The organism is Azospirillum lipoferum (genome assembly GCF_024170005.1).
GTDB classification, from domain to species: Bacteria; Pseudomonadota; Alphaproteobacteria; order Azospirillales; family Azospirillaceae; genus Azospirillum; species Azospirillum lipoferum.
The window spans coordinates 1-230,686 of record NZ_JALJXJ010000007.1 but is presented as its reverse complement, the minus strand read 5'-3'; the positions used below and the strand labels follow the sequence as shown (position 1 = coordinate 230,686).

194 protein-coding genes, 1 pseudogene and 1 riboswitch (1 of these 196 cut by a window edge) are annotated in these 230,686 nt (G+C 68.6%); of the genes and pseudogenes, 105 read left to right on the top strand and 90 right to left on the bottom strand.

The window, feature by feature from the left end:
* The 3 genes in view from J2848_RS17320 to J2848_RS17310 are tightly spaced (at most 19 nt apart) and all read left to right on the top strand, a layout consistent with a single transcriptional unit that may run on beyond the window.
* Positions 1 to 1,824, top strand: the 3' portion of a protein-coding gene (locus tag J2848_RS17320) for a TOL_0244 family TonB-dependent receptor (RefSeq protein ID WP_149232239.1). It extends 132 nt beyond the left edge of the window; the window shows 1,824 of its 1,956 coding nt (coding positions 133-1,956); its start codon lies off the left edge, out of view; its stop codon occupies positions 1,822 to 1,824.
* Between the two features lie 2 nt (positions 1,825 to 1,826).
* Complete coding sequence (locus J2848_RS17315; RefSeq protein ID WP_170307081.1) at positions 1,827 to 2,357, top strand: YfiR family protein; 531 nt, start codon at positions 1,827 to 1,829, stop codon at positions 2,355 to 2,357.
* A gap of 19 nt (positions 2,358 to 2,376) precedes the next feature.
* On the top strand, positions 2,377 to 4,203 hold the full coding sequence (locus J2848_RS17310) for an ATP-binding protein (protein WP_149232241.1): 1,827 nt from the start codon (positions 2,377 to 2,379) through the stop codon (positions 4,201 to 4,203).
* Here the strand turns inward: J2848_RS17310 and J2848_RS17305 are convergent.
* The 6 genes from J2848_RS17305 to J2848_RS17280 form a co-directional block, all read right to left on the bottom strand.
* Positions 4,151 to 4,966, bottom strand: a complete 816-nt coding sequence (locus tag J2848_RS17305) for an alpha/beta fold hydrolase (protein WP_149232242.1) — start codon at positions 4,964 to 4,966, stop codon at positions 4,151 to 4,153. The two genes, J2848_RS17310 and J2848_RS17305, sit on opposite strands and share 53 nt — an antisense overlap.
* Before the next feature lie 58 nt (positions 4,967 to 5,024).
* The gene (locus tag J2848_RS17300; RefSeq protein ID WP_149232243.1) at positions 5,025 to 5,714 is read right to left on the bottom strand and encodes an ABC transporter permease; all 690 of its coding nucleotides are present in this window, start codon (positions 5,712 to 5,714) and stop codon (positions 5,025 to 5,027) included.
* A gap of 2 nt (positions 5,715 to 5,716) precedes the next feature.
* The gene (locus J2848_RS17295) at positions 5,717 to 6,421 is read right to left on the bottom strand and encodes an ABC transporter permease (protein WP_149232244.1); all 705 of its coding nucleotides are present in this window, start codon (positions 6,419 to 6,421) and stop codon (positions 5,717 to 5,719) included.
* Between the two features lie 5 nt (positions 6,422 to 6,426).
* Entirely contained in the window at positions 6,427 to 7,266 is an 840-nt protein-coding gene (locus J2848_RS17290) for a transporter substrate-binding domain-containing protein (protein ID WP_149232245.1), read from the bottom strand.
* Positions 7,267 to 7,426: 160 nt separating this feature from the next.
* Positions 7,427 to 8,269 (bottom strand): ABC transporter ATP-binding protein, encoded by an 843-nt coding sequence (locus J2848_RS17285; protein ID WP_149232246.1) that lies wholly within the window; start codon positions 8,267 to 8,269, stop codon positions 7,427 to 7,429.
* A 138-nt stretch (positions 8,270 to 8,407) separates the two neighbouring features.
* On the bottom strand, positions 8,408 to 8,851 hold the full coding sequence (locus J2848_RS17280; protein ID WP_098736358.1) for an Lrp/AsnC family transcriptional regulator: 444 nt from the start codon (positions 8,849 to 8,851) through the stop codon (positions 8,408 to 8,410).
* A gap of 138 nt (positions 8,852 to 8,989) precedes the next feature.
* On the opposite strand from J2848_RS17280, the gene rocF reads away from it, so the two are divergent.
* Entirely contained in the window at positions 8,990 to 9,940 is a 951-nt protein-coding gene (gene rocF / locus J2848_RS17275; protein ID WP_149232247.1) for an arginase, read from the top strand.
* A gap of 19 nt (positions 9,941 to 9,959) precedes the next feature.
* On the top strand, positions 9,960 to 11,024 hold the full coding sequence (gene ocd / locus J2848_RS17270) for an ornithine cyclodeaminase (RefSeq protein ID WP_149232248.1): 1,065 nt from the start codon (positions 9,960 to 9,962) through the stop codon (positions 11,022 to 11,024).
* A 76-nt stretch (positions 11,025 to 11,100) separates the two neighbouring features.
* Here the strand turns inward: ocd and J2848_RS17265 are convergent, their stop codons facing one another.
* The 11 genes from J2848_RS17265 to J2848_RS17215 form a co-directional block, all read right to left on the bottom strand.
* A complete protein-coding gene (locus J2848_RS17265) occupies positions 11,101 to 12,705 on the bottom strand; it encodes a Na+/H+ antiporter (protein WP_149232249.1) in 1,605 nt (534 codons plus the stop codon).
* A gap of 84 nt (positions 12,706 to 12,789) precedes the next feature.
* Positions 12,790 to 13,236, bottom strand: a complete 447-nt coding sequence (locus J2848_RS17260) for a DoxX family protein (protein WP_149232250.1) — start codon at positions 13,234 to 13,236, stop codon at positions 12,790 to 12,792.
* A gap of 95 nt (positions 13,237 to 13,331) precedes the next feature.
* Positions 13,332 to 15,329 carry an amidohydrolase gene (locus J2848_RS17255; RefSeq protein WP_246193943.1) on the bottom strand — a complete coding sequence of 666 codons (1,998 nt, stop codon included), beginning with the start codon at positions 15,327 to 15,329 and terminating at the stop codon, positions 13,332 to 13,334.
* Positions 15,326 to 15,625 carry a XapX domain-containing protein gene (locus J2848_RS17250; protein WP_149232251.1) on the bottom strand — a complete coding sequence of 100 codons (300 nt, stop codon included), beginning with the start codon at positions 15,623 to 15,625 and terminating at the stop codon, positions 15,326 to 15,328. Before J2848_RS17250 ends, J2848_RS17255 begins: the two co-directional genes overlap by 4 nt.
* A gap of 70 nt (positions 15,626 to 15,695) precedes the next feature.
* Positions 15,696 to 16,376 carry a hydrolase gene (locus J2848_RS17245; protein WP_149232252.1) on the bottom strand — a complete coding sequence of 227 codons (681 nt, stop codon included), beginning with the start codon at positions 16,374 to 16,376 and terminating at the stop codon, positions 15,696 to 15,698.
* A gap of 156 nt (positions 16,377 to 16,532) precedes the next feature.
* Positions 16,533 to 17,528, bottom strand: a complete 996-nt coding sequence (locus J2848_RS17240) for an alpha/beta fold hydrolase (RefSeq protein ID WP_149232253.1) — start codon at positions 17,526 to 17,528, stop codon at positions 16,533 to 16,535.
* Positions 17,529 to 17,727: 199 nt separating this feature from the next.
* On the bottom strand, positions 17,728 to 18,900 hold the full coding sequence (locus tag J2848_RS17235) for a Gfo/Idh/MocA family protein (RefSeq protein WP_149232254.1): 1,173 nt from the start codon (positions 18,898 to 18,900) through the stop codon (positions 17,728 to 17,730).
* Positions 18,897 to 19,964, bottom strand: a complete 1,068-nt coding sequence (locus tag J2848_RS17230) for a sugar phosphate isomerase/epimerase family protein (protein ID WP_149232255.1) — start codon at positions 19,962 to 19,964, stop codon at positions 18,897 to 18,899. Before J2848_RS17230 ends, J2848_RS17235 begins: the two co-directional genes overlap by 4 nt.
* Before the next feature lie 124 nt (positions 19,965 to 20,088).
* Positions 20,089 to 21,069, bottom strand: a complete 981-nt coding sequence (locus tag J2848_RS17225) for a substrate-binding domain-containing protein (protein WP_149232256.1) — start codon at positions 21,067 to 21,069, stop codon at positions 20,089 to 20,091.
* A 24-nt stretch (positions 21,070 to 21,093) separates the two neighbouring features.
* Positions 21,094 to 22,113, bottom strand: coding sequence for an ABC transporter permease (locus J2848_RS17220; RefSeq protein WP_149232257.1), 1,020 nt, complete (start codon positions 22,111 to 22,113; stop codon positions 21,094 to 21,096).
* Positions 22,085 to 23,575, bottom strand: a complete 1,491-nt coding sequence (locus tag J2848_RS17215; RefSeq protein ID WP_149232258.1) for a sugar ABC transporter ATP-binding protein — start codon at positions 23,573 to 23,575, stop codon at positions 22,085 to 22,087. The genes J2848_RS17220 and J2848_RS17215 overlap by 29 nt, the downstream gene beginning before the upstream one ends.
* 248 nt (positions 23,576 to 23,823) lie before the next feature.
* On the opposite strand from J2848_RS17215, the gene J2848_RS17210 reads away from it, so the two are divergent.
* Complete coding sequence (locus J2848_RS17210) at positions 23,824 to 25,065, top strand: ROK family protein (protein WP_149232259.1); 1,242 nt, start codon at positions 23,824 to 23,826, stop codon at positions 25,063 to 25,065.
* A gap of 18 nt (positions 25,066 to 25,083) precedes the next feature.
* Here the strand turns inward: J2848_RS17210 and J2848_RS17205 are convergent, their stop codons facing one another.
* The 3 genes from J2848_RS17205 to J2848_RS17195 all read right to left on the bottom strand — a co-directional run bounded on the left by J2848_RS17205 (position 25,084) and on the right by J2848_RS17195 (position 29,851).
* Entirely contained in the window at positions 25,084 to 27,186 is a 2,103-nt protein-coding gene (locus tag J2848_RS17205) for a methyl-accepting chemotaxis protein (protein ID WP_149232260.1), read from the bottom strand.
* Between the two features lie 380 nt (positions 27,187 to 27,566).
* Positions 27,567 to 28,961, bottom strand: a complete 1,395-nt coding sequence (locus J2848_RS17200; RefSeq protein ID WP_149232261.1) for a DUF5666 domain-containing protein — start codon at positions 28,959 to 28,961, stop codon at positions 27,567 to 27,569.
* A complete protein-coding gene (locus J2848_RS17195; protein WP_246193944.1) occupies positions 28,958 to 29,851 on the bottom strand; it encodes a DUF6502 family protein in 894 nt (297 codons plus the stop codon). Before J2848_RS17195 ends, J2848_RS17200 begins: the two co-directional genes overlap by 4 nt.
* A 389-nt stretch (positions 29,852 to 30,240) precedes the next feature.
* Between J2848_RS17195 and J2848_RS17190 the strand changes: the two genes are divergently transcribed.
* Positions 30,241 to 30,942 carry a hypothetical protein gene (locus J2848_RS17190; protein WP_149232262.1) on the top strand — a complete coding sequence of 234 codons (702 nt, stop codon included), beginning with the start codon at positions 30,241 to 30,243 and terminating at the stop codon, positions 30,940 to 30,942.
* Between the two features lie 59 nt (positions 30,943 to 31,001).
* Here J2848_RS17190 and ptsP read toward each other — a convergent pair whose 3' ends face one another.
* On the bottom strand, positions 31,002 to 33,581 hold the full coding sequence (ptsP, locus tag J2848_RS17185; protein ID WP_149232263.1) for a phosphoenolpyruvate--protein phosphotransferase: 2,580 nt from the start codon (positions 33,579 to 33,581) through the stop codon (positions 31,002 to 31,004).
* Between the two features lie 345 nt (positions 33,582 to 33,926).
* On the opposite strand from ptsP, the gene ptsG reads away from it, so the two are divergent.
* From ptsG to nagA, 3 genes are all read left to right on the top strand, one after another.
* A complete protein-coding gene (ptsG, locus tag J2848_RS17180; RefSeq protein WP_149232264.1) occupies positions 33,927 to 35,711 on the top strand; it encodes a PTS glucose transporter subunit IIBC in 1,785 nt (594 codons plus the stop codon).
* A 191-nt stretch (positions 35,712 to 35,902) separates the two neighbouring features.
* Positions 35,903 to 36,976: an SIS domain-containing protein gene (locus J2848_RS17175; RefSeq protein ID WP_149232265.1), complete on the top strand. Its 1,074-nt coding sequence runs from the start codon at positions 35,903 to 35,905 to the stop codon at positions 36,974 to 36,976.
* Complete coding sequence (gene nagA, locus J2848_RS17170; RefSeq protein ID WP_149232266.1) at positions 36,976 to 38,136, top strand: N-acetylglucosamine-6-phosphate deacetylase; 1,161 nt, start codon at positions 36,976 to 36,978, stop codon at positions 38,134 to 38,136. The genes J2848_RS17175 and nagA overlap by 1 nt, the downstream gene beginning before the upstream one ends.
* 73 nt (positions 38,137 to 38,209) lie before the next feature.
* On the opposite strand, the gene J2848_RS17165 is transcribed toward nagA, so the two are convergent.
* A complete protein-coding gene (locus J2848_RS17165; protein ID WP_149232267.1) occupies positions 38,210 to 38,878 on the bottom strand; it encodes an HAD-IA family hydrolase in 669 nt (222 codons plus the stop codon).
* A gap of 52 nt (positions 38,879 to 38,930) precedes the next feature.
* Complete coding sequence (locus J2848_RS17160; RefSeq protein ID WP_149232268.1) at positions 38,931 to 39,689, bottom strand: GntR family transcriptional regulator; 759 nt, start codon at positions 39,687 to 39,689, stop codon at positions 38,931 to 38,933.
* A gap of 219 nt (positions 39,690 to 39,908) precedes the next feature.
* Here J2848_RS17160 and J2848_RS17155 point away from each other — a divergent pair, with 219 nt between their 5' ends.
* Entirely contained in the window at positions 39,909 to 40,817 is a 909-nt protein-coding gene (locus J2848_RS17155) for an N-acetylmuramic acid 6-phosphate etherase (protein ID WP_149232269.1), read from the top strand.
* A gap of 157 nt (positions 40,818 to 40,974) precedes the next feature.
* Positions 40,975 to 42,441: an N-acetylglucosamine-specific PTS transporter subunit IIBC gene (nagE, locus tag J2848_RS17150; RefSeq protein WP_149232270.1), complete on the top strand. Its 1,467-nt coding sequence runs from the start codon at positions 40,975 to 40,977 to the stop codon at positions 42,439 to 42,441.
* An 83-nt stretch (positions 42,442 to 42,524) separates the two neighbouring features.
* Here nagE and J2848_RS17145 read toward each other — a convergent pair whose 3' ends face one another.
* The gene (locus J2848_RS17145; protein WP_149232271.1) at positions 42,525 to 43,277 is read right to left on the bottom strand and encodes a GntR family transcriptional regulator; all 753 of its coding nucleotides are present in this window, start codon (positions 43,275 to 43,277) and stop codon (positions 42,525 to 42,527) included.
* A gap of 291 nt (positions 43,278 to 43,568) precedes the next feature.
* Between J2848_RS17145 and J2848_RS17140 the strand changes: the two genes are divergently transcribed.
* From J2848_RS17140 to J2848_RS17120, 5 genes are all read left to right on the top strand, one after another.
* Positions 43,569 to 44,579, top strand: a complete 1,011-nt coding sequence (locus J2848_RS17140) for an ABC transporter ATP-binding protein (RefSeq protein WP_149232272.1) — start codon at positions 43,569 to 43,571, stop codon at positions 44,577 to 44,579.
* Between the two features lie 58 nt (positions 44,580 to 44,637).
* Positions 44,638 to 45,951, top strand: a complete 1,314-nt coding sequence (locus J2848_RS17135; protein WP_149232273.1) for an ABC transporter substrate-binding protein — start codon at positions 44,638 to 44,640, stop codon at positions 45,949 to 45,951.
* Between the two features lie 199 nt (positions 45,952 to 46,150).
* Positions 46,151 to 47,068, top strand: a complete 918-nt coding sequence (locus tag J2848_RS17130) for an ABC transporter permease (RefSeq protein WP_170307082.1) — start codon at positions 46,151 to 46,153, stop codon at positions 47,066 to 47,068.
* A 3-nt stretch (positions 47,069 to 47,071) separates the two neighbouring features.
* Entirely contained in the window at positions 47,072 to 47,899 is an 828-nt protein-coding gene (locus J2848_RS17125; RefSeq protein WP_149232274.1) for an ABC transporter permease, read from the top strand.
* A gap of 15 nt (positions 47,900 to 47,914) precedes the next feature.
* Entirely contained in the window at positions 47,915 to 48,619 is a 705-nt protein-coding gene (locus J2848_RS17120) for an aspartate/glutamate racemase family protein (RefSeq protein ID WP_149232275.1), read from the top strand.
* A gap of 13 nt (positions 48,620 to 48,632) precedes the next feature.
* On the opposite strand, the gene J2848_RS17115 is transcribed toward J2848_RS17120, so the two are convergent.
* Positions 48,633 to 50,177, bottom strand: coding sequence for an FAD/NAD(P)-binding protein (locus J2848_RS17115; protein WP_149232276.1), 1,545 nt, complete (start codon positions 50,175 to 50,177; stop codon positions 48,633 to 48,635).
* A gap of 324 nt (positions 50,178 to 50,501) precedes the next feature.
* Between J2848_RS17115 and J2848_RS17110 the strand changes: the two genes are divergently transcribed.
* Both J2848_RS17110 and J2848_RS17105 read left to right on the top strand, forming a co-directional pair.
* Positions 50,502 to 51,824, top strand: coding sequence for an amidase (locus J2848_RS17110; RefSeq protein WP_246193945.1), 1,323 nt, complete (start codon positions 50,502 to 50,504; stop codon positions 51,822 to 51,824).
* Positions 51,825 to 52,190: 366 nt separating this feature from the next.
* Complete coding sequence (locus tag J2848_RS17105) at positions 52,191 to 53,057, top strand: hypothetical protein (protein WP_170307083.1); 867 nt, start codon at positions 52,191 to 52,193, stop codon at positions 53,055 to 53,057.
* Positions 53,058 to 53,099: 42 nt separating this feature from the next.
* On the opposite strand, the gene J2848_RS17100 is transcribed toward J2848_RS17105, so the two are convergent.
* The 5 genes from J2848_RS17100 to J2848_RS17080 form a co-directional block, all read right to left on the bottom strand.
* Positions 53,100 to 54,455, bottom strand: a complete 1,356-nt coding sequence (locus J2848_RS17100; RefSeq protein WP_149232278.1) for a sigma-54-dependent transcriptional regulator — start codon at positions 54,453 to 54,455, stop codon at positions 53,100 to 53,102.
* Positions 54,428 to 56,266 carry a sensor histidine kinase gene (locus J2848_RS17095; RefSeq protein WP_149232279.1) on the bottom strand — a complete coding sequence of 613 codons (1,839 nt, stop codon included), beginning with the start codon at positions 56,264 to 56,266 and terminating at the stop codon, positions 54,428 to 54,430. Before J2848_RS17095 ends, J2848_RS17100 begins: the two co-directional genes overlap by 28 nt.
* Positions 56,267 to 56,365: 99 nt before the next feature.
* Complete coding sequence (locus J2848_RS17090; RefSeq protein WP_149232280.1) at positions 56,366 to 57,643, bottom strand: dicarboxylate/amino acid:cation symporter; 1,278 nt, start codon at positions 57,641 to 57,643, stop codon at positions 56,366 to 56,368.
* 103 nt (positions 57,644 to 57,746) lie between these two features.
* A complete protein-coding gene (gene aspA, locus J2848_RS17085) occupies positions 57,747 to 59,162 on the bottom strand; it encodes an aspartate ammonia-lyase (RefSeq protein ID WP_149232281.1) in 1,416 nt (471 codons plus the stop codon).
* A 219-nt stretch (positions 59,163 to 59,381) separates the two neighbouring features.
* The gene (locus J2848_RS17080) at positions 59,382 to 60,071 is read right to left on the bottom strand and encodes an MOSC domain-containing protein (protein WP_149232282.1); all 690 of its coding nucleotides are present in this window, start codon (positions 60,069 to 60,071) and stop codon (positions 59,382 to 59,384) included.
* A 665-nt stretch (positions 60,072 to 60,736) separates the two neighbouring features.
* Here J2848_RS17080 and J2848_RS17075 point away from each other — a divergent pair.
* Positions 60,737 to 62,680: a methyl-accepting chemotaxis protein gene (locus J2848_RS17075; RefSeq protein ID WP_246193946.1), complete on the top strand. Its 1,944-nt coding sequence runs from the start codon at positions 60,737 to 60,739 to the stop codon at positions 62,678 to 62,680.
* Between the two features lie 64 nt (positions 62,681 to 62,744).
* Here the strand turns inward: J2848_RS17075 and J2848_RS17070 are convergent, their stop codons facing one another.
* Complete coding sequence (locus J2848_RS17070) at positions 62,745 to 63,185, bottom strand: GNAT family N-acetyltransferase (RefSeq protein ID WP_149232284.1); 441 nt, start codon at positions 63,183 to 63,185, stop codon at positions 62,745 to 62,747.
* Between the two features lie 120 nt (positions 63,186 to 63,305).
* Positions 63,306 to 64,322 carry an NADP-dependent oxidoreductase gene (locus tag J2848_RS17065; protein ID WP_211103176.1) on the bottom strand — a complete coding sequence of 339 codons (1,017 nt, stop codon included), beginning with the start codon at positions 64,320 to 64,322 and terminating at the stop codon, positions 63,306 to 63,308.
* Positions 64,323 to 64,414: 92 nt separating this feature from the next.
* Here J2848_RS17065 and J2848_RS17060 point away from each other — a divergent pair, with 92 nt between their 5' ends.
* The gene (locus tag J2848_RS17060) at positions 64,415 to 65,341 is read left to right on the top strand and encodes a LysR family transcriptional regulator (protein WP_149232286.1); all 927 of its coding nucleotides are present in this window, start codon (positions 64,415 to 64,417) and stop codon (positions 65,339 to 65,341) included.
* A 29-nt stretch (positions 65,342 to 65,370) separates the two neighbouring features.
* Here the strand turns inward: J2848_RS17060 and J2848_RS17055 are convergent, their stop codons facing one another.
* Positions 65,371 to 66,741, bottom strand: coding sequence for an FAD-containing oxidoreductase (locus J2848_RS17055; RefSeq protein ID WP_149232287.1), 1,371 nt, complete (start codon positions 66,739 to 66,741; stop codon positions 65,371 to 65,373).
* Between the two features lie 215 nt (positions 66,742 to 66,956).
* On the opposite strand from J2848_RS17055, the gene J2848_RS17050 reads away from it, so the two are divergent.
* From J2848_RS17050 to J2848_RS17025, 6 genes are all read left to right on the top strand, one after another.
* Entirely contained in the window at positions 66,957 to 68,654 is a 1,698-nt protein-coding gene (locus J2848_RS17050) for a sensor histidine kinase (RefSeq protein ID WP_149232288.1), read from the top strand.
* A gap of 5 nt (positions 68,655 to 68,659) precedes the next feature.
* Positions 68,660 to 69,307 carry a response regulator transcription factor gene (locus tag J2848_RS17045; protein WP_149232289.1) on the top strand — a complete coding sequence of 216 codons (648 nt, stop codon included), beginning with the start codon at positions 68,660 to 68,662 and terminating at the stop codon, positions 69,305 to 69,307.
* Between the two features lie 162 nt (positions 69,308 to 69,469).
* Complete coding sequence (locus J2848_RS17040; protein ID WP_149232290.1) at positions 69,470 to 69,844, top strand: response regulator transcription factor; 375 nt, start codon at positions 69,470 to 69,472, stop codon at positions 69,842 to 69,844.
* Positions 69,845 to 69,994: 150 nt separating this feature from the next.
* The gene (locus J2848_RS17035; RefSeq protein WP_149232291.1) at positions 69,995 to 72,601 is read left to right on the top strand and encodes a hybrid sensor histidine kinase/response regulator; all 2,607 of its coding nucleotides are present in this window, start codon (positions 69,995 to 69,997) and stop codon (positions 72,599 to 72,601) included.
* A gap of 92 nt (positions 72,602 to 72,693) precedes the next feature.
* Positions 72,694 to 74,187 (top strand): ATPase domain-containing protein, encoded by a 1,494-nt coding sequence (locus J2848_RS17030; protein WP_246193947.1) that lies wholly within the window; start codon positions 72,694 to 72,696, stop codon positions 74,185 to 74,187.
* 9 nt (positions 74,188 to 74,196) lie between these two features.
* Positions 74,197 to 75,864, top strand: coding sequence for an ATP-binding protein (locus J2848_RS17025; protein ID WP_170307084.1), 1,668 nt, complete (start codon positions 74,197 to 74,199; stop codon positions 75,862 to 75,864).
* Positions 75,865 to 75,868: 4 nt separating this feature from the next.
* Here the strand turns inward: J2848_RS17025 and J2848_RS17020 are convergent, their stop codons facing one another.
* Entirely contained in the window at positions 75,869 to 76,777 is a 909-nt protein-coding gene (locus J2848_RS17020; RefSeq protein WP_149232294.1) for a LysR family transcriptional regulator, read from the bottom strand.
* 92 nt (positions 76,778 to 76,869) lie between these two features.
* On the opposite strand from J2848_RS17020, the gene J2848_RS17015 reads away from it, so the two are divergent.
* Positions 76,870 to 77,745: an aldo/keto reductase family oxidoreductase gene (locus J2848_RS17015; protein WP_149232295.1), complete on the top strand. Its 876-nt coding sequence runs from the start codon at positions 76,870 to 76,872 to the stop codon at positions 77,743 to 77,745.
* Between the two features lie 49 nt (positions 77,746 to 77,794).
* Here J2848_RS17015 and J2848_RS17010 read toward each other — a convergent pair whose 3' ends face one another.
* Entirely contained in the window at positions 77,795 to 79,003 is a 1,209-nt protein-coding gene (locus J2848_RS17010; protein WP_149232296.1) for an MFS transporter, read from the bottom strand.
* A gap of 154 nt (positions 79,004 to 79,157) precedes the next feature.
* Here J2848_RS17010 and J2848_RS17005 point away from each other — a divergent pair, with 154 nt between their 5' ends.
* Positions 79,158 to 79,934: an AraC family transcriptional regulator gene (locus J2848_RS17005; protein ID WP_149232297.1), complete on the top strand. Its 777-nt coding sequence runs from the start codon at positions 79,158 to 79,160 to the stop codon at positions 79,932 to 79,934.
* A gap of 9 nt (positions 79,935 to 79,943) precedes the next feature.
* Here J2848_RS17005 and J2848_RS17000 read toward each other — a convergent pair whose 3' ends face one another.
* A complete protein-coding gene (locus tag J2848_RS17000) occupies positions 79,944 to 80,831 on the bottom strand; it encodes an SDR family oxidoreductase (RefSeq protein WP_149232298.1) in 888 nt (295 codons plus the stop codon).
* Positions 80,832 to 80,934: 103 nt separating this feature from the next.
* Between J2848_RS17000 and J2848_RS16995 the strand changes: the two genes are divergently transcribed.
* Entirely contained in the window at positions 80,935 to 81,810 is an 876-nt protein-coding gene (locus tag J2848_RS16995) for a helix-turn-helix transcriptional regulator (protein ID WP_149232299.1), read from the top strand.
* Here the strand turns inward: J2848_RS16995 and J2848_RS16990 are convergent.
* Both J2848_RS16990 and J2848_RS16985 read right to left on the bottom strand, forming a co-directional pair.
* Positions 81,792 to 82,217, bottom strand: a complete 426-nt coding sequence (locus J2848_RS16990; RefSeq protein ID WP_149232300.1) for a PAS domain-containing protein — start codon at positions 82,215 to 82,217, stop codon at positions 81,792 to 81,794. The genes J2848_RS16995 and J2848_RS16990 overlap by 19 nt on opposite strands.
* Before the next feature lie 34 nt (positions 82,218 to 82,251).
* Positions 82,252 to 83,172: a PDR/VanB family oxidoreductase gene (locus J2848_RS16985; protein ID WP_246193948.1), complete on the bottom strand. Its 921-nt coding sequence runs from the start codon at positions 83,170 to 83,172 to the stop codon at positions 82,252 to 82,254.
* Between the two features lie 326 nt (positions 83,173 to 83,498).
* Between J2848_RS16985 and J2848_RS16980 the strand changes: the two genes are divergently transcribed.
* Together J2848_RS16980 and J2848_RS16975 are read left to right on the top strand one after the other, a co-directional pair.
* Positions 83,499 to 83,708, top strand: a complete 210-nt coding sequence (locus J2848_RS16980; RefSeq protein ID WP_149232301.1) for a DUF4160 domain-containing protein — start codon at positions 83,499 to 83,501, stop codon at positions 83,706 to 83,708.
* Positions 83,709 to 83,721: 13 nt separating this feature from the next.
* Positions 83,722 to 84,243 carry a DUF2442 domain-containing protein gene (locus tag J2848_RS16975; protein ID WP_149232302.1) on the top strand — a complete coding sequence of 174 codons (522 nt, stop codon included), beginning with the start codon at positions 83,722 to 83,724 and terminating at the stop codon, positions 84,241 to 84,243.
* Between the two features lie 59 nt (positions 84,244 to 84,302).
* On the opposite strand, the gene J2848_RS16970 is transcribed toward J2848_RS16975, so the two are convergent.
* The 8 genes from J2848_RS16970 to hpxZ form a co-directional block, all read right to left on the bottom strand.
* Positions 84,303 to 84,971, bottom strand: coding sequence for a cysteine hydrolase family protein (locus J2848_RS16970; protein ID WP_149232303.1), 669 nt, complete (start codon positions 84,969 to 84,971; stop codon positions 84,303 to 84,305).
* Positions 84,972 to 85,000: 29 nt separating this feature from the next.
* Positions 85,001 to 86,569 (bottom strand): ABC transporter ATP-binding protein, encoded by a 1,569-nt coding sequence (locus J2848_RS16965; RefSeq protein WP_149232304.1) that lies wholly within the window; start codon positions 86,567 to 86,569, stop codon positions 85,001 to 85,003.
* Complete coding sequence (gene biuH, locus J2848_RS16960; RefSeq protein WP_149232305.1) at positions 86,566 to 87,249, bottom strand: biuret amidohydrolase; 684 nt, start codon at positions 87,247 to 87,249, stop codon at positions 86,566 to 86,568. The genes J2848_RS16965 and biuH overlap by 4 nt, the downstream gene beginning before the upstream one ends.
* A 10-nt stretch (positions 87,250 to 87,259) precedes the next feature.
* Complete coding sequence (locus J2848_RS16955) at positions 87,260 to 88,186, bottom strand: ABC transporter permease (RefSeq protein ID WP_149232306.1); 927 nt, start codon at positions 88,184 to 88,186, stop codon at positions 87,260 to 87,262.
* A 2-nt stretch (positions 88,187 to 88,188) separates the two neighbouring features.
* Positions 88,189 to 89,298, bottom strand: a complete 1,110-nt coding sequence (locus J2848_RS16950; protein WP_246193949.1) for an ABC transporter permease — start codon at positions 89,296 to 89,298, stop codon at positions 88,189 to 88,191.
* 29 nt (positions 89,299 to 89,327) lie between these two features.
* Positions 89,328 to 90,455 (bottom strand): BMP family ABC transporter substrate-binding protein, encoded by a 1,128-nt coding sequence (locus J2848_RS16945; protein ID WP_149232308.1) that lies wholly within the window; start codon positions 90,453 to 90,455, stop codon positions 89,328 to 89,330.
* A 345-nt stretch (positions 90,456 to 90,800) separates the two neighbouring features.
* Entirely contained in the window at positions 90,801 to 91,517 is a 717-nt protein-coding gene (locus tag J2848_RS16940; protein ID WP_149232309.1) for a GntR family transcriptional regulator, read from the bottom strand.
* Between the two features lie 148 nt (positions 91,518 to 91,665).
* Positions 91,666 to 92,076 carry an oxalurate catabolism protein HpxZ gene (gene hpxZ / locus J2848_RS16935; protein ID WP_149232310.1) on the bottom strand — a complete coding sequence of 137 codons (411 nt, stop codon included), beginning with the start codon at positions 92,074 to 92,076 and terminating at the stop codon, positions 91,666 to 91,668.
* A 143-nt stretch (positions 92,077 to 92,219) separates the two neighbouring features.
* Here hpxZ and J2848_RS36290 point away from each other — a divergent pair.
* The 3 genes and pseudogenes from J2848_RS36290 to atzF (J2848_RS16920) form a co-directional block, all read left to right on the top strand.
* Positions 92,220 to 92,342 (top strand): annotated as a pseudogene (locus J2848_RS36290) (AtzG-like protein); the annotation flags it as partial.
* Between the two features lie 104 nt (positions 92,343 to 92,446).
* Positions 92,447 to 93,853, top strand: a complete 1,407-nt coding sequence (locus tag J2848_RS16925; RefSeq protein ID WP_211103178.1) for an AtzE family amidohydrolase — start codon at positions 92,447 to 92,449, stop codon at positions 93,851 to 93,853.
* Between the two features lie 144 nt (positions 93,854 to 93,997).
* Positions 93,998 to 95,824, top strand: a complete 1,827-nt coding sequence (gene atzF, locus J2848_RS16920) for an allophanate hydrolase (protein ID WP_149232312.1) — start codon at positions 93,998 to 94,000, stop codon at positions 95,822 to 95,824.
* Here the strand turns inward: atzF (J2848_RS16920) and J2848_RS16915 are convergent.
* Positions 95,786 to 96,583: a ParB/RepB/Spo0J family partition protein gene (locus tag J2848_RS16915; RefSeq protein ID WP_149232313.1), complete on the bottom strand. Its 798-nt coding sequence runs from the start codon at positions 96,581 to 96,583 to the stop codon at positions 95,786 to 95,788. The two genes, atzF (J2848_RS16920) and J2848_RS16915, sit on opposite strands and share 39 nt — an antisense overlap.
* Before the next feature lie 296 nt (positions 96,584 to 96,879).
* Between J2848_RS16915 and J2848_RS16910 the strand changes: the two genes are divergently transcribed.
* On the top strand, positions 96,880 to 97,092 hold the full coding sequence (locus J2848_RS16910; protein ID WP_246193950.1) for a type 2 periplasmic-binding domain-containing protein: 213 nt from the start codon (positions 96,880 to 96,882) through the stop codon (positions 97,090 to 97,092).
* A gap of 65 nt (positions 97,093 to 97,157) precedes the next feature.
* On the opposite strand, the gene J2848_RS16905 is transcribed toward J2848_RS16910, so the two are convergent.
* The 3 genes from J2848_RS16905 to J2848_RS16895 form a co-directional block, all read right to left on the bottom strand.
* Positions 97,158 to 97,919 (bottom strand): ABC transporter permease, encoded by a 762-nt coding sequence (locus tag J2848_RS16905; RefSeq protein WP_149232314.1) that lies wholly within the window; start codon positions 97,917 to 97,919, stop codon positions 97,158 to 97,160.
* Positions 97,916 to 98,842: an ABC transporter ATP-binding protein gene (locus J2848_RS16900; RefSeq protein WP_149232315.1), complete on the bottom strand. Its 927-nt coding sequence runs from the start codon at positions 98,840 to 98,842 to the stop codon at positions 97,916 to 97,918. Before J2848_RS16900 ends, J2848_RS16905 begins: the two co-directional genes overlap by 4 nt.
* Before the next feature lie 131 nt (positions 98,843 to 98,973).
* Positions 98,974 to 99,372 carry a nuclear transport factor 2-like protein gene (locus J2848_RS16895; protein WP_149232316.1) on the bottom strand — a complete coding sequence of 133 codons (399 nt, stop codon included), beginning with the start codon at positions 99,370 to 99,372 and terminating at the stop codon, positions 98,974 to 98,976.
* 233 nt (positions 99,373 to 99,605) lie between these two features.
* Here J2848_RS16895 and J2848_RS16890 point away from each other — a divergent pair, with 233 nt between their 5' ends.
* The 7 genes from J2848_RS16890 to J2848_RS16860 all read left to right on the top strand — a co-directional run bounded on the left by J2848_RS16890 (position 99,606) and on the right by J2848_RS16860 (position 105,542).
* Entirely contained in the window at positions 99,606 to 100,481 is an 876-nt protein-coding gene (locus J2848_RS16890; protein ID WP_149232317.1) for an AraC family transcriptional regulator, read from the top strand.
* Positions 100,482 to 100,657: 176 nt separating this feature from the next.
* Complete coding sequence (locus J2848_RS16885; RefSeq protein WP_170307086.1) at positions 100,658 to 100,801, top strand: hypothetical protein; 144 nt, start codon at positions 100,658 to 100,660, stop codon at positions 100,799 to 100,801.
* A 76-nt stretch (positions 100,802 to 100,877) separates the two neighbouring features.
* Positions 100,878 to 102,089: an ABC transporter substrate-binding protein gene (locus J2848_RS16880; protein ID WP_149232318.1), complete on the top strand. Its 1,212-nt coding sequence runs from the start codon at positions 100,878 to 100,880 to the stop codon at positions 102,087 to 102,089.
* Between the two features lie 25 nt (positions 102,090 to 102,114).
* A complete protein-coding gene (locus J2848_RS16875; protein WP_149232319.1) occupies positions 102,115 to 103,008 on the top strand; it encodes a branched-chain amino acid ABC transporter permease in 894 nt (297 codons plus the stop codon).
* The gene (locus J2848_RS16870; protein WP_149232320.1) at positions 103,001 to 104,044 is read left to right on the top strand and encodes a branched-chain amino acid ABC transporter permease; all 1,044 of its coding nucleotides are present in this window, start codon (positions 103,001 to 103,003) and stop codon (positions 104,042 to 104,044) included. Before J2848_RS16875 ends, J2848_RS16870 begins: the two co-directional genes overlap by 8 nt.
* A complete protein-coding gene (locus J2848_RS16865; RefSeq protein ID WP_149232321.1) occupies positions 104,041 to 104,829 on the top strand; it encodes an ABC transporter ATP-binding protein in 789 nt (262 codons plus the stop codon). Before J2848_RS16870 ends, J2848_RS16865 begins: the two co-directional genes overlap by 4 nt.
* 5 nt (positions 104,830 to 104,834) lie before the next feature.
* Complete coding sequence (locus J2848_RS16860; RefSeq protein ID WP_149232322.1) at positions 104,835 to 105,542, top strand: ABC transporter ATP-binding protein; 708 nt, start codon at positions 104,835 to 104,837, stop codon at positions 105,540 to 105,542.
* Between the two features lie 25 nt (positions 105,543 to 105,567).
* Here the strand turns inward: J2848_RS16860 and J2848_RS16855 are convergent, their stop codons facing one another.
* Positions 105,568 to 106,545, bottom strand: coding sequence for a choline sulfate utilization transcriptional regulator (locus tag J2848_RS16855; RefSeq protein ID WP_149232323.1), 978 nt, complete (start codon positions 106,543 to 106,545; stop codon positions 105,568 to 105,570).
* Positions 106,546 to 106,656: 111 nt separating this feature from the next.
* On the opposite strand from J2848_RS16855, the gene betC reads away from it, so the two are divergent.
* Together betC and choX are read left to right on the top strand one after the other, a co-directional pair.
* The gene (betC, locus tag J2848_RS16850; protein ID WP_149232324.1) at positions 106,657 to 108,198 is read left to right on the top strand and encodes a choline-sulfatase; all 1,542 of its coding nucleotides are present in this window, start codon (positions 106,657 to 106,659) and stop codon (positions 108,196 to 108,198) included.
* Positions 108,199 to 108,253: 55 nt separating this feature from the next.
* Entirely contained in the window at positions 108,254 to 109,264 is a 1,011-nt protein-coding gene (choX, locus tag J2848_RS16845) for a choline ABC transporter substrate-binding protein (RefSeq protein WP_246193951.1), read from the top strand.
* A gap of 190 nt (positions 109,265 to 109,454) precedes the next feature.
* Here choX and J2848_RS16840 read toward each other — a convergent pair whose 3' ends face one another.
* The 7 genes from J2848_RS16840 to speB all read right to left on the bottom strand — a co-directional run bounded on the left by J2848_RS16840 (position 109,455) and on the right by speB (position 116,951).
* Positions 109,455 to 111,050, bottom strand: coding sequence for a gamma-glutamyltransferase family protein (locus J2848_RS16840; RefSeq protein WP_149232325.1), 1,596 nt, complete (start codon positions 111,048 to 111,050; stop codon positions 109,455 to 109,457).
* Between the two features lie 4 nt (positions 111,051 to 111,054).
* On the bottom strand, positions 111,055 to 112,449 hold the full coding sequence (locus J2848_RS16835; RefSeq protein ID WP_246193952.1) for an aspartate aminotransferase family protein: 1,395 nt from the start codon (positions 112,447 to 112,449) through the stop codon (positions 111,055 to 111,057).
* 139 nt (positions 112,450 to 112,588) lie between these two features.
* Positions 112,589 to 113,419, bottom strand: coding sequence for an ABC transporter ATP-binding protein (locus J2848_RS16830; RefSeq protein WP_149232326.1), 831 nt, complete (start codon positions 113,417 to 113,419; stop codon positions 112,589 to 112,591).
* Positions 113,416 to 114,150, bottom strand: coding sequence for an ABC transporter permease (locus J2848_RS16825; protein ID WP_318604587.1), 735 nt, complete (start codon positions 114,148 to 114,150; stop codon positions 113,416 to 113,418). Before J2848_RS16825 ends, J2848_RS16830 begins: the two co-directional genes overlap by 4 nt.
* Positions 114,147 to 114,854, bottom strand: a complete 708-nt coding sequence (locus tag J2848_RS16820) for an ABC transporter permease (RefSeq protein ID WP_149232328.1) — start codon at positions 114,852 to 114,854, stop codon at positions 114,147 to 114,149. Before J2848_RS16820 ends, J2848_RS16825 begins: the two co-directional genes overlap by 4 nt.
* 101 nt (positions 114,855 to 114,955) lie before the next feature.
* Entirely contained in the window at positions 114,956 to 115,813 is an 858-nt protein-coding gene (locus J2848_RS16815; protein ID WP_149232329.1) for a transporter substrate-binding domain-containing protein, read from the bottom strand.
* Between the two features lie 91 nt (positions 115,814 to 115,904).
* A complete protein-coding gene (speB, locus tag J2848_RS16810; protein ID WP_149232330.1) occupies positions 115,905 to 116,951 on the bottom strand; it encodes an agmatinase in 1,047 nt (348 codons plus the stop codon).
* A 286-nt stretch (positions 116,952 to 117,237) separates the two neighbouring features.
* Here speB and J2848_RS16805 point away from each other — a divergent pair, with 286 nt between their 5' ends.
* Positions 117,238 to 117,942 carry a GntR family transcriptional regulator gene (locus J2848_RS16805; protein ID WP_170307087.1) on the top strand — a complete coding sequence of 235 codons (705 nt, stop codon included), beginning with the start codon at positions 117,238 to 117,240 and terminating at the stop codon, positions 117,940 to 117,942.
* Between the two features lie 16 nt (positions 117,943 to 117,958).
* On the opposite strand, the gene J2848_RS16800 is transcribed toward J2848_RS16805, so the two are convergent.
* The 6 genes from J2848_RS16800 to J2848_RS16775 form a co-directional block, all read right to left on the bottom strand.
* A complete protein-coding gene (locus J2848_RS16800; RefSeq protein ID WP_149232332.1) occupies positions 117,959 to 119,044 on the bottom strand; it encodes an ATP-binding protein in 1,086 nt (361 codons plus the stop codon).
* A complete protein-coding gene (locus J2848_RS16795; RefSeq protein ID WP_149232333.1) occupies positions 119,041 to 119,730 on the bottom strand; it encodes a response regulator in 690 nt (229 codons plus the stop codon). Before J2848_RS16795 ends, J2848_RS16800 begins: the two co-directional genes overlap by 4 nt.
* Positions 119,731 to 119,839: 109 nt before the next feature.
* Entirely contained in the window at positions 119,840 to 121,288 is a 1,449-nt protein-coding gene (locus J2848_RS16790; RefSeq protein ID WP_149232334.1) for an efflux transporter outer membrane subunit, read from the bottom strand.
* On the bottom strand, positions 121,285 to 122,253 hold the full coding sequence (locus tag J2848_RS16785) for an HlyD family secretion protein (RefSeq protein ID WP_149232335.1): 969 nt from the start codon (positions 122,251 to 122,253) through the stop codon (positions 121,285 to 121,287). Before J2848_RS16785 ends, J2848_RS16790 begins: the two co-directional genes overlap by 4 nt.
* Entirely contained in the window at positions 122,240 to 122,986 is a 747-nt protein-coding gene (locus tag J2848_RS16780) for an ABC transporter ATP-binding protein (RefSeq protein ID WP_149232336.1), read from the bottom strand. Before J2848_RS16780 ends, J2848_RS16785 begins: the two co-directional genes overlap by 14 nt.
* Before the next feature lie 12 nt (positions 122,987 to 122,998).
* Entirely contained in the window at positions 122,999 to 124,126 is a 1,128-nt protein-coding gene (locus tag J2848_RS16775; RefSeq protein ID WP_149232337.1) for an ABC transporter permease, read from the bottom strand.
* 270 nt (positions 124,127 to 124,396) lie between these two features.
* Between J2848_RS16775 and J2848_RS16770 the strand changes: the two genes are divergently transcribed.
* The 10 genes from J2848_RS16770 (at position 124,397) to J2848_RS16725 (ending at position 133,732) form a co-directional block, all read left to right on the top strand.
* Positions 124,397 to 125,563, top strand: coding sequence for an SDR family oxidoreductase (locus tag J2848_RS16770; protein ID WP_149232338.1), 1,167 nt, complete (start codon positions 124,397 to 124,399; stop codon positions 125,561 to 125,563).
* Complete coding sequence (locus J2848_RS16765) at positions 125,560 to 125,901, top strand: DMT family transporter (protein WP_149232339.1); 342 nt, start codon at positions 125,560 to 125,562, stop codon at positions 125,899 to 125,901. Before J2848_RS16770 ends, J2848_RS16765 begins: the two co-directional genes overlap by 4 nt.
* 246 nt (positions 125,902 to 126,147) lie before the next feature.
* On the top strand, positions 126,148 to 127,263 hold the full coding sequence (locus tag J2848_RS16760; RefSeq protein WP_149232340.1) for an aromatic ring-hydroxylating dioxygenase subunit alpha: 1,116 nt from the start codon (positions 126,148 to 126,150) through the stop codon (positions 127,261 to 127,263).
* Entirely contained in the window at positions 127,260 to 128,021 is a 762-nt protein-coding gene (locus tag J2848_RS16755; protein ID WP_149232341.1) for a GntR family transcriptional regulator, read from the top strand. The genes J2848_RS16760 and J2848_RS16755 overlap by 4 nt, the downstream gene beginning before the upstream one ends.
* A 40-nt stretch (positions 128,022 to 128,061) precedes the next feature.
* Positions 128,062 to 129,036, top strand: coding sequence for a PDR/VanB family oxidoreductase (locus J2848_RS16750; protein WP_149232342.1), 975 nt, complete (start codon positions 128,062 to 128,064; stop codon positions 129,034 to 129,036).
* Between the two features lie 85 nt (positions 129,037 to 129,121).
* The gene (locus J2848_RS16745) at positions 129,122 to 129,985 is read left to right on the top strand and encodes a branched-chain amino acid ABC transporter permease (RefSeq protein ID WP_246193953.1); all 864 of its coding nucleotides are present in this window, start codon (positions 129,122 to 129,124) and stop codon (positions 129,983 to 129,985) included.
* A gap of 3 nt (positions 129,986 to 129,988) precedes the next feature.
* The gene (locus J2848_RS16740; RefSeq protein ID WP_149232343.1) at positions 129,989 to 131,017 is read left to right on the top strand and encodes a branched-chain amino acid ABC transporter permease; all 1,029 of its coding nucleotides are present in this window, start codon (positions 129,989 to 129,991) and stop codon (positions 131,015 to 131,017) included.
* On the top strand, positions 131,014 to 131,781 hold the full coding sequence (locus J2848_RS16735) for an ABC transporter ATP-binding protein (protein ID WP_149232344.1): 768 nt from the start codon (positions 131,014 to 131,016) through the stop codon (positions 131,779 to 131,781). The genes J2848_RS16740 and J2848_RS16735 overlap by 4 nt, the downstream gene beginning before the upstream one ends.
* Complete coding sequence (locus tag J2848_RS16730; RefSeq protein WP_149232345.1) at positions 131,774 to 132,496, top strand: ABC transporter ATP-binding protein; 723 nt, start codon at positions 131,774 to 131,776, stop codon at positions 132,494 to 132,496. Before J2848_RS16735 ends, J2848_RS16730 begins: the two co-directional genes overlap by 8 nt.
* Before the next feature lie 63 nt (positions 132,497 to 132,559).
* Positions 132,560 to 133,732 carry an ABC transporter substrate-binding protein gene (locus tag J2848_RS16725; RefSeq protein ID WP_246193954.1) on the top strand — a complete coding sequence of 391 codons (1,173 nt, stop codon included), beginning with the start codon at positions 132,560 to 132,562 and terminating at the stop codon, positions 133,730 to 133,732.
* Positions 133,733 to 133,763: 31 nt separating this feature from the next.
* Here J2848_RS16725 and J2848_RS16720 read toward each other — a convergent pair whose 3' ends face one another.
* On the bottom strand, positions 133,764 to 134,930 hold the full coding sequence (locus J2848_RS16720) for a serine hydrolase domain-containing protein (RefSeq protein ID WP_149232346.1): 1,167 nt from the start codon (positions 134,928 to 134,930) through the stop codon (positions 133,764 to 133,766).
* A 310-nt stretch (positions 134,931 to 135,240) separates the two neighbouring features.
* Here J2848_RS16720 and J2848_RS16715 point away from each other — a divergent pair, with 310 nt between their 5' ends.
* Positions 135,241 to 137,010 (top strand): sigma-54-dependent Fis family transcriptional regulator, encoded by a 1,770-nt coding sequence (locus J2848_RS16715; protein WP_246193955.1) that lies wholly within the window; start codon positions 135,241 to 135,243, stop codon positions 137,008 to 137,010.
* A gap of 4 nt (positions 137,011 to 137,014) precedes the next feature.
* Here J2848_RS16715 and J2848_RS16710 read toward each other — a convergent pair whose 3' ends face one another.
* The 8 genes from J2848_RS16710 to J2848_RS16675 form a co-directional block, all read right to left on the bottom strand.
* On the bottom strand, positions 137,015 to 138,019 hold the full coding sequence (locus J2848_RS16710) for a zinc-dependent alcohol dehydrogenase family protein (RefSeq protein ID WP_149232348.1): 1,005 nt from the start codon (positions 138,017 to 138,019) through the stop codon (positions 137,015 to 137,017).
* Positions 138,016 to 140,454, bottom strand: a complete 2,439-nt coding sequence (locus J2848_RS16705) for an efflux RND transporter permease subunit (protein WP_149232349.1) — start codon at positions 140,452 to 140,454, stop codon at positions 138,016 to 138,018. Before J2848_RS16705 ends, J2848_RS16710 begins: the two co-directional genes overlap by 4 nt.
* 19 nt (positions 140,455 to 140,473) lie before the next feature.
* Complete coding sequence (locus J2848_RS16700) at positions 140,474 to 141,577, bottom strand: YCF48-related protein (protein ID WP_149232350.1); 1,104 nt, start codon at positions 141,575 to 141,577, stop codon at positions 140,474 to 140,476.
* Positions 141,578 to 141,670: 93 nt separating this feature from the next.
* On the bottom strand, positions 141,671 to 143,029 hold the full coding sequence (locus J2848_RS16695) for a DUF1329 domain-containing protein (RefSeq protein ID WP_149232351.1): 1,359 nt from the start codon (positions 143,027 to 143,029) through the stop codon (positions 141,671 to 141,673).
* 44 nt (positions 143,030 to 143,073) lie between these two features.
* Positions 143,074 to 144,717, bottom strand: coding sequence for a DUF1302 domain-containing protein (locus tag J2848_RS16690; RefSeq protein WP_246193956.1), 1,644 nt, complete (start codon positions 144,715 to 144,717; stop codon positions 143,074 to 143,076).
* A 104-nt stretch (positions 144,718 to 144,821) separates the two neighbouring features.
* Positions 144,822 to 145,919 carry an NAD(P)-dependent alcohol dehydrogenase gene (locus tag J2848_RS16685; protein WP_149232353.1) on the bottom strand — a complete coding sequence of 366 codons (1,098 nt, stop codon included), beginning with the start codon at positions 145,917 to 145,919 and terminating at the stop codon, positions 144,822 to 144,824.
* A gap of 55 nt (positions 145,920 to 145,974) precedes the next feature.
* Positions 145,975 to 147,438 carry a benzaldehyde dehydrogenase gene (locus J2848_RS16680; RefSeq protein WP_246193957.1) on the bottom strand — a complete coding sequence of 488 codons (1,464 nt, stop codon included), beginning with the start codon at positions 147,436 to 147,438 and terminating at the stop codon, positions 145,975 to 145,977.
* 363 nt (positions 147,439 to 147,801) lie between these two features.
* Positions 147,802 to 148,830 carry an SDR family oxidoreductase gene (locus tag J2848_RS16675; RefSeq protein WP_149232354.1) on the bottom strand — a complete coding sequence of 343 codons (1,029 nt, stop codon included), beginning with the start codon at positions 148,828 to 148,830 and terminating at the stop codon, positions 147,802 to 147,804.
* 107 nt (positions 148,831 to 148,937) lie between these two features.
* Between J2848_RS16675 and J2848_RS16670 the strand changes: the two genes are divergently transcribed.
* The 16 genes from J2848_RS16670 (at position 148,938) to J2848_RS16595 (ending at position 175,780) form a co-directional block, all read left to right on the top strand.
* Positions 148,938 to 149,531, top strand: a complete 594-nt coding sequence (locus J2848_RS16670) for a TetR/AcrR family transcriptional regulator (protein ID WP_211103180.1) — start codon at positions 148,938 to 148,940, stop codon at positions 149,529 to 149,531.
* A gap of 609 nt (positions 149,532 to 150,140) precedes the next feature.
* A complete protein-coding gene (locus tag J2848_RS16665; RefSeq protein WP_149232356.1) occupies positions 150,141 to 153,539 on the top strand; it encodes a hypothetical protein in 3,399 nt (1,132 codons plus the stop codon).
* A 22-nt stretch (positions 153,540 to 153,561) separates the two neighbouring features.
* Positions 153,562 to 154,839 (top strand): hypothetical protein, encoded by a 1,278-nt coding sequence (locus tag J2848_RS16660; protein ID WP_149232357.1) that lies wholly within the window; start codon positions 153,562 to 153,564, stop codon positions 154,837 to 154,839.
* A 16-nt stretch (positions 154,840 to 154,855) separates the two neighbouring features.
* Positions 154,856 to 162,718, top strand: coding sequence for a hypothetical protein (locus tag J2848_RS16655; protein ID WP_149232358.1), 7,863 nt, complete (start codon positions 154,856 to 154,858; stop codon positions 162,716 to 162,718).
* A 70-nt stretch (positions 162,719 to 162,788) separates the two neighbouring features.
* The gene (locus J2848_RS16650; protein ID WP_246193958.1) at positions 162,789 to 163,982 is read left to right on the top strand and encodes a phage tail protein; all 1,194 of its coding nucleotides are present in this window, start codon (positions 162,789 to 162,791) and stop codon (positions 163,980 to 163,982) included.
* Between the two features lie 108 nt (positions 163,983 to 164,090).
* Positions 164,091 to 165,524, top strand: a complete 1,434-nt coding sequence (locus J2848_RS16645) for a PI-PLC domain-containing protein (protein WP_149232359.1) — start codon at positions 164,091 to 164,093, stop codon at positions 165,522 to 165,524.
* Between the two features lie 205 nt (positions 165,525 to 165,729).
* Positions 165,730 to 167,646, top strand: coding sequence for a bifunctional sugar phosphate isomerase/epimerase/4-hydroxyphenylpyruvate dioxygenase family protein (locus tag J2848_RS16640; protein WP_149232360.1), 1,917 nt, complete (start codon positions 165,730 to 165,732; stop codon positions 167,644 to 167,646).
* Positions 167,647 to 167,686: 40 nt separating this feature from the next.
* Positions 167,687 to 168,136, top strand: a complete 450-nt coding sequence (gene aroQ / locus J2848_RS16635) for a type II 3-dehydroquinate dehydratase (RefSeq protein WP_149232361.1) — start codon at positions 167,687 to 167,689, stop codon at positions 168,134 to 168,136.
* On the top strand, positions 168,133 to 169,035 hold the full coding sequence (locus tag J2848_RS16630) for a shikimate dehydrogenase (RefSeq protein WP_149232362.1): 903 nt from the start codon (positions 168,133 to 168,135) through the stop codon (positions 169,033 to 169,035). The genes aroQ and J2848_RS16630 overlap by 4 nt, the downstream gene beginning before the upstream one ends.
* A 72-nt stretch (positions 169,036 to 169,107) precedes the next feature.
* The gene (locus tag J2848_RS16625; protein ID WP_149232363.1) at positions 169,108 to 169,722 is read left to right on the top strand and encodes a TRAP transporter small permease; all 615 of its coding nucleotides are present in this window, start codon (positions 169,108 to 169,110) and stop codon (positions 169,720 to 169,722) included.
* 12 nt (positions 169,723 to 169,734) lie between these two features.
* On the top strand, positions 169,735 to 171,015 hold the full coding sequence (locus tag J2848_RS16620; protein WP_149232364.1) for a TRAP transporter large permease subunit: 1,281 nt from the start codon (positions 169,735 to 169,737) through the stop codon (positions 171,013 to 171,015).
* Positions 171,016 to 171,051: 36 nt separating this feature from the next.
* Complete coding sequence (locus tag J2848_RS16615; RefSeq protein WP_149232365.1) at positions 171,052 to 172,071, top strand: TRAP transporter substrate-binding protein; 1,020 nt, start codon at positions 171,052 to 171,054, stop codon at positions 172,069 to 172,071.
* A 123-nt stretch (positions 172,072 to 172,194) separates the two neighbouring features.
* A complete protein-coding gene (locus tag J2848_RS16610) occupies positions 172,195 to 172,872 on the top strand; it encodes a TetR/AcrR family transcriptional regulator (RefSeq protein ID WP_149232366.1) in 678 nt (225 codons plus the stop codon).
* A gap of 130 nt (positions 172,873 to 173,002) precedes the next feature.
* Entirely contained in the window at positions 173,003 to 173,827 is an 825-nt protein-coding gene (locus tag J2848_RS16605) for an ABC transporter ATP-binding protein (RefSeq protein WP_149232367.1), read from the top strand.
* An 8-nt stretch (positions 173,828 to 173,835) separates the two neighbouring features.
* Positions 173,836 to 174,711: an ABC transporter permease gene (locus J2848_RS16600; protein ID WP_246193959.1), complete on the top strand. Its 876-nt coding sequence runs from the start codon at positions 173,836 to 173,838 to the stop codon at positions 174,709 to 174,711.
* Between the two features lie 34 nt (positions 174,712 to 174,745).
* Entirely contained in the window at positions 174,746 to 175,780 is a 1,035-nt protein-coding gene (locus J2848_RS16595) for an ABC transporter substrate-binding protein (RefSeq protein WP_149232368.1), read from the top strand.
* A 65-nt stretch (positions 175,781 to 175,845) separates the two neighbouring features.
* Here J2848_RS16595 and J2848_RS16590 read toward each other — a convergent pair whose 3' ends face one another.
* Both J2848_RS16590 and J2848_RS16585 read right to left on the bottom strand, forming a co-directional pair.
* A complete protein-coding gene (locus J2848_RS16590) occupies positions 175,846 to 178,353 on the bottom strand; it encodes a sensor histidine kinase (protein WP_149232369.1) in 2,508 nt (835 codons plus the stop codon).
* Entirely contained in the window at positions 178,343 to 179,017 is a 675-nt protein-coding gene (locus J2848_RS16585) for a response regulator transcription factor (RefSeq protein ID WP_149232370.1), read from the bottom strand. Before J2848_RS16585 ends, J2848_RS16590 begins: the two co-directional genes overlap by 11 nt.
* Positions 179,018 to 179,238: 221 nt before the next feature.
* Positions 179,239 to 179,360, top strand: a riboswitch (guanidine-I (ykkC/yxkD leader).
* 155 nt (positions 179,361 to 179,515) lie between these two features.
* On the opposite strand from J2848_RS16585, the gene J2848_RS16580 reads away from it, so the two are divergent.
* Genes J2848_RS16580 through J2848_RS35940 form a run of 8 tightly spaced genes read left to right on the top strand, consistent with a single transcriptional unit; the run spans position 179,516 to position 189,343 of the window.
* Complete coding sequence (locus tag J2848_RS16580) at positions 179,516 to 180,238, top strand: urea amidolyase associated protein UAAP1 (RefSeq protein ID WP_149232371.1); 723 nt, start codon at positions 179,516 to 179,518, stop codon at positions 180,236 to 180,238.
* Between the two features lie 11 nt (positions 180,239 to 180,249).
* The gene (locus J2848_RS16575; protein WP_412505340.1) at positions 180,250 to 180,909 is read left to right on the top strand and encodes an urea amidolyase associated protein UAAP2; all 660 of its coding nucleotides are present in this window, start codon (positions 180,250 to 180,252) and stop codon (positions 180,907 to 180,909) included.
* 11 nt (positions 180,910 to 180,920) lie between these two features.
* Positions 180,921 to 184,628: a 5-oxoprolinase/urea amidolyase family protein gene (locus J2848_RS16570; protein WP_149232372.1), complete on the top strand. Its 3,708-nt coding sequence runs from the start codon at positions 180,921 to 180,923 to the stop codon at positions 184,626 to 184,628.
* 10 nt (positions 184,629 to 184,638) lie between these two features.
* Positions 184,639 to 186,453, top strand: a complete 1,815-nt coding sequence (gene atzF, locus J2848_RS16565; protein ID WP_149232373.1) for an allophanate hydrolase — start codon at positions 184,639 to 184,641, stop codon at positions 186,451 to 186,453.
* Positions 186,454 to 186,493: 40 nt separating this feature from the next.
* Positions 186,494 to 187,576, top strand: coding sequence for a putative urea ABC transporter substrate-binding protein (locus J2848_RS16560; RefSeq protein ID WP_246193960.1), 1,083 nt, complete (start codon positions 186,494 to 186,496; stop codon positions 187,574 to 187,576).
* A 3-nt stretch (positions 187,577 to 187,579) separates the two neighbouring features.
* The gene (locus J2848_RS16555; protein WP_149232375.1) at positions 187,580 to 188,404 is read left to right on the top strand and encodes an ABC transporter permease; all 825 of its coding nucleotides are present in this window, start codon (positions 187,580 to 187,582) and stop codon (positions 188,402 to 188,404) included.
* Complete coding sequence (locus J2848_RS16550; protein ID WP_149232376.1) at positions 188,401 to 189,207, top strand: ATP-binding cassette domain-containing protein; 807 nt, start codon at positions 188,401 to 188,403, stop codon at positions 189,205 to 189,207. Before J2848_RS16555 ends, J2848_RS16550 begins: the two co-directional genes overlap by 4 nt.
* A 1-nt stretch (position 189,208) precedes the next feature.
* On the top strand, positions 189,209 to 189,343 hold the full coding sequence (locus J2848_RS35940) for a hypothetical protein (RefSeq protein ID WP_281288589.1): 135 nt from the start codon (positions 189,209 to 189,211) through the stop codon (positions 189,341 to 189,343).
* Here the strand turns inward: J2848_RS35940 and J2848_RS16545 are convergent.
* The 3 genes from J2848_RS16545 to J2848_RS16535 form a co-directional block, all read right to left on the bottom strand.
* Positions 189,318 to 190,061 (bottom strand): SDR family oxidoreductase, encoded by a 744-nt coding sequence (locus tag J2848_RS16545; RefSeq protein WP_149232377.1) that lies wholly within the window; start codon positions 190,059 to 190,061, stop codon positions 189,318 to 189,320. The genes J2848_RS35940 and J2848_RS16545 overlap by 26 nt on opposite strands.
* 67 nt (positions 190,062 to 190,128) lie before the next feature.
* A complete protein-coding gene (locus J2848_RS16540) occupies positions 190,129 to 191,142 on the bottom strand; it encodes a 2-keto-3-deoxygluconate permease (protein ID WP_149232378.1) in 1,014 nt (337 codons plus the stop codon).
* Between the two features lie 284 nt (positions 191,143 to 191,426).
* Positions 191,427 to 192,272, bottom strand: coding sequence for a fumarylacetoacetate hydrolase family protein (locus J2848_RS16535; RefSeq protein ID WP_149232379.1), 846 nt, complete (start codon positions 192,270 to 192,272; stop codon positions 191,427 to 191,429).
* A 168-nt stretch (positions 192,273 to 192,440) separates the two neighbouring features.
* On the opposite strand from J2848_RS16535, the gene J2848_RS16530 reads away from it, so the two are divergent.
* From J2848_RS16530 to J2848_RS16510, 5 genes are all read left to right on the top strand, one after another.
* Positions 192,441 to 193,127: a GntR family transcriptional regulator gene (locus tag J2848_RS16530; RefSeq protein ID WP_170307088.1), complete on the top strand. Its 687-nt coding sequence runs from the start codon at positions 192,441 to 192,443 to the stop codon at positions 193,125 to 193,127.
* A gap of 133 nt (positions 193,128 to 193,260) precedes the next feature.
* The gene (locus tag J2848_RS16525; RefSeq protein ID WP_149232381.1) at positions 193,261 to 194,409 is read left to right on the top strand and encodes a bifunctional nicotinamide-nucleotide adenylyltransferase/Nudix hydroxylase; all 1,149 of its coding nucleotides are present in this window, start codon (positions 193,261 to 193,263) and stop codon (positions 194,407 to 194,409) included.
* Positions 194,410 to 194,494: 85 nt separating this feature from the next.
* Positions 194,495 to 196,222 carry an NAD+ synthase gene (locus J2848_RS16520; protein WP_149232382.1) on the top strand — a complete coding sequence of 576 codons (1,728 nt, stop codon included), beginning with the start codon at positions 194,495 to 194,497 and terminating at the stop codon, positions 196,220 to 196,222.
* Positions 196,223 to 196,252: 30 nt separating this feature from the next.
* Positions 196,253 to 197,569 carry a nicotinate phosphoribosyltransferase gene (locus tag J2848_RS16515; protein WP_149232383.1) on the top strand — a complete coding sequence of 439 codons (1,317 nt, stop codon included), beginning with the start codon at positions 196,253 to 196,255 and terminating at the stop codon, positions 197,567 to 197,569.
* 17 nt (positions 197,570 to 197,586) lie between these two features.
* Positions 197,587 to 198,339 (top strand): isochorismatase family protein, encoded by a 753-nt coding sequence (locus J2848_RS16510; protein WP_149232384.1) that lies wholly within the window; start codon positions 197,587 to 197,589, stop codon positions 198,337 to 198,339.
* A gap of 12 nt (positions 198,340 to 198,351) precedes the next feature.
* On the opposite strand, the gene J2848_RS16505 is transcribed toward J2848_RS16510, so the two are convergent.
* Genes J2848_RS16505 through J2848_RS16495 form a run of 3 tightly spaced genes read right to left on the bottom strand, consistent with a single transcriptional unit; the run spans position 198,352 to position 200,582 of the window.
* A complete protein-coding gene (locus J2848_RS16505; protein ID WP_149232385.1) occupies positions 198,352 to 199,560 on the bottom strand; it encodes a glutathionylspermidine synthase family protein in 1,209 nt (402 codons plus the stop codon).
* Positions 199,561 to 199,564: 4 nt separating this feature from the next.
* A complete protein-coding gene (locus J2848_RS16500; protein WP_149232386.1) occupies positions 199,565 to 200,149 on the bottom strand; it encodes a DUF1190 domain-containing protein in 585 nt (194 codons plus the stop codon).
* 19 nt (positions 200,150 to 200,168) lie between these two features.
* Positions 200,169 to 200,582 carry a DUF350 domain-containing protein gene (locus tag J2848_RS16495; protein ID WP_149232387.1) on the bottom strand — a complete coding sequence of 138 codons (414 nt, stop codon included), beginning with the start codon at positions 200,580 to 200,582 and terminating at the stop codon, positions 200,169 to 200,171.
* A gap of 217 nt (positions 200,583 to 200,799) precedes the next feature.
* Here J2848_RS16495 and J2848_RS16490 point away from each other — a divergent pair, with 217 nt between their 5' ends.
* Genes J2848_RS16490 through J2848_RS16470 form a run of 5 tightly spaced genes read left to right on the top strand, consistent with a single transcriptional unit; the run spans position 200,800 to position 207,104 of the window.
* Entirely contained in the window at positions 200,800 to 201,384 is a 585-nt protein-coding gene (locus tag J2848_RS16490; protein WP_246193961.1) for a TetR/AcrR family transcriptional regulator, read from the top strand.
* Positions 201,381 to 204,806: an acyl-[ACP]--phospholipid O-acyltransferase gene (locus tag J2848_RS16485; RefSeq protein WP_149232389.1), complete on the top strand. Its 3,426-nt coding sequence runs from the start codon at positions 201,381 to 201,383 to the stop codon at positions 204,804 to 204,806. Before J2848_RS16490 ends, J2848_RS16485 begins: the two co-directional genes overlap by 4 nt.
* Entirely contained in the window at positions 204,803 to 205,465 is a 663-nt protein-coding gene (locus J2848_RS16480) for a CDP-alcohol phosphatidyltransferase family protein (RefSeq protein WP_149232390.1), read from the top strand. The genes J2848_RS16485 and J2848_RS16480 overlap by 4 nt, the downstream gene beginning before the upstream one ends.
* A complete protein-coding gene (locus J2848_RS16475) occupies positions 205,462 to 206,130 on the top strand; it encodes a lysophospholipid acyltransferase family protein (protein ID WP_149232391.1) in 669 nt (222 codons plus the stop codon). Before J2848_RS16480 ends, J2848_RS16475 begins: the two co-directional genes overlap by 4 nt.
* A gap of 8 nt (positions 206,131 to 206,138) precedes the next feature.
* Positions 206,139 to 207,104: a phosphatidate cytidylyltransferase gene (locus tag J2848_RS16470; protein WP_149232392.1), complete on the top strand. Its 966-nt coding sequence runs from the start codon at positions 206,139 to 206,141 to the stop codon at positions 207,102 to 207,104.
* On the opposite strand, the gene J2848_RS16465 is transcribed toward J2848_RS16470, so the two are convergent.
* Both J2848_RS16465 and J2848_RS16460 read right to left on the bottom strand, forming a co-directional pair.
* The gene (locus tag J2848_RS16465) at positions 207,089 to 207,529 is read right to left on the bottom strand and encodes a nuclear transport factor 2 family protein (protein WP_170307089.1); all 441 of its coding nucleotides are present in this window, start codon (positions 207,527 to 207,529) and stop codon (positions 207,089 to 207,091) included. The genes J2848_RS16470 and J2848_RS16465 overlap by 16 nt on opposite strands.
* A 186-nt stretch (positions 207,530 to 207,715) precedes the next feature.
* Positions 207,716 to 209,191 carry an aminotransferase-like domain-containing protein gene (locus J2848_RS16460; RefSeq protein WP_149232394.1) on the bottom strand — a complete coding sequence of 492 codons (1,476 nt, stop codon included), beginning with the start codon at positions 209,189 to 209,191 and terminating at the stop codon, positions 207,716 to 207,718.
* Positions 209,192 to 209,712: 521 nt separating this feature from the next.
* On the opposite strand from J2848_RS16460, the gene J2848_RS16455 reads away from it, so the two are divergent.
* The 9 genes from J2848_RS16455 to J2848_RS16415 are packed head-to-tail and all read left to right on the top strand — an operon-like array spanning position 209,713 to position 217,600.
* Entirely contained in the window at positions 209,713 to 210,195 is a 483-nt protein-coding gene (locus J2848_RS16455) for an MSMEG_0572/Sll0783 family nitrogen starvation response protein (RefSeq protein ID WP_042693693.1), read from the top strand.
* Positions 210,196 to 210,228: 33 nt separating this feature from the next.
* Complete coding sequence (locus J2848_RS16450) at positions 210,229 to 211,242, top strand: Nit6803 family nitrilase (protein WP_149232395.1); 1,014 nt, start codon at positions 210,229 to 210,231, stop codon at positions 211,240 to 211,242.
* Complete coding sequence (locus tag J2848_RS16445; protein ID WP_211103181.1) at positions 211,208 to 212,320, top strand: MSMEG_0568 family radical SAM protein; 1,113 nt, start codon at positions 211,208 to 211,210, stop codon at positions 212,318 to 212,320. Before J2848_RS16450 ends, J2848_RS16445 begins: the two co-directional genes overlap by 35 nt.
* Positions 212,321 to 212,343: 23 nt before the next feature.
* Positions 212,344 to 213,612 carry an MSMEG_0569 family flavin-dependent oxidoreductase gene (locus J2848_RS16440; protein ID WP_149232396.1) on the top strand — a complete coding sequence of 423 codons (1,269 nt, stop codon included), beginning with the start codon at positions 212,344 to 212,346 and terminating at the stop codon, positions 213,610 to 213,612.
* Positions 213,613 to 213,643: 31 nt separating this feature from the next.
* Positions 213,644 to 214,258 carry an MSMEG_0567/Sll0786 family nitrogen starvation N-acetyltransferase gene (locus J2848_RS16435; RefSeq protein WP_149232397.1) on the top strand — a complete coding sequence of 205 codons (615 nt, stop codon included), beginning with the start codon at positions 213,644 to 213,646 and terminating at the stop codon, positions 214,256 to 214,258.
* The gene (locus tag J2848_RS16430) at positions 214,255 to 215,250 is read left to right on the top strand and encodes a sll0787 family AIR synthase-like protein (protein ID WP_149232398.1); all 996 of its coding nucleotides are present in this window, start codon (positions 214,255 to 214,257) and stop codon (positions 215,248 to 215,250) included. The genes J2848_RS16435 and J2848_RS16430 overlap by 4 nt, the downstream gene beginning before the upstream one ends.
* Positions 215,247 to 216,431, top strand: coding sequence for an MSMEG_0565 family glycosyltransferase (locus tag J2848_RS16425; RefSeq protein ID WP_170307090.1), 1,185 nt, complete (start codon positions 215,247 to 215,249; stop codon positions 216,429 to 216,431). The genes J2848_RS16430 and J2848_RS16425 overlap by 4 nt, the downstream gene beginning before the upstream one ends.
* On the top strand, positions 216,419 to 216,703 hold the full coding sequence (locus tag J2848_RS16420) for an MSMEG_0570 family nitrogen starvation response protein (RefSeq protein WP_149232399.1): 285 nt from the start codon (positions 216,419 to 216,421) through the stop codon (positions 216,701 to 216,703). Before J2848_RS16425 ends, J2848_RS16420 begins: the two co-directional genes overlap by 13 nt.
* An 18-nt stretch (positions 216,704 to 216,721) precedes the next feature.
* Positions 216,722 to 217,600, top strand: a complete 879-nt coding sequence (locus J2848_RS16415) for a Pnap_2097 family protein (RefSeq protein WP_149232400.1) — start codon at positions 216,722 to 216,724, stop codon at positions 217,598 to 217,600.
* Positions 217,601 to 217,623: 23 nt separating this feature from the next.
* Here J2848_RS16415 and J2848_RS36145 read toward each other — a convergent pair whose 3' ends face one another.
* Together J2848_RS36145 and J2848_RS16405 are read right to left on the bottom strand one after the other, a co-directional pair.
* Complete coding sequence (locus tag J2848_RS36145; RefSeq protein ID WP_211103182.1) at positions 217,624 to 219,783, bottom strand: M48 family metallopeptidase; 2,160 nt, start codon at positions 219,781 to 219,783, stop codon at positions 217,624 to 217,626.
* A gap of 132 nt (positions 219,784 to 219,915) precedes the next feature.
* Positions 219,916 to 220,848 carry a LysR family transcriptional regulator gene (locus J2848_RS16405; protein WP_149232401.1) on the bottom strand — a complete coding sequence of 311 codons (933 nt, stop codon included), beginning with the start codon at positions 220,846 to 220,848 and terminating at the stop codon, positions 219,916 to 219,918.
* A 93-nt stretch (positions 220,849 to 220,941) separates the two neighbouring features.
* Between J2848_RS16405 and J2848_RS16400 the strand changes: the two genes are divergently transcribed.
* The gene (locus tag J2848_RS16400; RefSeq protein ID WP_149232402.1) at positions 220,942 to 221,424 is read left to right on the top strand and encodes an ester cyclase; all 483 of its coding nucleotides are present in this window, start codon (positions 220,942 to 220,944) and stop codon (positions 221,422 to 221,424) included.
* Between the two features lie 119 nt (positions 221,425 to 221,543).
* On the opposite strand, the gene J2848_RS16395 is transcribed toward J2848_RS16400, so the two are convergent.
* On the bottom strand, positions 221,544 to 222,269 hold the full coding sequence (locus tag J2848_RS16395) for an SDR family oxidoreductase (protein ID WP_149232403.1): 726 nt from the start codon (positions 222,267 to 222,269) through the stop codon (positions 221,544 to 221,546).
* 147 nt (positions 222,270 to 222,416) lie between these two features.
* On the opposite strand from J2848_RS16395, the gene J2848_RS16390 reads away from it, so the two are divergent.
* The 3 genes from J2848_RS16390 (at position 222,417) to J2848_RS16380 (ending at position 225,466) form a co-directional block, all read left to right on the top strand.
* Positions 222,417 to 223,349: a LysR family transcriptional regulator gene (locus J2848_RS16390; protein ID WP_149232404.1), complete on the top strand. Its 933-nt coding sequence runs from the start codon at positions 222,417 to 222,419 to the stop codon at positions 223,347 to 223,349.
* Positions 223,350 to 223,493: 144 nt separating this feature from the next.
* Positions 223,494 to 224,690 carry an MFS transporter gene (locus J2848_RS16385; RefSeq protein WP_149232405.1) on the top strand — a complete coding sequence of 399 codons (1,197 nt, stop codon included), beginning with the start codon at positions 223,494 to 223,496 and terminating at the stop codon, positions 224,688 to 224,690.
* A gap of 122 nt (positions 224,691 to 224,812) precedes the next feature.
* On the top strand, positions 224,813 to 225,466 hold the full coding sequence (locus J2848_RS16380; protein ID WP_246193962.1) for an HAD family hydrolase: 654 nt from the start codon (positions 224,813 to 224,815) through the stop codon (positions 225,464 to 225,466).
* Positions 225,467 to 225,499: 33 nt separating this feature from the next.
* On the opposite strand, the gene dctA is transcribed toward J2848_RS16380, so the two are convergent.
* A complete protein-coding gene (dctA, locus tag J2848_RS16375) occupies positions 225,500 to 226,879 on the bottom strand; it encodes a C4-dicarboxylate transporter DctA (RefSeq protein WP_149232407.1) in 1,380 nt (459 codons plus the stop codon).
* A gap of 28 nt (positions 226,880 to 226,907) precedes the next feature.
* Positions 226,908 to 228,041 (bottom strand): 4-oxalomesaconate tautomerase, encoded by a 1,134-nt coding sequence (locus J2848_RS16370; protein ID WP_149232408.1) that lies wholly within the window; start codon positions 228,039 to 228,041, stop codon positions 226,908 to 226,910.
* 142 nt (positions 228,042 to 228,183) lie between these two features.
* Between J2848_RS16370 and J2848_RS16365 the strand changes: the two genes are divergently transcribed.
* Complete coding sequence (locus tag J2848_RS16365) at positions 228,184 to 229,074, top strand: LysR family transcriptional regulator (protein ID WP_149232409.1); 891 nt, start codon at positions 228,184 to 228,186, stop codon at positions 229,072 to 229,074.
* An 8-nt stretch (positions 229,075 to 229,082) separates the two neighbouring features.
* Here the strand turns inward: J2848_RS16365 and J2848_RS16360 are convergent, their stop codons facing one another.
* Entirely contained in the window at positions 229,083 to 229,547 is a 465-nt protein-coding gene (locus tag J2848_RS16360; protein WP_012977229.1) for a nuclear transport factor 2 family protein, read from the bottom strand.
* Positions 229,548 to 229,597: 50 nt separating this feature from the next.
* Positions 229,598 to 230,686: 2Fe-2S iron-sulfur cluster-binding protein (locus tag J2848_RS16355; protein WP_253568675.1), on the bottom strand; the 1,089-nt coding region annotated here is incomplete at its 5' end.

The following is a 230,686-nucleotide window of genomic DNA, read 5'->3' as shown; positions in this document are numbered from 1 at the left end:
ATCGAGGATCTGTCGACCCTGTCGATCGAGGAGCTGGGGGCGATCAAGGTCACCTCGATCTCAAAGCGGCCGGAACCGCTGAGCGATGCGGCGGCGGCGGTCTATGTCATCACGGCGGAGGACATCCGGCGGTCCGGCGCCACCAGCCTGCCCGAAGCGCTGCGGCTGGCGCCCAACCTGGAGGTCGCGCGGCTGAACACCGCCGGCTATACCGTCACCGCCCGCGGCTTCAACTCGCCGGAATCCTCCAACAAGCTCCAGGTTATGGTCGACGGCCGCAGCGTCTATTCGCCGGTCGCCTCCACCGTCTTCTGGGAAGGGGTGAACGTCCCCCTGTCGGAGATCGAGCGGATCGAGGTGGTCAGCGGCCCCGGCGGCACGCTGTGGGGTGCCAACGCGGTCAACGGCGTCGTCAACGTCATCACCCGCTCCGCCGGCGACAGCACCGGCGGATTCGCCGAGGTCGGCGCCGGCTCCGGCGAGCGCAACGGCACGCTGCGCTATGGCGTGAAGGCGGCGGATGGCGCGATGGCGCTGCGCGGCTATCTGACCGGCTTCGACCGGCGCAGCAGCTTCGCGGTGACGCGGGGCGATGCCTCGACCGACGCCTTCGACGGGTCGCAGGCCGGATTCCGGCTGGATGGCAAGACGGGGGACGGGGCGGCGGGCGGGGCGGCGTCGTACACCCTTCAGGGCGATCTGTACCGCAACCATACGGAATGGCTCGACACCACGCTGCATGGCGGGAACCTGCTCGGGCGCTGGACGCACAAGCTGGGCGACGGGTCGTCGGTGCAGCTCCAGGCCTATTACGACCAGCAGAACCGCGACTATCTGGTCGCGACCGACCGGGTGCAGACCTTCGACGTCCAGGCCCAGCACAATGTGGCGCTGGGCAGCCGGCACCAGCTGGTCTGGGGGGCGCAGTACCGGGTGTGGCAGTCGGCCTTCCGCTCCCTGGTGGCCTTCGGTTTTCCGGACGAGGACAAGACGATCTCGCTGGGCAGCCTGTTCGCCCAGGACGAGGTGACGCTGGCCCCGAAGCTGAAGCTGACGGTCGGCCTGAAGGCCGAATACAACAGCTATTCCGGCTTCGACCTGCTGCCCAACCTGCGGCTCGCCTGGCGGCTGTCGGATGCGCACATGTTGTGGACGGCGGTCAGCCGGTCGGTGCGCACGCCGTCACGCATCGATCGCGAGCTGTCGGGCGGCGGCATCCTGGCGCCCTCGCCGGATTTCCAGTCGGAGCGGCTGACCGCCTACGAAGTGGGCTATCGCGGCCAGCCCACGGCGAACAGCCGGGTGGCGCTGTCGGCCTTCTACAATGTCTATGACGACTTGCGCACCACCAGCATGACCGGTGGCGGCCTGCCGATCATGCTGCGCAACGACATGGAGGGCAGCACCTATGGTGTGGAAGGCTGGGGCAGCTATGGGCTGACCAGCTGGTGGACCCTGCATGCCGGGGCCAACTGGCTGCACAAGAGCCTGCGGCTGAAGCCGGGGGCGAATGACCTGTCGCGCTTTCAGGCCGCGGGGCAGGATCCGGCCTATCAGCTCCAGCTGCGCTCGCGGATGAACCTGACGCCGGAGGTGGAGTTCGACGCCACCCTGCGCCGGGTCGGCCGGGTCGCGGTGTCGAACGTCCCGGCCTATACCGAGGCCGACCTGCATCTGGGCTGGCACGTCACCCCGGCGCTGGAGCTGTCGCTGTTCGGCCAGAATCTGCTGCATGCCCGCCATCTGGAGGCCTACGACCCGTCCAACAATGCGCCGCGCGCCATCGGGCGGAGCATCTACGCCCGCCTGCGGGTGGGGTTCTGAGCGTGGAGGAGCGACCCATCCGCTGGGGCGGTCCGCTGGCGCTGGGCCTGCTGCTGGTGCTGGCCGGTGCGCCGGGGCCGGTCGCGGCGGCAGAACCGCTGGAGGCGGCGGTGAAGGCGACCTTCCTCTACAAGTTCATCGCTTTCGTCACCTGGCCGCAGAGCGCCTTTGCCACGACCGACAGCCCGTTCCGTCTCTGCGTGGAAGGGGTGGACCCGTTCGGCGAGCTGCTGGACCGTGTCGTCGCCGGGCAGAGCGCCGGCGGCCGGCCGATCGAGCTGGTGCGGCGGCCACGCTTCGAAAGAGGGTCCGGCTGCCATCTGCTCTATGGGACGGTGCCGATGGACCGGCAGCGCGGCGAGCCGGTTCTGACGGTCAGCGATGCCGATGCGCCGGGCGGATCGGGAGCCGGAGCCGTTATCACCTTCGTGCTGCGCGAGGATCGGGTCCGCTTCGTCATCGATGCGGCGGCGGCCCAGGACAACCGGCTGGCGATCAGTTCCAAGCTGATGAGTCTGGCGGTTCGGCAATGAGAAAGCGGGAGGGGGCGACGTGACCGATCTGGCCGGATTCTGGCGGCACACGCCGCGCCTGACCGCACTGGCGGTGGCGATCCTGCTGATCGCCGGCGGGCTGATGGCGATGGTCAGCGAAAAGGCCTATCGCGACGAGCGGGCAGGCGACGTGGAGGTGCAGGCGCGGATCCTGGCAGCCACCGTTACCGCGGCGCTGAGCTTCAACGATCGGAACGCCGCCGGCGAATATGTGGCGGCGCTGTCCGCCAGCCCGGAATTCGAGGCGGCCGGCGTCTATGACGGCAATGGTCGCCTGTTCGCCGCCCATACCGCGGGCGGTATGCTGCCGGTGCCGCAGGCTGCCGAGCCGTTGGGCCACCATTTCGATGGCGACCATCTGACGGTGACCGTACCGGTGATGCAGGATGGGGGAGCCATCGGCAGCGTGTCGCTGCGCACGCAGGTGGAGCCCTTCGCCCGCCGGGCCGAGCGCTATGTCGGCATGGCGCTGCTGCTGGCGATGACTTTGCTGATCGTGCTGGTGCTTGGCGCGGCGCAGGCGGCGCTGACGCGGGCCAACCGCGATCTGGCGGAGCAGGCGCGCGACCTGTCCGCCGCCAACGGGGCGCTGAACGCCGAGATCGCCGAGCGCGAGAAGGTCGAGGCCGCCCTGCGCCAGAGCCAGAAGATGGAGGCGATGGGCCAGCTGACCGGCGGCATCGCCCATGACTTCAACAACCTGCTCCAGGCGCTGGCGAGCTGCCTTCAGCTGGTCGGGCGGCGGGCGAAGGAGCCGTCGATCCAGCCGCTGCTGGAAACCGGGCATCAGGCGATCGACCGCGGCGCCAAGCTGGTGCAGCAGCTGATGGCCTTCGCCCGCCGGCAGACCCTGCGGCCGGAGCCGATGGACGTCCGCGACCGGCTGCTGGGCATGGCCGACCTGCTGACCCGCGCCATCCGCGCCGACATCACGCTGGAGACGCAGGTCGAACCGGGGCTGTGGCCGGTGGAGGTCGATCCGACCCAGTTCGAACTGGCGATCCTGAACCTTGCCGTCAATGCCCGCGACGCCATGCCGGAGGGCGGGCGGCTGCGCGTCACCGCGCGCAACCGGCCGGCGATTGGGGCCAGCGGCGATCTGGTGCAGGTGACGGTCGCCGACACCGGCACCGGCATGGAGCCGGAGGTGAAGGCCCGCGTCTTCGAGCCGTTTTTCACCACAAAGGAGGTCGGCAAGGGCTCCGGCCTCGGGCTGGCGCAGGTGTACGGCTTCACCCGGCAATCGTCGGGGCGGGTGGAGATCGACAGCGCTCCCGGCCGGGGCACCGCCGTCTCGCTGTTCCTGCCGCGGACGGCCAAGCCGGTGGCGGCCCCGGCGGCCGAACGGGCGCTGGACACCGCTCGCGGGGCGGGTCGGCGCCTGCTGCTGGTGGAGGACGATCCCGTCGTCGGCAGCATGGTGGCGGCGGCGCTCGACGAGATCGGCTATGCCGTGCTGCGCGCCGCCAATGCGGAGGAGGCACTGGGGCTGCTGACCGACGGGGATCTGCGGATCGACCTGCTGTTCAGCGACGTGGTGATGCCGGGGGCGATGAACGGCGTCGACCTCGCCCATACCGCCCGGCGCCTGCGGCCTGGCCTGCCGGTCGTGTTGACCACCGGCTACAGCGAGGACATCGCCCGCATCGAAGGGGTGCGGGTGCTGCCGAAGCCCTATCGCGTGGGTGCGTTGGCGGAACTGCTGGATGCCGCGCTGGGTGAGGGGGATGCACAGGATGGATCTTCGGGAAAAATGCCGCCGCGCGACCCCCTCACCCTAACCCTCTCCCCGGGGGGGAGAGGGGATTCTTCAGGAAATCCCTGATCGCCTCGACCACCGCGTCCTCGCATTCGCGGTGGGGGACATGGCCGGTGTCGGGCAGCAGGCGGACGGTGCCGCGCCCGGCGGCGATGCGGGCGGGGTGTTCGGCCGAACCGTATTCGTCGCGGTCGCCATGCAGGGCCAGCACCGGACAGCGGACCTCCGCCAGGGCGGCGTCCAGGGTCCAGCCGGCAAAGGCGGGGGACAGCCAGCTTTCGGTCCAGGCATCGGCCACCCAGCGCGCCTTGCCGCCATGGTATCGCGCCAGCCGGGCGAGCTGTGCCGGGTCCTGGAAGCCCTGCTTCGCCTCGCGGATTCCGGCCAGCGTGCGGTCCTCGACGAAGGCTTGCGCGGCGATGGTCACCAGCGCGCGGCAGCGGGAGGGGAAGCGCGCCGCCGTCTCCACCGCCATGCCGCCGCCGACGCTGTGGCCGCAGGCGATGAAATCACCGATGCCGAGATGGTCGAGCAGGAGGGGAACAATATCCCGCGCCTCCGCCGCGACGAAGCCGAGGGTCAGCGTGCCGGGATGAGGATCGGAGCGGCCGAAGCCCAGCCGGTCATAGGCGACGACCCGCCGCGCCGTCGCCGCAGCGAGGTGGGCCGGGAAGCTGCGCCACAGGTCGACGCAGCCGAGCGAATCGTGGAACAGCAGGATCGGCGGCAGTGATGCGGACGCATCGGGCGTCCAGTCCTTGACAGAGAGGCGGCCGGAGCCATCGGGGAGGGGGATGAGGCGGTCCTGGTCGCTGACGGCGGTGGTCATGTCGTCCGGTTGCTGGTGCAGTCGAAGCCGGACGGCAGGATAGCATGAATGCGGCGCTTCAGGCCCGCGCCCGCAGATGGGGGGTCATGCGCCATTCGGCGTGCTTGATCAGGCGGGTGGCGATGAAGTTGATCAGCAGGTAGAGGATGCCGGCGACGATGAAGATCTCGAACACCGCGAAGGTCTGGGCGATCATCCGACGGGCGACGCCGGTGATCTCCATCATCGTGATGGTGCTGGCGAGCGAGCTGGCCTTCACCATCAGGATCACCTCGTTGCCGTAGGCCGGCAGCATCTGGCGGATCGCCACCGGCAGGACGATGCGGCGGAAAACCCGCAGCCGCGACATGCCGCAGGCCCGCGCCGCCTCCACCTGTCCCTGCGGCACGGTTTCGATGGCGCCGCGCAGGATCTCGGCGGTGTAGGCGCCGGTGTTGAGCGCCAGCGCCAGGATGGCGCACCACATCGGCTGGCTGAGGACGGGCCAGAGGAAACTGTCGCGGATGAACTCGATCTGGCTGAGGCCATAATAGATCAGGAAGATCTGCACCAGCAGCGGCGTGCCGCGGAAGACGAAGCTGTAGGCCGAGGTGAGCGCCACCGCCACCCGGTTGCCGGACAGCCGCAGCAGGGCGGTGGCGAAGGCCAGAACCGCACCGAAGGCCAGCGCCAGCGTCACCAGTTGCAGGGTCAGGGGCAGGGCCGCCAGCAGGCGCGGCAGGCTGTCCCACATCAGGGTCCAGTTCATCGTCAGGCCCTCCGCACGCCGCGGCTCGCATAGCGCTCGGCCCGCTGGAACGCCGTCGTCGAGACGGTGGTGAGCGCGAGGTAGAGCAAGGCGGCGACGCTGTAGAACAGGAAGGATTGCCGGGTGGAGCCGGCGGCGGTGTGGGCGACGCGCATGATCTCGGCCAATGCGGTGACGGAGATGAGTGCCGTGTCCTTCAGCGTCAGCTGCCAGACATTGCCCAGGCCGGGCAGGGCGAAGCGCAGGGTCTGCGGCACCAGGACCCGGCGCAGGATGCGCCAGCGCCCCATGCCGCAGGCCCGCGCCGCCTCGATCTGGCCGTAGGGAACCGACTTAACGGCGCCGCGGATGACCTCGGTCGAATAGGCGCCGGAAATCAGGCCGACGGCGGCGACGCCGATGGAGAAGGCGTTCAGCTCGATGAGGCCGCCGTAGCCGAAGACGCCGGCCACCGCCATGATCATGCCCGAACCGCCGAAGAACAGCAGGTAGATCACCAGAAGTTCGGGCACGCCGCGCACGGCGGTGGTGTAAAGTTCCGCCAGACCCCTCAGCAGCAGGCTGTCGCTGAGCTTGGCGGCGGCGCCGGCGGCCCCGAAGGCGAGACCCAGCAGGAAGGACGAGAGCGCGACCGCGATGGTCATCGCCGTCCCGGACAGGAGCTGTGGGCCCCAGCCGTGCAGCCCGGAGGTGAGGAGATCCAGCATCGCGGTCACCGCACCGAAACGTCGTAGCCGAAATGCTTCTGGCTCAAGGTCGCGATGGTGCCGTCCTTGCCGGCATCGGCGATGGCCTTGTCCAGCCGTCCCTTCAGCTCGGCATCGGCCTTGCGCAGGCCGACACCCATGCCTTCGCCCAGCACGCCGCGGGTCATTGCCGGGCCGAACAGGGTCATGCCCTCGTTGCCGCTGGCGCGCATGAGCGCCTCGATCGGCGACCGGTCGCCGAAGATGGCGTCGACGCGGCCGGCGGCCAGATCGATGGCGGCGTTGTCGATCTTGTCGTAATTGCGCACCGTCACGTCCGGCAGGTGCTTTTCCAGGAAATCGACCTGGATGGTCGAGGTCTGGACGCCCACCGTCCTGCCCTTCAGCAGGGCGGCCAGCTTGGCGATCGCCGGCTTGGCCGCCGCCTCGTCGGCGAGGTCGACGCGGTCGACACCGACGCCGCTACCGGCCAGCTTGGAGGTTTTCAGGGTGGCGAAGGTCGATTGTTCGGTGCCGTAGGGACCGGCGAAGGCGATGACCTTCTTGCGCTCGTCGGTGATGGTCATGCCGGCCATGATGGCGTCGATCTTGCCCTGCTGGAGCGACGGGATCATGCCGTCCCAATCCATCGCCACCAGCTCGCAGTCGGCTTCGATCCGCTTGCACAGGTCCCAGGCGAGGTCGATTTCGAAGCCGACCAGCTTGCCCGAGGAATCCATGCCGTTCCACGGCGCGAAGGCGCCTTCCGAGGCGATGCGGATTTTCTTCGCGTCCTTCGCCATCGCCGGAACGGCGCTGCCGGTCGCCAGGGCGCCCAGCACCAGAGCCAAAAGGATCTTCTTCATTGGTTGGTATCCTGTGTTCGTTTGTCCGCTCAGGCCCGTTTTTTTGAGATCCGGCCCGGCCGCGGAGCGGCGGACTTTGGCACGGGCCTCCGTCGGCCGTCATCGTCGCGAAGGCCGTGAACCCTGCGCCTCTGTGGCGCACCCCCCTTTTGGGGGCCGTTCAGGCGGCGGAAAGGTGGCGGGAGAGGAACTGGCGCACGCGGTCGGAATCCGGGTTGGTCAGCACCCTGTCGGGCGCCCCTTCCTCCTCGATGCGGCCCTGGTGGAGGAAGACGACCTTGGAGGAGACCTCGCGGGCGAAGTCCATCTCGTGCGTCACCAGGATCATGGTGCGCCCCTCGTCCGCCAACTGGCGGATGACGCGCAGAACCTCGCCGACCAGCTCGGGGTCGAGTGCCGAGGTCGGCTCGTCGAACAGCATCACCTTCGGCTGCATGGCGAGCGCGCGGGCGATGGCGGCGCGCTGCTGCTGGCCGCCGGAGAGCTGGACCGGGTAGCAATCGGCCTTGCCCAGGATGCCGACCTTGTCCAGCAGGCTTCTCGCGAGGTCGATGGCCTCGCCCTTCGGCACGCCCAGCACATGCACCGGCGCCTCGATCACGTTCTCCAGGATGGTCATGTGAGTCCAGAGATTGAAGTTCTGGAACACCATGCCGAGGCGGGTGCGGATGCGGTCGACCTGACGGGAGTTGGCCGGCATGGTCCGTCCGCGCGCCGTCTTCATCGCGATGGTCTCGCCGCAGATGGTGATGCGGCCCTCGTCCGGGACCTCCAGCATGTTGATGCAGCGCAGAAGCGTGCTCTTGCCCGAGCCGGACGAGCCGATCAGCGTGATGACGTCGCCTTCGCGGGCGGTCAGCGACACGCCCTTCAGCACCTCCAGCGATCCGAACCGCTTGTGGATGCCGTCCGCCTGGACGGCGACCGCGGCGGTGGGGTTGGAGGGCGGGTGGCGGTGGGCCGGCCCGTCCCGGCCGACGCTGGCGATAAGATGCTGGTCCATGCGGCGTCCCGATTTCGTTGGCGGCACGGAGCATCAGCGAAGCAGACGGCGGCGGGAAGATGAAAAAGTGACAGAAGAATCGGCCGGACTTGCCAGAATGGAAGCTTGGACTGCGCGGATTGGAAAGTCGGCAGCAGCCTACAGCCGGGCACGGGTGCTGCGCGGGGTGTTCAGCAGCAGGTTGGTCTCGCTGGTGGTGATGCCGGGAATGAGCCGGATGCGGCGCAGCACGCCGTCGAATTCCGGCAGGCTGCCGGCCGACAGCTCGACGATCAGGTCCCAGCGGCCGTTGGTGCTGTGGATCTCCATGATCTCGGGAAAGCCGCTGAGCGTCCGCACCACCCGGTCGGTGGCCTGCCCCTCCACCTCGATCAGCATGATGCCGCGCACCGGTGCCTCCACCGTGTCGGCGCGCAGGATCACCGTATAGCCGGTGATGATGCCGGAGCTTTCCAGCCGTTCCATCCGCGACCGCACCGTCGCCCGCGACACGCCCAGTTCGATGGCGAGGTCGGAAATGCTGCGGCGGCCGTCATGGCGCAGCAGGGTGATGAGCTTCTCGTCGAGCTGGTCGAGCGTCATGGTTCAGGCACTCCGACAATCTGGCAAGCTTGGCTGTTCAGTTTGGTAGGCTGGATCGCGACATTTGTCAAATTGCCCTGTCCGTTCCGCCGGGAGCCTGTGGTTTGCTGGTGAGAGGAACAGGCAAGAGACCAAACAATGTCCTACCAGAAGACAAAGACGAAGCAGTGCCGGCTGGTCGGCGTGCCGGTGCAGGATGGGGCGGGCCGGCTTGGCTGCGAAATGGGCCCCAGCGCCTACCGCACGGCGGGGATCGCGAAGGCGCTGTCGGACCTCGGCCACAGCGTCACCGACCTGGGCAACGTGGCACCCCTGCCGCAGCGGCCGATGTCGCATGGCAACGCCGCGCTGAAATTCCTGCCGGAAGTGGCGGGCTGGACCGCGGCGCTGTCGCAGGTGGCCTTCGAGGCGAGCGCCGGGCAGGACGCCATGCCGATCTTCCTGGGCGGCGACCACAGCCTGGCCGCCGGCACCCTGACCGGGCTGGCGCAGCGCGCCGCCGAGATGCGGCGTCCGCTGTTCGTGCTGTGGCTGGACGCGCATCCCGATTTCCACACGCTGGAGACGACGGAGAGCGGCAACCTGCATGGCGTGCCGATGGCCTACGCCACCGGCCTGGCCGGCTTCGACGGCTATTTCCCGCCGCCGCCGGCCCGGCTCGACCCGCACAATGTCTGCATGATGGGCATCCGCAGCGTCGATCCGGCCGAACGGCGGGCGCTGGAGACCTCCGGCATCACCGTCCACGACATGCGCAAGATCGACGAGCACGGCATCGTCGCCCTGCTGCGCCCGTTCCTGGAGCGGGTGGTGGAGGCGGACGGGCTGCTGCATGTCAGCCTGGACGTGGATTTCCTCGATCCCGGCATCGCCCCCGGCGTCGGCACCACGGTTCCCGGCGGCGCCACCTTCCGCGAGGCGCATCTGATCATGGAGATGCTGCACGACACCGGCATGGTCAGCAGCGTCGATCTGGTCGAGCTGAATCCCTTCCTGGACGAGCGTGGGCGGACCGCGACCCTGATGGTGGAACTGCTGGCGAGCCTGATGGGACGCCGTGTTCTCGATTATCCCACCCGCAGCTTCTGAACGAACGGAGCGTCCGACAATGATCCCGAACCTGAACCTCGTTCCCTTCGTCAGCGTCGACCATATGATGAAGCTGGTGCTGCACATCGGCGTGGAGCGCTTCCTGACCGAGCTGTCGGCCTATGTCGAGGAGGATTTCCGCCGCTGGGAGAGCTTCGACAAGACGCCGCGGGTGGCCTCGCACAGTGCGGAGGGGGTGATCGAGCTGATGCCGACCAGCGACGGCCGCACCTATGGCTTCAAGTATGTCAACGGCCATCCGAAGAACATGCGGGAGGGCCGGCAGACCGTCACCGCCTTCGGCGTGCTGGCCGATGTCGGCAACGGCTATCCGGTGCTGATGACGGAGATGACGATCCTGACGGCGCTGCGGACCGCTGCCACCTCCGCCGTCGCGGCGAAGCATCTGGCGCCGAAGGATGCGACCTGCATGGCGATCATCGGCAACGGCGCCCAGGCCGAGTTCCAGGCGCTGGCCTTCAAGGCGTTGCTGGGGATCCGCAAGCTGCGGCTCTACGACATCGACCCGGTGGCGACGCAGAAATGCGTGCGCAACCTGCGCGACCAGGGCTTCGAGATCACCGCCTGCAAGTCGACCGAGGAGGCGGTGGAGGGCGCGCAGATCATCACCACCGTCACCGCCGACAAGCAGTATGCCACCATCCTGACCGACAACATGGTCGGGGCGGGCGTGCACATCAACGCGGTCGGCGGCGACTGTCCCGGCAAGACGGAACTGCACCGCGACATCCTGCTGCGCTCGGACATCTTCGTCGAATATCCGCCGCAGACCCGGATCGAGGGCGAGATCCAGCAGCTCGCCCCCGACCATCCGGTGACGGAGCTGTGGACGGTGATGACCGGGCAGGCGGTGGGGCGGCGCGATGCCCGGCAGATCACGCTGTTCGATTCGGTCGGCTTCGCGACGGAGGACTTTTCCGCCCTGCGCTATGTCCGCGACAAGGTGGCGGGGACGGGGTTCTACGAGAACCTGGACATGCTGGCCGACCCGGACGAGCCGCGCGACCTGTTCGGCATGATCCTGCGCGCGGCGAAGCCCGCCCCGGTGGGCGAGGCGGCGTAGGGAGAATTCCAAAACCCGCCAAAATCCCTCTCTCCCCCCCGGGGAGAGGGGATCTTTCCGCGAGGGGGAGTGCGGGTTATCCCACGCCCTCCCCCTCCGCCAGTGCCTGCTCGGCGCTCAGTTCCTCAAGGTCCAGTTCCGCCTCCAGCCGGTGCAGCACCGTGTCGTGGATGCGGCCGCCGCGGTGCAGCCCCAGGATCTCGGCGCGGGCGGCGCGGTTGGCGGCCAGGACGGCGGCGAAATGCTCGCGCCGGTCCTCCGTCAGCATGCCTTCGCTCTCGTGGAAGCGCTCGGCCATCGTCGCGCGGTGGCCGTATTGTTCGAGCAGGCGGGGATGGCGCTGGCCGCCGTCCGGCGTGCCGGACCGCTTGCGCACCGCCTCCAGCGCGGCGCGGGCCATGCGGATGCGGGTTTCCGATTCCGACAGGGTCGGCTGCCGCTCCAGCGTGAAGCCGCCCAGCCGCATCCTGCGGATCAGCGGTGCCAGCGTCGTCGCCTGTCCCAGGATCGACACCAGGATCACCGCCCAGGTGGTCGCCAGGATGATGTCGCGGCCGGGGAATTCGACGGGAACCGACAGGGCGACGGCCAGGCTGACCACGCCGCGGATCGCCGCCCAGCCCATGATCACCGGCACCGCCACCGACGGGTAGGGATCACGCCGCCGCAAGCCCGGGAACAGGAAGCGGGGCAGGTAGGTCGAGGGGAAGAGCCAGGCGAAGCGCGACAGGACCATCGCCAGGGTGACGGCGACGATCATGGGCAAGAGGTCGGTCAGGCCGGTGCCGGCGGTCTCCAGCCGGCCCAGCACGCCGCGCAGCGACAGGCCGATGATGATGAAGACCATCGATTCCATGAGGAACACCGCCACCGCCCACACCGCGTTGGCGTGGGTGCGCAGCTGTGCGGTGAACAGGTCGTGCTGGCGCCGGCCCATCACCAGCCCGCAGCCGACGGTGGCGAGCACGCCCGACACCTCCAGCGCCTCGCCGCCCAGATAGCTGCCCCAGGCGGCGAGGAAGCCGCCGACGATGCTGAGCGGCACGTCGCGCAGGCGGCCGAGCAGCAAAGCCGCGACATGGCCGAACACCACCCCGGCCACCACCCCGCCGATGGCGAGCCACAGGAACTCCAGCGAGGCGTGGCCGGCGTTGAAGGTGCCGGTCATCCCGGCGGCGATGGCGATGCGGAACAGCACCAGCCCGGTGGCATCGTTCACCAGGCTTTCGCCTTCCAGCAGGGTGACGATGCGCGGCGGCAGCGGCAAACCCTTCAGCGCCGCCTTGGCCGCCACCGCGTCGGGCGGCGACAGGATGGCGCCCAGCGTGAAGCAGGCGGCCCAGGGCAGCGACGGCATCACCAGATGGGCGGCCACCCCGACCGCCAGCGTGGTGAAGGCGACCGCTCCCACCGCAAGCTGAAGGATGATGCGCAGGTTGGCGCGGAAGTCGCTCCACACCGTGAAATAGGCGCTGGCGAACAGCAGCGGCGGCAGGAACAGCAGCAGCGTCAGGTCGGGATCGGGCGTGATCTCCGGCAGGCCGGGGATCAGGGCGAGCGCAATGCCGCCCAGCACCAGCACGGCGGACGGCGGCATGCGCAGGCGCTTGGCCGCCAATTCCAACACGATGATCGCCGCCATCAGGCCAAGAACGAGTTCGAACTGACCGGAAGGCGACATGCTGCTGGTCCGCTGTTCTGTTGTCGTGAAGAGGAAACGGGTGTCAGGCGGCCGTCGGCGTCGCCACGCCCGGAGTTGCCTTCTTCAAGCGTTCATACCAAGACGGCGGCGCATCCGCGAGATGATCGCGGCGAGCGCGAAGCCGCCGACCAGCCCGATATGCTCGAAGAAGGCGTTGGTGGCCATGAAGCGCTCCGGCCCGGCCATCGTCCAGAAGTCATTGGCGATCAGGGCGGCCAGAACCGTGAAGACGCCGAGCGCGCCGGCGCCGAGCCACAGCGCGCGGTCCAGCAGGATCAGCAGCGGGCCGACCAGTTCGACCAGGATGGTCAGGGCCGCCCACAGGGCCGGCGGGGTGAGGCCGAAATGCGCCTGCTCGGCGACGGCGCCCGGCCAGTCGGTGAGCTTCACCATGCCGCCGAGAAGGTAGGCACCCACCAGTGCCAGCCGGGCGAGCAGCCAGGTGCCGTCCCAGTCGAGGATGCGGTCGACGATGCGTTCCGCCGGGCGTTCGAGGTCGCGGAAGGTCATGGGGGAGCCGTTTCGGTTTTCGGAGAGTGAGGGGACGCGATGATCGCCCTCTCCCCAGGGGGGAGAGAGGGGATCCGCTGTAGGGGAAACGCGCCTTACACCGCCCAGCAGCCGCAGCCCAAGGCACCCCAGAAGGACTGCACGTCGGCGGCCGGCACGTCGGCGGCATAGGCGGCGGCGTGGTCGTGGCCGTGGACGCCGCAGCCGGTGGCGCAGCCGCAGGCAGAGGCCAGAGCCTTGCGCTGGTCACCCGCACTCCTGTCGGCCGACTTGTAGTAGCCGCCGAAGCTGCGCACCGGCGACCAGTCCGGCATCGGCTTCGGCAGTTGCGGTGCCAGCGGGCCGTAATCGCCCTCGCCATGCACCACGGCACCGCCGAGCATGGTCAGGACGGAGGTCAGGTGGACGATGCGGTCCTCCGGCACCGAGAAGAAGTCGTCGGACAGCACGGCGAGGTCGGCGAGCTGGCCGGCCTTGATCTGGCCCTTCTTGCCCTGTTCGTTGGAGAACCAGGTGTTGGCCTCCGTCCACAGCCGCAGCGCCGTCTCGCGGTCCAGCAGATTGGCCCGCGGATAGAGGCTGAGGCCGCCCACCGTCCGGCCGGTCACCAGCCAGGACAGCGAGACCCACGGGTTGTAGCTGGCGACGCGGGTGGCGTCGGTGCCGCCGCCGACAGGCAGGCCGGCCGCCATCATCTTGGCGATCGGCGGCGTCTGTTCCGCCGCCTTGGCGCCGTAGCGCTCGACGAAATACTCGCCCTGGTAGGCCATGCGGTGCTGGACGGCGATGCCGCCGCCGAGTGCGGCGATGCGGTCGATGTTGCGGTCGCTGATCGTCTCGGCATGGTCGAAGAACCAGTGCAGCCCGTCGAAGGGGACGTCGCGGTTGACCTTCTCGAAGACGTCGAGAGCGCGGCTGATGGTCTGGTCGTAGGTGGCGTGCAGGCGCCAGGGCCAGCGGTTCTCGGCCAAGAGGCGGATCACCGGCTCCAGGTCGCCTTCCATGCTGGGCGGCATGTCCGGGCGGGCGACGCGGAAATCCTCGAAGTCGGCGGCGGAATAGACCAGCATCTCGCCGGCGCCGTTGTGGCGGTAGCTGTCGTCGCCGTCGCCGGGCTTGACCTTCGACGCCCAGCCGGCGAAGTCGGCCAGTTCCTCTTTCGGCTTCTGGGTGAACAGGTTGTAGCTGATGCGCAGGGTGAGCTCGCCGTCGGCATGCAGCTTCTCGACGATGGCGTAATCGTCGGGATAGTTCTGGTAGCCGCCGCCGGCGTCGATCACCCCGGTCACGCCCAGCCGGTTCATCTCGCGCATGAAATGGCGGGTCGAGTTCAGCTGGTAGTCCGGCGGCAGCTTCGGTCCCTTGGCCAGCGTCGAATAGAGGATCGTCGCGTTGGGCTGGGCCAGCAGCAGGCCGGTCGGGTTGCCGGCGGCGTCGCGGACGATCTCGCCGCCCGGCGGGTTCGGCGTGTCCTTGGTGTAGCCGACGGCACGCAGGGCCGCGGCGTTCAGCAGGGCGCGGTCGTAGAGGTGCAGGATGAAGACCGGCGTGTCGGGGGCGGCGGCGTTCAGCTCCTCGATGGTCGGCAGGCGCTTTTCGGCGAACTGGTGCTCGGTGAAGCCGCCGACGACGCGGACCCATTGCGGCGCCGGGGTGATCGCCGCCTGCTGCTTCAGCATCGCCATGGCGTCGGCGAGGCTCGGCACGCCGTCCCAGCGCAGCTCCATGTTGTAGTTCAGGCCGCCGCGGATGATGTGCATGTGGCTGTCGATCAGCCCGGGGATCACCCGCCGGCCCTTGGCGTCGATCACCGTCGCCTGCGGCGCCGCGGCGCGCACCTCGGCTTCCGTGCCGACGGCGAGGAAGCGGCCGTCGCGGATGGCGATGGCGCTGGCCTGCGGGTTGGCGCGGTCGAGCGTGGTGACCTTGGCGTTGACGAGGATCAGGTCGCCTGAGGCGGCAGTGTTCGGCATGGCGGCATTCCCGGGTCTGGACGCGAGGGTGGACAGCAGCGGCGATGCCAGCAGCGATGCGGCGGCGGTTCCCGCCATCGCCTTGCGGCGGTCGATGGTAGCAGGGGTTGAGGGCTTCACGCCTTATCCCCTTCGGCAGTCTGGGCGGCAGTCTGGGCGGTGGCCTTGACGGCCGGCGGCGTTTCCGCTCCGGCATGCGGCCCCAGCACATGGCGGGCGCAATCGGTCTGGATGAAGGCGACGACCGGTTCGCCGGCGATCAGCCGCTTGACGACCGGCACCACCTGCTCGCCGACCAGCATGCCGAGCAGTCCGATCAGGGCGATGGTCGGCGGCGCGGGGGAGCGGACGCCGATCAGCGCATAGATGACGCCGACCAGGATGCCGGCGCCGGCCGAAAGGAGATAGGGCATCATGGGTCCGGACTCCCGGTCTGGAAAATAGGGGCCGGTGCCCGGCCGGAACCGGGCACCGGGACATGTCGGATCAGGCGTGCTTGAGGCCGCCGACCACCTTGTGCGGGAACTCGCCGCGCTGCGGGGCCTTGTGGACCATGGTGTAGGCGTAGTCGACGCCCATGCCGTAGGCGCCGAAATGCTCGCGGACGATGTTCATCACGCCGTCATAGCTCTCGCGCTTGGCCCAGTCGCGCTGGATTTCCAGCAGGACGTTGATCGCGGTGATGGAATGGGCGCCGGCCTGCTCCATGCGGCGGACCGCGGCGTCATGGGCCTCCTTGGAGGTGCCGCCCGAGCAGTCGGTGACGATGTAGACCTCGAAGCCTTCCTCGATGGCGCACAGCGTCGGGTACAGCAGGCAGGCCTCCGTCCACAGCGCGGCGATGACCAGCTTCTTCTTGCCGGTCGCCTTGACGGCGGCCACCAGCTCTTCGGAGTCCCAGCTGTTCATCGAGGTGCGCTCGATCGGGTCCTGCTTCAGGACGTCCATCAGCTCCGGCCAGATGTAGCCGGAGAAGCTCTCGGTCTCCACCGCGGTCACGATGGTCGAGGCGCCGAACAGCTTGGCGGTCTTGGCGAGCGCGATGGTGTTGTTCTTCAACTGCTGACGGTCGATGTTGACGACGCCGAAGGACATCTGCGGCTGGTGATCGATGAAGATGAAGACGGTGTCGTCGGCGTTGATGAGCGACTTGGCGTTGAAGGTCATGATTTTCCCTGTTTCACGTGGGTTTTGAAGGGGTTGGCTGCCGTTTTCGTCGGCGCCGCCGTCTGAAAGGACAATGGCACGAGGCTATGATGTGGGACAATCTTGCCAGTCAGCACATGATTGTTGCTGAAATGAAGACAGTTATCCGCCATCCGGTCAGGCCCGGATGAAGGCCAGCAGTTCCTCGTTCACGATGTCCTTGTGGGTGGTGCAGATGCCGTGCGGCGCACCGGGAACGACCTTGAGCGTGCCCTTCGGCAGGAGGGCGACGGCGGCCTTGGCGGAGGTGGCGATCGGGACGATCTGGTCGTCGTCGCCGTGCATCACCAGCGTCGGGACGATCATCTTCTTCAGGTCTTCGCGCTGGTCGGTCTCGGAGAAGGCCTTGACGCACTCGTACTCGGCCAGCAGGCTGCCCATCATGCCCTGCATCCAGAAGCTGTCGATGACGCCCTGCGAAACCTTGGCGCCCGGGCGGTTGTAGCCGTAGAAGGGGATGGTCAGATCCTTGAAGAACTGCGAACGGTCGGCCTTCACGCCGGCGCGGATGCCGTCGAACACCTCCATCGGCACGCCATCCGGGTTCCAGTCGGTCTTCACCATGATCGGCGGGATGGCGCCGATCAGCACCGCCTTGGCGACGCGCGACACGCCGTGGCGGCCGATGTAGCGGGCGACCTCGCCGCCGCCGGTGGAATGGCCGACATGGACGGCGTTCTTCAGTTCCAGCGCCTCGGTCACCGCGGCCAGATCGTCGGCGTAATGGTCGAGATCGTTGCCGAAGCCCGGCTGCGACGAGCGGCCATGGCCGCGGCGGTCATGGGCGATGGTGCGGTAGCCGTGCTGGGCCAGGAACATCATCTGGTCTTCGAAGGCGTCGCCGGTCAGCGGCCAGCCATGGCTGAAGACCACCGGCTGGCCGGTCTGCGGACCCCACTGCTTGACGTAGATCTGGACGCCGTCCTTGGTGGTGACGTAGCTGCCCTGGAGCATCGGTTTGGTTCCTTTGGTCGAATCGGAGCGGGTGGCCGTCTTCTCGGACGCGGCGGCCGGGCCGGCGAGCGCAGGCAGCAGACCGCTGCCCGCAACGGCGAGGGCGGCACTGCCGGACAGGACCGTTCGGCGGGACGGATGGAAATCCTGGGTGGTCATGCGAAATCCGTTCGGGGCGGGGCCGGTGGGAACCGCGCCGGCTGTCGTGATGAACGGATGTTAGGGAATGGGCGAAGAGGGTGATTGCCTCTTCGGAACGGCTTTTGCCGGTTCTGCGCATCGCGCCGCCCCGAACGCAAAAAGCCTCAAGATCCCCTCTCCCCGGGGGGAGAGGGGGATTTCGGTGGAGCACAGGGAACTATCCCGCCAACGACACCCACGCCGCATTGCGGCGGCTGGACTCCACGGCGCCGTGGATGAAGCGCACGCCGCGCACGCCGTCCTCCACTGTCGGGAGCGGCACGTCGGCCGGGGCCGGCCGGCCGTCCAAGCGGGCGGCGATACGGTCGGCGGCGTCGCGGTAGATTTGCGCGAAACCTTCCAGATAGCCCTCCGGATGACCGGCGGGGGTGCGGGAGATGGACGTGGCCGCCGGCAGGCTGCCGGCCCCGGCGCGCAACAATGTACGGGTCGGTTCGCCCAGCGGGGTGAAACGCAGCTCGTTGGGCTGTTCCTGCTGCCATTCCAGGCCGCCGGCCTCGCCGAAGACGCGCAGGCGCAGGCCGTTGGTGGTGCCGGGGGAGACCTGACTGGCCCACAGCATGCCGCGGGCGCCGCCGTCGAAGCGCATCATGATGTGGGCATTGTCGTCCAGCCGCCGGCCGGGCACGAAGGCGCTCAGGTCGGCGGCGAGGTCGGTGCAGGTGAGGCCGGTGACGAACTCCGCCAGATGGAAGGCGTGGGTGCCGATGTCGCCAATGCAGCCGGCGATGCCGCTCTGCGCCGGATCGGTGCGCCAGGAGGCCTGCTTCTGCCCGCTGGCCTCGAGGTTGGTCGCCAGCCAGTCCTGGGCATATTCGGCCTGCACCACCCGGATCCTGCCCAGCATGCCCGACGCCACCATGGCGCGGGCCTGCCGGATCATCGGATAACCGCTGTAATTGTGGGTCAGCACGAAGACGAGGTCGCGCTGTCGCACCAAGGCGGCCAGTTCCTCCGCCTCCGCCACCGTGTGGACCAGCGGCTTGTCGCAGATGACGTGGATGCCGGCCTCCAGAAAGGCTTTTGCGGCCGGGTAATGCAGGTGGTTCGGCGTGACGATGGCGACCGCGTCGATGCCGTCGGGGCGCGCTGCCTCCGCCACCGCCATCTTGTGGAAGTCGTCGTAACAGCGGTCAGGCGCCAGGAACAGCTCCGCCCCGCTGGCCAGCGCCCGCTCCGGATTGGAGGACAGGGCACCGGCGACCAGTTCGTAGCGGTCGTCGATGCGGGCGGCGATGCGGTGGACGGCGCCGATGAAGGCGCCCTGGCCGCCACCGACCATGCCCAGCCTTAAACGCCTGCGGGATGCCGGCGATTGATCCGCGCTCATGATGCCCCTTTCCCCAGACCGAGAATCCGGCGGTTGGCCGCTTCGTCGGTCCCGGCATCGGCGAAATCGTCGAAGGCGCGGTCGGTGACGCGGATGATGTGGTCCTGGATGAAGCGGGCGCCCTCGGCGGCCCCCTGTTCCGGATGCTTGATGCAGCATTCCCACTCCAGCACCGCCCAGCCGTCGAAGCCGTATTGGGTCAGCTTGGAGAAGATGCCGCGGAAATCGACCTGCCCGTCGCCCAGCGAGCGGAAGCGCCCGGCCCGGTCCTTCCACGGCGCATAGCCGGAATAGACGCCCTGCCACGGGGTCGGGTTGAACTCCGCATCCTTGACGTGGAACATGCGGATGCGGTCGTGGAAGACGTCGATATAGCCGAGATAGTCCAGCTGTTGCAGGACGAAATGGCTGGGATCGAACAGGATGTTGCAGCGCTCGTGCCCGCCGACCCGGTCGAGGAACATCTGGAAACTGGTGCCGTCGAACAGGTCCTCGCCGGGGTGGATTTCGTAGCAGAGGTCGCAGCCGGCCTCGTCGAAGGCATCGAGGATCGGGCGCCAGCGCTTCGCCAGCTCGTCGAAGGCGGTCTCGATCAGGCCGGGCGGACGCTGCGGCCACGGGTAGAGATAGGGCCAGGCCAGCGCGCCGGAGAAGGTGGCATGGGCGGTCAGGCCGAGGTTTGCGGATGCCTTGGCGGCGAGGTGCAGCTGTTCCACCGCCCAGGCCTGCCGGGCCTCGGGTCGGCCATGGACCTCCGCCGGGGCGAAGCCATCGTAAAGCGCGTCATAGGCGGGGTGGACGGCGACCAGCTGGCCTTGCAGGTGGGTCGACAGCTCGGTCAGTTCGACGCCGGCATCGGCCAGCGTGCCCTTGACCTCGTCGCAATAGGTTTGACTTGTCGCGGCCTTGTGCAGGTCGAACAGGCGGCGGTCCCAGCTCGGGATCTGCACGCCCTTGAAGCCGAGGCCGGCAGCCCAGCGGGCGATGGCGTCCAGCGAGTTGAACGGGGCGGCGTCGCCCGCGAACTGGGCGAGGAAGATCGCGGGGCCCTTGATGGTCTTCATGGGTCTGGCTCCCTGATGGGGGGAGGTGTCGGCCACCCGCCCCCTCAACCTCCCCCACAACCGGACCGACCCTTGGCCGGCCGCGAGCGGGAGAGGTTAGGTGCGTGTCTGGCTTCGCCGGAACTCAGTACGGCGAATCCGGGAAGTAGAACTCCTTGGCGTTCTCCTTGGTGATCAGCGCCGACGGGATGATGTAGGTCGCCGGCAGCTTGTCGCCCTTCAGGCGGGCTTCGGCGGTCATCTTGATGGCGTCGTAGATGAATTTCGGCGAATAGGACACGTCGGCACGGATCAGCGGGTTGGAACCGTCGAGGATGGTCTTCACCATCGTCTTGGACCCGGCGCCGCCGAACACCTCCTTGATGTCGGTGCGCTTGGCCTGCTCGATCGCCTTCAGCACGCCGAAGGCCATGTCGTCGTCGGCGGCCCAGACGACGTCGATGTCCTTGAAGCGGGTCAGGAAGTCCTGCGTCACCTTGAAGGCGTCGTCACGGTTCCAGTTGGCGTATTTGCCGTCGAGGATCTTGATGTCCGGATACTGCTTCAGCACGCCGGTGAAGGCCTCCCACCGCTCGTTGTCGAGCGTGGTCGGGATGCCGCGCAGCGCCACGATGTTGGCCTTGCCGTTGTACTTCTTGGCGATGTATTCGGCCGGGATGCGGCCGAAGGCGGTATTGTCGCCGGCGATGTAGGCGTCCTGGGCGCTGGTGTCGGTCAGGCCGCGGTCGACGACGGTGACATAGACGTTTTTCTTCTTCGCCTGCATCACCGGCTGGGTCAGGGCGGCGGATTCGAAGGGGAAGATGACCAGCGAGTCGATCTTGGTCACCGTCACCAGATCCTGAAGCTGGTTCGCCTGTTCCGGCGCGCCGCTGGCGGTCTTGACGGTGATCTTCAGGTTGGGATGGGCCTTCTCAAGCTCCGCCTTCGCCTGATTGGCCCACCAGACGATGCCGCCGGTGAAGCCGTGGGTGGCGGCCGGGATGCTGACGCCCAGCTTCACCGTGTCCGCCGCGAAGGCGATGCCGCCGAGGGCGACCGTCGCCGCCATCGCCAAGCCCGTGCCGAGCACCATACGACGAGTGTAACGCGCAACTTCCGACATGACGTTTCTCCTCCTCTTCGTTTTTTAAGGACGCCGGCGCTGCAGAAAGGCGACGGCGATGATGACGCAGCCCTGCACCGCCGCGTTCAGGTAGACGCTGATGATGCTGGTCAGGTTCAGGATGTTGCTGATCACCGACAGCAGCACCGCACCGATCACCGTGCCGGCGATCCGTCCCTCGCCCCCCTTGAAGGAGGTGCCGCCGACGATCACCGCGGCGATGGCCTCCAGCTCCCACAACAGGCCGGTGGTGGGGGAGGCGGAACCCAGGCGCGGCACATACAGAACGGTGGCGACGCCGACGCAGACGCCGAGCAGCCCGTAGGTCAGCAGCTTCACCCGGTCGACATCCACCGCGGCGAAGCGCGCCACCTGCTCGTTGGAGCCGATGGCCTGGACATAGCGGCCGAAGGCGGTGCGGTTCAGCAGGACGGCACCGGCGACCGACACGGCCAGGAAGACCCAGACCGGCACCGGGATGCCCAGCAGGCTGCCGTAATAGACCGGGCCGTAGGCGTCCGACAGGTCGTTGTCCAGCGTGATGGCGCCGCCGTCGGCCAGCCAGGTCAGCACGGCGCGGAAGATGCCGAGCGTGCCCAGGGTGACGATGAAGGGCTCGATCCGGCCGCGCGTGATCAGATAGCCGTGCGCCAGCCCGAAACCGCCGCCCAGCAGCAGGGCGAACAGCATGCCCAGCATCACCACCGCGACCGGCGAACCGACCGAACCGGCCAGCGCGTTCATCAGCAGGATCATGCCGCCGGCGATCAGCGCCGCCATCGACCCGACCGACAGGTCGATCCCGCCGGAGATGATGACGAAGCACATGCCGATGGAGATGATCCCGATGAAGGCCGTGCGGGTCAGCACGTTCATCAGGTTGTCCCAGGTGGCGAAATCCGGGTTCAACGCCGTGCCGACGATCAGCAGCAGCAGCAGCCCGACGACCGGGCCGAAGCGGTGCGGATCGAAGCGGCGACCGTTCTTGCGCGGTTCCGCGCGGTCGTTCCGGACCTCAGTGGCGGGTGTGGGTGCCGATGGCATGGGCAATCAACTCCTCTTCGCTGAGCCGGTCGGCGGGCACGGTCGCGGTCACCCGGCGCCCGCGCATCACGATCACCCGGTGGCAGAGCCCGATCAGTTCGATCAGTTCCGATGAAATCACGATCACGCCGCGCCCTTCGGCGGCCAGCCGCGCGATCAGGAAATAGATGTCCCGCTTGGCGCCGACATCGACGCCGCGCGTCGGCTCGTCCAGCACGAAGACGCGCGGGTCCGGTTCCAGGAACTTGGCGATGGCCAGCTTCTGCTGGTTGCCGCCGGACAGCGACGATGCCGTGCCCTGCGGGTTGCCGCGGATGCCGAAGCTGGTCACGGCATGCTCCAGCGCCCGCTCCTCCGAGGCCGGCGACAGCAGCGGCTGGGCGTGGTGACGCAGCGTCATCAGGGTCAGGTTGTCGCGCAGCCCCATGTTGACATGCAGGCCCTTGCCCTTGCGATCCTCGCTGAGATAGGTCAGGCCGTTGCGCATCGCCTCGCGCGGGCTGCGCAAGGCGACCGGACGGCCTTCGATCTCGACGGTGCCGCCGCTGCGCGGACGCAGGCCGAGGATGCCCTCGAACAGTTCGGTGCGGCCGGCGCCGACCAGACCGGCGAAGCCCAGGATCTCGCCGGGATGGAGGTCGAAGCTGACATCCTCCGCCCAGCCCGGCACGGTCAGGCCGCGCACCGTCATCAGCGGCTTGCCGAGGGCCGGGATGTGCTTGTCCGGGAACATGTCGGTCAGTTCGCGCCCGACCATCAGCTCCGCCATGCGCTGGCGCGGCGTCTCCGCCGTGGGGGCGCGGGCGACGAAACGGCCGTCGCGCATCACGATCACCTCGTCGGTGATGCGCTCCACCTCGTCCAGCTTGTGCGAGATGTAGACGATGGTGACGCCGTCCCGGCGCAGCCGGTCGATCAGTCCGAACAGCCGGTCGCATTCGGACGGGGTCAGGCTGGCCGTCGGCTCGTCCATGATCAGCAGGCGGGCGTTGCGCAGCTGCGCCTTGGCGATCTCCACCAGCTGCTTTTCGGCGACGATCAGGTCGCGCACCTTGGTGTCGGGATCGCGCTCGAAGCCGACCTGACGCAGGGCCGCCGTCGCCTGTTCGCGCATCGCGCGGTCGTCGAGCAGCCAGCCGCGTTTGATCTCGTGGCCGAGGAACATGTTCTGGGCGACGGTGAGGTCGTCGGCGAGGCTGAGTTCCTGGTGGATCAGCACGATCCCGCGCTTCTCGGCGTCACGGGAGTTCCGGAAGGTCACCGGCTCGCCGTCGATGCCGAGCGTGCCGGAGGTCGGCGCGTGATAGCCGGCGAGGATCTTCATCAGCGTCGATTTGCCGGCGCCATTCTCGCCCAGCAGCCCATGCACCCGGCCCGGATGCAGGTCGAAGCCGACGCCGTGCAGAACGCGCACGGGACCGAATTCCTTGGTGATGCCGTCGAAGGCGACATGCAGGCTCATGGCTCCGCACCCCCTGACGGCCGTCCCACCGGCCGCGAGCCTGCGGCGGAGCGGATACCGTCCATGACGTTTCCCCCACTGCGAAGCGTGTCGTTCCGGAAGTTTGAGAACGCCGCTTCGTTCGTTGGACGGATGGTAAGCCCGCCGCTTTGGACAGACAATGGCCGACTTCGAACATAATTTGGCAAAAGTGGGGAGGGTGTGATAGGAAGGAAGGGCGCAGAAGCACTCGGGAAAGGCATTCGTTGATGGTTGACTGGCAACGTCTGTCCGACGGCGAGCGCGCCCTGCTGGAGCGGCTGTTCTGGGCGGGCGGGCTGTCGCGCGGCGAGCTGGCGGCGTCGGTCGACTTCTCCAAGAGCAAGGCCAACCTCGCGATCTCCAGCCTGATCGGCCGCGAGCTGATCGAAGAGGGCGGGGTGCAGCCCTCCTCAGGCGGCCGGCGGCCGGAGGTGCTGCGGCTGAGCCACCGTATGGGGGTGCTGGCGGGAATCGACATCGGCGCCACCAGCATCGACGTGGCGCTGCTCGCCCCCGACATGACGGTGCTGGATCACCGGTCGGAACCGGCGGACGTGCGCGACGGTCCGGCTGCGGTGTTCGGGCGGGTGCGCGACCTGCTGCGCGAGGCGCGGGAACGCATGGGGGTCGGGCCGTCGCGGGTGCTGGGGATCGGGGTCGGCGTGCCGGGGCCGGTCGCCTTCGACAGCGGCATGCTGGTCAACCCGCCGCTGCTGCCGGGTTGGGAAAGCTTCTCGATCCGCGAATTCCTGGCGGAGGAATATGCCGCCCCGGTCTTCGTCGACAATGACGTGAACATCCTGGCGCTGGGCACCCATTGGCGCCTGCGCGGGCAGCTTCAGAACTTCCTGGTCATCAAGATCGGCACCGGCATCGGCTGCGGCATCATCTGCCACGGCATGGTCTATCGCGGGCGCGACGGTTCGGCCGGCGACGTCGGCCATATCTGCGTCGATCCGCAGGGCCCGATCTGCCATTGCGGCAATGCCGGCTGCGTCGAGGCGATGGCGGCCGGCCCGGCCATCGCCCGCATGGCGGAAGAGGCGGCACGCGCCGGGGAAAGCCCGCGGCTGATGGAGTTGCTGGAGCGCAACGGGCGGTTGACCACGGTCGACCTCGGCAATGCCAGCCGGGCCGGCGACGCGGCGGCCAACGCCATCGTCCAGCGGGCCGGTGCCCATATCGGCTGGATGCTGGCGGCGGTCGTCAATTTCTTCAACCCGTCGCACATCTTCATCGGCGGCGGAGTGGCGCGGATCGGGCCGCTGCTGCTGGCCTCGATCCGGCAGAGCGTCTATCAGCGTTCGCTCGCCCTCTCCACCCGGCATCTCGACATCCGGGATGTGCCGGAGGTGGAGAGCGCCGGGGTGATCGGGGCGGCGGTGATGGCGGTGCAGGAAACCATGCTGGCCGGTGTGGGGCTTGCCGGCGCGGGGCTGGCCGGAGCGGGCAGGTCGCTTCGATCCTGACCCGCCCCGGCCAGAGCGTTACGCCGCCCGCACGGCGGTGATGAAGGAGGTCACCTCGCCGCGCAGGGTTTCCGCTTCGCGCGCGAGGCTGCTGGCGGCGTCCAGCACCTCGGTGGCGGCGGAGCCGGTCTCCAGCACCGCCTGGTTGACGCCGACGATGGTGGAGGAGACCTCCGTCGTGCCGCGCGCCGCCTCCGACACGTTGCCGGCGATGTCGCGGGTGGCGGCACCCTGCTCCTCGATGGCGGCGGCGATGGTGGTGGTGATCTCGCTGATGCGGCCGATGGTCTGGCCGATGCCGTTGATGGCGTCCTGGGCGCCGCCGGTGGCCTGCTGGATCTCCTTCACCTTGGCCTGGATCTCGTCGGTGGCGCGGGCGGTCTGGCTGGCCAGCGCCTTCACCTCGCCGGCGACGACGGCGAAGCCCTTGCCGGCCTCCCCGGCACGGGCCGCCTCGATGGTGGCGTTGAGGGCCAGCAGGTTGGTTTGCGCTGCGATGGTGTTGATCATCTCCACCACATGGCCGATCTGGTCGGCGGCCTCCACCAGCGTGCGCATGGTGCTGTTGGTCAGTTCGGCCTGGGTCACCGCCTCGCCCGAGATGCGGGTGGAGGCGGCGATCTGGCGGCCGATCTCCAGGATGGAGACCGACAGCTCCTCCGTCGCCGACGCCACCGTCTGGACGTTGACGGAGGCCTGTTCGGAGGCCGCGGCGACGGCGGTCGCCTGGGCGCTGGCCTGGGAGGCGGTGGTGGACATGGCGCCGGCGGTGCCCTGCATCTCGGTGGCGGCCGAGGCGACCGTCTCGACGATGTGCATCGCCTTGGCGTCGAAATCGCGCATCAGCGCTTCCAGCCGGGCGGCGCGCGCCTCCTTGGCGGCCTGGTCGCGGGCCTGTTCCGCCGCCAGACGGTCGGCGGTCATCATGCTGTCGCGGAAGATGGTGACGGTCGCCGCCATGCCGCCGATCTCGTCGGCGCGGCCCAGGCCGGGGATCGTCACGTCCATGTCGCGGTCGGCCAGACGGCGCATCGCCTCGGTCATCGAGCGGATCGGGTCGCTGACCCGGCGCTTGGCGACGATCAGGCCGATGACGGCCAGCAGCACGGCGGCGGCCACCAGCAGGCCGGCGATGACGGCATCGCGCGTCGCCCGCACGGCCTGGGCGTCGGCACGGACGACCATCTGGTCCACCGCGGCGAGTGCCGCATCGACGATATAGCCCTGGCTGGCGGTGTCCTGCCGGCGTAGCGTGCCGATCTCCACCGGCGAAGGACGGCCTTCGGCCAGTGCCGCGAGCACCGCCTTGCGCTGATCGACCAGCGGGCCTTCGAAATTGACCTTGGCCTTCTCGGCCGCCTCGCGGATCGGGGCGGGGGTGTCGGGGCGGGCGGCCGACTCCTTGACCAGGGTCCAGGCCTGCACGGTGCGGCCGATGGCCTCCGCCACCGCCTGCGCGTCGGCCGGCGTCCAGGCCTGGCCGGTGGCGACCGCGGTCTGGATGCGCAGCGCCATGCCGCCGGCGTTCAGGCGGGTGTTCCAGGCGGCACGCTTGATGCCCAGCAGATGGTCGACCATCGGATCGGCCAGCTTCAGCGAGCCGTCCAGCAGATCGGTCGCGGCGGTCAGCGCATCGAGATAGGCGACCGGCGCCGTCGCCCAGGCCTCCGCCACCGCCGGATCGCGCGAGGCCTTGCGCTGGCGCAGCGCGGAGTCCGCCTTCTGGCGCAGGGCGGCCAGCGTGTCGTGGGTGGTGCGCAGGGTCGAGGCGGCGGCCGGCAGGCCGGGCAGGTCGAGCGCATGGAGCTTGGCGGCGATGGCGGCGTAGCCGGCCTCCGCCACTGCACGGTTGGCGGCGATGTCCTTCAGTTCGGCATCGCCGGCCGGCTCCTCCGACCCCAGGGCCGGACCGACCAGACCGCGTTCCAGCCGGATCGCCAGCAGCGTGCGCAGCAGGTCACGGCTGGTCTCGCTGAGCGTGGCGACGCGCTGGGCGTTGCGCGTGCGGTCGACGACGTCGATCAGCGTGACGCTGCTGGTGGCGATCAGCAGCAGCCCCAGCGCGGCGACGACAAGTCCAAGGGTGGCGCGGATCGACAGCCGCGAAAGGAGCGAGATCATGGTCTGGTCCTGTCAGTGCGAAGAGTTCGAGCCGTTGCGGACGGCACGACGCCGCTCCACCTGCCGGGACAGGCTGGCGGAACGGGCGGGTCTTGGAAGCCGATGAGGGTCTAAACCGAAGACGATAATGGAAACCAACCGCGTGCTTTCGGTTCAGCCCCTATTGACAATGATTGCCCGGCGCCCGCAACGGCGTTCCTCCGGCTTTGATATATTAATATGATAATATAAACAACTTCGAGAATGCAGACAAAGTTAAAGACTGGTTCAAAATGCCGCAGAGCCGCACCTAAGGTGATAGAAAACGTTTTGCGGAATTTTAAAGTAAAAGCCGAAGGGCGGGTGCGGTGATACTTGCACGCTGCGGTCACTGGGCGTCGTCAGAAATGCACGCCGCGGCCACCCTCAGGTCCGCCGCCTGTGCCTCTACCGAATCCCCCTCTGGGGCCACTGAACGGAGAACCGCCGTCACCCGGTATGGAACCCCGCAGATGGCCGGGACTGCCGGACGGGGAGTCCGGCGAGGCGCCGGACGAAGAGGGCGGATTGGCTGCACGGGCGGCACCGGAGGTAGCGCTGCCGCCGGGGCTGGAGTTGGGGTCGGATGTAGGATTGGGGCCGGGGGCAGGGCGCTGTCCGGTGGCCGGGCCGTCATGGGGACCAAGCTGCATCCCCCATCCCGGACGGCTGCGCATGCCGTCGACCGGGCCTTCCGGTCCCTCCATGCCCGGTGCGTCCGGCCCCTGCGGACCATCGGGGCGCATGCCGGCGCGGGCCAGACCGGCGGCGCGGGCGGCGGCATCGGCGCCATCCAGCGACCGGCCGCCCACACGCGGTGCGCCGAAGGACCGGCTGCGATCGATTCCCCCGCCGGAGGTCACCACGCTGTCGATCACCACGCGGGCGGGCGTCGCGGCGCCGTCGGGCCTGTCAATATGCGGGCCGCCGGGAATCGCCGTCTGTCCGGACGCGTCGACATAGGTCTCGATCGACAGGGCATTGACCGTGGTGCCGAAGGGATTGAAGGGGTCGGGCTCCAGCGCCAGGGCAATGGTGGGAGCGGTGCCTGGATCGGGCTTGCCGGCGACGCGCACCATGCTGCCGACCGCCGGCAGGGTGCCGGTCAGGCCACGGCCGCGGGCGAGCGTCAGCCCGGCGACGGTCAGCGCCTTCGGCGTCACGGCGTCGAGCCGCCCGCGCAGCAGCCAGCCGCGCGCCGGCTCCCAGGGATCGACCCGGCTGGCATCGACCACGCCGTCCGGCCGGCGCAGGCCGGAAACCGCGACCCAGCGCCCAGGGGTGAGCGCGGTGGTGCCCTCCGCCTCGGCAAGATCGATGCGCTGGCCCAAGATCAGGGCGCCGCCGGGCGTCGTCCGCTCCACCGGACCGGCGACGGCGTATCGCACGTCCAGCCTGCGGGCGGTCAGGCCGGTCGGCCCGCCGGGAACTGCGGTCATGGCGACCGTCTGGCCGATCCGCACATCGCCGGTCTGCGCCGGCTGGCCTTCGATGCGCACCCCGGTGCTCTGCGGCAGATCGACCCGCAGGCCGTTGACCCAGACGCTGCCGAAGGCGGTGACGGTGCCGATAATACCCGTATTTGCGATCCCCGTTCCGCCGATGCCGCGGTCGGTGACGGCAATGCCGGTGCCGCCGATGCCGCGATCGGCCAGCCCATCATCGCGTGCAGGGGAGAAGGTAGGGCCGCAGCCGGCGGCGGCCAGCATCAGCGTCAGCAGCAGGGTGCGGGCAAGGGGACGGGGCTTGCGGGTCACGATGCGCCTGCTCCCCCGCCGGGTTCGGCATTCTGCGGCGCAGGAGCGGGGGCCTCGTCCTCGTCATAGAGGTAGAGGCCGGCGGTGAAGCGGTGGCTGGCGTCGTCACGGCCGGCGTCGCCATCGGCTAGGTCGGCGGCCATGCGGTTCAACTCGACCAGCATCGCCATGCCCAGACGGTCGGCCTCCTGCCGCAGGGTGGCGATGGAGCCGGGGCTGAGCCGGTCATAGGCGAGCGCGCGCTCCAGGAACGGCGGCGTGCCGCCGGCCAGATTGTGGCCGGACGCCGCCAGATGGTCGGCAAGGTTGCGGCCGTAATAATAGGCGAGCTTGTCCAGGTCGCCGCGCGGCACATGCGCCGCCTCGGCGAGGTCGAGCAACCCGTCGGCGCGTTCGGTCACCAGCCCGGCATGCAGCAGTTCGTCCAGCAGGGCGCGCGGACGGATGTCCTTGCTGATGCCGGTGACCAGCGTCTCAAAGCTGGGCTCATTCCCGGAACTGCGGGGCAGGGGGCGGGGGTGGCCGTCGGCATCGCGGAAGGCGGCGTCGGTCAGCCAGCGGCTCAACACCTGTGCGCCCAGCGAGGGAGCTGCGGCGGCGGCGGCCTCCGCAGCCGGAGGGGCGCTGCGGATCTGGCTGACGTCCTTGCGGTGGACACCGGTCAGCAGGGTGATGCGGCTGTCGGTCATCGGCTTTCCGGGCAGCGCGAAGCCGCGCTCCGCCACTTCGACATACACCGACTTCAACAGGTTCGCCAGCATCGGCCAGGAAATGCCGAAGCCGATCAGCGTCCGCACCAGCGGGACCAGCAGCCGGCGCACCGCCGTCAGCAGCGCCGGTGGCGGTGCCGCCCCGGTGATGCCGGCCCCGGCCATCTGGGCCCCGGTCATTTCGGCCCTTGGGGGGCGGTCTGGTTCGGGGCGGCGGATCGGCACGCGCCTGACACTCCGGCGGTTGGGGGCTGGTTCCATGACCGAGGTGACAATAGCGCGGCGGGAGGGAAAGGGAATCACCTTTTCGCTTGATGTGGGAAATTTTCCCACGCATGATGCCGGCATGCGACGGTCGCCGTGGCTGCGCATTTCCACGAGGGCCGCCAAGGTCCGCAGAGGTCAGGAGCGGCCGCCCGGCCGTAGCCCGCATGAGCCTGTCATCGATCGACCAGACCGCCGGACAGCCCGCCCGCCGGCCCAACCGCGGGGACGCTCCGATCCCTGCCGAGGCACGCGGGGAGCGGAGCCTGCCGTCCGTCCTTTCCTTTCGAACGCGAGCGTCCGACATGGCGTCGTCCATCGCCCGTCACGCGGTCACCAACCGGTCCGCCCTGATCCGCAGCTGCCTGTTCGGGGCGGCGGCGAACCTTCTGGTGGCCGGCAGCGCGCTGTATGCCCGGCCGTTGCAGGACGCCCTTTGGGTCGGCGGCGACGGCGGCAGCCTGCTTCTGCTGGTCGCCGTCGCGCTGAGCCTGTTCGCGCTGCATGCGGTGCTGGATTTCGCCCAGTCGCGGGAACTGGCGCAGCTGGTGCCGCCGGGTGGCGCCGCCGGGTGGCTGGAGCGGCTGTGGGTGCTGGAGGCGGCCTGGGCGCCGGTCCATCTGGCGGTGCTGGCGCTGCTGAACCCGCTGATGGGCGGCATGGCGCTGGCCGGGGTCGCGGCGCTGGCGGCGATGATCGCGCTGGGAGCGACCGGGCCGGCGAACGCCGTCGGCGGGCAATCGCAGCTCGCCCGGCTGGCCGGGGCCGACAGCTTCGGTTGTACCGACGGTTTTCTCGCCGGGCTGGGCTTCTGCGAAACGGTCTATCGGGTGCTGATCGTCGGGCTGGGCGCGGCACTGCTGATGCGCGGCGCCCTGACGCCGGGGCTGTTCGTCGCCGCATCGCTGATCGGCATCGCCGCGATGCGCACCGCCGCCCGCGGCGCCGCCCGCTGGCACGGCGGCCGGCAGGCGGCGGCCGTGCTGATGATGGCCGGGCGGGTGTGACGGTGGGGTTTTAACGTTAGAGAATCCCCTCCCCCCGGGGGGAGAGGGGATTTAAGCTCTCAAATCGCCGGCCAGGCCTCCGCGACCAGGCGGCGGACCTCGTCGGCACTGTCGGTGCCGAGGGCGGCTTCGGCGACGCGTTGGCAATCCTCCAGGCGCAGGGTGCGGATGAAGGCCTTCAGGTCGGCGATCACCGCCGGGGTGGCCGACAGTTCGGTGACGCCCAGCCCGATCAGCAGCGGCGCCGCCATCGGGTCGGAGGCCGAGCCGCCGCACACCGCCACCACCCGGTCGTGGGTCTTCGCCCCCATCACCGCCAGCCGGATCAGCCGCAGCACGCCCGGATGCAGCGCGTCGAGCTGGGCCGCCACATGCGGGTTGCCGCGGTCCATCGCCAGCACATACTGGGTCAGGTCGTTGGTGCCGATCGACAGGAAGTCAGCCACCGCACTGATGCGGTCGGCGATCAGCGCCGCGGCCGGCACCTCGATCATCGCGCCCAGCTCGATCGGTTCGGCACGGCCGAGCCTGGCCCGCTCCTCGTCCACCATCGCCCGCACCGCCTGGAGTTCCGACGGCGAGGCGATCATCGGCACCATGATCCGGCAGACGCCGGCCGGCTTCACCCGCAGGATGGCACGGATCTGGGCGCGCAGAAGCTCCGGCTCGCGCAGGCCGACGCGGACGCCGCGCAGGCCGAGCACCGGGTTCTCCTCCTTCGGCAGCGGCAGGTAGGACAGCGGCTTGTCGCCGCCGACATCCAGCGTGCGGATCACCAGCGGCCGGCCTTCCAGCGCGTCGGCGATCTGCTGGTACTGCTGGTACTGCTCGTCCTCGGTCGGGGCGGACTGGCGTTCCAGGAACAGGAATTCGGTGCGCAGCAGGCCGCAGCCCTCCGCCCCTTCCACCACCGCGCCGGGGGCGTCGCTGACCCGGCCGAGATTGGCGAACACCTCGATCCGGGTGCCGTCGGCCATGCGGCAGTCCTCGCCGGCGATACGGCGGTTCTCCTCGCGCCGGGCGGCACGGGCGGCGACGGCGTTGCGGGTGGTCGCCAGCATGTCCTCCGGCGGGAAGACCAGCAGTTCGCCGCGGTTGCCGTCGATCACCACGGAAGCGCCGTCCGGCACCCGCTCCGCCTGCCGGCCGAGCGCCACCACGGTCGGCACGCCGAGTGCCGCGGCCAGGATGACGGCGTGCGAAGTGGGGCCGCCATGCACCATGCCGATGCCGGCCAGCCGCCCGGCCGGAACACCGGCGAGGTCGGAGGGAAGGATCTCGTCGGCCAGCACGATGCTGCCGGCCGGCAGGTCCGCCAGCCCGACCGCCGGCTCCTTGCCGGACAGGGCGGTCAGCACCTGCTGTTCCAGGTCGCGCAGGTCGGCGGCGCGTTCGGCCATGCGGGGATCGGCGAGGCCGGCCAGCGCATCGGCCTGGAGCCGCGCGGTGCGCTGCCAGGACCATTCGGCGCTCTTGCCGGCGCGGATGTCGGCGAGCGCGCCATCGAGCAGTTCGGGATCTTCCAGGATCTCACGGTGAGCCTGGAAGATGGCGGCATGGTCTGGCATGCGCTGGGCCGACCGGGTCAGGCCGGCGATGACGCGGTCGAGCGCCTGACGCAGCCGAGGCTCCTCGACTTGGCCGCCGGCGCCCTGTTCGACCACGCGAAGGCCGCTGCGGAAGCGGCGGACGACGCTGCCGACCGCCTGTCCGGGCACGGCGATGGTGCCCTTCAGCAGCACTTCCTCGCCGGGGGCGAAGGGCGGGCCGACCTCTTCCTCCGCGGCCGGTTGGGCCGGCGCCGGGGCGGGAGCGGGGGTGGCAACCGGTGCCGCCTGTGCGGCGGCGCCGGCGACGACCGGATCGCCCAGTCCGCCCTCGATCAGCACGGCGATGCTCTCCGCCATGTCCTGGGCGCCGGGGCCGGCGGCGCGCACCGTCAGCCGGTCGCCGAGCAGTGTGCCGAGTCCCATCAGGGCGACGACGCTCTTGGCGTTGGCGCGGCGGTCGCGGCAGTGGATGGTGACGGTTCCGGGATAGGCCTTGGTCGCGGCGACCAGGGCCGCGGCCGGCCGGGCATGCAATCCGCTGGCGATGGGCAGCACGACGATCCGCTCGCCCGTTTCTTCCGCGCCTGCGTCTTCCGAGTCGGGCGCGGCGGGGAGCGCGGCGTCGGCGCCGCTGCCGCCATGGACGGTCATCGCCGGATCGCCGGCGGCGATCTCGCGGTTCACCGACTGGCCCTCGACGGTGAAGCCGTCATTCACGACGACCATCATGCTGACGAGGCTCTGCGCCCGGCTTCCCACCAGATCCATGTCGAAGCTGATCAGGCGGTCGCCGGTCTTTACGGATTGCCCGTCCCGGACATGGGCGGTGAAGCCCTCGCCGTTCAGGCCGACGGTATCGACGCCCAGATGCAGCAGGACCTCCGCCCCGCTGGCGGCGCGGACGGTGCAGGCGTGGCGCGCGCGGTGGACCGACAGCACGGTGCCGTCGCAGGGACTGCGCAACTCGTTCACCGTCGGGTCGATGGCCATGCCGGTTCCGACCAGCCCCTGGGCGAAGGCGGGGTCAGGCACCTCGGCCAGCGGCATGGCCCATCCGGCCAGCGGAGCTGCAAGCGTGATCGCGGTCATGATGATTTGGTCCTCATTCTTAACGCTTCGGCCCTGGCGGGCGATCTCGCGTCGGACGGCCCTGATCCTTGCATGGACGCAGGGGGCATAGCCGCCGGATCGTTTGTATGCGCGCAGACGCCGCATAGCCCAAGCGCAATTCCCGCTATAGATTATCGAAAGTTCCTGTCCGGAAAAGGCGGAAGCCTGCGGCCAATCCGCGCCCCCAAGGGCGCATCCGGGATACGCCGCAAGCCTGTAAACCAACCCATGTTGCCTATGTCGTGAAACCAGCCCGCCGTCCGGGTTGTATTTCCGGTCAGGGCTGACGACGTTGCCGCCGCCGGACAAATTCGGAGAGCCGCCATGGCATTGAACCCCTTTGCGTTTTTACAGAAAATCGGCAAGTCGCTGATGCTTCCGGTGGCGGTGCTTCCCGTCGCCGGCCTGCTGCTGGGCATCGGTGCGGCGAATTTCGAATGGATGCCGCCGCTGCTGTCGATGCTGATGAAGAATTCCGGCGACGTGATCTTCGGCAACCTGCCGCTGATCTTCGCCATCGGCGTGGCGCTGGGCTACACCGAGAATGACGGGGTGTCGGCCATCGCCGCCACCATCGGCTACATCGTGATGCTGGCCACGCTGGGCGTGATGACCGGGGTCTGGGGCATGGAGCCCAAGACCATCATGGGCATCAAGTCGATGGAAACCGGCGTGTTCGGCGGCATCCTGGCCGGCGGTCTGGCGGCGGCGATGTTCAACCGCTTCTACAAGATCACGCTGCCGGCCTATCTGGGATTCTTCGCCGGCAAGCGCTTCGTGCCGATCATCACCGCACTGGCCGCCATCGTCCTGGGCGTCGTCCTGTCGGTGATCTGGCCGCCGATCCAGGGTGGCATCAACAGCTTCTCGCACTGGGCGGCGGTGAACGACCCGCGGATGGCCGCGACCATCTACGGCTTCGTCGAACGGCTGCTGATCCCGTTTGGCCTGCACCATATCTGGAACGTGCCCTTCTTCTTCGAGATCGGGTCCTTCCAGAACGCCGCCGGCCAGATCGTCCATGGCGACATCAACCGCTATTTCGCCGGCGACCCGACCGCCGGCATCCTGTCCGGCGCCTTCCTGTTCAAGATGTTCGGCCTGCCGGCCGCGGCCATCGCCATGTGGCACACCGCCAAGCCGGAGAACCGGGTGCGCGTCGGCGGCATCATGATCTCCGCCGCGCTGACCTCCTTCCTGACCGGCATCACCGAGCCGATCGAGTTCAGCTTCCTGTTCCTGGCGCCGGTCTTGTACCTGATCCATGCGGTGCTGGCGGCGACCTCGCAGTTCATCATGAACTCGCTGGGCGCCCATATGGGCTTCACCTTCTCCCAGGGCGGCATCGACTTCGTGCTGTTCAACGCGCTGAGCCCGCTGTCGCAGAAATGGTGGCTGGTGCTGATCCTCGGGCCGGTCTACGCCGCGATCTATTACGTCGTGTTCCGCTACACCATCCTGGCGCTGAACCTGAAGACGCCGGGCCGCGAGGACGCGACGGAAGAGGGCGCCAGCGCCGCCACCGGCAGCGAACGGGCGCGCGACCTCGTGCTGGCCTTCGGCGGGCGGGGCAACATCGGCAGCCTGGACGCCTGCATCACCCGCCTGCGCGTGGTGGTGAAGGATCCGGCCCGTGTCGACGAGGGCAAGCTGCGCAGCATGGGCGCGTCGGGCGTCCTGCGGGTACGCGACAGCGTGCAGGCGGTGTTCGGAACCCTGTCGGAGAATCTGAAGACCGAGATGCAGGAGTATCTGCACAGCGCCGGCGCGGAAGCCGATGGTCCGGCCGCCGTCGCGGCCCCGGTGGCGGCGAAGCCGGTTTCCGCTCCGGCCGCGGCCCCCGTACCGGCCGATCGCGCCGCCCGCATCGCCGAGGCGCTGGGCGGAGCCGGCAACATCAGGGAACTGGCCGCCTTCGCCACCACCCGCCTGCGGGTCGAGCTGGGTGACGCCGGCAAGGCGAATGCCGAGGCGCTGAAGGGGGCTGGCGTGCGCGCGGTGATGGGGTATGGCGCCAACGGCCTCGACCTGATCGTCGGCAACGACGCCGATGCGCTGGCCGGTGCGATGACCGGCCTGCTGCCGGGCGGACGGCGCGCCGCGGAATAGCGGATCCCCTATCTGGTATCTGAGTGGTTTTATCAGGCGGCGCGACCTTTCCCGGGTCGCGCCGCTTTTCTTTTCCGCATTGCAGCGGCTCCCGTGAGTGCGGTTGTGATGCGATTCCACCAATGGACGCTGGCCTCCGGCGCAAGAAGGTCTTACATTGGTATCTATACCAGCCAATCACGAGCGCCGCCATGACCGATCAGGGCAATCCAGATTTCAAAGCGTCCCGCCCCACTCCCCTGACGACGCCCCTTATGGCATTGGAGGCGGCGGAGGCTCCCGCCGTGGTGGCCCGGCAGATCGAGCGCTGCGGCGCCGGCTTCGCCGAATTGGGCGAGCGCCTGCGCCGCGAGCCGCCGCGCTTCGTCGTCACCTGTGCCCGCGGCAGTTCCGACCATGCCTCGGCCTACGGCAAATATCTGATCGAGACGCGGATCGGCCGGGCGGTGGCCTCCATCGGGCCGTCGATCGCCTCGGTCTATGGCGGGCGTCTGGAGTTGGAAGGCGCGCTGTTCGTCGCCGTGTCGCAGTCGGGACGCAGCCCGGACCTGCTGCGGCTGGTGGAGGCGGCGAAGGCCGGCGGCGCGCTGGTGGTCGGCTTCGTCAATGCGGAGGATTCGCCATTGGCGGAGATGTGCGACCATTTCCTGCCGCTGGCCGCCGGGCCGGAGCGGAGCGTCGCCGCGACCAAGTCCTGCATCGCCTCGCTCGCCGCCTATCTGCAACTGGTGGCGCACTGGCAGGACGATCCGGCCTTGAAGGCGACCCTGGCGGCCCTGCCCGGCACGCTGGAGGCAGCCAAGGGGCTGGACTGGAAGCCGGCGCTGATGCCGCTCGCCACCGCACGGAACCTTTATGTGCTGGGGCGCGGGGTCGGTTTCGGCGCGGCGCTGGAGATGGCGCTGAAATTCAAGGAGACCTGCCGCCTGCATGCCGAGGCCTTCAGCGCGGCGGAGGTGGTCCACGGCCCGCTGGCGCTGGTCGGCCCCGGCTTTCCGGTGCTGGCCCTGACCCAGGCCGACGCGGCGGAACCGCACACCCGCGCGGTGGTGGAGCGCATCGTCGGGCTGGGTGCCAGCGTCGCCACCACCGAAGCCGGGCTTGCAGGAACCGCCCTGCTGCCCAGCCTGCCGGGCATCGCGCCGGAGGCGGCACCGCTGGCGGCATTGCAGAGCTTCTATGGCGCGGTCTATGAACTGGCGCTGGCCCGCGGCATCGACCCCGACAGCCCGCCCAACCTTGCCAAAGTGACGAAGACCGTCTGATGCGACAGCTCCTGACCGGTGCCCGGATTTTCACGGGCGAGACCATCCTCGACGGCCGCAGCCTGCTGGTCGAGGATGGCCGCATCCTTGACATCGTCGCCCTCGGACGTACTCCGCCGGATGTCGGCCGGACGGTGGCGCTGGAGGCGGGCGACCTGCTGGCGCCCGGCTTTATCGACATCCAGGTCAATGGCGGCGGCGGCGTGCTGTTCAACGAGCAGCCGACGCCGGAGGCGACGCTCGCCATCGCCGCGGCGCACCGGCGCTTCGGCACCACCGGGCTGCTGCCGACCATCATCACCGACACCCCCGACTGCCACCGGTCCGCCGCCGAGGCGGCGGTGAAGGCGGTGGCGCAGCCGGGCAGCGGCGTGCTGGGCATCCATTTCGAAGGTCCCTTCATCAGCCCGCAGCGGGTGGGTGCGCATGATCCGCGCTTCGTCCGTGCGCCGGACGAGGGCGATCTGGACTTCATCGGCGGGCTGCCGGCGCGGATGCCGGGCGGGCGGGTGCTGCTGACGCTGGCGCCGGAATGCGTCGAGGATGCGGCGCTGTCGCGGCTGATGGCCGCCGGGGTGATCCTGTCGGTCGGCCACACCATGGCGAGCGCCGAGCGGGTGGTCGAGGCCTTCGATCTCGGCGTGCGCGGGGTGACCCACCTCTACAACGCCATGCCCGGCATCGCCAACCGCCAGCCCGGTCCGGCCGGCGCGGCGCTGGGCGACGGGCGGCCCTGGTGCGGGCTGATCGCGGACGGTTATCACGTTCATCCGCTGATGATGCGGGCGGCGCTGGCCGCCCGGCCGCGCGGGCGGATGATGCTGGTGACCGACGCGATGCCGCCGACCGGCACCGATGCCGACAGCTTCGAGCTGAACGGACGGACGATCTACCGGCGCGACGGCCGGCTGGTGCTGGCCGACGGGACGCTGGCGGGGGCCGATCTCGACATGGCGACGGCGGTGCGCAATGCGGGGGCGCTGATCGGCCTGCCGCTGGAGGAGTCGCTGCGGATGGCGTCGCTCTATCCGGCGGAGTTCCTGGGCATGGCGGGTGAGCGCGGCCGCATCGCGCCGGGCTGGCGGGCGGATCTGGTGCTGCTGCGGCCGGATTTGACGGTGAAAGGAACCTGGGTGGAGGGGGAGTGGCGGGGGGCCTGAAGCTGGCGATGCCTCCCACCTGACCTCTCCTGTCGGACGGAGGAGGTCAGGTGAGGGACTAACGCCGCAAGGATCACCCACCCACCGCCACGATCTCCAGCCCATCCTCGTCCACCCGCACCCGCAGGGCGGTCAGGTCGGGCAGGGACAGGTTGCCGTCCAACTCCTCGGCCGGCAGCGTCGTGGTCAGCCCGATCACCCAGGCGCCGGCCGCGTTGCCGGCCGCCAACCCCGCCGGGGCGTCCTCGAACACCACGGTCTCGCGCGGGTCGAAGCCCAGCCTTTCGGCGGCGGTGCGGTAGCCCTCGGGGTGGGGCTTGCCGTGGGTGACCATGTCGGCGCCGATCAGCAGGTCGGGCAGGGGCAGGCCGGCCTGGGCGATGCGCTTCCTGGCCATGTCCCGCGGGGCGGAGGTCACCACCGCCCAGCGGTGGCGCGGCAGCGCTTGCAGAAGCTCCAGCGCGCCGGGGACAGCGCGCACGCCTTCGGTATCGTTGGTGTAGCATTCCTCCACCAGCCGCACCTCCTCGTCGATGTCGGCACCGGCGGGGGCGAAGCGGCGGACGGTCTCGATGCTGCGGACGCCGTGGCAGACGGCCAGGATGGCGTCGGGATCCAGGTCGTGCCGGGCGGCCCAGCTGCGCCAGGAGCGCTCCACGGGACCCTTGGTGTCGATCAGGGTGCCGTCCATGTCGAACAGGATGGCGCGGACACGGAACGGGGTATCAAGGGCAGGCTTCATCGCGCGCTCTCGTCAGGATTTTTCTGCGTGGGAAGGATCGGTCCGGAAGGGATCAGACCAGCGACAGCTCCACGACGAAGTCATAGGCGTCGCCGCGATAGTGGGAACGGACGAACTCCAGTGGACTTCCGTTCTCCAGGAAGGTGCGGCGCTCAATGTAGAGGGCCGGGGCGCCGTCCGGAACCCCTAGAAGCACCGCCTGATCCGCCGGCAGGCGAATGGCAGACAAGCGTTGCAGTGCACGGAAAGGCGGGTGGCCGCGCCCGCGCAGGGTCTCGTACAGGGAACCCTGCACCAGATCGGGGTCGGGCAGGACGCTGGCCGGCAGGGCGCTGAGTTCGATGGCGAGCGGGGTGCCGTCGGCCAGCCGCAGCCGGTGCAGCCGCACCACCTCCGCCCCCGGCCGCAGACCAAGCGCCATCGCCTCCTCCGGCGTCGCGGTGGCGACGGAGCGGCCGAGCCAGCGCGACTCCGGCTTCAGTCCGCGCCCGCCGATATCCTCGGTGAAGCTGGTCAGGGCGGACAGCCGCTGTTCCACATGGGGGCTGCGGTTGATGAAGGTGCCGGCGCCCTGGCGCTGGTGCAGCAGCCCCTCCGCGATCAGTTCGCGCAGAGCCTTGCGCACGGTGACGCGAGACACCCCGAAGGTTTCCGCCAGCTCCCGCTCGCCGGGAAGGGCGTCCTGGTCGGTCAGCCGGCCTTCGACGATCAGCGACCGCAGATGCCGGGCCAGCTGGAGATACAGCGGCAGGGGCAGGGCATCCGACAGGGCGGTCGGGTCGAACGGGGCCGCGGCGGCGGCAGTGGACATCGGCAACCACTCCAGTGCTCCGGGACCGGCATGATACCACTGAAAGTCCTTTGGGCAACAGTCGCCGGACGGCATGTGGCGGAACACGCACGATTACACGCACGATTGTGACCGTTTTCAGATTGCGGAATGTCCGGATTTTGGTATTCTGCGCATACAGTCCAATCTAATACCACCCACCTCCGGGTTAGATGCCGGAGCGACAGCGGAGCCGGAACGATGGCGGGCGGCACGGAAGATGCGGCGAACCGGTACAGCCGGCTGGACGTGTGGCCGGCCGCCGAGCTGATGACGGCGCTGTGGGAGGGGCAGACGCGCGCGCTCGCCGCCTGCGCTCCGGCACTGCCGCCGGTCGCCGCCGCCGTGGAGGCCGCGGCGGAGCGTCTGGCCGACGGGCGCGGGCGGCTGGTCTATGCCGGCGCCGGGTCGTCGGCGATGGTCGCTGCACTCGACGGGCTGGACCTGGGTCCGACCTTCGACTGGCCGGCGGAGCGGCTGGTGCTGCTGATCGCCGGCGGGCTCGACCTGTCGCGCGGGCTGGCCGGGGCGGCGGAGGATGACGAGGGAGCCGGCCGCGCCGACGCCGGGCGGGCGGGGGTTTCCGCCGCCGACGTGGTGGTCGGGCTGTCGGCCAGCGGCGCCAGCGCCTACACCGTCGGCGTCCTGCGCGCCGCGCGGGAGGCGGGGGCACTGACCATGGGCATCGCCAGCAGCGCAGGCTCGCCCCTGCTCGACGCGGTCGAGCATCCGGTGCTGACCGCGACGGGGGCGGAGGTGATCGCCGGCTCCACCCGGCTCGGCGCCGGCACCGCGCAGAAGGTGGTGCTGAACCTGTTTTCGACCGGCGTCATGACGGCGCTCGGCAATGTCTATGACAACCTGATGATCAATGTCCGGCCGGAGAACGCCAAGCTCCGCCGCCGCTGCACCGCCATGGTCGCGCGCATCGCGCATGTGGACGAGGAGGCGGCCGGTGCGGCGCTGGAGCGGCATGGCGACGTGCGCCGCGCCGTTCTGGGGCTGGCCGGGCTGGACAGTCCGGAGATCGACCGGCTGCTGGCCGAAACCGGCGGCAATCTGCGCAAGGCGATGGATCGGGCAAAAGCCATCGCCGTCAAAGAGACCTGAGGGAAAAGCGGAAGAGGGGCGGTGGCGCTTGGAGTGTGATCGCTTGAAGCGATCACACGGAAAAACAAAAGCTTAGAGGCGCCAACCGCCCGACCATCAACCATCCTGCCGGCCCGGCCGTCTGATGCCGAGGCCCGTTACACTGGGAGACGTCCGAATGTCTGCTGATCGTTTGTCGGGCGACCGTTTTTCGGGCGTCCAGAGGCTTGGGCGAGCGCTGATGCTGCCGATCGCCGTGCTGCCCATCGCCGGGCTGCTGCTGCGCATCGGCCAGCCCGACCTGCTGAACATCGCCTTCATCGCCGCGGCCGGTGACGCCGTCTTCTCCAACCTGGGCGTCCTGTTCGCCGTCGGCATCGCCATCGGCTTCGCCCGCGAGAACCATGGGGCCGCCGGTCTGGCCGGCGCCGTCGGCTATTTCGTCGCGGTGAAGGGGGCCGTGGTACTGAGCGGCGTCGCACCGGAGCTGGTGGCGAAGATGTCCAGCCGCATCAGCATCCCGGTCGGCATCCTGATCGGCATCATCGCCGGCCAGCTCTACAACAAATACAAGGACATCAAGCTGCCGGACTATCTCGCCTTCTTCGGCGGGCGGCGCTTCGTGCCCATCGTCACCGGTCTGGCCGCACTCGGCATCGCGCTGGTCTTCGGCTATGGCTGGCCCATCGTCGATTCAGGCCTGACCGCGCTGACCACCGGCGTGCTGGGGCTGGGCAAATTCGGCCTGTTCCTCTACGGCGTGCTGAACCGCATCCTGATCATCACCGGCCTGCACCACATCATCAACAACATCGCCTGGTTCCTGCTGGGCGATTACCAGGGCGTCACCGGCGACCTGAACCGCTTCTTCAAGGGTGACCCGACGGCCGGCGCCTTCATGGCCGGCTTCTTCCCGGTGATGATGTTCGGCCTGCCGGCCGCCTGCCTTGCCATGTACCACACCGCCAAGCCGCAGAACCGGGCGGCGGTCGGCGGCGTGCTGCTGTCGATGGCGCTGACCGCCTTCCTGACCGGCGTGACCGAGCCGGTGGAATTCGCCTTCATGTTCCTGGCCCCGGCGCTGTTCGCCGTCCATGCCGTGCTGACCGGCCTGTCGATGGTGCTGATGGACGTGCTGAACGTGAAGCTGGGCTTCGGCTTCTCGGCCGGTCTGTTCGATTATGTGCTGAATTACGGCAAGGCGACCAACCCGATCCTGCTGCTGCCGGTCGGTGCCGCCTACTTCGCCATCTATTACGGGCTGTTCCGCTTCGTCATCCAGCGCTTCGACCTGAAGACGCTGGGCCGCGACGACATCGCCATCCCCGCCGGTCAGGCGCCGGCCGCCACCGGTGTCCGTGTCGCCAGTGCCGGCATCGCGCCGGTCAGCGACCGGGCCGGCGCCTATGTCGCCGCACTCGGCGGGGCGGGCAACCTGCGTTCGGTGGAGGCCTGCACCACCCGCCTGCGCCTGAGCGTCGCCGACGCCAGCCGGGTGAACGAGGTGGAGCTGAAGCGGATCGGCGCCCGCGGCGTGGTGAAGCCGTCGGCCAACTCGGTCCAGGTGATCGTCGGCCCGATCGCCGACCAGCTGGCCGGTGAGATCCAGGACTCGCTGAACGCGTCGGCGGGCGAGCGGGTCTGAACGAAGGCACGTCGTTCGGTTCATAAAAAAAGCCCCGGCTTCGTTGCGAAGCCGGGGCTTTTGCGTTTTCGGCACCTGCCCCGTCAGGCCGGCTCCGGTTCGTCGGCGAAGATCGCCTTCAGGTCGATGCGGGTGTCGGTCTTCGTCTCCAGATCCAGCTGCCGTTCGACCTCGTCGAGATGCTCGATCATCAGCGTCGTCGCCTCGCCGGGACGGTTGCCGATCAGGGCGGCGATCAGGCGGCGGTGATCGTCGGCGGAGCAGGTGTGCGACGACCGCCGCTCGAAGGCCGCGATGGCGAGGCTGGAGCGGTCGATCAGGTCGGTCAGAATGCCGGCCAGCGTCGCGTTGCCGGCGAATTCGGCCAGCAGCAGATGGAACTGGCCGGACAGGCGGATCATCGCCTTGCGGTCGGCGGCGCGCTCCGCCGCATCCTCCAGCGCGCCATGGTCGCGCAGCTTCTCCAGCATGTCGTCGGGCAGCGGGCGCGGCAGCCGTTCCAGCCGGTCCATGATCGCGCGTTCGATCACCCGTCGCGCCTCGAACACCTCGCGTGCCTCTTTCGGCGTCGGCTTGGCGACGAAGGCGCCGCGGTTGGGGATCAGCGTCACCACCCGCCGCTGCGCCAGCAGAAGCAGCACCTTGCGCACCCGTTCGCGGCTGACGCCGAAGGCCTCCGCCAGGCTCTCCTCCGTCAGCTTGGTGCCGGGCGGCAGGCGGCGATCGGCGATCGCCTCCCCGATGCTGCGGACGATGCGGGCTTCGGCACTGTTGCGCGCGGCATTGCGGGGGAGGGGCGTGCGGCGGGCTGGCTTGGCGGGGGCGGCGGTTGTCATGGGTGGGGGAAGTGCTTTTGTCGGTGTGCGGGAAGCGCACCGCAGATTGTGCACAAAGCGGGCCAGAGGTGGAACCTCAATCGGCTGGGCGAGACCACGATGAGGGACGCAGCTCGGTTTGCCCAAAACGACGGCAATGCGCCAAACCCCTGCACAAATGCCGCGCTTTTGCGCAATAAGGCACCGGGGAACCGGTTGTTTTCCGCCATCCAGCCGCTGGCACGCGGCATGCAGAAGGCGAACCGGTCACAAACGACCGAGCCGATTGTGCACAATTCTGGAGGCCATCCGATGACAGCGGGTTCGACGGTCGAGCTGGTGAAGCTGCGCAAGGCCTATGGCGGGACCGTGGCGGTGGATGGCATCGATCTGCGGATCGCCGCCGGCTCCTATTGCTGCCTGCTGGGGCCGAGCGGCTGCGGCAAGACCTCCACCCTGCGGATGATCGCCGGGCACGAGGACATCACCGACGGCGACCTGCTGATCGGCGATGCGGTGGTGAACGACGACCCGCCGGCCAAGCGCGGCACGGCGATGATGTTCCAGAGCTACGCCCTGTTCCCGCATCTGGACTGCACCGACAACGTCGCCTTCAGCCTGAAGATGAAGGGCGTGGCGAAGGAGGAGCGGCGGCGGCGCGCGGCCGGGATGCTCGACCTCGTCGACATGGGCAAATATGCCGGCCGCCTGCCGTCGCAGCTGTCGGGCGGGCAGCAGCAGCGCGTGGCGCTGGCCCGCGCGCTGATCACCCGGCCGGGCGTGCTTCTGCTGGACGAACCGCTGTCGGCGCTCGACCCCTTCCTGCGCGTGCGCATGCGGGAGGAATTGAAGCGCCTGCACCGCGACATCGGCATCACCTTCATCCACGTCACCCACAGCCAGACCGAGGCGATGGCACTGGCCGACCTCGCCGTGGTGATGAACCAGGGCCGGATCGAACAGGCCGGCCCGCCGCGCGAGCTGTTCACCCAGCCGCGCACCGCCTTCGTCGCCCGCTTCATCGGCGGCCACAATGTGATCGAGGCCGGTGCGATCGGGATCGGCGACGCCGCTCGCTGCGCCGTGCGCGCCGACCGTATCCAACTGGGCGGTGCCGACCTGCCGACCGAGATCCAGGTGGAGGGCACGGTGCGCTCGCTGGAGTATCACGGCGCCTCCGTCCATCTCAGCCTCGACGTCGCCGGTGCCGACGAGTTCGCCGTCGTGCTGGACGAGGCCCGCTATTTCGACGCGCCTGTCGGCGTGGGCGACCATGTCCACGCCGGATGGAGCCGCCGCGACGTCCACCCGCTGGTGGCGTGACGCTCTTTAAACACCGCTCATCAAAAAACAACACGACGAACAGACTGGAGGCTCAGCGATGACCGACACCCGTACTCCTTCCAAGTCCGCAACGCCGTCGACCGGCGTCAGCCGCCGCACCCTGCTGAAGGGCAGCGCCGCCGTGGCGGGCGCCGCCGTCGGCTCGGGCGCCATCACCGGCTTCCCGACCATCTGGGCGCAGAACATCAAGAATGTCACGCTGCGCCAGTTCGGCACCGGCGTGTCGAACCTGAACGCCGTCGCCGACAAGGTGAAGGAGGACCTGGGCTTCACGCTGCAGATGACGGCGCTCGATTCCGACGCGGTGACGCAGCGCGCGGTCACCCAGCCGAAGTCCTACGACATCGCCGACATCGAATACTGGATCGGCAAGAAGGTGTTCCCGGCCGGCGTCATGCAGCCGATGGACGTGAAGAAGATCAAGAACTTCGACAAGATCGTCCCGATCTTCATCACCGGCAAGCTGACGCCGGACAGCGCCATCGCCCAGGGCACCGCCCCCCACACCGTCGGCTTCGTCGAGGGCAAGGACAGCACCAAGTTCGCCAAGGCGCCGACCGAGTGGATGACGCTGATCCCGACCATCTACAATGCCGATACGCTGGGCATCCGCCCCGATCTGGTCGGCCGGCCGATCTCCAGCTGGAAGGATCTGCTCGACCCCGCCTTCAAGGGCAAGGCGTCGCTGCTGAACATCCCGTCGATCGGCATCATGGACGCCGCCATGGTCTGCGAGGCGATGGGCGAGATCAAGTATGGCGACAAGGGCAACATGACCAAGGAGGAGATCGACAAGACCCTCAAGATCATGACCGACGCCAAGAAGGCCGGCCAGTTCCGCGCCTTCTGGAAGACTTTCGACGAGAGCGTCAACCTGATGTCGTCGGGCGAGGTCATCATCCAGTCGATGTGGTCGCCCGCCGTCGCCGCCGTGCGCGCCAAGGGCATCCAGTGCGTCTACCAGCCGCTGAAGGAGGGCTATCGCGCCTGGGGCGGCGGTCTCGGCATCGCCAAGCATCTGAGCGGGCTGGAGCTGGACGCGGCCTATGAATACATCAACTGGTATCTGTCGGGCTGGGTCGGCGCCTATCTGAACCGCCAGGGCTATTATTCGGCCGTGCTCGACACCGCCAAGCAGCACATGTCGCCGGAGGAATGGGCCTTCTGGATGGAGGGTCAGCCGGCCAAGGCCGACATCCTCAGCCCCGAGGGCAAGGTGATGGAAAAGGCCGGCGCCGTGCGCGACGGCGGCTCGTTCCAGGAGCGCATGGGCCGCGTCGCCTGCTGGAACGCGGTGATGGACGAGGACCGCTACATGGTCCGCAAGTGGAACGAGTTCATCGCGGCCTGATGTTTGCGGTCGCCAACCATCCCCTCTCCCCCCCTGGGGAGAGGGTTAGGGTGAGGGGGACGCGCGGCGAGGATCTTCAAGAGTCGCGCACTCTCCGTTCCCTGTTATGTGCACGCAATGCATCCCCCTCACCCCGACCCTCTCCCCGGGGGGGGAGAGGGGGCTGATCGCCGACATCACCCACTGCAGGAACCCGCCCATGACCCTGACCGCCGAAACGTCCCGACCGTCCGCCACGGCCGCCGCCGGCAGGGTGCGGCGTGTCCGTCTGCTGCCGCGCGTCGCCCCCTACCTCCAGGCGGCACCGCTGACCGTCACGCTGCTGCTGTTCCTGCTGGTGCCGATCCTGACCATCGTCGCGGTCAGCTTCTGGGACTACGACAGCGTGCGCATCTACCCGGACTTCGTGCTGACCAACTACACCGAGCTGCTGACCTCGCCGGTCACCTGGAAGACCTATCTGAACACGCTGAAATACGCCGTGCTGACCTGGGCGATCACGCTCGGTATCGGCTTCACGGTGGCTTATTTCCTGGCCTTCCATGTGCGCTCCACCACCTGGCAGATGGTGCTGTTCCTGGTCTGCACCATCCCGTTCTGGACCTCCAACATCATCCGTATGATCTCGTGGATCCCGTTCCTGGGGCGCAACGGGCTGCTGAATTCCAGCCTGATCTCCGCCGGGATCATCGACCAGCCCTTGGAGTTCCTGCTGTTCTCCGACTTCTCGGTCGTGCTGGCCTTCGTCCACCTCTATGCGCTGTTCATGGTGGTGCCGATCTTCAATTCGATGATGCGCATCGACCGCGCCCTGATCGAGGCGGCGCGCGACGGCGGCGCCAGTGCGGCGCAGACGCTGTGGAACGTCATCCTGCCGCTGACCAAGCCCGGCATCGCCATCGGTTCCATCTTCGTCGTCACGCTGGTGATGGGCGACTTCATCACCGTGCGGCTGATGAGCGGCGGCCAGAGCGCCTCCATCGGCCTGATGATCGCCAACGAGATCTCGCTGCTGCAATACCCGGCCGCCGCCGCCAATGCGGTGGTTCTGCTGGCCGTCGTCCTGATCATGGTGGTGGCGATGCTGCGCGTCGTCGACATCCGCAAGGAGCTGTGAGCGATGAACACCTCCCGCCGCGGCCTGTCCTTCTATCTGCTTGGCGCCTTCTTCGCGCTGTTCGTGCTGTTCCTCTACGGCCCGACCGCCACCATCCTGATCCTGTCCTTCCAGGGGCCGGAGGGCGGGCTGACCTTCCCGATGAACGGGGTCTCGCTGCACTGGTTCCGCAACCTGTTCGAACAGCAGGCGGTCGGCGATTTCGGCGGGTCCTTCCGCCGGTCGATCGCGCTGGGGCTGATGGTGATGGTTCTGACCGTGCTGTTCTCGGTGCTGGCCGGCTTCGCCTTCCGCCGCCGCTTCCGCGGCAGCGGGGCGCTGTTCTACCTTGCCGTCGCCAGCCTGATCGTGCCGTCGATCCTGGTCAGCCTGGGCATCGGCCTGTTCTTCAACATCCTGGGGCTGGAGCCGTCCTGGTACAGCTCGGCGCTGGGCGCGCACCTGACCTGGACGCTGCCCTTCGGCCTGCTCATCGTCTTCGCCATCTTCAACCGCTTCAACCCGGCCTATGAGGAGGCGGCGCGCGACCTGGGTGCCTCGCCCTGGCAGACGGTGCGCCATGTGGTGCTGCCGATCCTGCTGCCCAGCCTGATCGGCGTCGGGCTGTTCGGCTTCACCCTGTCCTATGACGAGTTCGCCCGCACGCTGATGACCGCCGGCAGCTTCAACACGCTGCCGCTGGAGATCTACGGCATGACCACCAACGTGACGACACCGGTGCTCTATGCGCTGGGATCGCTGACGACGGTCTTCTCCTTCACCGTGATCGGCCTGTTCTTCCTGGGCCTGATCCTGTTGCGCCGCCATCGCCTGCGCCGAACCGGCGCTTAAGGAATCCGGACAATTATGCGTATCCTGGTCGTCAACCCGAACAGCACCGCCTCGATGACCGTGCGGATCGGTGCCGCCGCCCGCACCGTCGCGGCCCCCGGTACCGAGATCGTCGCCACCAACCCGCCGACCGGTCCCGCCAGCATCGAGGGCTATTACGACGAGGCGCTGGCCGTCCCCGGCATGCTGGCGGTGATCGACCGGCACCAGCGCGAGAGCGAACTCGCCGGCACGGTGATCGCCTGTTTCGACGATGTCGGGCTCGATGCCGCGCGCAGCCTCGCCACCGCACCGGTGGTCGGTATCTGCGAGGCGGCGATGCAGACCGCCGGGCTGCTGGGCGGCCGGTTCAGCGTGGTGACGACGCTGGCCCGCTCGGTTCCGGCGCTGGAACGGCTGGCCCAGCGCTATGGCATGGCCGGGCGCTGCACCATCCGTGCGGCCGGCGTGCCGGTGCTGGCGCTGGAGGACCCGGCGTCGGGGGCGGTCGGGCGGGTGCGGGCGGAGATCCGCCGGGCGGTGGAGCAGGACGGGGCGGAGACCATCGTGCTGGGTTGTGCCGGCATGGCCGACCTCGCCCGCTCCTTGAGCGAGGAGATGGGTCTGCCGGTGGTGGACGGCGTCACCGCCGCCGTGAAGCTGGTGGAGGGGTTGGCCGCGCTCGGACTGCGAACCAGCAAGGTCGGCGGCTATGCGCCGCCGCTGCCCAAGGCGCGCTGACCCCTCCGCCGTCCTACAGCCGTTGCGATTCCGGAAAATCCGGTGTCGCGATGCCTGACAAGGCAGCCTGTCCCGACAGTGTTCCGCTCGTCGGCCCGCCCAGGATGCGCCGGGCGGCGTCGGCGCATTGGCTGCGCAGTTCCGGCACGGCGGTCATTTCCCAGAAGGGAGCCTTGGCGACCGGGCCGAAGGCGAGCAGGCGCGGGGACGGGGTGCCGTCGGCGGCGATCACCGCGCCGCTTTCCGTCACGTCCAGCCCCAGCCGCAGGGAGTCCGGCCGGGCGAGGCCGCGGTCGAGCAGCGAGCGCACCAGCGGGTGGCGGATGCGGGTGTAGTCGCAGTTGGTTCCGGTGGCGTTGATCAGCGCGCCGGCCGTCAGCACCCGCTCCGCCCCGCCGCCGCGCTCGGTGACGGTCAGGTCCAGGCCGCCTGCGGTGAGGGCGGCGTTCTTCAGGCGGCCGGGCAGGATGCTGAGCTGGCCGCTGGCGCGGGCGGCGTCGATGCGGTCCGCCACCTGCGGCGCCATGCGGTGGCGGTGCACCTCCCAGAAGGGGCGGGCGTGGCGCAGGAAGCGCTGGCGCTCCTCCATCGGCAGATGCGCCCAGATGCGGTGATGGTGCGGCCGCAGCGCATCAAAGGCAGACCGCCAGTCATAGCCCGCCGCGGCCGCCCGCCGGGCATCGGCCTTCAGCGCGATCAGCACGTCCAGCACCGTGCTGGGCAGCACGTCCGGATGCAGGAACGAGGTGTAGGGCCGCGTCTCCTCATGGCGCAGCGGCAGCAGGCCACGGCGGGATACCGCCGTGACCGGTCCGCGATGGCCCTGGTCGAGCAGCGACAGAACCGTGTCGACCATGGTCAGCCCGGTGCCGAGGATGGCGACGTGAGCATCCCGGTCGATGTCGCCGATGGCGGCGGCATCCCATGGGTCGCCGATGAAGCGGTTGGATGCGAAAGCCTCGTCCGCCGTCGAAGAGGCCAGACAGGGCGGCGAGGGCGGGAAATTGCCGATGCACAGCGCTGCGGTGTCGGCGCTGACCACCCTGCCGTCGCCGAGCCGCACATGGACCGCCGGCCGGCTGCCCGACGGGGTTTCGGTGCGGACATCCACCGCTTCGCCACGGATCACGTTCAGGCGGGCATGGGCGGGCGCCTCGGCCTGCGCCTCCGCCAGGACGTCCTGGATATAGGCGCCGTACAGCGCGCGGGAGGCGAAGGCATGGCCGCTGGGCGGCATCGGCTGATCCGGCGTCGGCCCCTCCGCCCGGCTCCACAGCCAGCGCAGGAAATGGCGCGGATCGTCGGGATAGGCGCTCATGTTGTAGGCGCGGACGTTCAGCACATGCGCGCCGTTGGGGGTGGAATAGGCGACGCCGGTGCCCGGCCGGTGGCCGTATTCGATCAGATGGACCATCAGCGGCGCCTGGGCGCCGCGCAGCAGATGGGCGGCCAGCAGGCTTCCGGTGAAGCCGGCACCGACGATGGCGATCTGGCGGGGCTGGTGAAGACCGCCGGGCGGGGTGGCGCCGGGGGGATGGAAGTGAGGCGTTGCAGGCATCGAAGTCCGTCCTTCCGTGAGTCATTCCGGAAAAGGCCGGCCGTTGGCGTCTGTTCCCCGAACCTGCCGAACAACGGGTGAAGGCGGGGATTCGCGTCGGCCGTGTGTCTGCTCGGTCCGCTTCGTTCCGCCCTGAATATCACAGGGCCGGGGACACGCGCCATCGGCCGAACGGCAAACACTATTCCAAAAGTAGGGATTTGCCGGTTTTTTACGCAAACCGACCCGCATCATCGCTGTCGCCAAGACGGCGCCGATGTGGCACATGCGGTTGCGCGTGCCGGCCGAAGCGCGCCGCTGCATGACCGATCAGGAGCCGCCCCCATGTCTGTGCCGTCCATGCCGTCCGCCCCCCACGCTTCCGCTTCCGACCGGCTGGAGGCGGCGCTCTCCCGGATCGCCGATCCGGCGCGGCAGGGTGATCTGGTGTTCACCGACGTCCATGCGGAGGAGGCCCGTGCCGCCGCCCTGGCCAGCGACCGCCGCGCGGCGGCCGGTTGGTCGCTGGGGCCGCTCGACGGGCGGGTCGTCTCGGTGAAGGCGCTGTTCGACGTGGCGGGCGATGTCACCGCGGCCGGTTCCGCCATCCTGCGCGGGCGTCCCGCCGCAACGCGCGATGCCCGGGCGGTGGCGCGGCTGCGCGCCGCGGGGGCGGTGATCGTCGGCCGGACCCATATGACGGAATTCGCCTTTTCCGCCGTCGGCATCAATCCGCACTATGGCAATCCCGGAAATCCGCATGACCGCTCGCGGGTGCCGGGCGGATCCTCGTCGGGGGCGGTGATTTCGGTGGTCGACGGCATGGCGGAGATCGCGCTGGGCAGCGACACCGGCGGGTCGTTGCGCATCCCGGCGGCTCTGTCCGGTGCGGTGGGCTTCAAGCCATCCGCCGGGCGACTGCCGGCCGAGGGAGCCTTCCCGCTGTCGCCGACGCTGGACGTGATCGGACCGATTGCCGCCAGCGTCGGCGATGCGGCGCTGCTGGACAGCCTTCTTTCCGATGGCGATCCGGCGCCGCTGGTGCCGCTGCCAGTTGCCGGGCAGTCCTTCCTGGTGCCGCGCGGGCGGCTGTTCGACGGGGTGGAACCGGCGGTTGCCGCTGCCTTCGAGGCGGCGTTGGAGCGGCTGCGTGCGGCCGGGGCGCACATCGTCGACGGATCCATCGAGGCGGAACTGGACGCGCTGGCGGAACTGGACCGTATCGGCGTCTTCACGGCGATCGAGCTGGCCGCCACCCTGGCCGACCTCGGCATCACCGAGTTTGACGGAATCGACCCCAAGACCCGCGCGCGGATCGAGGCCGGCGGCAAGGCGCCCGCTGCCGATTATGTCCGCATGCAGCGCCGACGGGCCGAGTTGATCCGGCTGATGGACGAGCGGCTGACCCGTCATCCGGTCCTGCTGTTGCCGACCGTGCCGATGACGGCGCCTGCCATTGCCGACGTGCTGGACGATGCCACCTTCCACCGCGTCAACCTGGCCCTGCTGCGCAACACCCGAGTCGCCAACCTGTTCGACCTGCCGGCCATTTCCCTGCCGGTTCCGGCTGATGGGCTGCCGGTCGGCCTGATGGCGATGGGGCGGCGCGGCGGCGACCGCAGCCTGCTGGGCATCGCTGCCGGGCTGGAGGCCGCGCTGCGGGGATGAGTCTGCGTCGGGACCGCTGTGACCATGATGGGGCCGCGGATTTTTCGCGCAGGAATCCCGGCCCCGCACGTATCACCCATGTGGACGTGTATCATGATCGAAGAGTAGAGGCTGATCGTTATAAATAACTGATTCCTGACTCCAAAATGACTGTTGATCGTCACAAGCGATGTCAAAGAGTGGGACGGGAAAGAATCCGGTTCAATTCGCGGAAATTTCGCGCCTATTGTCTCCAGGCAGTCGGGCGACGACTGCCGACGAGAGCCGATGATCATCAAATGTGATGATTGGATGCCTCCGGCGGCGCCAATAATATTGGTGAAAAATTGCCGGATGGCGATCGGCTGAAATGCTTGGAGACTTCTTATGGCTACCAACTTCGCCACTGAATCGCTTAAGTCCGTGACGGCCAAGGCCACCGAACCGACCTCTTCCGTCACGACCTCCGACAGCGCAGTTGCCGAGGTCCAGGCCCACCAGCCTCTGCATCAGGACACCTCGAACCAGGATACCCAGCACAAGGACACCCAGCACACCGCGCCGACGCTGTCCGACAGCGCCGTTGCCGAACTGAAGGCCGCCTATGTCGCGGTCGAACAGGCCATTGCCGACGCCAAGAGCAGCAGCACGGCAAGCAGCGGCACGGCGACGGATACGAAGACCACGGATACGGCCACGACCGACAGTACGACTGCCGAGACCAAGACCGGCAGCACATCCGACACCCACCAGCCGCCGACCGACCCGCTGGTGAAGGTCTTGGCTGATGCCACCGGAGAGACCACGGCCACCGTCCAGGGCGTGTTGCAGCAGGTCCGCGCCGTGCAGCACCAGGAGCATCTGACCGACGCCTCCGGCCACACAGACACGACGAAGGACACCGGCACGTCTTCGGAGACCACCTCCACCGGCACGGCGACCGGCGACGCCAAGCCCGGCACCGGTGACGCGCCGCACTGGCACGACCGACTGATCGCTCAGCAGGACGGCTCGGGCACCGCCAGTTCGACCGATGCCGGGACCGGTCAGGCTGCCGCCGACGCCGGCAGCGCCATCTGGCAGCATTTCCTGAACCACTACGCCTCCGGTGACAGTGCGGTCACCGGCAATACCAACGTGGTCGCGGCGGTCGATGCGTTCGTCGACACCGTCCAGTCGCTGCACCTCGACCCCGGCCATGGTCAGATGCATGGCCATGGTACCGACGGCACGCATCTCGACACCGCCGCCTGACCGATCCTGCGCCCTCCCAGCCGATGGGAGGGCGCAGCCCTTTCACGACAGCCCGTATTTCCTGATCTTGTCGTGCAAAGTGGTCTTGGCGATCTGCAAGTCCTCCGCGGCGCGGGCGAGGCTGTGGTTGGTGCGGCGCAGGGTGTCGGCGATCAGGGCGCGTTCGAAGGTCTCGACCGCCTCGGCCAACGGGCGGCTGGCGGCAGGGTGAGCGGTGGCGAAGGGGGGAAAGCCCTGTTCGATGCCGAGAACGCAGCGGTCGGCGACATTGTGCAGCTCGCGTACGTTGCCCGGCCAGTCGTAGGCCATCAGGCGGCGCATGCGCCCGGCATCCGGCGGCGGGACCGGGCGGCCATGGCGGGCGGCGGCCTGGAGCGCGAACTGCTCGAACAGCAGCGGGATGTCCTCGCGCCGGTCGCGCAAAGGGGGCAGCGGGAGATTGGCGACGTTCAGCCGGTAATAGAGGTCGGCGCGGAACTGGCCACGGTCGGCCAGTTCGCGCAGATCGACCTTGGTCGCGGCGATCACCCGGCAATCGACATGGATCGGCGTGTTGGAACCCAGCCGTTCCAGCGTGCGTTCCTGAAGCACGCGCAGGAACTTGATCTGCACGGGCATCGGCATGCTCTCGATTTCGTCGAGGAACAGGGTGCCGCCGTTGGCGTGCTCCACCTTGCCGATGCGGCGCTTGCCGGCTCCGGTGAAGGAACCGGCCTCATGGCCGAAGATCTCGCTGTCGATCAGGCTTTCCGGCAGGCCGCCGCAGTTGATGGCGACGAAATTGCCGCCCCGGCGCGGGCTGGCCTCGTGCAGGCAGCGGGCGGCCAGTTCCTTGCCGGAGCCGGTCTCGCCATGGATCAGCACGTCGGCGGCGGAGCTGGCAAGCTCGCCGATCAGCCGGCGCACCCGTGCCATCTGCGGCGATCCGCCGACCAGCCGCGCCTCGATGCTGTCGCGGTTCTGCAAGCGGGCGCGCAGCTCGCGCACCTCCAGGGTCAGGCGGCGCTTTTCCAGGGCGCGGCGCACCACCTCGACCAGATAGTCGGGGGAGAAGGGCTTCTCGATGAAGTCGTGGGCGCCCAGCTTCATCGCCTGCACCGCCATCGCCACGTCGCCGTGGCCGGTCATCAGCACCACGGGCAGGTCGGGGTCGGCGGCCAGCAGTTCGGCCAACAGCGCCATCCCGTCCATGCCCGGCAGGCGGATGTCGGTGACGACGATGCCGGGAAAGCCGTCGGCCACCAGCCGGCGGGCCTTCTCCGCGCTGTCCACCGCCTCGGTCGGGATGTCCTCCAGTTCCAGCGCCTGCTGGCAGCCGAGGCTGACGTTGGGGTCGTCCTCGACGACGAGGACCTTCAGGGGCAGGGCCTTCAGGGCGGGGACGGCAGAGTCGGACATGGGAAATCTCCGGCCTGGACGGCGGTCGGGTCGGTGGGCAGGGTGGCGGCGGGAAGGTCGATGGTGAAGACCGCCCCGCCATCCGGACCATTCGCCCCGGTCAGGGCGCCGCCGAAGTCACGCACGATCCCGGCGGAGATGGCAAGCCCCAAGCCGAGCCCGCCGCCGCCCTCCTTGCTTGCGTCCTTCGCCGCCTCCTTGGTGGTGAAGAAGGGCTCGAACAGGCGGGGCAGCACCTCGGCGGGCAGGCCGGGACCATTGTCGGCCACCTGGATGCGGATCCGGCCGTCCACCGTCCGCGCCGTCAGCGTCAGCCTGCCGCTTTCGTGGCCGGCAAGGGCGTCGAGGCTGTTGGCGACCAGATTGACCAGCACCTGTTCCAGCCGGTTGGGGTCGCAGAGTGCCGCGACCTCCTCCGCCACATCGACCTGGACGGCGACGCCGGACCGCCGCAGCCGCTGGTCGAGCAGGAACAGCGCGTTGTCGATCGGCCGGCGCACCGCCACCGGGCGGGAGGCGCCGGAGGATTTGCGGGCGAAGGATTTCAGCTGGCTGGTCAGGGCGCCCATGCTGTCGACCAGATGGGCGATGCGCTCCAGATTGCCCTGCGCCGCGTCGAGATTGCCGCGCTGGAGGAACTTGACCGTATTGCCGGACAGGGTGCGGAGGGCCGCCAGCGGCTGGTTCAGCTCGTGCGCCAGCCCGGCGGACAGCTGGCCGATCACCGCCAGCTTGCCGGCATGGACCAGCTCGTCCTGGGCGGCGCGCAGGTTGCGGGTGCGCTCCTCCACCTTGCGTTCAAGCTCGCGCAGATGGCGGCGGCGCTGCATCCACATCAGCAGCAGGATGCCGAGGAAGGCGCTGCCGACCGCGGCCAGGGCGGCCTGGGCCCAGGCCATGCCGGTCACCTGATCCGCCGGCGACAGCACGGTCATCGTCCAGCCGGTGCCGTGCAGCGGTGCGGTCTGGGCCAGGAAGCCGCCGGACACCGGGAAGACCGTCTCCTCCAGCTGCCCCTCGGCCGGGCGGGAGAGGCGCACCAGTTCGGCATCGGCGGCGATGCGGTCCTGCGGCATCAGGCCGAGCGGCGCCAGCGGGCGGGCGTTGTATTGCAGGGTCTGGTCGAAATGGCGCCGCGTCGGCTCGTCCATCGGCCGCAGGGTGGTGAATTTCCAGGAGGGGACCGAGGCGAGGATGACCACGCCGTTCTCGTCGGCGACCAGGACCGGCGCCTCCACCGTCGACCAGGACTGCTCCAGCTGTTCCAGGCTGACCTTCACCACGGCGACGCCGACGATGGCGCCATCCTCCGTCAGCGGCGAGGACAGGTAGTAGCCGGCTTCCCCCCGCGTGGTGCCGACACCGAAGAAGCGGCCCTGGTGGCCGGCGGCGGCCTCGACGAAATAGGGGCGGTAGGACAGATCCTCGCCGATGAAGCTGTCGGGGCGGTTCCAGTTGCTGGTGGCCAGCACCCGGCCCCGGCGGTTCAGCACATAGATCGACAGGGTGCCGGCCCGCTCGTTCAGCCGCTCCAGATAGCGGTTCAGCCCCCAGGCCAGCGGCGCCCGCCCGGTGACGAGGTCGAGGACGTCGCGCTCCAGCCCCAGCGTGGCGGGGAAATAGGCGTATTTGTCGATCTCGCGTTCCAGGCTCTCGGCATAGAGGTCGAGCCGGTGCCGCCCGGTCTCCTGGAGGGCGGCGAGCCCCATCCCCTCGCTGACCAGGAAGCCCGCGACACCGGCGAGCAGGGCCAGACCGGCGAGCGCCGGCAGCAGAAGGCCGATGGTGCGGATGCGTCTTGCTGCGGGCATGAAAAAGGCGGGCAGGGAAAGGGGCCGCCGCATCATAGCAGAAGCCCCCGTCCCATGGCCCGCCCGTCTTCCAGGCTGCTTTTTCAGAGCGCCCGTCCGTTACTCGGCAGCGGCCGGGGAGGGCAGGGCGGCGCCGGCCTCCTCCTCGTCCTCTTGCGTGCCGATGGCGTTCTCCCACTTGGCGACCACCGTGGTGGCGATGCCGTTGCCCAGCACGTTGGTGGCGGTGCGGCCCATGTCGAGGAAATGGTCGATGCCCATGATCAGCAGCACGCCGGCCTCCGGCAGGTGGAACATCGGCAGCACCGCGGCCACCACCACCAGCGAGGAGCGCGGAACGCCGGCGATGCCCTTGCTCGACACCATCAGCACCAGCAGCATGACGATCTGCTGTTCCAGCGACAGCGGGATGCCATAGGCCTGGGCGATGAACAGCGACGCGAAGGCCGTGTAGATCATCGAGCCGTCGAGGTTGAAGGAATAGCCGAGCGGCAGCACGAAGCCGATCACCCGCTCGCGCACGCCGAGCGTCTTCAGCTCCTCCATCACCCGCGGATAGGCCGATTCACTGGAGGCGGTGGAGAAGCCCAGCAGCATCGGCTGGCGCATCGCCTTGACCACGCGGAAGACGTCGCCCTTCAGCACGACGAAGCCGGCGAAGACCAGCACCGCCCACAGCACCGCCAGCGCCACGTAGAAGCTGCCCATGAACTTGCCGTAGACCAGCAGCACGCCCAGCCCCTGGATGGTCACCACGTTGGCGACGGCGGCGAAGACGCCGATCGGGGCGAAGCGCATGACATAGTCGGTGACCTTCAGCATCACCGGCACGACCTCTTCGATCGAGCGGGCGAGCAGGCCGGCCTTGGTGTCGCGCAGCTGACCGATGGCGAGGCCGACGAAGACCGAGAAGATCAGGATCTGCAGGATCTCGTTGTTCGCCATCGCCTCGAAGAAGTTGCGCGGGAAGACGTGGGTCAGGAAATCCTTCAGGTTCAGGGCGGAGGTCTTCAGCCCGGCGCTGGCCGCCACGTCGGGCAGCGGCACGCCGACATTGGCGCCCGGATGCAGCAGGTTGGCGAAGATCAGCCCGATGAACAGCGACACGAAGGACGCCATCAGGAACCAGCCGACCGCCTTGCCGCCGATGCGGCCGACGGTGCGGGCGTCGCCCATGCCGGCCATGCCGGCGACCAGGGTGGCGAAGATCAGGGGCGCGATGATCATCTTGATCAGGCGCAGGAAGATGTCCGTCACCATCGCGAAATAGCCGGCGATCTCCTTGGCGGCCGCCGCGTCGAACAGGCTGTTGCAGACATAGCCGGTGACGATGCCCAGCAGCATGGCGACGATGATCAGCGTCGTCTGTTTGTTCATGGTCCTGTTACCTCACCTTGGTCCCGCCCGCCTCTACGCGCCGGCCGGGTTGCGGTCGATGGGAGCCGGCCCCGAATGGGTCGGGGCCGGGTGGCGGTGCGGATCAGCCGGCGGTCGCCAGCAGCCGCGGCTGGGTCAGCACCTCCGGCCGCAGCACTTCTGCCAGGGCGGCGGCGGTCATCAGGCCGCGCGCCTCCACCAGTTCGGCGACGCCCTTGCCGGTGCGGTGGGCCTCGGCGGCCACCTCGGTGGCGTTGGCGTAGCCGATGTAGGGGTTGAGCGCGGTGACGATGCCGATGGAGTTGCGCACGCTCGCTTCCAGATGGTCGCGGTTGGCGGTGATGCCGTCGATGCAGCGGTCGGCCAGCACCAGGCAGCCCTGGCGCAGGTGGGTGATGCTCTTGAACAGGCTGTGGGCGATGATCGGCTCGAAGGCGTTCAGCTGGAGCTGGCCAGCCTCGGCGGCGAAGGTGACGGTCATGTCGTTGCCGATCACCTCGAAGGCGATCTGGTTGACCACCTCGGGGATCACCGGGTTGACCTTGCCCGGCATGATCGACGAGCCGGCCTGCCGCGCCGGCAGGTTGATCTCGCCGAAGCCGGCGCGCGGGCCGCTGGACAGCAGGCGCAGGTCGTTGCAGGTCTTGGACAGCTTCACCGCCACCCGCTTCAGCACGCCCGACAGCTGGACGAAGCTGCCGCAATCCTGCGTCGCCTCGATCAGATTGGGGGCGGTGAGCACCGGCACGCCGCTGATCTCGGCCAGACGGCGGCAGACCAATGCTGCGTATTGCGGATGGGCGTTGATGCCGGTGCCGATGGCGGTGGCGCCCAGGTTGATCTCGCGGATCAGCAGGGCGGCCTCCTTCAGCCGCTCCTCGTCCTCGGCCAGCATGACGGCGTAGGTGGAGAATTCCTGGCCCAGCGTCATCGGCACGGCGTCCTGCAGCTGGGTGCGGCCCATCTTCAGGATGTCGCGGAACTCGTCGGCCTTGCGCTGGAAGGCGGCGCGCAGGTACCCCATCGCCTCCACCAGCCGGAAGATGCCGGTGTAGGTCGCCAGCTTCAGCGCCGTCGGATAGACGTCGTTGGTCGACTGGCTCATGTTGACGTGTTCGTTGGGATGCAGGTGGGCGTAGTCGCCGCGGCCATGCCCCAGGATCTCCAGCGCCCGGTTGGCGATCACCTCGTTGGCGTTCATGTTGGTCGAGGTGCCGGCCCCGCCCTGGATCACGTCGACGACGAACTGGTCGTGCAGCTTGCCGGCGCGGATCTCGCGGCAGGCGGCGGCGATGGCGTCGGCCCGCTCGGCGGTCAGCAGACCCAGTTCATGGTTGGCGCGGGCGGCGGCCATCTTGATCTCGGCGAGCGCCCGGACCAGATCGGGATAGTGGGAAATCGGCGTGCCGGTGATCGGGAAATTCTCGACAGCGCGCAGGGTGTGGACCCCGTAATAGGCGTCGGCCGGGACCTCGCGGTCGCCCAGCAGGTCGTGTTCGGTGCGCGTTGTGGCAGGCATCGGACGTTTCGCTCCCTTGGTTGAAACCGCCCCGTCTTCGCGGAGCGCAACCTGTAAAGAGCAACCGGCATGCCAGCGCGCGCGGGCATGACGTCGCGGCCTAAGCCACTGATCTTCCAGCGTATGATTGTTGGCGAGAGCCGCGGACATTCGGATTTCCGAATGCGCCCGCTCATGGGCGTTCGGATTTCCGAACGGGTCGCGCGATTTTCCCGCGGGTTATTCGCCGAGGCGGCCGCTCCAGTCCTCCACCCTGCCGCTCTCCACCCGGCGCCGGGCGAGCGTGCGCCAGCCGGTGGCGAGCGGCTCCAGTCCGGCGATGCCGGCCAGGGTCGGGAGGTCGCCGGTGTTGTGATAGAAGGCGCGCAGGATGCGGGCCAGCGGCCAGTCGGGCAGCGGGCGGTCGATCAGGGCGATCCCGTCGCCGGCGGCGGCGGTGCCCGGTTCCAGCACGCGATAATACCAGCCGGTCCGGCCGGTGGATTGCACCCGCCGCGCCATGTCGGCCACGCCGAAGCGATGGTTCAGCTTCCAGCAGGGCTGGCGCCCCTGGCTGACCTGGACCGTCGCCGTGCCGAGGCGGAAGACGTCGCCGACACAGACCGTCTCCTCCGTCAGGCCGAGGGTGGAGATGTTCTCGCCGAAGGCGCCGACCGCGTCCAGCAGCGATGCCGGCGCGGGCAGGTCGGTGCGCCAAGCCGGGTAATGGTCGAAGGGGTAATGGTGGATCGCCTTGTCCGGCCCGCCATGGTTGCGGCGGTCGGCCTGCTCGTCGCCTTCCAGCCCGGCCGGCCCGATGGCGACGGCGGCATCGACCGGACGCTTGCCGATGGCGCTGAGCGTGTCCGGCCGGCCGAACGGGACCGCCCTGCCGGTCAGGATTGCGTTCAGCGTCGTGGGATTTGTCATCGGCCAGTCTCCGGTTTCATCGCCGCTCCCTTGCCGGGGCGGCCTGTCGCACCGGATCGGTTATCGCTTTCCGGCCGGCGACCGCCAAGGTGCCGCCGCGGCAGGTCAGCAATGCGGACCACGGCGGCGATTTTCATCTTGCGAATTCGGCCGGCCGGAGAGCGGGTTTCTTGCAATCTGCAACGAAGCAGTGTCAAAACGGAAATATATCCGGTCACTAAACAAATAACCCTAATATATCAAAGGCTGAAATACTGAAAACAAACCCTTTGGTAGTGAAGATCAGGGATGGTGCATGCCTGAAGCCCATTCAGACATGCAGATTTGCCGGACAGTATTTGGTCATCCATTGCGGAGACTTTGCCGGGTCCCAGGCGCGGTAAAACCCGAATATTTCGGCGCCTCTCTTGCCGGAGATATCCCTCAAATGTCATCGAATCCTCCCAATATATCATCCACCCGCCCGTGCCATTGCAAACCCTCCGGCAGTCATACGTCGGTATTCCAGTGGCATATTTGGTGCACACGTCTCCGCTCGTTGGTCACTTGGGCGGATGGAGGACGGCATGGTCGGGTCGACAGTTGCAGCTTCTGCGGGTGGGATATTCGCGAACGTCGGGATCGGACGGAAGATTGCGATCGGCTTCGGTGCCGTGCTGCTGATCATGGTGGGACTTGCAGGGCGGAGCTATCTGTCTTTCGGCAACATCTCGCATCAGTTCGAAGTCTATGAACATGGCGTTTCGGTCATGGATGTCGCTTCCAACATCGAGATGGAGGTGCTGGCCATGCGCGGGGCGGTTCGCGAATTCGCCTTGAGCGGCAATCCCGCCCGCGAAGCGGTGGCCCGCGAGGCGATGGAGAAGCTGCGCGGCAGCTTCGAGACGGCCTATGGTCTTGCCCGCGACCCCGCTCTGAAATCCAGGCTCGATCGGGCAAAGACCCAGTTCGGCATTTATGTCGACGGATTTCAGCGTGTCGTGCCGATGCAGCAGGAACTGATGGGGCTGGTGTCCGACACGCTGGATCCGCTGGGACTGCACGCCCGCGTCGAGCTGGAGCGTATCCGTGGCGAGGCCGTGGCCGTCGGCGATGCCGTTTCGGTCACCCATGCCTGGGAAAGCATGGAGGCTCTGATGGTCGGCCGGCTGTCCGCCAACAAGATGCTGGCCCGTCATGACGACGAGTCCGCCAGGAAGGCGGAGGAGGCCTTCACCGCGCTCGCACGGAGCCTCCAGCAGTTGGCCGCGACCTCCGGCGACCGTCCCTATGCGGCGACGGTCACCAACCTCCAGGCTACGGTATCGCGCTATCAGGCCGGCTTCCTGCGGGCGAAGGAACTCAGCCACACCATCAACGGGCTGATCAACGGCGGGATGGCCCAGGCCGGCGCCGCCGTCACCGAGGAGGCCAACGCGATCAGCCGGAGCGCCCTGGCGGAAACGGGCCGGATCCGGCAATCCACCCTGGCGGACATCTCCGGCACGGAAGTTCTGGTCCTGCTGCTGTCGGCCGGCGGGCTTCTGGCCGGGCTGTTCTGCGCCATCCTGATCAGCCGCGCCATCACCCGGCCGGTGACCGCCATGACCGGCACCATGCGGGAACTCGCCGCCGGCAAGCTGGACATCGCCATTCCCGGCGCCGGTCAGAAGGACGAGATCGGCGCCATGGCCGCCGCCGTGACGGTCTTCAAGGAGAACGCCCTGACGGCCCGGCGGCTGGAGGCGGAGCAGCGGGCCGAGCAGGAGCGCAAGGAGGCCCGGTCGGCGACGGTCGACCGGCTGGTGGTCGAGTTCGAGGACACCGTTGCCGGTATCCTGCGCACGGTATCCTCGGCCTCCACCGAACTGGACAGCACCGCGCACCTGATGAACGCCACCGCGGAGCAGACCAGCCGCCAGTCGACCGCCTCGGCCGGTGCGGCGGAACAGACCTCCGCCAATGTGCAGACCGTCGCCACCGCGGCCGAGGAAATGGTGGCGTCGTTGCAGGAGATCGCCCGGCAGGTCACCCGGTCCTCCACCATCGCCAACGACGCGGTCGCCCAGGCCGCGCATACCGACGACACCGTGCAGGGGCTGGCCCTGACCGCCAGGAAGATCAGCGATGTCGTTGCCCTGATCTCGACCATCGCCGGGCAGACCAACCTGCTGGCCCTGAACGCCACCATCGAGGCCGCCCGCGCCGGCGAGCATGGCAAGGGCTTCGCCGTCGTCGCCGCCGAGGTGAAGAGCCTGGCCGAACAGACCGCCCGGGCCACCGACGAGATCACCGGTCAGATCGCGGCCATTCAGACCGCCACCGGCGGGGTGGTCGAGGCGATCCGGATGAATTCCGACATGATCCGCCAGATGAACGAGATCACCGCGGCCATCGCCTCGGCGGTCGAGGAGCAGAACGCGGCGACCGCCGAGATCACGCGCAGCGTGACCGAAGCGGCAACCGGGACGCAGGAGGTCGCCCGCAACATCCAGCAGGTGATGGAGGCGACGGGGCAGACCGGCGCCGCGGCGGCCCAGGTTCTGAGTGCTGCGGGCGAACTGTCGCACCAGTCGGAAACGCTGCGGACGAATCTGGAGAGCTTCCTCACCAGCATCCGGGCGGCGTGACCGGGCTCCAGGCTGGATGCAGGGGGGTCCGGAGGCGGCCGGGTCTTGCGGTCTCCGGATGCCGCTATTCCAGCTTGTGCACGAAGTGGTGGCAGCCGATCTGGTAACGCTTGCCCATATAGACGCGATGGGCGCTGCTGCGCTCCGGGCCGACGGCGGAATCGAGATGCAGCGCCTTGCAGTCCAGCCTTTCGGCCTCCGCCTTCGCCCAGTCGAGAATGACGGAGGCATAGCCGCGGCCACGGTATTCCGGCAGCGTCGCCATGTCGACGATGTAGAAGGACTTCCCCAGCCAAAGTGAATATTGCAGGCGGAAACCCAGGACGCAGGCCGCCGGGCCGCCCGGTTCTGGAACGATGCCGGCGAGGCGGTAGCCGTTCGGCCGCAGCACCGTGTCGATGATGCGGGTCATCTCCGCAGCCTCGTATTTCGGCCACAACACTTGCAGGGCCGGCACGGCCAACTCCGTTTCCCCTTCCGAAATCCCGATGATGTCCGGCTGCACGCTTCTTCCTTCCGGTCCCGGCTTCTCCATGGTTTTCATGGTACCAGAAGGCGTTATGGCCGTGTTGCGGTCGCCGCATCCGATCACCGCCGGCCTGCAATGCGTGGCGGGAGCACCGGCTCAGCCGGCGGTGAGCACGATCTTGCCCTGAAGATGGCCCGTGGCGGCGCGCTCGTGCGCCTGCCGGGCGTCGGCGAGCGGGAAGACGCTGTCGATGGCGATGCGGATGGTGCCGTCGTCCAGGAGGCTTGCGATCTCCGTCAGCTGCGCGCCGTTGGAGCGGACCTGCGTCGCAGAGATCGTGACGCCCAGCTGTTCCGCCTCGGCGGCGGCGTCGAGACCGAGCGGGAAGATGGGGAACAGGGCGCCGCCACGCTTCAGCGTGGCCAGGAAACGGGCGGAGGATGGGCCGCCGACCGCGTCGACGACGAGATCGACCCCGCGCACGACATCCTCGGCCCTGGTCCTGGCGTAATCGATGACCTCGTCGGCGCCGAAGCCGCGCAGAAGCGCCTCGTGCCGGCCGGAGGCCACGGCGATGACGCGCGCGCCCCGCCATTTCGCGAGTTGCAGGGCGAGATGTCCGACCCCGCCGGCGGCGCCGTTGACCAGCACCGTCTTGCCGTCGAGCGGCACCGGCCGGTGCTGGTGCGGCTGAAGCGGATTCGGTTCGCCGTGACCCAGATCGATCAGGAACTGCCAGGCGGTCAGCAGCGACATCGGGGCCGCGGCGGCATGCAGATGGTCGATCCCGGCCGGTTTGCGCCCGACATCCGTCACCGGTGCGGTGACATACTGCGCATAGGCCCGGCTGTCCCCGGCGAGGCCGGTGGGAAAGCGGATCATTGCATAGACCTCGTCGCCGGCCGCGAAGGTCCGCACATCATCGGCGACGGCCTCGACCACGCCGGACACGTCGGTTCCGACGATCACGGGGAAGGAGACCTGCGGCTGCCATTCGGGCGGAAGCATGCGGTAGCCGTCGCGCAGGTACCAGTCGGGTGGGTTGACGCCGACCGCGTGGACGCGGATCAGCACCTCGCCCGGCTTCGGTTCGGGCTTCGGCGCGTCCTCGTAAACCAGAACCTCCGGACCGCCGAAGGCATGCAGCCGGACCGCTTTCATCGTCTTGGTCATCATGGTCTCCATTGCAAGGCATCGGGATCGGACGAGCATATGGCCGGCGGTTGCCCATTGATAATTGGCGCCGATATCACTTTACTGATGCCATGAAGGAACAAATCGCCCTGGAGCGGCTGACCGGACTGCTCGCCTTTGCACGGGCCGGATCGCTGGGCAGCTTCACCGCCGCCGCCCATTCGCTGTCGGTTTCGCCCTCGGCCGTCAGCAAGAGCGTGCAGCGGCTGGAGCAGCGGCTGGGGGTATCGCTGTTCACCCGCACGACGCGTTCCCTGACGCTGACGGCGGAGGGGCACGAGTTGCATGAGCGGGCGTTGAGGCTGCTGCGCGATGCCGAGGAGATCGAGCAGACGGCGATGGCGGCCCGGTCGGAGCCGTCCGGCATGCTGCGGGTCGCGGCATCGCTGCCGATCGGCGTCCATGTCATCGCCCCGGCACTGCCGGCGTTCCGGCGGCTCCACCCCAAGGTGACGGTCGATCTGCGCCTGAGCGACCGGATGGTCGACCTGATCGAGGAAGGAATCGACGTCGCGGTGCGGATCGGCGAGCTTGCTGATTCAAGACTGCTGTCGCGCCGGCTGGCGCCGCATCGCTTCTGCTGCTTCGCCGCACCGGCCTATCTGGCGGCCCGCGGGGCGCCAGCCCACCCGAACGACTTGGAAGGGCACGACACCGTCAGCCTGCGCTATCAAAGCACGGGGCAGACGTTGCGCTGGCCCTTCCGGATCGGCGACCGGCTGGTGGAGGTCGTGCCGCCTTCGGGCATCGTCGTCGATGTCAGCGACGCGCTGGTGGCGACGCTGGCGGCCGGCGGCGGCATCGGCATCGCCGCCACCTTCATCACCGCCCCCTATGTGGCGCGCGGCGAACTGGTTCCGGTGCTGTCGGACTTCGCCGTCGAGCGGCACAACATCACGGCGCTCTGGCCGGCAAGCCGCCGCACCAACCCGGCGGTGCGCGCTTTCCTGGCCTTCTTGCAGGAGGTGTTTCAGGAGCGGATGGCGGCAACGGGCTGACGCGTCAGGGCGACCCCCCGGCCCCCGCTTCACTCCAGCGGCTTCAGTTCACCCAGCAGGGTCGGAAGCAGTTCGGCGACGGTCGGGTGGATGTGGACGGCGCGTTGCAGGGTGGGGTAGGGCGCCTTGGCATACATCATGTCGAGCACGCCGTGGATCGCCTCGTCGCCGCCGGGGCCGAGGATGGCGGCCCCGAGGATCTCCCGGCTGTCGGCATCGACGACGATCCGCATGAAGCCCTGTGCCTCCCCCTTTTCCACCGCACGGCCGACGCGGGTCATCGGCCGCTGGCCGACCAGCGCCCGCCGGCCGGAGCGGCGGACCGCCTCGTCGGTCATGCCGACGCGCGCCAGCGGTGGATCGGTGTAGAGCGCATAGGCCTGGATGCGGTCGTCGACGCTGCGCGGGTCGCCGTCCAGCAGGTTGGCGGCGACGATCTCGAAGTCATTGTAGGCGGTGTGGGTGAAGGCGCCGCGCCCGTTGCAGTCGCCCATCGCCCAGATGCCAGGCACATTGGTGCGCAGCTTGTCGTCCACCGTGATGAAGCCACGGGAATCCCTCACCACGCCGGCGCGGTCGAGGCTGAGGTCGTCGGTGTTCGGCGTGCGGCCGACCGCCAGCAGCACATGGCTCCCCACCACGGACGGGCTGCCGGACGCGCAGTTCACCCCGACCTCGACGCCGTCGGCATGGGGGGCGAAGCGGATGCAGTCGGCCGACAGGCGGACGGTCACCCCCTCCTTCTCCAGCAGTTCCCGGATCGCGTCGGACACGTCGGGGTCCTCGCGGCCGATCAGCCGCTCGCCCTTCTCCACCACCGTCACCTCGGCACCGAAGCGGCGGTACATCTGGGCGAATTCCAGGCCGATGTAGCTGCCGCCGACCACCACCAGATGCCGCGGCACATGGTCGAGGTCGAGGATGGTGCCGCTGGTCAGGACGTCGACGTCGCGCACGCCGGGCATGTCCGGAATCGTGGCGCGGGCGCCGACGTTGAGGAAGATGCGCTCCGCCGTCAGCAGCTCGTCGCCGACGCGCACGCTATTCGGCGATTCGAGGCGGGCATGGCCCTGCAACACCCGGCAGTTGGGCATGCCGCGCAGCCAGCGTTCGACATTCCGGCGCGAGCGGCCGGAAACCTCGTCCTTGCGCGCCTTGACCCGGGCCATGTCGATGCGCACCGGGCCGTCCAGCATGACACCGTATTCGGCGGCGCGCCGGGCCATCCGGGCGACGCGGGCGCTGGCGATCAGCGTCTTGGTCGGGGTGCAGCCGGTGTTGACGCAGGTGCCGCCGAACAGCTTGCGCTCGATCACCGCCACGCTCATCCCCGCGGCGGCAAGGCGCTCGGCGAGCGGCGGCCCGGCCTGGCCGGCTCCGATGATGATGGCGTCGAGCATGGCAGGCTCCTGCGGCCGGTTGCGTTCGTCAGGGGAAATCGGTGGGGCGGATATGGTAGCGCCGGTCCCGCAGCTCCCTCAAGCAAACCAAGGTATGACTTGCTGCAACCAAACGGGATCGTTCAAGTCGTGACCAGATCGTTCAAGACTTGGACGGCGCCCGCATGCAAGCTGCCGGAACCGGAACGGCACACCGCAGGGTTGGAGACTGGCGTATGGGCGGTGCAATGGGCGACGCAGTGTGGGGCGGTTCGCAGGCAACCGGTCGGCCGGTCGAGCACCGTCTCGGCCTGCTGTCGATCCCGCTGGCCTTCGCGGTGTTCATCGTCGACACCTTCACCGACATCGAAAGCGCCATCGCCGTCCTCTATGTCCTGGTCCTGCTGCTGGCCGCCACAATGCTGTCGCGGCGGGGGATCCTGCGGGTGGCCGCCGGCTGCGCGCTGCTGGCGGTGCTGTCCTTCTTCCTGTCGCACTGGCAGGACATGGACCTGTCGGCGGTCCTGCGCTGCGGCGTGTCGCTGGCGGCCATCCTGATCACCGGCGCGCTGCTGGTGCGGGACCATGATTCGCGGGCGCTGCTGCTGCGGGCCAATGCCGCGCTGGCGCGCAGCGAAAAGCGCTACCGCTGCATGTTCGAACAGGCGCGCATTTCCCTGTGGGAGCAGGACTTCACCGCGGTGAAGGCGGCGCTCGACGCGCTGCGGGCAAGCGGGGTGACGGACCTCGCCGCCCACGCGCAGTCCGATCCCGGCTGGGCGCGGGACATCGGCGCGCTGATCGTCACCACCAACGTCAACGACGCCACCGTCGAGATGCTGGGGGCCGTTGGCCGGCCGGCGGTGCTGGGGTCGCTCGACCGCTTCCTGCCCGCCGGCGATCCGGCGATGCTGCAGGTCCTGCTGGCGCTTTGGGAAGGGCGCGACCGCTTCGAAGGGCGGGCGCAGCTGATCACGGCGGACGGGCGCACCCTGACGGTGCTGCTGGGCATCAGTTTTCCCGACGACGGCGTTGGCTTCGATCAGGTGGTGGTCGGCGTCGTCGACATCACCCAGCGCGAACGCACGCAGGAGGCGCTGCTGGCCGCGCAGGCCGAACTCGCCCGCGCCGCGCGCGCCGCCACGCTGGGCGCGCTATCCGCCTCCATCGCGCATGAGCTGAACCAGCCGCTGGGGGCCATCGTGCTCAACGCGCAGGCCTGCCTGCGTTGGCTGCGCCGCGACCAGCCGGACATCGGCACCGCCGCCAAGGCGGCCGACCGCATCGTCCGCGACGGGCAGCGGGCGGCCGAAATCATACAGCGGACGCGCGGCATGCTGGTCAAGGACACCCGCTGCGACGAGACCATCGACCTGCGCCAGCTGGTGGACGAGGTGGCGCTGCTGCTGGAGCGTGAACTGTCGGCTGCCGGGGCCGTTCTGGTCACCGGTTTCGCTCCCGATGCTCCGCCGGTGCGGGGCAGCCGGGTCGGCTTGCAGCAGGTGCTGATCAACCTCGTCACCAACGGCCTGCACGCCATGGTGGAAATGGGGGTGGAGGCGGGGGTGGAGGCGGGCAGCCGCCGGCGTGAATTGAGCGTCACCGTGGACAGGCTGGGGGACAGCCTGGAAAGCGGCCAGGAAAGCGGGTCGCAGGTGACGGTCGCCGTGCGCGACCGCGGCCCGGGCATCGACGAGACCAGCAGCGCCCGCCTGTTCGATCCCTTCTTCACCACCCGGCCGGACGGCATGGGCATGGGGCTCGCCATCTGCCGGTCCACCATCGAATCCTGCGGCGGAACGCTGACCGCCCGCAACCATCCGGACGGCGGGGCGGTGTTCGAGTTCACCATCCCGGCGGCGCTCCCGCCATCCCCCCAACCGCCATTCATCGAACCACCGGCCTTCCCGCTGGCCGCGGCACGAGAGGACTGACCGCCATGCCCCACAAAGCCGCTCCGTCGCCGGAACCTGTCAAAAACGACCCGCTGGTCCTGATCGTCGACGACGATGCCGGCATGCGGGAGGCGGTGGTCGACCTTCTGCACTCGGTCGGCATCGAAGCCCGCGCCTTTGGCAGCACGGCGGAGCTGCTGGCGGCGGCCCTTCCCGACCGGCTGGGCTGCCTGATCCTCGACGTGCGGCTTCCCGGCCTGGGCGGGCTGGAGTTCCAGACCAGGCTGGACAGCCTGGGCATCGCGCTGCCCATCGTCTTCATGACCGGCTTCGCCGACGTGCCGATGTCCGTCCGCGCGATGAAGGCGGGGGCGACCGACTTCCTGATCAAGCCCTTCCGCGACCAGGACATGCTGGACGCGGTCGGGGCCGCCATCGCTCGCGACCGCTCCCGGCGGAACCAGCGGGCCGCCACGATGACGGTGGAGACCTTGGCGGCGACGCTGACCCCGCGGGAGCGCGAGGTGATGGCCGAGGTGGTCAAGGGCCGGCTGAACAAGCAGATCGCCGGCGATCTCGGCATCAGCGAGGTGACGGTGAAGCTCCACCGCGGCAAGGTGATGCGGAAGATGCAGGTGCGCTCCGTCGCCGACCTCGTCCGCAAGGTTGAGGTGCTCGGCCAGCAGGAGTGACGGCCGGGAGAGGTGTAGGGGTGCGGGATCAGTTCTGTCTTATATAAGTCCCTCCTCTAGACCTAGGTGTGGTATCTCCCGCCTGCCCCGTCCGGATAGGATGCGCGTGGCGTCCGCGAATGGCGCTCCATTCGGTCCCCTGTTCGGTCAAGGCAGTACGACGTGTCCAACGCACCCCTGATAGCGGTAGTCGATGACGACGAGGCGATCCGCGAGGCGCTGGACGATTTGCTGCGATCCGTCGGTTTCCGCTGCCGCTCCTTCGTCTCCGCCGAGGATTTCCTGGCGCTGACCGACCGGACGGGGATCGCCTGCATCATCCTGGACGTGCGCATGCCCGGCCTGTCCGGGCTGGAGTTGCAGGAACGGCTGAATGCCGAGGGGGGCGGGCACCCGCCGATCCTGTTCATGACCTCCTATGCCGATGACGGCACGCGGCGGCGCGCGCTGGGCGGCGGTGCCCGCGACGTGTTGGGCAAGCCCGTCGACGCCCATGTCCTGATTACCTCCCTGAACAGCGCCATCGCGGCGGGGTAACCCGGATAGCGGCAGCAATCAGCCCTTCCAAACGGTTATGTATAAGACAGGACCGGATGGGAGATGGGGCATGACGGTCACATCCCGCGGAGCCATTGACCGGATCGGGGCCGAAAGCAGGATCCGGGCCGGACTCGGAATGGAGGCGCCATGAGCTTCCTGACCCGCCTGCTGCTGCTCGTTTCGCTGGCTCTGGTGCCGGTCTGCGCGCTGGAGGTCTGGAACCAGATCGACCTGCGCCGCCAGCGATCGGAGGAAATCCACGACCATGCGCGGCAACTGCTCAGCCTGCTGGGCGGCGAGCAGCAGCGGCTGGTCGAAGGCGTGCGGCAGATGCTGGAACTGCTGGCGGAAACGACCTCGGCGCAGACCCTGGATGCGACGGGCTGCCAGGTGCTGCTGACGCGCACGGCCACGCGAATCCCGGATTATCTCGCGGTCAACCTCGCGGATGCGGACGGAGTCGTCCTTTGCTCCACCAATCCGGCCCTGCGCGGACGGACCATCGCCGACCGGGTGCATGTGCGCGCCGCCCTGGAAAGCGGCGGCTTCACCGTCGGCGAGTTCATCCGGCAGCGGCACGACGGCAAGCCCGCGATGCCCTTCGGCCTGCCGATCCGCCGCGACGGTGCCGACGGCCGGATGATCGGCGTGGTCACGGCGCTGATCGATCTCGGCTGGCTCGAACGCTATCTCTCCGAACACCCGCTGCCCGACAATGCCGCGCTGATGGTGGCCGACAGCAACGGCGTCGTGCTGGCCCATGCCCCCGCAATCCCGGGGGCGGTCGGCACCGCACTGCCGCCGCGTTTCCGCCCTCTGCTCGACGCCGGCGCGGTGGGTACCGCCCAGCTGACGGGAATCGACGGGGTTGAGCGGGTGTTCGCCTATGTTCCCCTGTCGGCCGGGGTCCGGCACATCTTCGTGGCCGTCGGCATCGATCGTGACGCGGCGATGAACGCCGTGGACGACGCGCTGGAGCGGTCGCTGGTGTGGATCGCCGCGACGCTGCTGCTCGGCCTGCTGGCGGCATTCCTGATCGCCAGGCGGCACCTCTATCAGCCGGTCGCCGCCCTGATCGCGGCGACCGAGCGCTGGCGTGCCGGCGACCATTCCGTCCACGTCGGCGCGGTGGACGGGCCGGAGATGAGCCGCCTCGGGCTGGCGTTCGACGGGCTGGTCGAGGATCTCGACCGGCAGATGCGGGCCAACGAGGAGGCATCCGCCGCATTCCGGGCCAGCGAGGAACGGACCCGCGCGCTGGTGGAGAACGCCCCGCACATGATGTGGGTGAACCGGCCCGACGGCACCTTGGAATATGTCAATGCCGCCTTCCGCGCCTACACCGGCCGCATGACGAACGAGGAGAACCGGATGGAGGATCTGCATCCGGAGGATGTCGAGCGGATTCAGGCGGTCCGGCGGTCGGCCATCCCCGCCGGCCAGCCGCACAGCTATGAACTGCGCCTGCGCCGGGCCGACGGCGCCTACCGATGGCATCTCAGCCGCACCCACCCGATCCATCAGGGCGGCCGGATCATCGCGTGGTTCGGCGGTGCCGTCGACATCCACGACATCCACCGCGCCCGCGACGCCGCGGAGGAGGCCGGCCGGTCCAAGAGCCGTTTCCTCGCCGCCGCCAGCCATGATCTGCGCCAGCCGATGCAGTCGATCCTGCTGTTCGCCGAGGTGCTCCGCCCGCATCTCAGTGAAGGGCCCGGTCTCGACGCGCTCAGCCGGCTTCAGCATGGGCTCGAAATCCTCAAAGGGCTGCTGGACGGTCTGCTCGACATCTCCCGCCTCGATGCCGGCATCGTGGCACCGCAACTGGAGGAGTTCCGCGCGTCGGACCTGCTGCGGAGCCTGAATGACGCCTACGCCCCGCTGGCCCATGAAAAGGGCCTGGGATGGCGGGTCATGCCCTGCCATACCGCGATCCGCAGCGACCGGGTCCTGCTCGGCCGCATGCTGCGCAATCTGGTGGAGAACGCCATCCGCTACACCGACCGGGGCGAGGTTTCGGTGGAATGCAGCGTGGAGGGTGGCCGTCTGCTGATCATGGTCCGCGATACCGGCTGCGGCATCCCGGCCGACCAGATCGACCGGGTTTTCGAGGAGCTTTATCAGGTCGACAATCCCGAGCGCGACCGCAACCAGGGGCTCGGCCTCGGGCTGGCGATCGTCCGCCGCCTGTCAGACCTGCTGGACCATCCCGTCACGATCCGCTCGCAGCCCGGCCAGGGCTCGCTGTTCAGCATCGCGGTGCCGCTGGCGGCGGGGGCTTGCGACCCGGCTCCCCAATCCGGGGAAGCGGCGCCGGTGGAGATGGCGCCGGCATCGCCGGAGCGGAAGGAGCAGCGGCTGGCGGTGGTGGTGGACGACGACCCCATCGTGCTGGCGGGAATGGAGAGCCTGCTGCGCGCCTGGAGGTTCGACGTGATCGCCGCCGAGTCCACCGACCTTGCGGTGGAGAGCCTGGAAGGGGACGGACGCCGGCCGGACATCCTCGTCGTCGACTACCGCCTGCGGGACAGGCGCATCGGGACGGAGGCGATCCTTCGCATCCGGGAAATGCATGATGCGGAGATCCCCGGCCTGATCGTCACCGGGGAGATCGGCACCGAGCCGCAGAACGATGCCCTCGCCCACGGCTTCGACCTGCTGCACAAGCCGGTCACCCCCCGCAGCCTCGCTGCGGCGCTCAGCCGCCATCTGGCGGCGGCGGATGGGGATCCGCGTCTCCCGGTCGCAATGTGATCCATGTCCGTTTTGCGGCCATGCCCCGGTCCTGACGGAACATTTCCGTTGTGCCGTGTTTGTCTGAGGACATGGACCTTAAGGAGCCGTTGGTGCCGAAGCCGATCCCGATCGAGAAAGTGCAGACCGGAATTCCCGAATTCGATCTGATTTTGCGCGGTGGGCTGCCGCGCGGTCGAATCCATCTGCTGGAGGGTGCGCCCGGCACGGGCAAGACGACCATCGCCTTGCAGCTTCTGATCCAGGCACGCAACGACGGCAGGAAGGGGCTGTACATCACCCTGTCGGAGAACGCGAAGGAACTGGAGGCGACCGCCGCCAGCCATGGCTGGTCGCTCGACGGCCTTCCGGTGTTCGACATCGTGCCCATCGAAGCGCAGCTGGATCGCCAGCAGAGCGTGCTCTACCCGTCGGAGGTGGAGCTTGGCGAGACCGTGCGTCTGATCATCGACCGGATCGAGCGGGAAAATCCCGAAGTGCTGGTGATCGACACGGTGTCGGAACTGCGGCTGCTCGCCCAGGACCAGCTCGGCTACCGCCGGCAGATCCTGGCGCTGAAGCAGTATTTGCAGGGCCGCCGCTGCACCAGCCTGGTCCTCGACGACCTGACCCATCAGAACGGCGACACCGACCTGCACAGCCTGGCGCACAGCGTGATCGTGCTGGAGCAGATCGAGCGCACCTATGGCGCGGCGCGGCGGCGGCTGCGCATCGCCAAGATGCGGGGGGCTGAGTATCAAAGCGGCTGGCACGACTTTGCCATCACGAAGACCGACGTCCTGGTCTTCCCCAGCCTGATCGCCGAGGAACATAAGAGCGACTTCGAGCCGCGCACCATGGAAAGCGGCCTGCCGGCGCTGGACGAGCTGATGGGCGGCGGCCTGACGCAGGGGACCACGACCATGCTGGTCGGGCCGTCGGGCGTCGGCAAATCGTCGCTCGCCCTGCAATATGTCACCGCCGCGGTCGAGCGCGGCGAGCATGCCGCCTATTTCTCCTTCGACGAGACCTTCAAGACGCTGGGGCTGCGCAGCCTCGCGCTTGGGATCGACATCGAGGAGGCGGTGCATCGCGAGCGCGTCGGCTGGCACCGCGCCAACCCGTCCCGCCTGTCGCCGGGACAGTTCGTCTGGCAGGTGCGCCGCGAGGTCGAGGACCGCAAGGCCGGCATCGTGGTGATCGACAGCCTGAACTCCTACCTCAGCACCATGCCGGAGGAGCAGGCGCTCTCGCTCCAGATGCACGAGCTGCTGACCTACCTGAACAACAAGGGCGTGGTGACCATCCTGATCCTGGCCCAGCAGGGGGTCATCAGCGACGTGCAGAACCCGGTCGATCTGTCCTTCATGAGCGACACCGTGGTGCTGTTGCGCTTCTTCGAGACCGGCGGCGAAGTGCGCAAGGCGATCTCCGTGGTCAAGAAGCGCACCGGCGTCCATGAGCTGTCGATCCGCGAGTTCCGGCTGTTCCCGAATGGCATGCAGGTCGGGCCGCAGCTGATGGACTTCCGCGGCGTGCTGACCGGCGTACCGGAATATCGGGGTTCGGCCGATCCCTTGCTCAATGGTTCGTCCGAGACCGGGTGAGCGATGCCGATGCGCGGGCCCATCCTTGTCCTGGCGCCCGAGGGGCGGGATGCCGAGGTGATCGCTTCGGTGCTGGCGGAGATTGGGCTGGCGGCGCGGCCCTGCGCCGACATGGCCGGACTTTGCCGGGAGCTTGGCGACGGGACCACCGCGCTGGTGCTCTCCGAAGGGGCGTTGACCGATGTCGGGCCGCTGGTTGCATGGCTGGAGGCGCAGCCGCGCTGGTCGGACCTGCCCATCGTGATCCTGACCTCGCGGCGCAGCCGGCAGGCCGGGCGGGGCAGGCTGGCCTTCTTCCAGTCGCTCGGCAACGTGACGCTGCTGGACCGTCCGTTGCACCGCGAGGGATTGCAAAGCGTGGCCCAGGCCGCCCTGCGCAGCCGGGAGCGTCAGTACCGGACCCGCAGCCATCTGGAGGAGATCACCCGGGCTTCCAGCCTGCTGGAGGAACGGGTGGCGGAGCGGACACAGGCCCTTCAGGCCGAGATGGCGGACCGCCGCCGGGCGGAGGACCAGCTGCATCAGGCGCAGAAGATGGAGGCGCTGGGGCAGCTGACCGGCGGCGTGGCGCATGACTTCAACAACCTGCTCCAGGGCATCGTCAGCTGTCTTGCCGTGCTGGCCCCCACGGTGCCCGACGGCATTCCGCGCGAACTGTTCGAGGCGGCCAACCGCTCCATCGAGCGCGGTGCGCGGCTGACCCAGTCGCTGCTGTCCTTCGCGCGGCGCCAGACGCTGATCCCGGAGCCCACCGACCTGGGAGAGCTGTTGGCCGGGATGAGTTCCCTTCTGGAACGCTCCCTGGGCGGCCAGATCAGCGTCACCATCGAGGTGCCGCCCGGACTTCCGGCGGCGCTGATCGACCGGGCGCAGCTCGAATCCGCCATCCTGAACCTTGCGATCAATGCCCGCGACGCCATGCCGGCCGGCGGGCGGCTGTCCCTGACCGCCTTCGTCGCCGAGATCGGCGATGGAGACGTGGGCGGCGAAATGGGCGGCGAAATGAATGGGACCATGGCCGGACCGGTGGAGTTGAAGGCGGGGACCTATGTGGCGGTCCGGGTTGCGGACACCGGCACCGGCATCGACCCGGCGGTGCTGCCGCACGTCTTCGAACCCTTCTTCACCACCAAGCCGCTCGACAAGGGATCGGGGCTGGGGCTGTCGATGGTCCAGGGCATGGCGACCCAGTCCGGCGGCGGTGTCCGCATCGACAGCACCCCCGGCGGCGGGACCGTGATCACCCTCTATCTGCCGAGCGTCGCGGCCGTGGCCGACCGAGCGGAGCGGACGGCCGCCGAGGTCGAGCGCGGCCATGGCCGAACCATCCTGCTGGTGGAGGACGACGCCATCGTGCGGATGGGGACGATGGCGCTGCTGGAAAGCCTGGGGCACCGGGTCATCGAGGCGGAGAGCGGCGAGAGCGCCCTGGACCTGCTGCGGGACGGTGCGGAGGTCGACGCCCTGGTCACCGACTTCGCCATGCCCGGCATGAACGGGGCGGAGGTGGTGCGCAACGTCCGCAACTTGCGTCCGGGGATTCCGGCGCTGATCGTCACCGGCTATGCCGACACGCCGGATTTGGGCGAGGCCGTGCGCCTGCTGCGCAAGCCCTTCTCGCCGCACCAGATCGCCGACCGGCTGGCGGACATGCTGCCGGCCAAGCGACCAGAGTGAATGCCTATCGGGCGACGGGACTGGTCCTGATGAAATCCAGGAAGGCCCGGAGCGGGGTCGGCACCAGACGCCGTCCGGGGTAATAGAGGAACGGGCCGGAAAAGGACGGCCACCAGGATTCGAGAACCGGTTCCAGCGCGCCGCTGTCCAGATGCGGGCGCAGCCATTCTTCGAACAGGTAAACGACCCCGACGCCCGATACGGCGGCATCGATGGCGAGGTCCATGATGCCGCCCGGCCCCACCACCAGCGGTCCGGTGGGGTCGAGCGTGATCGACTCCCCATCGCGCTCGAACTCCCAAAGCGGCATGGCGCCGCTGGCGAAGCGGCCGCGCACGCAGCGGTGGCCCATCAGGTCGCGCGGATGCTCCGGCCGTCCCCGCGCGTCGAGGTAGGCGGGGGAGGCTGCGGCCGCGAAGCGCTGGCGGCGGGGACCGACGGGGACCGCGATCATGTCCTGTTCCAGCCGCTCGTCGTAGCGGATGCCGGCGTCGCATCCGGCGGCAAGCACGTCGACGAAGCTGTCCTCGCCCATCACCTCCACCCGGATCTCGGGATAGGCGGCATGGAAGGCCGGCAGGATCGACGGCAGCACCAGCCGCGCCACGCTGACCGGCACATTGAGGCGGAGGGTGCCGGCCATCCGGTCGCGGAAGCCGTTCACCACGTCGAGTGCGGCGTCCACCTCGCGCAGGGCGGGCTCCAGCCGGGCCAGCAGGCGTTCGCCCGCCTCTGTCGGCACCACGCTGCGGGTAGTCCGGTTGAACAGCCGGACGCCGAACTGCGCCTCCAGCCGCCGCACCGCTTCGCTGAGGGAGGAGGCGCTGACGTTGCTGCCCTTCGCCGCCTCGCGGAAACCACGGGCGCGGGCCACCGCGACGAAGGCGTTCAGGTCTCCCAGGTCATGCTGCATTGTTCGGAAATCCGCACGGGCCGTTCTGATTGTGCAGACTAATCGATCAGCCGGAGGACGCCTAGATTGGCGACACCATCACGGAGGTCATCATGTCCAACATTGCAAATTCCGGCAGCTTCACCCTCGGCGGCAAGGCCGTCCGCCGACTCGGCTATGGCGCCATGCAGCTTGCCGGCCCCGGCGTGTTCGGCCCGCCGAAGGACCGCGACGCCGCCATCGCCGTGCTGCGCCATGCCGTGGAGGCCGGCGTGAACCACATCGACACCAGCGACTTCTACGGTCCGCATGTCACCAACCAGCTGATCCGCGAGGCGCTGGCGCCCTATCCGGACGATCTGCTGATCGTGACCAAGGTCGGTGCCCGGCGTGGTGTGGATGCATCCTGGCTTCAGGCATCCTCGCCGGAAGAACTGCGGCAGGCCGTGCACGACAATCTGCGCAATCTCGGCCTCGAAATGCTCGAAATCGTCAATATGCGGTTGTGGGGCGACCATGGCCATGCTCCGGCGGAAGGCCCGGTCGAACGCGAACTGAGCGTGCTTGCCGAGCTTCAGCAGCAGGGGCTGATCCGCCATATCGGGCTCAGCAACGCCACGGCGCGGCAGGTGGAGGAGGGGCGGCGCATCTGCGACATCGTCTGCGTGCAGAACCACTACAATCTGGTGCATCGGGCGGACGACGCGCTGATCGACGATCTCGCCGCCAGGGGGATCGCCTATGTGCCCTTCTTCCCGCTCGGCGGCTTCTCGCCGATCCAGTCCGGCCTGCTGTCCGATGTCGCCCGGCGGCTCGGGGCGACGCAGATGCAGGTGGCGCTCGCCTGGCTGCTGAAGCGGTCGCCCAACGTCCTGCTGATCCCGGGGACCTCCTCGGTCAAGCATCTCCAGGAGAATCTGGCGGCGGCGGAGCTGGTCCTGCCCGCCGATGCCCTGGCCGCGCTGGACGGCCTGGGCAAAGCGGCATGACCGCTGGTGGGGAAGGGGAGCGGGAATGCTCCCCTTGTCTCGGCGTTTGTTACCGGCGCTCCACATTCGGCAGGAAGACGGTCAGCAGGCCCAGCAGCGGCAGGAAGGAGCAGGCGGTGTAGACGAAGCCGATACCCTTCCAGTCCGCCACGACGCCCAGGCCAGCCGCACCGATGCCGGCGACGCCGAAAGCCAGCCCGAAGAACAGGCCCGACACCATGCCGACCCGGCCGGGCAGCAACTCCTGGGCATAGACCACGATGGCGGGGAAGGCCGATGCCAGGGCCAGCCCAATCACGGCGCTGAGAACCACCGTCGCCGTCAGCCCGACATAGGGCAGGGCCAGCGTGAAGGGCAGGATGCCGAGGATCGAGACCCAGATCACCGTCTTGCGGCCGATGCGGTCGCCCACCGGGCCGCCGATCACCGTCCCCGCCGCGACCGCCGCCAGGAAGACGAACAGGCAGAGCTGGGCATCGCCGGTGGACAGCCCGAAGCGGTCGATCAGGTAGAAGATGTAGTAGCTGGTGATGCTGGCCAGATAGACGTATTTCGACACGATCAGCGCGATCAGGATGGCGACGGCCCGGCCGACCTGCCGGCTGGACAGGTGGGCGTGCTGCGTCGCCGCCCGGCCACCGGCCTTGCGGGGCTTGGCATTCTGCCGCTGCCAGCTTCCCAGCCGCACCATCACCACCATGCCGGCCAGCGCGGCGGCGGCGAACCAGCTGAGGCTGCCCTGGCCGTGGGGCAGGATGATGAAGGCGGCCAGCAGCGGGCCGAGTGCGGAGCCGAGATTGCCGCCGACCTGGAACAGCGACTGGGCCAGCCCATGGGCGCCGCCCGACGCCTGCCGGGCGATGCGCGACGCTTCCGGATGGAAGACGGACGAACCGAAACCAAGCAGCATCCCGCCGGCCAGCAGCGCCGGGAAACCCGGAGCCCAGGCCAGGGTGAGCAGCCCGAGCAGGGTGGAGCCCATGCCGAAGACCAGCGAATAGGGCATCGGCCTGCGGTCGGTGAACAGGCCGACCAGCGGTTGGAGAAGCGATGCCGTCAACTGGTAGACGAAGGTCAGCAGGCCGAGCTGGGCGAAGCTGAGGCCGAACTCGTCCTTCAGGATCGGATAGACTGCCGGCAGCAGCGACTGGATCATGTCGTTGAGCAGGTGGCAGGCGCTGATCGCGGCCAGGATGGAAAAGGCCGTAGAGCCGGTACTGGGGCCGGCGCCGGGCCGGCTCAGGGTGGTGTCGGTCACGGGGGCATGCCCTTCTTCTCTCCGCCTCGGGCGTCCGCACCGTTGATCGGCGGTGCGGTTGGCCCGGCATTGTTGCGTTGACTGCACCGTAAGCCTACGGTCGGAAGAGAAGGCCCGCCACCGCGGTCAGGCCAGTTTTCTACGAGTTCGGGCCATGGTCAGGAATGTCCGGGTTGACGAGATCGATGAGGTCCAACGGCCCTTGCTCGCCACCACCCATGATTATCCGGACGGCGGCACCCTGCCGCTCCACCGGCACCGGCGCGGGCAGCTGATTTCCGGCATCACCGGGGTGCTGATCATGTCGACGCCGCAGGGGCGCTGGGTGGTGCCGCCCGATTTCGGCCTGTGGATCCCGCCCGGCATCCTGCACGAGGTCCGCATGATCGGGGCGGTCACCACCCAAAGCCTCTATCTGGACCCGGACCTGACCGGCGGCATGCCGGACCGCTGTCAGGTCGTCGGGCTGTCGCCCTTCATCCGCAGCCTGATCGCCCGTGCCGTCGATGTTCCGGCCGACTACGACCCGGACAGCCATGACGGGGCGGTGATGGCGCTGATCCGCTACGAGATGCTGCACCTGCCGGCCCAGCCGCTGACCGTACCGTTCCCGTCGAGCCCGGCGCTGGCCGAACGCTGCCGGCGCTTTCTTCGGCGGCCGGCCGTGCATGAGACGATCGAGCAATGGTGCGACGAACTGGGCGTCAGCCGGCGCGCCTTCACCCGGCTGTTCCGCCGGGAAACCGGGCTGAGCTTCCTGGAATGGCGCCAGCAGGCCTGCCTCGCCGCCGTCCTGCCGCGGCTGGTGGCGGGGGAAGCCGTCACCGCGGTCGCCCTCGACCTCGGCTATGACAACCCTGCCGCCTTCACCGCGATGTTCAAGCGGGTGCTGGGCTCCTCGCCGCGCGCCTATCTGAAAGGGGCGGATTGACCTGTCCTCTCAGGCGTAGCGCATCGCTTCCAGATCGGCGATCAGGCCCGGGCCTTGCGGGTGCCAGCCGAGCTTCGCCTGGGTGAGGGCGCTGGACGCCGCCAGATCGATGCCGGCGAACATCGCCATCCAGCCGAAATGCCCGGCCGCCTGGTCCTGCGGGACGGAGACCGCCGGGATCTTCAGGCCGCGCGCCAGAGTTTCCACGATCTCTCGGGTTTCCACGCCTTCTTCCCCGACCGCGTGATAGCGGGCGCCGGGCTCCGCCGTCTCGATCGCCAGACGGTAGAGGCGGGCGACGTCGCTCAGGTGACCGGCCGACCAGCGGTTGCGTCCCTCGCCGATATAGGCAGCGACGCCCTTTTCGCGGAAGATGGCGATCAGCGGGGTGATCAGCCCCTGCTTCTCCGTGTCGTGCACCTGCGGCAGCCGCATCACCCCGACATTGACGCCGGCATCCAGCAGCTCGTTGCCGGCCCGCTCCGACGCGATGCGCGGGTTGGGGTGGGCGTCGTCGAAGACGTCCTCGCTGGCTGGGCGGCCATGACCGGCCCCGCCGATCCCGACGCCGGAGGTGATCAGCAGCGGGCGGTCGGAGCCCTTCAGCACCGCGCCCAGCGCGCCGATCACCCGGCGGTCCTTGTCGCAGTTCTCGGCGAAGCGCGAGAAATCATGGTCGAAGGCGGTGTGGATCACCGCATCGGCCTTTTCGGCGCCGCCTTGGATGCTTGCCGGATCCTCCAGCGTGCCGTGGCGCGGTTCGGCCCCGGCGGCTTCCAGCGCGCGGGCGCCCTCGGCGGACCGGGTCATGCCGACGACCTGATGGCCGGCTTGCAGAAGTTCGGACAGTACGGCCCGGCCGATGAATCCGGTGGCGCCGGTGAGAAAAATACGCATGGGAAAATCACCTTTCCAATTTCGTCCCCCCACTCTGCTGTGCCGTGATATCCTGTTAAAGTAGTGACGTTTTCCTAGTATAGCGGCTACCAGGATCCTCTCCATGCAAACCGATTCCAAGCAGGCCGGCACGCTCGCCGCCTTCCTGCGCGACCGCCGCACGCGGCTCGATCCGGCGGCCTTCGGCTTCACGGGGCGGCGGCGCACGCCGGGACTGCGACGGGAGGAGGTGGCGCAGCGGGCCAACATCAGCCCGACCTGGTACACGTGGCTGGAACAGGGGCGGGGCGGGGCACCGTCGGCCGACGTGCTGGACCGGATCGCGAGCGGCCTGATGCTGACCGATCTGGAGCGGGAGCATCTGTTCATCCTGGCGCTGGGCCGGCCGCCGGAGATGCGCTACCGGCCGGTGCAGGGCGTCAGCCCGCGGCTGCAGCGCCTGCTGGATTCCTTCGATGCCTGCCCCGCCTTCATCAAGACGGCGACCTGGGACGTGCTGGCCTGGAATCAGGCCGCCGCGGTGGTTCTGACCGATTACGCCACGCTTCTCCCCGAGCAGCGCAACATCCTGCGGCTGGTGTTCGGCAATCCGGCGATCCGCGCCAAGCAGAAGGATTGGGAAGGCATGGCGCGGCATCTGGTCGGGGCCTTCCGCGTCGATGCCGCGCGGGCCGGGGCGGTGAAGGAGATCGCCGATCTCGTCGAGGAGCTATGCCGGACGAGCGCCGACTTCGCCCGGTTCTGGAACGAGAACGACGTCTACGCGCCGAGCGAGGGAGTGAAGCAGCTTCAGCACCCCGCACTCGGCGCCGTCGAGATGGAATATTCCGCCTTCGCCGTCGATGGCCGCCCGGACCTTGGGCTGCTGGTCTACAACCCGCTGGACGAACAGGTTAAGGACCGCATCCGGGCCATGGTCGCGCAAAGGACCGGCACGGGGAAAGGCGGGAAACCGTCGTATCAGCGTCCGGCCGCCTGACGGCGCAGGGTCTTCAACTCCTCGAAGCGGGCTGAGACGTCGCGCATGACGGCGGCCATCCCCAGCATGGCGCCGCTGGCGTCCTTCAGCGGCACGATGGTGAACTCCACCGAGATGCGGCTGCCGTCCTTGCGGGTTGCCGGCACCGACAGCAGGTCGCCGCTGCCGTAGCGGCTCACCCCCGACTTCATCACCTCGTCATAGCCCTCCCAATGGCGCGGACGCTGCCGTTCGGGGATGATGATGTCCAGCGACTGGCCGATCGCCTCGTCGGCGGTGAAGCCGAACACCCGCTCGGCGCCCGCGTTCCAGAAGCGGATGATGCCCTCCCGGTCGGAATAGGCGATGGCCTCCGCCGGGCTGTTCAAGAGGGCCAGTCCCAGCTGTCGCAATTCTTCCTCGGTCATCGGATCCTCCCAATGGTTTGTTTGCGGTGACGCATCAGATGTCCAACACCAATCTTGCGCTTCGGGCACGCGAGACGCACAGCATCATCGTCTTGCCGGCGGCGCGCTCCGTGTCGGACAGGACGCTGTCGCGGTGTTCGGGCTCACCCTCCAGCACAGTCGTCTCGCAGGTGCCGCAGATGCCCTGCTCGCAGGACGAATCGGCCTCGACGCCCGCGGCGTAGAGGGCGTCCAGGATGCTGGTCCCCGCCGGCACCGTGACGGTCACGCCGGATCGGGCGCAGACCACCTCGAAACTGTCGTCCGATGCCGGTTCGCGGGCCGGTTCCGTACGCGGCGCGAACCACTCGAAGCGGACATCCTGCGCCGGGTCGGCGGCGGCCGCGACGGCCTCCATCAGCCGTTGCGGGCCGCAGCAATAGATCGGGACGTCGGCGGGTGTGGAGGCCAGCAGTGCGTCCACCGCCAGCCGGCGGCCTTCGTCGGCGGCATGCAGCTCGACCCGGCCGTGGGGCAGGGCGCGGAGGTCGTCGAGAAAGGGCGCCGCCGACGCGCTGCGCACGCAATAATGCAGGACCCAATCGGCCCCGCGCTCCGCCGCCCTGCGGATCATCGGCAACAGCGGGGTGATGCCGATGCCGCCGGCGATGAACAGGGAGCGCGGCGCGTCGTCGAAGCGGAAATTGTTGCGGGGCGGGGAGATGGTAAGATCGCTGCCCGGTTCCAGATCGCCATGGACGAAGCCCGACCCACGCCCGCCCGGCACCTTCAGAACGGCGATGTGGTAGGCGTGGCGGTCCGCCGGATCGCCGCACAGCGAATAGGATCGCACCGCCCCGTCCGGCAGATGGAGGTCGATATGCGCCCCCGGCTCGGCCGGCGGCAGCATCCCTCCATCGGGATCGCGCAGTTCGATCAGCCGCACTTGCGGAGTGATCTGTTCCAGACGGTGCACGCGCAGCGTCCATGGCGTCTTCGGCGCGTGCCTTGGCGTTTCCAACTGAATACCGCTCATCGTCTTGCCTGCGAGGTTTTTGCCGGTCGGGATTGGCCTGGAGTTTGGTATGCCAGATCCAATACGGCCAGCCTAAAACCTCAAGTTAACTTCAGGTCAAGCGGGAAATGCCCGTACGAACCCGCATTTGGCTGAGCGGGGATAAAATCCGCGCTCGTGTCGCAATGTTCGCTTTCCAGCAAGCATATACAAATTTTGTAGTAGGTTTAGATGCCAGCGGCAGGGATGAGCTATGGGCAAGCTGACGAACTTCGGAAAGGTGTTGGGTGATCGTCCAGGGGCGCGATCACAACCCGCCTCATTTCCACGTCAAAGGCCCCGACATCAACGCCTTGGTCGGCATCGACCCCGTCGTCATCCTCCGCGGCAGACTGCCGTCCGATTTATGGGCCGAGGTCCAGGCCTGGGCCATCGCCCACGGCGCTGCACTGGTCGCCGCCTGGAACACCCTCAACCCCCAGATTCCCACCGCCTGAAAGGAAGGTCCCCATGTCCGCAGGCTTCGTCGTCGGCATCGACTCCCGCCCCGTACCACTGATCGAGCAGGTAGAGGCCGGTCCCGACGCCTATGTTCTCTCCGTGACCTGGAAAGATGGCGGCAGAACCAGCATCGATCTGTCCGGCTGGATCGCCCTGCACGACATTGAGGCCCTCCGCGTCTTCAGCGTCTTCAACAAGCCCGAGATCGGCGAGCACGGCGACACCGTCCATTGGGCCGGGGATGAGGATCTGTCGATCGACAGCGTGCATCTGGAACTGCTGGCCGAACAGCAGCGGTTCTTTGGCATCGACGAGCTGGTGGCATGGCAGGAGCGGCACGGCCTGTCCAACCAGGAGGCGGCCGACGTGTTCGCGCTCCACGTCAACACCTGGATCAACTACCGCAACGGCACCACTCCGGTGCCCCGCGCCCTGGCGATCGCCTGCCGCGCCATCGACCGCGACCCCTTGCCGATTGCCGCCTTCCTGCGGCCTCGCCGTCCCGGCCGGCCACCTGCTGCGGCCGAGTAGGAAGGGGCGGCGATGGCCGCATCGGGGCGCGGGATCGAAGAGCAGGTTTCGGCAGACTGCTAATGGCCTTCCAGTGCCGCCACCACCGCGGCGCTGGGGGCGGTCCAGCCGACGATGCCGCCCTGGGCGCGGATCATCGCCAGGGTCGCCGCCTTGAAGGCCGGGAAATAGCTGTCGGTGGCGTCTTCGACCAGCAGGCATTCGAAGCCGCGGTCGTTGGCCTCGCGCATGGTGGTCTGCACGCAGACCTCCGTGGTGACGCCGGCGAAGATGAGATGGCTGGTGCCCAGTTCGGCCAGCGCGTCGGCCAGCGGCGTGGCGTAAAAGGCGCCCTTGCCGGGCTTCTCGATGACGATCTCGCCCGCCAGCGGGGCCAGTTCCGGGATGATGTCGCTGCCGGGCTCGCCGGCCACCAGGATGCGGCCCATCGGTCCCGGATCGCCGATGCGCAGCGGCCCGCCGCCACGGTTGAGCTTGGACGGCGGGCAGTCGGACAGGTCGGGCCGATGGACCTCCTTGGTGTGGATGACCGGCAGTCCGCGGGCGCGGAAGGCGTCGAGCAGCGCACGGGTCGGCGCCACCGAGGGGCGCAGTTGCGTCACGTCGTTGCCCAGGGCCTCGCCGAAGCCGCCGGGTTCCAGGAAATCGCGCTGCATGTCGATGACGATCAGCGCTGTCCGCGCCAATGGAAAGGGGAAGGGGTAGGGCAGGGCGGGGATCGTCAGCATGGCGGCAACTCCGTCCATCGTCATTATATTCAGTGGCCGGCCATGCAGCGCCCGATGACCGTCAGGTCGGCGGCGGCCGGGGTGGTCTCGTGGACGATGGCGCCGTGCGACATCACCACCAGCCGGTCGGACAGCTCCAGCAGCTCGTCGAGATCCTCGCTGACCAGCAGCACCGCGGTGCCGCGGTTGCGCGCCTCGACGATCTGGGCATGGATGTCGGCGACCGCGGCGAAATCCAGGCCGAACACCGGGTTGGCGGCGATCAGCACATCGACCTCGCGCGACAGCTCGCGGGCCAGCACGGCGCGCTGGACATTGCCGCCGGACAGGGTGGCGATCGGCGCGTCCGGTCCGGTGGTCTTCACCCGGTAGCGGGCGATCAGGTCGAGTGCCGCGCGGCGCATCGCCGCCGGGTCCAGCCACCATCTGCCACGCGCGATCGGCGGCTCGTCGAAGCTGCGGAAGGCCATGTTCTCCGCCACGCTCATGCCGGGCACGCAGGCATTGCGCAGCGGCTCCTCCGGCAGGCAGTGGACCTTGTGGCGCCGCATCTCCTCCCGCGTCGCGCGGTAGGGCTCGTCACCGATGGACACGCTGCCGGCGGTGGCGGCGCGCTGGCCGGCCAGCACCTGCACCAGCTCGACCTGCCCGTTGCCGGATACCCCGGCGACCCCGACGATCTCGCCCATGCGCACCGTCAGATCGACGCCATGCAGCGCCGGCAGGCCGCCGTCGTCGTCGGCGCGCAGGCCGGCAATGCGCAGCCGCGCCGCCGTTCCGGGCGGGCCGCGGCGTTCGACCGGCACCGCCGTGCTGCTGTCGCCGATCATCAGCCGGGCGAGGCTGTCGGGCGTGTGGTCGGCGACCGCCCCCGACCCGGCGAGCCGGCCACGCCGCAGCACGGTGACATCGTCGGCGAAGGCCATCACCTCGCGGAACTTGTGGGTGATGATCAGCACGCTGAGCCGCCCCGCCAGCGCCATGCCGCGGATCAGCCCCAGCATCTCGTCGGCCTCGTCCGGGGTCAGGACCGAGGTCGGCTCGTCCAGGATCAGCACGCGGGCGTCGAGGTAGAGCTGCTTGACGATCTCCGCCTTCTGCTTGTCGCCGGCGGCAAGCGTGGCGACCGGCGCGTCGACGTCGACGGTGAAGGGCATGGTGTCGAGGAAGGCGGCGAGCCGCCGCCGCTCCGCCCGCCAGTCGATCACGGCGGGGACGCTGGCCCGCGCCATCACCAGATTCTCCAGCACCGTCATGCGCGGCACCAGGGTGAAATGCTGGTAGACCATGCCCAGCCCGTGGGTCTGGGCGGCGCGCGGGTCGCCGATCACCACCTCGCGGTCACCGACCACCACCGCGCCCTCGTCGGGCCGGTAGAAGCCCATGATGCACTTCACCAGCGTGCTCTTGCCGGCGCCGTTTTCGCCCAGCAGCGCATGGACGGTGCCGGGGCGCAGCTTCAGCGACACGGCATCGAGCGCGGTGAAGGCGCCGAAACGCTTGGTGATCGCCACCGCCTCCAGCCCCGGCGCGGGTGCGCCGTCGGCGGGGCCAAGCGGGATGATCGGCTGAGGAACGATCCGGGACATCACGTTCATGGCAGTGCCTCGATGAAGCCGCGGGAGTCGGCGACGGCGCCGAAGACGCCGCCCTGCATCGTCACCATCTTGACCGCCGCCGCGTGGTTGCCGGGATCGGTGGCGCCGCAGCAATCGGCCAGCAGCAGGCATTCGAAGCCGCGGTCGTTCGCCTCGCGCATCGTCGTGTGGACGCAGACATCGGTGGTGATGCCGGTCAGCACCAGATTGCGGATGCCGCGGGTGGTCAGGATCAGTTCCAGGTCGGTGGCGCAGAAGCTGCCCTTGCCCGGCTTGTCGATCACCGGCTCGCCGGGCAGCGGCGCCAGTTCGGGGATGATCTCCCACCCCGGTTCGCCGCGGACCAGGATGCGGCCGCAGGGGCCGGGGTCGCCGATGCCGGCGCCGATCCGCCGCGACCGCCAGCGCTTGTTGGCCGGCAGATCCGACAGGTCGGGCCGATGCCCCTCGCGGGTGTGGAGGATGTGGTACCCGCCGGCCCGCATCGCCGCCAGCACCGCCCGGATCGGCTCGATCGGCGCGCGGGTCAGGCTCAGATCGTAACCCATGCTGTCGACATAGCCGCCGGTGCCGCAGAAGTCCGTCTGCATGTCGATGACGATCAGCGCGGTGTTGGCCGGCGTCAGGTCGCCGTTGTAGGGCCAGGGATAGGGTTCGGCCGGCACGAAACGCTCGGTCATGGCGGATCTCCTATCGGGTGACGGACAGTTCGGCCGGCGCCCCGGCCAGCCGGTGGCGCGAGGACGAGGTGGCGATCATGATGGCGAGCGTCAGGACATAGGGGGCGGCGTTGAACAGGTGGTAGCCCTGCGTCACCCCGACCGATTGCAGCGCCGGCCCCAGCGCCCCGGCCCCGCCGAACAGCAGCGAGGCCCAGACGCACAGCACCGGATCCCAGCGGGCGAAGATGACCAGCGCCACCGCGGTGATGCCCTGGCCGCTCGACAGCCGTTCGTTCCAGCTGCCGGGATAGGACAGCGACAGGAAGGAGCCGCCGACCCCGGCGAAGAAGCCGCCCGCCGCGGTGGCGAGCAGGCGCACCCGGTTGATCTGGTAGCCCATGGCGCGGGCGGCCTCGGCGCTCTCGCCGACGATGCGCAGCACCATGCCCCAGCGCGTGGTGCGCAGCCCCCACAGCAGCAGCGGCGCCAGCGCCAGACCGACCAGGAACAGCGGGTTGATGTCCAGCGCCGAGCGCACCTGCGCCGAGCTGCTCCACCAGCCGAAGGGGATGGCGGGCAGCTGCGGCGCCTGCGGCTGGATGAAGGGCTTGCCGAGGAAGAAGGCCAGCCCGGTTCCCAGCAGCATCAGGGCGATGCCGACCGCGATGTCGTTGACCCGCTCCAGCGCGCAGATCATCGCGTGCAGCGTGCCGAGCAGGGAGCCGGCCAGCCCGGCGACCAGCACCCCGGCCCAGGGGTTGCCGGTCAGGTATGCGGTGGCGTAGCCGCTCATCGCGCCCATCACCAGCGTGCCTTCCAGGCCCAGATTGATGCGCCCGCTCTTCTCCGTCAGGCATTCGCCCAGGCTGACGAACAGGAAGGGGGTGGAGACGCGGATGGCCCCGGCCAGCACGGCCAGCGGCACCCCCCACCATCCCAGCGACGCGTGGTCCATGCTCAGGCCTCCTTGGTGGCGGGGGTGGCGGTCGGCCGGGCGAAGGTGAACAGGTGCAGGCGGCCCCGCATCGCCTCGCTCGCCAGCAGGACGACGAAGATGATGCCCTGCAACACCAGCACCGAGGCGTCGGGCAGATCCAGCCGGCGTTGCAGCAGGCCGCCGCTGGCGCCGATGCCGCCGAACAGCACGGCGACGGGGATGACCGCCAGCGGGTTCTGCCGGGCGAGGAAGGCAACGAGGATGCCGGTGGAGCCGTAGCCGGCGACCAGCGAGGCGCTGGCCCGGCCATGCACCGCCGCGACCTCCACCATGCCGGCCAGCCCGGCCGCCGCCCCGGCCAGCGCCGTGGTGACGACCAGCAGCCGGCCGACCGGCAGCCCGGCCATCCGCGCCGCCCGCGGATTGCCGCCGACCATGCGGGCGGCGAAACCGAAGGTGGTCCGCCGCATCAGCACCCAGGCCGCCACGGCGCAGACGATGCCGGCCACCAGCCCCCAATGGACGCTGCTGCCCGGCAGGGTGCCGATCATGTAGGCGTCGGCCAGCGGCGGGGTGGAGGGTTTGTTGAGGCTGGACGGGTCCTTCAGCGGCCCTTCCACCATGTGGTTCAGCACGGCGATGGCGATGTAGGTCAGCAGCAGGCTGGAGATCGTCTCGTTGACGCCGCGCCACTGGCGCAGCGCTCCGGCCCCGCCGATCAGCAGAGCGCCGCCGGCCATGCCGGCCAGCGCCATCGCCGGCAGGACCAGCGCCGCCGGCGCGCCGTTCAGCGCCATCCCCGCCGCCGCCGCCGCCAGCGCCCCCAGCACCAGCGCCCCCTCGCCGCCGATGATCACCAGCCCGAGCTGGGCCGGCAGCGCCGTGCAGAGCGCGGTCAGGATCAGCGGTGCTGCCCGGGTCAGCGTGTTCTGCCAGGAGAACCAGGTGCCGAAGGCGCCCCGGTACATCAGCTGGTACATCTCCACCGGATCGACCCCGACGAGCGCCACGAAGGCGCCGAACAGGGCGAGCGACACCGCCACCGCCGCAACCGGCAGCGCCAGGGCTGAGAGGGGTGCAGACAGGGTTGCGGACAGTCTGGTCACGGCACCGTGCAGGAACGGTCGCATCGGCGGCACTCCCGGCTATTCTGCTGCGGTCAGGAGATTGAGCCGGTCACGCCCTCGACCAGCCAGTTCATCGATTCCAGCGCGATGTCAGTCTGGCCGTGGCTCTTGCCCTCGGCGATCACGCTGTTGCCCTTGTTGTCCTTGATCGGCCCCTTGTAGATGACGAAGCTGCCGTCCATGAACTTGGCCTTGACGTCGTCGGCGTGCTTGCGCGCGGCGTCGGACACCGCCGCGCCATAGGGGGAGGTCTTGATGATGCCTTCCTTCAGCCCGCCGCGCACGAGGTTGGGCGGCTTGATCCCGCCCTGCACCATCTTCACGAAGTCGGTGTAGACCTTGGCCCAGTTCCATTCGGCGCCGGTCAGATAGCCCTTGGGCGCCAGCGTCGCCTGGCTGGCATGGTAGCCGGTGCAGAAGACGCCGCGCTTCTCGGCGGTCTCGACGATCACCTTGGGGCTGTCGACATGGCAGGTCAGCACGTCGGCGCCCTGGTCGATCAGGCTGTTGGCCGCCTCCGCCTCCTTGACCGGCATCGACCAGTCGCCGGTGAAGACCACCGCGGTGGTGATCGCCGGGTCGACCGAGCGGGCGCCCAGCGTGAAGGAGTTGATGTTGCGCAGCACCTGCGGGATCGGCTTGGCGGCGACAAAGCCCAGCTTCTTCGACTTGCTGGCATAGGCGGCGACGATGCCCGACAGGTATTCCGCCTCGTCGATATAGCCGAAATAGCTGCCGACGTTGGCCGGGTGCTTGCCCGGCGTCCACAGCCCGCCGCAATGCAGGAAGGTCAGGTCGGGGTGCTTCTTCGCCTCCTTCAGCACATAGGGGTCGAAATAGCCGAAGGAGGTCGGGAACAGCAGCGAGGCGCCGTCGAGGTTGATCATGCTCTCCATGCTGTTCTCGACGTCGATGGTCTCGGGGACCTTCTCCTCCTCCAGCACCTTGACGCCGGGCATCGCCTTGACGGCGGCGGCCCCTTCGGCATGGGCCTGATTGTAGCCGTAATCGTCGCGCGGGCCGACATAGAGGAAGCCGATCACCAGGGTCTTCGCCATGGCCGGCGTCCAGGGCAGGCCGGCGCCGAGCGCCCCCAGTCCACCGGCCGCCGTCATCGTCTTCAGAACGGAGCGGCGGGAAAAGCGCAACGCGTTGCCCATGGTGCATACCCCTTGTCTTGTGGTGCAGGTTTGCCGGGAACATCCGCAAAACCTGTGCCACGGGAGGGGAGGGCAGCCAGGGCGGCCGGAATCCGGCCGGATTGTATTCAAGAGTGGGGTCGGGCCCGTCTGCAAACCTGTTTGTATGCCCGTTTTTTCGCCTTGGCGCCGGAATCTGCCTGCGCAGCGGTCAAAAAGGGCGCGCGCGGATCATCAAGAAGCGGGCGCCGCAACAACCATTTTTCATTAACTTACTGATTTACAAAGCCTCTGTTTCAGGCAGGGCCCTGGACACTCTGCATGCATTCGTGCATGCAAGGTGGCGCCTGCCTTCCGAGTGACCGCTCAGCCGGACGACCGGCCGACGTAATCGGCCGAGGCATCGCCGACCGTGGTGACGTGCAGGCGCAGCGCGTGATAGGCCGCCTCGCCGTCGCCATGCAGGATGGCGCGCACCACCGAATCATGCTCCAGCCAGGACAGCGACAGCCGGCCGCTGACGCGGAACTGGGCACGGCGGAACGGGCGCAGGCGCTGGCGGATCGCCTGGGCGGTCTCCTGCATGTAATCATTGTGCGCCCCGGCGTAGATGGCGGAATGGAACCGGGTGTTCATGGCGTCATAGGCCTCGCGGTCGCCGGCACGGGCCAGCGCCCCGGCCTCCGCATGCAGGGCGGCCAGCCGCTGGCGCTCCTCCGCCGTCATGCGCTGGGCGGCGAAGCGGGCGCAGGCCGCCTCGATCTCGCCCATCACCTCGAACATCTGCGCCAGCCGTTCCGGGGTGATGGAGGTGACGACGACCCCTTTGTTGGGGCGCACCTGCACCAGCCCGGTGGCGGCCAGCAGCTTGAACGCCTCGCGCACCGGGGTGCGGGAGACGCCGAAGCGGGCGGCCAGTTCCTGCTCGTCCAGGCGGACGCCGGGCAGCAGGCGGCCGTCCAGGATGTCGTCGGCCAGGTGCCGGCGCAGGGTTTCGGCCAGCGTGCCGCGGGACTGGCGGTCCAGCGGCTCGGTGGGATCGTCCTGTTCCAGGCGCAAACCGGGTCCGGCCTGCAAGGTCATGGCTGGGTGTATCCTCTTCCCGCGGTGCCGGCCCTCGAATGCCGGTGATCATGCGCGCTGCCGTGATATACATGGAATGCGCGCAATGGTTCCAGCATGGCGTATCGCCGCAGCCAATCCGCGCAGGCCCGGAGTCTTGACCTGTCCGTCAGGGCGTCGGCCCCAGGCTCACATGGGCGGCGACGATCCGCCAGCCGTCGGGCATCCGCACCCAGCTCTGGCTCTGCCAGCCGATGCGCCCGGTGGCGGTGCGGCGGTAGGCGCACAGCGCCGTGGCGAAGCGGTCGCCGAAGCTGGTGATCACCACCCTTTCCAACACGCGGGCGAGGTCGGAAACGTCGCGCCCGCGGCGGAAGGCGGCGATGGCGTCGATGCCGTAGGCGGGACCGTCGGCGCCGAAGCGCACCGTGCGCGGATCCTGCCAGAACAGCGCGTTCAGGGTGGCGACGTCGTTGCTCATCAGCGCCACCTCGTACCGCTCGAAGGCCGCCGTCACCGCGGCGATCACGTCGGGCCGGTTGATCTCCGCATCGTCGGTCACGGCGTTCTGGGAATCCATGCTGGTCATCCTTTCCGTCTGCAAACAGGTGGCGCCTGCGCCATATTGCATGCAAGACTGCATGCAGGCCAGCCCCCGCCGCTCTGCTTGCCCCCTCTCGCTGCCGCTGTCACAGCGCCTTTCCGGATGGGAGTCCCCGACGCATGACCGATCCCGCCTTCGATCCAGTCCTCCATATGGAGGCGATGGCCCCTGCCTGCGGGCTGACGATCGCCGACGCCCACAAGCCGGGGGTGGCGGCCTTCCTGACGCTGGCCCAGGCCATGGCCACGAAGCTGATGGCAGCACCGCTGGCCGACGACGCGTTGGAATCGGCCCCGGTGTTCACGCCCGGTCAGACTTCTTCCGGTCAACCCCCGTCGGGTGACGCATGAGCGCCGGCATCCTCGCACTCCCCGCCTGGGAGATCGCCGCGACGGTGCGCGGCGGCAGCCTGTCCGCCGCCGCCGTCACCGAGGCGGCGCTGGAGCGCATCGCGCGGCTGAACCCGGTGCTGAACGCCTTCACCGACGTCACCGCCGACCGGGCGCGGGCCGAGGCGGCGGATCTCGACGCCCGCATCGCCGCCGGGGCGGATCCCGGACCGCTGGCCGGGGTGCCGGTGGCGGTCAAGAACCTGTTCGACATCCGCGGGCTGCCGACCCGTGCCGGTTCGCTCATCAACCGGGAGCGTCCGCCCGCCGGCGCCGACGCGGTGCTGCTGCAACGGCTGGCACGGGCCGGGGCGGTGCTGGTCGGCGGGCTCAACATGGGCGAGTACGCCTATGACTTCACCGGCGAGAACGCCCATGACGGCGCCTGCCGCAACCCGCATGATCCGGCGCGGATGGCCGGCGGCTCGTCGTCGGGCTGCGGGGCGGCGACGGCGGCGGGGCTGGCCCCCCTGTCGCTGGGGTCGGACACCAATGGGTCGATCCGGGTGCCGTCCTCGCTGTGCGGCATCTTCGGGCTGAAGCCGACCTACGGGCGGCTGACCCGGCACGGCAGCTTCCCCTTCTGCGACAGCCTGGACCATCTCGGCCCCTTCGCCCGCTCGGCGCGCGATCTGGCGCTCGCCTATGACGTGCTGCAAGGCCCGGCGGAGGGCGACCACGCCTGCGCCGGCCGGCCGGTGGAACCGGTGTCGCCCATGCTGGAAACCGGTCTGGAAGGGCTGCGCATCGCCGTCGCCGGCGGCTATTTCTCGCGCGGCGGCCTGCCGGAGGCGCATGACGCGGTGGAACGCGCCGCCCAAGCGCTCGGCACCGATCGGGTGGTCGAGCTGCCGGGGGCGGAGCTGGGCCGGGCGGCGGCCTACATCATCACCAACGCCGAAAGCTCGGCCTTCCATCTCGACCGGTTGCGGACACGGGCCGGCGACTTCGACCCCGACACGCGCGACCGCTTCCTGGCCGGCGCCCTGCTGCCGGCGGCGTGGTACGTCCAGGCCCAGCGGGTGCGGCGCTGGTATCACGAGCAGGTGATGGCGCTGTTCCGCGAGGTCGACGTCCTGCTGGCCCCGGCCACCCCCTGCACCGCCCCGCTGGTCGGCCAGAAGACGATGGTGCTGGATGGCCGCGAGATGCCGGTGCGGCCGCATCTGGGGCTGTTCACCCAGCCGATCTCCTGCATCGGCCTGCCGGTCTGCGCCGTGCCGATGGCGCTGCCGGGCGCGCTGCCCATCGGCATCCAGGTCATCGCCGCCCCGTGGCGGGAGGGCCGCTGCCTGATGGTCGCCGCGGAGTTGGAGCGGCTCGGCCTCGCCCGCGCGCCGTTGGCCGAACCGGCTGAGGTGTGATCTGAAAATTGCATGCAATATGTCCGTTATTGACGTGAAGCAGCGCAGCATTCATGCTTCAACAGCCAGATTGCATGCAATAATGGTCGGCTGACCGGAATCGGCTCTCCACCGGCATTGCCCGCCCGAACAAGGAGTGTTCCCATGTCACCGCTCCCCAGCAGCGCCGCCGGTGCGTCCGATGCCGTTCGTCTCGATCTCGCGGCGCTCGATCAGGGCTACCGCGACGGAACGCTGACGCCGGGGATGGTCGTCCGCACCGTGCTGGACCGGATCGCGGCGGCCGGCGAGGATCATGTCTGGATCCACCGCGTGCCGGCCGCCGACCTGCTGGCGCGGGCCGCGTCGCTGGAGGCGCTGACGGCGGCGGAGCGGACGGCCCTGCCGCTCTATGGCGTGCCGTTCGCGGTCAAGGACAACATCGACGTCGCCGACATGCCGACGACCGCCGCCTGTCCTGAATACACCTACATTGCGACCGACACGGCGACGGCGGTGCAACGCCTGCTCGACGCCGGGGCGATTCTGGTCGGCAAGACCAACCTCGACCAGTTCGCGACCGGGCTGGTCGGCGTCCGCTCCCCCTATGGCGTGGCGCGCAACCCGATCGACCCGCTGTGCGTTCCCGGCGGCTCCAGCTCCGGATCGGCGGTGGCGGTGGCGTCGGGGCTGGTCAGTTTCTCGCTCGGCACCGACACCGCCGGCTCCGGCCGGGTGCCTGCCGCCTTCAACAACATCGTCGGACTGAAGCCCACCAAGGGGCTGGTCAGCACCGCCGGTGTGGTGCCGGCCTGCCGCTCGCTGGATTGCGTGTCGGTCTTCGCCCTGACGGTGGAAGACGCGATGGACCTGCTGGCGGTGATGGCCGGACCCGATCCGCTCGACGCCTACAGCCGGGCGGCGCCAGCGGTGCCGGCCGCCCCGCGCGTGCCCTTCCGCTTCGGCGTGCCGGCCGCCGGCCAGCTGCGCTTCTTCGGCAATGCGGAGGCCGAGCGCCTCTATCGCGCGGCGCTCGACCGGCTGTCGGCGCTGGGCGGCGTGGCGGTGCCCATCGACTTCGCCCCCTTCGCCGAAGCGGCGGCCCTGCTCTACAGCGGCCCCTGGGTGGCGGAGCGCACGGCGGCGGTCGGCGAATTCCTGGCCGATTACACCGATGCCGGGCTGGAGGTGACCCGCGGCATCATCGAAGGCGGACACAAGCACGATGCGGTGGGCTGCTTCCGCGCCATGTATCGCCTGGAAGCCCTGCGCCGCGACACGGCACCGGTGTGGGACGCCATCGACCTGCTGGCGGTGCCGACTACCGGAACGATCTACACGGTGGCGGAGGTGATGGCCGATCCCGTCACGCTCAACACCAACCTCGGCACCTACACCAACTTCACCAACCTGCTGGACCTCTGCGGCATCGCCATTCCCAGCGGCTTCCAGGCCGACGGCCGGCCGGCCGGGCTGACCTTGCTCGCCCCCGCCTTCCGCGAAGCCACCGTCGCTGCGGTGGCGGGCGCCGCGCACCGGGCAGCGGGGGTGGCGATGGGGGCGACCGGTCTGCCCCTGCCGCCAGCCCGGCCGGTGTCCTACGGCGGCGAGGGGCTGATTTCCCTGCTGGTGATCGGCGCGCATCTGAGCGGCCAGCCGCTGAACCCGCAATTGACCGACGCCGGCGGACGGCTGGCCGGGGCGGTGACGACGGCACCGCGCTACCGCCTCTACGCCCTGCCGGGGGAACCGGCGCGACCCGGCATGCTGCGCGTGGCGGACGGCGGCGTTGCCATCCCCGGCGAGCTGTGGGAGCTGACGCCGGCCGCCTTCGGGCACTTCGTCGCCGGGCTGCCGCAGCCGCTGTGCATCGGCACGGTCGAACTGGCCGACGGCCGCATGGTCAGCGGATTCCTGTGCGAGGCGGTCGACACCGTGGGTGCCCTGGATATTTCAGGCTTCGGCGGCTGGCGGGCCTATCTGGCCCGATGATCCGGCATTCCCCGCGGCCAGCAGCGCATCGATCCTGTCGCGCAGCGCCAGCAGTGCAGACCGGTCCGCCTCCGCCAGATCCGGCGCGGCGTCGATCCGGTCCAGCTGGCGGGCGCAGCGCCGCACCGCCGACAGGGCGCGCGGCAATGCCGGCAGGGCCTCGCGCCGCATCCGCCGCGCCTGCCGCACGGTGAGCGCGCCGCCCCTCGCCTCCCGCCATAACGCCGCCTGTGCCTCCGCGTCGCGCACCCGCGCGACCTCCACCAGCAGGGAGCGCGAGACCACCCGCCGCACCTGCGCATACTCCGCCTTGATCCAGTCCGGCAGCCGGTTCAGGCTCAGCAGGTCGCCGACCCAGCTGGTGCTGCGTCCGACCAGCCGGGCCAGCGCCTCGCGCCCCCAGCCCTGCTCCACGAGGCGCTGGAGCGCTTCGGCCAGTTCCAGCGCGTCCAGACCCTGGCGCTGCGTGTTCTCCACCAGCGACAGCACCGCGGCGCTTTCATGGGACACCGCCACCGCCGGCACCCCGGCCCGGCCGAGCGCCTGCACCGCACGCAGCCGCCGTGCCCCGGCCAGCAGCTCGTACCGCCCGTTTCCCAGCGGACGAACGACGATGGGCTGCAACAGCCCGACCTCTTCGATGGAGCGGGCGAGCGAATCGAGATCCTCGTCGTCGATGCGGCGGCGGGCGTGGCTGTCGGGCACGGTGATGGCGGCGACGGCGATGCACGCGACGTCGCCTATGGCGGCAAGGCTCATGGCGCAAGACCTCCTCGGGCTGCGGGCCTGGGCAGGCACGCAGCGGATGGGGCAGGGGATGTGTCGGGGAAGCCGCGGGCGCAGTTGGCCCGCCGACGGCAGCGATCCTGCCAAACTATAGGAATATTGTCAAGGCCGTGAGGGCCGCTCTCACGCTTCAGAAGAGTGCCTTATTGGACGAGGCTGCCTTGGTCGTGGGAGAAGATCGGACCCAATTCGCCCCGCCTGCGTGTATTCGTCGACTGGCAGAACAGGATCTTTGCGGGAAACCTGCAATCGGGTTGGTCTGAGGGCCCATGGGGTGGCTGGCGGTCATCCCGGACTTTCTGACCGCCAATGACGATTTCATTCGCGTCATCCCCTCCGACCAGATGTTCAGCACCGAGGTCTGGCTGGTGACCTACGCCGACCTGATCGCCTCCGCCCGGGTTCGAGCCGTCGCGGATTTTCTCTCTGAACAGGTGATGCGGTCGAACCCCGAGCTTTCCGGGCGCTGGACGGGGGCCTGACGGGAGGCGCCGATGGCGGCGCCTCCTTCGCTTGGCCGGATATGGGGCGGGATCCGGGTGGCCGATCAGGCTTTCAGTTTGTAACCCGTGCGGAAAATCCACCACACGATGGCCAGACAGATCACCAGCAACAGGGCGGTCATGGCCAGGCTCAGGGCAACGGGGACATCGGCGGCGCCATAGAAGCTCCAGCGGAAACCGCTGACCAGATAGACGACCGGGTTGAACAGGGTGACCTTCTGCCAGAAGGGCGGCAGCATGCTAATCGAATAGAAGCTCCCGCCCAGGAAGGCGAGCGGCGTGACGATCAGCATCGGTACGATCTGCAGCTTTTCCCAGCCGTCGGCCCAGATGCCCAGAATGAAGCCGAGCAGGCTGAAGGTCACCGACGTCAGCATGAGGAAGGCGATCATCCAGAACGGGTGGGCGATGGAGAAATCGACGAACAGCCGCGCCGTCAGCAGGATCAGCGTTCCAAGGATGATGGACTTGGTCGCCGCCGCGCCGACATAGCCGATCACCGTTTCGAAGGCCGAGACGGGGGCCGACAGCAGCTCGTAGATCGTGCCGGAATAGCGTGGCATGTAGATGCCGAAGGACGCGTTCGACACGCTCTCCGTCAGCACCGACATCATGACCAGGCCGGGGACGAGAAATGCGCCGTAGCTGACGCCCTCGACCGAGGCGAAACGGCTGCCGATCGCCGCCCCGAAGACGATGAAGTACAGCGAGGTGGAGATCACCGGGCCGGCGATGCTCTGGAACAGCGTGCGCCAGGTGCGGGCCAGTTCGAAGACATAGATGGCCTTGATCGCATGAAGGTTCATGCCCGTTCCCTCACCAGACTGACGAAGATCTCCTCCAAGGAACTCTCCTGGGTGTGCAGGTTCGTGTAGGTGATGCCGTGGTCGCCGAGCTTGCGGAGCAGCCCGGCGATGCCGGTGCGCTCCTGTTGCGTGTCGAACCTGTAGACCAGTTCCCGCCCGTTGTCCGACAGGGTCAGCGGATAGTCCGCGAGTTCGGCCGGGATGGCGTCCAGCGGAGCCTGCAACTGCAGGGTCAGCAGCCGCTTGCCCAGCTTTTCCATCAGCGCGGCTTTCTCCTCCACCAGCACGATCCGCCCGCCGGAGATCACGCCGATGCTGTCGGCCATCTCCTCGGCCTCTTCAATATAGTGGGTGGTCAGGATGATGGTGACGCCGCTGTCGCGCAGGCGCCCGATCATCTCCCACATGCCGCGGCGAAGCTCCACATCGACGCCGGCGGTCGGCTCGTCCAGGAACAGGATGCTCGGCTCGTGCGACAGCGCCTTGGCGATCAGCACGCGCCGCTTCATGCCGCCGGACAGCGCCATGACCTTGGTGTCCTTCTTGTCCCACAGGGACAGGTCCTTCAGGATTCTCTCGATCACCGCAGGGTTGGGAGGCTTGCCGAACAGGCCCCGGCTGAAGCTGACGGTCGCCCAGACGCTCTCGAACGCCTCGGTCGTGAGTTCCTGCGGGACCAGGCCGATCAGCGAGCGTGCGGCGCGCCAGTCGCGCTGGATGTCGTGGCCGTCCACCGTCACGCGGCCCGCCGTCGCCCGGACGATGCCGCAGACGATGCTGATCAGCGTCGTCTTGCCGGCACCGTTTGGCCCCAGCAGCGCAAGGATCTCGCCGCGGCGAATGTCGAGATCGACTCCTTTCAGTGCCTGGAAGCCGGATGCGTAGGTCTTCTCCAACCCACGGATCTCAATGATAGGCTGCATGTCTTCCCTCGGCTTGGGGCTGTCACCCGGTTGCGGACGCCACCGGGGCGGCGCCACCATAACGCCCGGCCGCACCCGGCGGAATTCGAACCTGAGTGGTGGTGACCGGCACGGCCCGGCGGTGGGGCAGGTCAGCGGGCGCAGGAGGGATCGAGGATCCATTCGGCGCTGTCGTTCCAGACATCGGTTTCGACGATCAGCCCGTCCCGCACCACGAAACGGTCGACATAGCGGTTGTCGTCGAAAGGCGTGCCGTCCGGCCAGGCGCCGTACAGGTAGCCGAGGCTGTAGACGATGGTTTCCGTCTCGCCCGGCACCACGTCATAGCGCTCGATCCGCTTCTTCACCCATTTGTAGCGGGCGGCGTTGAAGCCGGTCGGCCCGCTCGGCGTATCGAAAACGCGATGCCCGGTGAAGCGGCAGATGAAACCCGGTGCCACATATTTGGCCGCGCGCACGGGATCGGGAGCCATGGAGGCCTCCAGGTAATCCTTCACGGCCTGCAGATCGCGTTCGGTCGTCTCACTCATCGGGACCTCCGTAAATGTCGGCATATTGGTATCAAAACGGCATGCGATTTTCGCACGCAAACGACACGCCGGATTTTGCCGCTTCTTCCCATGGTGCCGGCAGCCATGCAGCCGCCTGATTCGGGCCGATGGATCTGGTAAAGGCGTCCGCCGACGATTAGCTTGTAAAACAAATCATCGAAGATCGCCCCGGCGGCCACCGGCCGCGGGTGGGCAGGAAGGGATCGGACGCCATGTCGAAAGCGATGCGCATCCATCAGGGAAGCTTCGGCCGCGTCGCCCTGCTGGACATGGACAACGCGCTGATCCATCACGCGCATCCCCATTGCCATGTGCTGATCAAGGCGTCCGGCGCCGATACCCGCTTCGCGGTGGGGGAGCAGCTCTATCCGCTGCGCGACGATACCGCGGTTCTGGTCAACAGCTGGGAGGCCCATTCCTACGCCCACCAGCCGGGCGCCCCGCGCACCGTGATCCTGGCGCTGTACATCGAGCCGCGCTGGCTCGGCACCATGCAGCGGGAACTCAACGCCAGCGGCAATCCCGGATTCTTCGCGCAGTCCTGCGGCGAGCTGACGCCCCATATCCGCCGGCTGGCCGACCGCATGGCGGCGGAACTGCTGTATGACGACCCGTCGGGCGAGCGGATGGAGGAGGCGCTGTTCGATTTGATGATCGCCATCATCGACCGCTTTTCCGAATGGCGGACGCTGGGCGGCGGGCGCTATGCCGCGCCGGCGGCCGGCGACTTCCGCATCCGTCAGGCCATCCGTTTCATGAGCGGAACGCTGGGCGAGGAGTTCGATGCCGGCCGGGTCGCCGCCGCCGCCGGCCTGTCGCGCGCCCACATGTTCCGGCTGTTCCAGCAGACGATGGCGATCACCCCGGCGCTCTATTTCAACGTGCTGCGGATGGAGGCGGCCATCGACGCCATGGCCGCCGGACTGGAGAGTGCCACCGAGGTGTCCGGCCGGCTCGGCTTTTCGGCGCCCAGCCATTTCAGCCGCTTCTTCCGCAACCACCAGGGCGTGACGCCCACCGAATACCGCCGCGTCGTCAACCTGCTGGACCGGCCGGGTGTTGGGCGGCCGGAAGCCGGGCATGCGTGAAAATGAGACGCTAGGGTAAATCGCGACACTCCACGGTAAAAGCTTTGCTGGGCGAACGGTCTAGTCTTCTCCGGTAACTGGAGGATGACGATGACGGCCACGCAGACCGCCATTCAGATCTTTGAAATAAGGGACGATCCGGTTCCGGCCCAGGGGGCGGGGCGGCCGGCGGGCGCATGCTCGACGGCGCGCAGCACCTGCTGACCGGCCGGTTCCTTGAAAAGCCGGTCACTCCGGGCTGGACCGAAGAAACCCGCATCCTTCGATTGCAAACCGGTCTTCAAGGGGATCTGAGCCCCGGCAGGCCGGCATCGGCATGAGCGCCCGCCAGCGAACGAGCGGGCGTCGCTTTTCCAACAACAGGGCGCGGCATTGCGCCAGTGAGGGAGACCATCCATGTCCAAGAACGCTTTTCCGCGGTCAGTCCATGCCCTGTCGCCGCTGCTGGCCCTGCTGATGGCTTCGGGCGCGGCCCCTGGCGCGGCGCAGGCCGCCGATCCGATCCGCATCGGGGTGGTGACCCCGCTGTCGGGCACCTACGCGCCGATCGGCCAGCAGGTCCGCTGGGGTCTGGAGCTGGCGACGAAGGAGGTCAACGCCGCCGGCGGCGTCATGGGACGCCAGATCGAGCTGCTGTTCGAGGACGAGGAGGCCAATCCCGCCGTCGCCACCCAGAAGGCGGAGAAGCTGTTCCAGGTCAACAAGGTCGATTTCCTGACCGGCACCGTCAATTCCGGCTCCACCCTGGCGGTCGGGCAGCTCGCCGAGCGCAACGGCCGGCTGATCGCCACCACCGTGTCCTTCTCCGACGCCATCACCACCGACAAATGCTCGCCCAACGTCTTCCGGGTGAACGCACGGGCGGGGCAGCAATCGGCGGCGCTGGCGGAATGGCTGGCCAAGGACAAGCCGAAGGCCAAGGTCTATTATCTCGGCCCCGATTACGAGATGGGACGGTCCACCGTCGCGGCCTTCAAGTCGGCGGCGGAGAAGACCGGCGCGCAATCGACCGGCGAGGTCTTCGCGCCGCTCGGCAGCAAGGACTATTCGCAGTATTTCGGCCAGCTCCGCGCCGCCCGCCCCAGCGTGCTCTACACCTCCACCGCCGGCAACGACACCGTGCGGCTGCTGACGCAGATGAGCGAATACGGGCTGCTGCGCAACCTGACCATCGTCGGCGCGTCGGGCACCGTCACCGCCCAGAACATCGGTGCCATCGGCAAGGCGGCCGACGGCTTCGTCACCGGCGTCGGCTATTCGGCGGAGCTGGCGACGCCGGAGAACCAGGCCTTCGTCGCCGCCTTCCGCAAGGAATACAACACGGCCCCCGACCTCTACGGCGCCGACAGCTACGGCCTGATCGGCTTCTTCAAGGCGGCGGTCGAGAAGGCCGGCGGCACCGACACCGACACGCTGCGCAAGGCGATGGAGGGGCTGAGCTGGACCACGCCGCAGGGCAGCAAGACGATGCGGGCCGGCGACCATCAGGCGATCCAGGACATGTATGCGGTGCGCATCGCATCCGACGGCACCAGCAACCGCTTCGACGTGGTCGGCACCGTCCCGGGCGACGCGGCCATCGGCCCGGACCTCTGCACCCGCTTCTGAGGACGCCGTCAAGGAGCCTGCGGCCATGGCCGAACTCATCGACTATCTGCAATTCGTCCTGGCGCCGCAGGCGCTGAACGGTCTGTCGCTCGGGGTTGCCGTCGTCCTGATGGCGCTGGGCCTGACCATCATCTTCGGGCTGCTGGACGTCATCAACATGGCCCATGGCGAGTTCTACGCCATGGGCGCCTTCCTGGCGCTGACGCTCGCCGGGCTGGGCGTCGGCTTCTGGGCGCTGCTGGTGCTGGTGCCGCTGCTGATGCTGCCGATCGGCTGGCTGGCCGAGCGCTGGCTGATCGCGCGGGTCTTCCACAGCCGCGACCGCCACATCCTGACCCTGCTGCTGACCTTCGGGCTGGGCATGATCCTGGAAGATCTGCTGAAGCTGGTCTACGGCCCCAACACCCAGCGGCCGGAGAACCCGATCGAGGGCGGCACCGAAATCCTCGGCATGTTCCTGCCCAACTACCGGCTGTTCCTGATCGGCTTCGGCCTCGCGCTGATCGCCGCGGTCTGGCTGGTGGTCTTCCGCACCGGGCTCGGCGCCATGGTGCGGGCGGCCGCCTTCGACAAGGACATGGCCTCGTCGCTGGGGGTGCCGGTGCGGCGAGTCTATGCCGGCACCTTCGCCTTCGGGGTGGCGCTGGCCGGCCTGTCCGGCGTGCTGCTGGCGCCGATCTATTCGGTGTTCCCGACCATGGGGCGCGACTTCATCCTGATGGCCTTCACCGTGGTGATCGTCGGCGGCATGGGGTCGATCCAGGGGGCGGTCGTCGCCGGCCTGCTGCTGACCCAGGTGCAGGCGCTGTCCAGCCTCTACATCTCGCCGGTCTGGTCCGATCCGCTGGTGTTCGGGATCATGGTGCTGGTGCTGATGGTCCGGCCGCAAGGCCTGTTCGGGAGGCTCGGACATGCCTGAAGCCACCACGTTGCGCACCCTGTCCGACCCCGGCCACGCCGGGCCGGCGTCCCGGCTTTCCCGTCTGGCCCCGGTCCATTGGCTGGCGCTGATCTTCCTGGTGGCGGCGCTGGGTTTCGCCGCCGTCGCCTGGGCGACCGGCAACGGATTCTACCTGCGTCTGGCGACCGAGGCGCTGATCTTCGCCGGGCTGGCGATGAGCGTCGACCTGCTGCTTGGCTACACCGGCCTGCTGTCGCTGGGGCAGGCGCTGTATTTCGGGTTGGGCGCCTATGTCTCCGCCCTCGTCCTGCGCGACGTCGCGCCCAGCTTCTGGCTGGCGATGGCGGCGGCCCTGCTGGCGGGCGGCATGGCCGGCCTGATCGGCGGCGTCATCGCCAACCGGGTGAAGGGCGTCTATTTCGCGCTCATCACCTTCGGGCTGGCCCAGGTCGCCGCCAAGACCGTCTACAATACCCGCGCTCTCGGCGCCTCGGATGGGCTGATCGGCATCCCGCAGATCCGGGTCGGCTTCGGGCCGGTCAGCCTCGACACCGCCGACCCGCTGTCCTTCTTCCTGCTGGTGCTGGGCCTGACCGTGACCGCCTATGCCGGGCTGTCCTACCTGATGGACGCGCCGTTCGGCCGGACGCTGGCCGCCATCCGTGCCAACGAGAAGCGCGTGCCGTTCCTGGGCTTCAACGCCTGGCGCTACAAGCTCGCGGTCTACGTCCTGGCCGCCTGCGTCGCGGCGCTGGCGGGGGCGCTCTACCCGATGTTGCGCGGCTTCGTCTCGCCCGAGCTGATGTTCTTCGAGACCTCCGGCAACGCGGTGATCACCGTCATCGTCGGCGGCGTCGGCACGCTGGTCGGGCCGGTGATGGGCAGCCTGCTGCTGACCGCCCTGCGCTCGGTCGTCGGGTCCTGGACCGAGCATCATCTGATCGTCGTGGGGGTCATCTTCATGCTATCCGTCATCTTCCTGCGCAAGGGGCTGGTCGGCGCCCTGCTGGCCCGGCTGAGCCGCCGCGGCGAAGCCGGGAGGACGGCGCCATGACGGCAGCCTCCCTCAAGACGACCCCTATCACGGCAACGGCCGGCAATGCCTGCGCGCTCGGCGTGCGCGACCTGTCGGTGAATTTCGGCGGACTCCAGGCGGTGGCGGGTGTCGGTTTCGAGGCCGCCGCCGGGCGGATCACCTCGGTCATCGGCCCCAACGGGGCGGGCAAGAGCACGCTGTTCAACCTGATCAGCGGCGCCATCCGGCCCACCGGCGGCAGGGTGACCCTGGACGGCGTCGACGTCACCGGGCGTTCGCCCGACCGGCTGCTCGCCGCCGGGCTGGCGCGGTCCTTCCAGATCACCAACCTGTTCTTCGAGCTGCCGGTGCTGGAAAACCTGCGGATCGCCGCGCAGGTGCTGGAGCGGCCCTGGCACGCGCTGCGTCCGGTCGGCCACAGCCGCCGGGCGCTGGCCAAGGCCGACGCGCTGCTGGAACGCTTCGGCCTGTCGGCCAAGGCGCGCGAGCTTGCCGGCAATCTCTCCCACGGCGAACAGCGGCGGCTGGAGATCGCGGTGGCGCTGGCCGCCGAACCGCGGGTTCTGCTGCTGGATGAGCCGACCCAGGGCATGAGTCACGGCGACACCGCGGACACCGGCGCGCTGATCCGCTCGCTGGCCGGCGACCTGACCGTGCTGCTGATCGAACACGACATCGGGCTGGTGATGAGCCTGTCGGACCATGTCGTGGTGATGGCCCAGGGCCGGAAGATCGCCGAAGGACCGCCAGCGGTAGTGCGCGCCGATCTCGCCGTACAGGCCGCCTATTTCGGACACGGGTGACCCCCATGCTTTCCATCGAGAATCTGCACGCGCATTACGGCCTCAGCCATGTCCTGCAAGGGGTGTCGCTGCATGCCGGGCCGGGCGAGGTGGTCGGGCTGTTCGGCCGCAACGGCGTCGGCAAGACCACCATCCTGAAATCCATCGCCGGCTGGGTGCCGGCCAGTTCCGGCGCGATCCGTTTCGGCGGCGTCGATCTGGCTGGGCAGACGCCCGACGCGATCGCCCGCCTCGGGCTTGGGCTGGTGCCGGAGGACCGCCGCATCTTCCCCGGCCTCAGCGTCGAGGAGAATCTGCGGCTGGGGCTGCGGCAATGCCCCGGCCGGGCACGGCGGGAGAACGAACAGGCGATCGGACGGGCCTTCGCCCGCTTCCCCCGGCTGGCCGAACGGCGGCGGCAGCTCGGCACCACCCTGTCCGGCGGCGAGCAGCAGATGCTGGCGATGGCCCGCGTGATGGTGGGGACCGCCAGACTGCTGCTGATCGACGAGCCGACGGAAGGTCTGGCGCCGATGATCGTCGACGAGATCTTCGCGATCATCACCGAGTTGAAGCGGGCGGGATTGACCATCCTGCTGGTGGAGCAGAACATCCACCGCGCCCTGGATGTCGCCGACCGATTCTATGCGGTGGAACGGGGCCGCATCACGCTGCATGGCGAGGCGGCCTCGCCCGCCGACCGCGCCCGGCTGATGGAGATGGTCGCCGTATGATCCGGCGGGCCGATCCGATGTCCCGTCACCCGATGGCGGGAGTGAATATCCGGTCGCTGGTCCCGCGGCCGTCGCTCCGGCGGCTTTCCTCGATCACCCAACGGCGGAAGCGGTCGCGACGCTCATCCGGCTTGCGCCGGCTGGCAGTGACGAGGAAATAGCCCCGTTCCGTCTGGACCGGCCGGTCGAGCAGGGCGACCAGATGCCCGTCCCGCATCAGGTCATCGATCAGCGGGCTCCATCCCAGCGCCACCCCCTGGCCCATCAGGGCAGCCTGCAGGACCAGAGGGTAATTGTTGAAGGTCAGATCCTGGCCGCCGGCCGGCACCGCCAGCCCGTGCAGGGAGAACCAGTCTCCCCAGGCCAGCCAGGCGGCCGGCCCGCGGCTTTCCAGATGCAGGAGCGGCAGCGACGCCAGATCGGCCGGGTCGGCGGTCCCGCCGGCGCCCCCACTGGCGGAGAACGGGGCCCGGCTCGCCCGGAAGGCAGGGCTGCAGACCGGTAGGACCCGTTCGGGAAACAGGAGTTCCGCCTCGCAGCCGGGCCAATGGCCGTGACCGAAGGTGATGGCGATGTCCGCCGCCTCGCGGCGCAGGTCGATCGCGCTCTGCATCGTCACGATCCGCACGTCCAGCTCGGGCAGAAGCTGGCGCAGGGCGCCGAGGCGCGGCAGCAACCAGCCGGCGGCGAAGCCGAAATCGGTGGCGACGTTCAGCACGCCCGGCCGTTGCCTGTCGCGGATGTGGGTCACCGCATCGCCGATGCCGTCCAGCGCCTCCCGCGTCGCCTCGTAAAGCCGCACGCCGTCCGGCGTCAGCGCGACCCCGCGATGAAGGCGGCGGAACAGTGCCGTCCCCAGTTCCGCCTCCAGCCAGCCGATCTGGTGGCTGACGGCCGACTGGGTGCAGGCAAGCTCGCGGGCGGCGGCGCTGAAGCTGAGCAGCCGGCCGGCCGCCTCGAAGAAAAGCAGGGTGCGCAGCGGCGGCAGGCGGTCCTTTCCCATGAGCACCCTTCATACCGGCATGATCAGACAGGGGCTTCACGACCCCTGCCGGGTGCGTGAATTCTATCCCGATCGCACGATCTGTCCACACACGGTATGAAGCAGGCGGATATGGCACGGCGCCCCAACATCCTCATCCTCATGGCTGACCAGATGATCCCGCAGGCGCTCGGCGCCTACGGCAACCCGACGGTGCGGACGCCGCACATCGACCGGCTGGCGGAGGGCGGCGTGGTGTTCGACAGCGCCTACTGCAACAGCCCGCTCTGCGCCCCCTCGCGCTATGTGTTCCTGTCGGGACGCCTGCCCTCGGCGATCGGCGGTTACGACAACGCCGCCGAATTCCCCTCCGCCGTTCCCACCTTCGCCCATTACCTGCGGCTGGCCGGCTACCAGACCATCCTGTCCGGCAAGATGCATTTCTGCGGGGCCGACCAGTTGCACGGCTTCGAGGAGCGGCTGACCACCGACATCTATCCGGCCGATTTCGGCTGGACGCCGGACTGGACCCGGCCCATGGAGCGGCCGAGCTGGTATCACAACATGAGTTCCGTGCGCGATGCCGGGCCCTGCCTGCGCACCAATCAGCTCGACTTCGATGAGGAGGTGGTCTTCACCGCCGAGCGCAAGCTGTACGACCTCGCCCGCGGCCGGCGGGAACGGCCCTTCGGCTTCGTGGTGTCGCTGACCCACCCGCACGATCCCTACGCCATCACCGAACGCTACTGGAACCGCCACACCGACGCGGAGGTGCCGATGCCGCGCGTCACCCTGGCGCCGGAGGCGATGGACCCGCATTCGCGGCGGCTGCGCCATGTCTGTGCGATGGACGAGATGCCGCTCAGCGACCGGCAGATCCACAACGCCCGCCGCGCCTACTACGGTTCCGTCGCCTATGTGGACGACCAGATCGGCCGGATCATGGGCGTGTTGGAGGAAACCGGCCTGGCCGACGACACCATCGTCGTCCTGCTGTCCGACCATGGCGACATGCTGGGCGAACGCGGGCTGTGGTACAAGATGAGCTTCTTCGAGTCCGCCTGCCGCATTCCGCTGATCATCCGGACGCCCGGCTGGTTCCAGGCCGGGCGGGTCGCCGCCTCCGTCTCGTCGATGGATCTGCTGCCGACCCTGGTCGACCTCGCCCATGACGGGGCGGCGCCGGGCTTGCGGACGCCGGTCGACGGGCGCAGCCTGCTGCCGCACCTTCAGCGCAGCGGCGGGCACGACGAGGTGATCGGCGAATATCTCGGCGAAGGTGCGGTGGCCCCGATCGTGATGATCCGGCGCGGTCCCGACAAATTCATCCATTCGCCGGCCGATCCCGACCAGCTCTACGACCTGTCCGACGATCCGGACGAGCTGGTGAACCGGGCCGAACAGCCGGCCGCCGGTTCGGAGGCGGCTGAGGCCCTGCGGGGCTACCGCGCCGAGGTGGAACAGCGCTGGAACCTGACGCGCCTGCATGAGGAGGTCGTCGCCAGTCAGCAGCGGCGGCTCCTGGTGGCCGACGCGCTGCGGCGGGGGCGGCACACGTCCTGGGATTTCCAGCCCTTCACCGACGCTGGCACCAGCTATATGCGCAACCATCTGGATCTCGACGATCTGGAAGCCATGGCGCGCTTCCCGCGCCCCGGCAACCCTGCGCAGTAAGACGGCGCGCCGGCCTGCCGGACGTCGACCATCACCCGACAGGAGGGACAGCATCATGCAGGCACTGGGGGTTGCAATGGGCGGTTTGGCGATGGGGCGTGCGGCACTAGCCGGCTTGGCGGCCGCGATCGGGGTGACGGCCGGTTTGCTGGTGGCATCGGGAGCGGCATCCGGGACGGCAGCGGCGGCGGAACCGGCCAGCTGCCAGACGGTGAGGATGGCCGATCCGGGCTGGACCGACATCACCTCAACCAATGCGGTGGCGGGAGCGCTGCTGGGCGCGCTGGGCTACCAGCAGAAGATCGAGACGGTCGCCGTGCCGATCATCTTCCAGGCGCTGAAGACCGGGCAGATCGATGTATTCCTCGGCAACTGGATGCCGGCGCAATCCACCTTCCTCGACAAGCTGATCGCCGAGAAATCCGTCGAGATCGTGCGTCCGAACCTGGAGAACGCCAAATTCACCCTGGCGGTGCCGACCGCGGTGGCCGATGCCGGCGTGCGCAGTTTCGCCGACCTCGCCCGTTACGGCGACCGCTTCGAAAAGAAGATCTATGGGATCGAGCCGGGCGCGCCGGCGAACCAGATTATCAAGCGCATGCTCGACAAGAAGGATTTCGGACTGGAAGGCTGGACCCTGGTCGAATCGAGCGAGCAGGCCATGCTGACGCAGGCGATGCGCCGGACACGCAGCAAGGACTGGGTGGTCTTCCTCGGCTGGCAGCCGCACCCGATGAACACCCGGATCGACATGACCTATCTCAGCGGCGGCGACGCCTATTTCGGTCCGAACTACGGCAGCACCACGGTCAACACGCTGTCCCGGCGGGGCTACGGCAGCGAATGCGCGAATGTCCACCGCCTGTTCAGCCAGCTCGCCTTCACCGTTGGGATGGAGAACGAGATCATGGCCGCCATCACGGAAGACAAGCAGGCGCCCAAGGATGCCGCGGCCGGCTACCTGAAGGCGCATCCCGACCTTCTCGGCCCCTGGCTGGCCGGCGTATCGACCCGCGACGGCAAGGATGCCGCCCCGGCGGTGCGCGCGGCCTTGGGCCTGAAGTGACGCAACCCGACGATAAGGAGACGAACAGCCATGCTGGCAGCGTTGCGCGCATGGATCCGGGCCCGCTTCCCGTCCTGGTTCCGGCCGGCCTACCGGCCCGAACGCCACTATATGCGGGGGCCCTCCGGCTTGCGATGAGGCCGGCAGGGGCGGGGGATGTGGACCGTCGCCCCGCTCCCCACGCCGGCGATCAATAACCCAGCGCGCAGCCGTCCTTGCGATGATCGGACGCACCGGTCAGGGTTCCGTTCTCCCAGTCGATAGCGATGGCCTGGGCTCCGCCGATGGCCCAGTTGGGGGCCTTCACGGTGAAGCCCCGGCGGGTCAGCTCCGGTCCCGCCTTGTCGCGGATCGCCGCCTCGGCCTCGACGGTGCGGGTGCCGGGCAAGGGGAACAGGCGCGGCAGGTCCATGGCACTCTGGAGGTCCAGGCCATGGTCGAACAGCTTGGACAGGAAATGGGCGTGGCCCATCGCCTGGTAATGCCCGCCCATGACGCCGAAGGTCAGGCTGACGCGCCCGTTTTCGGTGACCATGCCCGGAATGATGGTGTGCATCGGCCGCTTGCGCGGCGCCACCCTGTTGGGGTGCCCGTCGACCAGGGAGAAGCTCTGGCCCCGGTTGTGGAACAGCACGCCCGACCGCGGCGCCATCAGCCCGCTGCCATAGGGATGGAAGATCGAGCTGATGAAGCTGACGGCGGTGCGGTCCTTGTCGACCACGGCGATGTAGACGGTGTCCTTGTGCTCGACGCCGTCGAACACTCCGCTGGTCTCCAGCGCACGGCCAAGATCGATGCGGGAGGCCAGATCGTCGGCCAGCGCATCGGACAGCAGATGCTCGACCATCGAGGTCTTTGCATGTGCCGGATCCGCCAGGAAGGCGTCGCGCGCGGCATAGGCGAGCCGCGTCGCCTCGATCTCCACATGCAGATTGTCGGCACCGAGCGGATCGCCGGACGGCGAGAAGCGCTTCAGGATGTTCAGGATCATCAGGGCGATGATGCCCTGGCCGTTCGGCGGGCATTCATGGACGGTTCGGCCGCGATAGTCGGTCCGGATCGGCGTCACATACTCGCCCTTGGCCGCGGCGAAATCCTCCAGGCTGTGGAAGCCGCCGACGCTGCGCAGGAACTCCACCATGTCTTCGGCGACGGCGCCGCGATAGAAGGCGTCCGGCCCCTCGCGTCCGATGGCCTCCAGCGTGTCGGCCAGCAGCGGCTGGGTCTGCACGTTGCCGGCGGCGGGGGCCTTGCCTTCGACGAGGAAGGTGGCGGCGGCGGCCGGATCCTTGCGGATCAGGTCGGCCTGCTGGGCCAGATCGTGCGACACCCGCGGTGTCAGGACATAGCCCTCGCGCGCCAGGGCGATGGCCGGGGCGAAGACCTCGCTCAACGGCAGGCGGCCATGGTCGGCGACCAGCCGTGACCAGGCCTCCACCGCGCCCGGCACCGTGACCGCGTGGGGGGACTGCCGCTCGATCCCGGTGACGCCCGCCGCCCGCAGGCGTTCCAGCGTCATCGCCGCAGGGGTGCGGCCGGAGCCGTTGTAGGCGCGGATGTCGGTCCCGCCCTGCGGAGCGATCAGGGCGAAGCAGTCGCCGCCGATGCCGGTGGAGCCCGCCTCGACCACGCTCTGGACCGCGCAGGCCGCCACCGCGGCATCCATCGCGCTGCCGCCGGCCTTGAGGATCTCGACCGCCGTCAGCGTTGCGGCGGGATGGGAGGTCGCCGCCATCCCGTTGCGCCCCATGGCGAGCGAGCGGCCCGGTACTTCGAAATCGCGCATCGTCTCAGTTTCCCCGTTCCAGCCAGCTCAGCGTATCGTCCAGCGCGCCGCCGATCTTTGCAACCACGTCGCGGATCTCGTCGGCGGTGATGATCAGCGGCGGGCAGAGATGGATCATGTCGCCCATCGCCCGGGTGATGACGCCGCGGGCCTGGGCGAACTTCCCGACCTTCGCCGCCACGCCGAGCGCCGGATCGAACGGCGTCTTCGTCGCCTTGTCGCTGGTGATCTCCAGCGCGCCGATCAGGCCCATGCCGCGCTTGTCACCCACCAGGGGATGGCCGGCGAGCCCGTCCAGGGCCGCCTGCATCACCGGGGCGACCGCGCGCACATGGCCGAGGATGTCGCGTTCCTCGTAGATCCTCAGGGTTTCCAGCGCGACGGCGGTGGCGACCGGATGACCGCTGTAGGTGAAGCCGTGGCCGAAGGTGCCGATGGCACCACCCTGCTCGCGGACCGCGCCGTAGATCGTCTCGTTCACCATCAGGGCGGAGATCGGCTGATAGCCGGCGGACAGCTGCTTGGCCATCGAGATCATGTCGGGCTTCAGGCCGAAGGCCTCGCTGCCGAACAGGGTGCCGAGCCGGCCGAAGCCGCAGATCACCTCGTCGGCGATCAGCAGGATGTCGTATCTGCGCAGAACCGCCTGGATCTTCTCGTAATAGGTCGCCGGCGGAACGATGCAGCCGCCCGACGCCATCAGGGGTTCGGCGAAGAAGGCGCCGATGGTGTCGGGGTCCTCGCCCAGGATCAGCGCCTCCAGCGACTGAGCGCAGCGGGTGGCGAACTGCTCCTCGGTCTCGCCGGGCAGGCCATGGTGGTAGAGGCTCGGGCAGTCGGTGTGGAGGATGCCGGCGAGCGGCAGGTCGAACGCCTTGTGGGTGTAGGGCAGGCCGGTCAGGCTGGCGGACGCCACCGTCACCCCGTGATAGGCGCGCTGGCGGGAGATGATCTTCTTCTTCCGCGGCTTGCCGATGGCGTTGTGATAGTACCAGACCAGCTTGATGGCGGTGTCGTTGGCCTCCGAGCCGGAGTTGGCGAAGAACACCTTGGACATCGGCACCGGCGCCATCGCGATCAGCCGTTCCGACAGCTCGATGGCCGGTTCGTGGGAGCGGCCGCCGAAGCTGTGGTAGAAGGGCAGGGCCTGCATCTGCCGGTGCGCCGCCTCGACCAGCCGGCTCTCGCTGAAGCCGAGCGAGGCGCAGAACAGGCCGGCCAGCGCCTCGACATAGCGGTTGCCCTCGCTGTCGATCACATGGATGCCGTCGCCGCGCGCCAGCACCAGCGGGCCGTCCGCCTCATGGACGACCGGGTTGGTGTAGGGGTGCAGGATGGTCGCGACATCCCGCGCCTCCAGCGAATTCGCCCGCCGGTCGTTGCCGCCGATCATCGTCATCTCCGTCTCTCCCGCCGGCCGTGCCGGTCTGTGGTTCGGTTGGTATCCAATATCGTATACAGCCCCGGACCTGCGGAACCGCCATCTTGGGTCGGGCTCCGGGATCCAGGGTCATGGGTCCAGCCTCAAAGGTTCTTTCTCAGGATTGGCTCCGCTGGATGAACTGGCGGAAGCGGTCGGTGCGGGGATGGGCGAACATCTCCGCCGACGCTCCCTCCTCCTCCACCCGGCCCTGGTGCAGGAACAGGCTGCGGGTCGAGACATGGCGGGCGAAGCCCATCTCATGGGTGACCACCAGCATGGTGCGGCCCTCCTCGGCGAGCGCCCGCATGACCTTCAGCACCTCGCCCACCAGTTCCGGGTCGAGGGCGGAGGTCGGCTCGTCGAACAGCAGCACCTCGGGATGGCTGGCCAGCGCGCGGGCGATGGCGGCGCGCTGCTGCTGCCCGCCCGACAGCACCGCCGGATATTCGTGGCGCTTGGCTGCCAGCCCGACCTTGTCGAGCAGGGCTTCGGCCTCCTCGATGCAGTCCTTTCGCGGGCGGCGCTGGACATGCACCGGGGCCTCGATAACGTTCTCCAGGATGGTCATGTGGGGCCAGAGGTTGAAGCTCTGGAAGACCATGGAGGCACGGGTGCGCACCCGCGTCAGCTGGGCCGGATCGGCGGGAGCCTGCCGGCCGTCGCGGCGGCGGCGCATCCGCACATTCTCGCCGCAGACGATGATCTCGCCGGCATCGGGGGTTTCCAGGAAGTTGACGCAGCGCAGCAGGGTCGATTTTCCCGACCCGGACGACCCGAGGATGGCGACGACGTCGCCCTGGTTGGCGGTGAAGGAGATGCCTTTCAGAACCTCGATGGAGCCGAAGCTCTTGTGCAGGTCGAGGACGGCGATCTTCTCGACCGGCCAAGGGGGCGTGCCGTTCCGTGTTGCGGCAGCCTGCGGCGGGAGGGCGTGCGTCGCCGTCATGCGGGTTCTCCGGTGGTGCAGATCGTCGGTGGCGCAGGCTGGCGGCGGGGACGCCGGGGCGACAGCCACCATTCCAGCAGCAGGACCGCGCGGGTCAGAATCAGGGTCAGGGCGAGGTAGATGAGGCCGGCGCAGGCGAAGATCTCGACCGCCCGGTAGGTCTGGGCGATCATCTTGCCGGCCAGCCCGGTCACCTCCATCAGGGTGATGGTGGAGGCGAGCGAGGTCGCCTTGGCCATCAGCACCAGCTCGTTGCCATAGGCGGGCAGCGCCTGACGGATCGCCAGCGGCAGCACGATCCGCCGCAGGCGCATCAGCGGACGCATGCCGCAGGCGGATGCCGCCTCCAGCGCGCCGGGCGGCACCGATGCGAGCCCGCCGCGGATGATCTCGCTGGAATAGGCGGCGGTGTTCATCGCCATGGCCAGCACGGCGCAGAAATAGGGATCGCGGAAGAAGCTCCACAGGCCGAGATCCTGAAGGGCGGGGCGGAACTGTCCCAGGCCGTAATAGATCATGAACAGCTGGATCAGCAGCGGCGTGCCGCGGAAGACGAAGACATAGGCGCGCGCAGGAGCCGACAGCAGTACGATGCCCGATGTCCGCATCAGCGCCAGCACCAGCGCGCCGGCGCCGCCGAGCAGGATCGAGCTTGCGGTGAGGTGCAGCGTCAGGGGCAGGCCGCCGAGCAGGGTCAGCAGCGTCGCCTGCATGAAGGACAGGTCCATCATCCCCTCCTGAACGGGCGGAGCGACCGGATTTCCGCCCAGCGGAAAGCCTGTCCGGACAGCGAGGTGATGGCGAGATAGAGCAGCAGCGCCGCCGAATAGAACAGGAAGGGCTCCCGCGTCGATCCCGCCCCGACCTGGGCGGCCCGCAGCAGCTCCACCAGCCCGATCACCGAGATCAGGGCGGAGTCCTTCAGGATCAGCTGCCAGACATTGCCCAGGCCGGGCAGGGCATGGCGGATCATCTGGGGAGCCAGGACCCGGCGGAACATCAGCAGCGATCCCATTCCGGCGGCGCGGGCGGATTCGATCTGGCCGCGCGGGATGACGGTGAAGGCGCCGCGGAAGACTTCCGCCTGATAGGCGGCCGACACCACGCCCAGCGCCAGCACGCCGGTCAGGAAGACCGGCAGGCCGATGAAGCCGTCATAGCCGGCGGCATTGCCGATCCAGGACAGGATCTGGCTGCCGCCGAAATAGAACAGGTAGATGACCAGCAGATCGGGAACCCCGCGCAGCACGGTGGTGACGGCATCGGCCGCCGTCCTGGCAAGGAGGCCGCCGGCGATGCGGGCATAGGCCAGCAGCGCGCCCAGCAGCGCCCCGACCGCCAGCCCGGAAATGGACAGGGCCACCGTCATCAGGGCCGCGGCCAGCAGGGGAACGCCCCAGCCGTCCGGCCCCAGGAAAAGGTCGAACAGGTGCATCGATGTGGTGCTCCGTCCAGGACCGCTCCGGAGGGGCGGCACGTCAGGATCGCCCCGGAGGAGCGGCACGACGCCCGCGTGGCCGCGGGCGCAGGGAGACCTCAGTTCATCAGGCTGGTCTTCAGCCACTTCTGGGCCAGCTTGTCGATGGTGCCGTCGGCCTTGGCGGCCAGGATCGCCTTGTCGAACATCTCCTTCAGGACGGTGTCGTCCTTGCGCAGGCCGACGGCGATGCCCTTGCCGAACACGTCGCCGACGAAGGTCGGACCGGCCAATGTGAAGGCCTGGTAGTCGGGCTTGGCGAGCAGGGCGGTCAGCGAGCTTTTCTGGGCGACCACGCCGTCGATGCGGCCGGCCTGCAAGTCGAGGTCATGCTGCTCGGTGGTCTTGTATTCGCGGACCGTCACGCTGTCCTTGAGGTATTTTTCCAGGAATGTGGTGTTGCTGGTGGCGGTCTGGGTGCCGATCGACTTGCCCTTCAGCTGCGCCGCGATGGGGTCGAGTGCGGCCTTCACCTTGGCGGGGTCGCCGCCCAGATCGACCGTGGTGCCGGTGCCCGGCAGCCTGGCGAGCGGGCTGGTCTTCTCGACCATGATGGCGGCGGCGGTCGGCGCGTAGGGCTCGCTGAAGCCGATGACCGCGAGGCGCTTTTCCGTCACGATCATCGACGCCATGATCGCATCGAACTTGCGGGCGTTCAGCGCCGGGATCAGGCCATCCCAATCCTGCGCCACGATGGTGCAGCGGACGGCCATCCGGGCGCACAGGTCGTTGGCGAGATCGATCTCCAGCCCGTCCAGCTTGCCGCCGGGGGTGGTGAAGTTCCACGGTTCATAGGCGCCTTCGGTGGCGATGGTGATGGCCGCCGGCTTGGTCTGCGCGGTGGCAGTGGCGGCGCTGCCGATGGTGGCCGACACCGCGGCGAGCAGCAGCGTCGAGGCGAGGATCAGAGTCTTCATCGTGATTGTCCCTGTTCAGTGGACTGTTTTCAGGATTGTTTCTTGTTGATGCGGGTTTGGTCCCGCTTCCGGTCTTGGCATTTCATGGCTTTCAAATCCGGGACCGGTTCCGCGCGACGGCGGTCAGGCACAGGATTTCGAACAGCACCTGGGCGGCGACCTGTGCGGTGTTGCTGGTGGGGTCATATTGCGGCGCCACCTCCACCACGTCGCCGCCGACGACGTCGAGGCCGACCGCTCCGCGCAGGATGGCCAGCGCCTGGGCCGAGGTCAGGCCGCCGACCTCCGGGGTACCGGTGCCGGGGGCGAAGGCGGGATCGAGGCCGTCGACGTCGAAGCTGACATAGGTGGGCCCGTCGCCGACGACCCGCCGCATGCGGTCGATCACCGCGCGCACCCCCATCAGCTCCACCTCCTCGGCATGGATCACCGTCATCCCGGACTCGTAGGAGAAGTCCCAGAGATATTCGGAATTGCCGCGGATCCCGATCTGGATCGTGCGTTCCGGATCGAGCACGCCGTCGAGCACCGCCTGACGGAACGGCCCGCCATGGTGGAACTTGCAGCCCTCGAAAGACCCGCCGGTGTCGCAATGGGCATCGATGTGGATCAGGCCGACGGGACGGTCGCGGCCGATCGCGCGCAGGACCGGCAGGGTGACGGAGTGGTCGCCTCCCACCCCCAGCGGCACGGTCCCGGCCGCCACCATCGCGGCGACGAACCGTTCGATGTCCTCATGGGCCTGGGCGAGATCGAACCGGCTGCGGAAGGGGACGTCGCCGACATCCACCACCACATGGTCGCCGGAGGGAACCAGTCCCAGGACATGCTCATAAGGCCCGACCCGCTCGACACCGCGCACGGCGCGTGGGCCGAAGCGGGCGCCCGAGCGGTTGGTCACGCCCAGATCCATGGGAATGCCGTAGAGCGCCATGTCGATCCCGATGAAGTCGGGCGCCACCTCCGGCCGGTAGGGCGCCTTCAGCAGGGTTGCGATCCCGGCATAGGGAGCCTGCCGGACGTCGCCATCCTTGAAAACCTCGGACGCCACCTTGGCAAAGGCCGGGTTCGCCACCTCATCCCCGCGGGAATGAGAGTACCGCGCCCGCAATCGTTCCAGCTTGCGGTGATCGAACACGCACGTCTCCTCTGTTGGCGCCGCCGGGCTCGATGCCCATGCGGCCGCCTGTCAAAGCCCGTGACGCCTGCACTGTGGTTCCGCTTCCCCGGTGTCGATGGCCGGCAGCATTGCCGGCTCTTCTAATTCTTTGCCGATCAAGGATTTCTTGCCGTTCACCCTTGTTGGATACAAAATCGTATCCAATATTGGATGCGAGTGCAAGCGGCTTTGCGGCCGGCTTGCCTGGATGCCGCACAGGCCCTATCAAGGGTGCGGGTCAGCGAAAGGGACGGGTGGGGCGACGATGGCTGAGGACAAGACCGGATCGGACCAGTCGGTTCGCCAGAAGACCTACAAGGAGCTGAAGGCGATGATCCTGTCGGGCCGCCTGCGCCCGTCCGAACGGCTGTCGGAAAGCCGGCTCGCCGAACGGCTGGGGGTCAGCCGCACCCCCCTGCGCGAAGCCTTGATGAAGCTGGAGAAGGAGGGGCTGGTCGTCGGGCAACGCAATGTCGGCTACAGCGTGGTCGATGTCGATCTGCCGACCGTGCGCAACCTCCTGGTGGTGCGGCAGGTTCTGGATGTCTGCGCCGCCGAGATCGCCTGCGACGTCGCGACGGAGGAGGATTTCGCCCGCATCCGCGCCATCATCGAGGAGATGGAGGCGCTGAACCTGTCGATGGCCGGAAGCCGCGTGGACGCGGCCCGCGTGCTGGATCTGGGCTTGCGCATCCACAGGGTGATCGCGGAGATCACCCGGAACGACGTGCTGATCCGGGTGACCGAACAGGTCTACGAACAGCTCCAGCTGGCGCTGCTGCTGGAGATCCTGTGGATCGACCTCAAGGATGCCGGGCTTGAGGAGCACCAGGCCATCGCCAACGCCATCTTCGCCCGCGACCGGGTGGCCGCCGGCACGGCGGCAAGGCTGCATGTCGAACACAGCCTGGAGAACATGGCCAAGGTGCAGGAACTGCTCGACCTCCGCCGCGCGGCGAGCGGCCTGTAACGGGGGCTCCGCCGCCTCACCTGCGTTGCATCGGCAGCTGGATCTCGAACGTCGCGCCATGGGGGTCGGAGGCTTTCACCGACACGCCGCCGCCATGCGCCTCCGCGATCGCCTTCACCACCGCCAGCCCCAGACCGCTGCCGCCCGTCCGGCGCGACCGGGATTCGTCGGCGCGCCAGAAGGGGGTGAAGATGCCGGTGGCGGCCTCCTCCGGCAGGCCGGGGCCGTTGTCGCAGACGCGCAGGATGGCATGGTCGCGGGTCACGCGGGTTTCGATCACCACCTCGCCGGGGGCCGCATGGCGCCGGACATTGTCGAGCAGCGCCACCAGCGACTGGCGGATGCGCGCACCGTCGGCATCGACCACCACGGCTCCCAGGTCCAGCCTGACCGAGACCTCGGCCAGTTGCAGCATGGGACCGATGGCCGTCACCACGGAAACGACCTCCTGCGCCAGATCGATCGGCTCTAACCGCAGTTCCAGCCGGCCGTTCTGCGCCAGCGTCAGGATCTTCAGATCGTCGACGATCCGGCCCAACCCCTCGACCTGGGTCAGGAGGGTCCGGAGGGACGGCGTGTCGGGGATGAAGACGCCGTCGACATAGCCTTGCAACTGGCCGCGCAGAATGGTCAGCGGGGTGCGCAGCTCATGGGCGACCGCCGCGTGCCAGGCCCGCATCTCCGCCTCGGCCCGGCTCAGCTGGCCGGCCATGTGGTTGAAATCCTCGATCAGCTGGCGGGTCTCGGCGAAGGACGCCCTGGTCGGCGCGGCGCGCGCGCCGAGATCGCCGGTGGCGATCCGCCGCGCCGCCGTCGCGACCGCATCCAGCGGCTGGATGAGCTGGTTGGCGAAGCGCATCGCCGCCAGGATGGCGCCCGCCAGCCCGACGGCCCACAGCGTGAGGAAGGCGACCCACTCGGCGGGCGACGGCCAATAGCTGTCGGGCTCCGGCATATCCTCCAGCCCCTCGGGACCGAAGAAACGGAAATAGATGAAGGCGTAGAACAGGAACATGCCGGCGCACATCAGCACCAGCGCGAGGCCGGTCACGCCCGCCATCGCCGTCACCAGCTGGCGGTTCAGCGGTTTGATCGGCTTCATGGCGCGGCGGTCAGCCGATAGCCGACGCCGCGCACCCCTTCGAAGAAGGCGGCGAGCCCCGCAGCCTGCAACTTGCGCCGGATGTTGCTGGCATGGGTGTCGATCGTCCGTTCCAGCGTGTCGCTTTCCGGCAGGCAGGCGTCGATCAGCTCGGCGCGGCTGAACACGCGGGTCGGCTGGCGGGCCATATGCGACAGGATGCGGAATTCCGTCGCCGTGAGGTCGACGCGGACCCGTGCGTCGCCGGTCTGGACATTGACGGCATAGGCGGTCAGGTCGATCTCGACCGGACCGACCCGGATCACGGCGCTGTCGCTCCGGCCCATCGCCCGGCGCAGCACCGCCTTCACCCTGGCCACGACCTCCAGCGGATTGAAGGGCTTGACGATGTAGTCGTCGGCCCCGATCCGCAGCGCCTGGAGCTTGTCCAGATCCTCGTCGAGCGCGGTGACCATGATCACCGGGGTATCTCCCCGGCGGCGGAGGCCGGCCAGGACTTCGAAGCCGTCCAGCTTCGGCATCTTCACGTCGAGGATGACGAGGTCGGGCTTCAGCTGCTGATGGAGATCGAGGGCGATCTGCCCGTTCTCCGCCCTGACCGTGCGCAACCCTTCGCGATCGAGATAGCCCATGATGATCCGGGCGACCTCCGGTTCATCCTCGGCAACCAGAACCAATGCGTTCATGTCGTCCTTCGTCTTCCCGACACCATCCGGCGGCCACACGGCCCGGCAGGGTTCCCCAGAATTGCAGCCAAGACTTCGCTCCATCCGGTCCGTGGTACAAGGGCCGGTTTTACCCTGATGCCGGCCGGCAGCCGCCCAGGGAGTTGCCAATGGAGCCGCCCAGCGCGCGATGGAGCGTGACGGCATTCTCCAGACGGCCCCGCTGGGCGTCGAGCAGGGCCTGATCGGCGGCAAACAGGCTCCGTTCCGCGTCCAGCACGTCGAGATAGCCGACGGCGCCGGCCCGATAGCGTTTCAGGGCCAGGGCATGGCGCCTCTCCTCCAGATCGCGCAGCGTCCTGCGGGAGGCGACATCGCGCTCCAGCAGGGTCTGGCCGGCCAGCGCGTCGGACACCTCCCGGAAGGCGATCTGGATCGTCCGCTCATAGTCGGCCACGGCGATGGTCTCGCGCGCCTTCGCCAGATCGAGGTTGGACTGGTTCCGCCCGCCGTCGAACAGGGGAAGGCTCAGCTGCGGGACGAACTGCCAGGCGGCGCTGCCCGCCGTGAACAGCGAACGCAGGTCGTTGGAGGCGACGCCCCCCAGCGCCGTCAGGCGGATCGACGGGAAGAAGGCGGCCCGTGCCGCGCCGATCTGGGCGTTGGCGGCGATCAGCCGCTGTTCCGCCGCCATGATGTCCGGCCGTGCCGCCAGCAGCTCCGACGGCAGGCCCGGTTGCAGCGGCCCCCAGCCGGCCGCGAAGGCGTCGGTGCCGAAAGCCGGAGCGGAGCGTGCATCCTCCGGGCCGGTTGCGGCATCGCTATATCCGGTCAACAGGGACAGCTGGTTGGCGGCGCGCTCGCGGGAAAGCTCCTGCTCGATCAGCTCCGCCTCGGCGGCGGCGACCAGGGTCTTCGCCTGCTGCACCTCCAGGGGCGAGGCGGCACCGGCGGCCAGCCGGTGGTCCATCAGGGCGACGGCCTTCCGCCGTGACGCGACGGCGTGGCGGGCGAGCGCGGCGCGGGCGTCGGCGGCGCGTTCCACGATATAGGTCCGTGCCACTTCGGCGATCAGGCTGACGCGGACCGTCCGCTGCGCCTGCCCGGTCGCCAGGAACTCGTGCAGGGCCGCATCGGACAGGCTCTTCGCCTTGCCGAAGAAATCCAGCTCGTAGGCCGACAGGGCGAGCCCGGCCTGATGGGCGGACTCGTTGTCCCGGGCCGGATTGGTGCTCGTCGCCTCGAAGGCGACGGCGGGACGGCGGGCGGCGGACTGAAGCCCGTTCAGCGCCCGCGCCTCCTCGACGCGGGCCATGGCGATCTTCAGGTCGCGGTTGTGCTCCAGCGCCGCCGCGACGAGGCGTTCGAGCCGCGGATCGGGATGGCGCATGCACTGGGCCGCCGCCTGTGCCTTGTCGGGTGCCGCGCCGGGTGCGGCCGGGGATGGCTGATAGCTCGCCGGAATGGGCGCCGTGGGACGTTCATAGGGCGGCGCCAGCGAACAGCCGGACAGCAGGGCGATGCCGCAGAGGGTGGCGAGCCGGGTGGACGGGCGGGGTGCTTTGCCGGTGATGGTCACGACCGCCCCTCCTGCCCGCTCCGGGGGGACGGGAGGAACTTCGCAAGGCCGCGCTGGCCGATCAGATAGCGCCGCCCGCTGCCCGACGGCAGCGAAACGATCGCCTCCACCACGCGCTCGTCGACACGCTGCTGGGCATCGCTCGGGTCGAGCCTGCGCTGCCCCAGGATCTGGCCGATCCGCAGGACCTCGCCGGAAACCGGCTCCGGAGCGCTGTCGAACTGGATGGTCACCGGCTGGCCCGGCACGACCTGCCGCATCAGGCGCTCCTCGATGTCGACGCGCAGGATGAAGCGCTCGTTGGGCACCAGGGTGAACAGGGTCGAGACGTTGAGGGTCGAGGCCCCGCTGCCGGGGCGGGCGAGCAGCCGGACGATCCGGCCATCGACGGGGGCCCGGACCTCGCGCTGCGCAATCTCCATCTCCGCCGAGGCGACGCGCGCGCGGGCGAGGCGGAGAGCCGCATCATGGGCGGCGAGGTCGGCCTCGGCCTCCTCCAGGCGGCTCTGCGCCTCGTCATACAGCCTCGACGCCTCGGCGCCGTCACGGCGCAGGCGGTCGAGACGGTTGCGCTCCCGCCGGCTGGCGGCGATGCGGACCCGCAGGGGGCCGCCGCGCGCCACCGTCTCGGCAAGCGCGGCCTTGGCCTCCTCCAGGGCGGCGCGGGCGGTGCGGTCGTCCTGGCGCGCCAGCAGGTCGCCGGCCCGCACGTCGGCACCTTCCGCCACGAAGATGTCCGTGATGACGCCGTCCCGCTGGGCGGCGATCTGGATCATGCCGCCATCGACATCGACACGGCCGCGACCGGCGGCCACGACCGGCAGGCCGACGGACAGAGGCTGGCCGTCTACGGCGGTCCCGGCTTGCGGCTCGTCCGCCACCACCGCGGAATACACCGCCCCGATGCCCGAACCGGCGGCCACGGACAGCAGTCCGGCCAGGATGATTTTCTTAAGGCGCGGCATTGTCGGATACCCGGTCAGGAGAAGGGGCGCAGCCGGTCCGCTCGTCCGACAGGATGCGCCCGTCCTCGATGGTGACGACGCGGTCGGCATGGGCGATCAGGCGGCTGTCATGGGTGACGCACAGCACCGCCGCCCGGTGCAGATGGGCGATGCGGCGCAGGATGAGGGTGACCATGTCGCCGTTGTAGCGGTCGAGCGCCGAGGTCGGCTCGTCGGCGAACAGCAGGGTGGGGCGCTTCACCAGGGCGCGCGCGATGGCGACGCGCTGCTTTTCGCCGCCGGACAGCGCCGCCGGCTTCAGATGGGCGCGGTCGGCCAGCCCGACCTCGGTCAGCGCCCGGCGAGCCCGCGCCTCGATCTCCGCCGCCGGGGTGCCGGTCATCTGCAGGACGAGACGGACCTGATCCAGCGCATCGAGCGCACCGAACAGGTTCGGGCTTTGGAAGATGAAGCCGCAATGGCGCAGGCGGATCGCGGTCAGCTCGTCGTCGCCGAGGCAGCCGGTGGGCTGGCCGAGAATGTCGACCCGTCCCCGGTCGGGGCGCGACAGGCCGGCCAGCACCGCCATCAGCGTCGATTTGCCGGAACCGGACGGTCCCATCAGCAGGGTCAGCTCGCCGCAGCGCGCCGTCAGGTCGATACCCTTCAGGATGTCCATCCGGCTGTCGCCGCTGCTGTAGGATTTGAACAGGCCGTGGGCGGCGAGCGCCGGCGTGTCGGAGGAAACGAGCATCTTGGGGTGTCCTTATCGCAGCAGGTCGGCCGGTTCGCTGCGGTACAGGACCGACAGCGAGAGCAGCCCGGAGACGCAGGCGATGGCCGTGACGAACAGGCTGGTGACGGCGCAGAGCCAAAGGCTCATCACCAGCGGAATGTCGAGGAACCAGGCGACGCCGCAGAGGGCGGCGGCGATCGCGAACATCGCGACGTTGCCGGCCAGCGCCACCCAGAGCGATTGCTCCAGGACGATGGCGCGCAGCTGGCCGACGCGGACGCCGAGCGCGCGCAGCGTGGCATATTCCTTCAGCGAGGCGATCACCGCCCCGCGCAGGGTCTGGCCGGTCACGCCGACGCCGACCAGCAGGGCCAGCAGCATCGAGAAGCCGAAGGAGGTGCCGGCCCCCGACTCCTCCAGCCAGAACCGCGCCGACATCCAGGTCAGCTCGTCCGGCGTGGCGATGGCGTAGCTGTCGGCGGTGTCGGCGGCTTCGAGTTGGTCGCGGACGGTCGCGACATCGAAGCGCGGATCGAGCTTCAGCAGGAAATAGGGCGGGCCGCCGGTCCCGCCGTCCATGGCGATCTGCCGCAGCGAAGCGGGCGAGGCGAAGACCAGCGGCATCAGGTTGCTGCGGAAGCCATGGACGATGCCGCCGACGGTCACGCGCTTTCCGGCGATCTCCGCCGTGCCGCCGACCTCCGCCCCCAGCTTGTCCATATCGGCGGCGTCCACCACCACGCTGTCGGGATGGGACAGGATGGCCAGGGTTTCGGCCGGGACTCCCTGGAATCCGGCAAGCGCGCCGGGCTGGAGCGGGACGCCGACCACCATCACGCTCTGGCGCGTGCCGTTCCCCGTCTTCCAGTCGGCATAGCCGATCGCCATCTCGCGGACGTCGCGGATGGCCGGGTGCGACCAGAACAATCCCTCGCTCCGGGCCGGGACGATGGTCGACTGGTCCCAGCTGCGGATGTTCGCCGCCGTGACCCACAGATCCGCCCGGGCGCGGGTCACCGGAAGGGTGAAGGCGTCGAGCTGCCCCAGCAGCAGGCCGACCTGGACCAGGATCAGCAGGCCGGAGAAGGCCAGGGTCAGGATCGCCGCGGCGAAGCGCTTCCATTCATGTACGAGTGTCTGTCGAGCGAGCGAAACCATCGAGAAAACCTTTCCACGCGATGCGCGGAAGACAGATGCCCGCAGGCCGTCAAGCTGCGGTCGGGCAAGTGTCAAGATCGTGCAGAGATGCCGGGCAAGGGGGGCGGGCGAGGGAGGAAAGGGCGGGGAAGGGTGGGGATCCGGGAGCCGACCGGGCATCGACGGACGCTCCACACAATCTGCACAGTGCGATGGGACATCGTCGGCCAGCCACCGTCGCCGGATCGCGACGCAGCCCTGATCTCCCCATTGACGAAGGACCATCTGGACATGACGACCGTTCTCCTGACCGGCGCCACCGGCTTCATCGGCGGCGCGGTGCTCGCCCACGGCCTCGGCAGCCATCCGGAAGCCCGCCCGGAAACCCGCTGGATCTGCCTCGTCCGCGGCAGCAATGCGGCCCGTGCCCGTGCCCGGCTGCTGGAAAACCTGTCCCGCTTCATGGCCGCCGAGGCCGCCCGCGAGGCCATCGGGCGCGTCGAGATCGTCGTCGGCGACATCACCGCCCCGCCGAGCCTGGAGGACCGCCGCCTGGATGCGGTCACCCACATCCTGCATCTCGCCGCCGACACCTCCTTCCGGGCGCAGGAGCACTGCCACCGCGTCAATGTCGAGGGCACCCGCGCCCTGGCGGAGCGCGCCCGGCGGATGCCGAACCTCTGCCGCTTCCTCTACGGCGGCACCGCGATGATCTGCGGAGGCAACCCGCCGCCGCTGGTCCGGGAAGCGGATGCGCCGGCCCCGGCCGCCGAGCATATCGTGCCCTACACCCGGACCAAGGCGGCGACCGAGGCGATGCTGCGGCACGAGTTCGCCGACCTGCCGGCCGTGATGGTGCGCCCATCGATCGTCACCGGCCACCGGACGCTCGGCTGCATCCCCAGCAGCAGCATCTTCTGGATGTTCCGTGCCGGCGACCGGCTGCGTCTGGTGGCGGGCGACCTTGACGGCGGCATCGACGTCGTTCCCGTCGACTGGACCGCCGAGGTTCTGGTCGGGCTGATGCTGAAGCCGGAACTGGCCTACGACAGCTATCACCTTTCCGCCGGGCTGCGCAAACGCACGCGCTGGAGCGATCTGGCCGCCGCCTTCGAGCGCTGCGACCCCCAGGGCGGTCCCCGCGACTACAGCCGGTTCGACGCCGGGGACTGGAAGATTCTCCGCGCCCGCTTCGAGATGGCGTTCGGCCTCGGCGGGCCGCTGCAACTCGCGATGCTGCGGGCGATGCGCTCCTATTACCAGTTCAGCACGCTCGGCGTCGCCTTCGACAATGACCGTCTGGCCGCCGAAGGCTTCGCGCTGCCGCCGACGCTGGCGGAGTATCTGCCGGCCTGCCTGTCCGCGCCCAGCGGCCTGTCGATCATCGACCAGTTCGCCGACGATCTCGGGATGTTCGACGGCGTTCCGGAAAGCCTGCCGAAGCCGGTGGCGGCATGACCGCGGCGGTGGGCTACGGTCTGCTCGCCCTGGCGATCCTGGCGGAAATCAGCGCCACGATCGCCCTGAAGGCGTCGGACGGCATGACCCGGATCGGACCGCTGGCCGTCGTGGCCGCCGGCTATGGACTGTCCTTCTGGCTGCTGTCGGCCTCGCTCCAGCGCTTTCCTGTCTCGCTCGTCTATTCGGTGTGGGCCGGGTTCGGCATGGCCGGCGCCGCCATCGGCGGCTGGTGCCTGTTCGGCGAGAGGCTGGACACGCAGGCATTGATGGGAATGGGCCTGATCGCGCTCGGCGTGCTCATCCTCGCCAGCGCGATGGGACCGCCTGCCGCATGACCGCCGGCGGACGGGGGTGGGGCGAAGCCGGCCGGTGCCGACACTGCACCGCTCCCTCCCGGCAGAGGGGGCCTCCTGAAGCGCAGCGCAGTTCACAAAGCCCGGAATTGGATACATTCCATGAGGAGGCGACGCAGCGGGAGCGGCGCGAATGGCGCAGGAAGCCAGGGAATATCCATAATTATTTTGTCCACAAATGATTCGTTGTATACAACAATCAGCGACACTATACTCCAATCCAATCGCATGGCCATCACCGCTGAGAGGGAGGAGCCGGTGTCGGACGCCAAGTCATTTCCCATGAATTCCTGGTATGCCGCCGCCTGGGGGCACGAGATCGGGCGCGCGCTGACACCGCGGACGATCTGCGGCAAGGACGCCGTGCTGTACCGCCGCACCACCGGCGAGGTCGCGGCCCTGGAGGACGCCTGCTGGCACCGGCTGCTGCCGCTGTCGCTCGGCCGGCTGGACGGCGATCAGGTCGTCTGCGGTTATCACGGGCTGGTGTTCGACGCCGGCGGGCGCTGCACCCATATGCCGGCGCAGGAAACCATCAACCCGTCGGCCTGCGTGCGGAGCTTTCCGGTGGTCGAGCGGCACCGGCTGGTCTGGATCTGGATGGGCGACCCGGCGCTGGCCGATCCCGACCGCATTCCCGACTTCCACTGGAACGACGGAACCGACTGGGTGGGGGAGGGCGGCACCTTCTACAGCCTGAAATGCGACTACCGGCTGGTCACCGACAATCTGATGGACTTGACCCACGAGACCTATGTCCATGCCGGCAGCATCGGCGACGACGCCATCACCCGCACGCCGTTCGAGGTCACCCACACCGACCGCACCGCGACGGTGGAACGCTGGATGGAGGACATCGAGCCGCCGCCCTTCTGGGCCTGTCAACTGGCGTCGACCGGCCGCAGCGGCCGGGTGGACCGCTGGCAGATCATCCTGTTCCAGGCGCCGTCGACGGTGGTCGGCGATGTCGGCGTGGCGCTGACCGGAACCGGCGCCCGCGCCGGCGACCGCTCGCAGGGGGTCAATGGCTGCTTCCTCGCCGCGATCACGCCGGAAAGCGAGACGAGCTGCCATTATTTCTGGAACTTCGTCCGCACCTACCGCACCGACGACGCGGAGCTGACGAAGCAGCTCAACCTCGCTCACGTCAATGACGGGCGCGGCGTCTACGACCAGGACCACGCCGTGCTGGAGGCGCAGCAGACGGCGATCGACCGCAACCGGCGCCAGCCTTTCTACAACCTCAACATCGATGCGGGCGCCCTGTGGGCGCGCCGGCTGATCGACGGGATGATCGCGGCGGAGAACGGCGCGGCACCCCAACCCCGCATGGCCGCGGAATGACCGCCGCCGCCGCGGACGACAAGCCGCGCAACGCCCAGACGGTCAAGGCGCTGCTGAAGCTGCGCGAGATGGTGCTGAACGGCGAGCTGCCGCCGGGCGAGCGGGTCGCGGAACTGAGCATCGTCGACCGGCTGGGCGTCTCGCGCACCCCGATCCGGATGGCGCTGGTCCGCCTGGAGGAGGAGGGGCTGGTGGATTGCCTCGCCACCGGCGGCTTCGTGGTGCGGGAGTTCAGCGACCAGGACATCGCCGATTCCATCGAGCTGCGCGGCACGATGGAGGGCATGGCCGCCCGCCGCGCCGCCGAACGCCGGCCGGACCGCGCCGAACTGGCGGAGATCCGCGACTGCGTCGGCAGTCTGGACGCGCTGATCCGCCGGCGCGAGCTGAGCATGGATGACTTCTCCGACTATATCCGGCTCAACGACCGCTTCCACAGCCTGCTGGTGGATCTGGCGGCGAGCGCGGTGCTGAAGCGGTCGATCGAGCGCATCCTGCATCTGCCCTTCGCTTCGCCCAACGCCTTCGTCTTCGTCCAGTCGGAACTGCCGGAATCGCGGGAGATCCTGTCGATCGCGCAGGAGCATCACCGTTCCATCCTGGAGGCGATCGAGCATGGCGAGGGTGGCCGGGCGGAGGCGCTGGCGCGCGAGCATTCCCGCATCACCCAGCGCAACCTGCAGATCGCCCTGTCGAACCAGCAGCAGCTTGACCGCATTCCCGGCGCGTCGCTGATCCGCCAGCGCGAGCGCGCCTGATCCCCCGTTTCCTCATCCGCCTGTCGCGTGGAGACCCGATATGCCTGTTGAGTCCGATTGGCGTGAGGCCCGGCTGCGCTCGGTGGCCGACATCGCCGACGACATCCGCCTGTTCGACATCGAGCCTGGAGGGTGGTTCGAACCGCCGCCGCCGGGAAGCCATATCTCGGTGGCGGTCCGCATCGGCGAGCGGCCGGATACCCGCTCCTACTCCGTCGTCGGCCCCTGCCGCGACTCTGTATACAGGATCGCGGTGAAGCGCATGCCGCAGAGCCGCGGCGGCTCGGCCTATCTGTGGTCGCTGGCCCCCGGTGCCCGGCTGTCGATCACGCCGCCGCGCAACCTGTTCCCGCTGGCCCATGGTCGGCCGCAGTATCTGCTGGTCGCCGGCGGCATCGGCATCACGCCGATCTACAGCATGGCCCTGGCGCTGGCGGAGAAGGGGGCGGACTTCCGCCTGCTCTACGGCTGCCGCTCGCGCGGCGATCTCGCCTTCGCCGACGAGCTGCGCGAGCGGATCGGCGACCGGCTGGAGATCGCCGTCGAGGAGGAGGGGCAACGGCCCGACCTGCCTGGCGCCGTGGCGGCGCTGGCCCCCGATGGCGAGCTGTATGTCTGCGGCCCGATCGGCCTGCTCGACGCCGTCCGCCGCCTGTGGCGCGACAGCGGCCGGCCCGCCGCCAATTTGCGTTTCGAGACCTTCGGCAACACCGGGCGCTTCGCGGCGGAGCCCTTCACCGTCCGTATCCCCCGCCTGGGGCTGGAGGTGCAGGTGCCGCAGAACCGGACCATGCTGGACGCGCTGGAGGCGGCCGGGGTGGCGATGATCTCCGACTGCCGGCGCGGCGAGTGCGGGCTGTGCACCGTGAAAGTGCTGGATGTCGACGGCGCCCTGGACCATCGCGACGTCTTCTTCAGCGACCGCCAGAAGGACGAGGGCAAGCGGATGTGCACCTGCGTGTCGCGCGCGGTGCAGGGCGGCATCACCATCGACACGGCGGATCGCAGCGCCTAGCCGGCAGAATTGGATGGCCGGCGCCTGACCGAATCCCGGAACGGGGGCGGCGCCTGTCGACGCAAGAATAGGGGAGGGGACGGCCATGATGGTCAGTCTGGGCAATGTGCTGTTCAACGGCCTTGCCTATGGGATGCTGCTGTTCGTGATCTCGGTCGGCCTGTCGGTGACGATGGGGCTGATGGGCTTCGCCAATCTGGCGCACGGCGCCTTCGCCATGCTGGGCGGCTATGTCGCGACGACGCTGATGAACAGGGCGGGGGTGCCCTTCCTGCTGACCCTGCCGATCGCCTTCGTCGCGGTCGCGGCGGCCAGCTTCGTGCTGGAGCGGGTGCTGTACCGCCGGCTCTACCGGGCGGGCGAGCTGGACCAGGTGCTGCTGACCATCGGCCTCGTCTTCATGGCGGTGGCGGGGGCGACCTATGTCTGGGGACCGGGCCAGCAGCCGGTGCGGATGCCCGACTATCTGACCGGCCAATGGACGGTGGCCGGCATCGACATCGGCGTCTACCGGCTGTTCCTGATCCTGGTCGGCATCGCCGTCACCGCCGCCCTGGTGCTGGGGATCGAGCGCACCCGCTTCGGCGCGATGATCCGCGCCGCGGTCGACAACCCGCGCATGGCCCAGGGCTGCGGCATCAACGTCAACCGGGTGTTCAGCCTGACCTTCATGGCCGGCAGCGGGCTGGCCGGCCTGGGCGGTGCGGTGGGCATCAACCTGATCGGGCTCGATCCCGGTTTCCCGATCAAGTTCATGGTCTATTTCCTGATCGTCGTCGCCGTCGGCGGCCTCGGCTCGATCAAGGGGTCGCTGATCGCGGCATTGCTGCTCGGTGTCTTCGATGTCGGCGGCAAATATTACGTGCCGGAGGTCGGTGCCTTCATCATCTACGCCGTCATGGTGTCGCTGCTGCTGTGGCGTCCCGCCGGCCTGTTCGGACGGAGATAGCCGATGGTGTCGCTTCCCGCGGAGTCCCCCCAGGCATCCGACCACGCCTCCCGCGGCCGTCCGGTCACCCGGCTGGAACGGCGCAGCCGCTGGCGCTGGCATGAGATCCTGTTCTGGCTGGCGGTCGCGAGCTGCCCGCTGGTCGTCCCCGACGATCTGGTGCTGGCGTCGCAGGTGCTGATCGCCGGGCTGTTCGCCCTGTCGCTCGACCTGCTGCTCGGCTATGGCGGCATCGTCTCGCTCGGCCATGCCGCCTTCTTCGGCGTCGGCGCCTATGCCGCCGGCCTGCTCGCCCGCCATGGCTGGGGCGAGCCGATCAGCGGACTGCTGCTGTCCGGCGCGCTGGCCGGGCTGCTCGGCTTCGCCCTCAGCTTCATCATCGTCCGGGTGCGCGGCATCGCGCTGCTGATGGTGACGCTCGGCGTGTCGCTGGTGCTGCACGAGGCGGCGGTGAAGGGCTACGCCGTCACCGGCGGCGACGATGGCCTGCAGGGCATCGTCCTCGACCCGCTGCTCGGGCTGTTCCCGATGGACATGTGGGGACGGACCGCCTTCGGCTACAGCCTCGCCGTGGCCTTTGCCGGCTTCCTGCTGGCCCGCCGGCTGGTGTCCTCCCCCTTCGGGCTGGCGTTGCAGGGCATGCGCGAGAACGGCCGGCGGATGGCCGCCATCGGCGCGCCGCTGCGCCGGCACAGCGCGCTGATCTACACCGTGTCCGCTGCCCTGGCCGGGGTGGCCGGTGCCCTGCTGACCCAGACCACCGAGTTCGTGTCGGTCGAGGTCCTGGGCTTCCAGCGCTCGGCCGAGGTGCTGATCATGCTGATCCTGGGCGGGGCCGGGCATCTCTACGGCGCCTTCATCGGGGCGGCGGTCTTCATGATCGTCCGCGACCAGCTGGCGGCGGCCAACCCGGAATACTGGTTCTTCTGGCTGGGCCTGATGCTGGTGCTGGTCGTGCTGTTCGCCCGCGGCGGCATCATCGGCGGGATCGCCACCATCGCCGCCCACTTCCGCAAAGGAGGCTCACGATGACCGCAGCTTTGGCGACCCCCGCCTTGGCGACCGATGGACTGTCGGTCAATTTCGGGGCGCTGCTGGCGACGCAGAACGTGTCGCTCGACCTGCCGGCGGGGGCGCGCCACGCGCTGATCGGGCCGAACGGCGCCGGCAAGACGACGCTGATCAACCTGTTGACCGGCCTGCTGCGGCCGAGCGGCGGCGAAATCCGCCTGCATGGCGCCACCATCACCCACGCCAGCCCGGCCGAGCGGGTGCGGCGCGGGCTGGTGCGGACCTTCCAGATCAACAGCCTGTTCCCGGCGCTGACGCCGCTGGAATCGGTGACGCTGGCAGTGTGCGAGCGGCGCGGGCTGACGCGGAGCTGGCTGTCGCGGCTGAGCCGCCGCACCGACGCCATCGACGAGGCGCTCGCCCTGCTCGACCGGCTCGGCCTCGGCCCCGACGCGGAACGGCCGACGCGGGAACTGGCCTATGGCCGGCAGCGGCTGGTCGAGATCGCGCTGGCGCTGGCCTGCGAGCCGCGGGTGCTGCTGCTGGACGAACCGGCGGCCGGCGTCCCGGCGCGAGAGAGCGCCGAACTGTTCGAGGTGATCGCCGGCCTGCCGCGCGACCTCGCCATCCTGTTCATCGAGCACGACATGGACCTCGTCTTCCGCTTCGCCGACCGCATCACCGTGCTGGTCGGCGGGCAGGTGCTGTGCCACGGCACCCCGGCCGAGATCGCGGAGAACCCGGAGGTCCGGCGCGTCTATCTGGGGAGTTCAGGTCATGGTTGAACCATTGCTGAGCGTCCGCTCCCTGAGCGCCGGCTACGGCGACGCGTCGGTGCTGGACGAGGTGTCGTTCGAGCTGGAGGAGGGCGGGGCGCTCGCCCTGCTCGGCCGCAACGGCATGGGCAAGTCGACCCTGCTCGCCACGCTGATGGGGCACACGCTGCGCCGCGGCGGAACCATCGCCCTGCGCGGCCGGCCGGTGGAGCGGCTCGCCCCGCATCTGCGGCCCGCCGCCGGCTTCGGCTGGGTCCCGCAGGAGCGCGACATCTTCCCCTCCCTGACGGTGGAGGAAAATCTGACGGTGGCGGCGCGGCGCGGTCCCTGGACGCTCGCCCGCGTGCACGAGCTGTTCCCGCGCCTGCGTGAACGGCGGAGCAACCTGGGGTCCCAGCTGTCGGGCGGCGAGCAGCAGATGCTGGCGATCGGCCGGGCGTTGATGCTGAACCCGGCGCTGGTGCTGCTGGACGAGCCGCTGGAAGGGCTGGCCCCGGTGATCGTCGAGGAGCTGTCCGCCGCCATCCGCCGGATGGTGGAACGCGAGGGGCTCGCCATCATCCTGGTGGAACAGCACGCCCACATCGCGCTGGGCCTGACCCGCGACGCCATCGTGCTGGAACGCGGGCGGATCGTCCACCGTGCGCCCTCGGCGACGCTGGCGCAGGACCACGCCACGCTCGAACGCTATGTCGGCATGCGTGTCGCCGCCAAGGCGGCCTGAAGACAACATTCAAGAAGACTGGGGAGGTTGATGATGACGTCTGTTGTGCGGAATCTGAGGGCGGTGGCCGTGCTTGGAATGGTGGCCGGAACGATGGCGGCCGGGACGATGCTGGCCGGTGTGCCCGCCCTGGCGGCCGACCCGGTGAAGATCGGCCTGATCCTGCCGATGTCCGGCCCCTTCGCCTCGACCGGCAAGCAGATCGAGGCGGCGGTCAGGCTCTACCAGCAGGTCAACGGCGACAGCGTCGCCGGCCGCAAGGTGGAGGTGATCGTCAAGGACGACACCGGCGTGGCGCCCGACATGACCAAGCGCCTGGCCCAGGAACTGGTGGTGAAGGAGAAGGTATCGGTCCTCGCCGGCTTCGGGCTGACGCCGCTGGCGCTGTCGGCCGCCCCGGTGTCGGAACAGGCGAAGACGCCGATGATCGTCATGGCGGCGGCCTCCTCCGTCATCACCACCAAGTCGCCCTACATCCTGCGCACGTCCGGCACCCTGCCGCAGTCGGCCGCCACCATCGCCCAATGGGCGGCGAAGAACGGCGCCACCAAGATGTATTCGATGGTGACCGACTACGGCCCCGGCATCGACGCGGAAACCGTCTTCAAGACCCGCTTCGCCGCGTCCGGCGGCAGCGTGGTCGGCGACGTCCGCATCCCGCTGAAGAACCCGGACTATGGTCCCTTCATGCAGCGGGCCAAGGACACCGCCCCCGACGCGATCTTCGCCTTCGTGCCATCCGGCGAGGGGGCGTCCTTCATGAAGGAATTCGCGGAGCGCGGGCTGGCCAAGGCCGGGGTGCGGCTGCTCGCCACCGGGGACGTCACCGACGACGACATCCTGCCGGCGATGGGCGATGCCGCCATCGGCACGGTGACCGCGCACTATTATTCCGCCGCCCACCCGTCGCCGGAGAACAAGGCCTATGTCGAGGCGTTCCGCAAGGCGAACGGCGGCCTGCGCCCCAACTTCATGTCGGTCGGCGGCTGGGACGGCATGCATCTGGTCTATGAGGTGCTGAGGAAGACCGGCGGCAAGGCCGACGGCGACAGCTTCGTCGCCGCCGCCAAGGGCATGAGCTGGACCAGCCCGCGCGGTCCGGTCGCCATCGATGCCGATACCCGCGACATCGTCCAGGACATCTACCTCCGCAAGGTCGAACGGCAGGACGGCGAACTGTTCAACGTCGAGTTCGACAAGGTCGCCGCCGTGAAGGACCCGGGCAAGGGCGGCTGAGGCAAGCGATCCCGATTGCGGGCAACCCGCTCTACGCCGGCGGCCCGGCGATGGCATCGCGCAGGTCGTCGGCGAAGGGGCCGACCATGCCGGCGACCGCCGTGTTGGTCATCGCCACCATGCTGAGTTGCCGGACCGGATCGACCCAGAAATGCAGCCCGAAAACACCGAACCAGCCCCAGCTTCCCGGTGACAGCGGGACTCCGGCCGCGGCGGGGTCGCGGACGATGCCGACGCCCAGACCGAAGCCCCATCCCGGCCCGGGAATGAAGACGTCGGCCCCGCCGACCGCGTGGGTGGTCAGGGCGGCGACGGTTTCGGGCCGCAGGATGCCGCCGCCGCCGGTGCGCAGCGTCTCCAGCAGCTTCAGATAGTCCGGCGCCGTACCGACCATGCCGCTGCCGCCGGACGGGAAGGAGGCGGTGTCGAACAGGCGGGACGGCATGTATCTCAGCAGGCCCGGACCGAATGCCAGTTCGTCGTTGTCGGCCATCGCCGCCGGAAACGGCTCGCGGTCGATATAGGGGGTGCTCAGGCGGTCCCGGGCGGCGGGGGCGAAGCCGGTATCGGTCAGACCGAGCGGGCCGGTCACCAGTGCGGATACGGCTTCGGCCAACGTCCCGCCATGGGCGCGCTCCACGATAGCTCCCAGAATGTCGGTCGCCACCGAATAGCACCAGCCGCCGCCGGGTGGGAACAGCAGGGGTGCGGCGGCGATGCGGCGCAGATTCTCATCCATCGAAACGCCGACCGCGTCGAGCCCGTCCGATACGCCGAGGCGGTGATAGGGACCGTCCGGCGGCTCCAGGAACCCGTAACCGAGCCCTGAACTGTGGCTGAGGAGCTGGGCGACGGTGATGACCGGGGCCGTGCCGTCGGGCAGGCGGGGGCGGAAGTCCGGCAACCAGTCATGGATGGCACCGTCAAGCGACAGCCTGCCCCGCTCGACAAGGGCCAGGGCGGCGCAGGACACGATGGGCTTGGTCAGAGAGGCCAGACGGAAAATGGTATCGATGGCCGCCGGCTTCGCGTCTTCGCGGCAGGACCATCCGGCTGCGGTCTCCGCGACGGTTTCCCCCGCCTGCGCGACCGCGACCACGGCGCCGACGATGCGGCCCGCGCCGACATGCCGATCCAGAACCGCACCGATACGGTCGGACAGGTTGGAAGCGGCACCATCCCCACTGAGTGACTCCATTGCCGGGATCCTTGCTCGTTGAAGCGGAAAATTTCTTTGAAGCGGCTGCACGGCATGATCAGCAATCGGCATGCCACGCACAGGCTTGGCCGACCGGCGGGAAAATTCATTCGAATCAATATGATCGACCAAAGATTCCCCAGAACGCCGAGCGACCGATTCATGAATTGCGCAAATTGGCGTTTTCTTTCATGATTTGATAAAAGTTATACAACAGAACAATTCGTAGGGAGGATCGTTGGAGTCCATGGACGGGCAGAGCGTGCGTCAAATCTCCCTGGCGGAGGCATCCCGCCAGTCCGGAAAGCTCATGAGCCGCGGGTGCAGCGACGAGCTGGATGCCTCGGCCGCTCCGACCATGCGCGAGTTGACGGAGTGCCTCTATTTCTCGATCGGCGACGGCCGCATCTGGTTGAACGACCGCCGCATGCTGCTGTTCGACGTCGCCAACCTCGGGATGATCCGGCGCGAACTGATGGACGCCATCGGCGTCGAGCGGACGCGCGCCCTGTTCACCCGCGTCGGCTACGCGCAGGGCGCCCGTGACGCCGACCTGATCCGCCGCCGCTGGCCGTCCGCCGATCTCACCCTGTCCTTCGCCGCCGGTCCGCGCATCCACACGCTGGAAGGCTTCGTCAAGGTGACCACCCGGCGCTTCGAATTCGACATCGAGAAGGGGCACTATCTGGGCGAATTCCTCTGGCACGATTCCGCGGAGGCCGACGAGCACATCACCCATTGCGGCGTCAGCGGCGACCCGGTGTGCTGGATGCAGGTGGCCTACGCCACCGGATACACCAGCCGGATCTTCGGCAAGCTGATCCTGTTCCGCGAGGTGGAGTGCCGGGGCATGGGGGCGCCGCTGTGCCGCGTCATCGGCCAGCCGGCCGACGCCTGGGGCGACGCCGCCCTCGACATGGAAGCGCTCGGCATGACCTGGGAAAAGCCGCGGCGGCCGGGCCGGAAAGCCGCCCCGTCCCCCGAACAGCCGCCGACGCCGACGCAGCGGGAAGCCGGGGATGACCGCGGGCCGGTGATCGGCCTGTCGGCCAGCTTCATGGCGGCGCGCCACATGCTGGAGCGGGTGGCTTCGACACGGGCGACCGTGCTGCTGGTCGGCGAGTCCGGCGTCGGCAAGGAACTGTTCGCCAGCACCCTGCACGACCTCAGCCCGCGCCGCGACGGCCCCTTCGTCGCCCTGAACTGTGCCGCCATCCCCGATACCCTGGTCGAATCCGAACTGTTCGGGGTGGAGAAGGGCGCCTACACCGGAGCCGCCGCCGCAAGGCCGGGCCGCTTCGAGCGGGCCGACGGCGGCACCCTGTTCCTCGACGAGATCGCCTCGCTCAGTCTGGTGGCGCAGGGCAAGCTGCTGCGCGCCCTGCAACAGCGCGAGATCGAGCGGGTCGGCGGGGTCAGGACCGTCAAGGTGGATGTGCGCGTCGTCGCCGCCACCAACGTCGATCTGCGCGACGAGGTCAAGGCCGGGCGGTTCCGCGAGGATTTGTTCTTCCGGCTCAACGTCTTTCCCATCGCGCTTCCGCCGCTGCGCGAGCGTCGCGACGACATCCCGCTGCTGATGGAGCATTTCCTCGACCTCTATGCCCAGGAGCACGGCCGCCGGCCGCCGGGCTTCACCCGCCGCGCCACCGAGGCGCTGCTCAACTACCGCTATCCCGGCAACATCCGCGAATTGCAGAACCTGATCGAGCGCGGGGTGGTCTGCGCCGCCGACGGTGAGCAGATCGACATCGCCCACATGTTCCGTCCCGGGGAGATGGCACCGCCGACCGCCTATTCGCTGGAGCCGGACGGGCGGATCGGCATGCATGACCTTGCCGCGGACGGCACGGAAGCCGGAGATGTCTTCGAAAGGCTGGTCGCCGACGGACTGCCGCTGGCGGATCTGGAGCGTGGGGTGCTCAAGGCGGCGCTGACCCGCCACAAGGGAAACGTGTCGGCCGCGGCGCGGGCGCTGAACCTGACGCGTGCGACGCTGGAATACCGGCTGAGCAAGCACGGGCTGGCGCCGGGGCCGGAGAAGGGCGCAGCCGCCCCCCTCCCCCCGGACGCCGGCTGACGGATCAGCCGGTGACGCTCACCACCAGTTTGCCGACTTGTTGGTTGGACTCGAGATAACGGTGGGCTTCGACGATGTCGTCGAGATCGAATGTCCGGGCGATGGTCGGACGCAGCGAACCGGCGTTCAGCCCGAACAGGATGCCGCTGCGCGCCCGCTCCAGCCGCACCGGATCGCGGATGAGGTCGAAGACCAGATAGCCGCGCAGGGCGAGGCCGAGACGGACCGCCGGGAAGAAGGGAAAGGGCGTCCGCTCCGCCGCCTCGCTGAGATTGCCGTAGAGGATCATCTGCCCGCCCGCGTCCAACGCCTCGGCCAGGGCCTGGACGCCGGGACCGGCGATGGGATCGAAGACCAGCCGCGCCCCGCGTCCGCCGAAATGCCGCCGCAGCTCGGTCGCGACGTCCTGTTCGCCGGAGACCACGACCAGTGCCGCACCGGCCGCCCGGAGTGCTTCCGCCTTGTCGGGATCGCGGGTCACCGCCACCGGCAGGGCGCCGATCAGGTTGGCGGTCTGGATGGCGGCGAGCCCCACGCTGCTGGAGGCCGCCGTGATGACCACGATGTCGCCGGGTGCGATGGCGGCGACATCCACCAGCGCCCCCCAGGCGGTGAGATAGGCCATCCACAGGGCGGCGGCGTAGCTGGCGGACAGTCCGGGGGGCCAGGGGATCAGCGCCGCCGCCGGCACCACCGCCCGGTCCGCATACACGCCGAAATCATTCATCGGGAAGGCCGGCAGGACGCACACGGCATCGCCGGGCGCCACGGAGCAGACGCCGTCCCCGATCTCCTCGACGATGCCGCAGGCCTCGCAGCCGATGCGGGCCGGCGGGCGCGGCACCTCCAGATAGCGGCCGGCGCGGAAGGCCGCCTCCGCCCGGTTCAGGCCGATGGCGGCGATGCGGACCGTCACCTCTCCCGGACCCGGCGCGGGAGTGTCGAGCCGTTCGATCCGCAGAACCTCGGGACCGCCGGTCTCGTGGAAGCGGACGACGCGGCCCGTCATACCAGCACCTTCTTGGCGCCGGCATCGGCGGCATCGGCCACCGGCCTGGCGCGCGGCAGCAGGAAGCAGGCGAGCGCCGGCAGCAGGACCAGCGCGCCCAGCATGTTCCACAGGAACATGAAGGCCAGCAGGATGCCCATGTCGGCCTGGAACTTGATCGGCGACCAGTACCAGGTGGCGACCGCCACCGCCAGGGTCAGGCCGGTCAGCATCACCACCCGGCCGGTGAACAGCAGCGAGCGGTAATAGGCGACCGACAGGCTTTCCCCCGCGCGCAGATGGGACAGCACGATGCTGAGGACGTAGAGGGCGTAATCGACGCCGATGCCGACGCCGAGCGCGATGACCGGAAGGGTCGCCACCTTCACCCCCATGCCCAGCACCACCATCAGCGCCTCGCACAGGATGGAGGTGAGCACCAGCGGGATCACCGCCGTCGCCACCGCCCGCCAGGAGCGGAAGGTGACGAAGCACAGGATGATCACCGCGCCATAGACCCAGACCAGCATCTCGTGCATCGCCTTGCCGACGACGATGTTGGTGGCGGCCTCGATCCCGGCATTGCCCGCCGCCAGCAGGAAACGGACATTCGGGTCGGTGTTGCGGGCGCCGTACTCCTCCACCGCCGCCACGACGCGGGCCAGCGTGTCGGCCTTGTGGTCCTGGAGATAGACGTAGAGCGTCAGCAGCGAACACATCTTGTTGAAGGATTCCCGCGGCGCGATAGTCTGCGCCACGCCGAGCGCGCCCTCATTGGGGATCAGCTCGAACCATTTGAAATTGCCTTCGTTGAAACCGACCCCCGCCAGCTTGGCGAGCGTCGCCATCGAGTTGGTGGCCTCGACGCCGGGAAGCTGGCGCAGCCGCCACGCCAGTTCGTCCACCCGCGACAGGGTGCGGTAGGCGGTGCACTGGTCGTTCGGCGTCTTCACCATCACCACCAGAATGTCGGAGCTGGCGGCGTAGTTGGCGACCATGAAGGCGCTGTCGCGGTTGTAGGCGGAATCCGGCTGCAATTCCGGGGCGCCGGGATCGAGGTCGCCGACCTTGAGATCCAGGCTGACACGGTAGCCGCCGGCCGCCAGCAGGGCCGCCACCGCGATGGCGATGGCGGCATAGCGGCGTTGGGTGAACAGGTCGAGGAAGCGCCATGCCCAATGCTTGGTCCCGCTCTCCTGGCCATCCTCCCGCATGTCGGCCTCCTCGCGCAGGCTGCGGCTGGCCGCGCTGGCGCTGACCCCGACATAGGAGAGCAGGATCGGCAGCAGGATCAGGTTGGTGAAGATCAGCACGCCGACGCCGATGCTGGCGATCATCGCCAGATCCTGGATGACCTTGATGTCGATGATGATCAGGACGGCGAAACCGACGGCGTCGCACAGCAGCGCCGTCAGCCCGGCGACGAACAGGCGGCGGAAGGTATAGCGCGCCGCTACCACGCGATGGGTGCCGCGGCCGATGTCCTGCATGATGCCGTTCATCTTCTGGGCGCCGTGGCTCATGCCGATGGCGAAGACCAGGAAGGGCACCAGCACCGAATAGGGGTCCAGTTCATAGCCCAGCAGCGACAGCAGGCCGAGCTGCCACATCACCGCCACCAGCGAGCAGCACATCACCAGCAGCGTGCTGCGCACGCAGCGGGTGTAGGCCAGCACCACCAGGAAGGCGATGGCGACGGCGGCGACGAAGAACAGCAGAACCTGCTCCAGCCCGGCGATCAGGTCGCCGACGATCCGGGCGAAGCCGGTCACATGCAGCTTCACACCCATCGGCTCGTATTTGGCCTTCAGCGCATCCAGGCTCTGGGAGAATTTTCGGTAGTCGAACGGCTTGCCGGTCTCCGGCTCGACGTCCAGCAGCGGCACGAAGATCACGCTGGAACGGAAGTTGGCGGCCACCAGCTGGCCGATCTCGCCGGAGCGCCCGACATTGGCGCGCAGCGCCTCCAGGCTGGCAGGGGAGCCGTCGAAGCCGTCGGGGATCACCGTGCCGCCGTCGATGCCCTGCTCCGTCACCGCGGTCCAGCGGGTGGCCGGGGTCCACAGCGATTTCAGGAAGGGGCGGTCGACGCCCGGCAGCAGGAAGACCGTGTCGCTGATGGCGCGCAGGGTCTCCATGTACCGCTTGTCGAAGATGGTGCCGTCCGCCGCCTCGACGGCGATCCGCACCGAATTGCCGAGCCCGCCCAGCTCCGACTTGTGGGCCAGATAACTGGCGATGTAGGGATGGCCGGTCGGAATCATCTTCTCGAAGCTGGCGTTCAGCCGCAGATGCGTCGCCTGCCAGCCGAGAAACAGGCTGGCGATCAGGCAGAGCGCCACGACGGCGATGCGGTTGTTGAACAGCAGCCGTTCCAGCCGGCTGCCCGACTGCCGGTCGAAATCCTCCAGCCGGGCGATGACCGGGGGCTGGCCGAGGGCGTCCTCGCTGATCATGTCGGTAAGCCTTTATGTCTTATGGGGCAGGGGCCAGCGGGGCCATTCCGCGCAGGCTGGACAGGACGGCGAGCGATCCATCAAAAGCGGACCCGGCGAAGGCGGCACCCGTCAGCGGCAGTCCGGTGCGCTGAACCAGCGCGAAGCGGCGTCCGGCATCGCGGCTTTCCAGAACCGCCCCCGCCTGATCGACGGCCAGCGCCTGCCCGCCGACCGCGGTCACTGCGCTGACGCCGGTATCGGTCGGCATATCCACCTTGTCCCAGTGGTCGCCGCGGTCGGCGGAGCGGTAGGCGTTGCCCTTCAGGCCATAGGCGAGCAGGGCGCCGTCGTCGAACACCGTCAGGCCGAACCAGCTCCCCGGATAGGGCGAGTCCAGCGGCGTGAAGCTGCGGCCGCGGTCGGTGGAGCGCAGCATCAGACCCTGTTCGCCGACGATGTAGAGGTCATCGGCGTTGGACCCTTTGCCCGCCCGCAGGCCATAGAGATGCAGGCCGTCGGGGTTGGGGAGCGCCACCATGACGGAGGTCCAGCTTGCACCGCCGTCCTCGGTGCGGAAGGCCAGACCATAGGCGCCGACGACCAGTCCCTCGCGGTCGTTCCAGAACTGGAGGTCGAGGAAGGGCTTGTCCGGCCCGTCCTTCACCAGGGATTGTCCGGACTTCGCGGAGGAGGCACCGGCCGGATCGGCAGCCGCCCGTTCCGCCGCCGCGATGCCGTCGAGTTGCAGGCGCCAGCTTTCACCGCCGTCGTCGGTGCGCAGCACCACGCCGAGATGGCCGACCGCCCAGCCGGTGCGTCCGTCCACGAACTGCAAGGCGGTGAGGCTGACGCTGACCGGAACCCTGGCCTGCCGCCACGAGGCGCCGCCGTCGTCGGACAACAGCACGATGCCGCGCTCCCCCGCCGCGACCAGACGGTTCCCGACCGTGGCGACGGCGAGCATCGCCGCCTCCGGCGCATGCGCGGAGGGGGTTGCGGGGCGGGACAGCACCGGGAAGTCGGCGCGTGCCGGTGTGGTGCCGGTAACGGCGCCGGGGGTCATGGCCGGAGTGGCGGCCGTGGCGGGTGTGGACAGCGCCAGGGCGGCGGCCAGAAGGACCCATCGATGCGGGGCGTTCATGGAGCCCTCCGTTGGGAAGTGAGCATTGGGGATCGATGAGAAGGGAGGATCGAAGACGGGGGCCGGACCGGATCGGGCGGCCCGGCCGGCCGCTCACTGGACGCTGCTGTTGGCCAGCGCGTCGGGGCTCCAGTCGGTTTCCGGGCGCCGGGGCACCGCGGTATATTGCTTGCTCAACCCGTTGGAGGCGGCGTTCAGGTAGTAGGAACCGGTGCGCAGGTCGTAGCCGCCCCAGAAGACGTTGGTCACCACCGCCGGAATGTCCGGCGCCAGCAGGGTCAGCGAGTAGTTGTTGCGCCACAGCTTGCCCTGGGCGTCCCAGCCGTCGAACATGACGATCTGCCAGCTGTCCTCGTCCAGGTAATAGCGGCGCTTCGGCACCACATGGCGCCGGCCGTCCTTCAGCACGGCATCCACCACCCAGACCCGGTGCAGCTCCCAGCGGACCAGATCGGGGTTGAGGAATTTCGGCCCCATCAGCGTCTCGATCGGGGCGGAGGCGGCGCGGTTGTTGTTGTAGGGGATGTACATCTCCTTCTTGCCGGCCAGGGTGAAGGCGTATCCGTCCACCGGCCCGAACATCATGAAGGCCTCGTCGAAGAAGCCGACGCCCGACGTCACGAAATCGGGGGTGTCATAGGCGACGGAGGGCGCGCGGCGGACGCGGCGCTGGCCGACGAGATACTGCCAGATCGCGCGTGCCTTCCCGGCGGTCGAGGGTTCGTGGACGAGGATGGCCTCGCCCCGGCGCGAGGCCGGGCGCTCGTTGATGAAGCGGCCGAGCTGGTTGGTCCCCTCATATTTCTCCAGGCTGCCGTCCTTGTAGTAGTAGGGGTACTGGATGTATTCCTGCCCGGCCGACGGCTGGACCCGCGCGCCGTCCGGCGTGACGATCCAGGTGCCGAGAGAGAATTCGACGCTCTCGCCGTTCCAGCCCAGCCGGTGGTTCCAGATCGCCTCATAGCCGTCGGCGGGAATGGGGAAGGGGATCCCGCCATAGGCGCCTTCGACGGCATAGCCATTGTCGGCCAGCTTGGCGCGCGTCGCGTTCTTCCGGGTGTTGTCATAGACCCATTGCGGCGCCGCCGCCGTCCGATGGGTCGGGTAGACGTCGAGCCGCATGTCGGGATACTTCGCCAGCAGGGCCTGCACGCCGTCGGCCAGCTTGCCGGCATATTTGCCGACGCTCTGTCCGGTGATGGAGTAAAGCGGCTTTTCCGAAGCGAAAGGGTCGGCCCGTTCGCTGCCCGGTGTGTAGCCGGGCAGCGGCTTGGTCATGCCGCCGGTCCAGGCCGGAATGCTGCCATCCTTGTTTCCGGCCATTTCGGCCCCCATCGGGGTCAGGCTGGCGCCGAGCTTGGCGGCGTCCTGGGCCGACGACGCGGCGACGGCGGTTCCCATGCCGGCGGCCAGCAGCGAGCCGGCCACCAGGACGGTGGTCATGCGTTTCATGTTCGAAGACTCCTCGTGCGCTGATCGCGATCGATGCGCGGGGTTCAGAAGGACCGCTTGGCGTAGAAGCCGATGAAATCGCGGTCCTTGGACGTCTGGGTGAAGGACAGTTCCTGCAGCGGGGTGCGTCCGGCGACCACCGGGGTCAGGCCGACTCCACCGCCGCCGAAGTAATGGGTCAGGCTGGTGCCGAACTGCCAGGCGGTCTGGTAGGTGAAATCGGCGCCGATGCTGATGTCGCCGCCGCGCGACACCCGGCCGGCGAAACCGGGAACCGCCGAGGAGCGGCCATAGGGGGTCCAGCCGACGCCCAGCGGGATGTTGACGTCCAGCCCGTTGGCGATCTGGAAATAGGTCAGGGTGAAGATGCTGCGCAGGGCCAGGGCGCTGCGCGTGGTGCGGGGGTCGAGGGCGGACGGGTTCTTGTCGATGGCGAGGCGGTCGTTCCAGGCGACCTCGCCGACCAGCGATGCACCATCCCACAGCGGGGTGGGCGTGAAGGCGTGGATGGCCGAGGTCTGGACATGCAGCGTGCGGCCGACGGCGTAGGCCGGGTTGCCGCTGTTGTTCGCGGCGTCGGTGGTGACCTGCGGGTCGCTTTCCAGCGGCGCGTTCCAGCGGTAGGAGATTTCGCCCGCGACGTTGGTGCGGCCGATGACGGTGCTGGCGCTGACGCCGACCGTCTTGATGTCTTCCGGATAGACCAGACGCAGCCGGCCGATCCGGCCCGCCGCGACGTCGGCCGCCGACGGGTTGGCGTTGGGAATCAGGTAAATCTGCGGGGTCTTGTCGTGATATTTGGCGAAGTAGAAGCCCAGCTCGACATCGCTGTCCTCCGGCGTGTAGCGGGCCTGGAGGCCGAACTGGCCGCTGTCGCGCGCCTTCATGTCCTGGCCGCGCCAGAAGGAGGCGGGCCCGCCGCCGTTGACCAGCGGAGCACCGGCGATCAGCCGTTCGGCGCCGTCGCCGACGAAATCGAAGGTGCTGAAATAGCTGCCGGCGGCGGGCAGGCGGGTAGGGCGCCATTGGAACTGGTAATAGCCGCCGACGGACAGATTTTCCGACAGCTGGAGACTGCCCGACGCCTGCCAGACCGGCATCAGCAGCTCCTTGAACTGGGTGCCGGGGACGCTCAGCAGCTTGGCGAGATCGATGGGCTGCTGTGCAGCCGCGACGCCGTTCTGGCCGAAGAACAGGCTCTCGCCGAACACCAGGGAATGGCGGCCGAGCCGCAGCGAGGCGCGCTTGTCGTCGACCGTGAAGTTGTTGTAGACGAAGGCGTCCTGCAATTCGGTGTTGCGGCCGTGGATGCGGCGGGTGGCGCGGGTGAAGCTGTCCGCCGGCACGCTGACCGAATTGCCGAAACCGGTGTCGTTGTCGGTTCCATGGTTGTAGACGGTGTCGTACCAGGCCGCACCGCTGAGCCGGACGCCGTAATCCTTGGTGCCGGCGGTGAATTCCGACAGAAGGTCGGCGCGGTTGGAGATCACCCCCCGCTTGAAATTGCGGTTGCCGTCGTCGAGGTTCACGTCGGTGAGCTGGCTGCCTTTCGGATCCTGCAGCCGGAAGGCATTGGAATATTTCAAGGTGTTGTCGAAGGTGATCTTGAAGCCGTCGTCTCCCACCTCCCAGCTCGCCGCCCGGACCGGGGCGGAGGCAAGAAGGGACAGCGCAACACTCCCCAGCAATATTGTTTTCGTTGAAGGCGTCATTCTCTCTGCACTCCCCAAATGGTCGCCAAATGATCGATGGTGTCACCTGATCGGTTGCGGTCGCGTCATGTGCAGTCACATCAGGGCAGCCGGATCACCGGCTTGATGGTCCGGCCATGCTCCATGTCGTCGATGGCCTGGTTGATCGCGTCGAAGGGGTAGAAGCGGACCATGCGGTCGAAGGGAAAGCGGCCCTGCCGGTACAGCCCGATCAGCATCGGGATGAAGACGTTGGGGTTGGTGTCGCCCTCGACGATGCCCATCAGCCGCCGGCCGCCGCTCATGAAATGGACCTCGTCCAGCGTGATCTCGCTGCCCAGCGGCGAGGCGCCGAGCAGGCCGCACAGGCCGCGCGGCGCCAGCGATTCCACCGCCTTGCGGATCACGCCGGCATTGCCGGTGGTGTCCAGCGCGTAATGGACGCCGCCGGTGAGCGCCAGAATCTCCATCGCGGCGTCGGTGGAGGCCGGGTTGATGGTGTGGGTGGCGCCGAAGGAGAGGGCGGCCTCCAGCCGCGACTCCCGGATGTCCACGGCGATGATGGTCGCCGCCCCGGCGAGCTGCGCCGCCATCACCGCCGACAGCCCGACGGAGCCGGTCCCGAAGATGGCGACCGCCCGTCCGGCTTCGACCTTCAGCGCGTTGAGGATGGCGCCGGCACCGGTCTGGACGCCGCAGGCCAGCGGCCCCAGCAGCTCCAGCGGCACGTCGCCCGGCACCTTGACGACGTTGCGGGCATGGCAGAGCGCATGGCTGGCGAAGGAGGACTGGCCGAAGAAATTGCCGTGGACGCGCTCCCCCTCCCTGGACAGCGCGCTGGTGCCGTCGGGCCGGGTGCCGAAGAAGTTGCGGGGGAAGAATTCATGGCAGCTGCTGGCGTGATGCTCCCGGCAGCTCGGGCAGGTGCCGCAGGAATTGTAGGTCATCACCACCGGATCGCCGGGGCGCACCTTCGTCACATGGGCGCCGACCCGCTCGACGATGCCGGCGCCCTCATGGCCCAGCACCACCGGCTGCGGCGTCGGCAGATGGCCGTCCCGCACCACGAGGTCGGTGTGGCAGATCCCGGTGGCGACCACGCGCACCAGGATTTCGTCGTCGCGCGGGTCCTCCAGATCAAGGTTTTCAATCGACAAGGGGGCGCCGTTAGCGCGCGCGACCGCCGCTTTGATCTTCATCTCGGATTTTCCAGGAAAGGGGTCGTGAAGCGACCGGGCAGCCGGAGCGGACGGGTCAGAACGGATAGGCGGGCGCCGTCGGCTTGACGGTCAGCCACTGCCATCGCGTGTATTCACGCCAGTCCGACGGCGATCCGCCGTTGCCCGAGCAGCCGCGCCCGCTGAACGGGTTGACGCACTCGTCGTTGACGGTCTGGTCGTTGACGTGAACCATGCCGGCGTCGAGCCGTTCGGCGAGGGCCCAGGCGCGGGCGAGGTTGGGGGACAGCACCGCCGCCGACAGGCCGTATTCGGTCCGGTTCGCCAGTTCCACCGCCTCGTCGTCGCTGGCAACCGTGACGAAGCTGGCGACCGGCCCGAAGATCTCCTCGGCGAAGGCGCGCATGCCGGGGCGCACGCCCGACAGCACCGTCGGCCAGTAGAAGCGCCCGTCATGCCGGCCGCCAGCCTCCAGCACCGCGCCCGCCCGGACGCTGTCCTCGACGATGGCGTGAACCTTCTCCGCCTGGCGTTCGTTGATCAACGGCCCCAGCGCCGCCGGCTCGCGGGCAGGATCGCCGACCGGCAGATGACGCGCCTTTTCGGCGACCTTGGCGATCAGCTCCGTCGCGATCGCCCGATGAACGAGGATGCGGCCGCTGGCCATGCAGATCTGGCCCTGATGCAGGTATGCACCCCAGGCGATGTTGCGGGCGGCGAGGTCGAGGTCGGCGTCATCGAGGACGATCAGCGAATTTTTGCCCCCGAGTTCCAGCGACACCTTCTTCAGCCGTCCACCCGCCAGTTCGCCGATGCGCCGGCCGACCGCGGTCGAGCCGGTGAAGCAGACCATCCCCACCGCCGGATGGGTGACCAGGGCCTCGCCGACATCGGCCCCGCCGGGCAGGACATGCAGCAGGCCGGGGGGAAGTCCCGCCAGTTCCAGGGCGCGGGCGATGATCAGGCCGCCGCTGACCGGCGTGTGCGGATCGGGCTTCAGCAGCACCGCGTTTCCGGTGGCCAGGGCCGGCGCCACCGCGCGCAGCGACAGGATCAGCGGGAAGTTGAAGGGGGAGATGACGGCGACGACCCCATGGGGGGTGCGGCGGGCCAGACTGAAGCGTCCCGGACCACTGGGCAGGACTTCGCCTGCCGCCTGCAACGGGATTCCTGCCGCCAGATGGAACAGGGTGACCGCCTCGCGCAGTTCATGTTCCCCCTTGGCCAGGATGCCGCCGGTTTCCCGTGCGACGAAGCGGGCGAGTTCAGCGAGGTTCGTTTCCAGCAGAGCCGCGGCGCGGCGGAAGATGTCCGCCCGCTCCCGCGGGGGTACGGCGCCCCAGGCACGCTGGGCCGCGACCGCGGCGGCGGCGGCCGTCTCCACGTCCCTGGGCGTGGCATCGCCGACCTGGGCGAGCGGTTCGCCGGACGCCGGTTCGACGATTGTGCGGCTGGTGGCCGCCGGACGCCAGCGGCCGTCGAACAGATGGCCGGACCAGAGAGCGTGATCGAGAAAAAGGGGATGTGTCCTGCTGTCCAAGGGATCCTCCGGATGGTCGGGCCGTCCTGACGGCCGGCGGTCGAAAGCCGTTGCCGTCTGCAGGAGAGCAAACGCCGTGCCGGAAGTTGGATGAGCCGACAGTCCATGGGTGCGGCGGACGCCGATCATGGCGAAATGGCGGGTATCGCTGACAATAACGGCCATCAACAATCGCGGCCTGCGGGCGATGCCGTGCCGGCTGGAATCCAGGGGAGTTCCTGAAATCCTGAAACGCCCTGGATGGTCTGCTGAAATCCTGAAAAGGATCGTGCCGGCGGGGCAGGGGAGACGCACCTCATCGCCAAGGCGCCGCCTCGCTCCCAACTGTCACAAACAAATCCAACCAGTCGGCCCCTGACCTCGTCAGTCGGCAAGCAGGCCGAACTGGAGCAGGCTCTCAGCCGAGGCGACAATGGCGTCTTCCGCCGAACGTGGCGACCAACCAAGCAGGCGCATGGCCTTCTCACTCGTGGCGTTCATGTTCACGCCCAGAAACGGGACGAGCGCCTTCATCGCAGGGTTGAAGCGTGCGCCGAGGCGGACGACGCTGTTGGGCAGTTGCCGGGTCGTGACCTTCCGCGCTGCCGCTCCCAGCCTTCGCCGCAGCACCTCCGCGACATCACGGAACCAGAGACTCTCGCCTGAAATGGCGAGGAAGCGCTCGCCGTTCGCGGCCGGGTCCGTCATGGCCCGCAGGTGCAGATCCGCAACGTCGCGCACATCGACGAAGCCGGAATTGACCTTCGGGCATCCCGGCAAGCCATCCATGAGGTTCTTGATCAACCTGACGGAGTGCGAGTAGTCGGCCCCGAGCACCGGGCCCAGGACCGCAGTCGGGTTGACGGCGGAGAGTTCAAGCCCTCGCCCATCCGTGGCGATGAAGTCCCAGGCTGCCTGCTCGGAGAGGGTCTTTGACTTCTGGTAAGGTGGAATATCCGCCGTCGGGTCACTCCAGTCCGTCTCGTTGAATGGCCGTCCCTTGGGTCTGTGTCCCATACCCACCGCGCCGAACGCGGAGGTGAGTACGACCCGACCGACTCCGGCGTCACGAGCGGCGCGCAGGACCCTGAGGTTGCCCTCGACGGCAGGCCTGATCCAATCCTCCTCGCTGATCTGATCGCCGGATGGGGTCGGAGACGCGCCATGGAGCACGTAGCTGCACCCGGCGACAGCCTCGGCCCAATTCCGGTCCTCGCCAAGATCCGCGACCACGAACGAAAGGCGGTCCTCGGGCTCGATCCCTCCGGCCCTGAGGTGGGCAATAACCTCGTCCTTGCGGGTCGGCGTGCGTAGCGAGGTTCGCACCCGATAGCCGGCCCTCAGCAACGCCAAAATGCAATGTTGGGCAATGAAGCCCGTTCCGCCGGTCACGAGGACCATTCTGTCGTTCATTCGCATCACCGGGTATAAGGGGGCGCGAGCGGCTTCGCGTTGCCACTCATGGTCTACGACTGTATACTAAGAAAATCGGCTCAGTCTACGCTCGTATAATGAAATCCATGTCATCATCCCCCCTGAAACGATCCGACAAGGCTGCCGCCACGCGGGCGGCGATCCTCTCGGCCGGGCGGCGCGCATTCGCGGCGCACGGCTATGACGGGGTCGGAGTGCGTGCCATCGCTGCCGAGGCGGGCGTCACCGCCATGATGGTCAATCGCTATTTCGGTTCGAAGGAAGGTCTGTTCGGGGAGGTGGTCACCGACAGCATGCGTGACCCCATTATCCTCACACCGGAAAACATGGCGGCGCCCGACATGGCGCGAGTCTTCGCCGAAGCCTTGGTCGGCATCACTGCCCGCGATGCCGAACCGCTCGACGGTTTCCAGATCCTTTTTCGTTCGACCGGCAGTGAGACGGCAGCGCGCATTGCCCGGGAGCGCATCGAGCATGCGCACCAAGCCGCGGCGACCAGTGTGGTGAGGGTTGGTCATCCCAGCGAGCGAGCGGCGCTCTTCCTGTCGCTCGTCGCCGGCTTTCAGCTTATGAGGCAGGTGATGGGGCTCGATGCGCTTGCCAAGGCGGACCCAGCGGTGCTGGTCGACCTGCTGACGCCCCTAATTGCGGAGGTCCTTAGGCCCACGGCGCGCGACTGAAGGTCGGCATTGTGGCCCCGGCTCGCCTCAGGCTGCGAATGATGTTCATCCGTAAGCGATTACGATTGGTGAAGCCTTGTGATTACAAGAGAGTTGCACTTCAGAATAGAACCTACCCCGTTTACAAGCTTAAAGCACATAAGCTAAGTTATGAAAAATACTACAACCCCATGCGACATCGCATAGGGCTGCATCCTGGGTTCAGGCTGGTTCAGGACAAGCCGATTTCAGAAATCCTCTCGTCGCACAGCGAGGATCGTCGTCTCCCAATCTCCGCTGTCCACCAAGCGCGGTTGACGCTGGCACCCCATCAGGACACCCGACCACATCCCTCCACCATCACCCGCAATACGTGCTATTTTTATAATATATGTCGAAATAGGAGACACATTTCGTCACTTGATTCCGAAAAATCGCTGATCTATAGGTTTGCAACGATGGTCGGTTGATAGTCCTTCTGCTCGCCAAGCGCCGCCGGCAAACATCCCAAAAATCCTTTTTCGCTCGCGAATTATGATCGGAGCGGAAAAGCAAGAATATTGTAGTCGGGCGGTCCGCAGAACTTCACGAAAAGCCTTTTCACTTCATGTACAGATCCGGAGTGGGCCCATGGCGACCATGACTGCACTTGGTGCCTGCGATCTTGCTGACGGAAAAAACTCGCTGTCGGTCTATGCGCTCGATGAGCAGAATGGTGTGTCCAGCGGCTTTGCCATCATCCTCTACCCGACGGGTGCGGCAGCGCCCACGGTCGGCGGTCTTGACAATTTTCTCGGCCTCCCCTTTCCGTCGAACGGCGCAGCGGGCTACAGCGTCGCCGTCGCCTTCTTCGGGGAACCGCTGCCGCTTGCAGCGCCCGGTCCCTTCGCGTCGGCCAGCACGGCGGCACAGGCATTCGGTGCGTCGCTGGTCGCCCAGATACAGTCAGTCAGCGGCTTTACCGGCTGCCTGATCCTGTGGGCAGGATCGCTGGGCGCTCTGCCCACAGGGCTGCCGATGCTGCGCTTCACCGCCAGCCTGGACGGTTTCGTCGATTCCCTGGCGCTGACCACCACCACGCCGGCTCTGCTCGCCCCCGGCACCGATGGCACCGGCCTGACCCTGTCGAGCGTCGGCGATCCGGTCCAGCTGTCGGCGACCGGCAGCGGCTTCCTGATGAGCGGCGGTCAGCTGGTGATCGCCACCGGCAGTGGCAATAACGGCAGCCTGTTCCTGACCAGCGAGATCACGCTCGCCGTCGATGCCACGGCGGGGCAAGCGATGGGCAGCCTGTCGATGGCCGTCACCTCGCAGTCCGGATTCGGACAGACCGCCGCCGGCTTCACCTATGCGGTCCAGCCCCAGCCCACCGCCGGAACGCCCCCGCCCGCCAATGGCGGGACGCTTTACAGCTACCCGCTGTTCGACGCGAGCGTCGATTTCACCCATACCAGCATCGCGGGAACGCTCGTCCTGGCGCCAAGCGCCGCCAGCGGCGGCTCGACCGGACGCCTCGTCTTCGGGACGGGGGCGCCGGCCCTGGCCTCCACCTTCCGTACGGCGCTGCTCACGCCGGTGACCCTGACCGCAGACGGCAGCACCGGCGGGCTCAGCCTGGGGGGAGCCCCCGACGGCAGCCTCCGCTGGACACCCGCCGGCACCTTCGCCCTCGGCCTGTCCGGCGGAACGGATGTGATGCCGGCGGCCCTGCTGTGCGGCCTGTCCGGCGTGGAGACGGCCGCCCTCACCGCCACCGCGCAGGTCACCTTCGTCCCAGGCAGCCCGGCCACCGTCTGGCAGAGCGCGGCACCGGCGGCGACCGGGACGCCCGGCTACGGCATCTGGACCGGCAACGGGTCGCCGCCCTGCACCACGGCATGGCTGACGCTGACCGATTCCGCGACCGGAGCCGGGCTGGCCTGGGACGCGCAGTCGGCGGCGGCCCCGCTGTTCGTCGGCACCAGCACCCCGTCGGTCCTGGGGCCGGCGAGGCTCGCCACCGGACAATTCCCCGGTGCCGGCACGCCGGTTCCGATGGTGCCCTACGCCGGCATCGCGACCGCGCCCGCGGGAAGCGACCTGCCGGGTTTCGAGAGCGGCTTCCTCGCGGTCCGGCGCGCCGCGATCATCGCAGCGGCCTCCGCGGCCACCCCGACCCTGCAGAACGGGGCCTCGATGGCGGTCACCCCCCAGGGCGTCGTCGCCGGTTTCAACACGGCCACCGGTGCCATGACCTCGCTGACCTTCGCGGCGCAGCAGGGGCCGGGCACCGCCGTATCGGTCGGGTTCCAGGCGGCCGGCAACGGGGCTCTGCCGGCCGCACTGGCCGATGCGTTCCTGACGCCGCAGCCCTTCGTCGTCATGACCTGCCTGTCCGCCGCCGTCGCCGCGTCCGCCCCCCTGACGGCGACGATGAGCCTGGACGGCTGGGCCTTCACCATTCCGCTGCCGAACAACGGCCAGATCAGCGGCGGGACCTTCGGCACCGTGATGCTGTTCAAGGCGGCCGGCGCCCCCCTGTCGCAACTGGTCACCACGCCGGGTGCCTGGTCCGGCTACGCCATTTTCAACGACACCGCCTTCGATCCGACGGGCGGGCTGCTGGCCGCGCACCTGTCCCGTTACGTCGCCTCGGTGCGGGCGAAATGGAACGGCGGCAAGGGACCGGCCGCCTATGGGCCGCTGATCGACATCCTCGACGATCCGGCCTGGTCCGGCCTGCTGGTCCTCAAGCCCCAGGTCGACATCGGCAACTGCGCCCCCAGCCTGGAGCCGATCCTGATCGGCACCGGCGATGCGGCGCTCTACGCCGACCATATCGGCGTGTCGGTCACGCAGCTGTCCAGAGCCAACACCGCCACCGGCGCGGCCGAGCAGTTCGCGCAGAACAGCGCGATGTTCGGCTTCATCGACTATGCGGCCTCCAGCACCCTGCCCGCCGTCGGTCCGGCGCCGCAGCCGGCGGCCGGCTCGAACGTCGCCGCAACCCTGGTGACGACCAGCCTGCAGGCGACCTTCGTGAACTCCACCATGACGGCGTTCGCCAGTGCCGGCGCGCTGGCGATCGAAAGCCTGTTCGACGACGCTGCCGGACAGCCCGGCAGCAGCATTCCTCTGGCCGGCTCGGCCCACAGCGTCGGCGGCACGACCACCTACGCGCTGGCCCCGCCCCCCGGATCCGTCACCAGCATTCCGCTGGTCAGCGCCGGGATTTCCACGGTGGTCGTCGGTGGCGTGACGACGACCATGCCGACGGCGACCTCGATGGTCTTCAGCCTGTCGGGATGGCTGACCACCCCGATGGCGCCGGCCGGCGCGCTCGACCTGCTGTCCTACGGCACCGTCGCCTTTTCCGGCTATCCCATCACCATGGACTGGTCGGCCAGCCCGGTGACCTTCGGTGCGAACCCGGCGGCGGTGCAGCTCGGCGCCCTGCCGGGTGCCGCCCTGCCGGCCGCCGGCCTGCCCTTGGCGGCGGCCTACGGCTCCAACTATTACCGCGCCGGCAGTCTCGCCGCATCGATGCCGGTCGGCGCGCAGGGGGTGCTGGTACAGCCGTCGGGCAGCCCGGCATCGCTCGGCTACCAGAGGGTCACCGTCACGCCGTCCGCCGGAACGGCGCCCGATTACACGAAACCCTGGCTGGGGCTGGTCCTCGACCTCGATCTCGGCGGCAGCGGCGCGCTGGCCGGGAACGCCGTGCTGTCGGCCGATTTCCTCCTGGCCTGGGCACCGGTTTCGTCGGGTGGCGACGGGCGCTCGCTTGATCTGTGGGTCCGTTTCATCGGGCCGGCGGGAATGCCGCTCGGCCTGACCATCGAGGGCGTCGTGACCATCGGCGCCACCAGCGCGACCCTCAGCCAGCAGTCCGGCACCTATGTCCTGCGCTTGGGCGAGATCGGGCTGACCATCCTGTCGAAGACCTTCCCGACCGCCGGCTCCGTCGACCTCTATCTGGCCGGCTTCGCCGGGACCGGGGGCACGCCGACGCTCGGCTGGTTCGGCGGCTACGCCCGCGCCGCGTCGTAATCTCCCGACCGAGGACGCAGACATGCTCACCATACTCGTCTGGAACATCGAGATGTACGGCGCCAAGTTCACCGGGAACACGCCGGTGGACAATCTGTGCAGGATGATCCGCGACCAGATGATCGCCGTCATCATGGCGAAGTCGGAGGCGCAGGTCGTGATGGTGCAGGAGGTGCGGGAGAACGGCATCGTCCGGCTGCCCGTCGTGACCAACCTGCTGAACAGCCTGGACCAGACGGACTGGCACTTCGACGTCGTCAAGGGGGCTGTGTCGACGGGGGACTACCCGACCTTCGACGATCTCTTCTTCTCGCAGAACGCCAACAACGAGGGGTATGCCGTCTTCTGGCGGGGCAACGCGGTCACCCTGCAGACGACGGCCCAGTCCCAGTCCTACGGCATGGATGCGACGGACCACAGCACAACCGCCGACCATGTGATCGGGCTGGTCAACGAAGGATACCGCTTCAACTGGGTGCCCGACGGAAACCAGATGGGCATCGCCTTCAAGGGGACGGACACCGCACCCGACAAGGGGTTGATCGGCTTCCCCTATTCGAACATTCCGAACATCGTGGGCGACGACGAGAAGGACGCGAACATCCTCAGCCGGGTGAACACCCGCCGGCCGGTCATGGTTACCGTCACCTGCAACGAAATCTCGTTTCCGGTCGTCGCCTATCATGCCCCCGTGCACCTCAACAGCAGCATCGCCGGCACGATCGCCACGATGGCCGCCGGGGATCTGTGCAGCCGGACGGTGACCGGCGCGTACAACACCAACGCGGTCCGCGTGTTCGCCGGCGACCTGAACCTGAAGACGTTCGCCAACGGGCTGTCCGCCGCCGGAATGGCCACCACCGCCGGGCTGACGCGGACCATGATCCAGAACGACGGCGATTCGCCGGCGACCATGGTCCGCCCCATCGACTATTTCAACGCCGAATACAACGACGACTCCTACCTGTACACGGCACGCGATTTCGCGTTCGGCAGCGAGGTGGTGAACAGCGTCGGCATCTACGACCCGGTGGGCGTTCTGTACGCCGACCGAACCCTGGCAGAGATCCTGACATCGAACGAAGGCATCATGGACCTTCTTTTCGACGAGCGGAGCTATATCGCCCACCTGCCCCTGCCAAATCAAGAGCTTGAGGGCGGTGAATGGCCGGACGTCCTGGCTCAGTATCTCGGGGTTCTGGACGGCACCGTCTCCGAGACGGACCAGATCAATATCTGCTCGGTCTTCTATCGGATATTCGTCAGCGATCACATTCCTGTGCAAATCACCCTGACCTGAGGGCGGAGCAGCAATCATGACCGGCACGAATATTTCTGCGGCGGTTTGCCAATCCGTCACCACGGGACAGCCGCCGACCTTCACGCTGGCCGACATCCAGGCCGCCAACACCACGCCGAACAGCCATGCGCTGGTGACCCTGGATGTCAGCAGCCTGAAATCGGTCGGGTTCCAGCAGGTGGCGGGGCTGTTCGCCGGGCAATCGCTTCTCGACCTCGTTCCGCCGGAACTGACGAATCTCGTCGACGTGCTCACTGCGGCGCTCACGCTCGACACGGTGTCGTACGAGCTGCTGCCCGACAACTCGCTGGCGACCGTCGCCGTGTCCTTGGGACTGGTGACGCCACCGACCTTCAACCTGTTCGGCGATTCCAGCCTGCCGGTGAGCGTCGCCAGCATCGACCTGACGCTCGCCAACCCCGGCTCGTCGCCGACGCTGTCGATGGTGCTGAACGGCACCCTGGCGCTCGGCGCCAAGGCCGGCGCGCCGGCACTCAACGTCTCGCTGTTCGTGCCGGCGCTGAACCTCGTCGCGGCAATGCCGTCCACCTTCGCGCCGCTGCCGACGTCGGATTTCCTGACGCCGCTGGGGATCAGCACCACGCTGTTCGACAGCATGGCGGTGGAGATCTTCAATTTCGAACTGGACGTCCTCAGCAAGGGGCTGATGCTGGAGGTCGGGCTGGTCGATCCGCCGTCGCCCGCCGCGAACGCCGACGGCTTCACCATCCAGTCCGTCACCTTCGCGCTGGAGATCGGCTCCGGACAACTGTCGCTGGCGGTCGCCAGCACCATCCTGGTCGAGGTCGCCGCGTCGCAGAAATCGCTGGCCTTCGACGCCGACCTGTCGGTGGTTGCCACCCGGACGCCGGGAAGCCCGCTGACGCCGACCTGGACGATCACCGGCGCGCTCGACGTGCCGGCCACGCTGGCGGCGCAGAAGCTGACCGGCACCACGCTGACGCTGACGCAGCTGCTGGCGATCCTCGGCCTGTCCCCGCCCGCCTCCACCCTGCTGGACACCGATGCGGTGACGCTCGGCACCCTGACGCTCGATTGCCGGTACACACCGGGGACCGCTCCCCTGTTCGGGCTGTCGGGCAGCGTCGGCGTGGCCTGGGCCGGGCTGGGCGGCGTCCAGCTTGATGCCGCCTTCACCTTCAGCCACCAGTCCGGCGCCACCCCGGCGACGCAGGGCAGCGTGACGGTCGATGCGACCATCGACGGCTTCGCGGTGACGCTGGAGTACCAGTTCGGCGGCGCGCAGGGCAGCACGCTGAACGCCAGCGCCTTCGGCGGCAAGCTGACCGGCACCTACACCGCCGGCACCGAGACGCTGACGCTGGCCTATACGGCCGGTCAGGCGTCGCCGATCACGCTGGCGCAGGTGATCGGCGACTTCATCGCGATGTTCACGGGCGAACAGGGGACGGCCCTGCCCGACCCGTGGGGCGGCTTCTTCGGCGACGTCACCATCCCGCTGGAATCGGTGTCGCTCGCCATCGATTTCAAGACCAGCTCCGCGCAGATCACGCTGACGCTCGACAACGCCTCGCTGCTCGGGGTGTCGGTCACCGGGATTACGCTGTCCTACCAGTCGGGCAAGGGCTTCGCCCTGACGGTCCAGGGCAATTTCAGCGACCTTCTCGGCACCGCCTCGCCAAGCTGGGATCCGACGCAGCCGGGTGCGGCACCGGCGCTTCCCGGCACCGGGTCCGGCAACCTCCAGGTCAACCTGCTGGCCATCGGACAGCACATGGCGCTGAGCACGGCGCCGGCCACCGTGTCCGACGCCGTCACCGCGCTGTCGGCGCTCCTCCAGCAGACCGGCAGCGGCACCCTGCCCGGCTTCACCGCCGGCGCCGGCTGGACCATGGCGCTCGACCTGCTGCTGCGCGGGCAGCTCGACATCCAGCTGGTCTTCCTGGACGGCACGCCCACCGGGCTCTACGGCGCCCAGGTGACCGTCGCGTCGACCCCGGCCAAGGGCGGTGGCGGCTCCGGCTATCTCAGCCAGCTCGCCGGCCTCCAGGCCGAAATCCAGTACAGCACGATCAGCGGCACGCTTGGCGAATATCAGGGAATCCTGGTTCCGCCGACCGCCCTCCAGCACCTGCAGGTCGGCATGTGCGCGCTGCAACTGCCGTCGATTTCGGCCCGGTTCTACACCGACGGCGAGTTCTACGTGGATCTCGGCTTCCCGACCGGGGGCGACTTCTCGCAATCCTTCGGCATCACCGCCCCGCCCTACCAGGGCTACGGCGGCCTGTATTTCGGGCGGCTGAGCCCCAGTCAGGCGGGCAACCTGCCGAGCGTCACCGGCGGCTCCTTCAGCACGGAGACGGAGTTCGGCATCGGCTTGAAGCTGGGCCTCTACGAAGGCTGGTCGAAGGGGCCGCTGACCGCCAGCCTGTCGGCGACGCTGAGCGGCATCTTCCAGGGCGTGTTCGCCGAATACACGGCGCAGGGCGGTGGCGGCGGCAGCCAGGAATACTGGTGCATCGAAGCCAGCGTCGGGGTCGAGGGCGAGGTCACGGGAAGCGTCGACTTCACGGTGATCGCGGCGTCGCTGGATGTCGCCGTGTCGGTGACGGCCGAGGTGCTGGCGACCGCGGGCTATGCCTTCCCGGTGTCGATCGACGCCACGCTGGCGGTATCGCTGTCGGTGACGATCAATCTCGGCATCGTCCACATCTCCCACAGCTTCGCCTTCAGCACCACCCTTGCCGAAACAGTGACGGTCGGATCGAACCAGCAACCCGTCCCGCCCTGGACCGCGGCGTCCTCGATCAGTGCGGCGGCGGCCAGCACGACGGCCAGCACGACGGCGGCCAGCGGAACGGCCGTCGGCACGGCCTCCGGCGGAGCCTCCGCTCCGGTCTTCACCCCTTTCGCCGGCTTCAAGCTGCCGATCGCGCTGTGCGTCACCCCGGTGCTGAGCCAGGCCCTGAACGCCCAGCAGGCAGCGGAATGGGTCTATGTCGCGGAAACCACGCTGCCGGCCAGCCCCAACCAGGGAAGCTCCACCAACGCCGCCACCTTCGACGACTTCGCGCAGCTGGTGGTCGCATGGTTCGCCCAGGCGGTATTGGGCGGCTCGGTTCCGGCCGCCGCCGATCCTCGGACGGCGGTCGCCCTGACGCTGGCCCAGATCCAGCAACTGGAAGCCGCGCTGCAAGGGATGCGCAAGACGCCCGCGGTTCCGGCGGCGGCCGATGTCCAGGCCTTCTTCGCCGGGAATCTGGCGCTCGGCCTCCAGTCTGTCTTCGACGCCGCACCACAGGGCAACACCACGCAGCCGGTTCCCACCGTGCCGTTTCCCCTGCCGCCGACCTGCTCGGTGGTCGTCAGCCAGATCTCCACCGGCGCCACCTCGCTGCTCCAGGGCCAGCCGCAGGCGGTGCCGGCCGCCGCAGCACCCGACGGCCCGGGTCCGGCGGTGCTGCGCGACTATCTGATCCTGGTCGCCCTGTCGTCGCTGGGATCGCTCCAGACCGTGGCGACCGCCCAGGCGCAGACGGTGTCGGCCCTTTTCGCGGCGCTGGGCGACGCCGCCGACAACATCGCCGGCATGGTGTCGCGCTTCATGCTGCACGGGCAGCAGCTCGGCGGCGGGCCGCTCTACAACGCGACCGGACAGATCTCGCCCCCCTTCACGCCCAACGCCCAGGAAACGCTGACGGTCAGCATCACCTCTTCCGCCCCGTCCAGCTACGGCCTGATCTTCCCGAACAGCAAGGCCGACGGCACCGGGCAGATCGTGCTGGCGTCCAGCGATCCCCAGCCGGTGGTGTATTCCGGCCAGACCATCAGCGGCTGGAGCGGGCTCGCCCCCACCGAGGGGTCGGCACTGGCGGCCGGCCTGATGCCGGAGACCGCCACCGTGCAGCGGCGCTACCGCCTGGGCACCGGCACGCAGGTCGTGGCGCAGGCCGGGGGCAGCTCCGTCGCCGTGCTGCGCCCGCTGCCGACCGCGCTGCGGCAGGCATTGTCGGCGGCTGGCGGGCTGTCCGCCGTCTCGCTCACCGACCCGTCGACCGCCAGCGTGGTCGCGGCCTCGACCTATGCCTGGGCGGTCCAGGTCGAGTTCAGCATCCGCACCCTTCCCGCCGCCGGCCGGGCGGGCGCCCCGGTTTATGCCGTCCACACCGTGTCCGCCTCCGGGCTCCAGCGGTTGCAGGCGCTCTACGCCGATCTCGGCGCCGCCAGCCCGCCGGTGTCGCTGACGGCGCTGATGCTCGCCGTTCCGGTGAAGGGGGCCGCGTCCTCGACCAGCACCGTCGCGGTCCGGCAGGTCGATGTCGGGAGCGGCGACGCCATCCTCTACCAGTCCCAGCAGGCGGTGCCGGGCACCCCCGACGCCGCGGCCTTCATCGCCACGCTGCTGGCCGCCGGGCTGGAGCAGGAGCGCGGCTTCATCCTCTATGTTCCCGACCAGAACGGGACGGCGGTGATCCCGCAAAGCCTGTTCGACGGCCACGGCGTGGCGCATCTGACCCTGGTCGCGTCTCTGTCGCACGCCACGGCCGCCGACGGCACGGAGACCCTGCGCCCCTACGTCACGGCGATGGTGGCGAGCCCCCAGGCGCCGGCGCATCCGCTGTCGATCGCCGCCGCCGCCCTGACCGAGACGGTGCGGCGGGTTCCGCTCGGCTCGGTGCGGATGTGGCAGACCAACAGCACCACGCCGTCCAACCCGGCCATCGCCTACCAGCCGACCATCGACAACCTGTTCGGCCTCGTCGCCTTCTACCCGACGGTGATGGACGGCCAGACGACGATCTACAGCGGCACCACCCCGGTCATCGTCAGCCAGTCCAACAGCGGCGCCAGCAACGGGACCTGTCGGCACACCGCCACCTTCAGCATCCTGCAACATGTCGAGGCGACGGCGGCGCAGGCGCAGCCGTCCATCCTGTCCCCGGATCTGCCGCAACTGCTGTCGCTCGCCGCGGATCCCTACCAGTTCGTCGGCAACGTCTTCACGGCCCGGACCAAATGGGTGGACCTGTTCGGCAACATGCTGCCGGTCAGGAGCGCCGCCGGGCAGATCGCCGGGCAGGTGCTGCAATGGACCGATCCCCTGCTTGGCCTGCAGGGCTGGCCGGGACTGAGCTTCTCCTACAGCTTCGCGACGGCGGCCGGTGGCGACCGGCTCCTCAGTCTGGCGCTGAACTGGTCGCAGCCCACGTCGCTGTCGTCCGAGCGGATGGGAGAACTGATCGCCACGCTGGTGCGGGCCTACCACCAGCTCGCCCATGTCAATGTGACGCTGTCCACCAGCCTCGTCCCGACGCCGCTGGATGCCCTTTTGGAGTTCACCACACCGCCGGCCCCCACCCCCGGCCCCTATCCGGTCCCGCCGCAGACGGTCGCGGGCGCGCTGCAATCGCGCCTGATCGGGATCCTGCAAGCGCTGGCGGCCGGTACCGGCACCGCTCCGGCCCTGGCGCCGCTCCAGTTCGTCCTGCCGGCCGACACCGCCTTCAACACCGCCCCGCTCTACCGCCTGTCCGCGACCCTCGACTTCGCGCTGTCGCTGCCGCTCAGCCTGTCGGGCAACCAGTCCTTCACCGCCCGGACGGTCCTGCCGCCGCTGCAAAGCGGCAACGGGAGTGGCAGCGGAACCACCATCGCGACCGCGCGCGCCTTCGCCACCGCCATCGAAACCGTGCTGGCCAGCCAGTCGCCGATCCTTCTGCTGGGGGCCGGCGGCGGCCGGATCCCCGATTTCTGGGTGCTGCGCTGGGGAGCGGGCGGCATCGATCTGACCGTGTCCGGCACGTCCTGGCAGGGCTACGCCCCGGCACCGCTGTCGCCGCAGCTGTTCAGCGGTTCGGTGCCGCTCGGCAACCTGCCGGCGTCGGTCAACCAGTTCCTGCAAAGCTACGCGGGCGGCGACACCCTGCCGGCGACCGGAGCGGTCGCCGGCCTCGATTGCGATGCGGAGATGAAACGGGTCCTGGCCAACCTCGACCGGTTCCTGGCCCCCGGCGTCGCCGTGCCGGCCCTCGCCACCGCGGCGACCGCCCCGGCCGTGGCCGCCATGACCGCGCTGAAGACCACGCTCGCCTCCAGCCTGTCCACCGGTGCCGTCAGCCTGACCGACGGCAGCAAGGCCCCTGCACCGGTCGCCGCGGCGCTGCAGGAGGCGATGCGGACGAAGGCGGAAGCCTTCTACGACATCGACGCCGTCGCCACGCTGGCCGTCACCACCGCGGCGCTGGCCGGGCTGGACGGCCTCGTGCTGTCCGGTCACCTGCTTCCCGACGGCAACCAGCCCGCCGGATTGAAGCTGGGCATGGTGAGCGGCAGCATCGCCGGCGGCGGCACCGGCGGTACGGGCACGCTGGCGGTCACCCTGTCCGGCGGCCGGCGTCTGGCGCTCGACTCCGCGACGCTGCCGGGCAGCTTGCGGATCGACGCGATCCAGGTGAACGTCACCGATCTCGCGGTCGACACCACCGGCGCCCTGCCGCCGGGACCGACGGCGCTGACCTGCCGGCAGGGCGAATGGCTGCGTGTCGTCAACCCGCCGGGGCCGACGCTGCCGGTGCCCGCCAGCATCATCGGGCTGCCCAGGCGCACCCACCCGACGGCGCCGGTGCTGCGCTCCCAGACCGCCACGCCGAACGCCGGCAGCGGCGACGCCTTGCAGACGGCCAAGGGGTGGGCGCTCTCCGCCGAATACCATCACCGCCCGGTGGCGCAGGACACGGTGCTGGCGCGGATCGCGGTCAACGGCGCCACCGAAACGGTGACGTCCGGCAACGTGGCGGGGAGCTTGCCGACGGCGCTCGGCCTGCATGCCCTGGTCTATCCGCTGCTGCAGAGCCATGGCCTCGCGGCGCTGCAACCCTATGGCTTCACCCTGTCTGCGGAGGAGGAGGGGGCGATCCAGTCCTTCGCCGCCCTGTGCGGCACCATGGCGACGACGCTGGCGTCCACGCAGGACACCGTCACCGCCGGTCAGGACACCTTGTCCGCACCGCTCGTCTACAGCTTCGAGATCAACGAGGGGCCGCAGTCCGCCGGAAGCGGCGACCTGCAAAGCCCCTGGCTGGTGGAGGTCCGGCAGGCGGGGACCGCGGGTTCCGCCGCCGATCTGGCGGTCGGCATCCCCGGCTACAAGCCGGCGGCGGTCAGCGCGACGGCGGACCTCGCCGTCTACAGCTACAGTTCCGTCGCCGACGGGACGCCGCTCACCGCGGCGTCGGGCATGCTGCCCGGCCGGCGGACGCTGTCCATGACCGGGCTTCTCGACGTCGTCGGGGCGCAGTCGGCCCAGCTGTTCCTGTCGGTCGAGCGGAACCGTTATCTGTGGTCGCAGACAGCCAGCCCGACCTTCCCGGCGGCCTTCCTGCTCACCAGCGGCAGCGTCTCCTTCCCGAACCCGGCGCGGCCCTTCTTCACCTGCACCACGCCGATCGCCATGACCGCGTTGAGCGGCATGCCGGCCAGCGGCGGGCTGGTCACCTACCTGTCGCAGTTCCTTCCGGAGCTGGTGTCCAGCACGATGACCGGCGTCACCCTGCCGAACCAGATGATCGTGCAGCTGGTCGTGTCGCTGGAGACGGTGCTTTCACCGGCGCTGCCGCCGGTGGTGACGCCCATCGCCATGACCCTCGACATCGGCCTTGCCCCCAACATCTCCGCCGCCGGCGCCGCCAGCTGGGCGACGCAGATCGCCGATCAGGTGAATGGCTGGGTCACCGGGGCGTCGGCGCACGGTTACGCGCCGGGTGCCCGGCCATGGTCGACGGCGTCGCTGCTGTTCCAGGTCACCCTGATCGCCCCGACCCAGACGCCGGAGCAGCCGGTGCTGGTGCTGCGGTCGGTCACCCTTCCCCTGTCGTCCGTCACCGCGCTGCAAAGCTGACGGACGACCGCAACCCGCCCACTCGCAACCCGCCCATCAGGCAGTCCACGATACGAAGAGAGGGAACGGCATGTTTTCAGCCCAAGTCGTCTCCAGCGGCACCTCGCTGGCATATTCGGTCCTCAGCTCGGTGGTCCCGCTGGTCACCGGCACGGCGAACACGACGCTGACGATCTATGTCAGCAACCCCAAGCCCGGCACCACCCTGTCGCTCCAGCAGATCGCCATCGCGCTGCCGCTGGGCACGGCGTCGGCGCCGGGGGCCGGCGACCTGACCGAGGGCACGGTGGCGATCCCGACCGTGACCTCCACCGACGGCGCCACCTGGCAGGCCTCGTCCACCCCCAACGCCTTCGTCATCGAGCTGGAGAACGGCAGCGCCTACAGCTTCGGCGCCGAACTGCTGACCATCACCTTCTCCGGCATCACCGTCGCCTCGACCGCCGGCACGGTGGTGGTGCAGATCCAGGAAGTCCTGAAGGGCGGCAGTCCGACCGAATGCAGCGTCTGGATGCCCAAGGTCGCGGCCACCTTCCCGGTGTCGCTGGTGGCGCAGGGCGGCTCGCTGCAGGCCGGCTCCGCCCAGATCACCGGCATCGAGACCGCTTCGATCACCAGCGAGCCCAACCAGAACGCCACGGCGCAGCTGACGACCGTCACCGCGACGACGGTGAACGCCACGACCGTTGCGGCCACGACCGTCGGCGCCACCACGGTGAACGCCCCGACGGTCAACACCACCACGGTCAATGCGACCACGGTCAACGCGAACGGCGCCATCCCGGTGGGCGGCATCGTTCCCTATGCCGGGCCGGTGAATGGTCCCCTGCCCAACGGCTGGTTCCTGTGCGACGGATCGGCGGTCAGCCGGACCCAATATGCGGCACTGTTCAACGTCATCAACACGCTCTACGGCACCGGCGACAACTCCACCACCTTCAACCTGCCTGACTATCGGGGTATGTTCCTGCGCGGGGTAAGCGCCGGGACCAACCTGGATCTGGACTTCGAAGGCCGTACCGCCCAGAACAACGGCAACAACACGGGCACCGCCAACCCCAACAACAACAACGGCATCGGCACGCGTCAGGCGGACCAGTTCGCCTCGCACACCCATACCTACTGGCAGTCGGTGTACGTCAACAGCGATGGCAACTGGTCCGGCGGCGACTGGAACAACGCGCTGGAACAGACGCAGCCCACGGGCGGCAGCGAGACGCGCCCGAAGAACGTCTACGTCTATTACCTGATCCGCGCGGAATGACCCGGCGGTGGAGGCGGCAGGGACACGGCTCCCCGCCGCCTTCGGGCGCCAGACAGGATCTGTCGCGACAACATCCCAATCGGAGTTCAGGCCAACCGGAGTTCAGGCATGCCGAGCAAAGGCGTCAATTACTACTTCTATGTCAGCAATCCCGGCACTTCGATCGCCGCGACCGAATATGACAATGTGAAGAAGTCGGTCAGCTGGACGCTCGACGTCCCCGCCGGCCCCGGATTCCGGACCGGCACTGTCGAGGTCGACTATTCCTTCTCCTTCAGCGGTGTGGATGGCAGCTTCGGCTGGCAGACGGTCGGCACGACACCGGTGCTCAGCGGGCTCGCCATCATCGACCCGGTCACCGGCAACATGGACGGCGGCAACCTGTCGGTCATGATGAACACGCCGTCGTTCAGCGCGCCGGGCTTCGCCCTGTCCTACGGCTTCTACGATTCCGGCCCCGGCTATGGCGACCTCACCAACCGGGATCAGGCCTATGCCTATCTCACCCCGCCGATGAACGGCTGGATGGGCCGGCTGGTGGCGGAGAATCCGGCCGCCGCGGCACAGCCGTTCAACCGCTTCTGCCTTCCGGGAGCCCACGACGCCGGCACCTTCGATCTCGGCTGCGTGCGCCGCCTGCTCTCCAACGCCCAGGCCGTCGGGGCCTTCCTGTCCCTGGTCGGAGCAAAGGCGTTCGGCGCGCTGGCCGATGTCGCCGCCAGCCAGGCGGTGACGGCGATCACCAATCTGGCGGTGACACAGAAGGACAACGTCGTCGCCATGCTGAACATGGGATGCCGCTATTTCGATTTCCGTCCCGGTTACCTGCCCCCGCAGATCCGGTCCTTCGACGGCGGGATCTACCATCAGCATACCGTCATCCCCGGCTATCCCTTCGCCAGCTTCCTCTCCGACCTGTTGCAATGGCTCGCCGCCAACCCGTCGGAGATCGTCGTGGTGTCCGCCAACAGCCAGGGCTTCTACGACTCCAGCATGGCGCCCGACGAAGCCACGCTGGCCGGCATCCTGGCGGCGGCACAGAGCGGCACCGGCTCCACCATCGCGGTCGGTTCGGCGCCGGATCTGGAAAGCAGCTATGCCGACCTCCTGTCGGCCAACAAGCGGCTGATCTTCCTGAACCAGATTTCCGGCTGGCTGCCGGCGTCGAAATACGATTCCTACAGCGACGGCGCCTATGCCACCACCCAGCCCGGCAGCATCGTCGGCGCGCTGTCCGGGATGACCGCCGCCGGGCAGTCCGGCAGCACCTACACGGTCCTGCAGCTTCAGGGCACGGCGACCAACACCGGAAAGGAAGTCATCGTCTCCAGCGCGGCGTCGCAAAGCAGCGCCTCGTCGCCCCTGATGTCGACCAAGGCCTATTTCGACAGCGTCACCTACCCCTGGCTGCTCGCCAATGTCGGCAAGTCCCTGGGCAACGACCAGCTGGTCGTCTTCCTCAACGACTTCGTCGACAACGCCCTGGCGGCGACCGCCGCGACCATCACCCTCCAGCGCATGGGGCTGACCGCCCAGCAATAAGCCGGCACCCGACAACCGCAGCCATCGCCGCGCCCCCGACGCCTGGGGGCGCGGCGATGGCATTTGTGCATAAGCGGCCGGAGTCCCTTCAATTTGAAGGGTTGTTCGGATCACAGATCATCGGCACACAAAGCGTCTTGCGCCAAAATGTACGAACTGGTACGTTTGTTGGTGTTCGAACCATGCCGCTGCCGAAGGGGCTCCGATGCCGTCCAGCGCTTTCACCTTCAAGAAGTCGATCGCCACCGTCTCGCTGAGCGGCACCCTGCCGGAAAAGCTGGAGGCGGCGGCCACCATCGGCTTCGACGGGGTCGAGATTTTCGAGAATGACCTGCTGACCTTCGACGGATCGCCGGCCGATGTCCGCCGCATCGCCGAGGGGCTGGGGCTGGAGATCACCATCTTCCAGCCCTTCCGCGATTTCGAGGCGATGCCGGACCCGATCCGCGCCCGCAACCTCGATCGCGCCGAACGCAAGTTCGACGTGATGCAGGAACTGGGCACCGACCTCGTTCTGGTCTGCTCCAACGTCCAGCTGACCGCCATCGACGATCCGGCCCGTGCCGCCGCCGACCTCGCCGAAATGGCGGAGCGGGCACAGCGCCGCGGCCTGCGGGTCGGCTACGAGGCGCTGGCCTGGGGCCGGCATGTCAACCGCTGGCGCCAGGCCTGGGACATCGTGCAGCGTGCGGACCACCCGGCGCTGGGGCTGATCGTCGACAGTTTCCACACGCTGGCCCTGGACGACGACCCGTCCGGCATCGCCGATCTGCCGGGCGAGCGCATCTTCTTCGTGCAGTTGGCCGATGCGCCGAAACTGTCGATGGACGTGCTGTCCTGGAGCCGCCATTTCCGCAATTTCCCCGGCCAGGGCCAGTTGCCGGTCCAGGGATTCGTCGATGCGGTTCTGGCATCGGGCTACCGCGGCCCGCTGTCGCTGGAGATCTTCAACGACGAGTTCCGTGCCGCCCCTGCCCGCCTGACGGCTCTCGACGGGTTGCGCTCGCTGATCCATGCGGAGGCCGAGGCCGGTTTCGGTCCCGGCCTGCCCGAACCGCCGGTCTGCGGCGGCGTGGAGTTTCTCGAATTCGCCGTCGACGCCTTGTCACGGGACAGGCTGTCCGCCCTGCTCGGCAGCCTGGGTTTCCGGCATGCCGGGCGCCACCGTTCCAAGGATGTCGATCTCTACCGGCAGGGCGGCGTCAATCTGGTGCTGAACAGCGAGGAGGACTCCGCCGCGTCGGAGCATTTCCAGATGCACGGCCCCTCGGTCTGCGCCATGGCCTTCACGGTGGACGATGCCGCCCGCACCATCGCCCGTGCCGAGGCCTTGCGCTGCGTGCTGTGGCGCGAGCGGGTCGGCGACGGCGAACGCCGCATCCCGGCCCTGCGCGCGCCCGACGGCACGCTGATCTATCTGGTCGACGACAAGGAAGCCCATCGCAGCATTTGGGAAGACGACTTCCACCTGTTCGCGGAGGAGCAGACCGGGCAGGACACTGGTTCACCACCCCTTTTGGGCATCGACCACATCGCCCAGGCCCTGCCCTTCGGCCGGATGGACAGCTTCGTGCTGTTCTACCGCACGGTCTTCGGCTTCGTGCCGGAGAGCCTGTGGGAATTGCCGGATCCCTACGGCCTGATCCGCAGCCGGGCACTGGTCAGCCCCGATGCCGAGCCCGGCCGGGGCGTGCGGCTGCCGCTGAACATCTCGGAAAGCCGGCGGACCGCCACCGGCCGTTTCGTCAGCGCCACCTCCGGCGCCGGCGTCCACCATGTCGCCTTCGCCACGGCGGACGCCGCCACGCTGGTGAAGGACCGGCTTGCTGCCGGCGCTCCCTTCCTGCCGATCCCCGCCAACTATTACGACGACCTCGCGGTCAAGCATCCGCTGGACGATGCGGCGCTGGCGGCGCTGAAGGACCGCGACCTGCTGTATGACCGCGACGAGCAGGGCGAGTTCCTGCATGCCTACACCGACAGCTTCGACGACCGCTTCTTCTTCGAGGTGGTGGAGCGGCGTGGCGGCTACCGGCAGTTCGGCGCGGTGAATGCCGCCGTGCGCATGGCGGTGCAGGCCCAGCTGCGCGAAGGCGCCCGCCCCGAGCTTTACCTCGACTGAAAATGAACGAAACAGTGCGTTTGCTTGGAGACGCCCCACCATGAGCCGTCCAATCCTGGTCCTGAACGGACCCAACCTCAACCTGCTGGGCAAGCGCGAGCCGCACATCTACGGCCACGAGACCCTGGCCGATGTCGAGGCCGACTGCCGCCGCACCGGCGAGACGCTGGGCCTTGCCGTCGATTTCCGGCAATCCAACGCCGAACATGTGCTGATCGACTGGATCCACGAGGCCCGCGAGACGGTCGACGGGCTGGTCATCAACCCGGCCGGCCTGACCCACACCTCGGTGTCGCTGATGGACGCGCTGTCGGCCTGCGCCTTCCCCATCCTGGAGGTCCATATCTCCAACATCCACCGGCGCGAGGAATTCCGCCACTTCTCCTATGTGTCGCGCGTCGCGGCCGGGGTGATCTGCGGCTTCGGCACCCAGGGCTACACGCTGGCCCTCCAGCGCATGGCCCGGCTGCTTGAGAGTGCCGCGAAATGAACGCCATTTCCCGTCCGGCACCCGTCGCCGGCAATTCCATCCTCGTCGGACTGATCGGTGCCGGCATCCAGGCCTCGCGCACCCCGGCGATGCATGAGCGGGAGGCCGACGCGCTCGGCCTGCGTTGCCTCTATCGGCTGATCGACCTCGACCGCCTCGGCCTCGGCCCCGATGCCCTGCCGGAGCTGCTGTCGGGTGCCGAGCGCATGGGCTACACCGGCCTGAACGTCACCTACCCGTGCAAGCAGGCGATCATCCCGCTGCTGGACGAGCTGTCGGACGATGCCCGCGCCATCGGGGCGGTCAACACCGTCGTGCTGAAGGACGGCCGACGGGTCGGCCACAATACCGACTGTTCCGGCTTCGCCGAGGGCTTCCGCCGCGGCCTCGGCACCGTGCCGATGGACCGGGTGGTGCTTCTGGGCGCCGGCGGGGCGGGTGCGGCGGTCGGCCATGCCGCCTTCCATCTCGGCGCCGGGCGGCTGGACATCTTCGACGCCGACCCGGCGCGGGCGGTTCTGCTGGCCGATCAGCTGAACGCCCGTTTCGGTGCCGGGCGGGCCACGGCGATTGCCGATCAGGGTGAACTGCGTGTCGCAGTGGCGGCGGCGGACGGTCTGATCCACGCGACGCCGACGGGGATGGCGAAGTTCCCCGGCCTGCCGCTGCCGGCCGATATGCTGCACCCGAAACTGTGGGTGGCGGAGATCGTCTATTTCCCGCTGGAGACCGAGTTGCTGCGCACGGCGCGGGCCATCGGCTGCCGGACGCTCGACGGCGGCGGCATGGCGGTGTTCCAGGCGGTGGACGCCTTCCGGCTGTTCACTGGGGTTTCCCCCGATGCCGAACGCGTCCGCTCGCACTTCGCGTCGATGGACGCCGGCCAGCCCGCCGCCTGATACTGCCATTCTGATACTGGCCTTAATCGATACAAGACAAGCCGGCGGAGCAGCCGGCACCGGGAGGACCGCATGAGACAGCTGGTCGAGGCCTATTTCACCCTCATCAAGATCCTGATGGCGCTGTGCATGGCCGGCATGGTGGTGCTGGTGTTCGGCAACGTCGTGCTGCGTTACGCCTTCAACAGCGGCATCACGGTGTCGGAGGAGATGTCGCGCCTGTTCTTCGTCTGGATGTGCTTCCTCGGCGCCATCCTCGGCCTGCGCGAGCGGGCGCATCTCGGCGTCGACACGCTGGTGGCGCGCCTGCCGCGGACCGGCAAGATGGTCTGCGCGGTGCTCAGCTGCGGCCTGATGCTGTGGGTTACCTGGCTGGTGCTGCAGGGCAGCTGGACCCAGACCGTCATCAACTGGAGCGCGCAGGCGCCGGCCACCGGCCTGTCGATGGGGCTGCTGTACGGCATCGGCGTGGTGTTCGGCCTGTCGACCGGCGCCATCCTGCTGCATGAGCTGTATCTGCTGCTGACCGGCAAGATCTCCGACGCCGACCTCGTGATGGTCTCGGAATCGGAGGATCTGCCGGAGGCGACCGCCCACGGCGCCCACACCGGCGGCCACCGGACGCATCAGGGCACCAACCGGGAGGAAGCCTTGCCGCTGCCGCCCCACACCGCCTCCAGCCGCTGAGGACGCCGGACCATGACCATCACCATCTTCCTCGGCTCCCTGCTGGGCGCCATGGCCATCGGCATGCCCATCGCCTATGCCCTGCTGCTGTGCGGCGTGGCGCTGATGATCCAGCTCGACCTGTTCGACGCGCAGATCGTGGCGCAGAACCTGATCAACGGCGCCGACAGCTTTCCCCTGATGGCCGTGCCCTTCTTCATGCTGGCCGGCGAGATCATGAACACCGGCGGCCTTGCCAAGCGCATCGTCAACCTCGCCATGGCGATGGTCGGCCATATCCGCGGCGGGCTCGGCTACGTCACCATCCTGGCGGCGACGGTGATGGCCAGCCTGTCCGGCTCCGCCGTGGCCGATGCGGCGGCACTCGCCACCCTGCTGGTGCCGATGATGGTAGCGGCCGGCCATGACCGGAACCGGTCGGCCGGCCTGGTCTCCGCCAGCGCCATCATCGCGCCGATCATCCCGCCGTCGATCGGCTTCGTCATCTACGGCGTCGCCGGCAACGTCTCGGTCACCAAGCTGTTCCTGGCCGGCATCTTCCCCGGCATCCTGCTGGCCGTCGGCCTGTGCGGCGCCTGGTGGTACGTGTCGCGCAAGGAGAACCTCGCCCCGCCGCCGCGCCGGCCCCTGCGCGAGGTGCTGGCGATCCTGCGCGAGGGCGTGTGGGCACTGATGCTGCCGGTGATCATCATCGTCGGGCTGAAGTTCGGTGTCTTCACCCCCACCGAGGCCGCCGTGGTGGCCGCCGTCTATTCGCTGTTCGTCGCCGTCTGCGTCTATCGCGAGATGTCGGTCGCCGACATCTACCCGGCCCTGCTGGGGGCTGCGAAGACGACCAGCGTCGTCATGTTCCTGGTCGCCGCGGCGCTGGTGTCGTCCTGGCTGATCACCGTCGCCAACCTGCCGGGCATGGTGACCGATCTGCTGGAACCGCTGATGGGCAACCAGACCCTGCTGCTGCTGGCGATGATGGCGCTGGTGGTGGCGATCGGCACCGCGATGGACATGACGCCGACCATCCTGATCCTGACGCCGATCCTGGTCCCGGTGTGCAAGCAGGCCGGCATCGACCCCGTCTATTTCGGCGTGCTGTTCATCATCAACAACGCCATCGGCCTGATCACCCCGCCGGTCGGCACCGTGCTGAACGTCGTCTGCGGCGTATCGAAGGTCAGCATGGAAGGCGTCATCCGCGGCGTCTGGCCCTTCATGCTGGTGCAGCTGGTCGTCCTGTTCCTGCTGACCCTGTTCCCATCCCTCGTCATGGTGCCGGCCGCCTGGCTCAGCCACTGACCCCGTCATCTCAAGAAAGAACCCGGAGGAAACATTATGAAGACGCGCATGAAGTCCCTGCTCGCCGGCCTGCTGCTGCCTGGCCTGCTGTTCGCCGGTGCCGCCACCGCCGCCGAATACAAGGACCGTTCTGTCAAGTTCGCCTTCCAGAACGTCAAGGAGCACCCGCAGGGCCAGGGCGCCCAGAAATTCGCCGACATCGTCGAGGCGAAGAGCGGCGGCAAGATCAAGGTGAAGCTGTTCCCCGGTGGCACGCTGGGCGGCGACGTGCAGACCGTGTCGGCGATGCAGGGCGGCATCATCGAGATGTCGGTGATGAACGCCGGCATCCTGGTTTCCCAGGCCAAGGAATTCGCGCTGGTCGACCTGCCCTTCCTGTTCAACAGCGCGACCGAGGCCGACGCCCTGCTGGACGGCCCGGTGGGCGAGCAGCTGATGGCCAAGCTGCCGGAGAAGGGTCTGGTCGGCCTCGGCTTCTGGGACCTGGGCTTCCGCAACCTGACCAACAACCGCCGGCCGGTGAAGACCGCCGCCGACATCGCCGGCCTGAAGATCCGCGTCATCCAGACGCCGATCTACATCGACATCTTCAAGGCGCTGGGCGCCAACCCGGTGCCGCTGGCCTTCCCAGAACTCTACAGCGCGCTGGAGACCGGCACCGTCGACGGGCAGGAGAACCCGGCCAAGACCATCGAGCTGACCAAGTTCAACGAAGTCCAGAAATACATGACGATCACGCGGCACATCTACAATCCGCAGTCGCTGATCATCTCCAAGAAGTTCTGGGACACGCTGAACTCCGACGAAAAGGTCCTGTTCCAGAGTGCCGCTGCCGAAGCCACCGTCTTCCAGCGCAAGCTGTCGCGCGAGCAGGAAGCCGATGCGCTGGCGTCGCTGAAAGCGAAGGGCATGACCATCGACGAGCTGCCGGCCGACGAACTCGCCAAAATCCGTGAGAAGGTCAAGCCGGTGGTCGACAAGTACAAGGCCGAGATCGGCGATGCGCTGGTCACCCAGGCCTATGCGGCTATCGAAAAGAAGCGCGCCTCGAACTGACAGTGAAGCCCTGTGGTGGAGTGCGTTCGCGCACTCCACCACTCCGGCATTGAGGTTTTGATTCCGTTCGTCCATTACCTCCGTTGAAGGCGCTCTCCGCGCCGCGAGACCATGGGACAGGGCATGACGGCGGACGACGCGACCGGTACTACCCGCAAAATTAAGCCAAGCCGCAAGAATGATCCGGAAGGCACCCGCCAGGACATCCTCGAGGTGGCGACGGAGGAGTTCTCCTCGCTGGGCTTCAGCGGCGGCCGGGTCGACGCCATCGCCGCGCGCACCCGCACCACCAAGCGCATGATCTACTATTACTTCGGCGGCAAGGAGGAGCTGTATCTTGCCGTGCTGGAGAAGGTCTATGGCGACATCCGCGCCATCGAGAACCGCCTGAACCTCCAGGATCTGGAGCCTGAGGCGGCGATCCGCGCCCTGATCGACTTCACCTTCGACTATCAGGAACAGCACGAGGACTTCATCCGGCTGGTGAGCATCGAGAACATCCACCGTGCCGAACACATGAAGAAGTCCAAGGCGATCGCCAACCTGAACATCACGGTGATCGACACGCTGGCCCGCATCCTGGAGCGCGGCCGGGATGCGGGCGTGTTCAAGGCCGACATCCAGCCGATCGACCTCCATATGATGATCAGTGCCTTCTGCTTCTTCCGGGTGTCGAACCGCCACACCTTCAATCTCATCTTCCACCAGAACCTCGCTGCCGACGACACCCGCACCCGCCACAAGCGGATGATCGCCGACGCCATCGTCAGCCTGCTGAAGACCGAATCGGCAGGCGGCTGAGGCCAAAAATCCTTTAGCGATCGTCCCGACGCCGGGGCGGCCGTCAGGACCCTGTCAGACTTTCCCCGCATATTGTCAGCAAGCCCCGCAATCGGCGGCCTGAGCAACCTGACAAATGTGGGAGGAAACGATGAACAGGACGTCGCCGACCGTCCGTTCCACCATCGCGGGCGCGCCCGTCGATCCGGTGGCGGCTGTGGTCCCGGCCAGCCCCTTGCTGGAAGTATCCGGCGTCACCTTGCAGTACAAGACGACGGATCATCTGGTGACGGCCACCTACCGGGTCGACTTCCAGGTTTTCAAATCCGACCGTTACGTCCTGCTCGGCCCGTCGGGTTGCGGGAAATCCACCTTGCTGAAGGCGATCGGCGGCTATCTGGAGCCGGTGGAGGGCGCCATCCGCCTGAACGGGCACGAAGTGACCCGGCCCGGTCCCGACCGCATGATGGTGTTCCAGGAATTCGACCAGCTGCTGCCCTGGAAGAGCGTGCGCGAGAACGTGCTGTTCGCGCTGACCACCAGCGGCCGCGCCAAGGGGGCCGAGGCGGCGGAGCGCACCGACCATTACATCAACAAGGTCGGCTTGGCGAAGTTCGCGCACAGCTTCCCGCACACGCTGTCCGGCGGCATGAAGCAGCGTGTCGCCATCGCCCGCGGCATGGCGATGGAGCCGGACGTCCTGCTGATGGACGAGCCCTATGCCGCGCTCGACGCCCTGACCCGCCGCCGCATGCAGGACGAACTGCTGCGCCTGTGGGACGACACCAAATTCACCGTGCTGTTCGTGACCCACTCTATCGAGGAGGCGATCCGCGTCGGCACCCGCATCCTGCTGCTGTCGCCGCATCCGGGTCAGGTGAAGGCCGAACTGAACAGCATCCCGCCCGAGCAGCTCGGTACTGCCGCCCAGGCGGAACTGGAAGCCCGCATCAACGACATGCTGTTCGTCCATTGAGGCCCGCCATGACCATGCAATCCATCCTCGTCGAACGCCCGGAGATCATTCGGGACGTGTCCCGCTCGACCGTCATCGCCGATGTCGAGAAACCCTTGAGCGCGTGGGAGCGGCTGTACCGCGTCCCGCTGCTGCGCAAGGCGCTGATCCTGCTGGTGCTCGCCCTGATCTGGGAGGTCTATGGCCGCTGGCTCGACAACCCGCTGCTGTTCCCGCCCTTCTCGGCGATGTTGCAGGCCTTCACCACCGACCTTGGCAACGGCATCATCCCGGCGCGCACGCTGGTCTCGCTGCAGACGCTGGTGATCGGCTATGCCATGGGCATCCTGCTGGCGGCCCTGCTGACCACCGTCGCCATCGGCTCGCAGATCGGCACCGATCTCCTGGAGACGATGACCTCCATGCTGAACCCGCTGCCGGCGATCGCGCTGCTGCCGCTGGCGCTGATCTGGTTCGGGCTCGGGTCGGGCAGCGTGATCTTCGTGCTGGTCCATTCGGTGCTGTGGGCGATCGCGCTCAACACCCATGCCGGTTTCCGTTCCGTCTCCAACACGCTGCGCATGGTCGGCCGGAATTACGGGCTGAGCGGCCTGGGTCTGGTCCGCCACATCCTGATCCCCGCCGCTTTCCCGTCGATCCTGACCGGCCTGAAGGTGGGCTGGGCCTTCGCCTGGCGCACGCTGATCGCGGCGGAACTGGTGTTCGGCGTCAGCTCCGGCTCCGGCGGGCTCGGCTGGTACATCTTCGAGAACCGCAACCAGCTGGAGACGGCCAACGTCTTCGCCGGCCTGTTCACCGTGATCCTGATCGGCCTCGTCGTCGAGAACGGCGTCTTCGCCACCATCGAACGGCGCACCATCCGCCGCTGGGGCATGCAGCACTGATCCTTCGATAAAAATCGACCTGGGAGGACCCATCATGACCGCATTCGCGACCCTGCGCCGGGCCGGCGTTCTGGCAACGGCACTGATCGCACTTGCTTCCGGGGTGCTGGCGACCGGCACCGTTCGCGCCGAAGCCCCGGAAGTTCACATCTCCAAGGGCTACGGCATCCTCTATCTGCCGATGATCGTCATGGAGCACGAGAAGCTCCTGGAGAAGCAGGCCAAGGCGGCCGGGCTCGGCGACGTCAAGGTCGGCTGGCTGGAGCTGGACGGCGGCAACGTCATCAACGACGCCATGATCTCCGGCAACCTCGACATCGCCGCCATCGGTATCCCCGGCTTCCTGACGCTGTGGTCGAAGGTGAAGGGGAATGCGAAGCTTGAGGTCTCGGGCCTGGCCGGGCTCAGCGCCACGTCGCTGTACCTGAACACCAACAACCCCAACATCAAGTCGCTGAAGGACTTCACCGCGAAGGACAAGATCGCCCTGCCCGGCATCAAGACCTCGCTGTCCGCCGTCGTTCTGCAAATGGCCGTCGCCAAGGAGTTCGGCGACGACAATTATGCCAAGCTCGATCCGATGACGGTCGGTCTGCCGCATCCGGAAGCCTACACGTCGCTCGTTTCCGGCAAGACCGAGGTGAACAGCCATCTCGGCTCCCCGCCCTATTCCTTCATGGAGCTGGAGAACCCCCAGGTGCATCGGGTGATGAATTCGGTGGACGTGCTGGGCAACATCTCTCTCGATCTGGTTTACGCGCCCAAGCGCTTCATCGACGCCAACCCGAAGCTGACCGCCGCCTTCCTCGCGGCGCTGGAGGAGGCCGACAAGCTGATCGCCGACGAGCCGGCCCGCGCCGCCACCATCTATGTCCAGTCCGCCAAGGCCAAGCTGTCGGCCGAGGAGGTCGAGCGGATGATCAAGGATCCGGACACCAAATTCTCGACCACGCCCAACGGCGTCATGCAGTTCGCCAACTTCATGGGCCGGGTCGGCACGATCAAGAACAAGCCGGCGACGTGGCAGGATCTGTTCATCGCCAACGTCCATTCCCTGCCCGGAAGCTGAACGCTCACCCCCCTCCCGCTTCGGCACGAACTGGCCCGGGTCATCCCCGGGCCTCTTTTTTGCCGTCACGGCTGATGCATGAAGGCCTTCCACTGCTGGAGGAAACGGGCGCGCTTCAGATGGTCCATGAAGACCAGCAGGGCGGGGCCTAGGCCGATCCGTTGCGTCGGGCCGCGCATCTCCTCCTGCAAATGGGTCGCCGACATCGGGCCGCCGACCGTCGGCTGGATGGAGTAGAAGGCCGTGTTGGCGGCGACCACCGCCTGCCCGCGTTCCGACAGCAGGTAATCGATGAAGCGTCCGGCCAGATCCGGGGCGCTCGCCCGCTGGGGGATCAGGGCGACGCGCGTCATGACCAGCGTGTAGTCGGACGGCAGGACGATGCCGATAGGAGCACCGTGGATCTGCCGTTCCCGTGCGTAGGATCCCAGCAGATTGTAGCCGATCAGGCTCTCGCCGCGCTCGATGGAGTCCACCATGTCGGAGGTGCAGCACATCTGCTTGGCCTGATTCTCGCCGAGCGCGTCGGCGAGCTGCCAGAACTGGCTGGTCAGGACGGAGTCCTGCGTCGCGAACAGATAGCCGATGCCGCTGTCCTCGACATTGTAGGTCACCACCCGGCCGCGGTAGCGCTCCCTCCGGTCGCGCAGCAGATGGATCAGGTCTTCGCGGGAACGCGGAACCTCGTCCGCCGGGACGAGATCGCGGTTGAAGACGATGGCCGCCGGTTCCTGGGTGAAGCCGAAGGCGGCGCTGCGCCAGCGCGCCCAGTCGGGAAGCGCTTCCGTCGCCGGGGAGCTGTAACGGCGCGCGTGCCCGTCATTGACCAGCTTGACCTGCAAGCCGGAGGCGGAGCTGATGACCAGATCCGGCACGTCGCCGGTCGCCCGCTTGACGACCGACTCATACAGCTCCCCGGTGTTCATCTCCCGGTACTCGACGGTGACCGTCGGGTTCGCCTGCTGGAAATCCCGGATCAGCGGCTCGATCGCCGGCCGGTCGGTGGCGGCGTCGATGCGCAGCCGCTCCGTCCCACCCGCCGGCGCCGGATAGAGGACCGGCTCCAGGGCCAGGGCCGGCCTGGAAAGGATCAGTGGAAGGGCCGGCAGCATCAGGAGCAGAATCAGGCCGAATATCCGCTTCCCGCCCGGATCGGCCTCGGCGTTTGTCTCCGCGGGGCGGTCGGGAGGCGGGAATTCCAGGCGGACAATCAGGCCGCCGCCGGGACGGTCGAGCAGGGAGAGGGCCGCATGATGGGCCTCCGCCACCGCCGCGGCGATGGAGAGGCCGAGACCGCTGCCGGCGATCCCCTTGGACAGCCGCCCGCGGCTGAAGCGTTCGAACACCTTGGACTTCTCCCCGTCCGGGATGCCGGGGCCGCGGTCGGCGATCTCCACCAGCGGGCCGTAATCGCCGGTTCCCGGACGGACCTGCACGTCGATGGGGTTGGCGCCGCCATATTTGACCGCGTTGTCCAGCAGGTTGGACAGAGCTTCGCGCAGGGTCACCGGGTCGCCATGCAGCAGCGCGTCGCCCTCGGCCGGCTCGCGGGTCAGGGTGATGGGTGGTGCATCGGGCCGGCCGGCCATCTGCTGGACGATCTGCCGGAGCAGCGCGTCGAGGTCCACCACCTGCGGCTGGACCGATTCCGCCCGATGGACGACGGTCGCGTGGTTCAGCAGCTGCGTGGTCAGTTCGCTCGCCTCGACGGCGTTGCGGTGGATGCGCTCGACGCGGTTGCGCAGGCGTTCGACATCGGCCTCGCGGCGCGCCAGTTCGGCCTGCGAGCGCAGCGCCGCCAGGGGGGTGCGGATCTGATGGGCCGCATCGGCCAGGAAGGACTGGGTGGAGTCCAGGCTGGCCTTGAAGCGGACCACCAGCTGGTTGATGGCGGCCAGCAATTGCCCGACCTCGGTCGGCACCGGGGTGTCGATCGGGGTGAAGTCCTGCGGCTGCCGCGCCCGGATCAGGGCTTCGAGAAAGCCCAAGGGCGCCAAGGCCTGACGGACGCCGAACCACAGCAGGACGGCGCCGACCACCACCGCGAAGGCGATGGGTGCGAAGGAGTTGGCGACCAGACGGGATGCCAGCAGGTCGCGGGCCTCGCGGGTCTGGGCGACCACCACCGTCACCCATCCGGACCGCGCCACGCCGCTGATGAAACGCCCCGTCACGGCGATCCGCACCGGGGCATCGCTGTAGAGGGCGTTCAGGAACACCGGCGTGTCGTCATGCACCGTGGCGCCGGGCAGATCCTCATAGCCGGTGACGAGCAGGCCGCCGGGCGCCATGACTTTGTAGAAGACGCGATCGTGCCGGGCCGTCCCCAGCACGCTGAGCGACGAATAGGGCAGATCCACCGTGATGGCGCCGTTCTCCACCCGCACGGCGTCGGCGATCGACAGGGCGGAGGCCGACAGAAGCTGGTCATAGGCGCTGTCCGCCGCGTCGCGCGCGTAAGAGCGGACGAACAGGAACAGGATGAGGGTGACGACGCCGAGAACCACGAACATCCGGCTCAGCAGGCGCCGGCGCAGCGAGCCCCCCGCGGCGGCCCGACCTTCAGTCGGCATTTTGCTTTTCACCCACATAGCCAACGCCATGCACCGTGCGGATGACCACCGAGGCGCCTTCCAGCTTGCGCCGCAGGCGGGAGACCGACATCTCCACCGCGTTCGGCGTCACCGCCTGTTCCAGATCGAAGAGCTGTTCGATGAGCGCGGTCCTGGTCAGCACGCGCCCCAGATTGCCCAGGAACAGCTCCAGCAGCCGGAACTCCCGCGCGCTGAGGTCGAGCGGCCGGCCATCGATCGCCGCCGTCCGCCCCGCCGCATCGAATGCCAGATTCCCGAAGACGGCTTCGGACGAGGCCATGCCATGGGAGCGGCGCAGCAGGGCCCGGCAGCGCGCCTCCAGCTCCCGCAGATCGAACGGCTTCACGATATAGTCGTCGGCGCCGAGGTCGAGCAGATGGATCTTGGTGTCGATCTGCGACCGCGCCGTGGTGACCAGCACCGGCGTCTGGTCTCCCCGGCGGCGCAACTGGCGCAGCAGGGTCTGGCCGTCCGGTCCCGGCAGCATGACGTCGAGGATGATGAGCTGGTAGGTCTCCGTGCGCAGAAGCTCGTCGGCCTGATGGCCGTCCGCCGCCCAATCGACGGCATGTCCAAGGCCGCGCAGGCTGTCTATGACGGCATCGGCCAGATCCTCGGCATCCTCGATCACCAAGATCCGCATCGGCATTCCCTCATCGGCTGGGCCGCGATCATACAACGCATGCGGTCCGCGCCATCGCGCTTTCTTGGCCGCGCTGGCGATGAAGAGTGCAGGCCGGTGCACAAGATTTCGCCTTTCCTGATTGAAGTTTGGGCAATTGCATCATGCATCGCCACTGTCTGGCGCGGGACTCCGCCGAATTCCAGGCTCCGGGAGTTGGCACGGATCCTGCGAAGTATCGGGCGTAAAGCCGCTAGGGTTCCGGCCGGTCCGCACAGCGATGCGATCCGGTGGCTGGTCCGAGAGCGGCGACCCGTCCGGTGAACAGCGGACGGGCACACGGCGGGATAAAAGCCCGGGAGGTTCCGAACACGGAGGCGTGCAGCCCCGGTGGGACTTCCCAACGCCTGCACTCCTCCCTTCACGATGCTCCGGCCGGGACGACCCGGCCCGTGATCCCGACGGGATCGCGCCGGGAGCCTTTGCCGGGACGGCCCGGCACGGGAAGGAGGCAAGTCCGTGGACAGGCAGGATGTTCTCTATGAAGACGAAATCCCCGGCGGGAAGCATTGGTCCTTCACGGTCCGGCGCGGCACGGTCCTGCGCCTGATCGACCGCGAGGGCGGCGCCAATGTCGGCATGCTGTTCTACAACCCGCAGAACCCGCTGGAGCGCTACAACGCCCCCGACACGCTGAAGTGCCAGCACACCTTCAAGCTGACCGCCGGCCACTGCCTCTATTCCGACATGGGCCGCATCTTCTGCTCGATCGTCGAGGACACGGCCGGCTGGCACGACACGGTGTGCGGCAATTCCACCAAGGCGCTGGTGGTGGAGCGCTGGGGTCACAAGGACTACCAGACCCATCGCAACGACTGGACGCTGAACGGCCACGACAGCTTCCTGGTGGAGGCCGCCAAATACGGCCTGGGCCGCCGCGACCTCGCCGCCAACGTCAACTGGTTCAGCAAGGTGCGCACCGAGGAGGACGGCACGCTGGTCTTCGACCCGTCCGCCGCCAAGGCCGGCGCCCATGTCGACCTGCGCTTCGAGATGGACACGCTGGTCCTGCTGCACACCTGCCCGCACCCGCTGAACCCCGCCGCGGAGTATCCGCGCAAGCCCATCCTCTACCAGTTCCGCAAGGCCGAGCCGGTCGCCGAGGACGACACCTGCAAGAACGCGCGGCCGGAGAATGGGCGCGGCTTCGCCAACAACCACCTCTATCACCTGTGCGGCTGAGGGGCGCGAAAATGACCAAAGCCGCTATGACCAAGGAAAGCACCCTGAGCCCCGAGGCCGCCGTCTACCGCAAGATCGTTCCGGCCGGCGATTACTGGATGGAGGTGGTCCGCAAGGGCCAGATTTTCCGCATCGTCGATCTGGAGGGCAACCAGGCCGCCGACACCCTGTTCTACAGCGCCGCCGACCCGGCCGAGCGCTACAGCGCCGTCGACACCATCCGCGAACAGCGCAACGTCTACCTGTCGGTGGGAACCAAGCTGATCTCCACCCAGGGCAATCCGATGCTGGAGATCGTCGCCGACACCGTCGGCCGGCACGACACGCTGGGCGGGGCCTGTGCCACCGAAAGCAACACTGTCCGCTATGCGCTTGAGAAGAAATGCATGCACGCCTGCCGCGACAGCTGGATGCTGGCGGTGGCGGAGAATGAGCAGTTCGGCCTGACCAAGCGCGACATCACCCACAACATCAATTTCTTCATGAACGTCCCGGTCACCCCTGACGGTGGCCTGACCTTCGCCGACGGCGTCAGCGGTCCCGGCAAATATGTGGAGATGCGGGCGGAGATGGACGTGATCGTCCTGATCTCCAACTGCCCGCAGCTCAACAACCCCTGCAACGACTACAACCCGACACCCATCGAGGTGCTGGTTTGGGATCGGGCGTGAGGGGACCGCACATGTTCACCAAGGTCCTGATCGCCAACCGCGGCGAGATCGCCTGCCGCGTCATCCGCACGCTCGACCGCATGGGCATCGCCTCGGTCGCCGTGTATTCGGAAGCCGACGCCCAGTCCCTGCATGTGGCGCTGGCGGGGGAGGCCGTCTGCATCGGCCCCGCCGCAGTGTCGGAGAGTTATCTGAACGCCGAGCGCATCCTGGCGGCGGCGAAGGAGACCGGCGCCCAGGCGATCCATCCCGGCTACGGCTTCCTGTCGGAGAATCCCGGCTTCGCCGAGGCCTGCGCCGCCGCCGGCATCACCTTCATCGGCCCGACGCCGGAGCAGATGCGCGCCTTCGGGCTGAAGCACACCGCCCGCGATCTGGCGGAGCGCAGCGGCGTGCCGCTCTCCCCCGGCAGCGGCCTGCTGGCCGACACCGCCCATGCCAAGGCGGAGGCGGCACGCATCGGCTATCCGGTGATGATCAAGAGCACGGCCGGCGGCGGCGGCATCGGCATGCAGCTGTGCCGCGAGCCGGAAATGCTGCAGCCGATGTTCGAGGCGGTCAGCCGGCTGTCGCGCAACAACTTCAAGGACGGCGGCGTCTTCCTGGAGAAGTTCATCGAGCGCGCCCGCCACATCGAGGTGCAGATCTTCGGCGACGGCCGCGGCACCGTGGTGGCGCTGGGCGAACGCGACTGCTCCGCCCAGCGGCGCAACCAGAAGGTCATCGAGGAGACGCCGGCCCCCGGCCTCTCCGACGAACTGCGCCGCAAACTGTTCGATGCGGCGGAGCGGCTGGGCCGCGCCGTCGGCTACCAGTCGGCCGGCACGGTCGAGTTCGTCTATGACGACGCGGCCGGCGAGGCCTATTTCCTGGAGGTCAACACCCGCCTTCAGGTCGAGCATGGCGTGACCGAGGAAGTCACCGGCATCGACCTCGTCGAATGGATGATCCGGCAGGCGGCCGGCGAGGCTCTGCCGCTGGAGGATCATCGCAATGTTGCGCGGGGCGCCTCGATCCAGGTGCGCGTCTATGCCGAGGATCCCGGCCGCAACTTCCGCCCCTGCTCCGGCCTGCTGACCGAAGCGGTTTTCCCGGCGGACGCCCGCGTCGAGACCTGGGTGGAACAGGGCAGCGAAGTCACGCCCTTCTACGATCCGCTGGTCGCCAAGATCATCGTGCGCGGCAAGGACCGCGCCGACGCCCTGGCGAAACTCCGCGACGCGCTGGCCCGCTGCCGCCTGTCGGGGATCGAGACCAACCTCGCCTATCTGCGCCAGATCGCCGCCGATCCGGTCTTCGCGGCCGGCGGCATCACCACCCGCTATCTGGAAACGGTCGCCTATACGGCGCGCACGCTGGAGGTCGTCACCCCCGGCACGCTGACCACCGTGCAGGACCATCCCGGCCGCGTCGGCTATTGGGAGGTCGGCGTGCCGCCCTCCGGCCCGATGGACCCGTTGGCCTTCCGTTTGGGCAACCGTGCGCTCGGCAACCCGGACGGGGCGGCGGGGCTGGAGATCACCGTGTCCGGCCCGACGCTGCGCTTCAACACCGAAGCGGTCGTCTGCCTGACCGGTGCGGCGATGCCGGCCGACCTCGACGGCGCGCCGGTACCGTTCTGGCAGCCGGTCAGCGTGCCGGCGGGCGCCAGCCTGCGCATCGGCACGGTCAGCGGCGCCGGCTGCCGCGCCTATCTGCTGGTGCAGGGCGGGCTGGACGTGCCGGACTATCTTGGCAGCAAGTCCACCTTCACGCTCGGCAAGTTCGGCGGGCATGGCGGACGGGCTCTGCTGCCGGGCGACATCCTGCATCTCGGCGACGCGGCGGCAGGGACTGTGGAGGCGGTCGCTGGGAACGACCGGCCTGCTTACGGCCGTGAATGGGAAATCGGCGTCCTCTATGGCCCGCACGGTGCGCCGGATTTCTTCACCGACGCGGACATCGCCGCCTTCTTCGCCGCCGACTGGGAGGTGCATTACAACTCCAGCCGCACCGGCGTCCGCCTGATCGGCCCGAAACCCGCCTGGGCGCGCAAGGACGGCGGCGAAGCCGGGCTGCACCCCTCCAACATCCACGACAACGCCTACGCCATCGGCGCCATCGACTTCACCGGCGACATGCCGGTGATCCTCGGGCCGGACGGTCCCAGCCTGGGCGGCTTCGTCTGCCCGGCGACCATTGTCCATGCGGAGCTGTGGAAGATCGGCCAGTTGCGGCCGGGGGACAAGCTGCGCTTCAAGCGGTTGACGGCGGAGGAAGCGGCGGCGCTGGAGGAGGCGCTCTCCCCCTCTCCCCCCCGGGGAGAGGGTCGGGGTGAGGGGGATTCGCTGGGTGGATCAGCTCGACATGCAGTCGCTTTCCATTCTCGCCAATCCTCGCCACGCGTCCCCCTCACCCTAACCCTCTCCCCGGGGGGGAGAGGGGATCATCACGGGGTGGAGAGCACGGGCGACTCCCCCATCCTCCACCACATTCCCGCGACCGCCAGCCGTCCGGCCGTGGTCTACCGCCGGGCCGGCGACAGGTATCTGCTGATCGAATACGGCCCGCTGGTGCTGGATCTCGACCTGCGTTTCCGCGTTCATGCCCTGCAAAGCTGGCTGCGGGCGCAGGCGCTGCCGGGTATCCTCGACCTGACGCCGGGCATCCGCTCGCTCCAGATCCATTACGACAGCCGCCGCCTGCCGCTCGGCGCCCTGCTCGACCGGCTGGTCGGCGCCGAGGACGAGCTTGCGGCCATCGACGACCTGGAAGTGCCGACGCGCATCATCCACCTGCCGCTGTCCTGGGACGACGAGGCGACCCGTCTCGCGATATCCAAATACATGCAGTCGGTGCGCGCCGACGCCCCCTGGTGCCCGAGCAACATCGAGTTCATCCGCCGCATCAACGGCCTGGACGATATCGAGGCGGTGAAGCGCATCGTCTTCGACGCCAGCTATCTCGTGCTCGGGCTGGGGGACGTCTATCTCGGGGCGCCGGTGGCGACGCCGGTCGATCCGCGCCATCGCCTCGTCACCACCAAATACAACCCGGCCCGCACCTGGACGCCGGAGAACGCGGTGGGCATCGGCGGCGCCTACATGTGCGTCTACGGCATGGAGGGGCCGGGCGGCTACCAGTTCGTCGGCCGCACCTGCCAGATGTGGAACACCCACCGGACCACCGACGCCTTCGAGCCGGGCAAGCCCTGGCTGCTGCGCCACTTCGATCAGATCCGCTTCCACCCGGTCAGCCATGACGAGCTGATGGCCTTCCGCGCCGACTTTCCGCTCGGCCGGGCCAGCCTGCGCATCGAGGAGGAAAGCTTCCGCCTCGCCGACTACCGGCGCTTCCTGGCGGAGAACCGCGATGGCATCGCCGCCTTCAAGACCCGCCAGCAGGCGGCGTTCGAGGAGGAACGGGCGCGCTGGGAGGCGTCGGGCCAGATCGGCTATGCGGCGGAGATGCCGGACGCCGCCGGCATGGACACCGACGCCGATCTGCCGCCGGGCGGCGAGGCGGTGGCAAGCCCGGTGCCCGGCAGCGTGTGGAAGATCGCCGCGGAGCCGGGCAGCACGGTCAAGGCCGGAGACCCGCTGCTGATCGTCGAATCGATGAAGATGGAAATCGCCGTCGCCGCGCCGGTGGCCGGCACGGTCGCCGAGATCCGCTGCGCCGAGGGGCAGGCGGTGACGTTGGGCCAGACCCTGGCCGTCCTGCTGCCCGAAGCCGCCTGAGGAAGACCCCATGATCATGATCAATCTGGAGATCGCGGCGCTTTCCGCCGCCTATGCCGACGGCAGCCTGACGCCCGAGGCGGTGCTGGACGAGGTCTATGCCCGCATCGCGGCGCGCGGCGAACGCCCGGTCTGGATCCACCTCGTGCCGCAGGCCGATGCCGCCCGGCAGCTGGAGGCCGCAAGCGCCCGCAAGGCTGCCGGGGCGGAGCTGCCGCTGTTCGGCATCCCCTTCGCGGTGAAGGACAACATCGACGTCGCCGGCCTGCCGACCACCGCCGCCTGTCCCGACTTCGCCTTCGTGCCCGACCGTTCGGCCACCGTCGTGCAGCGTCTGATCGAGGCCGGGGCCATCCTGATCGGCAAGACCAACCTCGACCAGTTCGCCACCGGTCTGGTCGGCACGCGGTCGCCCTACGGCGCCTGCGCGTCGGTGTTCGACGAGCGCTATGTGTCGGGCGGGTCGAGTGCCGGATCCGGCGTTGCCGTCGGGGCGGGGCTGGTCAGCTTCGCGCTCGGCACCGACACGGCGGGGTCGGGACGGGTGCCCGCCGCCTTCAACAACGTCGTCGGGCTAAAGCCGACCAAGGGGCTGGTCAGCACCTCGGGCGTGCTGCCCGCCTGCCGCACCCAGGACGTGGTGTCGATCTTCGCCGGAACGGCGGGCGACGCGCTGGCCGTGCTTCAGGCGGCCGGTGCCTATGACGAGGCCGACGCCTATTCCCGCAAGGCCCCGCCAGCGGCGGTGCAGCCGGCATCCTGGCCGGTCGGCTTCCGCTTCGGCGTGCCGGCGGACGGGCTGGAGTTCTTCGGCGACGAGGCGGCGGCGGCCCTGTTCCGGTCCGCCGTCGAGCGGTTGACGGCGCTGGGCGGAACGGCGGTGGAGGTGGATTTCGCCCCCTTCCGCGAGGCGGCACAGCTGCTCTATTCCGGCCCCTGGGTGGCGGAGCGGCTGGCCGCCATCCGCGGCTTCGCCGAGACCAAACCCGACTCCATCCACCCGGTGGTGCGTGGGATCATCCTTGGTGCCGCCAAGATCGGCGCGGCCGACGCCTTTGATGGTTTTTATAAACTGGCCGAACTGACCCGCCGGGCCGAGGCGGAATGGGCGAAGATGGACGTCCTGCTGCTGCCCACCACCGGCACGACCTACAGCATCGAAGAACTGCTGGCCGATCCGGTGCGGCTGAACAGCAACCTCGGCCTCTACACGAACTTCGTCAACCTGATGGACCTGTCAGCCATCGCCGTGCCGGCGGGCTTCCGGGACAACGGCCCGAAAAAGGGCCTGCCCTTCGGCGTGACGCTGATCGGCCGTGCCTTCGCCGATGGGGCGCTGGCGGCGCTGGCCGACCGCTTCCACCGCGCCCAGGCGCTGCCGATCGGCGCCACCGGCCAGTTGCCGGAAGGGCCGGCACTTGAGAGTGATGCGCCGGCTCCCGGCATGGTGCGCCTCGCCGTCGTCGGCGCGCATCTGACCGGCCAGCCGCTCAACCACCAGCTGACCAGCCGGCAGGCCCGTCTGGTCCGCACCGCGCGCACGGCACCGGGCTACCGCCTCTACGCGCTGGCCGGTACCAGCCCGGCCAAGCCGGGACTGGCCCGCGATCCGGACGGCGCCGGCGGGATCGAAGTCGAGCTTTGGGAACTGACCGAGGCCGCCTTCGGCAGCTTCGTCGCCGAGGTGCCGCCGCCGATGGCGATCGGCACGGTGACGCTGGAGGACGGCGGGACCGTGAAGGGTTTCCTCTGCGAACCCATCGCCCTGATCGGGGCGGAGGACATCACCGGCCATGGCGGCTGGCGCCGCTGGCTGGCGCGCTGACGACACACGCTAAACGACACTCAACGGGAAGGGGAATTTGATGATGCGGACCTTGCTCAAGCGCGTCGTGTTCGGCGTGGCCCTCGCTGCTACCGTAGCCGCTGCCCAGTCGCCGGCCGTCGCGGCGGAGAAGAAGAATTTCCGCGTGGCGTGGTCGATCTACGCCGGCTGGATGCCGTGGGGCTATGCCGCCGACAGCGGCATCATGAAGAAGTGGGCCGACAAGTACGGCATCAAGGTCGAGATCGTGCAGATCAACGACTATGTCGAGTCGATCAACCAGTACACCGCCGGCGCCTTCGACGGCTGCGTCATGACCAACATGGACGCGCTGACCATTCCGGCGGCGGGCGGCGTCGATTCGACCGCCGTCATCACCGGCGACTATTCCAACGGCAATGACGGCGTGGTGCTGAAGAAGGGCAAGACGCTGAAGGACATCAAGGGCCAGAAGGTCAATCTGGTCCAGCTGTCGGTGTCGCATTACCTGCTGGCGCGCGGCCTGGAGTCGGTGGGCCTGCGCGAGAAGGACGTGACGGTGGTCAACACCGCCGACGCCGACATCGTGTCGGCCTTCACCTCCTCGCCCGACGTCACCGCCACCGTCACCTGGAACCCGCAGCTGAGCGAGGTCGCCAAGACCCAGGGCGCCACCCTGGTGTTCGACAGCTCCAAGGTGCCGGGCGAGATCATGGACCTGATGGTCGTCAACTCCGCCACCATGAAGGACAACCCAGCCTTCGCCAAGGCGCTGGTCGGCGCCTGGTACGAAATCATGGGGCTGATGACCAGGCCCGACACGCCGGAAGGCAAGGCGGCGCTGGAGGCGATGGCGAAGGCGTCGGGCACCGATCTGGCCGGCTACAAGCAACAACTGGTCACCACCAAGATGTTCTACACCCCGGCCGACGCGGTGGGCTTCGCCACCGGGTCCGATCTGGTGAAGACCATGGATCTGGTGCGGACCTTCTCCTTCGACCACGGGCTGCTGGGCGAGGGTGCCCGCAGCCGCGACGCGGTCGGCATCGCCTTCCCCGGCGGTACCGTGCTGGGCGACGCCAAGAACGTGAAGCTGCGCTTCGATGCGGAGGTGATGAAGCAAGCCGCCGCCGGGACTCTCTGATCGATGCGCCGGATCATCAACCGGCGGCCGGGGCGCGGGGGCATCGTCTTCTGGGGTGCCCTCCCCTTTCTGGGCGCGGCGGCGCTCTATGCCGTCGCCTCCGCCCTGCGGCTGGCCGAGAACCCGGCCGACAAGCTGCTGCCGCCGCTGTCGGCGATGGCGGCGGCGGTCGCGCGGATCGCCTTCACGCCCGACCCGCGTACCGGCGATTACCTGATGTGGGCCGATACGCTGGCGAGCCTGCACCGGCTCGGCCTCGGCCTTGGGGTGGCGACGGCGGCGGCGCTGGTGATCGGCATCGCCATGGGGCTGATCCCCTATGTGCGGGCGGGGCTGTCGCCCTTCGTCGCCATCCTGTCGATGGTGCCGCCGATGGCGGTGCTGCCGGTGCTGTTCATCGTCTTCGGGCTGGACGAGCTGTCCAAGGTGGTGCTGATCGTGGTGGGCGTGGCGCCCTTCCTGATCCGCGACCTCGCCATGCGCACGGCCGAACTGCCGGCCGAGCAGATCATCAAGGCGCAGACGCTGGGCGGCAGCACCTGGCAGATCGTGCTGCGGGTGGTTCTGCCGCAGATGCTGCCGCGGCTGGTCGATGCGGTGCGGCTGTCGCTCGGCCCGGCCTGGCTGTTCCTGATCTCGGCGGAGGCGATCGCCGCGACCGAGGGGCTGGGCTACCGCATCTTCCTGGTGCGGCGCTATCTGGCGATGGATGTCATCCTGCCCTATGTCGCCTGGATCACGCTGCTGGCCTTCGTGTCGGACTATCTGCTGCGCCTGTTCAACGCCCGCTGTTTTCCCTGGCTGAAGGCCGGAAAGGGGTCCGCATGAGCCACGTGTCCGTTCGCGGCCTGTGGAAGGAATATCCGGGTCAGGTGGTGCTGGAGCGGGTCGATCTGGAAATCCCGTCCGGCGAGTTCTGCGCCATGGTCGGCCCGTCCGGCTGCGGCAAGACCACCTTCCTGCGCATGCTGCTGGGCCAGGAACGGCCGACGCGCGGCGGCATATTCCTCGACGGCCGGCCGCTGGTGGCGGAGCCCGGACCCGACCGCGGCGTGGTGTTCCAGCGCTACTCGGTCTTCCCCCACCTGACGGTGCTGGAGAATGTCATCCTCGGCCGCGAGTTCGAGGGGTCGCGTTTCCTTGGCAAGCTGTTCGGCGCCCGCCGCCGCACGGCCGAGGAGGAGGCGAAGGGGATCCTGGCGGCGGTCGGGCTCGGCGACCATCTGCGCAAATACCCGGCGGAGCTGTCCGGCGGCATGCAGCAGCGCCTCGCCATCGCCCAGGCGCTGATCCTGAAGCCGAAGATCCTGCTGCTGGACGAACCCTTCGGCGCGCTCGACGCCGGCACCAAGGCGCAGATGTACGAGCTTCTGCTGCGCCTGTGGTCGGAGCGGAAGATGACCGTCTTCATGGTCACCCACGACCTGAAGGAGGGCTTCACGCTGGCGACCCGCGTGCTCGCCTTCGACCGGGTGCGGGTCGATCCGACCGATCCCGGCGCCTATGGCGCGCGCATCACCTACGACCTGCTGCTGACCGAAAAGGATGCGGTCCAGCAGAGGCTCGCCGCCGCGGGCGCGCGGTCACGGGAAACGGAGGACCGCCTTGGAACGCTTGTCGCGACTCATTAAGATGATCGGGGAGACGGCCGGGGAGACGATCGGGGCGGCGCTGCATGCCCTGCTGCTGACCCGCGCGAAGGCGGCGCACCCCTGGCTGTTCGCCGCCCCGGCCTCCCCTTCTACATCGTCCAGCCGCCGTCGATGATGTGGATCTGGCCGGTGGTGTAGGTGGCGGTGGCGAGGTGCAGGGCCAGTTCGGCGATCTCCTCCGGCTGGCCGATGCGGCCGATCGGCTGGCGGGCGATGAAGGCGGCGCGGGCGGCCTGATAGTCGCCCTGGGCCGACAACCGTTCCTGGAGCGACGGCGATTCGACCGTTCCCGGGCAGATGGCGTTGCAGCGGATGCCCTTCGCCACATAATCGGCGGCAACCGACTTGGTCAGGCCGATGACCGCCGCCTTGCTGGTGGTGTAGGCGAAGCGGTTGGGAACCCCCTTCACGCTGGAGGCCACCGACGACATGTTGATGATGCAGCCGTCGCCGCGCTCCAGCATGCCGGGCAGCACCGCCCGGGTGGTGCGGACCAGCGCCTTGACGTTGAGGTCGAGGGCGAAGTCCAGTTCCTCGTCCTTCAGTTCCAGGATCGTGCCGTTGTGCACGACGCCGGCACAGTTGAACAGGATGTCGACGCGGCCGATGTCGGCCAGGACCGACCGGACCGCCTGATCGTCGAGCACGTTCAGCACCCGCGTTTCGATGCCCTGTCCTGCCCCCTGCCCTGCCAGTTCGGCCAGTTTGGCGCCGTTGGCGTCGGTGGCGAAGACGGTGGCGCCTTCGCGGGCGAACAGTTCGGCGGTCGCCCGGCCGATCCCCTGGGCGGCGCCGGTGATGACGGCGATCTTGCCGGCCAGCTTTCCGGTCATGGTCCAACTCCTGAAGCGATGCTTGACGGGTTTGAAAGACGATTTCTGTCGAAGAACGGGCGCAGCGTCAGTCCACCGGCGTCGCCCCGGCCGGCATCATCGGGGAGTCGCCGCGGTTCGTCTCCGCCAGCCCCTGGCCGAAGCGCTTGTACCAGAGGCCGGTGATGACCGGCACGACGACCGAGGTGACGATGATGCAGATCGCCACCAGCACCGTGGCATCGGCCGCCGCGGGGGCGAATTGCGGGGCGACGGCGGCGATCGCCACCGGGTTGGCTGCGGCTGCACCCGCCGTGGAGGAGGCGGCGATGCCGGCGGTGCCGGTGCCGCGGCCGATGATCTTGTCGGCCAGGATCAGCGGAATGCCCGTCAGAATGATGACGCCGAACGCCAGCAGCAGGCCGAGCCCGAGCAGCGGCGAGAACAGCGTGCCGAGATTGATGGTGTTGCCGAGCGAGAAGGCGAAGAACGGGATCATCAGCTGGCCGCCCGGCGCGAAGAGGGCACGCAGCTTGGGATCCAGGTTGCCGAGTGCGAAGCCGACCAGGAAGGGCAGCACCGCGCCGATGAAGATCTGCGGCTCGAAATGCGCGGCACCGGATGCGCCGAGGATGATCATGCTCATCAGCGGACCGGATTCGATGGAGGTCAGCACGAAGGCGCCGGCCTCCTCCCTGGTGCCGTAGGTCTGCATCAGCGAGGCGTAGAGCCCGCCGTTGGTCATGTCCATGGCGCAGACGATGGCCAGGATCGACATCCCGGCGAAGAAGCCGCTGTGGATGCCCTCGGCCGGAATGAACTGCGAGGCCACCAGCACGATGATCCAGGCGGCGACCAGCTTGGTGAGGACCAGCGTGCCGGATTTGCGCAGCACGGTTCCGGTGGCGCTCAGCTTGATCGACGCGCCCATGCAGAAGAACCAGACCGCCAGGATCGGCACGACGCCGGTCATGATGCCCTGGGTGAAGCCTTTGAAATAGCCGGGCGCTTCGGGAACGAAGGTCTTGCACAGGGCGCCGAGCAGCAGCGGCACCAGCATCAGGCCGCCGGGAATCCGGTCCATTGTGTCTTTGATGTTCATCGGGCGCGTTCTCCGCAGATCTCGGATGGATGAGCAGGCGTCATCGCCGGCAAGGGCGACTCCCCGCTTTCTGCATTGATTTGAAGGGCGACGATGACGCGACAGGGCGCGCCGGTCGGACTTTGTCCGCCAGCTGACGGGAGTCAGCGTCGATCGTCACAAAAGATGGCCGGGCCGCGCCGGGTGGCCAAACCGTTGGCCAAGCCCGCGCGTCTCCGGTTTCCGGGTTTCTGGTCCTTGGGTTTCCCGTAAGGGCCGCGATCGCCCGCGGCCCGCAACACTGGTCAGGTGGCGGCGACGCGCTGGTTCTGCACGCCCAGCCCCTGGATTTCGACGCGGATGCTGTCGCCCGGCTTCAGGTAGCGCGGCGGCTTCTGGCCCATGCCGACGCCCGGCGGGGTGCCGGTGGTGATGACGTCGCCCGGCATCAGCGTCATGAACTGCGAGATGTGGGACACCAGGAACGGCACCTGGAAGACCATCGTCCGGGTGGAACCGTTCTGCATGGTCTGGCCGTTGACCGACAGGGTCATGGCGAGGTTCTGGACATCCTCGATCTCGTCCTTGGTGACCATCCAGGGGCCGAGCGGACCGAAGGTCGGGCAGCCCTTGCCCTTCGCCCACTGCCCTCCGCCACGCTCCAGCTGATAGGCGCGTTCCGACACGTCGTTGCACACGCAGTAGCCGGCGACGTAGTTCAGCGCGTCGGCCTCCGACACATAGGAGGCGCGCTCGCCGATGACGATGGCGAGTTCGACCTCCCAGTCGGTCTTCTCGGAGCCGGGCGGGATCAGCACGGTATCGTCCGGGCCGACGATGCAGGACGGCGCCTTGTTGAACAGCACCGGCTCCGCCGGGACCGGCATGCCGCTTTCCGCCGCATGGTCGGCATAGTTCAGGCCGACGGCAATGAAGTTGCCGACGCCGGTCACGCAGGACCCCAGCCGCACCGAACCCTGGACCACCGGCAGGTCATCGACCGAGACCGACCGGATCTTGTCCAGGCCGCTCTTGCTCAGCGCGGAACCGTCGATGTCCTTGACGACCGACGACAGATCCCGGATGGCACCATTGCCGTCGATCAAGCCGGGCTTCTCTTCACCGGGAGCCCCGAAGCGGACGAGTTTCAAAGCCTTGTCTCCTTAGCACCGACCGGCCTTGCGATCCTTGTCCAAGGCGGTCATTTTTCAGGATTGCTGCGTTGGCATACAGTTTCCATGGATCATATATGCTGTCAATGGTTTTCGAATGAGCGTAGGATTTTCGAAAATGTGGATGCCCGCTTGGAAGGAACAGTCATGAAGGACCGTGCCGAAGCACGCACGCTGGCGGGCGATGCCTATGCCGTCATTCACCGGGCCATCCGCTCCGGCTTGCTGAAGCCCGGCCAGCGCCTGCGTTTCGCCGATCTGCAGGCGCTGTGCGGCATGAGCGTTTCGCCGGTGCGCGAGGCCCTGGTCCGGCTGACCGCGGAGGGCTTCACAGTCTCGGACGACCACCGGGGCTTCTCGGTCGCCCCGTTGTCGATCGCGGAACTGCTGGACATCGTCGGCACCCGCAAGCTGCTGGAGGGGGAGGCGCTGCGGCTGTCGATCGAACATGGCGATTCGGCGTGGGAGGGCCGCCTGCTGGCGGCACACCATGTGATGTCGCGGCTTCCCCGCGAACGCGACGACCTGCCGACGGCCATACGGGAGGATTGGGATCTGCGGCATGCCGATTTCCACCGGGTCCTGATCTCGGCCTGCCGGTCGCCGATCCTGATCGAACTGTGCGAGAAGCTGTTCGTCCGGGCGGACCGCTACCGCCGCCTGTCGGTCAGCGTGCCCAACCAGTCCCGCGACGTCGTTTGCGAACATGAGAGGATCATGGCCTTCGCGCTCGACCGGAACGCCGATGGGGCGGTGGCGGCCCTGAAGGAGCATTACCAGCGAACCGCCGATGCCGTGGAAAGGCTGTTTCAGGAAGGCGCCCTGGTGGACTGATCGACGCGGCGCTGCCGGACGCAGTGCCTCTTAAGAGCAGGCAGGAAGGCTCTTGAGAAACGCCCGCCGGGACCGTATCGTTTGCATGCCGCAGATAGACTGCGGCGTTCATTCAGCAAGGAGCTTGCTGAGCATGTGTTCCGCCACCGTTTCCGGACGCGAGTCCGGCACCTTGTCGTTGCCCAAGAAGACCGCGGCCGATCGCGCCCAGGGCGCTTCCGCTTTTGATTTCATGGTCTTCGTCGGCCGTTTCCGGCCCTTCCATCTCGGCCATCTCACCGTCATGCGGCAGGCGTTGTCGCTGGGGCGCCATCTGATCGTGCTGGTCGGGTCGTCGCGTCAGGCGCGCAGCCACCGCAATCCCTTCCGCTTCGAAGAAGTGCGCTCCTGCATCCTGGGCGCCTTCCCGCCGGAAGAGTGCGGGCGCATCACCGTGCTTCCCCTCATCGACCGCTACAATGATCTGGAATGGATCCGCGACGTGCAGGCGGCGGTCCACGGCGTGGTCGTGCAGCACCACCGACCGGCCGCCCAAGGCTCAGCGGATGGCTCGCCCCCCCTGGTCGGCCTGATCGGCCATTCCAAGGACCACAGCAGTTATTACCTGCGCATGTTCCCGCAATGGGGCGCCGTGGAGTGCGAGAACTGCCGGGGGCTCTCCGCCACCCCCATCCGCGACGCCTATTTCGCCGATGCGGCGGCGGCGCTGGAGACATGGAAGGATGCGCTGCCGGCGAATGTCGCCGCCTTCATGGCGGAGTTCGCAAGCACCGGAGAATACAGGCGGCTGGCCGAGGAAAGCGCCTACATCGCCAAATACCGGGCGGGGTGGGCCGATGCCCCCTACCCGCCGACCTTCCTGACCGCCGACGCCGTGGTGGTCCTGTCCGGGCACGTTCTGCTGGTCGAGCGCCGGGGCCTGCCCGGACGCGGCCTGCTGGCCCTGCCCGGCGGTTTCGTCGGCCAGCATGAGCGGATCAAGGACGCCATGATCCGCGAGTTGCGGGAGGAGACGAGGCTCAAGGTTCCGGCGGGCTTCCTGGAGGGCGGTATCCGCGCCAGCCAGATCTTCGACCACCCCTACCGCTCGTCGCGCGGCCGCACGGTGACCCAGGCCTTCCTCATCCAGCTCAAGGCCACCGACGAAGGTTTTCCCAAGGTGCGCGGCGGCGACGACGCCAGGTCGGCCCGCTGGATGCCGATCGCGGAAATCGATCCGGAACGGATGTTCGAGGATCACTTTCACATCATCCAGACCCTGATCGCCTTGTCCAACAGCTGAGTGCGGTGTCCCTCCAGCGCCGCAATCCAGCATGACGACCAAGCCCGCCGGACAGACCGGCGGCATTCGGCAAAGGAGCTTTGCCATGACAACCATTCCGTCCACCACTCTGCGCATCGTCTGCGTCCAGGCCAACCCCACGGTCGGCGCGCTCCGGGACAACTTCGCCATCATCCGCCACCGCCGCGCGCAGTATCGCGGCAAGGCCGACCTGCTGGTGTTCAGCGAGTGTTTCGGCACCGGCTATCCGCTTCAGGATCTCGTGCTGCGTCCGGGCTTCCGGCGCGATTTCCGCGCGGCGCTCGACACGCTGGCCGGCGAGATGCGGGGCGACGGCGGGCCGGCGGTGCTGGTCGGCGGCCCGCTCGACGGCGCCGCCCTGCCCTACAACGCCGCCTTCCTGATCGAGACCGACGGCTCGATGAAGATCGTGCTCAAGCACACCCTGCCCAATGACGAGGTCTATGACGAGAAGCGGGTCTTCGCTCCCGGCCCGCTGCCCTCGCCCGTCGATTTCCGCGGCTTCCGCCTGGGCATCGCCATCTGCGAGGATTTCTGGCACGGCAAGGTCGCCCAGGCCCTGGCGGCGGAAGGCGCCGAGATCCTGATCGTGCCGAACGGCTCGCATTTCAGGACCGGAAAGCAGGCGGTCCGCGTCGCCATCGGCCGCCGCACCGTCAGGGCCACCGGCCTGCCGATCCTCTACGTCAATCAGGTCGGCGGGCAGGACAGTTTGGTGTTCGACGGCGGCAGCTATGTGATGGACCGCGCCGGGCTGGTGATCACCCAGGCCGGCTTCCGCGAGTGCGACTTCGACATCACGCTGGAACGTGGCGAGGACGGCGGGGTCGACCTGCGGCGCGGCGATGTGCTGGGCATGCTGCCGAACGGCTATCCCGACGAACCGGAGGCCATGTACCGGGCGCTGGTGCTGGGCCTGCGCGATTACGTGAACAAGAACGGCTTTCCCGGCGTGGTGCTCGGCATGTCGGGCGGCATCGACAGCGCCCTGTCGGCCGCCGTCGCGGTGGACGCGCTGGGCGCCGACCGCGTGCTGCCGGTGCGCATGCCGTCGCCCTATACCTCGGCGGAGAGCATGGAGGATGCCGAACGGGCGGCGGCCCTGCTCGGTACCCGCCTGCTGACCGTACCGATCGCGCCGGCGATGGACGCCTTCGGCGGCATGCTCGCCCCCGTCTTTGCCGACCGGCCGGTGCCGGCGGACGACACCACCTTCGAGAATGTCCAGGCCAGGATCCGCGGCATGACCCTGATGGCGCTGTCCAACCGGCTCGGGCTGATGGTGCTGAGCACCGGCAACAAGAGCGAGATGAGCGTCGGCTACGCGACCCTCTACGGCGACATGTGCGGCGGCTATTCGGTGCTGAAGGATGTCTACAAGACGCTCGTCTTCGGTCTGGCGCGCTGGCGCAACACGCATGGATCATCTGGTCTGCTGCTCTCCGGCTTGCTTGGCCCGCAGGGTGCCGTGATGCCCGACCGTATCATCGCCAAGCCGCCGAGCGCCGAACTGCGCGAGTACCAGACCGACGAACAGGCGCTGGGCGCCTACGAGCATCTGGATGCGGTGCTGGCGACCATGGTCGAGGGGCTGAACGGCGCCGACCGCGCCGCCGAACTGGCGAGTGCTGCGGTGGGACAGCCGATTTCCACCGACTATGCCGGGCGAATCGGCCGCATGGCGGCGCGAGCGCAGTACAAGCGCGACCAGAGCCCGCCGGGCGTCGTCGTCACCGAACGGACCTATGGGCCGGGCTGGCGCCTGCCGGTCACCAATCACTACGGGCTGTGACCCGGTCAGTCAGAACAGGAGGTTCCAGCCATGCTCGTCAATTTCAGCAGCCGCGCCCACAACCACAATTTCGCCACCGATTTCATCGTCCGCTCCCTGCTGGACACCGACTGGTACAAGCTGGCGATGCTGCAATTCATCTGGCGGCATTTCCGCGACGTGAAGGTCCGCTTCAGCCTGATCAACCGCACCCGGTCGGTGAAGCTGGCCCGGATCATCGACGAGGCCGAATTGCGCCGCCAACTGGACAATGTCCGCTCGCTGCGGCTGAAGCGCTCCGAGGCGGTCTGGCTCCAGGGCAACACCTTCTACGGCCAGCGCGGCATCTTCCGACCCGAGTTCGTCGCCTGGCTCGCCGAGGATTTCGCCCTGCCCGACTACCGGCTGTCGGAGGAGGACGGCCAATGGCGCCTGGATTTCGAGGGACCCTGGCCGATGGTGACGATGTGGGAGATCTACGCCCTCAGCGTCATCAACGAGCTGAAGACCCGCGCCGCATTGGCGAGCATGACGGAGACCGAACTCGACATCCTCTATGCCCGCGCCAAGGTCCGCCTGTGGGACAAGATCGAAAAGCTGCGGCCGCTCGCCGACCTCAGCCTGTCGGATTTCGGCACGCGGCGGCGCCACAGCTTCCTGTGGCAGGAATATGTGGTGGAGACGATGGCGGCCGAACTCGGCCCGCGCTTCATCGGCACCTCCAACACCCACCTCGCCATGAAGCACGACCTGGAGGCCATCGGCACCAACGCGCACGAGCTGCCGACCACCGTTGCGGCGCTGGCCCGGAGCGATGACGAGTTGCGGGTGGCGCAGTACGACGTCCTGCGGCTGTGGCAGGAGACCTATGGCGGGGCGATGCTGGTGTTCCTGCCCGACACCTTCGGATCGACCCAGTTCCTGCGGAACGCGCCGGACTGGGTGGCGGACTGGACCGGCATGCGGGTGGACAGCAAGGACCCGGTGACGGCGGGCGAGGAATATATCGGCTGGCTGGAACGGCATGGCCGCGATCCCCGCGACAAGCGCGTGCTGTTCAGCGACGGGCTGGACGTCGAAGACATTTTGCGGCTTCACCGGACCTTCGCCGGCCGCATCCGCGACGGCTATGGCTGGGGCACCCTGCTGACCTCCGACTTCCGGAACTGCCACCCGCGCAGCGGCCAGGGGCTCGACCCGCTGAGCCTCGTCTGCAAGGTGACGGCGGTCGAGGTCGATGGCACCTGGAAGGAAGCCGTCAAGCTCAGCGACAATTACGAGAAGGCCACCGGGGCGGCGGCCGAGGTCGCCCGTTACCGCGCCATCTTCGGCACCGAGGGCGTCGCGAACGTCCCGGTGCTGGTCTGAACCATAGGAGACGCATCATGGCCGAGACTCTCGTCAGCCCGGACGCCGCGCTGGAGGCCGTCGCTATCGCCCTGCCGGTGCGCAGGACCGCCGTGGCGCTGGCCGGCAAGCGGGTTGGCAAGCTCGACGTCGATCCGGTGAACGGGTTCGCCGCCATCGGTGGCGGCAATCTGGCGCCGCCGGTCGCCAACGCCCAGGTCAGCCGCATGATCGCCGAGATCGACCGCACCAACCGGCTGTTCCTCTCGGCCGGCCACCCCATCGCGGTGTTCCTCGACACCCATGAGCCGGGCAAGCCCGAATATCCCTACCCGCCCCATTGCGAGGCCGGCACCGGCGAGGAGAATCTGGTCGAGGAGCTGTCCTGGCTGGACGGCGCCCCCGGCGTCACGCTGATGCGCAAGGACTGCATAAACGGGGTGGTCGGGACGACCGACCTCGCGACCGGGCGCAACCGGCTGTTCGACTGGATCGCCGCCAACGGCATCGAGACCCTGGTGGTGGACGGGATCTGCACCGACATCTGCGTGCTCCAGGCGGTGCAGGCTCTGCTGTCGGCGCGCAACCATGGCATGACCGGGCCGCTGCGCGAGATCGTGGTGTATGAGCCGGGATGCGCCACCTACGACCTGCCGCTGGACACCGCCCGCAGCCTCGGCCTGCCCGACACCGCCGCCCACCCGCAGAGGGTTGCCCACCACATCGGGCTGTATCTGATGCAGGCGAGCGGTGCGGTGATCGCCGACGAGCTTATCCTCCAGGCCCCGTGACCGCCTGCGCAGTCACTCCGGCGCGATCAGGTGCGGGACGAAGCGGCTGGTGTTGCCGGTGATGAGTGCGCGGTCCTCGCGGATGCCCAGGCCGCAGGCCTTGTCGCCGGCCATCCAGACGCCGAAGACGGCATGGTTGCCGTCGGACTCCGCCAGCGGCGTGTAGGCCTGATAGACCCAGCCGTCATCGACATAGGGTCCCTCAGTCTGGGCGATCGGCTGGCCGGCCGGGAAGCCGGCGGCGTCGAGGGTGGCGATGCTGACGTTGCTGCCCTCGCGTCCGAGCAGCGGCTTCGCTACCACCGTGCTTCCGGCGGGAAAGCCGCTGCGGTCGAGCGCCGTCGGCAGCAGGTTGGGATGGCCGGGATTCAGCGCCCATAGCAGGGCGAACAGCCCCTTCGACGCCATCACCATCTTCCAGGCCGGCTCGATCATCCGGATCCGCCCTTGCGCCGCGGCGGTCACCAGTTCGCGGCCGGTCGTCTCCCGGATCATCCAGTCCCAGGGATAGAGCTTCATCAAATGCCGGATCGGCAGGCCGGCGTCGTCCAGGAAGTGGCCTGAGGCGTCGTCGTAGCGGATCGACTGGATTGGCATCGCCTTGGTGGTCATGCCGGCGCGCAAGGCCAGGGTCTGGAGATAGGCGATGGTCGCCTCGTCCTCCGGATGCGGCATCAGGCAGGCGAAATGGACCGCCTCCGCCTGCGACGCCAGGGCGGGGAAGGCCTGCTTGCGGGCCTGCCAGCGCTCGACCAGAGCCTCCTCCAGGCTGTTGAACTGGTCGGCGTCGGGATGGACGTCCTGCAACCAGCACCATTGGGCGACGGCGGTCTCGTAGAGCGAGGTCGGGGTTTCGGCGTTCAGCTCCAGCGCCTTCGGCGGCCCGCCCTTGCCGTCCCAGGCGAAGTCGAAGCGGGCGTAGAGCGCCATGTCCCGCCCGTCACGCTCCGCCCAGCTCGCCTCGATGGCCGGGGCGGCCCAGCGTGGAAGTCCGACCGCTTCGTACAGCCCGCGCGTCACGACATGGCCGACCGCCTCCTCGCACAGGCGGTAGACCTCCTCGGCGGCGGCCTCCAGCGTTTCGATCTCGGCCAGGGAGAAACGCCAATGGGCGCTTTCGTCCCAATAGGCCGTGCCGTCGGCCTCGGTGTGGAAGGGGAAGCCGATCTCCTCCAGCTTGGCCTGCCAGTGCGGGCGGGGCGCCGTCCGGATACGCTCCATGGCGTCAACTCCCTGAAAAGCCGCGCGACGAGCCGGTCGAGCCGAAGCCGGCGCTGCGCCCGGTCGTGGTGACCGTGAAGGACTTGCCCGTGCTGCCCAAACCCGGCCGGTAGTAGGAACCGGAACTGGAGGCGACGCCCCCGCTACCCTGACGGATCTCGTCCCGGCGCTGCGGCGGGAGCGGGGTCTCGGCGATCCGGGTGCTGCCGCTGCGGGCGTAGCCCTGGCGGTCGAAATAGACCGGCTGGGCATAACCGCCGGTCAGGCTGCGGCCGATCATGAAGCCGACGAAGGCCGGGACGAAGACGTTGCTGAGGCTGCTTCCACCGCCTTCATTGGCCGGAGTGCAGGCGCCATCCCCCATCTCCGCCTCGCAGGCCTCGCGGCTGGCGAAGCGGGGAGCGCTCTTCTGATGCTCCTCGCGCGCGGTGGCGAAGGCCGCGGCGCACTCGTTCGCCGGCATCTCGGCAGTGCAGGCCTCGACGGAAGGATAGACGGTCGCCTCCTCGGGGCTGTCCTCGCCGCAAGCGAACAGGACCGGGCTGATGCCGCCCAGCAGCAGAGCCGCCACGGTGTGCGAGCGCTTCATCGGAAAGCCTTTCCTCCAGTCAATAGGTCAGCGAGCCATAGTTCAGCAGCCCGACGGCGATCGACAGGCTGCCGAGAAGAACGCCGTAGGCGGTGCGGTCGGCTTCGACGCCGGCACGGAAATCCGGCAGCAGCACGCGGGAGCCGATGACATAGACGAGAAGCTGCGACACCAGCGCGATCACTCCCCACACCGCCAGATCGACGATGCTGGTGGTGTGGGAGGCGACGCTGGTCAACGGCAGGGCGAAGCCGATCATGGCGCCGCCCAGGGTAAGCGCCGCGGTCGTGTTGCCCCGGCGGACCAGGGCCAGATCGCGATAGGGGGTGACGGCGGTGTAGGCCAGGATGAACAGCAGCAGGAAGCCCAGCATCACCGCGGCGAACAGCAGATAGGACGGAAGGGTGGTCAGGGACTGGAGAACCGGTGCCATGCGCTCATCCGACATTGCTTGACCGAACCCGGCGCGTTGCGCCGTTCGCAAGCATCCGGCAGGCGATGATCGCAATGGTAGCGGTCAAGCCGCATCTGCGCAGACGCGGTGCCTCCGTTGCTCCGGGACCGGGCGTCGGACCTATCCTTTTTTGCCGTTGCGCCGGCAAAATGGCTTCGTCAGGCTGTGAGTGAACATTCATTCACAGAGGGACGCCATGTCCATCGACGTTCGTCAGAAGGTCCGCGACGCCGCCATCGCGCTGTTTGCCCAGAAGGGGGTGAAGGCGACGACGGTCCGCGACATCGCCCGCGCCGCCGGGGTGTCGGAGGGGGCGCTCTACCGCCACTGGCCGAGCAAGGAGGAACTGGCGGCCGATCTGTTCGCGGCGGAATACACGGCCATGTCGCAAAGCCTGCGCGATGCCGCCGGCCAGGGTCCGGCGCCGGAGCGGCTGCGGCGGATCATCGGCCATGCCTTCCACTTGGCGGAGGCCGCTCCCGACCGCACCCGTTTCCTTCTGCTGTCGCAGCACGAATCGCTGCCGCTGGTGCCCGAGGGCCAGGAGACGCCGGTCGACGTGATCTGCGGCATCGTCGCCGACGGCATCGCCGAGGGCAGCATCGTACCGGCCGACCGCGACGCGCTGTCCCACATCGTCATCGGCGCCATCGTGCTGAACGTGCAGTCGCAGGTCTATGGCCGGCAGACGGCGCCGCTCTCCAGCCTCGCCGGGTCCATCGCCGACGCGATCCTCACCGGCATCGCAACCCCTACCGCCAGGATCGGAGCCGGACAATGAGCGCTTCCGCCCTTCTCGCTACGCGGCGCTTCCTGCCGCTGTTCCTCACCCAGTTCCTCGGCGCCTTCGGCGACAACGTCCTGCGCGGCGCCATCGCCGTGCTGGCGGTGTATGGTGTTGCCGGCGACGGCCTCCTGACGGGAGCGATGATCTCGACGCTGGCGGCCGGCGCCTTCACCCTGCCTTTCCTGCTGCTGTCGGCCACCGCCGGCCAGCTGGCCGACCGCTATGACCGCACGCTGATCGCCCGCATCGTCAAGCTGGCGGAGATCGGGCTGATGGCGATGGCGTCATTGGGCATCGTCGCCGCCGACCTGCCGGTCCTGATCATCGCGCTGGTCGGCATGGGCGCCCATTCGACGCTGTTCGGGCCGGTCAAATACGGCCTGCTGCCCGACCTGCTCGCCCCGTCGGAACTGACCGCCGCCAACGGACTGGTGGAGGCCGGGACCTTCGTCGCCATCCTGCTGGGCACCATCGCCGGCGGCTCGCTGGCCCTGCTCCACCCCTGGGCGGTGCCGGGGCTGCTCGGCGCCTCCGCGGTGCTGGGGCTGGCCGCGTCGCTGTTCATCCCGCGTGCCGGCAATGCCGACCCGGCGGTGCGTGTCGGCCTCAATCCGCTGTCGGTGACGGCAAAGGTGCTGCGCGCGGCCGCCGGCGACCGGGCATCGATGCGGGCGATCCACGGCATCTCGGTGTTCTGGGGCGTCGGTGCGGTGGTGATGGCGCAATTCCCCTCCATCGCCCGCGAGACGCTGGGGACCGACAGCGGTGGCGCGACCCTGCTGCTGGCGGTGTTCGCCATCGGTGTGGCCGCCGGCTCGGTGTTCGCCGGTCTCAGCCACCGCACGCCGTCCACCGCAGATGCCGGCCGCGCCGCCCTGGCCGGTCTGGTCGCCGCCCTGGCGGGGGCCGTCCTGCCCCTGCTGACCCCGGCCGCCCCGGCTTTGGTACCGCTGTCGCCGCTGGCCCTGCTGGCCCAGCCCTGGGCGCTGCCGCTGCTGGCCGACCTCTTCGTCATCGCCGCCGCCGGCGGGGCCTTCGCCGTCCCGCTCTATGCGCTGATCCAGCACCGGGCGCCGGCGGGAACCCGTGCCCGCGTCATCGCCGCCGCCAATGTGGTCAACGCGCTCTACATGGTGGCCGGCTCGGCCGCCGCCGCCGCGATGCTGGCGCTGGGGGCCTCGCCGCTGGTTGTCTCCTCCGTGGGTGGTGCCAGCATGCTGGTCGCCGTGGTGATGGCGCTCGCCGTCGATGCGCAGGCGCTGATGCGCGCCATCTTCCGTGCCTTCTTCAAGCTGGCCTTCCGGGTGGAGGTCCGTGGGGCCGAGCATCTGGCCGGTCTCGACGGCGCCGCCGTGGTGACGCCGAACCACCAGTCCTTCCTGGACGGCGCGCTGCTCGCCGCCTTCCTGCCGGGCATGCGCTTCGCCGTCGACACCCACATCGCCAGGCACCCCCTGGTCAAGCCCTTCCTGGCGATCGCCGACCATGTGACCATCGACCCGACCAACCCGCTCGGCACCCGAATCCTCGCCCGCGCGCTCGCCGACGGCGACAAGGTCTGCGTCTTTCCGGAGGGCCGGATCACCGTCACCGGGTCGCTGATGAAGATCAACGGCGGCCCCGGCATGCTGGCCGACAAGGCGCGCTGCCCGGTGGTGCCGGTCTGCATCGAGGGCGCCCAGCGTTCGGTGCTGTCGCGCATGCAGGGCCGGCTGCGGCTCGGCCTGTTCCCACGCATCACCATCACCGTGCTGCCGCCGGTGACGACTCCGGAGGTCGGCGGCCCCGGTGGTGGTCTGGTCGGCAAGAAGCGGCGCGCCGCCCTGAAGTCCTGGCTGTCGCGGGTGATGACGGAGAGCGTCTTCGCCGCCCGCCGTCAGCAGGAGACGCTGATGCTGGCCCTGCTCGACGCCCGGGCCAAGACCGGGGCGCGGGAGGATGCCGTCCAGGATGGCGACTTCTCCACCCTGTCCTACCGCGCGCTGGTGGCCCGCGCCCTGGTGCTCGGCCGCATCCTGACCAAGGGCACGGAAGCGGACGAGCCGGTGGGGGTGCTGCTGCCGACGGCCTCGCCGACGGCGGCGGTGTTCTTCGGCCTCGCCGCCCATGGCCGTCCGGCCGCCATGCTGAACTTCACCGCCGGCCCGGATGCGGTGAAGGCCGCCTGCCGCGCCGCCGGGGTGCGCCGGATCGTCACCTCCGCCCAGTTCATCGAGAAGGCCCGGCTCGGCGCGCTCGTCGAGGCGCTGGCCGCCGACCACGCCATCATCCATCTCGAAGACGTGAAGCGCGGGTTGCGGCTGGGCGACAAGCTGCGCGCCCTGGCGGCGCTGGTCGCGCCGGAACGGCTGCTGCCGCCGCAGGGAAGCTCCGACGACATCGCCGCCATCCTCTTCACCTCCGGGTCGGAGGGGCCGCCGAAGGGCGTGGCGCTCAGCCATGGCAACCTGCTCGCCAACATGGCGCAGGTGGCGTCGGTGGTGGACTTCACCCGGCAGGACGTGGTGTTCAACTGCCTGCCCACCTTCCATTCCTTCGGCCTGACCGGCGGCATGCTGCTGCCGATCCTGAACGGGGTGAAGACGGTGCTCTACCCCAACCCGCGCCATGTCCGGCTGATCCCGGAGCTGGTCTACCAGACCAACGCCACCGTCCTGTTCGGCACCGATTTCTTCCTGAACGCCTGGGCGCGGTCGGCCGACCCGTACGACTACCGCTCGCTGCGCCTCGTCTTCGCCGGGGCCGAGCGGCTTCAGGACGAGACGCGGCGCGTCTACACCGAACGGCTGCGCGTCCATCTGCTGGAGGGCTACGGCACCACCGAAACAGCACCGGTGATCGCCGTCAACACCCCGGCCCGCTTCCGCCCCGGCAGCGTCGGACAGCCATTGCCTGGGATCGAGACCGAACTGCTGCCGGTTCCCGGCGTCGATGCTGGCGGGCGGCTGCGGGTGCGCGGGCCGAACGTGATGAAGGGCTACCTGCATGCCGACCGTCCGGGCGAAATCCAGCCGCCGGCAGACGGCTGGCATGACACCGGCGATATCGTCGAGATCGACGCCGACGGCTTCATCCGCATCGTCGGCCGGGTCAAGCGCTTCGCCAAGGTGGCGGGCGAGATGATCCCGCTCGGCCTCGTCGAGGAGCTGGCGGGGCTCGCCGATCCGGACGCCGCGCATGCCGCCGTCACCCTGCCCGACCCCAAGCGCGGCGAGCGGATCCTGCTGGCGACCACCAGCGCCACGCTGTCCCGTGACGCGCTGGTCGCCGCCGCCCGGAGCCGGGGAGCGCCCGAGATCGCCATTCCGCGTGACGTTCTGCGCATCGACGCCGTCCCGCTGCTGGGCACCGGCAAGACCGATTATCCGGCCGTGACGCGGTTCGCCGCGGAGGCCGTCGCCACGGAGGCTGCATGATGGAGACCACAACAACGTCTGCCAAGGCGGCCGCCGACCGGCGCCCCATCGCCACCCGGTCGGCCCGCTGGGCGCAACGGCTGGCGGCGTGGCTGACCACGACGCCGGTGACACCGAACCAGATCTCGGTTCTGTCAGCGGTGTGGGCGGCGATCGGCGGCGCCCTTCTGCTGCAGGGCGGCGTGCTGGCCTGGATCGGCACCGCGCTCTGCGTCCAGCTGCGCCTGATCTGCAACCTGCTCGACGGCATGGTCGCGGTGGAGGGCGGCAAGGGCTCGCCGGTCGGTGCGCTCTACAACGAGATTCCCGACCGCGTCGCCGACACCGCCTTCCTGGTGCCGCTGGGCTACGCCGCCGGCCTGCCATGGCTCGGCTGGGCGGCGGCGCTGGCCGCCATGATGACCGCCTATGTCCGGACCTTCGGCGGTGCCCTGGGGCTGGCGCAGGATTTCGGCGGCGTGATGGCCAAGCAGCGCCGCATGGCCGCCCTCACCGTCGCCCTGCTCGCCCAGGCGATCGAGCATGCGCTGTGGGGGACGGGATACAGCCTGCTGGCGGCGGCCTGGATCATCATGGGCGGCAGCCTGCTCACCGTCGCGACGCGCACGCTCGGCATCGCCCGCCGCCTGAAGTCTCAGCATCTGGAGGCCCGGTCATGATCCCTCTTCTCCAACCGGCGCTCCGTCACGGTCTCCTGGGGCTGACCCGCCTGCTGGTCGGTGCCCGCGCGAGCTGGGAAGGCAGCGCTCCAGCAGATGTCCCGCGCATCTATTTCGCCAACCACACCAGCCACCTCGACACGCTCGCCGTCATGGCGGCCCTGCCGGCGGAGCTGCGGGCGCGCACCCATCCGGTGGCGGCGCTCGATTACTGGGGGGGCTCGGCCCTGCGGCGCGCGATCGCGGTGGGCTGCCTGAACGCGCTGCTGGTCGACCGCACCGGCAAGGCGACGGCGGAGGTGATGGACGCCATGGCGGCGGTGCTCGAAAGTGGCCAGTCGCTGATCCTCTTCCCCGAGGGCACGCGCGGCGACGGCACCGTGGCCCCGTTCAAGAGCGGCCTCTACCATCTCTCCCAACGGGTGCCGAATGCCGAGCTGGTGCCCGTCTTCATCGAGAACCTGCACCGGGTGATGCCGAAGGGCATGCCGCTGCTGGTGCCGCTGATCTGCACCATGCGCTTCGGCGCCCCGTTGGAAGCAGTCGCGGGTGAAGACAAGGCGGCCTTCCTGGAACGGGCCCGCGATGCGCTGGTGTCGCTGTCGCGGTCTCCATCCGCTTCCCAACCCGATTCCCAATCCACCGGCCAACGGACCGCCCAATGAACAGCGTGATGAACTCAGTGACGAATTTCCTCACCACCACCGACCCGCTGTTCCTCTGGCTCTCGGGCGCCGCCCTCGGCCTGCTGGTCACCGCCACACTGATCGGCGCCGTCCTGGCTTGGCGGGTGCAGACGCCGGCCGGCCGCGACACCGTGCGCAACCTGAACGCCCGCATCCGCTCCTGGTGGGTGATGGTGGCGCTGTTCGCCGCGGCAATGCTGCTGGGCAGCGTGGTGACGCTGGTGCTGTTCACCCTGCTGTCCTATCTGGCGCTGCGCGAGTTCATCACGCTGACGCCGACCCGGCGCGGCGACCATGCCGGGCTGTTCCTGTCCTTCTTTCTGGTCGTGCCGCTGCAATATTGGCTGATCGGGATCGGCTGGTACGGGCTGTTCTCGATCTTCATTCCGGTCTACGTGTTCATGGCGCTGCCGTCGCTGTCGGTGCTGGGCGCCGACCCGACCGACTTCCTGACCCGCACCGCCAAGGCGCAGTGGGGGCTGATGCTGGCGGTCTATTGCACCAGCCACGCGCCGGCCCTGCTGTGGCTCGACATCCCCGGCTACCGGCTGCCCGGCGCCCTGCTGCTGCTGTACCTGATGACGGTGGCGCAGCTGAGCGACGTCTTCCAATATGTCTTCGGCAAGCTGTGGGGGAAGACCCGGCTGTCACCCGGCATCAGCCCGTCCAAGACGGTGGAGGGGCTGGTCGGCGGCGGGCTGACCGCCGTCGCCATCGGCACCGGTCTGCACGTCATCACGCCCTTCTCGCCGCTCCAGGCGGCCGGCATGTCGCTGATCATCGTGATCGCCGGCTTCTTCGGCGGCTTCGTCCTGTCGGCGATGAAGCGCGACCTCGGGGTCAAGGACTGGGGCACCATGATCGAAGGGCATGGCGGCGTCCTCGACCGCCTCGATTCCATCGTGTTCTCGGCGCCGCTGTTCTTCCATCTCACGCGTTACTGGTTCACCTGACCGGGGGAGCCCTCGGCACAATCGGCGTCACAGGCCATGGCGACGGCTGCATCGTCGAACTGCTCTTCAAAGCGCTCGATGCGGCCGTTGTTCACACGCAGATGGTGATGGGTCACCGTCTCGATCCGCTTGCCGGTCTTGCGGTAGGTGGCGCCGACCAGATTCTGCACCCGGACATCATCGCCCTCGACCGTCATGTCGAGCATCTCGTGCCGGTCGATGACCCACTCCTGCATCAGCCCGTCGAAGTAGCGGCGGACGCCGTCCGCCCCCCGGAATGTCCCGGAAAAGGACGCGAAGACCGGTGATCCCCGGTTGGACACCCATTCGACGTCGGGAGACAGGTGATCGAACACCGCCTGGACCTCTCCGGCGCCATAGCGGTCGTAAAGGGTTCGCAGCCACGCCAGATCCGCTTGCGCCATGACGTCCTCCCTGCCCTGCTCCGGAGATTTCATCTTTCGGAGACCGGAGGCGGGATCCTACGCCCCTCCTCCTCCTGGACAAGCAAGACAGTCGGCGTGCCCCGAAGGATGAAGTCGCCCATCCGTCCGTGCGCAGGCGGCAATCGGATGGTGGGCGCCCACAAAGGGCGACCGATCAACAGGACTTTACAGAAAGACGGAGGCCAGTTCCGGCGGGCGCGACAGGGTGTGGGCGATCATCTCCAGCGCACCACGGGTCTCGTCGCGGTCGCAGCCGCCCAGGCACAGCCGCACCGCCTCCGGCGCCGGGCTGTTCACCGAGAAGGCGTCGCTGACGACGATGCCGAGCTTCGCCCCGCGCAGGGTCGCGGCGAAGCTCGACCGGCTCCAGCCCGCGGGCAGCGGCAGCCAGTAGTGGAAGGCCTCCGGCTTGGAGCGCGGGGCCGGTCCCGGCAGGATGCCGCGGGCGATGGTCTGGCGCAGGGTCGATTCCGCCCGGATGGCCGCCAGGATCGCCTGCGCCGTGCCGTCGCCGATCCAGCGGGTCGCCAGCGCCACCGTCAGCGGCGAGGCCATCACCGTCGTCGCCCTCAGGAAGGCGGACAACTGCCAGACATGACGCGCCTCCGGGACCACCAGATAGGCGACGCGCAGGCCGGCCCCCAGGACCTTCGCCACACCCCCGATATAAAAGACGATATCCGGCGCCAGGGCCGCCATCGGAACCGGCCCGCCGACCGGCAGCGCGCCATAGGCGTCATCCTCGACGATGGCGACGCCGTAATGGCGGGCGATGTCGACCAGGGCCTGACGGCGCTCGGCCGACAGAGTGATGGTGGTGGGGTTCTGCAGGGTCGGATTGCAGTAGAGCGCCTTGGGCGGACGGGTGCGGCAGACCTCGGCGAAGGCATCGGGCAGGATGCCGTTCTCGTCCATCGGCAGGCCGATCACCTCCAGCCCCAGCTGCGCCGCCAGCCCGCGCAGGCCGGGGTAGGTCAGAGCCTCGGCGCAGATGCGGTCGCCCGGCTTGGCCAGCGCGCCCAGCACCGCATGCAGGGCGCTGTGGGTACCGGCGCAGACCAGCAGCCGTTCCGACCGCACCGGCAGGCCGCGCAAGGCCAGCCAGTCGACGCCGGCCTGCCGGTCCTGTTCGGCGCCGCCGAACTCCTGATAGCGCAGCAGATCGACCAGATCCTGCCCGACCTCCGCCAGACCGGCCCGCATGCGCGCCAGCAGCTCCGGATCGTCGATGTCCGGCGGCAGGTTCATCGACAGGTCGGCGGAACAGCGCGCACTGGACCGGACAGGCGGCTGGGCGGCTGGAATGACGGCATCCCCGACCGGCAGCGCTTCCGGAGCGCAAGGAATTGTCGAAGCCTCGTCACGGACGAAGGTGCCGGCGCCGACGCGGGATTCGATCAGGCCGCGCCGCTGCGCCTCCTGATAGCCGCGGGCGACCGTGGTGAAATCGACCTCCAGCGCCTCGGCCAGCACCCGCTGCGCCGGCAGCCGGGCACCGGGCGCAAGGCGTCCGTTGCGCATGTCGTCGGCGATCACGTCGGCGATCGCGACGTAGCGCGGCTTGTCGCTGCCGTGGATCACCGCATGCCAGGGGTGCGGGCGCCCGACGGAAGACGGAAACTGACCTTGTAGCGTTTGCATTCAAACCACGTCCAACGCATGGATCCAAACTGAGCAGCGCCCGTTCCGGAGGCACCCCGCCCCGGACGGGACGGCGCATCCTAAGCGCCCCGCCCCACCCGTGGCAACCACCAGCTCCAACACCGCGACAAAGTCCCGCGGCCCTTTGTTTCCGGCCATTTCGATCATCCCATGCAGCATGCCGCACCCCCTGCGTCTTCTCCCCCGAACTTTGCGGAACCGCATCGCAACGGGTCGAAAAATCCGCTCAAACCGTGAGCATCTGGGTCGGATGGTCAAAATTTCGCCATCCATAGCCCGATCATTGAGCGGAAACCGCCACTTTGATCGCAGTCATTATACGCGGTCGCGGCGTTGATTGTATGGAAATCTAGGAGTTCCGCCGGAAAAGTGATCGGAAAAGTGACTGGCACGCGATTTGCTGATGACTGGAGGCCGGACGCTGCCACGCCAGGAGCGGACAGCCCGGCGCCGGGGGCGTCGATCACGAAGACGCCGAGACCAATAAAGGAGTGCGATCCATGCCTGCCGTCACCAAGCCGCAAAACCAGACCGGCGACGTCCTGGTGGATTACGAGGAGAAGGTGTTCGAGGACGTCAAGGCCGAGCCGGGGGAAAAGGCTCTGGTCACCTTCCACACGGTGGCGTTCGAAGGGTCCATCGGGCTGGTCAACCTGCTGCAGGCGACCCGGCTGCTGCGCAAGGGGTTCGAGACCTCGGTCCTGCTCTACGGCCCCGGCGTCACGCTGGGCGTGCAGCGCGGTTTCCCCACCCTGGGCGACGAGGCCTTCCCGGGCCATCAGGCGATGAACAAGCAGATCGTCAAGTTCATGGAGGAAGGCGGCAAGGTCTATGCCTGCCGCTTCGCGCTCCAGGCGCTTTACGGCCATGGCGAGGGTGCGCTGATCCCCGGCGTGCGCCCGATCAATCCGCTGGACGTGCTGGACATCGTCCTGCTCCACCGCAAAGCGAATGCATTCATTCTGAACACCTGGACGCTGTAACGGCACTTTAAGCGTAAGTCTGGAGGGCGGAGCATGACGGAGAAAAGAACGGTCCGGGTGGCGGCGGTGCAGATCGCCCCCGACCTGGACAGCGCGGACGGAACGGTGGAGCGGGTGTGCCGGGCGATCGCCGACGCCGCCGCGCAAGGAGCGGCGCTGGTCGTCTTCCCGGAGACCTTCGTCCCCTACTATCCCTATTTCTCCTTCGTGCGCCCGCCCGTCCTGGCCGGCGCCGACCATCTGCGGCTCTACGAGCGCGCGGTCGTCGTCCCCGGCCCGGTCACCGAGGCGGTCGCCGCCGCCGCCCGTGCCAACGGCGTGGTGGTGGTGCTGGGGGTGAACGAGCGCGACCACGGCTCGCTCTACAACACCCAGCTGGTGTTCGACGCCGACGGCCGGCTGGTGCTGAAGCGGCGCAAGATCACCCCGACCTATCACGAGCGCATGATCTGGGGCCAGGGCGACGGCTCCGGACTGACCGTGGTCGACACCGCCGTCGGCCGGGTCGGCGCGCTCGCCTGCTGGGAGCATTACAATCCGCTGGCGCGCTACGCCCTGATGGCCCAGCACGAGGAAATCCACGTCGCCCAGTTCCCCGGCTCGCTGGTCGGCCAGATCTTCGCCGACCAGATCGAGGTCACCATCCGCCACCACGCTCTGGAGTCCGGCTGCTTCGTGGTAAACGCCACCGGCTGGCTGACCGACGAGCAGATCCAGTCGATCACTCCCGACACCGGTTTGCAGAAGGCCCTGCGCGGCGGCTGCATGACCGCCATCGTCTCGCCGGAAGGCAACCATGTCGTGCCGCCGCTGACGTCGGGCGAAGGCATCCTGGTCGCCGACCTCGACATGGGTCTGATCACCAAACGCAAGCGGATGATGGATTCGGTCGGCCATTACGCCCGGCCGGAGCTGCTGTCGCTGACCCTCGACAACCGTCCCGCAGCGCCGATGACGACGACGGCCACCCCTGTCACCGCAATCGTCCCCTCCCCCAAAGCCGAGGCCGACCATGACGACGCCCAGCTCCTCCAGCTTGCCCGCTAGCCGGCTGATCACCGAACTGCAATCCTTCGGCGTCCGGCTGGCCGACCCCAGGGTCGGAGCCCCCAGCCGCCGCGGCGGCGCCGGTCCCAGCGACCACAAGGCGATGACGGTGGACGGGCGCACCGTGATGGTGCCGGTCCACACCGCCGGCGCCTTCGCCTCCCCCTATGTCGCCGAGCCGCCGGGTGCCGACGGCGCCAGCCTGGTGCGGCGCGACGGGGTGACGATGGGACGGGTGACCTTCCCCCGCCAGCCGCGCTTCTACGCGCTGCAGACCATGGACGGCGTCCCCTATTCCAAGATCGCCGTCCTGCACGGCGCCGACGTGCTGGCGACCACCGTTCTGCAGACCTGCATCCGCTACCAGAGCCGGACCAAGACCTGCCAGTTCTGTTCCATCGGCCAGTCGCTGGCGGCCGGGCGGACCATCGCCCGCAAGACGCCGGAGCAGCTGGCCGAAGTGGCGCGGGCCGCCGTCCTGCTCGACGGCGTGCGCCACATGGTGATGACCACCGGCACGCCGCCCACCCCCGACCGCGGCGCCGCCATCCTGTGCGAGAGCGCCGCGGCGGTGAAGGCGGCGGTCGACCTGCCGATCCAGGGCCAGTGCGAACCGCCCGACGACGACCGCTGGTTCGCCCGCCTGCGCGACGCCGGCATCGACACGCTCGGCATGCATCTGGAGGCGGTGACGCCGGAGGTGCGCGCCCGCATCATGCCCGGCAAGGCCAGCGTCCCGCTGGAGCGCTATTACTCGGCTTTCGAGGCGGCGGTGCCGGTCTTCGGCCGCGGGCAGGTGTCAACCTACATCCTGGCCGGGCTGGGCGACAGCCGCGAGGCGATCCTTGCCATGGCGGAGCGGCTGATCGGGATGGGCGTCTATCCCTTCGTCGTCCCCTTCGTCCCGGTCTCCGGCACGCCGCTGGAGGACCATCCCGCCCCGTCCCCCGCCTTCATGCACGACCTGCTGTCCGCCGTCGGCGGCATGCTGAAGCGCGCCGGCATGCGGGCGTCCGACAGCAAGGCCGGCTGCGGCAAATGCGGCGCCTGTTCCGCCCTGTCGCTCTTCGAAGACTGACCCCTTTCCCTGGAGTGTTTGCCATGACGAGCGTTCCCCATTTTCCCGTCATCATCGTCGGCGGCGGACAGGCCGGCCTGTCGGTCAGCCACAATCTGAAGAAGCAGGGCATCGAGCATCTGGTGCTGGAGAAGAACCGGATCGGCCATTCCTGGCGCAACGACCGCTGGGACAGCTTCTGCCTCGTCACGCCCAACTGGCAGTGCCGCCTGCCCGACTACCCCTATCAGGGCAGCGACCCCACCGGCTACATGGTGAAGGACGAGATCGTCGCCTATCTGGAGGGTTTCGCCGAGATGGTGAAGCCGCCGATCCGCGAAGGCGTCGCCGTCACCCGCCTGTCGCGCGGCGCGCATGGCGGCTTCGATCTGGAGACCAGCGACGGTCCGATGACCGCCGATCAGGTGGTGGTGGCGACCGGCGGCTATGACATCCCGATCGTTCCGCCCTACGCCCATGCCCTGTCGCGCGACGTCGTCCAGATGCACTCGGTCGACTACCGCAACCCGGACCAGCTGCCGCCGGGCGCCGTGCTGGTCGTCGGCTCCGGCCAGTCGGGCGTGCAGATCATGGAGGATCTCTATATCGCCGGCCGGCAGGTTCATCTGTGCGTCGGCCCGGCCCCGCGCTCTCCCCGCCAATATCGCGGCAAGGACGCGACCGAATGGCTGATGGAGATGGGCTATTACAAGCTGACGGTCGACAAACATCCGCTGGGCGACCGCGCCAAGGAGAAGACCAACCATTACATGTCCGGCCGCGCCGGCGGGCATGAGATCGACCTGCGCCGCTTCGCCCTGCAAGGGGTGAAGCTCCATGGCAGCATGGCGGGGATGGACGGTACGACGGTGCGCTTCGCCGACGATCTGGCGAAGAATCTCGACGATGCCGACGAGGTTTACGTTTCCATCCGCCGCGACATCGACGCCTACATCGCCAAGGCCGGCATCGATGCGCCGGAGGAACCGCCCTTCGTCCCGGTCTGGGCGCCGGACGGCGTGCCGGACGCCATCCCGGACGCCATCGACTGCGCCGCCGAGGGCATTTCCGCCATCGTCTGGGCCATCGGCTTCCGCCCCAACTATGGCTGGATCGAGTTGCCGGCCTTCGACGGCCGCGGCAACCCGAAGTTCCGGCGCGGCGTGTCGCCGGTCGATGGCCTCTATTTCATCGGGCTGCCCTGGCTGAACACCTGGGGATCTGGCCGCTTCCTGGGGGTGGCCGAGGATTCGGCCTATCTGGCCGAGGTGATGCGCGCCCGCATCGACGCCCGCCAGCCGGTCGCCGCCTGACTCTGTTCCGCCCTCCCAGGGAGCCCGACCCATGGCAGAAACAACGTCACCCGACAGCCCGCTGTTTTCCGTCATCACCAATCCGCTCCCCCATGGGCCGCTCACTGAACGGCCGTTCGTCCCCGGTCTCCACCGCATCAAGCATGCGACCGAAGGCTGGGAACGGCGGCAGGCGGCGGCCCTGCGCCGGCAGGTCTTCTGCGTCGAGCAGGGCCTGTTCGACGGCGACGACCGCGACGCCATCGACGACCGGGCGCTGACCATCGTCGCCCTGTCCGAGCTGTGCGGCATGCCGGACCGGGTGGTCGGCACCGTACGCATCCACCAGCCGGAACCGGGCCCGGCCCCCGGCGAATGGATCGGCTCGCGGCTGGCGGTGGCGGCGGACCACCGGCGGGCCGGATCGCTGGGGGCGTCGCTGATCCGCATGGCGGTCTGCACGGCGACGGCGCGCGGCTGCACCCGCTTCCACGCCCTGGTGCAGAGCCAGAATGCCCTGCTGTTCCGCCGGCTGCGCTGGCGCACCGTGGCGGAGGTGTCGCTGCACGGCCGGCCGCACCACCATATGGAGGCGGATCTGGCCCATTATCCGCCGATCCATGATGGTGCCAACGGCTTCCTGACCCTGGCGCGGAGAGCGGCATGAGTGCCGCCATCCCGTCACTGTCGGAACTGGCCAACCGGCTGCGCGCCAGCCCCGGCTTCGCCCATAAGGCGGATATCGCCGCGGTGGTGGCGGCGCTCGGAGTCGGCGGAACGGGGACGGTGCCGGTCGGCGACGACTGCGCCGCGCTTCCCGACGGCGACGGGCATCTGCTGGTCGCCGCCGAAGGCTTCGTCAACGGCTTCGTCGCGGCGGAGCCCTGGTTCGCCGGCTGGTGCGGCGTGATGGTCAATGTCAGCGACATCGCGGCGATGGGCGGCCGGCCGCTCGCCGTCGTCGATGCGCTGTGGAGCTGCGGCGAGGAGCAGGCCCGGCCGATCCTCGACGGGCTGCGCGCCGCCTCGGCCGCCTATGGCGTGCCCATCGTCGGCGGCCACACCAACAGCCGCAGCGACCGGCCGCAGCTGGCGGTGTCGATCGTCGGCCGGGCCGGGCCGCTGCTGACCAGCTTCGATGCCCGTCCGGGCGAGCGGCTGATGATGGCGGTGGATCTGCGTGGCCGCTATCACGAGCCCAACCCCTTCTTCGACGCCGCCACCGCCGCCCCGCCGGAGCGGCTGCGCGGCGACCTCGCCCTGCTGCCGGGTCTGGCGGAGGATGGGCTGTGCCGCGCCGCCAAGGACATCAGCATGGCGGGGACTGTCGGCACGGCGCTGATGCTGCTGGAATGCTCCGGCGTCGGTGCCCTTATCGACGTCGCTGCCGTGCCGCGGCCGGAGGACGTGCCGCTCGACCGCTGGCTGCTGTCCTTCCCCAGCTTCGGCTTCCTGCTGAGCGTGGCGCCGGAGCATGAAGCCACGGTGGCCGCCCCCTTCCACGCCCGCGGCCTCGCCTGCGCCACGATCGGCGAGGTGCGACAGGGCAGCGAAGTGATGCTGACCGATGGCACGGAGTCGGTGCCGCTGTGGGATTTCGCCGACCGGCCGCTGATCGGCTGCGGCACGACCGGTCCGTTGGCAGAGGCGCGGTCATGACTTTGTCGGTCGCCCTCCTCGCCCATTCCACCAATCCGCGCGGCGGCGTGGTCCACGCCCTGGAACTGGCAGAGGCGCTGACCGCCCTCGGCCAGCATGCCGTGGTGCATGCGCCCGATCCGGCAGGACGCGGCTTCTTCCGGACGACCCGCTGCGGAACGGTCGGCGTCCCGGCCCGGCCGGTGCCACCGGACGCCGGGCTGCGGGCGCTGGTCGAAACCCGGATCGCCGATTACGTCGCCCATTTCAGCCAGCCCGGCGCGGCGCGGTTCGACCTCTACCACGCCCAGGACGGCATCAGCGGCAACGCGCTCGCCGACCTGCGCGAACGCGGAGCGATACCCGGCTATCTTTACACCGTCCATCACATCGACGGCTTCGACGATCCGGCAGTCGACGCGCTACAGATGCGGGCGATCCGGTCAGCCGACCGGGTCCTCTGCGTGAGCCGGCTGTGGCGGGACGTGCTGGCGCAAGAGCACGGCATCGACGCGACAATCGTCGGCAACGGCGTCGACCGCGACCGCTTCACCCCGGATTCCGTCGCGGCGGATGCGGACTGGCGCGGGCGGCTGGGCCTGACCGGCGGACCGGTCTTCCTGTCGGTCGGCGGTGTCGAGGCGCGCAAGAACAGCGTCAGGATCCTCGACGCCTTCCGCGAGATCCGGCACGACCGCCCGGACGCGCAGCTGGTCGTCGCCGGTGGCGCCTCGCTGCTCGACCACAGCCCGGAGCTGCTGGCTTTCGACGCGCGGATCGCCGCCGACGGCCTTTCCACCGGTCCGGGCGGGGCGGTGGTCCGCACCGGGCCGCTGCCCGACGCGGCGATGCCGTCGCTCTACCGTCTGGCCGATGCGCTGGTCTTCCCATCATTGCGCGAAGGGTTCGGGCTGGCGGTGCTGGAGGCGATGGCCTGCGGCACGCCCACCATCGTGCCGGCCATCGCCCCCTTCACCGAACATCTTGAGCCCGGCGATGCCGAATGGGTCGATCCGCTCGACAGCGGGTCCATCGCACGGGCGATGCGCGCGGTGCTGGAGCCGCGACGGGCGGACGCGTTGCGCGGCGCCGGCCTGCTGCGGACCGCCGGCTTCGGCTGGGAGCGCTGCGCCGCCCGCCATGTCGCCGAATACACCCGTTTCCTGACCGACCGGAGGAGCCCTGTCCCATGCCTGAAATGATCTTCCGCGTGCGCTGGCCCGACGGAACGCTGTCGGACTGCTATTCGCCCTCCCTGGTGATCCGCGATCATCTGGAGGAGGGAAAAATCTACAGTCTCGCCGACTTCGTCCGCATCAGCCGCACAGCCCTGACCATCGCCAGCGACCGCGTGGCGGCGAAGTTCGGCTTCCCCTGTTCGCGGGCCGCGCGCCAGATCGCCGCCATCGATGTCGCCGCCGCGCGCTTCGCCGACGACCCGGAGGCGACGGTCACGGTCGTCGCCCTCACCTGACCGAAGCGGGGACCACCCATGTCCGTTGCCCTCACATCCGTTGCCCACACGGGACTTAGCCACTCCACCGGCATCGGCGGGCCGATCACGGTGGGCATGCCGCAGCTTGCCCTGAACGGGCTGTCGGAACATTGGCTGCTGAAGGAGTGCGGGCACCGGCATTGGCTGATGCTGGCGGAGCTGTTCGGACAGCCGGTGCCCGACTTCCGCGACGGCGAGGGGGCGACGCTCTATGCCACCTTCACCGGCGTTTCCCTGGCCCGCGCCCGCCTGGACGAGGTGAGGGAACATGACCGGATCGCCATCGACGGCAGGATCGTCCGGACGTCGCGAACCCAGTATCTCAGCATCCAGACCGTCCACGCCAACGGCAGGCCGGTCGGAACCGTCACGCTGCAATCGATCTTCCTGAAGCGGGCGGTGGCGGGCGATAACCTCAGCGTGCTGCGCGCATTGCCGCATCCGGCGCCGAGACCGGCGCCCGTCCTGACCTCTCCCTCGCCGTTCGCCTCGCTGTGCCAGCGCTTCCGGCGGGACGACTGGGACGAGCATTGGAGCTTCCGCCGGACCGCGCGCCGCCCGGACCGCGAGGTCGTGGTCGATCCCTGCCCGGCCGCCGACTTCAACGGTGCCGGCTTCCTCTATTTCGCCAGCTTCCCGGCCATCCTGGACCGGGCCGACTGGGCGTTGGAGCGCGCGGCCGGGACCGACTGGATCACGACCGACCGGGATTTGTTCTATTACGGCAACATCAACCCCGGCGACCGCCTGATCGTCCGCCGCTGCGGCGTCCATGACGAGGCAGATGCGCGCATCCGCTGGTTCGACATTCTGCGGGAAAGCGACGGCAAGCGGATCGCCGACGGGTTCTGGAGAAAGGAGCGGCCGGCGGGGTGATCCGGGCCCCGCCGGCCGGCGCGTCAGTCACCCGTGAGCCGGCGGCGGGCATAGGCGGCGGACAGGTAGCGGCGGATCAGCGCATCGAATTCGGCCGCCTTCATTCCGCGGATGCCCATCGCCTCCAGCACCACCGTCCGCTCGCGCCGGTTCACCTTGTTGTAGATGGAAAAGCCGATCCGGTTGGGCAGGGGCGCCTCGTCATGCAGCGCCAGCACCAGCGCCAGCCGGCGCGCCGCCGACACCCGCATCCCGGCCACGTCGGTCCAGGCGATGGGCTCCCGCAGCCGCGCCGACATCAGCGCCTCGGGGGTCAGGGTCATCAGCGGCGCCTTCGTCTTGCGACGGACCCAGGCCGCATAGGCCAGGGCGAAGCAGACACCGAGCGTCGTCACCCCCCCGACAAATGCCCGTGTCTCCGGATCGTTGCCGAGGCCGAGTTCCCGCCCGAAGACAATGACGCCGATGGCGAAGGCGGCGAACATCGCGGCGATGAAGCCCATGGCCCAGATCATCGGTCTGCCGTTCTCGTAGAGCACCGTGTGCTCCGTCGGAACGGCCGCCGCCGTGGCCTCAAGCTCCTCACGGGTCAGCCGATGCGCCTCGCGCGCCTCGTCGAGGAATGCCGCCGTCAGGGTGTGGCAAATCCCGCTCCAGTCGGCGAACAGCCGGTGCGGCAGGCTGGTGTCTTCCTCCACCGGTCCGCGGGCGGCGCGAGCCAGCAGGCGTTCGTCGAGCTGGACGCCAAGGGTGCTGATCCGCAGGGCGGTGGTCGGGTGGCTGTCGGTCGGGTGGGGCTGGCACTCCTCCAGATGCGCGGCGGGATCGGGGGGACCATTTTCGACACGCCGCAGGATCTCGGCCATCAGGTCCGGCCCGGCCGTATCGGGGGCGGAGAAGGCGTCGTTCAGCGTCCCGACGATGGCCGGCGCCAGTGCGGCGGTGCGAAGCAGGGCGAGGGGAACGCTCTCCGGACCGCTGACCAGACTGGCCCGGCGGTCGGCCTCCAGCTCGCGTTGCCGCCGGTGCTGGGCGACGGCGATATCGAAACTCTCCAGCGTGTGGAAACCGAGATGCAAGGCCGGAGCGAGCATGAAGCCGCCGGTGCCCGTGCGCTCGCCGAGCGCGGTCAGGGTCCGCCACAATCCGGCATGGATCGGGGCGAAGCGGCGGCTGTAGGTGGTATCCCCGCCCGAGAAATGCGCCAGTTCATGGCCGATGACCGCCGCAAGTTCGGCCTCGCCGATCAGCGGCAGGCAGGGAGCCGGCAGATGAAGGGTACGGCCCGACAGCACCCGCTCCCCGCCGAGCGGCCGGACCGGCGCCTCGGTGACGAAGAAGCCCTCGGTCAGGCCGACCAGGATGCTGTCCGGCATCAGCGCTTCGTGCCGGGCGGCCAGATCCTCGACGAAGCGCCAGAGACCCGGCGCCTCGTCCCGGCTCACCACCACGCCGCGGATGTCGAGCGGCTCCACGGTGTAGAGATCGAAGACGCGGCGCATCGCGATCACCGCCATCACCGCACTGTAGGCGGCGAGACCGGCGAGCATCACGGCAGCGGCGAAGAGCTTGACGCTGCCGGTCGACAGATGGTCCCAGAACCACAGGCTCGCCGCTTCGAACAGCGAGGCAGAGACGCTGGCGATGCTGAGGCCGACGAGCACGGCGGCGAGCGCGAAGGGCAGGCCCCGCCGCAACCGGTCGAAGCTGCGGACCAGGGCGTCGCGCGACCGCCGCGCCCGCAGGGCCGCGATCCGCGCCGCCAGCAACCCGGTCAGCCCGGCAAGGAAAGCCAGCAGGCCACCGGCCATCGTGCCCCAGCTCAACGGGTAGCGGATCTGCGATACTTCGGCGCCTTCGTCCATCGTGTCGATGGCCTTGCGGACCCCGGCAACGGCCATCGAGACCGGCATTCGGCGGCCGTCCGGTCCGCCCATGGTGACGATGGCCGTTGGAGTCTTCGCTTCGATCTGCTGAAGCTGTGCCAGAACCTGCGGCAAATCCTGTCCGGCCTGCCGATACTCGTCGAGCGTGGCGGCGGCCCGCTGCTCCTGCCAGATCCCGAGCGCCACGAACGACAATGGAACGACCAGCAGCCAGATAACGCGAACGAGCCACAGAGGAAAGCGAATGGCACGCCGGACGGTGCCAGCCATACTACCGGAAGCGATTGTGTCCGCCACGTCCGATCTCCCATTCGTCGACGCATCGCGCGGGAGGATCGCGCAATGCGCGCAACGGGGCCAGCCGCGCGGAAGGGGTAGCGATTTCACGTCACGCCGCCCGACGAGGCGCTGAACAGGCTAATCGCCGTCTCAGGCGGCGGCCGGAAGGCGCAGGCCGGCGCGGTGCGGGACAGACGCCAGCAGGTCACGGAGCCACCGCTGCGCCGGATGGACATCGTTGCGGCGGTGCCAGGATAAAGCGAAGAGGATCGGCGGGAGGTCGAGCGGGGCCGGCATGATGCAAAGCCGTTCCGCATGGCCCGACGCGGCGACCACCCCCTCCATCAAGGTTGCGATCAGATCGGTTTGCGCGACGAGGGCAGGCGCGGCGTAGAGCTGCGGCAGCGTCAAGGCCAGCCGGCGCTTCAACCCCTGTCTGGCCAGGGCGGCATCGACCACGCCGTAGTTTTCATTCTCCGGCGAAACCAGAAGGTGCGACTGCTCCAGAAAGCCGTGGAGGTCGAGAGGCGGGTGTACGGTCGGATGCCCCTTGCGGACGACGCAGACGAAACGCTCCTCGAACAGGGGCCGACTGACAATCCTGGCCGTGGATGACGGTGGCACGCCGACCGTCAGATCGACCTCGCCGGCGTCCAGCATCCCGATGGCATCGTCCCGTGCGATGAAATTGCGGATGCGCAAGGTGATGCCGGGGGCCCGTTCGCGCAGGACCCCCAGCAGTGACGGCAGCAGCGCGAAGGTCGGATGGTCCGACAGGCCCAGGGTGAAGCTGGCGGTGGAGGTGGACGGGTCGAAGGTCTGCGTGAACTCCAGGGCGCGCTGAAGCCCGGTCAAGGCCTGGGCGATCGGCTGCGCCAGATCGAGTGCCAGCGGCGTCGGTTGCAGACCATTCGGCCCGCGGATGAACAGCTCGTCCTTCATAAGCCCGCGCAAGCGTGCCAGCGCGGCGCTCATCGCCGGCTGGGTACGGCCGATGCGGGCTCCGGCCCGCGTCACGCTGCGTTCGGCCATCAGGGCGTCGAAGGCGACGAGAAGGTTCAGGTCGATGCCGTGCAAATCCATGTCATGGATGTTTCCACATATCAAAGATCGATTTCAAGCATGTTCAGGCTTCGGATAGCGTCTCCCCATCGCACTGCCGACAGGAGAGGCTCCATGACACCGAGCACCGCCACGCTGACTGAAACCGGCCTGACGCCGCAGGACCGCCACGCCATCGACACGCTCTACCGTGCCTTCAACGAAGGCAATCCGGACCTGCTCGACGAGGCCCTGGCCGAGGACTGGCAGGACATCCCCCTCAATCCCGGTCAGCAGCCGGGACGCGAGGGGATGAAACCGTTGATCCGCAGCTTCCTGACGGCTTTCCCCGACACGAAGATCGAGGTCCTGGACATTCTCGGCGCACCCGGACGGGCCGCCGTACGCGCGGTGATAACCGGAACGCACCGCGGGGAATGGTTCGGAATCGCCCCGACCGGCCGGTCCTTCCGGGTGGCGATCCACGAGTTCCACCGCATCGCCGACGGCAGGCTGACCCACACCTGGCATCTTGAAGACTGGTTCGGCTGGATGAACCAGGTCGGATGGCCGGGGCGACAGGACGCCGGCAGCCCTGATCACGGGGGGATCGTCTGATGCGATCGCACTCTAGAGTCTGTCTGGTACTCATTGATGAAGCACCAGACAGACTCTAAGTTTTGATTTTCCGTGCGATCGCTTCAGACGGAATCGTCTGAAGCGATCGCACCCGAACACTAGCTCCGGGCGACGGGGCGGACGGTGATCTCGTTGACCCCGATCTCCCGCGGCTGTTCGATGGCGAAGAGGACGGCCCGGCCGATCGCTTCCGGGTCGATCGCATTGCGGCGGTACTCCACCATCGCCCGGGCAGCGGTTTCGTCGGTGATGGTGTCGGCGAGTTCGGACCGCGTGACGCCGGGATAGATGCAGGTCGCGCGGATCGTCCCGCTTTCCTGGCGCAATCCGTCGGTGATGGCCCTGACCGCGAATTTGGTCGCGCTGTAGACGGCCGAGGTCGGCACCACCTCGAAGCTGCCGACCGAACCGATGTTGACGACATGTCCGCTTCGCTGCGCCTCCATCACCGGCAGGACCGCCGCGATGCCATGGAGCACGCCGCGGATGTTGACGTCGATCATGCGGTCCCATTCCTCCACCTTCAGCGAGGCGAGCGGGGACAGCGGCATCACGCCGGCATTGTTGACGAGGACGTCGACGCGGCCGAAGCGCTCCCTGGCTTCGGCAACGAAGCCCTCCATGCTGGAGCGGTCGGTGACGTCGAGGGCGCGGGCGGCGGCCATGCCGTCCTTCGCCTGGATCTCCTTGACGAGCGCGTCGAGCCGGGCGGTCCGCCGCGCCCCCAGCATCAGGGCGGCGCCGGCCTGGGCGAGGACGCGCGCGGTGGCTTCGCCGATGCCGCTGGAGGCACCGGTGATGAGAACGACCTTGTCGATGGTCATGACAGTCTCCTGGCTTTCTTGATTGTGGGAAGCGGTTCGTGGCGCTCACTGCGCCATGCGCCCGCCGTCCATGCCCACAAGGTGGCATGCGGCCGCTGTCGAGATAACTTGCCAATAACTGGACGCTGTGGTTAGAACAGCTAACCAATGCAGATCGACCTGAACCTGCTGCCCCTGTTTGCCGCGGTGGCGGAGACCGGCAATTTCCGGGCGGCGGCGGACCGCCTCGGGGTGACGCGCTCGGCCGTCAGCCAGGGCGTGCAAAGGCTTGAGGCCGCACTCGGCCAGGCACTGTTCCTGCGCACCACCCGCAGCGTGCGGCTGACCGAAGCCGGCGAGCGGTTCCTGGCGCAGGTCTCAGCTCCGCTGGCCGAGATCGCGAGCGCCATCGACGCGCTGTCCGGCTCGGCGGCGGAACCGCGTGGCCTGCTGCGGATCGCCGCCACCTCGATCGCCGAGCGGTTCCTGTCCGGGCCGCTGATCGCCTCCTTCAGCGAGGCCTATCCCGGCGTCACGCTCGACGTGACCGTGACGGACCTGGAGTTCGACATCGTCGCCGCCGGCTTCGATGCGGGGGTACGCCTGGGTGAGGTCATCGAGCGTGACATGATCGCGGTGCCGCTGACCGGCGACCAGCGACAGATCGCGGTGGCGACACCGGGCTATCTGGCGCGCCATGGCATACCGCTGCACCCGCGCGACCTCGTCCGCCACCGCTGCATCGGCTGGCGGACGCAGCCGGACACGGCGCCCTATCGCTGGGAGTTCGAGAAGGACGGACACGCCTTCGACGTGTCGGTCGAACCGCAGATCACCACCAACGACATGCTGCTAATGCTCCGCACGGCACTTGCCGGCGCCGGCATCACCTTCGGCATGGAAGAGACGTTCCAGCCCTATCTGGAGCGTGGGGAACTCGTCTCGATCCTCGACGACTGGCTGCCGCCCTTCGCCGGCTTCTTCCTGTATTTTCCGAGCCGGCGCACGGTGACGCCCAAGCTCCGCGCCCTGATCGACCATGTGCGGCGCCACCGGGAGGGATCGAAGTCCGGCAAACCGTCCCGTCCCCCCTCGCCATAGCCGCTTTCAAATGATCGGGCGTGGCCGACGGCCTGCCCTTCGCCCAACGTTTCGCGTGCAATACAATCATACCCGGAAACGATAAGGCTTCCCTTCCGGCCCCGGCATGTTGAAAATCGCCGTCGATACGGAAAGGCGGCAACCATGCGTTGGTTCATCCTTGGCATCCTGTTCCTCGCGCGCACCTGCATGGCGCTGGAATTCCAGATCCTCGGTGCCGTGATGCCGTTCGCGCGGACGGATCTGGGCATCGACTATGCCGCCCTCGGTCAGCTGATGGGGCTGTTCATGCTGCCGGGGATCGTGCTGGCCCTGCCGGCAGGCATGCTGAGCAGCCGGTTCGGGCTGAAGCGGCTGGCGGTCTTCAGCCTGCTTCTGCTGGCCGGCGGCAGCGCGCTGTTCTCCGCCGGCCACGACTACGACACCGCCATGGCCGGGCGGCTGCTCGGCGGGGCTGGCAATGCGGTGCTGAGCGTTCTGGTGTCGGCGATGGTGGCCGAATGGTTCCGCGACCGCGACCTGTCGACGGCGCTGTCCATCGTGTTCATCAGCTGGCAGTTCGGGCTGGCCGTCTCGCTGGCGGTGTTCCCGGCGATCGCCGAGGCGGCATCCTGGCGCTGGGCCTACCATCTGACGACACTGGTCTGCCTGACCGTGGCGGTGCTGGTGGCCGTCACCTACCGCTCGCCCGCCGGCACCGTCACGGCGCACCGCGGCATGCCCAGCCTGCGCCTGATCCTGCGGCGGCAAAGCATCCTGCCGACGCTGGCCGGCATCATCTGGACCGCCTACAATGTCGGACAGGTGATCTTCCTGACCTATGCGCCGGCCCTGCTGGCCTCCACCGGCCTGTCGGTGGCCGAGGCGTCGCGTACCGTCAGCCTGACCGTGTGGGTGACCATGGCGACCATGCCGCTGGGCGGCCTGCTGATCGACCGCTCCCGCCGGCCGCTGTTGCCGGTCGCTATCGGGTCGCTGGGGGCGGCGGCAGCCGGAATGGCTTTCGCCCTGGGGGCACCCCCGGCGGCGAGCTGCATCGTCGCCGGCCTGTTCCTCGGTCTGCCGGCCGGCGGCATCCTCGCGCTTCCCGCCCGGCACTCCGCCCCGGCCGACACCGCCTGGTCGCTCGGATGGTTCATGACCGTCTTCTACGTCCTGATGACCCTCATCCAGATTCTGGCGGGGCTGATCCGCGACTGGACCGGCAGCGATCTCGCCACCGTCGGGCTGGGCTGCGGCCTGCTGGCGACGGTCGCCATCGGGCTGATCCCCTTCGAACTGGCCCGCCGCGCCCTGCGGCCAGCCGCCGCCATGGCGCCGCAGCCGGCGGCCGGCGTCTGACCCATCGGCGCGGATTGCTGATGGCCGGTGAATGGATCACACTGAATGGATCACACTGCCCCGCCGCCGGGTCGGATGGTCGGCGGCAGTCAAAAGCAGGGGATGAGCGCGGGATGGACGGCATGCTTCAGGAACGATGGGACGCGGTCATTTTCGACTTCGACGGCGTGCTGTGCGATTCCAACCACCTGAAGGGGGAAACCTTCGCCACGCTGTACGCCGACGACGGACCGGCGGTGCAGGACGCCATCCGCGCCTATCACCGCGACAACGGCGGCATGCCGCGGCGCGAAAAGCTGGCGCGCTTCGAACGCGACCTGCTCGGCCGCGTCCTCGACGAGGAACGGCTGGACCGCCTGGTCGACGGCTTCGCCGCAGCGGTGGAGGAGGCGGTGATCGCCTGCGCCGAGATTCCCGGTGCGACGGAGTTCCTCGCCACGCATGCCGGCCGTCCCTCGCTGTTCATCATTTCCGCGACGCCGCACGAGGAAATGCTTCGCATCGTCGAGCGGCGGGGCATGGCCGACCGCTTCGTCTCCGTCCATGGCAGCCCGCCGGGCAAGGCGGAGACGGCGGCGATGCTGCTGGCCCGCCATGGCCTGCGCCGCGAGCGCGTGGCGTTCGTCGGCGATGCCGTTCAGGATTATGCGGCGGCGACGGCCCTCGACCTGCCCTTCGTCGGGGTGCGCGATCGCGATGGCCGGCATCCCTTCCCCGAAGGAACGCCGACCATCGCCGATCTGCGGGACCTGGCCGCGGTGCTCTCTACGCTTTAACCCCGGTCCACTGCCATGCAAGGCGTGGAAGGATCAGGGCGACGGCTGGGCGGACGCCCGGGCGGCCAGCGGCATGACCGGGATGCCGCCCGTCGATTCCTGCGACCGCTCGGTGGCGGCACAGCCCTGGTTCAGCTCGCGGTGCAGGACCTCGCGGTCGCAGGCGTTCTCCCAGATCGAGACGACGATGCTGGCGACGCAGTTGCTGATGATGCTGGTCAGGGCGCGGGCTTCGGACATGAAGCGGTCGATGCCGACCAGCAGCGCGACACCGGCCACCGGCAGGTCCGGCATCACCGTCAGCGTGGCGACCAGGGCGACGAAGCCGCTGCCGGTGACGCCGGCGGCACCCTTGGAGGTCAGCAGCATCACGCCGAGCATGGCGAAGATCTGGCCGGCCGACAGGTGGATGTCGCAGGCCTGGGCGATGAACAGCGAGGCCAGGGTCAGATAGATCGCCGTGCCGTCGAGGTTGAAGGAGTAGCCCATCGGCAGCACGAGGCCGGAAACGCCCTTCTTGCAGCCCAGCGCTTCCAGCTTCTGCAACACGCGCGGCAGCACCGGTTCGGACGACGAGGTGCCGAGCACGATCAGCAGTTCCTCGCGGAAGTAACGCAGGACCTTCCACAGGCTGAAGCCGTGCAGCCGGGCCAGCGTGCCGATGATCGCCACCAGGAAGAAGACGCAGGCGACATAGAAGGTGAGGATCAGCAGGCCGAGCGAGCCGATGCTGTTGATGCCGTATTTGCCGACGGTGAAGGCCATCGCGCCGAAGGCGCCGACCGGGGCCAGCTTCATGATGAAGCCGAAGGCAGCGAACAGCACGTGGGAGAAGGAGTCGATGCCCTGGACCACCGGCTCGCCGGCCTTGCCGACCCGCGTCAGCCCGAAGCCGACCAGCACGGAGATCAGCAGCACCGGCAGCACCTCGCCCTCGGCGAAGGCGCCGAAGAAGGAATGCGGGATGATGTGCAGCACGAAATCGGTGAAGCCGACTGGCGCCGCCTGCTTGGCGTAGCGCGCCGCCACCGCGGGGTCGAGCGACGACGGCGACACATGCATGCCGACGCCGGGCTCGATGATGATGACCGCGGCCAGCCCGATGAGGAGCGCCGCCGCCGTCAGCGCATAGAACAGCGCCATCGACTTGACCAGCGTCTTGCCGATCTCGCGGGTGTCGTTGAGGCTGGTGATGCCGCTGACGATGGTGCAGAAGACCACCGGCGCGATCATCATCTTGACCAGCTTGACGAATCCGTCACCCAGCGGCTTCAGGGAGGCCCCGAAGTCCGGCCAGAAATGACCGGCCAGGATGCCGAGGGTGAGGCCGACGACGACCTGGAAATAGAGGGCCTTGTAAAGGGCCTTGGATTTGGTCGGCGCCGGAGTGTGGGTGCCCGCTTGTGGACGCATTGCGTTTCCTCCTTTGTATGCTGTTGCGTCAGGCCGCAAGGGCGGCCTGCGGCGGGGCCGGCGGCCGTGCGAACACGGTTCCCTCGAACAGGCGCCGCGCGGTGCGCAGGATGCTGGCGATCGGGGCGGCCGTGGTCAGGGTGGATTGGCCGGCCCCAGCTTCAAGACGGACGGTCAGCTGACCGGCCGGATGTTCGAATATGACGTCGCCGGGCATGTCGAACCGTCCCACCAACGCGGCGGCCACGGTTCCCGGAATGGTGCAGGCGGTGGCGGTGGCGACGGCGCCGGTGATGGCCAAAGCCCGGTGGCAGTCATGCGGCATGAAATAGCGCACGGACAGCGTGCCGCCGCGCGTCGGCGGGGCCAGCAGGACCGGCTTGGGGATCACCATGCCGGCCGCGTTGGCAAAGCCCATGCGGCGGCCGGCCTCGACGCGCAGCGCCTCCAGCCGGGCCATGAACGCGCGGTCGGCCCGGTAGCTGTCGGTCGGCTCGTAGCCGGTCTTGCCGAGATCGGTGGCGCGGACCAGCATCACCGGGATGGCGGCGTCGATGCAGGAGACCTCGATGCCGCCAAAATCCCCATGGATCAGGTCGGCCGGCGCACCGGTCGGCAGCAGCCGGCCGGTGTTGGCGCCGGCGGCATCCAGAAAGGAGAGATGGATGGGGGCGGCGGTGCCGGGCACGCCGTCGATCACGGCCTCGCCCTCATAGACCACCTGTCCGCCAGGGGTCTGGATCCGGGCCTCGATCAGCTTGCCGGTGTTGACGTTGTGGATGCGCACCACCGTGACGCCGTCCACGGCCGGGACCAGCCCGGATTCGATGGCGAAGGGGCCGACGGCTGCCAGCATGTTGCCGCAGTTGGGCGAGGTGTCGACCACACCTTCCTGCACCCGCACCTGGGCGAACAGGTAATCCACGTCGGCACCGGCCCGGGTGGCGGGACCGACGATGGCGGCCTTGCTGGTCAGCGGGTTGCCGCCGCCGATGCCGTCGATCCCGAGATCGTTCCCCGCCCCCATCACCGAAAGCAGGAGGGCGTCGCGCTCCGCCGGACGGGCGGGAAGGTCGGACGCCAGGAAGAATGGCCCGCGGGAGGTCCCGCCGCGCATCATCACGCAGGGAATGCCGATCTGCCGGTTCATCGGATTGGTCATGGCGCTTGGTTTCTCTTGAGGTCGCCAATGGGCGAGGAAAGCCGATGCGCCGATATTCCGATCGCGAACCATATTTGTGAAATGCATTGATTCGGGATATTATTCCGTTTCACGCATCAATGCGTACGCCTTGGAGCTGGGCATGAATTTCGAACTGGTGGATTTGAAGGCGTTCGTCGCGGTGGCGGAACTGGGCAGCTTCAATCGTGCCGCGGAGCTGCTGAACCTGTCGCAGCCGGCGCTCAGCCGCCGCATCCAGAAGCTGGAGGACATGCTGGGCGTGGCGCTGTTCGAACGCTCGACCCGCCATGTCGCGCTGACGATGGTGGGGCGCGACTTCATGCCCAAGGTCCGGCGCTTCCTGGACGAATTCGAAACGTCGCTGCTGGGGATCAGCGATCTCGGCGCCCGCAGCGGCGGCCAGATCACCATCGCGTCGGTTCCGACGGCGGTGTTCTATTTCCTGCCGAACGCGATCAGCCGCTTCAGCATCGCCTTCCCGCGCATCCGCATCCGCATCCTGGATCTCGGCGCCAACGAGGGGCTGGAGGCTGTGGCGCGTGGCGAGGCCGATTTCGGCATCAACTTCATCGGCACCTCGCACCCGGACATCGAATTCACGCCGCTGGCCGAGGATCCCTTCGTCGTCGCCTGCCGGCACGACCATCCGCTGGCATCGCACAAGGTGGTGAACTGGGAGGAACTGGCCGCCCACCGGGTGATCACCGTGGGCCGGACCAGCGGCAACCGGGCGCTGATCGACAACGCCCTGGCGCAGCATGGCCTGAAGATGAGCTGGTCCTACGAGATCACGCACCTTGCCAGTTCGCTCGGGCTGGTGGAGGCGGGGCTTGGCGTCGCGGTGTTGCCCAAGCTCGCCACCCCCTCCTCCGGCCATCCCATCATCATGACGCTGCCGCTGGGTCATCCGAAGATATCCCGGACGATCGGCGTCGTCAGACGGCACGGCGCCATCCTTTCACCGATGGCGGCGCGTTTCCTCGAAGTGCTGCTCGGCTCCTGGAGGCTTTAAAAGAGGCGTCAGAAGCCGAAATGGCTGAGACCGGGATGGTCGTCGGGCCGGCGGCCGAGCGGCCAATGGAACTTGCGGTCCGCCTCGGCGATCGGGTGTTCGTTGATGCTGGCGTGCCGGGCGCGCATCAGTCCATCCTCGGCGAACTCCCAGTTCTCGTTGCCATAGGCGCGGTACCACTGGCCGCTGTCGTCGCGATACTCGTAGGCGTAGCGCACGGCGATGCGGTTCCCGGCAAAGGCCCAGAGTTCCTTGATCAGCCGGTATTCAAGCTCCTTGTTCCACTTGCGGGTGAGGAAGGCCTGGACCTCGGCGCGGCCGGTGACGAACTCGGCACGATTGCGCCAGCGGCTGTCCTCGGTATAGGCGAGAGCGACCTTCGCCGGATCGCGGCTGTTCCAGCCGTCTTCGGCAAGCCGGACCTTCTCGATCGCGGATTCTTCTGTGAAGGGGGGAAGCGGCGGACGGGACATGGCAGACTCCTTGGGTTGGGAAGAATGAGTTGGGCAAAGGGGTGAGGGCCTCAGAGGGCGAGCTGGATGCGGTTTTCCCCGTCCGGCCCCACGTCGGCGGGCACGGCGCTGCAGATCAGGACCTCGTCGTCGGCGACGCTGGCGGTCGGTTCGCGGACATAGGTCACCGCACCCTTGAGCAACTTGGTCCGGCAGGTGCCGCAGGTGCCTTCGCGGCAGCTGTATTCGGGCTCCAGGCCGCGGGCTTCCGCCAGTTCCAGCAGAGTGCCGGAGGCGGGTGTCCAGCGGTCCTCCTTCAGGGACGTCATGAAGGCCACCGGCACCGGCCTGGTCGACGGCGGGGGACGGACGGCGGGTGCGGCGCCGGCATCGGCCGTGCGTTTCAACGACGACGGTCCGAAGGCCTCGGCATGGATCCGCCCGTCGGCGATGTTGCGGCCCCGCAGCCCGTCATAGAGCGCCTGCGTGAAGGACGGCGGGCCGCACAGGTAGAAATCATAGTCGTCGAACGGCAGGAAACGGGTCAGCAGGGCCATGTCGATGCGGCCGGCCGCGTCATAGTCGACGCCTTCCTCGGCCGAGCCGGGGTCGCTGAGAACCCGGATCCATCTGACCGCCCCTTGCGCGGCGTTCACCAGTTCGGCGATTTCCCGCTCGAAGGGGCGATCGGACTTCGAACGCGCCGCCTGGATCAGGATGGTCGGCCGCATCCGCTGTTTGCGCAGCCCCTCGTAGATGATGTGGCGCAGCATCGCCAGCAGCGGCGTGATCCCGATGCCGCCGGCCAGCAGCACCGCCGGCCGCGTCCCGTGGGGGTCGATGGTGAAACCGCCGTCCGGTGCGCGCGCTTCGATGAAATCGCCGGCGCGGATGGTGTCATGGAGGAAGCGCGACACCAGCCCCTCCCGCTTGACGCTGATGCGGTAGAGGCCGTCGGACGGTGCGGCGGACAGGGTGTAGGTGCGGACGACGGGCTTCTCCGCGCCGGGAACCGTCACGCGGATCGGCAGATGCTGACCGGCGGCATGGGCAAGCAGGCCCGCTCCATCGGCCGGTTGCAGGTGGAAGGAGCGGATCTCCGGCGTCTCGTCGACGATCTTCGTCACCCGGTAGGGCCGCCAGCTCTTCGACAGGTCGGC

Coding starts and splice junctions, on each gene's coding strand:
- J2848_RS17305 (WP_149232242.1), bottom strand. CDS start 4,966: ATGACCACCGCCGTCAGCGACCAGGACCGCCTCATCCCCCTCCCCGAT.
- J2848_RS17300 (WP_149232243.1), bottom strand. CDS start 5,714: ATGAACTGGACCCTGATGTGGGACAGCCTGCCGCGCCTGCTGGCGGCC.
- J2848_RS17295 (WP_149232244.1), bottom strand. CDS start 6,421: ATGCTGGATCTCCTCACCTCCGGGCTGCACGGCTGGGGCCCACAGCTC.
- J2848_RS17290 (WP_149232245.1), bottom strand. CDS start 7,266: ATGAAGAAGATCCTTTTGGCTCTGGTGCTGGGCGCCCTGGCGACCGGC.
- J2848_RS17285 (WP_149232246.1), bottom strand. CDS start 8,269: ATGGACCAGCATCTTATCGCCAGCGTCGGCCGGGACGGGCCGGCCCAC.
- J2848_RS17280 (WP_098736358.1), bottom strand. CDS start 8,851: ATGACGCTCGACCAGCTCGACGAGAAGCTCATCACCCTGCTGCGCCAT.
- rocF (WP_149232247.1), top strand. CDS start 8,990: ATGTCCTACCAGAAGACAAAGACGAAGCAGTGCCGGCTGGTCGGCGTG.
- ocd (WP_149232248.1), top strand. CDS start 9,960: ATGATCCCGAACCTGAACCTCGTTCCCTTCGTCAGCGTCGACCATATG.
- J2848_RS17265 (WP_149232249.1), bottom strand. CDS start 12,705: ATGTCGCCTTCCGGTCAGTTCGAACTCGTTCTTGGCCTGATGGCGGCG.
- J2848_RS17260 (WP_149232250.1), bottom strand. CDS start 13,236: ATGACCTTCCGCGACCTCGAACGCCCGGCGGAACGCATCGTCGACCGC.
- J2848_RS17250 (WP_149232251.1), bottom strand. CDS start 15,625: ATGATGCCCTATCTCCTTTCGGCCGGCGCCGGCATCCTGGTCGGCGTC.
- J2848_RS17245 (WP_149232252.1), bottom strand. CDS start 16,376: ATGACCTTCAACGCCAAGTCGCTCATCAACGCCGACGACACCGTCTTC.
- J2848_RS17240 (WP_149232253.1), bottom strand. CDS start 17,528: ATGACCACCCAGGATTTCCATCCGTCCCGCCGAACGGTCCTGTCCGGC.
- J2848_RS17235 (WP_149232254.1), bottom strand. CDS start 18,900: ATGAGCGCGGATCAATCGCCGGCATCCCGCAGGCGTTTAAGGCTGGGC.
- J2848_RS17230 (WP_149232255.1), bottom strand. CDS start 19,964: ATGAAGACCATCAAGGGCCCCGCGATCTTCCTCGCCCAGTTCGCGGGC.
- J2848_RS17225 (WP_149232256.1), bottom strand. CDS start 21,069: ATGTCGGAAGTTGCGCGTTACACTCGTCGTATGGTGCTCGGCACGGGC.
- J2848_RS17220 (WP_149232257.1), bottom strand. CDS start 22,113: ATGCCATCGGCACCCACACCCGCCACTGAGGTCCGGAACGACCGCGCG.
- J2848_RS17215 (WP_149232258.1), bottom strand. CDS start 23,575: ATGAGCCTGCATGTCGCCTTCGACGGCATCACCAAGGAATTCGGTCCC.
- J2848_RS17210 (WP_149232259.1), top strand. CDS start 23,824: ATGGTTGACTGGCAACGTCTGTCCGACGGCGAGCGCGCCCTGCTGGAG.
- J2848_RS17205 (WP_149232260.1), bottom strand. CDS start 27,186: ATGATCTCGCTCCTTTCGCGGCTGTCGATCCGCGCCACCCTTGGACTT.
- J2848_RS17195 (WP_246193944.1), bottom strand. CDS start 29,851: ATGACCGGGGCCCAGATGGCCGGGGCCGGCATCACCGGGGCGGCACCG.
- J2848_RS17190 (WP_149232262.1), top strand. CDS start 30,241: ATGGCGTCGTCCATCGCCCGTCACGCGGTCACCAACCGGTCCGCCCTG.
- ptsP (WP_149232263.1), bottom strand. CDS start 33,581: ATGACCGCGATCACGCTTGCAGCTCCGCTGGCCGGATGGGCCATGCCG.
- ptsG (WP_149232264.1), top strand. CDS start 33,927: ATGGCATTGAACCCCTTTGCGTTTTTACAGAAAATCGGCAAGTCGCTG.
- J2848_RS17175 (WP_149232265.1), top strand. CDS start 35,903: ATGACCGATCAGGGCAATCCAGATTTCAAAGCGTCCCGCCCCACTCCC.
- nagA (WP_149232266.1), top strand. CDS start 36,976: ATGCGACAGCTCCTGACCGGTGCCCGGATTTTCACGGGCGAGACCATC.
- J2848_RS17165 (WP_149232267.1), bottom strand. CDS start 38,878: ATGAAGCCTGCCCTTGATACCCCGTTCCGTGTCCGCGCCATCCTGTTC.
- J2848_RS17160 (WP_149232268.1), bottom strand. CDS start 39,689: ATGTCCACTGCCGCCGCCGCGGCCCCGTTCGACCCGACCGCCCTGTCG.
- J2848_RS17155 (WP_149232269.1), top strand. CDS start 39,909: ATGGCGGGCGGCACGGAAGATGCGGCGAACCGGTACAGCCGGCTGGAC.
- nagE (WP_149232270.1), top strand. CDS start 40,975: ATGTCTGCTGATCGTTTGTCGGGCGACCGTTTTTCGGGCGTCCAGAGG.
- J2848_RS17145 (WP_149232271.1), bottom strand. CDS start 43,277: ATGACAACCGCCGCCCCCGCCAAGCCAGCCCGCCGCACGCCCCTCCCC.
- J2848_RS17140 (WP_149232272.1), top strand. CDS start 43,569: ATGACAGCGGGTTCGACGGTCGAGCTGGTGAAGCTGCGCAAGGCCTAT.
- J2848_RS17135 (WP_149232273.1), top strand. CDS start 44,638: ATGACCGACACCCGTACTCCTTCCAAGTCCGCAACGCCGTCGACCGGC.
- J2848_RS17130 (WP_170307082.1), top strand. CDS start 46,151: ATGACCCTGACCGCCGAAACGTCCCGACCGTCCGCCACGGCCGCCGCC.
- J2848_RS17125 (WP_149232274.1), top strand. CDS start 47,072: ATGAACACCTCCCGCCGCGGCCTGTCCTTCTATCTGCTTGGCGCCTTC.
- J2848_RS17120 (WP_149232275.1), top strand. CDS start 47,915: ATGCGTATCCTGGTCGTCAACCCGAACAGCACCGCCTCGATGACCGTG.
- J2848_RS17115 (WP_149232276.1), bottom strand. CDS start 50,177: ATGCCTGCAACGCCTCACTTCCATCCCCCCGGCGCCACCCCGCCCGGC.
- J2848_RS17110 (WP_246193945.1), top strand. CDS start 50,502: ATGTCTGTGCCGTCCATGCCGTCCGCCCCCCACGCTTCCGCTTCCGAC.
- J2848_RS17105 (WP_170307083.1), top strand. CDS start 52,191: ATGGCTACCAACTTCGCCACTGAATCGCTTAAGTCCGTGACGGCCAAG.
- J2848_RS17100 (WP_149232278.1), bottom strand. CDS start 54,455: ATGTCCGACTCTGCCGTCCCCGCCCTGAAGGCCCTGCCCCTGAAGGTC.
- J2848_RS17095 (WP_149232279.1), bottom strand. CDS start 56,266: ATGCCCGCAGCAAGACGCATCCGCACCATCGGCCTTCTGCTGCCGGCG.
- J2848_RS17090 (WP_149232280.1), bottom strand. CDS start 57,643: ATGAACAAACAGACGACGCTGATCATCGTCGCCATGCTGCTGGGCATC.
- aspA (WP_149232281.1), bottom strand. CDS start 59,162: ATGCCTGCCACAACGCGCACCGAACACGACCTGCTGGGCGACCGCGAG.
- J2848_RS17080 (WP_149232282.1), bottom strand. CDS start 60,071: ATGACAAATCCCACGACGCTGAACGCAATCCTGACCGGCAGGGCGGTC.
- J2848_RS17075 (WP_246193946.1), top strand. CDS start 60,737: ATGGTGGGACTTGCAGGGCGGAGCTATCTGTCTTTCGGCAACATCTCG.
- J2848_RS17065 (WP_211103176.1), bottom strand. CDS start 64,322: ATGACCAAGACGATGAAAGCGGTCCGGCTGCATGCCTTCGGCGGTCCG.
- J2848_RS17060 (WP_149232286.1), top strand. CDS start 64,415: ATGAAGGAACAAATCGCCCTGGAGCGGCTGACCGGACTGCTCGCCTTT.
- J2848_RS17055 (WP_149232287.1), bottom strand. CDS start 66,741: ATGCTCGACGCCATCATCATCGGAGCCGGCCAGGCCGGGCCGCCGCTC.
- J2848_RS17050 (WP_149232288.1), top strand. CDS start 66,957: ATGGGCGGTGCAATGGGCGACGCAGTGTGGGGCGGTTCGCAGGCAACC.
- J2848_RS17045 (WP_149232289.1), top strand. CDS start 68,660: ATGCCCCACAAAGCCGCTCCGTCGCCGGAACCTGTCAAAAACGACCCG.
- J2848_RS17035 (WP_149232291.1), top strand. CDS start 69,995: ATGAGCTTCCTGACCCGCCTGCTGCTGCTCGTTTCGCTGGCTCTGGTG.
- J2848_RS17025 (WP_170307084.1), top strand. CDS start 74,197: ATGCGCGGGCCCATCCTTGTCCTGGCGCCCGAGGGGCGGGATGCCGAG.
- J2848_RS17020 (WP_149232294.1), bottom strand. CDS start 76,777: ATGCAGCATGACCTGGGAGACCTGAACGCCTTCGTCGCGGTGGCCCGC.
- J2848_RS17015 (WP_149232295.1), top strand. CDS start 76,870: ATGTCCAACATTGCAAATTCCGGCAGCTTCACCCTCGGCGGCAAGGCC.
- J2848_RS17005 (WP_149232297.1), top strand. CDS start 79,158: ATGGTCAGGAATGTCCGGGTTGACGAGATCGATGAGGTCCAACGGCCC.
- J2848_RS17000 (WP_149232298.1), bottom strand. CDS start 80,831: ATGCGTATTTTTCTCACCGGCGCCACCGGATTCATCGGCCGGGCCGTA.
- J2848_RS16995 (WP_149232299.1), top strand. CDS start 80,935: ATGCAAACCGATTCCAAGCAGGCCGGCACGCTCGCCGCCTTCCTGCGC.
- J2848_RS16990 (WP_149232300.1), bottom strand. CDS start 82,217: ATGACCGAGGAAGAATTGCGACAGCTGGGACTGGCCCTCTTGAACAGC.
- J2848_RS16975 (WP_149232302.1), top strand. CDS start 83,722: ATGTCCGCAGGCTTCGTCGTCGGCATCGACTCCCGCCCCGTACCACTG.
- J2848_RS16970 (WP_149232303.1), bottom strand. CDS start 84,971: ATGCTGACGATCCCCGCCCTGCCCTACCCCTTCCCCTTTCCATTGGCG.
- J2848_RS16965 (WP_149232304.1), bottom strand. CDS start 86,569: ATGAACGTGATGTCCCGGATCGTTCCTCAGCCGATCATCCCGCTTGGC.
- biuH (WP_149232305.1), bottom strand. CDS start 87,249: ATGACCGAGCGTTTCGTGCCGGCCGAACCCTATCCCTGGCCCTACAAC.
- J2848_RS16955 (WP_149232306.1), bottom strand. CDS start 88,186: ATGGACCACGCGTCGCTGGGATGGTGGGGGGTGCCGCTGGCCGTGCTG.
- J2848_RS16950 (WP_246193949.1), bottom strand. CDS start 89,298: ATGCGACCGTTCCTGCACGGTGCCGTGACCAGACTGTCCGCAACCCTG.
- J2848_RS16945 (WP_149232308.1), bottom strand. CDS start 90,455: ATGGGCAACGCGTTGCGCTTTTCCCGCCGCTCCGTTCTGAAGACGATG.
- J2848_RS16940 (WP_149232309.1), bottom strand. CDS start 91,517: ATGACCTTGCAGGCCGGACCCGGTTTGCGCCTGGAACAGGACGATCCC.
- hpxZ (WP_149232310.1), bottom strand. CDS start 92,076: ATGGATTCCCAGAACGCCGTGACCGACGATGCGGAGATCAACCGGCCC.
- J2848_RS16925 (WP_211103178.1), top strand. CDS start 92,447: ATGAGCGCCGGCATCCTCGCACTCCCCGCCTGGGAGATCGCCGCGACG.
- atzF (WP_149232312.1), top strand. CDS start 93,998: ATGTCACCGCTCCCCAGCAGCGCCGCCGGTGCGTCCGATGCCGTTCGT.
- J2848_RS16915 (WP_149232313.1), bottom strand. CDS start 96,583: ATGAGCCTTGCCGCCATAGGCGACGTCGCGTGCATCGCCGTCGCCGCC.
- J2848_RS16910 (WP_246193950.1), top strand. CDS start 96,880: ATGGGGTGGCTGGCGGTCATCCCGGACTTTCTGACCGCCAATGACGAT.
- J2848_RS16905 (WP_149232314.1), bottom strand. CDS start 97,919: ATGAACCTTCATGCGATCAAGGCCATCTATGTCTTCGAACTGGCCCGC.
- J2848_RS16900 (WP_149232315.1), bottom strand. CDS start 98,842: ATGCAGCCTATCATTGAGATCCGTGGGTTGGAGAAGACCTACGCATCC.
- J2848_RS16895 (WP_149232316.1), bottom strand. CDS start 99,372: ATGAGTGAGACGACCGAACGCGATCTGCAGGCCGTGAAGGATTACCTG.
- J2848_RS16890 (WP_149232317.1), top strand. CDS start 99,606: ATGTCGAAAGCGATGCGCATCCATCAGGGAAGCTTCGGCCGCGTCGCC.
- J2848_RS16885 (WP_170307086.1), top strand. CDS start 100,658: ATGCTCGACGGCGCGCAGCACCTGCTGACCGGCCGGTTCCTTGAAAAG.
- J2848_RS16880 (WP_149232318.1), top strand. CDS start 100,878: ATGTCCAAGAACGCTTTTCCGCGGTCAGTCCATGCCCTGTCGCCGCTG.
- J2848_RS16875 (WP_149232319.1), top strand. CDS start 102,115: ATGGCCGAACTCATCGACTATCTGCAATTCGTCCTGGCGCCGCAGGCG.
- J2848_RS16870 (WP_149232320.1), top strand. CDS start 103,001: ATGCCTGAAGCCACCACGTTGCGCACCCTGTCCGACCCCGGCCACGCC.
- J2848_RS16865 (WP_149232321.1), top strand. CDS start 104,041: ATGACGGCAGCCTCCCTCAAGACGACCCCTATCACGGCAACGGCCGGC.
- J2848_RS16860 (WP_149232322.1), top strand. CDS start 104,835: ATGCTTTCCATCGAGAATCTGCACGCGCATTACGGCCTCAGCCATGTC.
- J2848_RS16855 (WP_149232323.1), bottom strand. CDS start 106,545: ATGGGAAAGGACCGCCTGCCGCCGCTGCGCACCCTGCTTTTCTTCGAG.
- betC (WP_149232324.1), top strand. CDS start 106,657: ATGGCACGGCGCCCCAACATCCTCATCCTCATGGCTGACCAGATGATC.
- choX (WP_246193951.1), top strand. CDS start 108,254: ATGCAGGCACTGGGGGTTGCAATGGGCGGTTTGGCGATGGGGCGTGCG.
- J2848_RS16840 (WP_149232325.1), bottom strand. CDS start 111,050: ATGCGCGATTTCGAAGTACCGGGCCGCTCGCTCGCCATGGGGCGCAAC.
- J2848_RS16835 (WP_246193952.1), bottom strand. CDS start 112,449: ATGACGATGATCGGCGGCAACGACCGGCGGGCGAATTCGCTGGAGGCG.
- J2848_RS16830 (WP_149232326.1), bottom strand. CDS start 113,419: ATGACGGCGACGCACGCCCTCCCGCCGCAGGCTGCCGCAACACGGAAC.
- J2848_RS16825 (WP_318604587.1), bottom strand. CDS start 114,150: ATGATGGACCTGTCCTTCATGCAGGCGACGCTGCTGACCCTGCTCGGC.
- J2848_RS16820 (WP_149232328.1), bottom strand. CDS start 114,854: ATGCACCTGTTCGACCTTTTCCTGGGGCCGGACGGCTGGGGCGTTCCC.
- J2848_RS16815 (WP_149232329.1), bottom strand. CDS start 115,813: ATGAAGACTCTGATCCTCGCCTCGACGCTGCTGCTCGCCGCGGTGTCG.
- J2848_RS16805 (WP_170307087.1), top strand. CDS start 117,238: ATGGCTGAGGACAAGACCGGATCGGACCAGTCGGTTCGCCAGAAGACC.
- J2848_RS16800 (WP_149232332.1), bottom strand. CDS start 119,044: ATGAAGCCGATCAAACCGCTGAACCGCCAGCTGGTGACGGCGATGGCG.
- J2848_RS16795 (WP_149232333.1), bottom strand. CDS start 119,730: ATGAACGCATTGGTTCTGGTTGCCGAGGATGAACCGGAGGTCGCCCGG.
- J2848_RS16785 (WP_149232335.1), bottom strand. CDS start 122,253: ATGCCGCGCCTTAAGAAAATCATCCTGGCCGGACTGCTGTCCGTGGCC.
- J2848_RS16780 (WP_149232336.1), bottom strand. CDS start 122,986: ATGCTCGTTTCCTCCGACACGCCGGCGCTCGCCGCCCACGGCCTGTTC.
- J2848_RS16775 (WP_149232337.1), bottom strand. CDS start 124,126: ATGGTTTCGCTCGCTCGACAGACACTCGTACATGAATGGAAGCGCTTC.
- J2848_RS16770 (WP_149232338.1), top strand. CDS start 124,397: ATGACGACCGTTCTCCTGACCGGCGCCACCGGCTTCATCGGCGGCGCG.
- J2848_RS16765 (WP_149232339.1), top strand. CDS start 125,560: ATGACCGCGGCGGTGGGCTACGGTCTGCTCGCCCTGGCGATCCTGGCG.
- J2848_RS16760 (WP_149232340.1), top strand. CDS start 126,148: ATGGCCATCACCGCTGAGAGGGAGGAGCCGGTGTCGGACGCCAAGTCA.
- J2848_RS16755 (WP_149232341.1), top strand. CDS start 127,260: ATGACCGCCGCCGCCGCGGACGACAAGCCGCGCAACGCCCAGACGGTC.
- J2848_RS16750 (WP_149232342.1), top strand. CDS start 128,062: ATGCCTGTTGAGTCCGATTGGCGTGAGGCCCGGCTGCGCTCGGTGGCC.
- J2848_RS16745 (WP_246193953.1), top strand. CDS start 129,122: ATGATGGTCAGTCTGGGCAATGTGCTGTTCAACGGCCTTGCCTATGGG.
- J2848_RS16740 (WP_149232343.1), top strand. CDS start 129,989: ATGGTGTCGCTTCCCGCGGAGTCCCCCCAGGCATCCGACCACGCCTCC.
- J2848_RS16735 (WP_149232344.1), top strand. CDS start 131,014: ATGACCGCAGCTTTGGCGACCCCCGCCTTGGCGACCGATGGACTGTCG.
- J2848_RS16730 (WP_149232345.1), top strand. CDS start 131,774: ATGGTTGAACCATTGCTGAGCGTCCGCTCCCTGAGCGCCGGCTACGGC.
- J2848_RS16720 (WP_149232346.1), bottom strand. CDS start 134,930: ATGGAGTCACTCAGTGGGGATGGTGCCGCTTCCAACCTGTCCGACCGT.
- J2848_RS16715 (WP_246193955.1), top strand. CDS start 135,241: ATGAGCCGCGGGTGCAGCGACGAGCTGGATGCCTCGGCCGCTCCGACC.
- J2848_RS16710 (WP_149232348.1), bottom strand. CDS start 138,019: ATGACGGGCCGCGTCGTCCGCTTCCACGAGACCGGCGGTCCCGAGGTT.
- J2848_RS16705 (WP_149232349.1), bottom strand. CDS start 140,454: ATGATCAGCGAGGACGCCCTCGGCCAGCCCCCGGTCATCGCCCGGCTG.
- J2848_RS16700 (WP_149232350.1), bottom strand. CDS start 141,577: ATGAACGCCCCGCATCGATGGGTCCTTCTGGCCGCCGCCCTGGCGCTG.
- J2848_RS16695 (WP_149232351.1), bottom strand. CDS start 143,029: ATGAAACGCATGACCACCGTCCTGGTGGCCGGCTCGCTGCTGGCCGCC.
- J2848_RS16685 (WP_149232353.1), bottom strand. CDS start 145,919: ATGAAGATCAAAGCGGCGGTCGCGCGCGCTAACGGCGCCCCCTTGTCG.
- J2848_RS16675 (WP_149232354.1), bottom strand. CDS start 148,830: ATGAACGACAGAATGGTCCTCGTGACCGGCGGAACGGGCTTCATTGCC.
- J2848_RS16670 (WP_211103180.1), top strand. CDS start 148,938: ATGTCATCATCCCCCCTGAAACGATCCGACAAGGCTGCCGCCACGCGG.
- J2848_RS16665 (WP_149232356.1), top strand. CDS start 150,141: ATGGCGACCATGACTGCACTTGGTGCCTGCGATCTTGCTGACGGAAAA.
- J2848_RS16660 (WP_149232357.1), top strand. CDS start 153,562: ATGCTCACCATACTCGTCTGGAACATCGAGATGTACGGCGCCAAGTTC.
- J2848_RS16655 (WP_149232358.1), top strand. CDS start 154,856: ATGACCGGCACGAATATTTCTGCGGCGGTTTGCCAATCCGTCACCACG.
- J2848_RS16650 (WP_246193958.1), top strand. CDS start 162,789: ATGTTTTCAGCCCAAGTCGTCTCCAGCGGCACCTCGCTGGCATATTCG.
- J2848_RS16645 (WP_149232359.1), top strand. CDS start 164,091: ATGCCGAGCAAAGGCGTCAATTACTACTTCTATGTCAGCAATCCCGGC.
- J2848_RS16640 (WP_149232360.1), top strand. CDS start 165,730: ATGCCGTCCAGCGCTTTCACCTTCAAGAAGTCGATCGCCACCGTCTCG.
- aroQ (WP_149232361.1), top strand. CDS start 167,687: ATGAGCCGTCCAATCCTGGTCCTGAACGGACCCAACCTCAACCTGCTG.
- J2848_RS16630 (WP_149232362.1), top strand. CDS start 168,133: ATGAACGCCATTTCCCGTCCGGCACCCGTCGCCGGCAATTCCATCCTC.
- J2848_RS16625 (WP_149232363.1), top strand. CDS start 169,108: ATGAGACAGCTGGTCGAGGCCTATTTCACCCTCATCAAGATCCTGATG.
- J2848_RS16620 (WP_149232364.1), top strand. CDS start 169,735: ATGACCATCACCATCTTCCTCGGCTCCCTGCTGGGCGCCATGGCCATC.
- J2848_RS16615 (WP_149232365.1), top strand. CDS start 171,052: ATGAAGACGCGCATGAAGTCCCTGCTCGCCGGCCTGCTGCTGCCTGGC.
- J2848_RS16610 (WP_149232366.1), top strand. CDS start 172,195: ATGACGGCGGACGACGCGACCGGTACTACCCGCAAAATTAAGCCAAGC.
- J2848_RS16605 (WP_149232367.1), top strand. CDS start 173,003: ATGAACAGGACGTCGCCGACCGTCCGTTCCACCATCGCGGGCGCGCCC.
- J2848_RS16600 (WP_246193959.1), top strand. CDS start 173,836: ATGACCATGCAATCCATCCTCGTCGAACGCCCGGAGATCATTCGGGAC.
- J2848_RS16595 (WP_149232368.1), top strand. CDS start 174,746: ATGACCGCATTCGCGACCCTGCGCCGGGCCGGCGTTCTGGCAACGGCA.
- J2848_RS16590 (WP_149232369.1), bottom strand. CDS start 178,353: ATGCCGACTGAAGGTCGGGCCGCCGCGGGGGGCTCGCTGCGCCGGCGC.
- J2848_RS16585 (WP_149232370.1), bottom strand. CDS start 179,017: ATGCGGATCTTGGTGATCGAGGATGCCGAGGATCTGGCCGATGCCGTC.
- J2848_RS16575 (WP_412505340.1), top strand. CDS start 180,250: ATGACCAAAGCCGCTATGACCAAGGAAAGCACCCTGAGCCCCGAGGCC.
- J2848_RS16570 (WP_149232372.1), top strand. CDS start 180,921: ATGTTCACCAAGGTCCTGATCGCCAACCGCGGCGAGATCGCCTGCCGC.
- atzF (WP_149232373.1), top strand. CDS start 184,639: ATGATCATGATCAATCTGGAGATCGCGGCGCTTTCCGCCGCCTATGCC.
- J2848_RS16560 (WP_246193960.1), top strand. CDS start 186,494: ATGATGCGGACCTTGCTCAAGCGCGTCGTGTTCGGCGTGGCCCTCGCT.
- J2848_RS16555 (WP_149232375.1), top strand. CDS start 187,580: ATGCGCCGGATCATCAACCGGCGGCCGGGGCGCGGGGGCATCGTCTTC.
- J2848_RS16550 (WP_149232376.1), top strand. CDS start 188,401: ATGAGCCACGTGTCCGTTCGCGGCCTGTGGAAGGAATATCCGGGTCAG.
- J2848_RS35940 (WP_281288589.1), top strand. CDS start 189,209: ATGATCGGGGAGACGGCCGGGGAGACGATCGGGGCGGCGCTGCATGCC.
- J2848_RS16545 (WP_149232377.1), bottom strand. CDS start 190,061: ATGACCGGAAAGCTGGCCGGCAAGATCGCCGTCATCACCGGCGCCGCC.
- J2848_RS16540 (WP_149232378.1), bottom strand. CDS start 191,142: ATGAACATCAAAGACACAATGGACCGGATTCCCGGCGGCCTGATGCTG.
- J2848_RS16530 (WP_170307088.1), top strand. CDS start 192,441: ATGAAGGACCGTGCCGAAGCACGCACGCTGGCGGGCGATGCCTATGCC.
- J2848_RS16525 (WP_149232381.1), top strand. CDS start 193,261: ATGTGTTCCGCCACCGTTTCCGGACGCGAGTCCGGCACCTTGTCGTTG.
- J2848_RS16520 (WP_149232382.1), top strand. CDS start 194,495: ATGACAACCATTCCGTCCACCACTCTGCGCATCGTCTGCGTCCAGGCC.
- J2848_RS16515 (WP_149232383.1), top strand. CDS start 196,253: ATGCTCGTCAATTTCAGCAGCCGCGCCCACAACCACAATTTCGCCACC.
- J2848_RS16510 (WP_149232384.1), top strand. CDS start 197,587: ATGGCCGAGACTCTCGTCAGCCCGGACGCCGCGCTGGAGGCCGTCGCT.
- J2848_RS16505 (WP_149232385.1), bottom strand. CDS start 199,560: ATGGAGCGTATCCGGACGGCGCCCCGCCCGCACTGGCAGGCCAAGCTG.
- J2848_RS16500 (WP_149232386.1), bottom strand. CDS start 200,149: ATGAAGCGCTCGCACACCGTGGCGGCTCTGCTGCTGGGCGGCATCAGC.
- J2848_RS16495 (WP_149232387.1), bottom strand. CDS start 200,582: ATGGCACCGGTTCTCCAGTCCCTGACCACCCTTCCGTCCTATCTGCTG.
- J2848_RS16490 (WP_246193961.1), top strand. CDS start 200,800: ATGTCCATCGACGTTCGTCAGAAGGTCCGCGACGCCGCCATCGCGCTG.
- J2848_RS16485 (WP_149232389.1), top strand. CDS start 201,381: ATGAGCGCTTCCGCCCTTCTCGCTACGCGGCGCTTCCTGCCGCTGTTC.
- J2848_RS16480 (WP_149232390.1), top strand. CDS start 204,803: ATGATGGAGACCACAACAACGTCTGCCAAGGCGGCCGCCGACCGGCGC.
- J2848_RS16475 (WP_149232391.1), top strand. CDS start 205,462: ATGATCCCTCTTCTCCAACCGGCGCTCCGTCACGGTCTCCTGGGGCTG.
- J2848_RS16470 (WP_149232392.1), top strand. CDS start 206,139: ATGAACTCAGTGACGAATTTCCTCACCACCACCGACCCGCTGTTCCTC.
- J2848_RS16465 (WP_170307089.1), bottom strand. CDS start 207,529: ATGGCGCAAGCGGATCTGGCGTGGCTGCGAACCCTTTACGACCGCTAT.
- J2848_RS16460 (WP_149232394.1), bottom strand. CDS start 209,191: ATGCAAACGCTACAAGGTCAGTTTCCGTCTTCCGTCGGGCGCCCGCAC.
- J2848_RS16455 (WP_042693693.1), top strand. CDS start 209,713: ATGCCTGCCGTCACCAAGCCGCAAAACCAGACCGGCGACGTCCTGGTG.
- J2848_RS16450 (WP_149232395.1), top strand. CDS start 210,229: ATGACGGAGAAAAGAACGGTCCGGGTGGCGGCGGTGCAGATCGCCCCC.
- J2848_RS16445 (WP_211103181.1), top strand. CDS start 211,208: ATGACGACGCCCAGCTCCTCCAGCTTGCCCGCTAGCCGGCTGATCACC.
- J2848_RS16440 (WP_149232396.1), top strand. CDS start 212,344: ATGACGAGCGTTCCCCATTTTCCCGTCATCATCGTCGGCGGCGGACAG.
- J2848_RS16435 (WP_149232397.1), top strand. CDS start 213,644: ATGGCAGAAACAACGTCACCCGACAGCCCGCTGTTTTCCGTCATCACC.
- J2848_RS16430 (WP_149232398.1), top strand. CDS start 214,255: ATGAGTGCCGCCATCCCGTCACTGTCGGAACTGGCCAACCGGCTGCGC.
- J2848_RS16425 (WP_170307090.1), top strand. CDS start 215,247: ATGACTTTGTCGGTCGCCCTCCTCGCCCATTCCACCAATCCGCGCGGC.
- J2848_RS16420 (WP_149232399.1), top strand. CDS start 216,419: ATGCCTGAAATGATCTTCCGCGTGCGCTGGCCCGACGGAACGCTGTCG.
- J2848_RS16415 (WP_149232400.1), top strand. CDS start 216,722: ATGTCCGTTGCCCTCACATCCGTTGCCCACACGGGACTTAGCCACTCC.
- J2848_RS16405 (WP_149232401.1), bottom strand. CDS start 220,848: ATGGATTTGCACGGCATCGACCTGAACCTTCTCGTCGCCTTCGACGCC.
- J2848_RS16400 (WP_149232402.1), top strand. CDS start 220,942: ATGACACCGAGCACCGCCACGCTGACTGAAACCGGCCTGACGCCGCAG.
- J2848_RS16395 (WP_149232403.1), bottom strand. CDS start 222,269: ATGACCATCGACAAGGTCGTTCTCATCACCGGTGCCTCCAGCGGCATC.
- J2848_RS16390 (WP_149232404.1), top strand. CDS start 222,417: ATGCAGATCGACCTGAACCTGCTGCCCCTGTTTGCCGCGGTGGCGGAG.
- J2848_RS16385 (WP_149232405.1), top strand. CDS start 223,494: ATGCGTTGGTTCATCCTTGGCATCCTGTTCCTCGCGCGCACCTGCATG.
- J2848_RS16380 (WP_246193962.1), top strand. CDS start 224,813: ATGCTTCAGGAACGATGGGACGCGGTCATTTTCGACTTCGACGGCGTG.
- dctA (WP_149232407.1), bottom strand. CDS start 226,879: ATGCGTCCACAAGCGGGCACCCACACTCCGGCGCCGACCAAATCCAAG.
- J2848_RS16370 (WP_149232408.1), bottom strand. CDS start 228,041: ATGACCAATCCGATGAACCGGCAGATCGGCATTCCCTGCGTGATGATG.
- J2848_RS16365 (WP_149232409.1), top strand. CDS start 228,184: ATGAATTTCGAACTGGTGGATTTGAAGGCGTTCGTCGCGGTGGCGGAA.
- J2848_RS16360 (WP_012977229.1), bottom strand. CDS start 229,547: ATGTCCCGTCCGCCGCTTCCCCCCTTCACAGAAGAATCCGCGATCGAG.